Genomic DNA, 228,769 nt, shown 5'->3' on the forward strand with positions numbered 1-228,769 from the left:
TTGGTGTTGCCGTGACAGGTCCAGACGATCACCCGGCTGCCGTTGGCGGTGCCGCCGTTCTCGACGTCCAGGCACAGCGACGGAAAGCGGACGTTGCTCACCGTGCCGTTGCCGTTGAACGTCCACTGCTGGTTCGTGCCGCCGTTGCAGTCCCAGATCTGCACCCGCGTGCCGGCGCTCGCGTTCGTCGGCACGTCCAGGCACTTGCCCAGCACCTGCAACGCCTGCCCGGTGGCGGTGAACTGCTGGTTCGGGTTGCCGTGACAGTCCCAGACCAGCGTGCCGGTGCCGTTGGCGGTACCGGAGTTGTCGACGTCGAGGCAGCGCCCGGCCGACTCGCTGCGCAGCCGGAACGTGGTCGGGGTGGGCGGCGGGGAGGTGGTGCCGCCGCTGACCCGGTAGACCACCGTGCCGTGGGCCGGCACGCTGGCGGAGATCGCGCCCGAGGTGCTGGTGGTGGCGTCGGTCCACGCGTCGCGCAGGGTGAACGAGCTGCCGCTCTTGCCCACCGCCGCGGCCGTGGTGGAGACGGTCGTGGTGCTGCTGCCCTGGTTGAACAGGGCGACCGCGACGTCGCCGTTGGCCAGCGGCTTGGCCAGCACCCGCCGGGTGCCGTCGTTGGCGACCTGGACCGCCTGGCGGCCGAGCGTGTCCTGGTTGATCGCGACCAGGTTCTGGTTGCGCAGGATGGCCAGCGTGGCCGCGTTCGTCGACCGCGCGTCGTGGCCCATCATCAGCGGCGCGGCCAGGACCGACCAGAGCGCGAAGTGGCTGCGCATCTCGGTGTCGGTCATGCCGCCCCGGCCGACCTCCAGCATGTCGGGGTCGTTGAACCCGCCGGGGGCGGCGTAGCCGGCCAGCGGCACGGTGACGTCGACGATGTTCTGGATCCCCATCGGGTAGCCGTTGGTCTGGCCGGTGTTCCACGCGTTGGTGATGTCCTCGGTGGTGCGCCAGAGGTTCGCCACGTCGCTCCAGTTGCGCTGCGGCCCGGTCTTGGCGTGGTAGCTGTTCGGGTTGATGCTGTAGACGATCTGCCGGCCGGTGGACGCCAGCGCGTCGCGCATGATGCCGAACCTGGCCACCTGGTCGTTGATCGTCCCGGTGGAGGAGCACCAGTCGTACTTGAGGTAGTCGACGCCCCACGCGGCGAACTGCCGCGCGTCCTGGTACTCGTGGTTGAGGCTGCCGGTGGCGCCGGGGAAGGCGCCGCCGACCTGGGCGCAGGTCTTGTCCAGCGGCACCTGGTAGATGCCGAACAGCAGTCCCCGGGCGTGCAGGTAGTCGCCGAGCGCCTTCATCCCGCTCGGGAACCGCTGCGGGTGGGCCTGCAGGTTGCCCTGGGCGTCCCGGTTGGGGTCGAACCAGCAGTCGTCGACCACGACGTACCGGTACCCGAGGTCGCGCAGCCCGTTCGCGACGATCGCGTCGGCGGTCTGCCGGATGAGGGTCTCGTTGATGTTGCAGCCGAAGGTGTTCCAGGTGTTCCACCCCATCGGCGGGGTGCGGGCGACGCCGTTGTCGAGCGCCCGGGCCGGGCGTGGGGCGACGACCCCGTCGGTGACGGTGGCCGTGAGCGCCACCGCCGTGACGCCCAGGGCGGCCAGCATCCATCGTGTCCGTCTGCGCACTGATCCTCCTCGCTGGGCGGACGCCGGCCGTGCCGACGGCCGCGGCGGAGCGGCCCGCCTGTCGCCGGCCCGCGCGCCAGCGCGCCGGCCCGGGACGAGACGGCGCGGCGTTCGGGACGGGTCGGCGGATCGCGGTCGGCCGCTCCGGGTGGTGGGGTCCGGCGGTCACCCGGGTCGTCGTCCGTCGCCGCCGCGCTGCGGTGCGGGGTCGTCCACGGAGTGCCACGTCGGTGCGGTGATGCCGCGGATGTTATCGCTGACATTAAAGCCTGTAAATAGCGGCGGGCCTCGTGGGGCGGGGTGGTCGGCGCGTCCTCGGGGCGGGCTTGGAGAGGGAAACGGCCGCTGAAGGGCTCTCTGCCGGCCGGCGGGAGGGCCTCGAAGGGCGGGCCCCGGGTGTCGTCGACCGCGTCCTCGCAGGCGTTCTCGGAGGCTCAGGATGTTTTCGCTAACACAGGCACGTTCCGGCACCCGGACCGACCGTCGCCGCGGAGCGTCGGGGATCTCGTCCGCACGGCGGCCCCGCCGGTCCGGTGGCCACCGTGGTGATCGCTCACCCGATGGCGCTCCCCGTTACGTAGCTGTTGCGCAGAGGTGTCTTGACGGATGTGTATGTGAGCGCTAACACTAACCTCCGTGATGCGGCGGAGGTGCAGATGAGCGAAGTGGACGCGGCCGACCGGTACGTGGTCGGGGTCGATTTCGGCACGCTGTCCGGGCGGGCGCTCGTGGTGCGGGTGCGCGACGGCGCGGAGGTCGGCACGGCGGTGCACGACTACCGCCACGGGGTCATCGAGTCGGCCCTGCCCGACGGCGGCCCGGCGCTGCCCCCGGACTGGGCGCTCCAGGACCCCGACGACTACCGCGACGTGCTGCGCGAGGCGGTGCCCGCCGCGCTGGCCGTCGCCGGCGTGGATCCGGCCCTGGTCGTCGGCATCGGCACCGACTTCACCGCCTGCACGGTTTTGCCGACCCTCGCCGACGGCACCCCGCTGTGCGAGGTGCCGGAGCTGCGGCACCGGCCGCACGCCTGGGTGAAGCTCTGGAAGCACCACGCGGCCCAGCCGCAGGCCGACCGGATCAACGCCCTCGCCCACGAGCGGGGCGAGCCGTGGATCGGCCGCTACGGCGGCAAGATCTCCGCCGAGTGGCAGTTCGCCAAGGGGTTGCAGATCCTCACCGGGGATCCCGAGGTCTATCGCCGGGCCGAACGCTTCGTCGAGGCCGCCGACTGGATCGTCTGGGAGCTGTGCGGGGTGGAGACCCGCAACGCCTGCACCGCGGGCTACAAGGGCATCCGGCAGGACGGCCGGTACCCGTCGGCGGACTACCTCGGCGCGCTCGACCCCGACTTCACCGACTTCGTCGCCAAACTGGACGGTCCGCTACTGCCGCTGGGCGCGCGGGCGGGCACGCTCGGCGCCCGGGCGGCGGCCTGGACCGGGCTGCCCGAGGGCATCGCGGTCGCCGTGGGCAACGTCGACGCGCACGTCACCGCCGCCGCCGCGCAGGCACTGCGCCCGGGCCGGCTGGTGGCGATCATGGGGACGTCCACCTGCCACGTGCTCAACGGCACGCACCCGGCCGAGGTGCCGGGCATGTGCGGTGTGGTCGACGGCGGCATCAGTCCTGGCGCCTGGGGCTTCGAGGCCGGGCAGAGCGGCGTGGGTGACATCTTCGGCTGGTTCGTCCGCAACGCCGCCCCGGCGGGTCTGGACTCGCACGAGCGGCTCACCGAGCTGGCCGCCGCCCAACCGGTCGGCGCGCACGGCCTGGTCGCGCTGGACTGGTGGAACGGCAACCGGTCGTTGCTGGTCAACCACGACCTCAGCGGGCTGGTCGTCGGGCTGACGCTGGCCACCCGGCCGCCGGACGTCTACCGCGCCCTGCTGGAGGCCACCGCGTACGGCACCCGGATGATCATCGAGGCGTTCGCCGAGGCCGGCGTCCCGGTCGACGACCTGGTGGTCGCCGGCGGGCTCACCTCGAACCGGCTGCTGATGCAGATCTACGCCGACGTCACCAACCGTCCGCTCGGCATCATCGGCTCCGCCCAGGGGCCGGCGCTCGGGTCCGCGATCCACGCGGCGGTCGCCGCCGGCGCGTACCCGACGATCCATGAGGCGTCGGCCGCGATGGGGCGGGTGGACGAGGGCGTCTACCGGCCCGTACCGGAGAACGTCCGGGCCTACGACGCGCTCTACGCCGAGTACCGCGCGCTGCACGACCACTTCGGTCGCGGCGGTGACGACGTGATGCTGCGCCTGCGGGCGATCCGGAACGCGGCGCGGGACGCCGCCGCGCAGACCGACCCGGTTCTGGAGGTGATCGGATGAACGCCGACGTCGCCCGGCAGGTCGCCGCGGTGCGCGAGACCGTGGCCCGGCTGCACCGCGAGCTGACCCGCTACGACCTGGTGGCCTGGACCGCCGGCAACGTCTCGGCCCGCGTTCCCGGGCAGGAGCTGATGGTCATCAAGCCCAGCGGGGTGGACTACGACGACCTGACCGCCGACACGATGGTGGTCTGCGACCTCGGCGGCACCGTCGTGGACGGCGGCGGCTCGCCGTCGAGCGACACCGCCGCGCACGCGTACGTCTACCGGGCGATGCCCGAGGTCGGCGGTGTGGTGCACACCCACAGCGGCTACGCCACCGCGTGGGCGGCGCGGGGCGAGGCGATCCCGTGCTGGCTGACCGCCCAGGCCGACGAGTTCGGCGGCGAGATCCCGGTCGGGCCGTTCGCCCTGATCGGCGGCGACGACATCGGCAAGGGGATCGTCAGCACCCTGGCCGGGCACCGCTCGCCCGCGGTGCTCATGCGCAACCACGGCGTCTTCACCATCGGCCGGGACGCCCGGGCCGCGGTCAAGGCCGCGGTGATGTGCGAGGACGTGGCCCGCACCGCCCACCTGGCCCGCGCGCTCGGGCCGCCGCTGCCGATCGCGGCGGCCGACGTCGACGCGCTGCACGACCGCTACCAGAACGTCTACGGCCAACGCCCGACCACCGACCCCACCACCACACCCGGTCGTGCCGGCCCTGCCGGCCGCGCGTCCGGCTCACCCCACCACGAGGAGAACCGATGAGAACCAGGAGCACGGCACGCACCGTCATCGCGGCCCTCGCCGGCGTGCTGCTCGCCGGCGGCATGGTCGCCTGCGGCAACAGCGACACCGGCGGCGGGTCCGGCGGCGACGACAAGATCGTCCTGGGCTTCTCCCAGGTCGGCGCGGAGAGCGGCTGGCGCACCGCGAACACCACCTCGATCAAGGAGGCGGCGGGCGAGGCCGGCATCGAGCTGAAGTTCGACGACGCGCAGCAGAAGCAGGAGAACCAGATCAAGGCGATCCGCAACTTCATCCAGCAGAAGGTCGACGTCATCGCCTTCTCGCCGGTCGTCGAGTCCGGCTGGGACACCGTGCTGAAGGAGGCCAAGGACGCCAAGATCCCGGTGATCCTGACCGACCGCGCGGTCGACTCGGCCGACAAGTCGCTCTACAAGACGTTCCTCGGCTCGGACTTCAAGAAGGAGGGACGGCTCGCCGGCGAGTGGCTGGTGGAGCAGAAGAAGTCGGCGTCCGGCCCGGTCAACATCGTCGAGCTGCAGGGCACCACCGGCTCGGCGCCGGCGAACGACCGCAAGGAGGGCTTCGCCGGCGCGATCGCGGCCAACCCCAACCTGAAGATCATCGCCTCGCAGTCCGGTGACTTCACCCGCGCCGGCGGCAAGCAGGTGATGGAGCAGTTCCTCAAGGCCAACCCGAAGATCGACGTGCTCTTCGCGCACAACGACGACATGGGTCTGGGCGCGCTGGAGGCGATCACCGCGGCGGGCAAGGTGCCCGGCAAGGACATCACCATCATCACCGTCGACGCGGTGAAGGACGGCATGCAGGCGCTCGCGGACGGCAAGTTCAACTTCATCGCCGAGTGCAGCCCGCTGCTCGGCCCGCAGCTGATGGACCTGGTGAAGAAGGTCAAGGCCGGCGAGGAGGTCCCGGCCCGGATCGAGACCGAGGAGACCACCTTCACCCAGGAGCAGGCCAAGGAGGCGCTGCCCAACCGCAAGTACTGACCCACCCGCGGGGGTCGCCGTCGCGCCGACGGCGACCCCCGCGCCACCACCGTCGAAGAAGAGGTCCGATGGGTACGGGTGAGCGTCCGGTCCTGACCATGACCGGCATCAGCAAGACCTTCCCCGGGGTCCGTGCGCTGCACGACGTCGACTTCCGGCTGTTCCCGGGCGAGGTCCACGCCCTGATGGGCGAGAACGGCGCCGGCAAGTCGACCCTGATCAAGGTGTTGACCGGCGTCTACGGCACCGACGCGGGCGTCGTCACGCTCAACGGTGAGCAGGTCTCCTTCAGCGGGCCGATGCAGGCCGCCGCGGCCGGCGTGAGCACCGTCTACCAGGAGGTCAACCTCTGCACGAACCTGTCGGTGGCGGAGAACGTCTTCATCGGCCGGGAGCCGCGCCGCCTCGGCGCCGTGCGCTGGGGCGAGATGCGCCGGCGCGCCCGCGAGCTGCTGGCCCGGCTCGACCTCGACCTCGACGTCACCGCGCAGCTCGGCACGTACTCGCTGGCCGTGCAGCAGATGGTGGCGATCGCCCGGGCGATCGACGTGCGGGCGCGGGTGCTCATCCTCGACGAGCCGACCTCCAGCCTCGACGCGGGCGAGGTCGCGCAACTGTTCCGGATCATGCGACAGCTGCGCGACGAGGGGATCGCCATCCTGTTCGTCACCCACTTCCTGGACCAGGTCTACGGCATCGCCGACCGGATCACCGTGCTGCGCAACGGCACCCTGGTGGGGGAGTACCGCACCGAGGAACTGCCCCAGTTCAGCCTGGTCGAGAAGATGATCGGCCAGGAACTCGACGTGCTGGAACGGCTCGACGAGCAGCAGAAGCGCGCCACCGTCGCCCCCGCCGGGACGGACCCGCTGGTGGACGCCGTGGAGCTGGGGCGGCGGGGCGCGGTCGCCCCGTTCAGCCTGCGCATCGAGGCCGGTGAGGTGGTCGGCCTGGCCGGCCTGCTCGGCTCCGGCCGCACCGAGGTCGCCCGCCTGCTCTTCGGCGCCGACCGCGCCGACCACGGCCAGGTCCGCCTCGACGGGGGCCGTTCGCCGCTGCGTACCCCCGTCCAGGCCATCGAGCAGGGCATCGGCTTCTGCTCGGAGAACCGCCGCGCGGAGGGCATCGTGCCGGAGCTGTCGGTCCGGGAGAACATGATCCTGGCGATGCAGGCCGCGCGTGGCTGGCTGCGTCCGGTTCCGCGCCGCCGGCAGGACGAGCTGGTCCGCCGGTACGTCGAGGCGCTCAGCATCCGGCCGGCGAACCCGGAGCTGCCGGTGCGCAACCTCTCCGGCGGCAACCAGCAGAAGGTGCTGCTGGCGCGCTGGCTGATCACCGAGCCGCGCCTGCTCATCCTGGACGAGCCCACCCGCGGCATCGACGTCGGCGCCAAGGCCGAGATCCAGAAGTTGGTGGTGCAGCTCTCCGACGGCGGCATGGCGGTGCTGTTCATCTCCGCCGAGCTGGAGGAGGTGCTGCGCCTGAGCCACCGGGTCGCGGTCATGCGGGACCGCGAGATGGTCGCCCAGCTCACCAACGACGACTCGCTCGACGCCGACCGCGTCATGCGCACCATCGCCAGCGGAACCCCGAGGGAGGAGGTGACCCGATGACCACCGTCGCCGACCGCCTCCGCCCGGTGACCGGCCACCGTCTGTTCTGGCCGGCCCTCGTGCTCGTGGTCATGATCGCCGCGAACACCGTCTACCGACCCGGCTTCCTCGCCGTGGAGGTCAAGAACGGCCACCTGTACGGCACGCCGGTCGACATCCTCCGGTTGAGCGCGCCGCTGATCCTGGTCGCGCTCGGCATGACCCTCGTCATCGCCACCGGCGGCATCGACCTGTCCGTCGGCTCACTCTGCGCCATCAGCGGGGCGATCGCCTGCCTGCACATCAGCCGGGCCGCCGACCCGGACAGCCCGTCCACCGTGCTCACCGCGCTGGCCCTGGCCTTCGGGGCCGCGTTGGTGCTCGGCGCCTGGAACGGGGTGCTGGTCGCCGTCATCGGCATCCAACCCATCATCGCCACGCTGATCCTCATGGTGGCCGGGCGGGGGATCGCCCAGCTGGTCACCGAGGGGCAGATCATCACGATCAACTCCGGCCCGTACCGGGCGATCGGGCTCGGGCACCTCCTCACCCTGCCGCTGGCCGTCCTGATCGCCCTGGCCGCGGCGCTGCTGGTGGCCGCGTTCACCCGGCGCACCGCGCTCGGGCTGATCGTCGAGTCGGTGGGCGGCAACGCCGAGGCGAGCCGGCTCGCCGGCATCCGGTCCCGGCGGATCGTCTTCCTCGTCTACGTGGTCAGCGCCGCCTGCGCCGCGCTCGCCGGCTTCATGGTCACCGCGAACGTGTCCAGCGCGGACGGCAACGCCGCCGGCCTGTGGATCGAACTCGACGCGATCCTCGCGGTGGTGATCGGCGGCACCTCGCTGGCCGGCGGCCGGTTCTCGCTCGGCGGCACCGTCCTGGGCGCGCTGATCATCCAGACCCTGACCACCACGGTGTACGCCATGAACATCTCGCCCCAGACGTCGCTGCTGTTCAAGGCCGTCGTCGTCATCGCGGTCTGCCTCGTGCAGGCCCCGGCGTTCCGGGCCCGGTTCCGTCGTCGACGCCGTGGCGTCGAACCCGGCCCGGCGGCGCCCCAACGGGAGAAGGAGCAGGTGCCGGCATGAGCAGCACGTCGTCGACCGTCGTCCGGTCCTGGCGGCCCGGCCTGCCCCGGCGGCACGTCCCGGTCCTGGCCACGCTGGCCCTGCTGCTGGTCATGTACGGCATCGGGGTGTCCCAGTACCGCGCGTTCTCCAACGTCCAGGTCGTCTTCAACGTCTTCATCGACAACGGCTTCGTGCTCGTCGTCGCGGTCGGCATGACCTTCGTGATCCTCACCGGCGGCATCGACCTCTCCGTGGGCTCGGTGGTCGCCATGACCGCCATGGTGTCGGCCGCCCTGCTGCGCGACGGCATGCCGGCGGCCCTGGTCCTGGTCATCGCGCTGCTGATCGGACCGACGCTGGGCTTCCTGATGGGCTGCGCGATCCACTTCTTCGACATCCAACCGTTCATCGTCACGCTCGCCGGGATGTTCTTCGCCCGGGGCATGTGCACGTTCATCAGCGGCGCCTCGATCTCCATCACCGACGGCTTCTGGACCGGCATGTCGCAGCAGCGCATCGGGAACCCGGCCGGCAACTTCGTGTCGATCAGCGTGCTGATCGCGTTCGCGGTGGTCCTGGTGGCGGCGTACGTGCTGGCGTACACCCGGTTCGGCCGCAACGTGTACGCCGTCGGCGGCAACGCGCAGTCGGCGTTGCTGATGGGCCTGCCGGTGGCGCGGACCCGGATCGCCGTCTACACCATCAGCGGGCTCTGCTCGGCGATCGGCGGCATCCTGCTGTCGTTCTACACGCTGTCCGGCGCGCCGTTGATCGCCGTCGGCATGGAACTGGACGTGATCGCCGCCGTCGTGATCGGCGGCACCGTGCTCACCGGTGGATCCGGATACGTCTTCGGCACCGTCCTCGGCGTGCTGGTGCTGGGCGTCATCCAGACCCTGATCACGTTCGACGGCAGCCTCAACTCCTGGTGGACGAAGATCGTGATCGGCGGCCTGCTGTTCGCGTTCATCCTCCTCCAGCGCCTCATCGGCATCCGGTTCAAGTGACGGTTCCTAGCGCGGAAGGCAACAACATGGCAACTCATCCCCAGCCCGAGGTCTGGTTCCTCACCGGCAGCCAGGGCCTCTACGGCGAGGACACCCTGCGGCAGGTCGCCGAGCAGTCCCGGCAGATCGCCGCGTGCCTGGACGAGTCGCCGGACATCCCCGTACGCGTGGTCTGGAAGCCGGTCCTGACCTCCGGCACGGACATCCTCGCCGTCTGCCGGGACGCGGCCGTGCGGGGCGCGGTCGGGGTGATCGCCTGGATGCACACGTTCTCCCCGGCGAAGATGTGGATCGCCGGCCTGGACGCGCTGCGGACGCCGCTGCTGCACCTGCACACCCAGGCGAACGTGGCGCTGCCCTGGGACACCATCGACATGGACTTCATGAACCTGAACCAGGCCGCGCACGGCGACCGCGAGTTCGGCTACATCCAGACCCGGCTCGGGGTGGCCCGCAAGACCGTCGCCGGGCACGTCACCGACCCGCGGGTGGTCGGACGGGTCGCGGCCTGGGCCCGCGCCGCGGTCGGCTGGTCGGCGGTGCGGTCGTTGCGGCTGGCCCGCTTCGGCGACAACATGCGCGACGTCGCGGTGACCGAGGGGGACAAGGTCGAGGCGGAGCTGCGGTTCGGCGTCTCGGTCAACACCTACGGCGTGAACGACCTGGTCGCGGCCGTCGACCAGGTCGCCGACGCGCAGGTGGACGACCTGGTCAAGGAGTACGACGACACCTACCGGGTGGACGCCGACCTGCGGCCCGGCGGCGCCCGGCACGACTCGCTGCGCTACGCCGCCCGCCAGGAGTTGGGCCTGCGGGCGTTCCTCGACGAGGGCGGTTTCCGCGCCTTCACCACCAACTTCGAGGACCTGGGCGGGCTGCGTCAGCTCCCGGGCATCGCGGTGCAGCGGCTGATGGCCGACGGGTACGGCTTCGGCGGCGAGGGGGACTGGAAGACCTCCGTGCTGGTGCGGACGTTGAAGGCGATGGCCGTCGGCGTCGACGGCGGCACGTCGTTCATGGAGGACTACACCTACGACCTGACGGTCGGCCAGGAACTGGTCCTCGGCGCGCACATGCTGGAGGTCTGTCCGAGCATCGCCGCCGACGTGCCCACGGCGGAGGTGCACCCGCTGAGCATCGGCGGGCGGGAGGATCCGGTCCGGTTGGTGTTCGACGCGGCGTCCGGCCCGGCCGTCGTGCTCGGCATGGCCGACATGGGGGAGCGGTTCCGGCTGGTCGCCAACGAGGTGGACGTGGTGCCGCCGCCGCACCCGCTGCGCCGCTTGCCGGTGGCCCGCGCGGTCTGGCGGCCGCGCCCCGACCTGGCCGGCTCGGCGGAGGCGTGGATCACCGCGGGCGGCCCGCACCACACCGTGCTCTCCCAGGCCGTGGGGGTGGAGGAGCTACGCGACCTGGCGGCGATGGCCCGCACCGAGCTGGTCGTCATCGACGCCGACACGGCGCCGCACCGGTTCGCCGACGAGCTGCGCTGGAACCAGGCGTACTACCGGCTCGCCCGGGGGTTCTGAGGCGCGCCGGCGGCACGCCGGGTGGCGGGTCCCCGGGCCGGGGGCCGCCACCCGGATGTGTCCGCCGGGTCACGCCTTGACGAACGTCATGTTATCGCTCACAGTCGATGTGTCGGGTCGTCGACATCGCGCGCGGACCGTTCCGGGCCGAGACCGCGCCGCAGCTGTGCGGAGATCCGACTCCCTTCCGGCGCGAACGACTGTTAGCGATCACATGGGCGGTGCCGCCTGCGTCGTCCCGCCCCGGAACCGGTCGACGAAGGAGAGTCATGGTGAGCAGAGGTCGGTTGGCCCGGCTCCTGGCGGGGTTGGCGGCGATGCTGGTCGGCGGCGCGCTGGTGACGGTGGCGCCGGTGCCGGCGTCGGCCGCGACGGTGGACACCGGCGCGTGGTACGTGCTGGTGAACCGCAACAGCGGCAAGGCGCTGGACCTGTACAACCAGGCCACGAACGACGGGGCGCGGATCACCCAGTGGTCGCGCAACGACGGGGCCTGGCAGCAGTGGCAGTTCGTGGACTCCGGTGGCGGCTGGTACCGGATCCGGTCGCGGCACTCGGGCAAGGTGCTGGACGTGACCGGCGCCTCGACCGCCAACGGTACGGCCGTGGTGCAGTGGTCCGACCACAACGGGACCAACCAGCAGTTCCGGCTGGCGGACTCGGACAGCGGCTACGTGCGGCTGGTCAACCGCAACTCGAACAAGGTCGTGGAGGTGCAGAACGCCGCCACGACCGACGGCGGCAACATCGTGCAGTACGACGACTGGAACGGCGCGAACCAGCAGTGGCAACTGGTGCGTGTCGGGGACGGCGGCAACCCGAACCCCGGCGGCACGTTCACCAACCCGGCCGTCTGGCAGGACTTCGCCGACGTCGACATCATCCGGGTCGGGGACGTCTACTACATGTCCGCCTCGACCATGCACTACTCGCCGGGCGCGCCCGTGCTGCGCTCCTGGGACCTGGTGAACTGGGAGTTCGCCGGGCACTCCGTCCCCCGGCTCGACTTCGGCGCGAAGTACGACCTGACCAACGGCGCGCACGCGTACGTGGACGGCATCTGGGCGTCGACGTTGAACTACCGGCCGAGCAACCGGACCTACTACTGGGCCGGTTGCGTCGACTTCGCCCAGACCCACATCTACACCGCCGGCGCGGTCGACGGCGCCTGGAGCCGGCTGACCACCATCCCGAACTGCTACTACGACGCCGGCATGCTGATCGACGACAACGACACGATGTACGTGGCGTACGGCAACGGCACGATCAGCGTGGCGCAGCTGTCCGCCGACGGGCGCAGCCAGGTACGGGCCCAGCAGGTCTACCAGACGCCGTCGAGCATCGGCACGCTGGAGGGGGCCCGCTTCTACAAGCGCAACGGCGCCTACTACATCTGGCTCACCCGGCCGGCCAACGGCCAGTACGTGCTCAAGTCCACCAACGGCCCGTTCGGCCCGTACGAGCAGCGGCAGGTGCTGCTCAACCTGCCCGGTCCGATCTCCGGCGGGGGCGTGCCGCACCAGGGCGGGCTCGTGCAGACGCAGAACGGCTCCTGGTACTACATGGCCTTCACCGACGCCTACCCGGGCGGCCGGATGCCGACGCTGGCGCCGATCACCTGGACCGCCGACGGGTGGCCGCAGGTGCAGACCGTCAACGGGGCCTGGGGCGCGAGCTATCCCAACCCGCTGCCGCTGCGCCCGGTCAAGCCGCTCACCGGCACCGACACCTTCGCCGGCGCCACGCTCGGCGTGCAGTACGAGTGGAACCACAACCCGGACAACAGTCGCTGGTCGGTGAACAACGGCCTGCGGCTGCAGACCGCCACCGTGACCAACGACCTCTACCGGGCCCGCAACACGCTGACCCACCGGATCCAGGGCCCGACCTCCACCGGGACCGTGGAGCTGGACTACTCGGGCATGCGCGACGGCGACCGGGCCGGGCTCGCGATGCTGCGCGACAGTTCGGCGTGGATCGGGGTCCGGCGGGACAACGGCACCACCCGGGTGGTGATGACCAACGGCCTGACCATGGGATCCGACAACTGGAACACCACCTCCACCGGGACCGAGATCGCCGGCGCACCAATCTCCGGCGGGCGGATCTGGTTGCGGGCCAACGCCGACATCCGGCCCGGCTCCGGCCGGCAGGCACGGTTCTCCTACAGCACCGACGGGGTCACCTTCGTCCCGTTGGGCAACGCGTTGACGCTCAACAACGCGTGGCAGTTCTTCATGGGATACCGCTTCGGCATCTTCAACTACGCCACGCAATCACTCGGTGGCGCGGTGACCGTACGCCAGTTCTCGTTGACGACCCCGTGACAACGGTCACCATTTACGACCGTTGACATATCTGCGAATTGCCCGGGGTGGGGTTCCGGTAATCATCGGAAAAGCCTCACCCCGGGCCCAATACACCGGCGCGGAGCTGGGACTTCGCCGTCCCGACCGGAGGAGGGGAATGGGGCCGTGGACGATTCCGTGGCATTCGGCGGCCGGCGCCCGGACGCGGGACGGACGGTGCCGTTCCGGCGGGAACGGCTGGCGTAGACTGTCGCCACCCGGGCCGGTCCGGTCGAGATCGACCGGGTTCGGCCACCGCGGGCTGTCGGAAAGTGAGGTGGCCGTGCGCGGTCCTGCGATGACGGACGTGGCTCGCCTCGCCGGGGTGTCGCACCAGACGGTGTCCCGGGTCCTCAACGGGCATCCCAACGTGCGCGAGCAGACCCGGCTCCGGGTCCAGGCGGCCATCACCGAACTCGGCTACCGGCCCAACCGCGCCGCCCGCGCGCTGGTCACCGGCCGGTCCCAGGTGATCGGCGTGGTCGCGCAGAACACCACCCTCTACGGGCCGGCCTCCCTGCTGGCCGCGCTGGAGCAGACCGCCGCCGAGGCCGGTTTCGCGGTCAGCGTCGGCAGTGTGAGCGACCTCGACCACCGCTCCATCTCCGCGGCGGTGGAACGGCACCTGGCCCACCGGGTCGCCGGCATCGTGGTGATCGCGCCGGTCGAGTCCGCCGGGGAGGCGCTGGAGCGACTTCCCCAGGACGTGCCGCTGGTGACCGTCGACGGCGACCCGCGCCGACCGATCCCGCTGGTGACGGTCGACCAGGTCGCCGGCGCCCGGGCCGCCACCCAGCACCTCCTCGACGCCGGGCACCGCACGGTCTGGCACGTCTCCGGCCCGTCGGACTGGTTCGACAGCGCCGGCCGGATCGAGGGCTGGCGCGAGGCCCTGCAGCTGGCCGGCGCCGAGATACCGCCACTGGTCCCGGCCGACTGGTCCGCCGCCGCCGGCTACCGGTCCGGGCAGATGCTGGCCCGCATGCCCGAGGTCACCGCCGTCTTCACCGCAAACGACCACCTCGCGCTCGGCGTGCTCCGCGCGCTGCACGAGCACGGCCGGCGGGTGCCGGACGACATCAGCGTGGTCGGGTTCGACGACGTCCCCGAGGCGGCCTACTTCATCCCGCCGCTGACCACCGTGCGCCCCGACTTCGCGGCGGTCGCCGGGGCCAGCCTCGACCTGCTGCTGGCGCAGATCGAGTCGGCCGGCGTCGGCCCGTTGCGCCAGACCATCGCGCCGACGCTGATCCCGCGACGCAGCGTGGGTCCACCGCCGCGGCGCTGAGCCGGGTCAGATCGGGAAGCGGCCACGCCGCCACTGCCAGTGGCGGCCGGCGCGGAGGTGGTCGACGACCGCGCGCTGGAGCACGGTGCGGCGCGGCAGCTCGTCGAGCGGCGTGCTCAGCGTGCGGAACACGAACCGCAGCACCTCGACGTCGCCGTCCAGCCCTTCCTGCTCCTCGTAGGGCTCCAGCGCGAACCGCCGCTGGAAGCGGATGATGTTCGAGTCGTCCGGCAGGTATTCGCGCAGTTGCGGGTCGAGCAGCCACGAGCCGCAGGAGAACTCCGTGTAGGGCTCGTCCGGGAAGTGGCGCGGGAAGAACGCGCGGGCCTCGTCGAGCGACGCCGTGACCGCCTGCGGGGTCAGCGGCCCCGCGTCGGGGATGTGCAGGCCGATGGTCTCGCCACGCTGGTGCTGGAGCCGGCCCAGCTCGTAGAGGCCGCCGCGGGTGTGCAGCGTCAGCCAGCTCTGCATGACCGGCCAGCCCTCGCCGTCCATCCGCCGGTCGACGGCCAGGTTGCGGCCCAGGTCGGCCAGCGTCGCCCAGGACACGGCGTCGGGCACGCCGTGGTCGCGGTGGTAGCCGCGCGTGACCGCCACCAGGGCCAGGTACGCGTAGACGTAGAGGTGCCGCCAGGCCGGACCCCGGTCGCGTGGCAGCGCCGGACCGGGCGGCAGCCACTCGTGGCCACCGAGGTCGGCGCGGACTATCGCGGTCGAGCGGTCGAGCAGCCAGCGCAGCTCCGGGGTCCACAGTGGGGAGCCCGGGTCGGGCCAGCCGGCCAGGATCTCGGCGGCGTCGTCCGGTGGCACCGCGAGGCGGTCCAGCAGGGCGGGCGCGTCGGCCCGTGTGGGCAACGGCGCCGACGGGTGGTCGGCGGCGAGCCGGTGCACGCGGTCGACCTCGTCGACCGGAACCCCGAGCCGCGCGGCGGTGTCGTCGAGATCCACGTGAGCGACCCTACCGACCGGCGGGGGCGCGGCGACAGGCCCGATCCCGGGCCGGCGTGCCGGTGCGCGTGGTGGAGGTCGCCGCAAGGTCGTGAAGAATACTTGCGGAACCGACCTCCATCAATGAGCATATCCTTCATGTTGACTGACGTGCATCGATGGGTGCGCGTCGGTTCCCCGGGTGGCCCAGGTGTGAGGAGTGCAGATGAGGATTCCCCTTCGACGCGTGGCCGGAGTGCTCGCCGCCCTGGCGTTGACCATCGCCGGGGTGCTGACGGGCCCGACCGCCGCGCAGGCGGCCACGCCCGCCTGGCCGACGTTGAGCGGCGGCACGTCCGGTCCGAACGTCGCGTCGGCCCAGTTCCTGCTCCGCCACCACGGCGGGACCCTGACCGTGGACGGCGCCTTCACGGCCGGGACCACCACCGCGGTACGGACGTTCCAGGCCGCCAACGGGCTCACCGCCGACGGGGTCGTCGGTTCCCTGACCTGGGCCCGCCTCGTGGTGACCCTGGACGCCGGCGCCAACAACAACGCCGTACGTGCACTGCAGACCGCGCTCAACAAGTACGGCTACGGCCTCACCGTCGACGGCGCCTGGGGCGCGGCCACCACCAACGCCGTGACCAGCTTCAAGACCGCCAGAGGGCTCACCGGCGGCGCCACCGTCGGCGCGACCACCTGGCAGTGGCTCCTCGGGGACGGTGGTGGTGGAGGCACCTACGCCCTGGTCATCGGGCGCTCGGTGCTGCCGCGCACCGAGTACGACGATCCGCACCACGACTATCCGGCGATCGACCTGCCCACCAACAGCGGCGTGACGACGTACGCGATCACCGCCGGCACGGTCGGCCACGCCGGCGGTGGGTGCGGCTACGGCATCGGCATCACCGCCGACGACGGCACCTACTACCTGTACTGCCACCTGTCCTCCCGGGCGGTGGCCGACGGGGCGCGGGTCGTCGCGGGCCAGGTCATCGGCTACACCGGCTCCACCGGCAACTCCACCGGCCCGCACCTGCACCTGGAGGTACGGGTCGGCGGCGCGAACCGCTGCCCGCAGAATCTCCTGCTGGCCCTCTACGACGGGTCGGCCGTGCCGGCCCCGGCCACCCTCCCGTCGACCGGCTGCACCTACTGACGGGGACGGGGCGGCGCGGGCGACCCGTCCGGATCGTCCGCGCCGCCCCGGGCGCTCAGGCGAGCTCCGCCCAGCGGGCGTACATGGTGAGGTCACGGACGGTGCGCCGGGTCAGCTCCGGCGGCACGCCGTCCCCCCAACCGGCGGCGACGGTCGCCGCCCTGCGCAGCTGCCGCGCGGCGGCGTCGGCCGACCGGTCGGGCAACCCGTCGGCCAGCAGCCGTTCGGCCGTGGCGAGCCGGAGCCGGACCCCGGCCGTGGTGGCGCCCGGCGCGCAGGCCGTGGCCTGACGCAGCGCCTCCCGCAGCGACGCCGTCCCGGCGCGGGCGGCGGCCCGGTAGTCGGCGTGCGGGACCGTCGCCCGGGTCCGGAACGTGCCTTCCCGCAGGGCCTCCTGCTGCCGGGCGTTGAGCTGGTTGTACGCGAACAGCGCCGCGCCGTCGGAGTCCGCGTCGTTCACCGCCCGCACCTGGTCGAGCATCAGATCGGGGGACGACCCCCGCAGCGGGCCGTAGGTGGCGGTGTAGAGCGGCACGTCGCCGACCCGGCGGCGCATCACGGCGGTGTCGTGCCCCACCGAGTCCGCGGAGGTGCCGAAGGACATGCCGGTGAGGAAGTCCAGCGTGCCGGCGTCGACCCAGGCGCCCCAGTTCTGGAACTTCTTGGCCAGCCCGTCGGTCGGGTCGGCGAACACGGCGGCGGAGAGCTTCCGGTCGCCGGCGACCCGCCGCTGCATCGTGCGGACCTGGTCGACGAACGTGGTGACCTGCTTCTCCCGCCAGGCGTTCCAGGTGGGCCACTGCGGTGATTCGGGGTTCAGCGTGAACGGGTCCACGCCGTGCTCCGCGGCGAACGTCGCCCGGCTGTACGCGGAGTAGGAGAAGTCCGCGCCGTAGGGCAGGGAGACCGGGTAGCGGATGTAGTCCAGGTGCAGACCGTCCACGTCGTAGCCGCGCAGGATCTCCTCGAACGTGGCGAGCACGTGGGTGCGTACCGCCGGGATCGCCGCGTCCATCCAGTAGTAACCGGGCTCCATCCGGGACGGCTGCGGGCCGGTCTTGCCGACGTCCTCGCGCTCCACCGCCGCCCACTCGGGGTGCGCGGTGAGCACCGGTCCGCCGCCGGACTCGACGCCGACGAAGAAGGTGTGCGTCCAGGCGTGCAGCTCGATGCCCCGGGCGTGCGCCTCGGCGATCCAGACCTTGAGCGGGTCGAAGCCGCGCATCTCGGGCCGCTGGGCGGGCATGCCGGCCCGCTCGGCGACCGGGCTCGGGTAGATGGTGTAGCCACCCCAGACCGTCTCGAGGAACACCATGTTGAACCCGGCCGCGGAGATCCGCTCCACCGTGGCGCGGATCTGCTCCGGGCTGGTCTCGATCGGGCGGACCCAGAGGCCACGGCCCTCCACCGGACGGGACTCACGGGCCCGGTAACCGGCCACGTCGGCGCGGCGGGCGGCGTCGCGGGCCAGTTCCGCGGCGCGTTCCGGCTCGGCGGCGGCGGCGTCGCGGGCCCGGCCCAGCAGGCCCGCCGCCTCGGCGAGCGCGGTGTCCACGGCGGCCGGGTCGAACTCCAGGCAGCTCGCCCGCGCGGCCTGGCCGGCCTGGCGCGCCGCGGACACGGCGCGTTCCGCGCCGAGCAGGAAGCTCTCCGCGTCGACGTCCACCGTGACGGTGTCACCCTCGACGGCCACCCGGGCGCCGAGCGGGGCGTTCCCCTCCAGCCAGGAACCCCGTGAGCCGTGCCCGGACAGCACGAAGCCGTCGGCGGGCACAGCGCTGTCACCGCCCTGACGGGCGACCACCCGGCCGTCGCGGACGGTGATCTCGTAGCCGAAGTCGTTGGTTCCGGTGCGCTCCCGACCGGCGGCGGGGGTGTAGACGACGAGTTGCTCCGCGCCGCGGCACCCCGGGAAGCACTCGCCCTTGGCCGGGTCGACGCCGGCCGGGTTGGTGGTGGCGGTCGGGTCGGTGGCGTCGACGGTGGTCGTGGCCCGCCGGATCAGCAGGTTGCGCAGCTGCACCCGCTCACCGGCGCGCAGCCTGTCGCGCAGCCACCGTCGGTCGTCGACGCCACCGGCCTCGGGTGGGGAGGCGGACAGCACGGCGCCGTCGGCCGGGATGGCGTTGTTGCCGGGCTTCGGGCAGGAGTCGAGCGCGGTGCAGACGCTGATCACGTCGTACGCCCCGCCGCCGGCGGCGCGCAGCACCGCCTCGCCGCCGAAGGCGTTGGTCTTCGTCTCGGCCCCCGAGTCGGGGGTGTAGAGGGCGAGCACGCCGGCGGCGCGCGACGACGGATCGATGGCGTCGATCGTGGCGGTGGCGCCGTCGGCGGTCACGACGGTCGGCGCGCCGGACTCGGCGGCGGGTGGGGCGGCGGGCGGGGCGGCGGTGGCGGGAGCGGTCAGCAGCCCGAGCAGGACCACGCCGGCCGCCCCGCCGGCGGTGGCCCGGCGTAGGGGAGTGGGGGTAGGCATGCGGCCCATCGTGTGGTCACTGGTACGGACAAGTCAAGGCTTCAATCGGATAAACAAACCGGACACCGGGCGCAAAAGACGAGCTGGGGCTTGACGCGGCGGTGATCGTGGTCCAGTGTCTCCGGCAACTGGTCCGTACCACTCATCCCCCACGCATGGAGGACCCTCATGAGGCGTACCCGCGCCTTCGCCGCGGCCGCAGTGGCCGCCGCGTTCTTCCTCAGCGGCTGCGGCCTGTCCAGCGGCGACGACGCCGGCGCCGGCGGCTCGAACGACCCGATCAACGGTGAGGTCAAGGGCGACATCACGTTCGCCACGCTGGCCCTGAAGCCCACCTTCGACGACTACATCAACGGTCTGATCGAGAAGTTCGAGGCGCAGCACCCGGGCACCAACGTGACCTGGGTCGACCTGCCGTTCCAGGGCGCCCAGGAGAAGATCACCAACGACGCCCAGGCGGGCACCCTGCCCGACGTGGTCAACCTCAACCCGAACTTCGCCCAGAAGCTGGAGAAGCAGGGCGTCTTCGTGGACATGGAGACCAACGCCGCCGACGTCAAGGACTCCTTCGTCCCCGGCGCGTGGGACGCGTTCAAGGTCCCCGGCCAGGCCGGCTCGTACGGCCTGCCGTGGTATCTCACCAGCGAGATCACCATGTACAACAAGGACCTCTTCGCCCAGGCCGGGATGCCCGGCGCCGCCCCGCCGAAGACCATCGACGAACTGCTCACCCAGGCTGAGAAGATCTCCACCGCCGGCAAGGGCCGCTTCTACGGCTGGCACCCGGCGCTGGAGAACACGTTCGTGCCGAACCTGGCGAAGCTGGGCGTCCCGCTGCTCAACGACGACGCCAGCAAGTGGACCTTCAACACCCCCGAGGCGGTCCAGTACGTCACCCGGCTGCGTGACCTCTACGCCAGCAAGGCGATCGCGCCGGACTGGCTGACCCAGGACCACGCCAAGGAGACCGAGGCGTACTCGGCCGGACGGGTGGCGCTGTTCCCGTCCGGGCCGAACTTCCTCAAGGTCGTCGGCCAGAACGCCCCGGCCGTCGCCAAGGCCACCGGGGTCGCGCCGCAGATCGCCAGCGCCGACGGCACCACCAACATGTCGGTGATGGGCCTGCTCGTGCCGAAGAAGAGCAAGAACCCGGCCACCGCGCTGGAGTTCGCCAAGTTCGTCAGCAACGCGGAGAACCAGCTCGCCTTCGCCAAGATCGTGACGATCCTGCCGTCCACCTCGGACTCGCTCAAGGACCCGTACTTCACCCAGGTGGACGCCGCCGACCCGACCGCGCAGGCCCGCCGGATCTCGGCCGAGCAGATCGCCAAGGCGCAGAACCTCACCCCGGTGCAGTGGGACGACCGCACCAAGGCCCTGGTGATCGGCAAGGTGCAGCTCGCCGTCAAGGGCGACCTCGACCCGAAGGCCGCTCTGGACCAGGCCGTGGACGAGGCCAACAAGCTGCTCGCCCGCTGACCCGCCGGCGCCGCCCGGCTCCGGCCGGGCGGCGCCACCCTCCCCTCCACGACAGGAGCTCACCGACGTGATCGGCCGTCGCTGGTACGTGCCCTGGCTGTTCCTCACCCCCGCGCTGCTCGTCACCGCACTGATGACGTGGGGGCCGCTCGCCAACACCGGCGTGCTGGCGTTCACCGACGCGCAGGCGCTCGGCGGGGGGCAGTTCACCGGGCTGGCCAACTTCACCCGGCTGGCCGACGACACCGAGTTCTTCCGGGCGCTCGGCAACACCGCGCTCTACCTGGTCGTCGTGGTGCCCGCGCTGGTGCTGCTGCCCCTGCTGCTCGCCCAGCTGGTGCACGCCAAGCTGCCCGGCATCGGCGCGTTCCGGGCGGTGTTCTACACCCCCGTCATCGCCTCGATGGTCGTGGTCGGCCTGATCTGGAGCTGGCTGCTCTCCTCCGACGGCCTGGTCAACGCCGTACTCGTGAAGCTGCGGGTGGTCGCCGAGCCGCTGCCCTTCCTCACCGACGCCACCCTGCTGCTGTTCGCCTGCATGCTGGTGACGGTCTGGAAGGGCCTCGGCTACTACATGGTCATCTACCTGGCCGCCCTGTCCAACGTGCCGAACGAGCTCTACGAGGCGGCCCGGGTCGACGGCGCCGGCGCGGTCCGCCGGTTCCGCTCGGTCACCGTGCCGACCGTCCGTCCCACCATGTTGCTGGTCGGCACGCTCGCGGCGATCTCCGCGACCAAGGTCTTCGCCGAGATCTACGTGATGTCCTCCGGCACCGCCGGACCCGGTGGGCAGGCCAAGTCGATCGTCTACTACATCCGCGAGGTCGGTCTCGGCGTCGACGGTGAGATCGGGTACGCCTCCGCGATGAGCCTGACGCTCTTCGTCGGCACCCTCGGCCTCTCCGTCCTGGCGCTGGTGCTGCGCCGACGCAGCGAGAGGAACGAGGCATGAGCGAACGCACCGAGCGGAGCGAGGGCCGTGAGGGCATGCCCGGCCAGCAGGGCATGAGCGAACGCACCGAGCGGAGCGAGGGCCGTGAGGGCATGCCGCGGGCCGCCCTGTCCACCCGGCGATCCGCCGGCGTCGGCCGGTTCGCCGGGCCGGCCCTGCGGTACCTCCTCCTGCTGCTGATGACCGTGCTGCTGGTCGGGCCGTTCCTCTGGCAGCTTTCCACCGCGCTCAAGAGCACCGGCGAACCGATCTACGGCCCGGACACCACGCTGTTGCCGGCCCACCCCACGCTGGGCAACTTCGGCAAGGTCACCGAGGTCATCCCGGTCTGGCGCTACATCGGCAACTCGGCGATCGTGGCGTTCGCCAGCGTCGTGACCAACTGCCTGCTCGGCGCCATGGCCGGCTACGCGCTGGCCCGGATGCGCTTCCGCGGACGGGGCGCGGTCTTCGCCGCCCTGCTCGCCTCGCTGGTCGTACCGTTCGAGGTGATCATGGTGAACGTCTTCCTCACCGTGCGCAGCCTCGGCCTGGTCGACACCCTGCTCGGCGTGCTGCTGCCCGGCGCGGTCAGCGGCCTGTCCATCCTGGTCATGCGCACCGCGTTCCTGGCCCTGCCGCGGGAGACCGAGGAGGCCGCCGCGATCGACGGCGCGGGAGAGTGGGCCCGGTTCTGGCGGGTCGCGCTGCCCAGCGTGCGCGGCTCGTTGGCGGTGGTCGGCGTGTTCAGCTTCCTGTTCGCCTGGGACGACTTCCTCTGGCCGCTCATCGTGCTGAAGAACCCCGACAACTTCACCCTCACCGTGGGCCTGCAGTACCTGTCCGGCACCTTCACCAACGACCAGCGGGTGGTCGCCGCTGGCACGATGATCGCGGTCGTTCCGCTGCTCGCGGTCTTCTTCGCCCTGCAGCGGATGTTCTTCCGTGGCATCGGAGAGGGAGGGGTGAAGGGGTGACCACCACCAGCGGCAACAAGACCGCCTGGAAGCACGAGGCGCTGTACACCGCGTTGCGCGCCGAGATCGGCGAGGCGCTGCGTCCGCACGACCCGCTGCCCAGCGAGCGGGAACTCGTCGCCCGGTTCGGGGTCAGCCGGGCGACCGTCCGGCAGGCCGTCGGCCGGTTGGAGGAGGAGGGCCTGGTCTACCGCGCCCAGGGCGCCGGCACGTTCGTGGCCGACCCGGCCACCATCTCCAAGTCCCTCGCCCTGACCTCGTTCAGCGAGGACATGCGCAGCCGCCGGCTCACCCCGGACTCCCGCCTGCTCGACCTCACGCTCGTCCCGGCCGGCGTGGCCGTGGCGCGGGAGCTGTCGCTGTCCCCCGGCGCCGAGGTGGCCCACGTCCGCCGGCTCCGCCTCGCCGACGGCCTGCCCATGTGCGTCGAGGAGGTGTGGTTGCCGACCGAGCGCGTCGGTGAGCTCGACGCCGCGCTGGTCTCCGGCTCCCTCTACGACGTGCTCGCCGAGCGCGGGGTCCGGCCGCACCACGCCGACCAGGTGATCTCCGCGACCGTGGTCGACGCCGACCAGGCCGCGCTGCTCGGCGTGGCGGCCTACTCGCCCGCGCTGCGGGTGGACCGGACCACCTACGACGGCACCGGCGTGGCGGTCGAGCGGGCCGAGAGCATCTACCGCGCGGACCGGTACGACTTCCGCATCACCGTGACCCGAAGGACGCCGTGACCGCCCCGCTCCTGGCCGCCGTCGACATCGGCGGCACCAAGACCGCCGCCGCGCTGGTGCGGGCCGGCGCGGTGCTGGCCCGTACCCAGGCTCCGACGCCGGCGCGCGACGGCGCCGCCGCCGTCCTGGATCGGGCCGCCGCGCTGGTCCGCTCGCTCGGCGGCGCGCCGGTGGCCGTGGGCGTCGGCGCCCCCGGCCTGGTCGACCCGGCGACCGGCCTGCTCACCGCCGCCACCTCGTCGATCAGCGACTGGTCCCGGGTGGACGTGCCGGGTGCCGTCCGGGACCGCCTCGGCCTGCCCGGCGCGGTGCTCAACGACGTCCAGGCGTTCACGCTCGGCGAGGCCGTGCACGGCGCCGGCCGCGGCCTGCCCACCGTGATCGGGGTGGCGGTCGGCACCGGCATCGGCGGCGGCGTGCACGTCGCCGGGATGCTGCTCAGCGGTCGATCGGGCGCCGCCGGGCACCTCGGCCACCTGCCCGTGCCGCAGGCGGTCGGCCGCCCCTGCCCGTGCGGCGCGACCGGGCACGTCGAGGCGGTCGCCGCCGGCCCGGCCGTCGCCGCGCGGTACGCCGAGCGCACCGGCGACCCGGTCGACCTGCCCGAGGTGGTGCGACGGGCCCGGGCCGGCGACGACGCGGCACGGACCGTCCTGGCCGAGGCGGGCGCCGCGCTCGGCACCGCCCTGGCCGGCCTGGCCAACGCCCTCGACCCGGACCGGATCGTGGTCGGCGGGGGCGCCGCCGTACCCGAGGTCCTGGCCGCCGCCGGCCCGGCCTTCGCCGCCGCCTGCATGCCGGTGCTGGGCCCGGTGCCGCTGGTCCCGGCCGCGCTCGGCGCGGACGCCGCGCTGGTCGGCGCCGCCGAGGCCGCCCTGCGGACGCTTGAGGAGGGCAGGGTCCGCCGATGATCGACATCGCGCTCGTACCGCTGGACGACCGGCCGGTCTGCCGGTCGCTGCCCGCCCTGGTCGCCGCCGTCGCCGGCGCGCACGTCCAGGTCCCACCGGCCGACCTGCTGCCGGCCCAGCGGCGGCCCGGCGACCCGGACGGGTTGGCGCGCTGGCTCGCCGGCCGCCGGGCCGACGCCACGGTGGTCGCGCTGGAGACGCTGGGGCTCGGCGGGCTGATCGCCTCCCGGCTGCGCGACGACCCGGTCACCGCCGTGCTCGGCCGCTGGGCCGCCCTGCGCCAGGGCCCCGCGCCGGTCTACGCCGCCACCGTCGTGCAACGCACCCCCGACGCGGACGACGCCGGCGAGGAACCCGACTACTGGGCCCGGCACGGCCGCGCGCTGCACGCGTACTCGGCCGCGCTGCACCGGGGGATCGGCGCCGCCGAGCTGCCCGTCACCAACGTGCCGGCGGCGATCCGCCGCGACTTCCTGCGCCGCCGGCAGCGCAACCACGTGCTCAACCAGGCCGCGCTCGGGCTCGCCGCCGAGGGCGTGCTGGACACCCTCGTCGTCGGCGCGGACGACACCGCCGTCGCCGCGGTCGGCACCGCCGAGTGGCAGTGGCTGCGGACCTGGACGTCCTGGCTGGAGCTGACCGACCGGGTGCTCGCGCACCCGGGCGCCGACGAGATCGGCGCGGTGCTCGTGGCCCGCGCGCTCGCCGCGGCCGCCGGTCACGCGCCCCGGATCGCGGTCGCCTGCGCCGATCCGGACGGGCTGGACCGGGTGGCCCGCTACGAACCGGTGCCGGTCGGCGTCGGCGTGGCCAGCCAGGCCGCCGCTGCCGGGGCCGAGGTGGTGGACCACGCCGCCGCCGACGCGGTGCTCGTGGTGCACCCGCCGCAACCCGGCGACGCCGACTGGGCGACCGCCCCGCCGGCCGACACCGACCCCGGGCCGGCCGCGCGTACCGCCGCACTGGTCCGCCGGCTGCTCGCCGAAGGCCGGCCGGTCGCCCTGGCCGACTGCGCGTTGGGCAACGGCGCCGATCCCCGGCTGGTGGCCGAGCTGGCCGCCGACGGCACGTACGCCCGGCTGGCCGGCTTCGCCGGCTGGAACACCGCCGGTAACACCGTCGGCAGCGCGCTCGCCACGCTGGTGGCCTACCAGGTAGGACGGGCCGCCGGCACCCTCGACCGGTCCGCCGCCCGCCGGCTGCTCGCTCACCGCCTGGTCGACGACCACGTCTGGATGTCGTACGCCCGGCCCCGGCTGCGACGCGAGCGCGGCACCGACCCGACCCGGCACGACCACGTCCCGGACGCGGAGACCGCGCGGGTCACCGACCGGATCGAGCATCTGCTGCGCGAACGGTGGCGGCACCTCGACGCGGTGCCGGGCTTCGCGGTCGCCGCCGGCTCGGTGTGCCTGCCGTGGCACCGCACCTACGAGATCGACTTCACAGTGGAGGAAGACCGGTGAGCACTCCCGAACCGACAGTGACCGCCGACGTGGCCGTGGTCGGCGGTGGGCTCGGCGGGGTGGCCGCCGCGCTCGCCGCCGCCCGCGCCGGCGCCACGGTGGTCCTCGTCGAGGAGCTCTCCCGGGTCGGCGGTCAGGTCACCACCCAGGCACTGCCCGCGTTGGACGAACACCCGCACATCGAGAGCTTCGGCGCCTCCGCCGGCTACCGGGCGTTCCGCGACACCGTCCGCGCCCACTACGGCGGCACGGCAAACCCGGGCGGCGGCTGGGTGAGCCGGCTCTGCTTCGAGCCGGCCGTCGCCGGGCAGGTGCTGGACGCGACCCTGGCCGAGGCGAAGGTGACGGTGCTGACCGGCCGGTCCCCGGTCGCGGCGCGGGCCGAGGGCGGCCGGATCCACGACGTGACGCTGACCGACGGCACCGTGCTGGCCGCCGCCGTCTTCTGCGACGCCACCGAGCGCGGCGACCTGGCCCCGCTCGCCGGGTTCGCCACCGTCACCGGCTCGGAGGGCCGCGACGCGCACGGTGAGCCGGACGCCGTGCCCGGCGCCCCCGACCCCGCCGCCCAACAGTCGTTCACCTGGTGCGCGCTGGTGGAACACCACCCCGGCGCGGACTTCACCGGGCCCGCGCCCGCCCGCTACGCCGAGCTGCGGCACCGGCTCTCCTTCGACATCGCCGGCTGGGACGGCGGCGTGCACCGGTACCGGATGTTCACCGACGGCCCGGACGGGCGGCCGCCGTTCTGGACCTACCGCCGGCTGCGCGCCACCGCGCCGGAGCTCGCGGTGCTCAACTGGGCGTCCAACGACTGCGCCGGGTACGACCCGATCGGTGACCCGGCGGGCGCCGAGCGGGCCGGTCGCGAGCTGACCGCCGCGTTCGTGCACTGGCTGCGGACCGAGGCGCCCCGCGAGGACGGTGGCCGGGGCTTCCCCGGGCTGCGCCTGGCCCCGGAGGCCGCCGGCACGGCCGACGGCTTCGCCGAGGCGCCGTACCTGCGTGAGTCACGGCGGATCGTGGTCGAGCGGCCGGTCACCGGCCACGACCTCGCCCCCGTGCCCGGGCGGGCCCGGGCGCGGCACCTGGCCGGCTCACTCGGCGTCACCTGGTACCACGTGGACCTGCACGAACGCACCGGTCACCCGGATCCGGTCTACCGGGAGACCGCGCCGTTCACCATTCCGGCCGACGTGCTCGTCCCCCGCGGCGCGGTCAACCTGCTGGCCGCCGCCAAGAACCTCGGCGCCACCCAGGTCGCCGCCGCCGCGTACCGGGTGCACCACGGCGAGTGGGCGGTCGGTGAGGCGGCCGGGGCCCTCGCCGCCCGGGCCGCCCTGGACGCCCGGCCGGTGGGAGCCGTCCGCGACGACCCGGCGTTCCTGCTCGCGGTGCAGCGTGACCTGGTCGCCGCCGGCGTGCCGCTGGCCTGGGTGGCCGACGTGCCACCGGACGACCCGCGCTTCGCCGCCGTGCACCTGGCCGCCGCCCACGGGGCGGTGGAGGGGGAGCGGGCCGCCGACCTGGCGGTGGAACCCGACCGGTCGCCCGGACCGGAGGACCTGGCCGCGCTGCGCCGGGCCGCCCGGTCGCTGGGCGCCGACCCGTCCCTCGTGGACCCCGATCGCGCCCTCGGCGCCCTGATGGAGGACATCGTCCGATGACCGTGCTCGACGCGATCCGTGGCCGGCTGGTCGTCTCCTGCCAGGCCGATCCCGGTGAACCGCTCGACGACCCGGCGCACATGGTGGCGCTGGCCCGTTCCGCGCTGCACGGCGGCGCGGCCGGCATCCGCGCCCAGGGGCTGCGCGACCTGCGGGCGCTGCGCGCGGCGCTGCCCGACACCCCCCTGATCGGGCTGGTCAAGGACGGTGCCGAGGGCGTCTACATCACCCCGACGTTGGCGCATGCCGAGGCGGTGGCCGCCACCGGTGTGCAGATCGTCGCGCTCGACGGCACCCGGCGGCCCCGCCCGGACGGGCTCACGCTGGCCGAGACCGTGGCCGGGCTGCGGCGGCGGCACCCCCGGGTGCTGGTGATGGCGGACGTGGCGGACGCCGCCGACGGTCACGCCGCCGTCGCCGCCGGGGTGGACCTGGTCGGCACCACGCTCTCCGGCTACACCGGCGGCGCGGTGCCGCACGACCCGGACCTGGAGCTGATCGGCACGCTCGTCGCCACGCTCCCGGTGCCGGTCGTCGCCGAGGGCCGGATCAACACCCCCGACGAGGCCGCCGCCGCCCTGCACCACGGCGCGCACGCCGTGGTGGTCGGTACCGCCATCACCCGGCCCGCCGTCGTCACCGCCCGCTTCGCCGCCGCGCTCGTCACCAGCCGGGAGATGTCATGACCGTGCACGTCGTCAGCCACACCCACTGGGACCGCGAGTGGTACCGGCCGATGGAGTCCTTCCGGGCCCGCCTCGCCGAACTGGTCGCCCGGGTGTGCGACCAGCTCGACGCCGGCGAACTGCGCCGGTTCCACCTCGACGGGCAGACCGTCACCGCCCTGGACGCGCTCGCCGTCCGCCCCGACCTCGCCGACCGGATCCGGGCCCACGCCGCCGCCGGCCGGCTGCACGTGGGGCCGTGGCACGTGCTCGCGGACAACCAGCTCGTCTCCGGCGAGAACCTGGTCCGTAACCTGCTCGCCGCCCGCCGGGTCGCCGCCGACCTGGGGCTGACGCTCGCGGACGTCGGCTACTGCCCGGACGCCTTCGGCCACCCCGCCGACCTGCCCCGGGTGCTGCGCGGCTTCGGTCTGGACACCGCGCTGGTCTGGCGGGGCGCGCCCCCGCGCCTGGCCCGGTTCCGCTGGCGCGCCCCGGACGGCTCCGAGGTGCTCGCGGTCAATCAGGGCTACTACGAGCCGGAGGTGCTCTGGGACGCGGCCTCCGCCGCCGACCGGCTCGCCGCGTTCCGCGACAGGCAGGCCGGCCGGGACGCCGACGGGCCGTACCTGCTGCTCAACGGCGGCGACCACCTGGCACCGCGACCGTTGCCCGCGGGCCTGGCCGACGGCGCGGCGGTGGAGAGCACGCTGGCCGGGTACTTCGCCGCGATCCGCGACGCGGTGCCGGCGGAACGGGTGGTCACCGGTGAGCTGCGCCACCCGGGCGACTGGTTGACGTTCGTGCTGGCCGGCACGCTGTCCACCCGGCTCTATCTGAAGCAGGCCAACGCCGCCGCCGAGACGCTGCTGGAGGCGTGGGCGGAGCCGCTGACCGTACGCGCCGGCCGCGCCCACGCGGTCGGCCTGCTCCGGCACGCCTGGGACGAGCTGCTCCAGAACGCCCCGCACGACTCCATCTGCGGTTGCTCGGTGGACGAGGTGCACCGGGAGAACGAGGTGCGCTTCGACCGGGCCCGACAGGCCGGCGAGCACCTGGTCGAACGCGCCCTGCTGGACCTCGGGCTGGACACCCGGCTCGCCGGTGACCCGGTGACCCGGGCCGCCGCCCTGGTGGTGGTGAACCCGCACGCCGCACCGGTGACCGGCCCGGTCGTGGTGGACGTGCACACCGCGCCCGGGCACACGCTGGCCGGGCTGGTCGACGCCGACGGCGCGCCGGTGCCGTACGAGCTGCGGGAGACCGGGCCGACGCCGTTGTTCTGCGCCGACCTGGACATCCTGCCGGACACCCGGGACACGCTGCGGCACCGCGTCGCCTTCGTCGCCGACGCCCCGGCCGGCGGCTGGACCGGCTACACCGCGACCGTCGTCCCGGGCGAGCCGGCCCCCGTGCCGGCCGGCGTCCCGGGCCGTTCGGTGACCCGGGGCGACTGGACCCTGACGGTGGCCGACGACGCCTCGTTCACCCTCACCGACGCGGCCACCGGCCGGACCCTGCCCGGGCTGGGCCGCCTGGTCGACGTCGGCGACGCCGGCGACACCTACACCTACGACCCGCCCCGCCGCGACGAGTCGGTCACCCCGACGCTGCGCGAGGCGTGGGTCCACGACGGCCCGGTCGCCTCCCGCCTCGTCGTCCGCGCCGACCTCGACGTCCCGGCCGGCCTCACCGCCGACCGGAGCGCCCGGTCGGCCGAGCGGGTGGTGCTGTCGCTGACCGTCACCGCCACGCTCTGGGCCGGGGTGCCGGAGCTGGACTGGCGGCTGGAGTTCGACAACGCCGCCGACGACCACCGCCTCCAGGCCCACTTCCCGACCGATGCGCCGGCCACCGACTGGACCGCGGACGCCCACTTCAGCCTGCTCACCCGCCCGCTCAAGGCGGCGCTCGGCCCGCTGCCCGAGCAGCGCGGGTACGAGGCCGACGCGGGCGTCGCGCCGGTCCGCTCGCTGGCCACCCTGCCGGGTCTGACGGTCCTCGCGCCGGGGCTGCCCGAGGTGCAGGGCATCGCGGGGGAGCGGCCGTCGCTGGCGGTGACGGTGCTGCGCGCGGTCGGCTGGTTGTCCCGGCCCGACCTGCGGGCCCGCACCGCCGGCGCCGGACCGCAGCTGCCCACGCCGGAGGCGCAGTGCCGGCGGCGGATCACCGCCGCGATCGGGGTACGCCTCGACGACGGCGAGTCCGCGGTCACCACGGCGGCGGCGCACCGGCGCGCCCCGCTGCGGGCCTGGCAGCTGCGCCCCGGTGCGGTGGCGCCGGTCGCGACCCCGGGCCTGTGCGTGGACGGGGCGCAGGTGTCGGCGTACAAGCCGGCCGAGGACGGCGACGGCGCGGTGCTGCGGCTGGTCAACCCGACGTCCGCGCCGGTCGTGGTGACGGTGTCGGGGCTCGTCGGCACGCCCGTGGAGTGCGATCTCGCGGAGCGGACGGTGGGTGGCGCGGTGGCCGGCGACCGGATCGCGCTGGGCCCGTTCGCGACGCGCAGCTTCCGCGTCACCGGCTGAGCGCTCGGCGTCTGGAGTGGGGGTCCCGCCGGCTCGCGTGCCGGTGCGGGCCCCCGCACCGATTTCGGCCCGCGCGCATTGTCCGGCCGGGCCGGCTGCCGTACGCTCGGTCCCGGCTCGCCCTCACGACCCGTGAGGAGCACTCATGCCCTGGAACCGCCTGCTGACCCTCGGGGTCGGCACCTGTGCGGCGGTCACTCTCAGCCTGCCGGTCGCCGCCGTCCCGGCCTCGGCCACCCCCTCCCACCACCGCGCCGGCGGCAGCCTGGTGCTGGTCGGCGGCGCGCTGGCCGACGACAACCGGGAGATCTACGAGGACATCGTCCGGCTGGCCGGCGGCCCCGGCCGGGCCCGGATCGGCATCGTCACCGCCGGCGCCCCGGTGCCGGCCGAGGACCCCGACGCCGGCACCCCGGACTGCAACAACAGCGTCTGCAACGGTGACTACTACGCCGACCTGTTCCGGTCCTACGGGGTGGCCGACGCGCAGTGGATCCCGATCGACCTGGACCACCCGGCCGCCGCCGACGACCCGGCGGTGGTGCGGCAGATCGAGTCGATGACCGGCTTCTTCTTCGGCGGCGGCGACCAGTACCGCTACGTCACCACCATGACGCGGGGGACGGCGCAGCGGGACAGCGCCGCGCTGGCCGCCGTCCGGCGCAAGCTGCGCGGTGGCGCGGTGGTCGCCGGCACCAGCGCCGGCGCGCAGATCATGGCCGGACGCGACATGATCACCGGTGGTTCGACCGAGCCGGGGCTGCGCGACGGTGCGAAGCCGGGCTACTTCGACGACCCGGCGGTGCTCGGCTACCTGCCCCGGGGCGGGTTCGGGTTCTTCACCGCCGGGCTCGTGGACACCCACTTCTCCCGTCGCGGGCGGGAGGCGCGCTCGATCCGGCTCGCCTCGGACACCCGGCACACCCGGGTCTTCGGGCTGGACGAGAACACCGCGCTGGAGGTGACCGGCGTGGGTGGTCGCCGTACCGCGCTGCGGGTGCTCGGCCAGCGCGGGGTCAGCGTCCTCGACCTGCGCCGGGCCCGGGTGACCGACCACGGTGGAGTGTGGGGGATCGAGGGCGTGCGGTGGAGCCGGCTCACCGCCGGCGACGCCTACCTCGCGTCGCGCTGGACCGTGGTGCCGGCTGCCGGCAAGCCGCGCGTGCGGCCGGCGGTGGGACCGTGCACGGCGACCCCGTCGGAGGACGTCTTCTACGACTACGCCATGGTCGGCCTGGTCGAGGAGGGGCTCGCCGCCCGCACCGGCTGCGTGGCGGTCGGCGGCACGTCGTACGAGAAGGACCCGCAGTGGGCGGCGCGGTTGACCCGAGGCTCCGGGTTCGCGGCCTTCCGGGGCACGACGGCGACCACGTTCACCGACGTGGTGGTCGGCATCCGACCGGCCTGACGTGGGCGCGGCGGCGCCGGGCCGGACGCCCGGCGCCGCCGTCACGAAGATGTAACAGAAGTTACGTATTGAGCAGTGAACTTAATGGATGTAACTTCTGTTTCATCGCTTCGTGGCCCCTCGGAGGTGCCCATGTCCCCTTCCCGCAACTCCCGTCGACTCGCCGTGACGGCCGCCGCCGCCGCGCTGCTCACCGTCGCCCCGCTCGGCGTCACCGCCGCCCACGCCCAGGTCACCCGGGTACGCCAGGGCAGCGCCACCGACGCCAGCCGGGCGAGCTGGTCCGGCCCGGCGTACACCATGAACGGTTCCGGCGGCATCGTCACCGCCACCATGACGAAGGCGGTCGACGCCATCCGTGGCGGCACCGGCGCGATCGACGTGGTGGTGATCGCCGGCTCCGGCTCCGGCACCCCGGAGTGCGACGTGATCACCCCGTTGGCCGGCGTCAACTCGTGCACCACGCTCACTCTCACCGCGGCCAACGACGGCAACAACAGCCAGGTCAACACCGACGTCCGCAACGCCGAGTTCGTCTACTTCGCCGGCGGCGACCAGTGCCGCTACGTGGCCTGGAAGGGCACCGCGCTGGAGGCGTCGGTCGAGTCGGTGGTGGCCAAGGGCGGCGGCGTGGGCGGCGGCAGCGCCGGGCACCACGTCAACAGCGACGTGGTCTACGACGCCTGCGCCGCCAGCGCCACCTCCTCGGGCGCGCTGGCCAACCCGTACGACCGGTCGCTGACGTTCACCACCGGCATGTTCCGCTGGCCGAACTACGCCGGCACGATCAACGACTCGCACTTCGTCACCCGCGACCGGATGGGACGGACCATGGCGTTCGTGGCCCGCGCGGTCAAGGACGGGCTGGTGCCCGGCGGCAAGGCGTGGGGCGTCGGGGTCGAGGAGGGCGCGTCGCTCTACCTCGACCGCGCCGGCCGGGCGACGCTCAGCGGCCCGAGCGCCTACGTCGTGCTCGGCGACCACCAGCCCGAGGTGGCCGTCTCCGGTCAGCCGCTCACCTACACCAATTTCAAGATCTGGAAACTGACCAACGGGCAGAGCTACGACTTCGCCAACCGGCCCACCTGCGGCTACTACCTGCGCAGCGTCCGCGCCGGGGTGCCGGACGCCAGTCTCTACAGCGGCACGCCGGTCACCGACTGCTCGACCACCCCGCCGCCGTCGGGCGGTTCCACGTTCGCCGAGGCGGAGCCGAACGACTCCCGTACGGCCGCGAACGACATCTCCGGGCTGACCTTCCCGGCCACCGTGACCGGGGACATGAAGAGCACCTCCGACCGGGACTACTTCTCCCTCACGCTCGGCAGTGGACAGACGCTGACCGTGAACTGCGCGGTGCCGACCGCGTACGACGCCGACCTCTACCTGCTCAGCGCGAGCGGGAGCACGCTGACCCGCTCGGTGAACGACGGCGCCGGGGCGGACGAGTCGGTCACCCTGACCCGGACCGCGTCCGGCTCGGCCACCTACCACCTCGACCTGGAGGCGTACGCCGGCTCCGGCACGGCCGACTACGCCTGCGTGGTCGCGAAGTCCTGACCCGGCACCCCCCGAAGGGTCCGCGGGCGGGCGGCGACGCCCCGCCCGCGGACCCGCCGCCGTCGCCGGGAGCGACGCGGCGGGCCGCTACGCTCTGCTCGTGTCGAACCCCGATGACGAGACCCAGGCCGTGGGGGTCGCGGCGCTGATCCGCCAGCGGCTCGGTGAGTGCAGCCCGGCCGAACGCCGGGTGGCCCGCGCCCTGCTCGCCTCCTATCCGTCCGCCGGCCTGGGCACGGTCGCGGCGCTGGCCGAGCGGGCCGAGGTGAGCGCGCCGACGGTGTTGCGTTTCCTGTCCCGGCTGGGCTTCGGTGGTTACCCGGAGTTCCAGCGGGCGCTGCGCGACGAACTGGCCGAGCGGGAGACCTCGCCGCTGATTGCCTACCGGGCGACCGAGCGCAGCGGGGCGCCGCCGCGCGGGGCGCTGTCCCGGGCCGCCGCGGCGCTGCCCGAGGCGGTGGGCGGCACGCTGGCCGACCTTCCGCAGGGTGAGCTGGACGCGGCCGTGCGCCTCTTCGCCGACCAGCAGTACCGGGTCACCGCGGCCGGTGGCCGGTTCTCCGCGCTGTTCGCCAACTACCTGGTGCTGCACCTGATGCAGGTGCGGGGCAACAGTCGGCTGCTGCCCGCCGGCCCGGTGGAGCGGGCCGACATGCTGGTGGACGTCGGCAAACGGGACCTGGTGGTGCTCTTCGACTTCCGGCGGTACGAGGAGTCGACCCTGGCCCTGGCCCGGGAGGTGACCGGCCGGGGCGCCCGGGTGGTGCTGTTCACCGACCGGTGGCTCTCGCCGGTGGCCGGTCTGGCCGAGGTGGTGCTGCCCAGCCGGGTCGACTCGCCCTCGCCCTACGACAGCTTCGTGCCCACGCTGGCGCTGGTGGAGACGCTGGTCGCGGCGCTGATCGACCGACTCGGCCCGGTGGCCGGCGCCCGCCTCAAGGCGATGGAGGGGGCGCAGCAGGCGTTCGGCGTCCGCTGAAACGTACGTTACAGAAAACTGTAACCACACCGAGATCGTAACGTGAGTTACAGTCCGGGGGCTGGCTGTTCCGGCCCCCGGAAGGACTCCCCATGCGCATCCGTTCCCTTGCCCTGCTCGGCGTGACCTCGGCGCTGCTCGCCGCCACCGCCGCCTGCGGCTCCTCCTCGGCCGGTGGCTCCACCGACGAGATCACACCCGTCTCGGTCACCATCGACGGCGTCGGCGCCGTCGAGACCGACAAGGCCCTCGCCGCCAAGGTCCCCGCCGACGTGCGCGGCCGAGGCGGCGTCACGGTCGCCACCAACGCCCCCTACCAGCCGTTCATCGACTTCAAGGTCGAGGGCCGCACCGACGAGTTCGTCGGCCTCGACCACGACCTGTTCCAGGCCGCCTCGGCGCGGCTCGGCCTGAAGGCCACCTTCACCCAGCAGCCGTTCGACGGTCTGGTGCCCGGCCTGCAGGCCGCGAAGTACGACGCGATCGCCGGCGGCATCACCGACAAGAAGGAACGCCAGCAGGTCGCCACGTTCGTCGACTACTCCGCCTCCGGCACCGGCTTCCTGGTCGCCGCCGGCAACCCGCTCGGCGTGAAGACGGTGGCCGACCTCTGCGGCCGCACGGTCGCCGTGCAGAAGGCCAGCAACCAGGCGAAGAACCTGGCCACGTACGCCAAGGAGAGCTGCGCCGGCCGGCCGTTGCAGGTCAAGGAGTACCCGGAGAACCCGCAGGCGGTGCAGGCGCTGATCGCCGGCAACGTGCAGGTCGTCGCCGCCACCCGGGTGAACCTGGTGGACACCGCCGGCGCGCTCGCCGGCAAGGCCGAGCTGGTCGACGACCCGTCCTCGCCCAACGGCTGGCTGGCCAGCCCGAACGGCTTCGGCTTCCTCAAGGCCCAGAAGGACCTCGCCGAGGCGTACCGGGCCGCCGTGCAGTCGCTCATCGACGACGGCACCTACGGCAAGATCCTGGCCCACTGGAAGCAGACCCCGATCGCCGTCGAGAAGGCCACGATCGACCAGGCCATCGACTGACCCGGCGGACCACCGCCCCCCGATCCGCGGTCGCCGGGCGCCCTCTGATTCCGTGAGGGCGGGCCCGGAGGCGCCCGGCGACCGCCGCACCCCCTGCCGGAGGCACCCCCGCGATGACCACCCCCGACACCCCGGCGGTACGGGTCGTTCCCGTCCGTCACTACGGCCGCTGGCTGACCGCGCTGGTCGTGGCCGGCCTGGCCGCCCTGTTCCTGCGGGCGCTGCTGAGCAGCCCCAACCTCGAACCCGGCACGGTCGCCCACTACCTGTTCCAGGACTACGTGCTCGACGGCGTGCTCACCACGCTCTGGCTGACCCTGCTCGCCATGGTCCTCGGCACCGCCGGCGGCATCCTGCTGGCCGTGCTGCGGCTGTCGGACAACCCGGTGCTGCGCGGCGTGTCCTGGACGTTCATCTGGGTCTTCCGCGGCACCCCGCTGCTGGTGCAGATCATCTTCTTCGGCTTCCTCGGCGCGCTCTTCCCCCGGCTCACAGTGACCGTGCCGTTCACCGGCACCGTCCTGTTCGACCGGCCCACCAGCGTGGTGGTCACCGGCACCGTCGCCGCCGTGCTCGCGCTGTCGCTCAACGAGATGGCGTACGCCGCCGAGGTGATCCGCGGCGGCATCCTGGCCGTCGACGGCGGCCAGACCGAGGCCGCCGCCGCCCTCGGCATGGGCCCCACGCTCACCCTGCGCCGGGTGGTGCTGCCCCAGGCCATGCGCGTGATCATCCCGCCGATGGGCAACGAGACCATCACCATGCTCAAGTCCACCGCGCTGGTGTCGATCATCGCCGGGCGGGACCTGATGACCGCCGTGCAGAGCGTCTACCAGAACAACTACAAGGTGATCCCGCTGCTCGTGGTGGCGGCGATCTGGTACCTCGCCCTGGTCAGCCTCCTCTCCGCCGGCCAGTGGCTGGTGGAGCGCCGGTTCGGCCGCGGCTTCGCCCGGGGAGGCGTGCGATGACGGCGATGGTCCGTGCCGAGGGTGTCACCAAGCGGTTCGGCCCGGTCGAGGTGCTCAGGGGCATCGACCTGACCGTGGCCCCCGGCGAGGTGGCCTGCCTGCTCGGCCCGTCCGGCTCCGGCAAGTCCACGTTCCTGCGCTGCGTCAACCACCTCGAGCGCATCGACGGCGGCCAGCTCGCGGTCGACGGCGAACTGGTCGGCTACCGCCGCCACGGCGACCGGCTGCACGAGCTGAAGGCCCGCGAGGTGGCCGTGCGACGCCGCGACATCGGCATGGTCTTCCAGCGGTTCAACCTCTTTCCGCACCTCACCGCGCTCGGCAACGTGACCGAGGCGCCGGTGCGGGTGCTGCGGACCCCGCGCGGGCGCGCCCGCGAGGAGGCGCTGCGGCTGCTCGACCGCGTCGGCCTGGCCGACCGCGCGCACCACTACCCGGGCCAGCTCTCCGGCGGGCAGCAGCAGCGGGTGGCGATCGCCCGGGCGCTGGCCATGCGCCCGAAGCTGATGCTCTTCGACGAGCCCACCTCGGCGCTCGACCCGGAGCTGGTCGGGGAGGTGCTGGACGTGATGAAGGGCCTCGCCGCCGACGGCATGACCATGGTGGTGGTGACCCACGAGATGGGCTTCGCCCGCGAGGTGGCCGACCAGGTCGCGTTCCTCGACGAGGGCGTGGTGGTCGAGGTCGGCCCACCGGACGAGGTGCTCGGCCGCCCCCGGCACGAGCGCACCCGCGCCTTCCTCGACAAGGTGCTCTGATGGATCCGCTGCTCGGCGCGGCCGGCGACCGGCTGTCCGCGTACCACGACCGGCTCGCCCGGCTGGTCGCCGTCGACTCCGGCTCCGGCCAGGTCGACGGGCTGCGGGAGGTCGGTGACCTGGTGCAGGGCTGGTGCCTCGGCGCCGGGCTGGCCGTCGAGCGGGTGCCGGTCGCCGACGCCGCCGGCCAGGCACTCGGGGACGTGCTGATCGCCCGCCGCCGTGGCGCGGGGACCCGGCGGATCCTGCTCGCCGGCCACCTGGACACCGTCTTCCCGCCCGGCACGGCCGCCGCGCGCCCCTTCCGGGTGCAGGACGGCCGGGCGTACGGCCCGGGGGTCAGCGACGACAAGGGCGGCGTGCTCGCCGGGCTGGCCGCCGTCGAGGTGCTCGCCGCGCTGGACCGCCACCGGTACGGCGAGCTGGTGCTGGTCTGCACGCCCGACGAGGAGATCGGTTCGGTCGGCAGCCGGCCGCTGCTGCGTACCCTCGGGGCCGAGGCCGATGTGGCGCTCTGCCTGGAGTGCGCCCGCGACAACGGCGACCTGGTGTCGGCCCGCAAGGGCGTCGCCGACCTCGCGGTGACGCTGCGCGGGCGGGCCGCGCACGCCGGCATCGAGCCGGAGCGGGGTGCCAACGCGCTGCTCGCCGCAGCCCGGCTGACCATCGCGTTGGACCAGCTCAACGGCCGTTGGCCCGGGGTGACGGTGAACGTGGGCGCGCTGGAGGCGGGCGGCCGGCCCAACGTGGTCGCCGACCGGGCCCGGATGCTGGTCGACCTGCGCGCCTGGCGCACCGGCGAGTACGAGGCGGCGCTGGCCGAGATCCGTCGGCTGGTCGCCGAGCCGGTGGTGTCCGGTGTGCACGCCGACCTGACCGTGCACGCGCCCACCCCGCCGTGGGAGCCGGGGCCGGCCGGGCGCCGGCTGGCCGAGCTGGCGGCGAAGGTGGGCGCGGGGCTCGGCGTACCGGTCTCGCACACCGCGACCGGCGGCTGCGCGGACGCGAACCTGCTGGCCGAGGCCGGTGCCGCCGTGCTCGACGGGCTCGGCCCGATCGGCGGCGCCGACCACAGCCCGGGGGAGTGGCTCGACCTCGACTCGGTGGTGCCCCGGGTGGCGCTGCTGGCCGGCCTGATCGACGCGATCGGAGCGGGGGACCGCATCGGCATGTAGCCGGATTCCGGAATTCTACTTCCTGTCCTGGGTAGGATCGGTGGCGTGGAGCCGTCACCGTTCCGGGGCGTGGTGGCCTGCCTGGCGACCATGCACGGCAAGCAGTGGGCGCTGCGTCCGCTGCTGCGTCGCCGGCTCGGGATGAGCGTGCGGGTGGCGTCGGTGGACACCGACGCCCTCGGCACGTTCACCGGCGAGGTGCGGCGGGTCGGGTCGGCGCGGGAGACCGTGGTGCGCAAGGCCCGGCTCGGGATGGCCGCCACCGGATCCCTGGTCGGGCTGGCCAGCGAAGGGGCGTTCGGCCCGCATCCGGCGGCCCCCTGGACACCCGCCGACGTGGAGTACGTGGCGCTGGTCGACGACCGGTCGGGCCTGACCGTGGTGGAGAGCGCCCTGAGCGTCGAGACCAACCACGGCCAGGTGATCACCGACGGGCGGGACCGGGCCGCCGTGCTCGCGTTCCTGCGCCGGGTCGGGTTCCCGCACCACGCGGTCGTCGTCCGGCCCGCGACCGGGCCCGGTCGGCCGGTCAAGGGCCTGCGTCGGCTCGCCGACGTGCTCGCGGCCGTCCGGCGGGCCGCCGTCGACTCCGACGACGGCACCGCCGTGCTCGGCGCGGACCTGCGGGCCCACGTCAACCCGACCCGGATGCGGGTCATCGCCGCTGCCGGTCGGCGACTGGCCCGGCGTCTCGCCGCACCCTGTCCCGCCTGTGCGGCGCCCGGGTTCGGCCCGGTCGGCGCCGAACCGGGGCTGCCCTGCCGCGACTGCGGCACACCGACCCCGCGGGACGCGTCGCTGATCTCGGGCTGCGGCCGGTGTCCGTACCGCTCGTCCCGCCCGGTGGCGGGCGCCGCCGACCCCGGATCGTGCCCGGCGTGCAACCCCTGACGGCGCCGCCGGGCTCAGGGCGACCGCGTCGACGCGCGGTTCGGCGGGCGCAGGCGGCAGACCCGCCGGGCCGGCGGTGACAGGGCCGGTCGCACCTCGTTGAGGAGCCGGTCCGCGTCGTGCCAGACCATGCCGTGGAGGCCGCAGCGGCCGGATCGGACGGCCTGGTCGAGCAGCGGGGACCGGCGGCGCAGCGCGGCGAGGGTGGCGCGCACCCGGTCCGGTCCGCTGCCCCGCGGCAGGGAGCAGGCGGCGTGGCCCAGCACGACCAGCAGCGGCGCGCCGAGGTGCGTGACCGCGTACTCCAGGCTGCCCAGCGCGGCCGGGCCGACCTCCAGGCCGGCGGTGCGGACGGCGTAGACGTCGGTGCCGCCGAACACGGTGACGGCCTCGGGTTGCGGGTCGGCACACGAGAGGATCGCGGCCACCGGGTCCGGGCCGCCCGGTAGGACGGGCGCGCCGCCCACCCGGAAGCGGTGGTGCCCGGCGCGCAGCCGGGCGAGGGCGAAGCTCGGGCTGGTCTGCCACCCCTGGCGCGGAGATCCGGTCGCGTCCATCGCTCCTCCTCGTGCCGAGCCGCTGTCGTGCGTCTCACGATACACGAATTCTAAATCGTGTAATACAGTGCGGATGTCTGAGGAGGTGGCGATGTCCGTCGCACTGGTTCTGGGAGTCCTCGCCGGGCCCGCATCGGCGGCGCTGTGCGCGCTGGCGGTACCCGACCCCCGTCGAGCCGCCCGGGTGGTGGGGGCGCTGCTGGGTCTCACCGCCGTCGCGGCCGCCGCGCTGCTGACCCGGGTCGCGTACGACCCGGTGGTTCCGGCGCTCCTGCTCCGGCTCGACCCACCCGGGCCGGCGTTCTCCGTCGGGATCCGGATCGACCGGTTCACCGCGCTGTTCGCGCTGCTGGTCTGCGGGCTGGCCGCCGTCGTCGCCGGCTACGCGCGCCGCTATCTCGACGGCGAGCCGGGCGCCCGCGGGTTGCAGGCCCGGGTCGCGGCCGCCACGGCGGCGACCCTGGTGATGGCCACCGCGCCCAGCCTCGTGCAACTGGCCGTCGGCTGGCTCGCCGCCGGGCACCTGCTGATCGGGCTCACCGGCCACTACCGGGACCAGCCCCGGGTACGGGCGGCGGTGCGCCGTACCCGGACGGTGTTCCTGCTCGGTGACGTGGCCCTGGTCGCCGGGCTGGGGCTGCTGGCCGTCCCGGCCGGCGACGCGGACCTCGACGCGGTCCGGGCGGCCGCCGGCGACCGGCCCGGTTGGCTCCTGGTCGTCGCCGGCGGGCTGCTGCTGGTGGCCGGCGCGGTGCGCTCGGCCCAGATGCCGGCGCACCGCTGGCTGCCGTCCACACTGGACGCACCGACCCCGGTCTCCGCCTTCCTGCACGCGGGCATGGTCAACGTCGCCGGCTTCCTGATGATCACGCTGGCGCCCGTGGTGGTCGCCGCGCCCGGTCTGATGCCGGCGATGGTGCTGGTCGGGCTCGTGACCGCGGTGTCCGGGTCGGTGTTCGCCGCGGTGCGCACCGACGTCAAGGGCGCCCTCGCCCGGTCCACCGTCGCGCAGATGGGGTTCATGCTCGCGCAGTGCGGTCTCGGCGCGTTCGGCCTGGCCGCCGTGCACCTGGTCGGGCACGCCGTCTACAAGGCGTACGCGTTCCTGTCCGCCGGCGGCGCGCTCCAGGCCCAGGCGCGGGCCGCGGCCGCGCCCCGACCGGTCGACCCGCCCCGGACCCGGACCGTGATGCTGGCCGGCGCGGCGGTGCTCGCCGCCGTGGCGCTCACCGAGCTGGCACTCGGCGCCAGCCCGAGCGGCCTGCTCAGCGCCGCCCTGGCCGGCGCCGCCGCGCTGGCCGCGGTGCGGTCGGCCCTCGCCGACCGCGAGGTGCCGGCGCGGGCCGCTGTCGCGATCACCCTCGCGACGGGCGCGCTGGCCGGCGGCTACCTGGTCGCCGGGCGGGCCGTCGCCCGGTGGCTGGGCCTGCCGACCTCGGTGACGGACGCCGGGGTGGGCGTCGCGGCGGCCACGCTGGCCGTGGCGGCCGTCGCCGGGACGGTCCTGCTGCGCCGGCACCGCGCCGCGCTGTGGTGGTGGGCCTGGCGCGACGGCGCCGTCGGCGCGTGGTGGCGCCGGTCCGCCGGCCCGGCGGCGGGGGAGCCGACCGCCTGGGCCGTGACCGCGGTGCGCCGCCGCGACGTGTCCGACCGGTCGGACGCCGCCCGGGTCGTCGCCGCGCTCGCCGCCGCCGGCGACCACGTCGCCGCGGTCTGGCCGCTGGACACGTTCGTCGCGGTGAACCCGCTCGCCGGCCGGGAGCGGGTGCCGTTCGCGCGGGCCGCCGCCGAGCTGCGGTCGCTCGGCGGCGCGCGGACCCACCTGCCGGCCGCCGAGTACCGGCGGCGGCTGCGCGACGGCGAGATCGAGCCGGCCGACCTGACCGCCGTGCTCCCCCCGGCGACCTCGGAACCGGTCACGCTCGGCGGGCGGTCGATCACGACCGAGGACCTCCGGGTCGCCACGCTGTCCCACCCGGTGCACGACGGACCGCCGCCGCCGCCCGACCTGCTCGCCGTGGCGCGACGCCGGCTCGCCGGGCACCAGCCCGCCGTCCCGGACGACCCGGCCCCGCTCACCGTCGCCGAACTGCTCGACCGGATCCTGGGCACCCGGATCGGCGCGGACGTCGACGAGCTGGTGGCCGGCTGGTGCGCGGCGCACTGCGGCCGCCCGGCCGCCCGCTGGCCGGTGCCCGGCGCGGCCGACGAGAGCTGCTGGACGCGCTGGCGGCGGATGGCCGGCGCCGACCGGCACCCGGGACCCGAGGGCGTCGGTGGCCTGCGCGCGCTCGTCGACGCGCTGCCGGCCGCGCCCGACCGGGCCGTCGCCGCGCTCCTGCGTGCTCTCGGGGTGGCGCCCGCGAACTGGTCGGCCTACCTGTCCCGGTCCCTGCTCCGGCTGCCCGGCTGGGCCGGCTACGCCCGCTGGTCGCAGACCCGCCCGGGTGAGCGGCCGGACCTGACCCCGCTGGACCTGCTCGCGGTGCGGCTCAGCTACGAGCTGGTGCTGGCCGGCAACGTCGCCCACCGCCGCCTCGGGCTCCCGCCGACGGTCGACGCGGTGACCGCCGCGACGACGCCGACCGGCGCCGTCGCCGGGCCGGTGCCGACCGTCAGGGCCGCGGGGAACGCGTCGACCGCCGGGGCGCCGGGCGCGGACGAGCCGGCGGCCGTCGCCCGGCTGGTCGCGGCGCTCGGCGTCGACGCGCCGACCCTGGCGTCACTACCCGAGGAGACGGTGTCCGTGCTGCGCGACGTGGTGGTGGAGCTGTCCCCGGCGCGGCAGGCCGAGGTGTGGCTCGCCGCCGCGGAACACGCGTACCGGCGCCGACTGCGGGACCGGCTCGACCACGGGGCTCGGCCGCGCCCGCGCCGCGCCGCCCGCGCCACCGCGCACGCCCAGGCGGTGTTCTGCATCGACGTGCGCAGCGAGGGCCTGCGCCGGCACCTGGAGGCGGCCGGGCCGGTGGACACGTACGGCTTCGCCGGGTTCTTCGGCCTGCCCGTGCGCACCGCGGCGGCCGACGCCGGTCGGGGCCGGGACCGCTGCCCGGTGCTCATGCGGCCGGTGGCCACCGTCGCGGAGACCGCCGACGCCAGGCGGGTGAGCCGCCGGCGGGCCCGGCAGGCGTGGCGTCGGGCGTTCGCCTCGGCCAAGGCCGACCCGGTCGGCGCGTTCGCCTTCGTGGAGGTCGCCGGCGTGCTCGCCACCGCCGCCCTGGCGGTACGCGCCGTCGCGCCGGGCCGCTTCGCCCCGGCCGCCGACGACACCGCGCCGACGGTGGCCGACCTCGACGCCGCCCTGACCCTCGACGAGCAGGTCTACTACGCGGAGGCGACGCTGCGCACGGTCGGGCTGACGGCCGACTTCGCCCCGCTGGTGCTGCTCTGCGGGCACGGGGCGACCAGCACCAACAACCCCTACGCCGCAGCGCTCGACTGCGGCGCCTGCGGCGGCAACCGGGGCGGGGTCAGCGCCCGGCTGGTCGCCACGCTGCTCAACCGGCCCGAGGTCCGCGAGGCGCTGGTCGCCCGGGGGATCCACCTGCCCGCCGACACCCACGTCCTGGCCGGCGAGCACGACACCGTCACCGACGACGTTCGCCTGTTCGACGTCGACGCCGTCCCCGCCCGGCTGCGCCCGCACGTCGACGACCTGACCCACCGACTCGCCGAGGCGGGAGCGGGGCTGCGCGCGGAACGGGCCACCCGGCTGCCCGGCCGGCCGGGCCCCCGCCACCTGCCCCGGCGCGCGTCGGACTGGGCCCAGGTGCGGCCGGAGTGGGCGCTGGCGGGCAACGCCGCGTTCATCGCCGCGCCGCGCTCGCTGACCGCGGGGACCGACCTCGGCTGCCGCACGTTCCTGCACTCCTACGACTGGACCGCCGACCCGGACGCGGTCGCGCTGGAGACGATCATGACGGGTCCGCTCGTCGTCGCGGCCTGGATCAATCTCCAGTACTACTTCTCCACGGTGGACCCGCACCGCCTCGGCGCGGGCACCAAGACCGTGCACACCGTCCTCGGCGACGCCCTCGGCGTCCTCTCCGGATCCGGTGGCGACCTGCGCGTCGGGCTGCCGCTGCAGTCCGTCGGCGACGGGACACGGCCGGCGCACGACCCGCTGCGCCTGCTCGCCGTGGTCCACGCCCCGCACCACCTCGTCGACACCGTGCTCGGCCGCAACCCGGGCCTGCGCCAGCTGGTCGACGGCGGCTGGATGTCCCTGACCGTCGTCGACCCCCGTACCGGCGACTGGAGTGAGCCGGGCGGGTCCCGGCGCACCCCGCCGCTCCCGGCCCCCGACCCAGAGAAGGAGTACAGCGCATGAACGAGCTCGGACTGACCCGCATGGTCAAGGTGGAGGTCGTCACCCGCGCCGACGACGCCGACGCCGTCCGGACGCTGCTGCACGCCTCCGGCGTGAGCGGCTGGACCAGCCTCAGCGGCGTCTCCGGCTTCGGCCACCACGGCACCCACGAGGGTCGGCTGCTCTTCAACGACCGCGCCGGACTCGTCATGGTGATCGCCGTGCTGCCGCCCGACCGGGCCGAGCCGGTCGTCACCGGCCTGCGGGACATCCTGGCCCACCGGCCCGGCGTCATGTTCGTCAGCGACGCCTGGGTGAGCCGGCCCGAGTACTTCGGTGCCGATCGAGCGGCGGGCCCGGTGACCTGACGGGGAGACAGTCGCGTCGAGGGCGGGGCGGGGACCGCCGGCGACCCCGCCCCGCCGCCACCCGTGGCGTACGGTGACGGCATGGGACGCCTCGCCCGGTGGCGTCGGGTGGCCCGGGAGCATCCGACCGTGGCCGACGCGCTGCTGGCCGCGGTGCTCTTCACGGTCAGCCTGCTTCCGGTGAACCCGCCCGGAGGGCCACCCCGGGACCCGTTGACCGCCGGCGCGGTGCTGCTCGCGGCGGCCGGCTGCGCCGCGCTCGTCCTCCGACGCCGGTTCCCGCTGCCGGTGCTCGCCGTGGTGACCGTCGCGGCGGCCACCTCGTTGCTCGCCCAGCAGGCGCGGGGGCCGTTCGTGCTGACCGTGGCGGTGGCCGCCTACACCGTGGCCACCCGCACCGACCGGCGGACCGCCGTGGCGGCCGGCGCGGCCAGCGGTCTGGTCCTCGGCGGCTCGGCGGTCGTCGCGCTGGGCGTGGGCTGGCTCGACCCGGCGGTCGTGGTCCTCCTGCTCTGGTTCGGCGTCGCGGTGGCCGCCGGCGACGCGGTGCGCAGCCGGCGGGCGTACGTGGCCGTGCTGGAGGAACGGGCGCGGCGGGCCGAGCGGACCCGGGAGGAGGAGGCGCGCCGGCGGGTGGCCGAGGAGCGGCTGCGCATCGCCCGGGAGCTGCACGACGTGGTGGCGCACCACATCGCGCTGATCAACGTGCAGGCCGGCGTGGCCGGACACCTGCTGCGCGACCGGCCGGACGCGGCCGAGGAGGCGCTCGGGCACGTCCGGTCCGCCGCGCGCACCGTGCTGGACGAGTTGGCCGTCCTGCTCGGCCTGCTGCGCCGCGGGGAGCCGGAGGCACCGACCGAGCCGGCGCCCGGACTGGCCCGGCTCGACGCCCTCGTCGACGGTTTCGCCGCCGGCCAGCCGGTCCGGTGGATCCTGTCCGGCCGCCCCCGCCCGCTGCCCGGCGCGGTGGACGTGGCGGCCTACCGGATCGTCCAGGAGTCGCTGACCAACGCGCACCGGCACGCGCCCGACGCCACCGTCACGGTCGAGGTCCGCTACACCGACACCGCGATCGCCGTGGAGATCCGCGACGACGGGCCGGGACCGGGCGGTCCGGGTGACTCCGGAACCGGTCTCGGCCTGCTCGGGATGCGGGAGCGGGCCGAGGCGGTCGGCGGCGCGTTCCACGCCGGTCCCCGCCCGGAGGGTGGCTTCGTGGTCCGCGCGGAGCTGCCCGCCCCGATCCCCCAGGAGGTGACATGACCGTCCGGGTCCTGCTCGCCGACGACCAGACGCTCATCCGCGCCGGCTTCCGCGCGCTGATCGACTCGGCGCCGGACCTGTCCGTGGTGGGCGAGGCGGCCACCGGCCGGGAAGCGGTCGTCCAGGCCCGGGCCACCCGGGCCGACGTGGTGCTGATGGACATCCGGATGCCCGACCTCGACGGCCTGGCCGCCACCCGGCAGATCACCGCCGACGAGGACCTGGCCGGCGTGCGGGTGCTCATCCTGACCACGTTCGAGGTCGACGAGTACGTCTTCGAGGCGCTGCGGGCCGGCGCCAGCGGCTTCCTCGGCAAGGGCGTGGAGCCGGTCGAGCTGCTCGACGCGATCCGCACCGTCGCCGCCGGGGAGGCGCTGCTGTCGCCGAAGGCGACCCGTGGGCTGATCGCCCGGTTCCTGGCCCAGCCCGACCCGGAGCCCCGGGCCACCCCGGAACGACTGCGGGTGCTCACCGAACGGGAACGCGAGGTGGTGGCGCTGGTCGCCGCCGGGCTGAGCAACGAGCAGATCGCCCAGCGGCTGGTGGTGTCCCCGCTGACCGCGAAGACCCACGTCAACCGGGCGATGGCCAAGCTCGACGCCCGGGACCGGGCCCAGCTCGTGGTGATCGCCTACCAGAGCGGGCTGGTCCGGGCCGACCCGCCGGCGCGGTAGCCGGACCGCCCGGATACCGCGACCGCGGTACGCGCGGGTGTCCGCGCCCGGCCGACGCGGCGGCCGGGGTACGCGGGCCAGGGTTGAGCACATGATCGAAGCCCGCGACCTCAGCAAGCGCTACGGCGACCGGCTCGCCGTCGACTCCCTGACCTTCACCGTCGCGCCGGGCGTGGTGACCGGATTCCTCGGTCCCAACGGCGCCGGCAAGTCCACCACCATGCGCATGATCCTCGGCCTCGACGCGCCGACCGGCGGCACCGTGCGGGTCAACGGCCGCCGGTACGCCGACCACCGGGACCCGCTGCGCCAGATCGGCGCCCTGCTGGAGGCGAAGGCGGTGCACACCGGCCGCTCCGCCCGCGACCACCTGCTCGCGCTGGGCGCCACCCACGGCATCGGCCGCCGCCGGGTCGACGAGGTGATCGACCTGGTCGGCCTGCGGGAGGTGGCCGGCAAGCGGGCCGGTGGGTTCTCCCTCGGCATGGGCCAGCGGCTCGGCATCGCCGCCGCGCTGCTCGGTGACCCCGCCGTGGTGATGCTCGACGAGCCGGTCAACGGCCTGGACCCGGACGGCATCCGCTGGATCCGCGGCCTGCTGCGGGGCCTCGCTGCCGAGGGCCGCACGGTGTTCGTCTCCTCGCACCTGATGAGCGAGATGGCGCAGACCGCCGACCACCTGATCGTGGTCGGCCGGGGTCGGCTGCTCGCCGACGTGTCCCTCGCCGAGTTCACCCGCCGGGCGTCGCGCACCACGGTGCGGGTGCGCTCGCCCCAGGCCGCCGCGCTGCGCGACCTGCTGGCCGGACCGGACGTCACCATCACCGGTGGTGAGCCGGGCCTGCTGGAGGTCAGCGGTCTGCGACGCGAGGTGATCGGTGACCGGGCCGCGGCGGCGGGGCTGACCCTGCACGAGCTGACCGCCACCGAGGCGTCCCTGGAGGAGGCCTTCATGACCATGACCCGCGACGCCGTCGAGTACGCCGGCGCCACCGCAGGAGAGACCCGATGACCACCACCGCGCCCACCGCCGTCCCGACCGACGCCCGGATCACCGGCCCGCGCGTGGTCCGCGCGGAGTGGATCAAGTTCCGCTCGCTGCGTTCCTCGTTGATTCTTCTGGCCGCCACCCTCGTGGTGTTCGCCGCCCTCGGGCTCGGCTTCTCGGCGTTCCTGGCCGACGCCACCATCGAACCGGGCACCCCGGCGCCACCCGGCGGGCCCTCGTCCCTCGACCCGCTCGGTGCCAGCCTCGGCGGCGTCAACCTCGCCCAACTGCTGATCGCCACGCTCGGCGTGCTGCTGACCGCCGGGGAGTACGCCACCGGCATGATCCGCACCTCCCTGGCCGCGGTGCCCCGGCGCTGGCCCGTGCTCACCGCCAAGATCACCGTCCTGGCCGGCGTGTCGCTCGCCGTGCTGCTGCCCACGGTGCTGCTCACCTTCCTCGGCGGACAGGCCGTCCTGGGGGACAAGGGCATCGCCCTCGGCGACGACGGGGTGCTGCGAGCGGTGCTGGGCACGGCCGCGTACCTCGCCGGGATCGGCGTGCTCGGCGCGGCGCTGGGCTCGCTCCTGCGTACCACCGCCGGCGCGCTGACCAGCGTGGTCGCGTTGCTGCTGGTCGTGCCCGGGGTGGTGTCCCTGCTGCCGGAGAGCTGGTCGGAGACGATCTCCCCGTACCTGCCGTCGAACGCCGGGCAGGCGTTCATGAGCCTCGGCGGCGACCCGAACCTGCTCTCCCCGCAGGCCGGCGCGGCCGTGTTCGTCGGCTGGCTGCTCGCCCTCGTCGGCGCCGCCCTGACCAGGCTGCTCGGGCGCGACGCCTGAGTCGGGTCACCCGGGCCGGCGGCCGGTGCCGCCGGTCCGGGCCGGCGTCAGCTTCTCCGCGTGCGCGATCAGGATGAGCAGCACGCTGAGCAGCGCGGAGCCGACCAGCAGCGGCAGGCCCCGACCGACGGCGGCCAGCGCCACGATCGCGGCCAGCCCGACCGGCCGGTGCCAGGACACCCGGTGGTGGACCGCCGCCGAGAGCAGGATCCAGCCGACCAGGAACAGCGCGGGGCCACTGAGTGCCACCATCAGCGCGGCCGGGTCCCGGGACAGCGGCTCGGCGATCATGACCTGGGCGCCGACCGCGGCGGCCACCACCCCGGCCACCATCACCAGGTGCAGGTAGCCGGCCAGCAGACCGAGCCGGCTGCCGGACGGGCCCAGCGCGTCGATCGCCGCGCCGAGTCGTACGCCGCCGGGCACCAGGTAGAGCCGGCCCACGCTGACCGCGTTGACGAACGCCAGCGCGAACGCGATCGTGCGGTAGAGGTCGAAGCCGCTGGTGCTGTAGACGATCCCGGCGGTCAGGATCAGCTCGCCCAGCGCGATGATGTAGATCTGCTGGTAGCGCTCCGCCAGGTGCTCGCCGATCACCTGGAGATCCGCCCAACTGCTGCGGCCCAGCCCGGGCGTCGGCCAGCGCAGCCGGGCCAGGGAGAGGTCCAGGACCACCGCCACGGTCCAGAGCGCGACCTGGGCCGGCTCGACCAGCGCGCCGGTCAGCCACAGCACCGCGGAGAGCGCGAACCAGACCGCGACCCGCAGCGTCCGCACCCGCAGCGGGTTGCCGCGCAGCGCCGGCAGCAGGAACGCCGGTCGGCCCAGGTGGATCGCCACGTAGGCGCCGGCGAACACCAGCCCGTGCCCGGAGTACGCGCTCGGCGCGGCGGCCGCCATCATCAACCCGCCGAACATGACCCAGAGCAGCAGCCCGATGATCAGCGGCGTGCCCGGGTCGAACCAGTCCGTCGACCAGGCGGTCACGAACCACACCCACCAGATGGCCGCCAGCAGCAGGGCGGTCCGGAACACCCCGCCCAGGGTGAGGTCCTGCTCCAGGGCCAGGGAGACCCGGTTCAGCGCGAGGATGAAGGCCAGGTCGAAGAAGAGCTCCAGGAACGACGCCCGGCGGGAGGCCTCGCGTGGCCGCAACAGCTGCCCCGGCATCCCGTCCCTTCCGATCACCCGGCCCGTCGCACCAGTCGTACCATCCGTCTCGGGGGTGACGAGGGCGAACGCGGTCAGCGGCGGATGACGCCCAGGTCGACCGCGGCGGCGACGGCGGCCGTGCGCGACTCCACCCGCAACTTGGTGTAGATGCGCGACAGGTGCGACTTGACCGTGCCCTCGGTGAGGTGCAGGCGGCGGCCGATCGCCTGGTTGGACAGGCCGTCGGCGACCAGTCCGAGGACCTCGGTCTCCCGCCGGGTCAACGCGGTGTCGGGGGTGCGGAGCCGGTTCATCAGGCGGTCCGCGACGGCCGGCGCGAGCGCGGTCCGGCCGGCGGCGGCGGTCCGCACGGCGGCGGCCAGCTCCTCCGGCGCGGCGTCCTTGAGCAGGTAGCCGGTGGCGCCGGCCTCGATCGCGGGCAGGGTGTCGGCGTCCGTGTCGTAGGTGGTCACCACCAGCACCCGGGGCCCGTCCGGCCGGGCGGTGATGGCGGCGGTGGCCTCCACCCCGCTCATGCCGACACCGAAGCGCAGGTCCATCAGGACCACGTCGACGTCACCTGCGGCGGCGCGGGCAACCGCGTCCTCGGCGGTGGCGGCCTCGGCCACCACGACCAGGCCCGGCTCGGTCTCCAGCACGGCGCGCAGCCCGGCCCGGACGACGGGATGGTCGTCGGCCAGCAGCAGCCGGATCGGGTCTCCGGTCACGGCCGCTCCCCGGGCGGCGTGCGGGGGAGCCGGGCGGACAGCGTGGTGCCCCGGCCGGGTGCGGAGGCGACGGCCAGGTCGCCGCCGAGCGCGCCCACCCGGGCGCGCATGGACGCCAGGCCGAAGCCACCGGCCTCCGGATCGGCAACGGGCAGCCGGTCGGGGTCGAAGCCGACACCGTCGTCGACCACGTCGACGGTGACCCGGTCGACGTGGTAGCCGAGCGTCACCTCGGCGGTGGTCGCGCCGGCGTGCCGGACGGTGTTGGCCAGACCGGCCTGGGCGATGCGCAGCAGCGTCACCTCGTACGCGGTCGGCAGCGGAGCCGGCACCCCGGTCACCCGCAGGCGCGCGGCGAGCGGATGCCGGGCGCCGGTGGTGGCGCACAGGCGCTCCAGCGCGCCGGCCAGCGTGGTGTCGTCCAGCGCGGGCGGGGCGAGCGCGGCGACGAAGCGGCGGGCCTCGGCCAGGTTGTCCACGGCGGCCCGGCGGGCCTGCCCGACGTGGCGGGCGGCCGCGTCCGGCCGGTCGGGCAGCACCCGCTCGGCGGCGCTCAGCAGCAGCTGGATGCTGGTCAGGCCCTGGGCGAGCGTGTCGTGGATCTCCCGGGCGAGCCGTTCCCGCTCGGCCGCCACCCCGGCCTCGTGCTGCGCCCGCGCCAGGTCGGCGCGGGTGGCGGTCAGCTCCTCGATCAGCCGCCGGCGGCGTTCGCTCTCCCGGTAGAGCGCCTGGTAGCCCCGAACCACGGCCACCGCGACGGCGGCGCCGAGGGCCGGCCCGACCACGCCCGGCACGGTGACCGCCCCCCGGTGGGCGGCGAACGCGACGATCGCCGCCAGGGCGGTCACGCCGACCGCCACCGCACCGGCGCGGCGGGGGAGCAGGTGCAGCTGGAGGACGTACAGCGGGAAGGCGACCCACAGCCCGTCGGCGGTCAGCGCGGTCAACACCAACCAGAGCGCGGTCACCGCCGCCAGCCACCAGCCGGCGGCCAGCCGCGAGCGGCGGACACCGGGCAGGAGCGCCCCACCCGCGTACGCCAGCAGGCCCGCCGCCGCGACCGCGACCACGGCCACCGGGTGCGGGCGGCCGGTGGCGACGGCCCGGAGCCCGGCCAGGGTGAACAGGCCCGCCACGAGCAGGTGCAGGCACCAGGCCAGCACGCGGGCGGTCGGCGTCAGGGCGGGAACGGCGGTGGTCACAGCCCTCTCAGCCTAGAGGAACCGCAGCTCGGCGGGCCTCTGTCGAAAGTCGTAACCGGCACCCCGCCGTTCCGCCCCGAAGCTGCCGTCCGTCGCCGGATGCCGGCCGCCCGGCCGACGACGACCGTGGAGGGCGACCACATCCGCCGCCGGAAGGGACCGCCGCTGCCGTGTTCGTCGCCTGGAGAGACCTGAGATTCGCCAAGGGGCGCTTCGCCCTGATGGGCACCGTCATCGTGCTGATCACGCTGCTGGTCGGCCTGCTGTCCGGGCTGACCGCCGGGTTGGACCGGCAGAACACGTCCGCGATCACCGGCCTGCCCGCCGACCGGATCGCCTTCGGCGGCGGGCAGGCGTCGTACGGGGACTCGACCGTCACCGAACGGCAGTGGCGGCAGTGGGCGGCCACGCCCGGCGTGACCGCCGCCGAGCCGCTCGGCATCAGCACCACCCGGGTGACCGCCGGCGGCCGGGGCGTCGCGGTCTCCGTCTTCGGCATCCGGCCCGGCTCCCGCCTCGGCCCGCCCGGCGTCGACCTCGACGACGGTACGGCGGTGCTCACCACCACGGCCGCCGCCGACCTCAGCCTGCGCGCCGGTGACCGCCTCACCCTGGCCGGACGGGAGCTGACGGTGGCGGCGGTACGCGGTGACGCCTCCTTCAGCCACACCCCGGTGGTCTGGGCCAGCCTGGACTCGTGGCGGCGCACCGTGGCCGCCGGCGCGGACACCGCCACCGTGATCGCCTTGCGGACCGGTCGCGACGTGGACGTGGCCGCCGCCGACCGGGCCGCCGGCACCCGGACCGTCGGCACCGACGAGTCGGTGACCGCGATCGGCTCCTACCGCTCGGAGAACGGGTCGCTGCAACTCATGCGTGGCTTCCTGTTCGCCATCTCCGCGCTGGTCGTCGGCGCCTTCTTCACGGTCTGGACGATCCAGCGCAGCGGCGACGTCGCGGTCCTCAAGGCGCTCGGCGCCTCCACCGCCGCGCTGCTGGTCGACGCGCTCGGCCAGGCCGGGATCCTGCTGGTCGGCGGGACCGTCGTGGGCACCGCCGTCGCCGCCGGGCTCGGCGCCGCCCTCTCCGGCTCGGACGTGCCGTTCGTGCTGACCCCCGCCACCGTCGCGCTCCCGGCGGCGGTGATGGTGCTGCTCGGCACGGTCGGGGCCGCCCTGTCGGTGCGCCGCATCACCTCCGTCGACCCGCTGACCGCCCTGGGGAGCGTCCGATGAGCCTCCACCTGACCGACGTCACACTCACCTATCCGGACGGGGACAACCGGCTGACCGCGCTCGACCGTGTCACCCTGTCGGTGCCGAGGGGAAGCCTCACCGCCGTGGTCGGTCCCTCCGGCTCCGGCAAGTCGAGCCTGCTGGCGGTCGCCGCCACGCTCGTCACCCCGGACACCGGGGGCGTCACCGTCGACGGCGTCGACACCACCGGCCTGAGCCGGGGCGCGCTCGCCGCCCTGCGCCGACGCGCGATCGGCATCGTCTTCCAGCAACCCAACCTGCTGCCCTCGCTCACCGCCACCGAGCAGCTCCAGGTCATGGCCACGTTGGACGGACGGCCGCCGGCCCGGGTGCGGCGGCGGGCGGACGACCTGCTCGACGCGGTCGGTCTCGGCGCGCAGGCGGGACGGCGGCCGCATCAGCTCTCCGGCGGCCAGCGCCAGCGGGTGAACATCGCCCGCGCGTTGGTGAACGACCCGGTGCTGCTGCTGGTCGACGAGCCGACCAGCGCGCTCGATCACGACCGGGGCGCCGCCGTGGTCGACCTGATCGCCCGGCTCACCCGCGAGCGGGGCACCGCCACCGTCCTGGTCACCCACGACCGGGACCACCTCACCGCCGCGGACCGCACGGTCGAGATGCGCGACGGCCGGCTCCACCCGGCGCCGGAGGTTCACCGCCTCCGCTAGCGGTCCACCACCGGGGCCGCCGCGATCGGCCGCCGCGCCCTACACTCCTGCCTCGTGTCGACGACGATCATGCCGCCGGGCAGGTGTGCCGGCTGTGGCCACGAGCTGGTCTCGGCGGCGCCCGAGAGCGCCTCCTGGTGCCCGGGGTGCCTGTGGAACCTGGACGCGTACGACCCCGCGTTGGCGCCCTGGCGGGGGACGAAGCTGGTCGGGCGATGGGGGTTCCGGCGGGGTCTGCGGATCGACCGGGCGACCCGCGCGGAGCTGTCGGCGGATCCCGACGCCGGCCCGCCCGAGACGTCCTCCGGCGAGATCTGGCTGTCGGCGGTCTCGGTGGCGCTGGGGCTGGTCGGGGCGGTCGCGGTGGGCTACCTCGGCTGGCTCTTCCTGGCCAGTGGCCTGCCCACCGGCGTGCGGGTGGCGTTCGCGCTCCCCGCCGTGCTCGTGCTGCTGCTCGTGAAGCCCGCCTTCGGGCGGGTGCCCCGCGCGGGCGTGCTCAGCGAGCGGGACGCGCCCCAGCTGCACCGCCTGGTGGGCGAGGTGGCCCGGGCGGCGGGCACGCCGGTCCCGGACGTGATCTGCGCCGACCTGAGCATCAACGCGGGCGTCGCCCGGTTGGGTTGGCGACAGCGGTCGGTGCTCGTCATCGGGGTTCCGCTGTGGGTGATGCTGCCGCGCCCCGCCCGGGTCGCGCTCCTGGCCCACGAGCTGGGACACCTCGCCAACGGGGATCCACGACGGGTCCGCAGGACGCTGCTGGCGCGCACGTTCGGCGCCCGGGCGGTGGCGGCCACCGGCGGACGGAACCCGTGGCTGCGCGCGGTGCACGGCGCCGACTCCGTGGCCGTGCACGGCGGTGGCCTCGCCACCCTGCTCTCGCTCGGGGTGCACGCGCTCCTGGGACTGGTGAACGTCCTCGGCGCCACCGCGCAACTGCTCGTCGACAGCGTCGCGATGCCGGACAGCCGACGGGCCGAGTACCGGGCGGACCTGATGGCGCGCCGGGTGGCGGGCACGGACGCGTTCCTCCGGTCCTGTGAGGTCGTCCTGCTCGCCGACCGCGTCTGGTCCGAGCTGTGGCACCTGGCGCCCACCATCGACGGTGAGCGGCTCGAACCGATGGCGGCCGAGCTACGTGAGCACCTGGCGCCGAAGCTCCCGCTGGCCCGCCAGCTCACCCGGCGCGGCACCGACCTGTGGAGCACCCATCCCGCCGAGGACCAGCGGATGCGGCTGGTCGAGGCCCTTCCCCGGGTCGACGGGACGCTGCACGTCGACGAGAGCCGTTGGGTCGAGCTGGACCGGGAGCTGGCGCCGTGGCGCCGGGCCGTCCACCACGTCCTGCTCGGCACCCGGGACCGCTACTGACGGAGATTGACACACGAACTGTGCTTCGTGAATAATGGAGCGTAGTTCGAGGGGGAGTACCCGCCACCGGACGCGCGGTCGTCAGGACGGACCCACCACGGGTCCCGGCCGCGCGGGCCGCCCGCGCGGCGGTCCGGGGAGACCTTCGACCCGTTCGCCGGCGACCAGCCGGCCCGGTCGGAGGGAGCGCCGCGCGTGTCCGTACCCCTGTGGGCCTGGTTGGCCCTGACCGCCGCGATCGCCGTGATGCTGGCGGTCGACCTGTTCCTGCACCGGGACAACCACGTCATCGGCTTCCGTGAGGCGGCCGTGTGGTCGGCGGTCTGGATCGCCGCCGGCCTGGCGTTCGGTGTCGTGTTGTGGCTGTGGCAGGGCGACGAGGCCGCCGGCGCCTACTACGCCGGCTACCTGATCGAGAAGGCGCTGTCGGTGGACAACGTCTTCGTCTTCGCGCTGGTCTTCACCTACTTCGCGGTCCCGGCCGCGTACCAGCACAAGGTGCTGTTCTGGGGCGTCATCGGCGCGCTGCTGTTCCGGCTGGTGTTCATCTTCGTCGGCGCCGGGCTGCTGGAGACGTTCTTCTGGACCGCCTACGTCTTCGGCCTGTTCCTCGTCTGGACCGGCTGGAAGATGGCCTTCCGGCACGACGCCGAGATGCGTCCCCAGCGCAACCTCGTCGTCCGCGCCGTGCGCCGGGTCATCCCCACCGACGCCCGCTACCACGGCGACAGGTTCTTCACCCGACTCGACGGCAGGCGCGTCGCGACGCTGCTGTTCGTGGTGCTCGTGGCCGTCGAGGCCACCGACCTGATCTTCGCGATCGACTCCGTCGCCGCCATCCTGGCGATCACCACCAGCACGTTCATCGTCTGGACCGCCAACGCGTTCGCCGTGCTCGGTCTGCGCAGCCTCTACTTCTGCCTCGCCGGCCTGCTGCGTCGTTTCGTGCACCTGCACTACGGACTGGCGTTCCTGCTCGCCTTCGCCGGGGTCAAGCTGATCCTCTCCGAGACCCCGGTCGGCAAGCTGCCCATCCCGCTGACCCTCGGCGTCATCGTCGCCACCCTCGCCGTCTCCATCGGATGGAGCCTGGCGACCACCCGGGGCGCCGACGCGCCGGCGACGGTCCGGTCGGACGAGGGTCGCTGACGACGGATCCGCGCCCGGTCCCCGGCGGTCGAGCCGGGGGCCGGGCGGCCCGCGTCGTGCCCTAGACTCGGCGCAGCGTCGCGTGTCGGTGGCAGGCCGTGTCAGGCATGGAGGCGCCGGACCGGAGGGAGCACGACGATGAAGATCGCCGTCCCTTCGCCCTCTCCCCGTGGGTGAGGGTGAGCAGACCAGGCTGGTGGCCTGGAGTCAGGAGATGCGCGCCGTCCACGAGCGGCTGCGCGAGGCGCTGCGGGTGACGCGGCAGTCGTTGGCCGGCGGCACGCCGGCGGAGCCCGCGACGCGGGACCTGCTGCTGTTCTGTCACGGGTTCTGTGCCGCGCTGACCGCGCACCACGAGGGCGAGGACCGGGAGCTGTTCCCGGCGATCGCGCGGCACCACCCCGAGCTGCGGGAAACCCTGCACCAGTTGCGGCAGGACCACTCGATGATCGGGCACCTGCTCGCCGGCCTGAGCGCCGCGGTGACCCGGGACGCCCCGCCGGAGGAGTTGGGCCGGCACCTGGAGGGGGTGGCCGCGATCATGGAGTCGCACTTCCGGTACGAGGAACGGCGACTGCTCACCGTGCTGGAGACGCTGGCGCTGGACGCCGACCCGGCCGACGTGCTGGGCCCCCTGTGACGACAGGTCGTGGCCCGGCGGGATGCGCGCCGCCGGGCCACGACCCGAGCCGGAGGGCCGTCAGTTCAGACCGCAGGTGGCCAGCGCGTCCAGGTTCGGGCGTGCCGCGCCGACCCGGTTGAAGGCGATCTCGATGCGGTCGAGGGCGGCGGTGCGCTTGCTCCTGAGCGGTCCGAGGACGGCGTTGTCCACGAAGTTCGGCCCGCCCTCGGGGCGGACGGCGAGCCGGGCCAGCCGGGCGTTCGCCTCGTCGATCTGCTTGTCCAGCGTGGCCAGCTCGGCCTGGACCTGGGCCGCGGCCGCCGCCGGGACGGCCGGCAGCTGGACCCGGGGACAGTTCACCGTCCGGGCCGCACCGGATGCCGCACCATCGTTCTGGCCGCCCGCGTTGCCGTTCTGACCGCCCGCGTTGCCGTTCTGACCGCCCGCGTTGCCGTTCTGACCGGCGGCGTTGCCGTTGACCGCGCTCGGCACGCCTGGCGCGTTCAGGCCGCAGGTGGCCAGCGCGTCCAGGTTCGGACGTGCCGCGCCGATCCGGTTGAAGGCGATCTCGATGCGGTCGAGGGCGGCGGTGCGCTTGCTCCTGAGCGGTCCGAGGACGGCGTTGTCCACGAAGTTCGGCCCGCCCTCGGGGCGGACCGCGAGCCGGGCCAACCGCTCGTTCTGCCGGGCGATCTCCTGATCCAGGTTGGCCAGCTCCCGCTCCACCCCGGCGGCGGCCGCCGCGGGCACCGGGGGCAGCTTGTCGCGTACGGTCGGACAGTTCACGGTCTGCGCGGCGGCCGATGCGGCCGGGCGGGCGTTCTCGTCGGCGGACGCCAGTTGCAGCCCGCCGGCGAGCAGGAGCGCGGCGAGCGTGCCCACCCCGCCGAGTTTCAGGACCGCGGTGTTGCGCGTACCCCTGGCCATGCACCTCTCCTTTGCTCGACCGGGAGGGTCGGCGCGGCGGTCGCGCCGCGCGGCCGCTCCCCGGTGCGAAGTGAGGACTCAGGAATCGTGCTCGTGCCCGCTCCGGCATCGCGGTTCCGGACGATGTCCACTGTCGGCAGGGGATACGGGCGCGGCCCCGAGATCGTTCAGCGCCCGCCCGAGGCGATCGCGCGTGGATCACGAGGTCGGCGGCACGACCCGGGACTAGGATCGGGGTGGGGGATCACGGGCGGGGGAGCGGGTCGGGTGGGTGGGTCGCAGCTGCTTGTCGTGCTGGACCGGGACAGCTCGGTGCCGTTGCAGCAGCAGCTCTGCGACCAGATCAGCGGATCCGTGCGCAGCGGCCGACTGCGCGCCGGTGACCCGGTGCCGCCCAGCCGGGAGCTGGCCCACCAGCTCGGAGTCTCCCGCACCGTGGTGACCCGCGCGTACGAGCTGTTGCGGGCCAACGGGGTGCTCACCTCCCGCCGCGGCTCCGGCACCCGGGTCAGCGGCGCGGTGCCCGACCTGCCGCACCGCGACCCGCCGGCCCGGGCGCCGCTGCGGCCGGAGCCGCCGCTGCCCACCGACGCGGGCAGCCCGCTGTGGCGGCCGTGGGAGCCGGCGCCCATGCACCGGCCCGACGGCGCGTACGACTTCCGGCACGGCACGCCGGCGCTGGCCAGCTTCCCGGTGGCCCGGTGGCGGCAGTCGCTCGCCGAGGCGGTGAGCCGGGCCGACGCGGTGGCCCTGGGCTACGGCCCGGCCGAGGGCTCGCCGGCGTTGCGCGACCAGATCGCGGCGTTGCTGCGGCGCAGCCGGGCCCTCGACGTCTCCCGCGAGCACACGATCGTGACCAGCGGCGCCACCCAGGCCATGGACATCCTGGTCCGGCAGCTCGTCGGCCCCGACGACGTGGTGGTGATCGAGGACCCGAGCCACACCGTGCTGCGGCAGATCTTCGGCTACTCCCGGGCGGCCGTGGTGCCGGTCCCGGTCGACGCCGAGGGGCTGCGGGTCGACGAGATCGCCGACCGGGTCCGCGGCCACGGCCTCGACCCGGCCCGGGTACGCCTGGTCTACGTCACCCCGTCGCACCAGTTCCCGACCGGGTTCGTCATGTCGGAGCGGCGGCGGCGGGCGCTGCTGCGCTGGGCCCGCGAGCACGGCGTCACGGTGCTGGAGGACGACTACCACAACGAGTTCAGCTTCGCCGCCGAGCGGCTGCCGTCGCTGGCCGCCGACCCGCAGGGCGCCGACGTGGCCTACGTCGGCAGCTTCAGCAAGACGCTGTTCCCCTCGCTGCGCATCGGCTACGCGGTCCTGCCGCCGCACCTGGTCCGGCCGTTCCTCGGCATCAAGTGGATCACCGACCGGCTGACCTCGACGCTCACCCAGGAGGCACTGGCCGAGTTCGTCGGCTCCGGCGCGTACGCCCGGCACATCGGCCGGATGGACCGGCTCTACCGGCAGCGCCGGGCCCGGCTGCTGGAGGCGCTCTACGAACACTTCGGCGCCGGCGTCCGCGTCTCCGGCGCGGCCGCCGGGCTGCACGTGCTGGTCACGCTCGGCGGCGCGCCCGGCGCCGACGAGACGGCGATCGTGCGCGCCGCCGCGGCGCGCGGCGTACGGGTCTATCCGGCCTCCGGCTACTTCGTCACCCACCCGCCGTCCGAGCCGACGTTCCTGATCGGGTACGCGGCGCTGCCCACCACCCGGATCACCGAGGGAGTGGCGCTGCTGGCCGCCGCGGTGCGGGACGCGACGGCTCGGTGAACCGGGGCCGGCGGAACCGGTCGCGCTGGGCGTACGGCACGGTGCAGTCGAAGACCGCCTTCGCGGTCCGCCCATCGGCCGACAGCGAGCGGGAGTAGCCGGTGTGCTGGCTCGGATCCAGCGGAAAGCCCTCCCGGTCCGGCAGCACCCGCAGGTCCTGGTCGGCCTGGAACCGGGTCACCATCGCCCACCACAGGTCCTGGTCGGACTCGACGTCGACGTCCTCGTCGACGCAGAGCACCAGCTTGGCCATCCGGAACGCGTCCAGCACCGCCTCCCCGGCGGCCCGGACCGCCGCGTCGTCGGCCGGGTCGCGCTTCGCCGGCCACTGGAGCACCACCATGAGCTGACCGCCGCCGGCGGTGTGGCAGTGCGCGGCCCGCGCCGGCGTGCCCCGGCGGCGCAGCAGGTCCAGCACCGCGGCCTCCATCCCGAAGCCGAGCAGCACCGACTGCTCGTGGCCGGGGCCGGAGACGGCCTGCAGGATCGGGCTCTCCCGGGCGGTGATCGCGGTGACCCGGATCAGCGGCAGCGACGGGTGCGCCCGGCCCTGGTAGCCGAGGAACTCCGGGGTGGCGACGGCCCCGTGCCGGCTCTCCGGCGCGTGCTCGGCCAGCAGCTCGCCCTCGATCACGTACTCGGCGTGCGCGACGAACTCGGCGTCCACGGTGGCGCACGGCAGCAGCTCGACCGGCCGGCCGCCCAGCGCCCCGGCGACCGCCAGTTCGTCGACCTCCGGCGGCACCAGCGAGGTCGGGCAGCAGGAGGAGAGCAGCACCGCCGGGCCCAGTCCGAGATGGATCGCCACCGGCAGCGGGACACCCCGGCGCAGGGCGGCCCGGTGGGCCAGTTCGAGATCCCGACCCGGGACCATCCAGATGGTCAGCGTGTCCGGCCCCTGCACGCACATCCGGTGCACGGACAGGTTGCGGACGCCGGTGTCCGGGTCGGTGGCGAGCACCGCGCCGAGCGTCAGGTAGGGACCGGCGTCCTCGTCGGTGAGCACCGGCACCGGCAGCGCGGTGAGGTCCGTCGGCAGGCGCCGGCGGGGCCACCGCGCCGGGTCGGGCGCGGGCACCGGCGGGCGGGGTGCGGCCACCGCGTCGAGCAGCCGGTGCGGCAGCTCGGTCGGGGTGGCGCCGAGCAGGCCGGCGGCCCGCCGGCGGGTGCCGTAGAGCCCCATCAGCACGGCCCGGGTGGGGCCGTGGTCGGGGCGTACCCGGTCGAAGAGCACGGCCGGGCCGGGACCGGTGGGCGGGGCGGCGGGCGCGCCGGCCCAGCGGGCGTAGTGCGCCGAGACGCCGTAGCGGGCGGGCAGCTCCTCGGCCACCCGCACCAGCTCGCCCGGGAGCGGGTCGAGCGTGGCCAGCGCGTGCCGCAGGTCCACCGGCGCGCGCAGCCCGGTCATCGCCGGTCCGTCGGGGCCGGGGCGGCCCGCCGGGCCGCCAGCATCTCCAGTTGCATCCGGGTCAGCTCCTCGATCAGCGCGCGGTAGGTGGCCACCGCGACCTCCGGCGGCATGCCGTGCCGGTCGGCCAGCTCCCGGACCCGGTCCAGGACCTGCCGGACCCGGTCCGGCGACCGGACCGCCGCCTCGTCCGACTTGTGCACGGTCAACTCCCGGACCACCCGGGTACGGACCGCCAGCAGCTCGACGATCCGCTGGTCGAGCCGGTCCACGGCGCCCCGCAGCTCGGCGATCCGGGCGGGACCGTCGACGGCGTCGACCGGCGGCAGGCCGGCCGACGCCCCCGCGTCGTACGGGTCGGTCACGGCTGCGGGACCCGGTCGATCACGAACACGACGGTCGGCTCGTCGTCGCTGCCCTGCGAGCGGTGCTCCTCGTCGTCCGGGATGACGAAGCCCATGCCGGGGCGGCACGGCACCGAGCGGTCCCGGAAGTGGATGGTGAACTCGCCCTGCAGCACGTAGCCGGTGTGGCCGCGCAGGCACCAGTGGTGCTCGTCGAAACCGGCCGGCAGCTCCAGCAGCCGCAGCCGCTGCCCCCCGACGTACGCGATCTTGACGCGCCCCTGGGCGCCGGGCTTGTCCCACCTCTCCCACTCGGTGGCCGGGAAGTCGATGCCGACCGGCACGGTCGCCTGCTCAGTGGACATTCTCGGTGTCTCCTCTGTTCGGGACGGATTCGGCGCGGCGCTGCCGCGGCACGCGTTCGTTGCGGTCCCGCCGGGGCAGGACCGGGTCGCCGGTGGACCGCCGGTGCTGCTGGAGCAGCTGCACCATGTCGACCATCCGGTGCACCATCCGCTCCAGCGCGTCGACGCCCTCGGGGTCGGTCAGCCCGGGCGTGCCGGTGGTGTTGCGCAGCAGGACGGGGAAGCCGCTGCCCACCAGGATCATGCGGTTGAGCAGCAGGTTGTTGACGATCTGGTTGTGCACCGACGAGTCGCTGTAGCGACGTCCGGTGACGATGATGCCGCCCACCTTGTCCGCCAGCGGGCGGGTGAAACGCAGGTAGCCGACGCCGGCCCGCTCGATGAAGATCTGCATCAGGTGGGCCAGGCCGAACCCGTGCACTGGCGCGGCGTAGATCAGCCCGTCGGCGCGGACCATCTGCTCCACCAGCGCCGGGACGTCGTCGTCCAGCTGGCAGGGCAGCGTACGGCTGTTGCAGTCGCCGCACGGGCTGCACGGCGAGATCCGGTGCTCGCGCAGCCGCACGGTGCGCAGCACCGCGCCGCGCTCGGCGATCAGGCGTCCGGCGTGCGCGACCGCGAGGTCGGTGTTGCCGCCGGCCCGTTCGGATCCGTTGATGGCCAGGATGGTGGCTGCTTCGCTGGGCAATCGCACCCCCGAGGGCTCGTCGACCGGGACGCGGCGCCGCACCGCGCCGCGTCCCGGCCGGGTTCAGTCCGTCAGCTTTCCGGCGAAGTAGTCGATGTAGGCCTGCATGTCGAAGTGGCCGTGACCGGACAGCGAGAACAGGATCGCCTTCTCCTCGCCGGTCTCCCGGCAGCGCAGCGCCTCGTCGACCGCCACCCGGACGGCGTGGCTGGACTCCGGCGCCGGCACGATCCCCTCGCTGCGGGCGAACCGCACGCCCGCCTCGAAGCAGGCCGTCTGCGGCACCGCCCGCGCCTCGATCAGGTCCACCTCGCGCAGCGCGCTCACGATCGGCGCCATGCCGTGGTAGCGCAGCCCACCCGCGTGGATGGCCGGCGGCCGGAAGTCGTGGCCCAGCGTGTGCATCTTGGCCAGCGGGGTGAGCCCGGCGGTGTCGCCGAAGTCGTAGTCGTAGCTGCCCTCGGTCAACGACGGGCAGGAGGACGGCTCGGCGGCCAGGAAGCGGACCGTCCGCCCGCCCTCGAACTGCCGGCGCAGGAACGGCAGCGCCAGCCCGGCGAAGTTGGAGCCGCCGCCGGCCGCGCCGACCACCACGTCCGGGTAGTCGTCGGCCAGTTCGAGCTGGAGCAACGCCTCCTGGCCGATGATCGTCTGGTGCATCAGCACCAGGTTGAGCACCGAGCCGAGCGCGTAGCGGGCCGAGCCGCCGCTGACCATCGCCGCCTCCACCGCCTCGGAGATGGCCAGGCCGAGGCTGCCGGTGGCGTCCGGGTCGGCGGCGAGCACGGCCCGGCCGGCCTCGGTGCGGTCGCTCGGGCTGGCGGTGACCGTGGCGCCGAACGTCTCCATCAGGCCCCGCCGGTAGGGCTTCTGGTCATAGCTGACCCGGACCATGAAGACATCGCACTCCAGGTCGAAGTAGGCGCACGCCATCGACAGCGAGCTGCCCCACTGGCCCGCGCCGGTCTCCGTGGTCAGCCGCCGCACGCCGTCGAGCTTGCTGTAGTACGCCTGCGGCACGGCGGTGTTCGGCTTGTGGCTGCCGGCCGGGCTGACGCCCTCGTACTTGAAGTAGATCCGGGCCGGCGTGTCCAGGTCGCGCTCCAGTCGGCGGGCGCGGATCAGCGGGCTGGGCCGCCACTGCCGGTAGATGTCGAGCACCGGGCCGGGGATGTCCACGTCCCGGTCGGTGGCGAACTCCTGGGCGATCAGCTCGGAGGCGAACAGCGGTGCGAGGTCGGCCGGGGTGATCGGCTCCCGGGTGCCGGGATGCAGCATCGGGGGCAGTCCCTTGGGCAGGTCCGGGACCACGTTGTACCAGGTCGTGGGGATGTTGCTCTCGGGGAGGACGAACTTCGTCGTGGTCATGGCCTCTTCCGGTGAGGGGTCGGGTGGATCACGGACGGGCGGTGGCCGGCGCGGCGGGTTCCGGCACGGGCCGGGCCTGGGGCCGCACCCGCAGCACTGCGAACGCGACCACGCCGACCACCGGGGTCAGCAGGAGCAGGAGCAGGACCGGGCGGTGCCCGCCGGCCTGCCAGACGAAGCCCAGCCCCATCGGCACCACGAGCCGGGCGGAGCTGAGCACGAAGCCGTTGAGCGCCATGAACCCGCTGACGCGGCGGGGCTCCACGTGATCGGCGATGTAGGTGGGCACCACCACCGACGCGATGATCTCGCCGAGCGTCCAGACCACAGTGGACAGCAGCACGGCCGGTAGCGAGAACGCGAACACCAGCACCGCCATCCCCGCCGACCACAGCAGGCCGGCGACGATCAGCAGCGTCCGCGTCGGGTACGCCTTGATCCGCTTCTCGATCAGCAGGCCGGCGCCCACCACGACCACGCTGTTGACGGTGTAGACCGCGCCGACCACCGCCACCGACGACGCCAGCACCTCGGTGACCGCGAGCGGCAGCGTGTACTCCAGGCCGATCAGCGGCGCGACGTAGCAGAACGACACCACCACCAGCACCGCCACGTCCAGGTCCCGCCGCAGCTCGGCCCGCCGCGCGCCGGTCGGCGCGGGCACCGTCGCCGCGTCCCGACCGGTGTCGGCCGGCACGAACAGCCGGATGGTGAGCGCGGCGAGCAGCCCGAGCGCGATGTTGCCGGCGAACATCAGCCCGTACGAGTAGGCCGCGGCCAGGCCGCCCAGCAGCGGCCCGACGCCCATGCCGAGGTTGTTGGCGATGTAGCTGACGGTGTAGGCGAACGGCCGCTGCTCCGGCTCGGCGAGGTCGGCGATCAGCGTGTTGGCCGCCGGCGCGAACATGCCCATCCCGACCAGCGCCACGAACAGCAGCGCCGCGTACGTCCACGGCGGACCGTCCAGCACCGCCAGGCCGAGGTAGCCGACCGCGTTGAGCAGCAGACTGGACACCAGCGCGGCGCGCCGGCCGGCGCGGGCGCAGACCGGGCCGCTGAGCAGGCTTCCGGCGAGCAGGCCGGTGCTGCCCACCGAGATCAGCACCCCGGCCTCGCCGGTGCTCAGCTCCCGGCTGCGCACCAGGTAGACCGCGAGCAGCGGAAAGACGAACATGCCGGCGCGATTGATGAACGAGGCCAGCACCAGCATCCGCAGCGGGCGCGGCAGGGCGCGGAACCGGCTCAGCCACATGACGGCTCCCCGGCCGGCTCGGTGCGCACGACGAAGGCGTCCCGGATGGTCTTGAACCGGGCCCGCACGTCGTCGAAGTCCCGGCCCTCGCAGACGTACCAGCCCAGGACGTCGTTGGAGGCGGTCGGCGGGGCGAGCACGTCGCCAACGCTCTTCCACACGTCCGCGTCGAGCACCGAGTCCAGCGCCCGCAGCTCCTCGGCGGAGGTGATCGCGGTGATCCGGCCGTACCGGTCGGAGCAGAGATATTCAGTGCCGGTCTCCGGGCCCAGCACGGTGGCCGGCACGTGCGTCGGGTCCAGTTCCAGCCGGCACCACTCGCCGGCCAGGTTGATGCCGCGCCCGGCCTCGATCGCCGGGACGATCGAGCCACCGCCGGCCCGGGCGGCCGCCTCGCCGAAGACCACCTCGCCGTCGTCGCGGAGGAAGAACTCGACGTGCGCGACGCCGGTGCGCATGCCGAAGCCGCGCAGGATCTCCGCGTTGGCGGCCAGGATGCGCCGCTCGGGCGGGGTGAGGTCGTGCTTGCGGGAGACGGTGCCGCCCGGCTCGTCGCGGAACTCCAGCACCGAGTAGGTGTAGCGGGACAGCTGCGCGAAGACCACCTCGCCGTCGCGCAGCAGCGAGTCGACGTGGAACTCCGCGCCGCGCACGTACTCCTCCACCCGGTAGTCGTGCCGCGCGTCGGCGACCAGCGGCCAGACCCGGGCCAGGTCGTCGGCCGAGTCGACCCGGTGGGTGTCGCCGCAGGCCCAGCCCGCGTACGGCTTGACCACCACGGGCCAGCCCACCTCGGCGGCGAACTCGGCGACCGCCCTGACGGTGTCGGGCCGACAGGACCGGGCCACCGGCACGCCCAGCTCGGTGGCGCGGCGGTGCATCACGTTCTTGTCCCGGAACGTCAGCGCCTGCTCCGGGTCCAGGCCCGGAATGCCGTGGTCGCGCCGGCACCGCGCCGCGGTGAGCACGTCGCCCTCGAACAGCGGGAAGATCCGCTCGACCGGACGCTCGGCCACGATCCCCGCGACCGCCGCGCGGACGGCCTCCGGGTCGTCCAGGTCGGCCCGGTGACAGGGCAGGCCGGCGGCCTCCGGGGCCGGCTGGTCGGCCGGCAGCAGCACCAGCGTGTCCACGCCCAGGTCGGCGGCGGCGGCGACCACGGCGCGGAACTGGGCGAGGTAGCGCCCGGCGGCGGGCCGGTAGACGACCAGGATCGCCCGGTTCACGACCGGCTCCCCGTGGTGCCGCCGGCCGGGCTGAGCGGGGCGTCGAGGACGAACACCGCGTCCCGGCCGTCCCGGTCCAGCACCGCCCGGGGCCGGGGCGAGCCGGTCAGCTCGCCGAGCGCGTCGTCCAGGCGGGCCAGCGCCGCCTCCACCTCCGCCCGACCGCCCGGGTGGGCCGCCTCGACGGTGAGCAGCAGCCGGCGGCGGCCCAGGTCGGTGCGGACCAGGTGGCCCTGGCGCCAGTTCCAGCGCCGGGAGTGCGCCCGTCCGTCCCCGTCGGCGTAGACGATCTCACCCGGCTCGGGTCGCTCCGGCGCGTCCGGCGCGCCCAGCGGCAGGTAGGTCTCGGCGCCGTCGGCCGGCCGGACGACCAGCTCGGCGATGCCGTCGACCGCGCACGAGGCCACCGGCAGCGCGGTGTCCAGCGAGACCGCGTTGCAGAGGTCGACGAGCGCGTTGATCCGGGGCAGCCGGTCGCCCCGGGCCACCCGGCGGGCGATCGACTCGGCGGCGCACGGGAACCGGTTCGGGTTCACCCCCACCGCCCGGTACGCGGCCCGCCACGCGGCGACGCCCGGCAGCTCCGCCACCCCGGCCTTGTCCAGGTCGGCCCGGTGCAGCGCGTCCTCGGCGGCGGCCAGCAGCGCCGCCACGGCCGGGGAGGCCGGCCCGACCTCGACCGCCGGCACGGCGATCAGGCCGAGGACGTAGTCCGGCACGCTGCTCAGCACCCGGTCGTCGATGCGGACGGCCAACCGGTCGGCGCCGTCGTCGAGCTGGGTCATCGTCATCCTCGTCGGTTCGGTTCACACGGTCGCCCCGACCGTACGGAGCGGAACAGCCACCGGTTGTGGCCAATCCCGGCGGATCCGGTGAGGCCAATCGGGGCGCTCACCGGCGCACGGCGGCCCTCGGCGCGGGCCGGCCCGGCTCACGTCCGGTTCCCCCCTGATCGGGCGGTTCCCGGTCGTCCCCGGCGCGGCTCGGACGCGCGCCGAGCAGCGCGGCGCCCAGCGCCAGCACGCACAGCGCCGCACCGACCGGACCGAGCAGGTCGACGGCGTGCTCGCCGCCGTGCCGCAGCACCCGGTTGCCGAGGAAGCCGCCCAGCGCGATGCCGAGGAACGTGGCCGACGAGTTGAGTGACAGCAGCAGCGGCCCGGAGCCCGGCGCGACCGTGAAGAGCCGGTGCTGCTGGGCCGGCTGGGTCGCCATCGCGGTGAGCCCCCACGCCGCCATGGCCAGCGTGGCCGGCAGCAGCGCCTGCCGGGTCAGCGGCAGCGTGGCCAGCACCAGCGCCAGCCCGGCCACCGAGGCCAGCAGGACCGGCCGGGCGCCCCACCGGTCGGTGGCCCGACCGCCGAGCACCGTGCCGACGACCCCCGGCACGCCGAAGACCAGCAGCAGCACCGCCAGCAGTGTCCCGTCGCCGTCGGTGGCCGGGGCGAGCAGCGCTCCGACGTAGGTCAGCGCCAGGTAGCCCCCGGTCATGAACAGCGCGGTGGTGAGCACCGCCGCGCCGACCCGGCCCTGGCGCAACGGCGCGAGCCGGGCGGCCAGCCCGGGGCCGGCCGGCAGCCGCATCGCCGGCAGCCCGACCGACACCGCCGCCGCGCAGCCGGCGCCGAGCGCGGCGAGCAGCCAGAACGTGGCCTGCCAGCGCAGGTCGGCGGCGAGCCAGGTGCCGAACGGCACGCCCGCCACGGTGGCCGCGGACAGACCGCCGAGCACCACCGCCATGGCCCGGCCACGCCGCTCCGGCGCGGCCAGCGCGGCGGCCGAGGCGGACGCGGCGGGCACGTACAGCGCCGCGCTCACCGCGGTCAGCACCCGCGCGCCGAGCAGCAGCGGCAGGTCCGGGGCGAGCGCCGACGCGACGTTGCCCACTGTGAACCCGGCCAGCGAGAGCAGCAGCACGGTACGGCGCTCCCAGCGGCCGGTGACCGCGCCGAGCACCGGCGCGGCGACCGCGTACGCCAGCGCGAAGACGGTGCTCACCCAGCCGGCCGAGGCGACGCTGACGTCGAGGTCCCGGGCCACCTCGGGCAGCACCCCGGCGACCACGAACGTGTCCGTGCCGATGGCGAACGCGCCGACCGCCAGCAGCGGGACCACCGGGACGACCCGCCGCATCAGGCCACCCCCGCCGGCTGCCGGTCCCGGTACGCGGCGGCGTCCCCGGCGACCACCTCACCGCCCAGCAGCACCAGTTCGATCGCCTCCGGCCGGCCCAGCACGGTGATGTCCTGCGCCGGGTCGCCGTCGGTGACCACCAGGTCGGCCAGCCGGCCCGGCTGCACCGTGCCGGCCTCGTCGCCCCGCCCGGCCAGCCGCGCGCCGTTGGCGGTGGCCCAGGTCAGCACCGTGGGTGCCGGGATGCCGGCCATGCTCACGTAGGTCTCCAGTTCCTCGGCGTAGCGGCCGTGCGGGGTCCAGGCGAAGCCGAAGTCGTCGCCGGCCACGATCGGGATGCCCATCTGGACCATCAGCGGCAGGATCCGCAGCGTGTTCTCCACCTCGGCCTCGAACTCCAGCGTCTCCAGGTATTCCGGCGTCTTGCCGTGCGCGGTGCCGGTGGTGAGCAGCCGGTGCGGCTGGTGCAGGCTCGGCACCACGAAGATGCCGCGCTCGGCGATCGCCTCCAGCGCCGCGTCGTCGGCGTACGTGGCGTGGTCGATGACGTCCACCCCGGCGGCGATGGCGTTGCGGATGCCGCCCAGCCCGCGCGAGTGCGCCCGGATCCGCACCCCGCGCTCGTGCGCCGCGCGGGCCGCGACCACCAGCTCCTCGGCGGTGAACAGCAGCTCGTGCGAGCGGCCGTTGGGGAACGTGTCGTCCCCGGTGGAGAACACCTTGATGATCTCCGCGCCCTGGTCGACCTCGGTGTTGACGTAGTCGACGAGTTCCTCCGGGGTGTCGGCCAGCCGCATCAGGTCGGTCGGGATCCGCTGCTTGACCGCCGGGTTCCGGCGCTCCGGCGGGCCGGACACCATCAGGTCCCGGCTGCACGGGGTGATCCGCGGGCCGGGCAGCCGGCCGGACTCGATCGCCCGCCGCAGCGCCATGTCGATGCCGGCCACCGAGCCGGCGCCGACGAACGCGGTGTAGCCCAGCCGGAGCATCGCCGCCGCGTTCGCCGCCGCGCCGAGCGTCACCTCCGGGACGGTGTGCTTGAACAGCGTCTCCCGGCCGTCGAGCACGTTCAGGTAGGCGATGTGGGTGTGGCCGAGCGTCATGCCCGGCATCACCGTCCGGCCGTCCAGGTCGAGCACGTCCACACCGGGGTCGTGCAGCGGCGCCTGCGCCTCGGGCAGCACCGCGACGATCCGCTCGCCGTCGAGCAGCACGCTGTGGTGGGGTCGGGACGCCACGCCCAGTCCCTCCTGGACGGTGGCGCGGTGCAGCAACGTACGTCGGGACACGGTGGTCACTCCGATTCTCGAAGGGGTTCAGCGGTGGCCGAAGAGCAGCCAGACGATCTCCGCGCCGGGGCGGCGGACCACCCAGCGCAGCGCGTGCCGGCGTACCCCCGGGGCGTTGGTCACGGCGAGGTCGGCGTCGCCGGCGGCGAGCAGTTCGGCGGCGTGCTGGGTGGAGTCCGCGTCGACCCACCGCACCGGGCGGTCCGCCAGCGTGGGCGGCGCCAGGTCGCCGAAGATCCGCCGGACCTCCCAGAGCGCGGCCACCGTCACCTCGTCGGCGCCGTCGGGCGTGCCGTCCGCGCGGGCGGCGATGCCGTACTCCGGGGTGGCCTGCGCGAAGTACGCGTCCAGCCGCAGGTCCCGGTGCCAGTGGAAGCGGGTCGCGCCCTGGTAGGCGCTGGGTACCAGCGCCTGGTCGACCCGGCGGTCCACCAGCGCGCCGAGCACCGCGTCGAACGTGTCGCACAGCTCGATCCGCAGCGCGTGCCGCTCGGCGAGGAACGCGGCGGTCAGGTGGCTGGACGTGCCGGGCGGACCGAGCGTCGCCACCGCCGTGCCGGGGTGGCTGGCCCACTGGTCCACCACGGCCCGCCACCGCCGCCCGTACGCCCCGGCGAGCGGCCCGGGCAGCGCGGGGACCGGCTCGGCGGCGGCGGTGTCAGGTGTCGTAGCCACGCCTGCCCGCCATCCGCTGCGCCACCCGGGTCTCGTGGTCGTCGGCGACCCGCCGGTCCACGATCCGGGCGGCCTTCCAGCTCACGAACGCGCCGGTGCTGACGATCGGGTCCAGCCCGTCGCTCAGCTCCACCTCGACCGGCACGCCGAGCGCGTCGGTGGCGCGCTCGCGCACCCCGGCGGCCACCCGGGCCGGGTCGTCGACCAGGTCCTTGAGCAGTTCCAGCCGGATCGTCAGCCGGTCGCCGCCGGTGCCCGGGTCGTGGTCGATCACCACCTGGTAGCCGGCCGAGCCGGTGACGCCGGTCAGCACCGCGCTCTCGATCTGGCCGGCGGTGCGCCGCCGGCCGCCCAGCTCGATCCGGTCCAGCGTCCGGCCGACGATCTGCACCAGGTCGCCGGGCAGCTCGCAGTCGCAGTCCGACGCGCCGACCACCACCGCGTCACCGGTGCGGTAGCGGATCAGCGGCTTCACCCCGTCGACGAGCATGGTGACGGTCAGCTCGCCGCTGCCGCGCGGGCCGTGCGACGCGCCGGTCTCCGGATCGACCACCTCGATCAGGTAGTTGGTCTGGGACAGGTGCATCCGCTTGTTGCGGCAGGCGGTGGCGATGACGAACGCCTCCTGCGACCCGTAGAGGATGTTGTAGACGTCCGCGCCCCACACCGACTCCAGGTTGTGCGCCAGCGCCGGCGTGCACATCTCCCCGGTGACGAACAGCAGCTTGACCCCGAAGTCCTCACGCAGCCGGTAGCCGTGGTGCTCGGCGGCCTTGGCCAGCGTCAGCGCCACCCCGGGCGTGCAGCAGACGACCTCCAGGGCCAGGTCCTTCATCAGTTGCAGCGCCTTGGCGAAGCCGATCACCGGCGAGTACGGCCAGATCTTGGCGTTCATCGCGCCGACGTTGCGGGCGACGTCGCCGAGCGTGTCGCCGAACGAGTGCACCTCGGTCGGACCCATCAGCCCCACCCGGGGCACGTGGTCGCCGAAGTGGTGCCGGAAGATCGACGCCCAGGACTCGGTGACGTGGGCGTTGCTGGCCACCACCTCCCGGCCGTCGCGGGGGCACGGGGTGGCGGGGCCGGTCGTGCCGGTGGTCTCGTAGAAGAAGACGGCCTCGGCCAGCGGCCGGCTGAGCACGTCCAGCATCTCCTCACGCAGGTGCGCCTTCGTGGTGAACGGCAACGTGTCGAGGGTGGCCGGCGTGACCGAGGCGAGGTCGATGCCGGCCAGGTGCCGGGCGTAGAACGGCGAGCCGGTCGCGACCTGGTCGAGTACCCGCCGCAGTTGCCGGCGCCGCCAGGAGTCGAGCTGCTCGGCGGTGAGCGTGCGGTCGAAGAAGGCGCGGTGCAGGGTCAGGTAGTCGGCGGCGAAGCCGGCCGCCGGGCCGGTGGTCGGGAGCCACATGGTCGGGGTCCTTTCGGGTGTGGCGCGGGTCAGTGCAGGCCGCCGTCGACGTCCAGCACGGCGGCCGTCACGTAGCTGCTGGCCGGGTCGGCCAGCCAGGCGACGGCCGCGGCGATCTCGTCCGGCGTGCCGAAGCGGCCGACTGGGATCCGGGCCCGGTAGTCGTCGCGGCGCGCGGCCGGGACGCGGTCGGCCATCGGCGTCTCGACCAGCCCCGGCGCCACCGCGTTGACCCGGATCCGGTGCGCGGCGAGCGCCCGGCCGAGGCTGCGGGTCAGCGCGATCACCGCGCCCTTGGAGGCGCCGTACGCGGCGTCCGGGCTGCCGGAGCGGCCGCTGATCGACGCGACGTTCACCACCGTGCCGGGGCGGCCGGCGGCGACCAGCGCCCGCGCGTACGCCAGGGTGCCGAAGAACGTCGCGCCGAGGTTGACGTCGAGCACCTCGGCGTACGTCTTCGCGTCGTAGTCGAGGAAGTCGCGGGCCAGGTAGACGCCCGCGTTGTTCACCAGCACGTCGGGCAGGCCGTGGCGGTCGCGCACGTCGGCGACGACCCGCTCCACCCGCTCCGGCACGGCCAGGTCGGCGACCAGCGTCACGTACGCCGACGGGTCGGCGGCCGGTTCGCGGTCGACGCTGACCACCCGGTGCCCGGCGCGGGTCAGCGCGGCGGTGACGGCCCGGCCGATGCCACCGGCGCCGCCGGTGACCACGGCGAGCGGGGTCGGGGAGTCGGTCATGACGGTCCTCCGCCGCTCAGCCCGCGACCGGCGCCGGCGCGCCGCGCAGGAAGGTGTCGAACAGCCGCAGCCCGTCCTGGGTCATCACGCTCTCCGGGTGGAACTGCACCCCCTCCACGGCCAGCGTGCGGTGGCGCACCCCCATCACGTAGCCGTCGTCGGTGGCGCGGGCGGTGACCTCCAGCGCCGGCGGCGCCGGGTCGGCGACGATCAGCGAGTGGTAGCGGGTGACGGTCAGCGGCGCCGGCGCCCCGGCGAACACACCCCGGCCGTCGTGGGTGACCTCGCTGGTCTTGCCGTGCATGAGGTGCCGGGCGACCGCGACCGTGCCGCCGTAGGCCAGGCCGATCGCCTGGTGGCCGAGGCAGACGCCGAGCAGCGGCACCCGACCGGCGAACGTGTGCACCAGCTCGACGTGCCCGGAGTCGGCCGGGTGGCCCGGGCCGGGGCCGAGCACCACCGCGTCCGGGCGCAGCGCGACGAGCTGCTCGTGGGTGCGGGAACGGGACCGGACCACCACGGTCGCCGCGCCGAGCGTCCGCAGGTACTGGTCGATGATGTGGGTGAAGCTGTCGTACGCGTCGACGAGCAGGACCTTCACGGCAGCAGCTCCTCGCCGGTCAGCGCCCAGTAGGCGGCGCTCATCTTGGCCAGCGTCTCCCGCCACTCGGCCGCCGGCGTGGAGTCGGCGACGACGCCGGCGGAGGCCTGGGTGTGGTAGCGGTGCCCGTCGTGCACGGCGGTGCGGATGCAGAGCGCCAGCACCGCGAACCCGCGCACGTCGACCAGCCCGATCGCGCCGGCGTAGATGCCCCGGGGCTCGTCCTCCAGCCCGTCGATGATCTCCATGGCCCGTAGCTTCGGCGCACCGGTCATGGTGCCGGCCGGGAACGCGGCGCAGACCGCCGCCCACACGTCCGCGCCGTCGTCGAGCCGGCCGGAGACGGTGGAGACCAGGTGGTGCACGTAGGCGAACGGCTCGACGTCGAGCATCGCGTCGACCGACAGCGTGCCCGGCTCGCAGACCCGGCCGATGTCGTTGCGGCACAGGTCGACCAGCATCACGTGCTCGGCCCGCTCCTTCTCGCTGGCGAGCAGCTCGTCGACCCGGCGACGGTCGGTCTCCGGGTCGGCCGCGCGCGCGGCGGTGCCGGCGATCGGGCGCATCGACAGCCGGTCGCCGTCGATGCGCAGGAACAGCTCCGGGCTGGCCCCGATCACGGTCCGCCCGGCCCAGGGCGCCAGGTACATGTACGGCGACGGGTTGCGGTGCCGCAGCCGCCGGTAGACCTGCGCCGGGGTGAGGTCGGTCTCCACCTCGATGCGGTGACCGATCTGGATCTGGTAGCTGTCGCCCACCTCGATGTGCCGCAGGCACCGCCGTACCCGCCGGGCGAACGTCTCCTCGTCGAGGTTGTCCTGAACCCGGGCCGGTGCCGGCGCGGCCGGCACCTCCGGCTCCCGGTCGGGCCGCCCGGCGAGCAGTCGCGCCACCGGCGGGGTGTCCTCCGGCGGCAGGTGCGGGCCGGCGGCGGAGAGCTGGTCGACGGTGCCGGCCCGCAGGTCCCACCAGACGGTGTGCCGGAACAGCGTCAGCGCGCACCGGGGGAGGTCGTCGACCGTCCGGTCGAGGGAGAGTTCGTCCATGTCGCGGGCCGCCTCGTAGGCCAGCGTCGTCAGGAAACCGAAGGCGAAGCGGTCGGTCGGCACCGTCGTGGAGACCGCGAAGGCCCGCTGCACGGCGCGGACCACGGCCCACAGCCGCGCCGGGCCGGGCACGACCCAGGTGTACGTCGTCGCGTCGCGCGGCACGGGCGGGCCGAGGATCGCGGTGACGACGGCGCGCAGCGCGCCGCCGAGCGGGCCGGTGGCGGTCAGCTCGCACCGGTCGGCCAGGAACCGCAGTTCGGCGAGCCGGCCCCAGCCCACGGCCGCCGCCTGCCGGTCGCGTGCCGGGCCGTCGAGGCTTTCGAAGAGGTACACGTCCTCCGGGGTGTGCTTTTCCGTCAAGACGGTGTAAAGGGATAACGGATCGACGGACGGCAGTGTGATAGACGTCACGGAAATCGGAATGGTGTCCGGTGGTGGCGTACGTCTCCCCGCCATTGTTCGGTGATGCGCGGTTTGTGCGCTCACCGTGGTCGACAATGAGGACACTGTGGAACCCCCCTCTGAGCAGCCCGCTCCCCGCAACGCCTGCCGGGCAGGGTGGCGTTCGTGACAGATCGGACTTCCCCCGTTGGAAAGGGCGCGCGACCACCCCCGCCCCCTGCGGGGAAACGGTTGCGGGCCCGGGAAACACTTTCGCCAAGTGCGGATCCCGCTGTCCATACCACTTCGGCTGACCGGGAGGGGACCACTCGGTGTGGCATCTGAGTCTGTCAATGGAAAGTGATACGCGCGAAACATTGGCGGCGCAGCTCCGCAACGCTTTGCGCCGGCAGATCGACCAGGGCGCGCTGCGCCCCGGCACCCGGGTTCCGTCCAGCCGGCAGCTCGCCAAGGACCTCGGCGTGTCCCGTACCGTGGTCGTCGAGGCGTACGAGCAGCTCTGCGCCGAGGGATACCTCACCTCCCAGCGGGGCTCCGGCACCTCCGTCGCGGACGCCGCGCCCGCCGAGGTCGGCTCCGCGCTCACCACCGACGAGACGCCCACGCCCGAGGTGTGGGACCTGCGCGCCGGCGGCACCGACGTCTCCGCGTTCCCACGCCAGGACTGGATCCGCAGCGTCAGCGCGGTCGTCCGCGCCGCCGGCCCCCGGGAGCTGGGCTACGCCCCGCCGTCCGGCCTGCCGCCGGTGCGCCGCACGCTCGCCGGCTACCTCGGCCGGGTCCGGGGCGTGCGCGTCCGGCCCGAACACCTCATGGTCACCTCCGGGTTCGCCCAGGGACTCGCCCTGCTCTGCCGGGTGCTGCGCGACCAGGGGCACGACGCGGTGGGCGTGGAGGACCCGGGCCACCCGGGGGAGTGGGCGTTCATCGCCGACGCCGGGCTGCGCCCGGTGGCCGTGCCGGTGGACCGGCACGGCATCCGCGTCGACGACCTCGCCGCCACCGGCGTCCGGGCGGTGCTGACCACCCCGGCCAGTCAGTTCCCGACCGGGGCGGCGCTCAGCCCGCAGCGCCGCGAGCACCTGCTCGCCTGGGCCCGCGCGGTCGACGGCTACGTCGTCGAGGACGACTTCGACGCCGCGTTCGTGGCCCCGGCGCAGCGCATGCCCGCGCTGCAGAGCCTCGCCCCGGACCGGGTGGTCTACGCGGGCAGCGCCAGCAAGGTCCTCGCGCCCGCGCTGCGGCTCGGTTGGCTGGCCGCCCCGCCCGGGCTGGCCGCCTCGATCGAGCGCGTCCGCGCCGGCTGGGACATCGGCTGCTCCGGGCTGGACCAGCTCGCGTTCGCCCGGCTGGTCGACAGCGGCGCGTTCGACCGGCACCTGCGCCGGCTACGGGCCGAGTTCCAGCGCCGCCGCCAGGCGGTGCACCAGCACGTCGCCCGCCACCTGCCCGGCGCGTCACCGCTCAGTGGCGACGGCGGCCTGCAGACCTATCTGGTGCTGCCCCGGTGGTGCGCCGAGGAGTCGATGGTGGAGGCCGCCCGCCGCCGGTCCGTGCTGGTCCGCGGCGGCCGGTTCCACGCCCTGCGCCACGACGACCGGCCGCCCGCGCTGGTGCTCGGCTACGCCGGTGTGCGCGGCTCCGACCTGGGCCGGGGCCTGGCCGGCCTGGCCACCGCCTACCGCGACCTGACCCCCTGACCCCTCCCTCCCCGCCGTCCCCGCCGTCGGCGTTGACCAAGGAGTTCGCGTCTCGGGTCGGCGTCCCGACCGACGCAAACTCCTTGATCGCCCGCGGGGCGCGGGGTGGGCGGATGAACCGCCTCGCAGCTCTGCTGTCACGAATCCCGGTGGACTGGCGGGAGCGACGGTCGGAGACTGTGGCGATGGAGCCGACCGAGACCGCGCTGATCGTCGCCGTGCCCGAGACCGAGCGGGCCGTGGGACACCTTCGATCCACCCTGGACCGCGCGGCCGGCTGGGGAGTGCCCGCTCATGTGACCGTGCTCTACCCGTTCCTGCCCCCGGACCGGATCACCGACGACGTGCTCGCCACGCTGGGCCGGATCTTCGAAGCCACACCGCGGTTCGACATCTCGTTCCCGGAGGTCAAGTGGTTCGGAGACGCCGTGGTCTGGCTCTCGCCGCAGCCGGATGACGGGTTGCGCCGCCTCACCGCGGCCGTGTGGCAGCGGTTCCCCGAGGCCCCGCCGTATGCCGGGGCCCATGCCGACGTCGTACCGCACCTGACCATCGGCCATGACGCCCCGAAGCACGTTCTGGCCGAAGCCGCCGAGGCCGTCGCGGGCCATCTGCCCATCCGCGCCACCGTCGACGCGGTCCAGCTCATCGCCGGGGCGCCGGAACCCGACTCCTGGCACCCGCTGCGCGAGTTCCGGCTCGGCACCGCATAGCGCCGCGCTGAGGTGTCCGCCGCCTCGGACGGCCTACCGCTGCGCGCCGGCAGGTGCGCGCACGGGTCGAGTGGTGGCGACAGTCCGCTCACCCCGCGGGCCGGACATCGACGCGTGCCACGTTCACCGAGGTGGGAACGGGGGAGCGGCTTGACAACGCGATCGCAGGTTAGGTTAGCCTTACCTGTGTGACGAGCAGAACGGTCCGGGCCGACGGCCTGTCGGGCAGCCGGTTGCGGCTGGGTTACCACGGCGCGACGGTGGTGCACGACGCCGCCATCACGCTGCGGCCGGCCGCCGTGACCGCGCTGGTCGGCCCGAACGGCAGCGGCAAGTCCACGCTGCTGCGCGGGCTGGCCCGCCTGCACCCGCTGGAGCACGGCGAGGTCGTGCTCGCCGACGGCACCCCGGCCCGGGCGCTGTCCCCCCGGGACTTCGCCCGCCGGGTCACGCTGCTGGCGCAGAGCCGCCCCACTCCGAGCGGGGTCACCGTCCGGGACGTGGTCGGCTACGGCCGGCACCCGTACCGCGGGCGGTGGCGGGCCGGCGACCCGGACGGCCCGGCCGCGGTCGAGCGCGCCATGGCGGTCACCGGCGTCGAGGCGATGGCCGACCGACCGGTCGACGAGCTGTCCGGCGGCGAGCTGCAACGCGTCTGGCTCGCCACCTGCCTGGCCCAGGACACCTCGGTCCTGCTGCTGGACGAACCCACCACGTTCCTCGACCTGCGCTACCAGGTGGAGATCCTCGACCTGGTGCGCGACCTCGCCGACACCGCCGACGTCGCCGTCGGCGTGGTGCTGCACGACCTCAACCAGGCCGCCGCCGTCGCCGACCACGTCGTGCTCCTGCACTCCGGCCGGGTCCGCGGCAGCGGCGCCCCGCGCGAGGTGCTCACCGAGGCGGCGCTCACCGAGGCGTACGGCATCCGCGTCGAGGTGACCGTCGACCCGGCCACCGGCCTGCTCTCCACCCGTCCCGTCGGCCGGCACACCAGCCGTGCCACCGCCTGAACCCGTTCCTGCCACAGAAGAGAAGCCGATGTTGCGTACCCGTCTGACCCTGCTGGCCGCCGCGGCGACCGCGCTGCTGATCGCCGGCTGCGGCACCACCGAGACGCCCGCCGCCGCCCCGTCCGCCTCCGACGCCGCCGCCACCGGCCCGGTCACCGTCACCGACAGCCGGGGCAAGGCGATCACCCTGAAGAGCCCGGCCACCAAGGTCGTCGGCCTGGAGTGGGGTGAGGTCGAGATGCTGGTCGGCCTCGGCGTGATGCCGGTCGGCGTGGCCGACCCCAAGGGCTACGCCACCTGGGTCACCGCCGCCCCGCTCGACGCGAGCGTCAAGGACGTCGGCACCCGGGGCGAGCCGAGCGTCGACGCCGTCGTCGCGCTCCAGCCCGACCTGGTGGTGATGGAGGCCGAGCGCGGCTCCGCCATCGTCACCCAGCTGGAGAAGTACGTGCCGGTGCTGGTCACCGAGGGCAGCGACGCGGCCGACAACATCGGCCGGATGCGCTCCGACCTCACCATGATCGCCACTGCCACCGGCCGTACCGCCCAGGCGGAGAAGCTGCTCGCCGACTTCGACGCCGTCCTCGCCGACGGCCGCAGGAAGATCGCCGAGGCCGGGGCGGCCGGCCGGCAGTTCGCCTTCGCCGACGGCTGGAAGGAGGGCAGCACCGTCTCCATCCGGATGTTCGGCCAGGGCGCGCTCGTCTCCCAGCTCGGCATCCAGCTCGGCCTCAAGAACGCCTGGACCGGCAAGACCGACGCGATGTGGGGCCTGGGCCAGACCGACGTCGAGGGACTGACCGTCCTCAAGGGCCAGGACCTGCACTTCTTCTACAACGCCTCGGACGGGCAGGACGTCTTCGCCGACGGGCTGGCGGGCAACGCGATCTGGCGCTCGCTGCCGTTCGTGCAGCAGAACAAGCTGCACAAGATGCCCGACGGCATCTGGACCTTCGGCGGCCCGCTCTCCGCCCGGCAGTACGTCGACCAGCTCGTCACGGTCTACACGGCTTGAGCCAGACGATCGCCCCGCCGGGGCCGGCCACCCGGCCGGCCCCGCTCGGGCCACCGCCCGCCCGCCGCCGGGTCGCCGGCGCGTTCCTGCTCGCCGCCGCGCTGCTCGTCGCCGTCACCGCCGTGCACCTCACCCAGGGCACCTCCTCGGTGGGGGCGGCCGACCTGCTCCGGCTGCTCACCGGCGCCGACGACGAGACCGCCCGGGTGCTGGTCGCCTCCCGGCTGCCCCGCCTGCTCACCGGCCTGACCGTCGGCGTCGCGCTCGGCTTCGCCGGCGCGGCGTTGCAGTCGACCACCCGCAACCCGCTCGCCTCACCCGACACGCTCGCCGTCAACGCCGGCGCGCACCTGGCGATCGTCGCCACCGCCGCGTTCGGGATCGCCCTTCCGGCGCTGCCCGCCGGCGGGCTCGCGTTCTGCGGTGGCCTCGCCGCCGCCGGCCTGGTGATGCTGCTGTCCGCCGGCGGCCGGTCCGCGACGACCCGGCTGATCCTCGCCGGCTCGGCCACCGCGATGGCCCTCGCCTCGCTCACCATGCTGCTCCTGCTGCTCTTCGAGCAGGCCACCATCGGCCTGTTCGCCTGGGGCAACGGCTCCCTCGTGCAGGGCGACCTGGTCGCGTTCACCCAGCTCGCCCCGGTGGTCGGCGTCGCCGCGCTGGTGCTCGTGGCGCTCGGCCGCCGGCTGGACCTGCTCGCCCTCGGCGACGACACCGCCACCGTGCTCGGGCTCGACGTGCGCCGGACCCGGCTCACCGTGGTGCTGCTCGCCGTCCTGCTCTCCGCCGCCGCGGTCACCCTGGCCGGGCCGATCGGCTTCGTCGGGCTCGGCGCGCCGGTGATCGTCCGGCTGCTCGGCCGGTGGGTGCCCGAGGTGCACCGGCACCGGGTGCTGCTGCCGCTGTCCGGCATGGTCGGCGTGGTCGTGGTGCTCGGCTCCGACGTGCTGCTGCGGGCCGTGCTCGGCGGGCAGGCCGGCGTCGACGTGCCGACCGGCGTGGTCACCACGCTCTTCGGCGCGGTGCTGCTGGTCTGGCTGGCCCGCCGGCACCGCGACGCCGGGCCCACCCGGCAACCTCCGGGCGGTCACGCGGCCGTGCGCTCCCGCGCCTTCCACGTCGCCGTCGTCACCGTCTGCGCGGTGGCGGCCGGCACGGCCCTGGTGGTGGGCATGCTGGCCGGGGACACCGGGGTGCTGCTCGGCGACATCGTCAACTGGGTGCGGGGTCGCACCGGGCCGGCGTACACCTTCGTGCTGGACGCCCGGTGGCCGCGCGTCGCGGCGGCGCTGCTGGCCGGCGCCGCGCTCGCGCTGGCCGGCACCACCGTGCAGGCGGTGTGCCGCAACCCGTTGGCCGAGCCGGGCATCCTCGGCATCACCGGCGGGGCCGGCATCGGCGCGGTCTCGCTGCTGACGTTCGCCCCGACGGCCGGGGTGGCCGCGCTCTCCGGTGCCGCCGGTCTCGGCGCGGTCGCCGCGTTCGCGCTGGTCTACGGGCTGGCCCGGCACGGCGGCCTCAACTCCGACCGGCTCGTGCTGATCGGCTTCGCGGTCTGGCAGGGCGGCGCCGCGGTGATCACCTTCATCGTGGTGTCCTCCGACCCGTGGAACACCGGCAAGGCGTTGACCTGGCTGTCCGGCTCCACCTACGGGCGCACCGCGTCGCAGGTGCTGCCGGTGGCGGTCGCGCTGCTGGTCGCCGTCCCGGTGGTGGCCGGGATCCGCCGCGAACTCGACCTGCTCGCGCTGGACGACGACACGCCCCGGGTGCTCGGGGTCCGGTTGGAGCGCGCCCGGCTGGTCGCGCTCGGCCTGGCCGCGCTGCTCACCGCCACCGCCGTGTCGGCGGTCGGCGTGATCGGCTTCGTCGGCCTGGTCGCGCCGCACGCCGCCCGGGCGCTGGTCGGCGGCCGGCACGCCCGCGTGCTGCCGGTGGCGGTGCTGCTCGGCGCGACGCTGGTCAGCCTCGCCGACACGCTCGGCCGCACCGTCGTCGCACCCGCGCAGATCCCCGCCGGCCTGGTCACCGCGCTGGTCGGCACCCCCTACTTCGTCTGGCTGCTGTGGCGCTCCCGCGCCGCCCGTTGAGCACACCCCGCTATCGCGAGAGGACATCTGTCGATGACGAGCACCCTGGCCGCCGCCCCGTGGCGCGTGTTCACCGTCGAGGTACGCGCGCTGCGCCGGCTCGGCCCGTCGTTCCTCCGGGTGACGTTCGCCGGGCCGGACCTGGACCGGTTCGCCGACAACGGCTACGACCAGCGGATCAAGCTGGCCCTGCCGGCGGTCGAGGGGGCGTCGGCGGAGCTGCCGGCCGGACCCGACTGGTACCAGCGGTGGCGGGATCTGCCGGCGGGGCGGCGTAGCCCGATCCGCACCTACACCGTGCGGGCGGTCCGCCCGGAGGCGTCCGAGGTGGACGTCGACATGGCGCTGCACGGCGACGGCGGCCCGGCCACCCGCTGGGCGCGGCGGGCCCGACTCGGGGACCGGCTCGCCATGGTCGGCCCGGACGCCGGCTGGCCAGGTGTGCACGGCGGCGTCGAGTTCGCCGCGCCGGTCGGGGCGACGCTGCTGCTGGCCGGCGACGAGACCGCCGCCCCGGCGATCTGCGCGATCCTGGAGCGGCTGCCCGCCGACGCGTGCGGCCACGCGGTGGTGGAGGTGCCGGAGCCGGGTGACGAACTGCCCTGCCGCGCCCCGGCCGGCGTCACCGTGACCTGGCTGCCCCGCGCCGGTGCGCCGCACGGCAGCCGGCTCACCCCGGCCGTGACCGGCCTGGCCGACCGGCTGCTGCCGGTCCCCGCCGCGCCCGCCGCCGCCGTGCCGCCGGCCGAGGTGGACGTGGACCGGGAGATCCTCTGGGAGGTGCCGCAGCACCCCGACGGGGCTGCGCTCTACGCCTGGCTGGCCGGCGAGGCGGCGGTGATCCGCGGTCTGCGCCGGCACCTGGTCGCCGACCGGGGCGTCGACCGCCGGGCGGTCGCGTTCATGGGCTACTGGCGGGCCGGCCGCGCCGAGTCCTGAGCCCGGTCCGACCCGGCCGCAGGCCGCCCGCCGGTCCGGCCGGGCCGCAGGCCGCCTGCTGGTCCGACCCGGCCTCAGGCCGACAGTCGGTCGGCCCGGTGCAGCAGGGCGGCCGCGACCAGGCCGCCCACCAGGACCGCCACCGCGCCCACCGTCTGGCCGGTCCGCAAGGCCTCGGCGAAGGCGGCGGTGATCGCCTCCCGGTCCGGGCCGGCGGCGGCCAGCGCCGCCGGGAACGAGCCGGCGCCGGTCAGCGCGGCCGGCAGCAGCGCGCCGAACCGGGCGTTGAGCACCGCGCCCAGCACCGCGACGCCGAGGCTGCTGCCGACCTCGGTCATGGTGCCGTCCACGCCGGCCCCGGCGCCCGCCTTGTCGGTGGGGATCGCGCTCATCACCGCCTCGACGATCGCCGGGTTCGCCAGCGCGCACCCGGCGCCCATCACCAGCAGCCCGGCCAGCAGCGTGCCGTAACCCTCGGACGGGCCGTGCGTGACCAGCGCCAGACCGCCGGCCAGCAGGGTCATCCCGACCGCGATGGCGGTCGGCCGTCCGAGCCGGCGGATCACCGACGCGGCCACCCCGCCGGCGGTGAGCACCACGATGGACAACGCGAACGGCGCCATCCGCAGCCCCGCCTCCCAGGCCGGATAGCCCCGGACGAACTGCAGGTGCTGGGTGAGCAGGAACAGCGCGCCGGTGGCGCCGAACGTGATCAGCACGACGCCGCAGACCGCGCCGACGAAGCGTCGGTCCCGGAAGAAGCGCATGTCCAGCATCGGGTGGGCGACCCGCCGCTCCCAGCCGACGAACGACGCCAGCAGCAGCACGCCGGCCGCGCCCGCGCCGAGCACCGGCGCCGACGCCCAGCCGCGTTCGGGACCGGAGATGATCGCCCAGACGACCGCGGTCAGGCCGCCCGTGGACAGCGCCACGCCGCCCAGGTCGAGCGGCCCGCCGGCCGGGTCCCGCGACTCCGGGACAAGCGCCCGGGCGGCGAGCAGGCAGACCAGCACGACCGGCACGTTGAGCAGGAAGATCGCGCCCCACGGCAGGTGCGCCAGGACGAACCCGCCGATCGGCGGTCCGGCGGCGAAGCCCAGCGCGCTGGTGGCCGCCCACACGCCGATCGCCCGGGACCGCTCGGCGGCGTCGAAGACCTGCATGGCGACGGCCAGCGTCGCGGTGGCCAGCAGCGCGCCGCCCACGCCCATGCCGGCCCGGGCGGCGATCAACTGCTCGGCGGTGCGGGCGAGCCCGGCCGCCGCCGAGCCGAGCCCGAACAGCGCCAGCCCGACCAGCAACATCCGCCGCCGCCCGTACCGGTCGGCCGCGCTGCCGGCGCTCAGCAGCAGACCGGACAGCACCAGCGCGTACGCGTTGATCATCCACTGCACGTCGGCGGTGCCGGCGTCCAACTCGACCGTGAGCACCGGCACCGCCACGGTCAGCACGGTGTTGTCCAGCACCACCACGAGCTGGGCCAGGCAGAGCACGGCCAGGATCAGCCAGCGGTGCGGCACCGGGGCCGGGGTGGCCCGGTCGGCGTGCACCGTCCCCGGGTCGGCGCTCGTCGGCTCGGCGCTCATGAAGTCGGCGCGAAACGGGCGAGCGGGTTGACCAGCGTGCCGGCGAACTGCAACGCGGCGGACGGGTCGGTCAGGTCCACCATCTGCTGGTTGTTGCGCAGCTGGAGCCGGTTGAGGCAGGAGAGCGTGAACTCCGGCGCGAACAGGTCGTACCGGCGCATCCGCTCGGCCAGGTGCGGCACCGTGGTCGCGTAGTCGGTGGCGCACCCGGCGACGGTGCGCCAGAAGTCGTCCTGGTCGAGCACGCCCTCGGTGTGCAGGGCGGCGCTCAGGTGCCGCAGGAAGCAGTCGAAGACGTCGGTGAAGATGGACAGGATCTTCTCGTCCTCTCCGATCGCGGCCCGGATCCGGCGCACCCGCTCCGGCAGGTCGGCCTCCGGGTCCATCACCACGATCTCCTCGGCGATGTCCTTGAAGACCACCCGCTCCACCACGTCGTCGTCCAGCACCAGGATGACGTTCTCGCCGTGCGGCATGAAGGCCAGGTCGTGGGCGTACAGGCTGTGCAGCAACGGCACCAGGTAGGCGTCCAGGTAGCGGCGCAGCCAGCGCGCCGGCGGCAGGCCGGACCGGGCGATCAGCGCCGCCGCCAGCGAGCGGCCGTCCCGGTCGAGGTGCAGCAGCGAGGCCATCGTGGCCAGTCGTCGCCCGGGTTCCAGGCCGGGCACCGGGCTCTCCCGCCAGAGCGCGGCCAGCATCTTCCGGTACGGCGAGCCGGGGGCGGTCGCCGCCTCGTACTGCCGGTGCCGGTAGCCGATCGCGGCCCGTTCCCGAATGATCGACAAGCCGGTGCCCGTGAGCACCGGGTCGTTCTCGATCAGGTCGGCCAGCCAGTCGTTGATCGCGGGCGTGGCCTCCATGTACGCCGCGGACAGCCCGCGCATGAAGCCCATGTTCAGCACCGACAGCGCGGTCTTGACGTAGTGCTTCGCCGGGTCGGTGACGTTGAAGAACGTGCGGATGGACTGCTGGGCCAGGTAGTCGTCCGGTCCCTCGCCGAGGCAGACCAGGCGGCGCCGGGCCACGTCGCCGGCGAAGGTGACCGCGAGCCTGTTCCACCACTGCCACGGATGCACCGGGATCAGCAGGTAGTCGGCCGGGTCGAGACCGAGCGCGGTGAGCGTGGCGGTGAACCCGGCGAGGGTCTCGTCGCCCAGTTCGGCGCGGACCAGCGCGTCGTAGTCCAGGTCGGCGGCGCAGGTGAACGTGGTGTGGTCGCGGTGCGCGGCCAGCCAGAGCAGCCGTACCGGTGCGGCGGTCTCCGGGGCGTACCGGTGGTATTCGTGCACGCCGAAGCCGATCCGCCCGTTGTTGGCCACGAAGCAGGGGTGGCCCTCGGTCATCTGCGTCTCGATCGACTGGAAGTCGGCGGCGGCCAGCTCGGCGGCGGTCACCGCGGGCCTGCCCAGCTTGTACGCGGTGCCCGCGAGGGTGGAGGTGATCTCCTCCAGGTAGACGGGCAGGATCGCGTCGGTGAGGCCGAGCGCGGCGCGCAGCTCCAGGCAGAGGTCGACCGCGTCGGGCGGCAGCTCCGCGCCGTCGCGGCGCCGGGTGATGCTGGCGGCGTCGACCTGCCAGTGGTCCAGCGCCAGCCGCCGCGCGGCGAACCGGTACTCCACCGTGCCGTCGTCGCTGCGCACGACCCACCGCCCGGGGCCGGCCGGCTCGGGGGTGATCAGGCGCTCGTGGGCGAACTCGGCGAGCGCCTTGCGCACCAGCAGCCGGTTGGCCGTCGCCCACGCCTCGGGGGTCAGGTGGTCCACGGACGCGGCGGGGTTCACGGGGTCGCCTCTCCCCGGGCCGCGGCCCGGAATCGTTCCCGGGTGCAGACGCTGAGCAGCGCGTCCTTCTCCGGCTTGCGGATCTCGCCGACGACGGTGAAGCCGACGGCGGCGTTGAGCGCGTGCACGGCGGTGTTGCGCACGTCCGGCTCCACCACCACCCGCCGGGTCGCCGGGTCGGCGAAGAGCCAGGCCATCACCGTGGTGAGCACGGCGCGGGTGAAGCCGTGCGCGGGCGTGTCGGTGGGCGCGCAGAGGAAGTGCATGCCCACGTCGCCGGGCTCCGGCTCGTAGAGGCCGACCAGCTCCACCCGGGCCGGGTCGTACCGCTCGGCCAGGAACGCGGGCCGGCCGCGCCACGAGCCGAGGTACGCGTCGTGGTGCGGGTGGGCGGCGATGCGCCGGTACTCCTCGGCGACGCCGGCCACGTCGGCGTCCTGCATCAGCCAGAAGGCGGCCTTCGGGTGGGTGACCCAGCGGTGCAGCAGCGCCGCGTCGGCGTCGACGTCCAGCGGTCGCAGCGCGAATTCCCCCAGAGCGTGGTCGTGACGGCGGAAGATGTCGCTCATGAGGGCACCCCGAACTCCTGGAACGCGATCGACTTCTCGATCGGGTAGTGCTCCCGGCCGGTCAGCTCCCGGATGATCCACGAGTTGCGGTAGGGCCCCATGCCCAGGTCGGGCGAGGTGATGCTGTGCGTGTGCGTGCCGCCGTTCTGCAGGAACACGCCCCGGCCGGTGCGGTCGACGCTGTAGTTGCGGGCCACGTCGAAGCGGCCGTGGGCGTCGAAGCACAGGCGGTCACGCACCGGGGCGAGGAACTCCGGCAGCCGGTAGTGGTAGCCGGTCGCCAGCACCAGGCCCTCGGTGTCCAGCGTGAACGCGCGGTCCTGCTCGGTGTGGCGCAGCCCGAGCCGGTAGCGGCCGTCGGCGTACCCGGCGTCGACCAGTTCGGTGTTGGTCAGCAGCCGGGTCGGTGCGGGCCCGTGCAGGCTCTTCGCGTAGAGGGTGTCGTAGATGTCGTTGATCAGATCGGCGTTGATGCCCTTGAACAGCGGTTTCTGCGCTGCTTCCAGCCGGTAGCGAGTCGGCTCGGGCAGCGCGTGGAAGTAGTCCACGTAGTCCGGTGAGGTCATCTCCAGCGTCAGCTTGGTGTACTCCAGCGGGAAGAACCGGGGGGAGCGGGTCACCCAGGTGAGCTGGTAGCCGTACGTGTCGATGTCGCCGAGCAGGTCGTGGTAGATCTCGGCCGCGCTCTGACCGCTGCCCACGACGGTGATGCTCCGCTTGGCGCGCAACGCCTCCCGGTGCTCCAGGTAGCGGGAGTTGTGGATCAGGTCGCCGCCCACGCCGGCGCAGGCGGGCGGCAGGTACGGCGGGGTGCCGGTGCCGAGCACCAGGTGCCGGGCGCGGTGGGTGACCGGCCCGTCCGGCGTGTCGGCGCGTACCACGTAGCGGTCGTCGGCCCCGTCGTACTCGACGCTGGTGACGGCGTGCCGGAAGCGCAGGTTCGGCAGCTTGGCGGCGGCCCACCGGCAGTAGTCGTTGTACTCGGCGCGCAGCGGGAAGAAGCTCTCCCGGATGTAGAACGGGTAGAGCCGCCCGGCCTCCTTCAGATAGCTGAGGAACGAGTACGGCGAGGTCGGGTCCGCGAGCGTGACCAGGTCGGCGATGAACGGCGTCTGCAACCGGGTCGATTCGAGCAGCATCCCGGGGTGCCAGTCGAAGTCGTCGCGCGCCTCCAGGAACAGCCCGTCGAGGTCGTCGATCGGTGCGCTGAGGCAGGCCAGGCCGAGGTTGTACGGGCCCAGCCCGACGGCGATGAAGTCGTGGGTCGACATGGGGTTCTTTCGTTCGGGGCCGGATCAGCCGACCGGGCAGGACAGCTCGGCGGTGGCCGCGGTCCGGGCGTACCAGGCGGCGTGGTCGGCGATCAGGTCGCGCACGTGGGCGATGTCGTCGACGGTGGTCTCGGGGTTGAGCAGGGTGAGCTTCAGCCAGTGCGCGCCGTCGACCTTGGTGCCGGCGACCAGGGCCGCGCCGGAGGTGGCCAGCGCCTCGCGGGCGTGCAGGTTGGCCTCGTCGACCAGGTTCGGGTCGGCGCCGGGCGGCAGGTGACGGAAGACCACGGTGCTCAGCGGGGAGCGGGCCGCGACCTCGAACCGGGGGTCGGCGTCGAACAGCCGCCAGGCGTCGGCCGCGAGGTCGACCACCTGGTCGAAGAGCGCGCCGATCGCGTCCGGCCCCATGATCCGCAGGGTCAGCCAGAGCTTGCACGCGTCGAAGCGGCGGGTGGTCTGGATGCTCTTGTCGACCTGGTTCGGGATGCCCTGCTCGACCGCGCGGGCCGGGTTGAGGTAGTCGGCGTGCCAGGTGGCGTGGCGCAGCGTCCGGCCGTCGCGGACCAGCAGCGCGCTGGAGCTGACCGGCTGGAAGAACGACTTGTGGTAGTCGACGGTGACCGAGGCCGCCCGCTCGATGCCGTCGAGCAGGTGTCGGCGGGTGGGGGAGACCAGCAACCCGCAGCCGTACGCGGCGTCGACGTGCATCCAGACTCCGGCGGCGGTGCAGATGTCGGCGATCTCGGGCAGCGGGTCGATGGTGCCGAAGTCGGTGGTGCCGGCGGTGGCCACGACGGCCATCACCACCTGCCCGTCGCGCCGGCAGCGGTCGATGGTGCGGGCGAGTTCGTCGGTGCGCATCCGGCGGCCGGCGTCGGTGGGCACGGTGAGCACCGCGTCGGCGGACAGGCCGAGCAGCTTGGCCGCCTTCTGCACGCTGAAGTGGCCGGCGGCGGAGGTGATGATCCGCAACCGGGCCAGCACCTCCGGCCGGGCCGGGCGGGTGGCCGCGCCACCGACCACCCGGCGGTAGGCCTCCTCCCGGGCCAGCAGCATGGCCTGCAGGTTCGACTGGGTGCCGCCGCTGGTGAACACGCCGTCGGCGGTGGCGCCGAGACCGATCCGTCCGGCCGTCCACTCGATCAGGCGCCGCTCCATCAGCGTGGCGCCGACACTCTGGTCCCAGGTGTCCAGCGAGGAGTTGACCGCGCTGAGCACGGCCTCGCCGAGCAGCGCCGGGATGACCACCGGGCAGTTCAGGTGGGCCAGGTAGCGCGGGTGGTGGAAGTACACCGCGTCGCGCAGCCAGACGTCGTGCAGCTCGTCCAGGGCGGCGTCGGTGTCGCCGAGCGGCCGGTCCAGGTCGATCGCGCCGACCACCGGGGCGAGCGCCTCCGGCGTCACGCCGGTGAACGGCCGGTCGGCCGCGCCCACCCGGCGGGCGACGCGGTCGACGCCGCGCGCCAGCACGTCCCGGTACCGCCCGAGCGAGCCGGCGTTGAACAGGTGGGCCCGCGCTGCGGTGTCGATCGCGCTCATGTGACTTCCCGGTCGTCGTGCGGACAGGAGCGCGGCCGGGCCGCGCGGAGATCAGATTAGGTTAGCCTTACCTAACAAGCAAGTCCGTAGCGGCGGGTGTCGGGCGGGAGGTCGATCCGGACGGTGGGAACCGCCGCTGGTGCGCCACGCCCACCACGACCCCGGCGGCCACCAGCCCGAGCGAGGCCAGCGCCACCGCCGGGTAGCCGAACCGCTCGGCGGCGGCGAGCCCGATCGAGGCGGCGACGAACGAGCAGACCAGCCCGAACGACGACAGCACGGTGAAGTCGGTGCCCCCGCTGCCCGGCCGGGAGTAGTCCATGTTGACCGTGTAGAGCACCACGTTGGCGATCGTGTACGCGGCCAGGAAGAAGCAGAGCGCGGCGACCGTGCCGCCGAGCGGCGCGCGGCCGTTCATCAGCGGCAGCAACGCCACCGTGGACAACGCCAGCGTGACCCCACCGGCCACCAGCACGCCGGCCCGACCGAACCGGCCGACGCCGAGGCCCGCGACCAGGCCGGCCGCGATGGCCGGCACGCTGGTCACCACGCCGGTCACCACGCCGATCCGGCCCAGCGACCAGCCGGCGTCCACCAGCGCGGGCGTCACCAGCGCGTACGCCATGCCGGCTCCGACGTAGACCAGCGGCACCACGCCGAACGTCCACCACCGGCAGCCGGGCTGGCCGAACACCGACACCAGCGCCCGGTAGGCCGCCCCGATGCGCACGACCCGGTCGGTGCGCTCCGGTTCCCGGAACCGCCACACCACGAGCAGCCCGACCGCGGTCAGCGCGGCCAGCAGGCCGACCGCCGCCGCCCAGCCGAAGCGGTCGTAGACCAGCACGCACGCGCCGCCGCCGAGCAGGTTGCCCAGGTAGCTCGCGGCCACCTGGATGCCGTTGCCGGTGCCCCGGTCGGACGCGGCCAGCAGTCGCACCGCGACCGCGTCGGCGGCGATGTCCTGGGTGGCGGAGAAGAACACGAACGCGGCGCAGATGGCGATGACCGGGCCGAGCTGGTCGGCGGGCCGGGAGAACGGCAGCAGCGCCAGCAGCGTCAGCACCAGGGCGGCCTGCAACACCAGCAGCCAGGACCGGTAGTGGCCGCGGTGACGGGAGCCGTAGCGGTCGAGGACCGGCGCCCAGAGGAACTTGATCGGCCAGATCAGGCCGACCACCTGGAGCAGCGCCAGGGTGTCCAGCGAGGTGCCGCCGTCACGCAGGATGGCGGTGAGCCCGACGGTGATGAAGCCGATGCCGAGGTACTGCGTGACGTAGAGCGCGGTCAGCGTGCCGAGGCGGCCCATCAGACGGCCCGCCAGTAGCCGAGCGCGGTGAGCTGGTGCTTGCCGACGCCCAGCGTCCGCCGGACGTGCCGGGTGATGCTGCGGGTGCTGGCCGCCTCGCACGCCACCCAGTAGTGCGCGGTCCCGGCGGCGGGCAGCGCCGCGCAGACCGTGTCGACCAGGTGCCGGCCGTCGTCGCGGCGGGGCACCCAGGTCACCTGATGGTGCGCCCGGGCGCGCGGAGCGAGGGCCTTCTCGCCCTCGTGGGCGTACTCCAGCCACACCGTCGCCGGGATGTCCGCGCCGGCGTCGAGGAGGCTGTTCACCGCCGGCAGCGAGGCCGCGTCGCCGACCAGGTAGAGGTGCTCCGGCGTCGGTTCCGGCAGCTGGAACGCGCTGCCCTGCACTGTCGCGTCGATCGTGTCGCCGACCTCGGCGGTGGTGGCCCACCGTGCGGCGACGCCGTCGTGCAGGGCGAACTCCAGCGTGAACCGCCCGTGCTCCGGATCCGGGTCGACGAGCGTGTAGGCCCGCTGGTGCGCCCGCCCGCCGTCGTCGAACCAGAGCCGGATCCACATCGTCGGGTGGATCCCGCACGCCGCCAGCAGCCCGCCGTCGTCGAGGAGCAGACGCTGGTAGTGCCCGTCGACCGACTCGGTGCCCCGCACGGTGAGCCGGAAGTCCCGGCCCCCCATGGCCTTGAGCACCAGGCCCTCCCAGTTCCGTTTCACGAACCCCTCCAGGTAAGGTCTGCCTCAGTTAGGGGAGGGTAACCTAAGTTGACCATCCGAGGAAACGGCCGCCCGACGACCCGCGTCGATCGCGATCCGTGGGGCGTGCCCCAGCTCTGGGCCGGCGACGTCGACGCGCTCGCCCGCCTCCAGGGCCGCGTCGCCGCCCAGGACCGGGCCTGGCAGATCAGCGTCGAGCGGTGGCGCGCCGAGGGCCGGCTGGCCGCCCGCGTCGGCGCCGCCGAGCTGCCCTGGGACCGGTTCGCCCGGCGGGCCCGGCTGGACGACACCGCCCGTCGCTGCCACGAGCGACTCGACCCGGCGACGCGCCGGTGGGTCGAGGCGTACGTCGACGGCGTCAACGCCGGCCTCGCCGAGGGGGCCGCCGTCGCGCCCGAGTTCGCCGCGACCGGCGCCGTGCCGGAGCCGTGGCAGCCCTGGTCGCCGCTGGGCGTCTTCCTCGTCCAGCACGTGCTCTTCTCCACCTTCCCGAACAAGCTCTGGCACGCGCACGTCACGCGCACCCTCGGCCCCGACGCGGTCGGACTCTTCGCGGTCGAGGGGCCGGCGTCGGCCGGCAGCAACGCCTGGGCGCTGCCCGCCGACCCGGTCACCGGGCGCGGCCCGGTGCTCGCCGGCGACCCGCACCGGCTGCTCGAACTGCCCGGCATCTACCAGCAGGTGCGCCTGGCCTGCCCCGAGTTCGACGTGGTCGGGCTGGCCTTCCCCGGGGTGCCCGGGCTGCCGCACTTCGGCCACGCCGGCCACGTCGCCTGGGCCGTCACCAACGCGATGGCCGACTACCAGGACCTCTACCGCGAGCAGCTGCGCCGCGACGGCGACCGGGTGCTGGTGCGGGACGCGGACGACTGGATCCCGGTCCCGCGCCACGTCGAGGAGATCGAGGTCCGCGGCGGCGCGCCGGAACCGGTCGAGGTGATCGAGACGCCCCGCGGCCCGGTGATCGACCACGACCGGCGCACCGGCGAGGCGATCAGCCTGCGCATCCCGAGCCGGGTCGAGGCGCGCCTCGGCTTCGAGGCGCTGCTGCCGCTGCTGCGGGCCCGGGACACCGCCGACGTCGCGGACGCGCTGCGCCACTGGGTGGAGCCGGTCAACAGCGTGCTCGCCGCCGACACCGGCGGCGCCGTGCGTCGCCTGGTCGCCGGCCTGGTCCCGGTACGCGACGACCGGTGCCGCCGGGAGCCGGTACCCGGCTGGCGGTCGCGACACCACTGGCGCGGCGGCTACCTGCCGATGGTGGACGAGAAGGTCGAGGGCGTCGCGGTCTGCGCCAACAACCGACGCGACGACGTTGCCGCGCACGGCGTCGACTTCGCACCGCCGCACCGGGCCCGGCGGATCCGGGCGCTGCTCGCCGACGGCGTCGACGCGTCCGCGGTGCACACCGACACCCGGCTGGCGGCGACACCGCTGCACCGGCTGCTCGACCGGCTCGACCCCGACCGGCTCGACGAACCCTCCCGTACGCTGCACCGGCGGTTGACCGGCTGGGACCGGGCGATGGCCGCCGACTCGGTCGAGGCCGGCGCGTTCGCCGCCTGGCGTGCCGCGCTCGCCCGCCGGCTGCGCGCGCACCCGCGGCTGCGGCGGCTGGCCGAGCCGTCCGGCTTCGACGAGCTGTTCGCGCCCTGGACCGACCCGGCGGCACGGATCGGCCTGGCACTCGACCTCCTGGTCGAGCGGCACGTCGACCTGGGCGTCGACGTCGTACCGCTCGCTTCCGCCGCGCTGGCCGAGGTGGCCGCCGGTCCGACGCCCGAGCCCTGGGGCCGCCGGCACCTGCTGCACCCGGTGCACCTCGGCGTCGCCGCGCAGACCTCGGCCGCCGTCGCGGCGATGCGGCGGTCGGTGGCGCTCGGCGGCGACACCGACTGCGTGCTGGCCACCTCCAGCGTCCCCGGCGTCTCCGACGCCTGCTGGCGAGGGCCGGTGGCCCGCTACGTGTGGGACCTGACCGACCGGGCCGCCGGCGGCTGGGCCGTCCCGTTCGGCGCCTCCGGAGTCCCCGGCGACCCGCACTTCTCCGACCAACTGCGCGACTGGGCCGCCGGCGACCTGATCCCGCTGCCCACCGGACCGCTGACTCCGGCGCCCGCCGGGTCCCCGACGAAGGACGAGACGACAGTGACCTACCAGGAGCAGATCCCCGACCTCGGCGAGCTGGCGCTGGAGCCGGTGCGTCCCGACCGGCACGCCGCGCTGCTGCACGGCTGGGTCACGTTGCCCCGCAACGCGTTCTGGGGGATGGGCTCGCACACGCTCGACGACGTCCGCGAGGTCTACGCGTTCCTCGACGGGCTGGAGACCCACCAGGCCTACCTGATCCTGCTGGACGGGGAACCGGTCGGGCTGTTCCAGACCTACCGCCCGGAGGCGGACCCGGTGGGCGAGCGGTACCCGGTCTTGCCGGGGGACGTCGGGATGCACCTGCTGCTCAACCCGCCCCGGGGGCGGGCGCGCGGACTCACCACGGCCGTCGGGCCGGCCCTGGCCCGGTTCCTGCTGCGGGGCCCGGCCGCCCGGCGCATCGTGGTGGAGCCGGACGTCCGCAACGAGGCGGCGCTGCGCCGGCTGCGGATCGAGGGTTTCACGTTCGCGTCCGAAATCGACATGCCGGACAAGCGCGCGCAGCTCGCGTTCCTGACCCGGGAGCGGTTCGAGGCGGACCACCCGTCGGCGTGACCGCCGCCCTCCGGACGATCTTTTCCGAAGAGGACCGTCCGGAAACACCCACATAGCTACGATTCCCCCGAAATCGGGCAACGGGGGAAAGATGATCAGAACGTTCACAGGTGCCGGGCGCGGAGCCGCCGCGGTCGTCGTCGTCGCGGCACTCGCCGCCCCGCTGCCGGCGGTGGCCGCGTCGGCGGCTCCGGTCGGACAACCGCCGCCGGCGCCCGCGGGCCGGGCCGTCGGACCGGTCAACCCGGTCGCGCCGGCGCTGAGCTTCGGGGTGATGACCGAGGGCAACGCCACCGTGGTCGCCAGCGAGAACGAGGGCACCATGGCTGTCGGGGGAGACCTCTCCTTCGGCAACTACCAGCTCGCCAACAACACCGCCGGTTCGTTCGTCGTCCCCGGGGACAGTCGGCCGAGCGCGCTCGTGGTGGGCGGCCGGGTCGACTTCGCCGGCAGCGTGCCCGGCACCCGGCTCCAGGTCCTCTCCCAGGGCTACGCCAAGGTCGGCAACCTCACCGGCACCGTGGTGCGGGACACCGACAACAACGGCGCCGCGGTCAACACCCGGATCCTGCCGACGAACAACTACGACGCCTTCCCACGGGTCGAGCTGACCGTCCGGCAGGCGCCCGCGAACGTCGGCCCCACCTCGCCGATCAACTTCGCCGCCGCGTACGAGTCGTTCCGGTCCACCTCGGTCGGTCTGGCCGGCTGCGCGAACACGGTGGTGCTCCGGACCCCCAACGGCGACGTCCTGCCCAGCCCGATCCCGCCCGGCAGCAACGCGGTCGTCACGCTGACCAGCGGTGTCACCAACGTGTTGAACCTCAGCGCCACCGACCTGAACAACATCGACACGTTGACCTTCCGGGACCAGCCCACGCCGACCACGCCGCTGCTGATCAACGTGGACACCAGCGGCGTCGGGAACACCTTCGACTGGAACGCGCCGAACTTCTCCGGCATCGGCGGCCAGCAGGCCCAGTACGTCCTGATCAACTTCCCGACCGCGACCCGGCTCTCGCTCACCGCGGGAGCCCGCACGGTCGAGGGCAGCATCTACGCGCCGAACGCCGACTTCACCGACCTCTCGGCCAGCAACACCGAGGGCAGCGTGATCACCCGGACGCTCGACCACCGCGGCGGCGAGATCCACTACTTCCCGTTCAGCACGACGCTGACCTGCAACGGCGGCGGCCCGGCCAGCATCGCGGTGGTCAAGTCGTCGACCACCGCGCTGATCGGTTCCGTCGGCCAGCAGGTGCCCTACTCCTTCCGGGTGGTCAACACCGGCGGCGTGCGCCTGACCGACGTCACCGTCGACGACGTGCAGACGCCGCCGTCGTCGAACGCGAACCTGGGGCCGATCACCTGCCCGGTCACCGCGCTCGACCCGGGGGCGTCCACCACCTGCACCGCCACGTACACGGTCACCCAGGCCGACCTCGACCACGGCGGGGTGTCGGACACGGCGACCGCGCGGGGCACGCCCGCCGGCGGCGGCGCCCCGGTGGTCTCCGACCCGACCGACCTCACCATCCCGGCGGAGGTCCTGACCCCGTCGATCTCGGTGCTGAAGTCCTCGACCACCACCACCATCACGACCGCCGGGCAGCAGGTGCCGTACCGGTTCGCGGTGACGAACACCGGTGGGCTGACGCTGTCCGACGTGAACGTGACGGACACGCAGACGCCGCCGTCGTCGAACGCCAACCTGGGCCCGATCACCTGCCCGGTGACCACGCTGGCGCCGGGGGCGTCCACCACCTGCACCGCCACGTACACGGTCACCCAGGCCGACCTCGACCACGGGTCGGTGTCGGACACCGCGACCGCGCACGGCACACCACCGGGCAGCACCACCCCGGTCGACTCGGACTCGTCGGAGCTGACGATCGCGGCGACGCCGGTGACTCCCGACATCACGCTGGTGAAGTCCTCGACCACCACCACCATCACCGCCGAGGGACAGCAGGTCGAGTACCGGTTCGCGGTGACCAACACCGGTGGGGTCACGTTGTCGGACGTGAACGTGACGGACGTGCAGACGCCGCCGTCGTCGAACGCGAACCTGGGCCCGATCACCTGCCCGGTGACCACACTGGCGCCGGGCGCGTCGACCACCTGCACGGCGACGTACACCGTGTCGCAGGCGGACCTCGACATCGGGCGGGTGTCGGACACCGCGACCGCGCACGGCACACCGCCGGGGAGCGCGACACCGATCGACTCGGACCCGTCGGACCTGACCATCGCGGCGAGGCCGGCGCCCCCGGAGATCACCGTGGTGAAGTCGTCCACCACCACCACGATCACGGCCGCCGGGCAGCAGGTGCCGTACCGGTTCGCGGTGACCAACACCGGTGGGGTGACGCTGTCGGACGTGAACGTGACGGACGTGCAGACGCCGCCGTCGTCGAACACGAACCTCGGCCCGATCACCTGCCCGGTGACCACGTTGGCGCCGGGCGCGTCGACCACCTGCACGGCGACCTACACCGTGTCGCAGGCCGACATCGACAACGGCTCGCTCGGCGACACCGCGACCGCCCACGGCACTCCCGTCGGTGGGGAGACGCCGATCGACTCCGAACCGTCGGATCTGACCGTCCCCCGGGCGCCGGTGACCGCCGGGATCAGTGTGGACAAGACCTCCACCACCACGGTGGTCACCGCACCGGGCCAGCGGGTGCCGTACCGGTTCGTCGTGGTCAACACCGGCGGGCTCACGCTGTCGAACGTCACCGTCACCGACGTGCAGACGCCACCGTCGTCGAACGTCGACCTCGGCCCGATCACGTGTGCGGACACGACGTTGGCGCCGGGCGCGTCGACCACCTGCACCGCCACGTACACCGTCACCCAGGCCGACCTTGACCACGGATCGGTCAGCGACACCGCGACCGCCCACGGCACCCCGGCCGGCGCCCAGACGCCGATCGACTCCGACCCGGCCTCGCTGACCGTTCCGGCCGGTGACCCGGCGGTCGACATCGAGGTGGTCAAGTCGTCCGACACGGTCGCGATCACCCAGGTCGGCCAGAAGGTGAACTACACCTACCGGGTGGTCAACACCGGCGGCCTGACGCTGACCAGGGTCACGGTGAACGACACCCTCCTGCCGCCGGCCAGCCGGGACAACCTCACGGTCATCACGTGCGGCCCGGACAACGTCCCGAACGGCACCGTCACGCTGGCGCCGGGAGCGTCGGTCGAGTGCCGGGCCACGTACACGGTCTCGGAAGCCGACTTCGCCCAGGCGTCGCTGCTCGACGTGGCGACGGCCACCGGCACCCCGCCGCGCGGACCCGCGGTCGTCTCCGGGCCGTCGACGCAGGACATCCCGATCCTGCACCCGGGGATCGCGCTCACCAAGACCGTGACGCCGGAGGTGGTGTCCCGCCCCGGTGAGGTCGTCACCTACCGGTACGTGGTCACCGACACCGGCAACACCACGCTGACCGGCGTCGCCGTGGACGAGACCGCCTTCTCCGGCAGCGGGCGGCCCTCGGCGATCACCTGCGACGGCGCCACGCTCGCCCCGGGGCAGAGCCTGACCTGCACGGCGACCTACGCGGTGACCGAGGCCGACGTCCAAGCCGGGCGGGTCACCAACACGGCGGTCGCGGTCGGCACCCCGCCGACCGTTCCCGGCCAGGACCCGCCGGCGCCGGTCCGCTCCGAGCCGGCCTCCGCCACGGTGACCGCGACCCGGGGTGCGGCGATCGCGCTGGAGAAGTCCGCCGACCCGGGCGAGGTGCACAAGGTCGGCCAGCAGGTGCGGTACCGGTTCCAGGTCACCAACACCGGATCGGTCCCGCTGACCGGGGTCACGGTGACCGACACGCTCGCGCCACCGGCCGACCCGGCCAACCTCGGGCCGATCACCTGTGGTCCGGGCGGCACGCCCAACGGAGCGGTCACGCTCGCGCCGGGGGAGAGCGTCACCTGCACGGCGACGTACACCGTGTCGAAGGCGGACGCCTCGCAGCGGTGCATCACCGACACCGCCACCGCGACGGGCACACCGCCGGCGGGTGCGGCTCCGGTGTCGCCGGAGGCCACGCTCTGCGTCCGGGTGGTGATCGGACCCGGTCCGAAGCCCGGCCCGTGGCCCTGGCACGGCCACGGCAAGCTTCCGGTCACCGGGACGTCGTTCCTGCTCCCGCTGGCCGTCGGCGGCGCGGCGGTGCTGCTGACCGGCGTCACCCTGATGCTGCTGACCCGGCGGCGCCGGATCGGCGCCCGGCACGACTCCGTTTGATCGGCGCCGTCCGGGCGGGGTGGCGGTATCGGCACGTGCCCGATACCGCCACCCCGGCGGCCCGGGGTGAACCGTGGTGAGCCGGTCCGGTGCGGTGTCGCGCCGGCCCGGCGCGGCGCGGGTGGTCACCCCGCTCGAACTCTTCTTCGACCTCGTCTACGTCTTCGCGATCGGGCAGCTCTCGCACCACCTGCTCGCCCACGTCGACCTGCGCACCGGCGCCTCGACGCTGGTCCTGGTCGCGGTGGCGGCCTCCGACTCGCTGGGCCGGCGTGACCCGCAGCGGGGAGACACCGACCGGTGACCCCGGCTCACGGCCCCGACGGCGGTCCCGGCCTGGCACGGAGGAGCCCGGTCAGGTCCCGCACCGCCTCGGTGTACGACCGCTCGGACTCGCACGGCCAGTGTCCCTTGATCGGTGGCGGGACGCTGTCCCCGGGCGGCGCGAGCAGCCCGTCCGGGTCGCGGAGGCGGCGGTCCACCCCGGCCGGCGGCCCGGGGACGGCGGCCGGGGCGTCCGGGCGGTGGGCCGAGAAGACCCAGTCGCCGACCGGGTCGGTGTCGCGCCACAGGTTGCGCCACCGCCAGCCGACCCGGTCCCCGATCTCCCGCAGCACCGCGTCGTCCACGTAGGCCGGGAAGAGCCGGGCGTAGAGCCGCCGCAGTGGCGAGCTGTAGGTGAGCAGCGCGACCCGGTCGCTGACCTCGGGCGGCAGTTGCAGGACCGTGGCGGCGACCAGCACCGAGCCGTGACTGTAGCCGGCCAGCAGCACCCCGTTGCCGCTCTCCACCAGGAAGGTGATGCGCCGGGCCAGCTCCGGCACCGCCCGTTCGGCGTAGCAGGGCGGGGCGAAGGGGTGCGCGGCCCGGGGCCAGAACGTGGCGAGGTCCCAGAGCACCCCGACGTGGTGCCGGAACCCGGCGCTGCGGTAGGCGAAGATCCCGGCGACGACGAGACCGAGCACCGCCGCCGATACGGCGTAGCCGCCGGCCCCGATGCCGAACGCGACCAGCCCGGCGGGCACGTGCGCGTGGCGTTCGAGGACCTCGCCCGGCGCCGGCCGCAGCAGCGCCATCGCGGTGGTCGCCGCGCCGATCCCGGCGAGGACGGCGAAGAGCACCGTCAGCGGCACCAGCAGGTCGGTGAACCGGGCCCGGACGATCGCCGTGCGCACCTGCCGGAGCCGGGGCGCCGCCTCGGCCGGCGGCGACGGGAAGTCCCGGGCCACGATCGCCGCCGCGGCCCGCCGTCGTCCCGGCCGGGACAGCAGCGCCACCAGGACGGCGACGACCACTGTGACCAGCAGCGCCCGGAAGAAGCCGTAGATCGCCCAGGTGTACGCCCGGGCCGGGCCGGCGATCACGGCGCCGCCCGTGGTCGCGTCCCGGTCCAGCACGTCGGCCGCCCGGTGGACCAGTTCGGCGGAGTACGCCACCGCGAGCCCGCCCGCCGCGGCCGCGACCGCCAGCACGCCCAGCCCGGCCGGCGGCCGGCGTCCCGGCCGGCGGAACCGGTGCCACAGCAGCACGGCGGCCAGGGCGGCCAGCAGCCCGGCGTGGCCGACGAACATCCAGGTGAGCGTGGAGCCGTAGCCGGGCAGCCCGCCGTCGGGCCGCCAGCGGGCGGGCGCGAGCAGCAGGTGGCCGCCGACCACGAGGGTCAGGCCGATCGCGACCGTCCTGACCGCGCGGGCGACCGTGTCCCGCCGCGGGTCGGCGGGCGCCCGGTCGATCAGCGCGGGCGCGCAGACCAGGACCACGCAGGCGGTCAGGACGGCGCCGGCGGCCACCAGCAGCGCGACGGTCATGGCCGGCGCGCCCTGGGCGGCCCGGGCGGCGAGCAGGCTGACGTCCAGCGTCGCGAACGCCGCGGCGACGTGGATCGAGCGCAACCGCCCCATCAACGGCTCGGCGTCCCACTGGCCGACCGTGCTCAGCGGATGGGTCGAGGCGGCGCGTTCCGGCGCGCGGAGCGCGGTGAAGGAGCGCCCCGGCCGGGTGGCGCCCCACCAGATCAGGCAGATCGCGGCGACCGGGGCGAGCGCGAGGACCACCAGGCGGACCTCGACCGGCCGTCCACCCAGCCAGGACAGCCAGTCGCGGTCGGACGTGCAGGCCGTCGCGGACATGCACTGCCAGGCGACCAGGTCCAGCGCCACCCCCACGACGGCCAGCACGTACAGCGCGGTGAGGCTCAGGCCGAACACCCGGCACAGCGGCCGGACCAGCGTGCCGGCGGACCGGTCACCCGGCCGCATCCACACCGCCACGTTGAGCAGCATGAACGGGAGCAGGAACAGCAGCGACAGGGTCCGTGTCACGGTGCCCGACGGCAGGTCGTTCCACTGGTACGCCTCCAGCGTCACCCCGTCCGCGCCGTGCTCGTCGGCGTGTCCCGGGCGGGGGCGGTAGAAGCCCGCGTTCCGGTCGCCGGCCACCTGCCGCACCAGGGGCCGCTCCAGCACCTGGGCGGCGCCGGCCGAGGAGACGCCGTGCACCCGCAGCTCCACCACCCCGCCGGGCACGACCGGCCGGCCCGGTGGTGCTGCTCCAGCCGACATCGACCCTCCGAGACGCCGCGCCGCCGGCACGGCCCGCCGGGCGCATCGGCCTACCCGCCCCGGTCGTCGACAAACGCCGCCGGCTGCCGTGTGCGGCCCCGCCGGCCGGGTAAGCGCCCGACGCTTGCAGGTCGACATCTGTTCCGAAGGGAGCCCGCATGACCGGCGCCTCGCCCACGCGCGACGGCTTCGCCGTCGTGGAGATGTTCACCTCCCAGGGCTGCGACAGCTGCCCCCCGGCCGAGGAGGTGCTGTCCGGGATCGACCGGGACGCGCGCGAGCGGGGAGAGCGGGTGTACACGCTCGGCTTCCACGTCGACTACTGGGACCATCTCGGCTGGGCCGACCCCTACGGCGCGGCCGCGCACACGCTGCGGCAGGAGGCGTACGCGCGGGCGTTCGGCTCCGGCGGCCTGTACACGCCGCAGATGATCGTCAACGGCACCGTCGAGTTCGTCGGCTCCGACCGCCGCCAGGCCGCCTCGGCGATCGACGCCGCCCTGGCCACGCCGCCCGGCACCCCACTGACGCTCACCGTCGTCGAGGCGGGCGACCGGCGGGTGGTGCTCGACTACGGCACCGGAGCGCTGCCGGAACAGGCCCGGTTGAACGTGGCGCTGGTCGAGCGCGGCCTGGAGAACGACGTGCCCCGGGGCGAGAACGCCGGGCGGCGGCTGCGCCAGGACACGGTGGTCCGCGCGTTCCGCTCCGCCGAGCTGAACGGGGAGCGGGGACGGGTGGAACTCGACGTGTCGACGGCGCCCGACCCCCGTCGCGCCTCGGTGGTCGGCTATGTGCAGCAGGGCGACCGGGCGGTGGTCGGCGCGGCCGCGGTCGACCTCGGCGACGGGAGCCGGTGATGAACCGCGCCCCGGTCGCGACCCGGCTGCCGCCGATCACCGTGCGCCGCTGGGTGAACTCCCCGCCGCTGACCCCCGAGGCGTTGCGCGGGCGGGTGGTCCTGGTCGACATCTGGGAGTACACCTGCGTCAACTGGATCCGTACCGCCCCGTACGTGCGGGCGTGGCACCGCGACTACCGGGACCTGGGGCTGACGGTCGTCGGCGTCCACGCGCCCGAGTTCGCGTTCGGCCGGCGGCCGGAGAACATCGACCGGGCGATCCGGGACCACGGGCTGACCCACCCGATCGCGATCGACGACGACTTCACGTTCTGGCGTGCCCTGCGCAACGACGCCTGGCCGGCCCGGTACCTCTTCGACAGCGACGGCCGGCTCGTGGACCGGTGGGTCGGCGAGGGCGACTACGACCGGACCGAGGCGGAGATCCGACGGCTGGTCGAGGCGGCGTCGCCCGGTGCGGCGCTGCCCCCGGTCAGCCCCGAGGTGACGGCCTTCGTCACGACCACGCCAGCGACGTACGCCGGCATCACCCCGGAGACCTATCTCGGCGCCGACCGGGGCGTGCCGGGCACGTACGCGCTCACCGGCGACTGGCGGGTCGACGGCGAGTACGTCGAACTCGCCGCCGGCGCCGGCGAACTCGTCCTGCCCTTCACCGCCGGCGAGGTGAACCTGGTGGTCGACCCCGGTCCCGGCGGACCGGTCCCGCTTCAGGTGCTGCTGGACGGGAACCCGGTCGGCGACGCGCGCGGCGCCGACGTCGACCCGGCGGGCCGGGCCCACGTCGACCGGCCGGCGATGGTGCGCCTGGTCGCCGGCGCGACGTCGGGGGAGCACCGGCTGAGCCTGGTCACCGACCGCCCCGGCTTCCGCGCGTACGTGTTCACGTTCGGACCCTGATCCCGACCGACGAGGAGAGATCCGTGGCCGTCAAGACCATGACGCCGACCCGTACCACCACCGACATCCGACCGTTCCGGATCGAGGTGCCCGAGGAGGACCTGCGCGACCTGCGGCGGCGGATCGCCGCCACCCGCTGGCCCGAGCGGCAGACCGTCGACGACCAGTCGCAGGGCGTGCCGCTGGAGACCAGCCAGGCGATGGCCCGCTACTGGGAGAAGGAGTACGACTGGCGCGGGGTCGAGGCCCGGCTGAACGACCTGCCGAACTTCGTCACCGAGATCGACGGGCTGGACATCCACTTCATCCACGTCCGGTCCCGGCACGAGGGCGCGCTGCCGCTGGTGGTCACGCACGGGTGGCCGGGTTCGGTGATCGAGCAGCTGAAGATCATCGGCCCGCTGACCGACCCGACCTCGTACGGCGGCAGCGCGTCGGACGCGTTCCACCTGGTGATCCCGTCGATGCCCGGTTACGGCTTCTCCGGCAAGCCGGACAAGCCCGGCTGGGACCCGGAGCACATCGCCCGCGCCTGGACCGAGTTGATGCGGCGGCTGGGCTACCACCGGTTCGTGGCGCAGGGCGGCGACTGGGGCGCGCTGATCACCGACATGCTCGGCGTGCAGGCGCCACCGGAGCTGGCCGGCATCCACACGAACATGCCCTGCGTGGTGCCGCCGGAGATCGACGCGCTGATGCAGCGCGGCATCACCGGCGTCAACAACCCGCTGGCCGAGCTGCCGGCCGGGCTCTCCGCTGAGGAGAGGGCGGCCTGCGAGCGGCTCGACTTCTTCTGGAAGCACTCGGCGTACGCGCTGATCATGACGACCCGGCCGCAGACGCTGGCCGCGCTCGCCGACTCGCCGGTCGGGCTGGCGACGTTCATGCTCGACCACGACGCGGCCAGCCTGGAGCTGATCTGCGCCGCCTTCGCCGGCCGTCCCGGCGGCCTGAGCCGGGACGACATCCTGGACAACGTCTCGCTCTACTGGCTGACCAACACCGGTGTGTCGTCGGCCCGGCTGTACGCGCAGAACAAGCTGTCGTTCTTCGCCGCCAAGGGGGTCCGGGTGCCGGCGGCGGTGAGCCAGTTCCCGGACGAGATCCTGCTGGCGCCACGCAGCTGGGCGGAGCGGGCGTACCCGAACCTGATCCACTACCACAAGCTGGACCGGGGCGGGCACTTCGCGGCCTGGGAGCAGCCGCAGCTGTTCGCCGAGGAGATGCGTACGGCCTTCCGGTCCCTGCGTTGAGGGACGAGGGCGGTGCGGCCGGGTGGCGTCACCCCGGCCGCACCGCCGGTCAGACCTCGGTGAGTCGGACGGCGTCGGCGATGACGAGCCCGGCGGCGGAGCTCCAGCGGCTGACCGCGACCCGGTCGGCGTCCCCGGCCGGCAGCGTGAACGTGCCGAGGGTGCGCCACTGCCCGCCGGTCGCCCGCTGGTCGACGTAGACGGTCCGGTTGCCGGTGGTGGTGGCGACGACGTACGGGGTCGAGGCGTTGTAGCCGGAGTTCGCCGGCCACCACGCCTCGACCCGGTAGTTGCCGGTGCGGGGGACGTTGAACTTGTACCAGGCGGCGTCGCTGGCGGCGACCGGGTCCGCGTAGCGGTAGTCGGCGCCGTACCGCTGCCCGGAGTAGGTCGACACCCCCCAGTTGGTGCTGGCGGTGAACCGGCCCGCGGTCGCGTTGTCCACGATCGACGACCACCCGCCGCCACCGCCGGCCATCTTCGCCGCCACGTCGGCGCGCATGGTGTTCAGGTCGATGAAGGACGGGTCGATCTTGCCGGTGGTGCTGGTCTCCCGGTGTCCGCGGGCGTAGCTGGAGTCCCGGCCGAGCCGGGTGAGCACGGCGGCGGTGGCCGCGATGCTGGCGTCGTACTGGGCGGTGGTCATCCGCTGGTCGACGCCGTTGTAGTCGATCTCCCACCCGATCATCAGGGTGTTGCCGTCGCCGGCCGGGATCGGCCCGCTGCCGCCGCTGACGCCGGCGTGGTTGCACCGGCCGGCGGAGATCACGTGGAACACGCCGTGGTAGTCCACCAGGGCCTGGCAGAGCGGGCCGGGCAGGTCGGACCGGCCGTTGATGCAGATGTTGAGCGCCGGGTGCGGGTTGCTCGCGCTGGAGGTGGCCGCGGTGTGGTGCCAGAGCACACCGATGGGGTCGAAGGAGCCGGGTCGTCCGCGGTTGAGCCAGTCGCCCTCGACCACGACCTGGACCCCGGCGGCCCGGAGCACGTCCACCAGCCAGGGGATGGTCGCCATCACTGCTCCCGGAGCAGGTCGGCCAGGCACTCGGCCTTCGGCGCGGCGACGGCCGCGCCGGGGCGGGCCACCACGGTCAGCGCGGCGGCCACCAGGGCCGGGACGCCGAGCAGGCCGCGGCGTCGCAGACGGACGGATCGGGACGTGGGCATGGCGCTCCTTCGGGGACGGCGCTCGGCATCCAACCGATCGACGGATGTAAGTGCGGGCACGCTATCCCGGATCGATCGAGATGTCGATACCCTTCACTCCCTCACGTCTCGATGAAAGGTTTTGCCGATGAGAACGATCGCCGTGGCGCTGACGGCGCTCACCGTCGCCACCGCCCTCGCCGCCCCGGCGGCCGAGCCGTCGCCAGTGGCGGCGGCGGTCGGCCCGCAGCCCGGCACGTTCACCGGCCGGGGGTTCGACACCTGCGCCGCCCCGTCGCAGGTCGCGATGGACGCCTGGCTGGCCGGCTCGCCGTACCGCGCGATCGGTGTCTACATCAGCGGCGCCAGCCGGACGTGCGCGCAACCCAACCTCACCGCTACCTGGGTGGCGAGCCAGACCGCCAAGGGGTGGCGCCTGATCCCGATCGACCTCGGCCGCCAGGCGCCCTGCGGCACCCGTACGCCGAAGATGTCCGCCGACCCGGCCGTCGCCCGCGCTCAGGGGGCGACCGCGGCGGACGACGCGGTCGGCGCCGCCCAGGCGCTCGGCATCGGCGTCGGCAGTACGCTCTACAACGACGTCGAGCACTACCCGTCGAGCGCCTCCTGCCGCGCGGCGGTGCTGTCGTTCCTGTCCGGCTGGGTGGAGCGACTGCATGCACGGGGCTACCTCGCCGGGATGTACTCCAGCGGCTCGTCCGGGATCAAGGACGTGTGCGACGCCTACGACGACACCCGGTACCTGCGCCTCGACCAGATCTGGATCGCCTGGTGGAACGGCGTCGCCGACACCGGTGCCGGCACCTACTGCGCGGACACCCGCTACGCCGACCGCCAACGCCTGCACCAGTACGCGGGCGACGTCACCGAGACCTGGGGCGGCGTGACGATGACCATCGACCGCAACTGGATCGACGTGCGCGGGGGTGCGACGCCGCCCGGCCCGTGGAGCGTGACCGTCGACAACGCCACCACGGGCGGTTTCACGGCCGGCGCGGCGTGGGGCGCCTCGGCGTACTCGGGCCAGCGGTACGGCGCCGACTACCGGTTCGCCGCGCCGGCGTCGATCAGCGACGTGGCCTGGTTCCGGGCGACGCTCCCCGAGGCCGGTGACTACGAGGTCGCGGTGTGGTACCCGGCCGACCCCGGCTACAACGACCGGACGCCGTACCTGGTGGCAACCACCACCGGCAACCGGCCGGTGGTGGTCGACCAGCGGTCCGGCGGCGGCCGGTGGGTTTCGCTCGGGGTCTTCGCGCTGGCGGCCGGATCCGGCGACCGGGTCGGGGTGAGCCGGTGGACCGCAGGTAGCGGCTTCGTGGTCGCCGACGCCGTCCGCCTCACCCGCGCCTGACGGCGGGACACCGCCGGTGGGCCCGTCCGGACGGGCCCACCGGCGGACCGGTTCAGTTGAGGTGCGCCAGCAGGGCGGTGGCCATGCCCTGTTCGCCGCGGGCGTTCGGGTGGAACGGCGCGGCCGTGTTCTGCGGGATGAGTCCCTCCACCCAGCGGGTGCCGCTGCCCTTGCACGCGTCCCGGCCGATCGACGGGGTGTAGACGTCGGCGTAGCTCGCGCCGTTCGCCGCCGCGGTGTCGGCCAGCATGGAGTTGAGTGCCTTCTCCACCCCGCGCAGGTACGGCACGTCCTGGTAGGCGATCGGCACCACCGGCCAGCAGCCGTACCCGCTGTCCGGCAGGATCGCCGGGTAGCCGAGCACCACGACCCGCGCGCTCGGCGCGGCCTGGCGGACCGCCCGCAGCACGGCTGTCACCTTCGGCACGGTGGCGGCGATCCGGGCCCGGAGCTGGTCGGTGCCGCCGGCGGTGAACCGGTCCTTGCACGGTGAGCCGAGCGGGCTGCTGACGCTCGCCTCGGCGCAGTCGCTGATGATCCCGGAGAAGCCGATGTCGTTGCCGCCGATCTGCACCGTCACCAGCGCGGTGGTCGAGGTGACGGCGTTGAGCTGCGGCGGCACGGTGATGCCGAGCTGCCCGTCGCCGCCGTAGAGGATGTCGTCGGTGGTGGCCCCGGAGCAGCTCACGTCCGCGAACGACGACGAGCCGGCGGACGCGGCGACCAGGGACGGGTAGTTGCGGTTGGACCGCAGGCAGTTCAGGTCGACCTGGGTGGGCACGAGCGGGGCGGCGGTGTACGAGTCGCCGAGCGCCACGTAGCGCCCGGTGGGCACCGCGGCGTTGGCGGGCGCGGCGACGGCGAGCAGCACACCGGCGGTGGCCGCGGCGAGCGCGGCCAGTCGTGCGGCCGTACGTCGTAGCGGCAGGCGGGGACGGTTCATGGCGCCCTCCCGGAGCGGGATGGTGGGGGTGGTGGTTCCGGAAGTCTGGCCGCGTCCATGACGCTCGTCAATATAGATGGACCTCATTAAGGGGTGGTCGGGGATGTGGGGCGCCCGGGGTCGGGGTGTCCGGCCGGGCCGCCGGCGACGCCGGCCACCGTGCCGCCGGCCGTGCGTCGAGACTGTCCGGCATGGAGTTTCTGTGTTTCCACCGTGATCGGCGCGGCACCGTCCCGCTGCGCGAGGCGTTGCGCGAGGACCACTGGTCCTACATGGACCGGTTCGCGAGCGGAATGATCGCCCGGGGGCCGACCCTCGCCGACGACGGTGAGACGCCCACCGGCAGCCTGCACATCGTCGACCTGCCCGACCCTGCCGCCGCCCGCGCGTTCGCCTTCGACGAGCCCAACTACCAGGCCGGCGTGTATCGCGACGTGCTGCTCCGACGCTGGCGTAACACGCTGGGGCGGGCCATGGGCGACTTCCCCGGTGGTCCGGTCGGCGGCAACCGCTACCTGGTGCTGGCCCTCGGCGCGGGGCGGGCGGTGGATCTCGCCGTGCCGCCGGATGCGGACCGGCTGATCGCGTACGGCCCGCTGCTGTCGGACGACGGCGACGCCTGGCTGGGTACCGCGATGCTGGTGCGGGCGTCGCATCCGGAGGCGGCTCGTGCCCTCCTGAGCGAGCGGAGCTACCCCGACATCGAGGTGCACAACTGGCAGTTCGGCGGGCGGCGCTGAAGTCGTCCCCGTCGGGCGGGCCGCCCGCGATTCTTTGCGATGTGAAGCAAATGGGGCCCTCTGCCGCGTCGGCGGACCCCGCGCCGACGGATTCGGTCCGCGCTCCGACGCGCCCATATCGGTCATCTGGCCAGGTGGAGACCGTCGCCGCGAGGTCGGCGAGATCCAACCGTTACTTGACTCAATACTTCGTTCGCCGTAGGAAGGAACTGTGACTGACGTGGTGACCCCACCGACGAGCCCGGTGAGCCGGGAGCGGTCGAAGGAGATCAAGCGCCGTAGCGTGATCTCCGCCGCCCGCCAGGCCCGGGTGCTGTCCCGGGCCGAGTTGACCGAGCTGACCGGGCTGAGCCCCGCCACGCTCACCCCGCTGGTCCGGGACCTGATCGCCGAGGGCTACCTGATCGAGCGCGGCCCCGGCGCGTCCCGGGCCGGCCGCCCCCGCGCCATCCTGGAGTTCAACCCGCGCGCCGAGCTGGTCGCCGCGGTCGCGCTGGAACCGGCCCGGATCAGCTGCGAGATCGCCGACAGCGACGGCGCCGTGATCGCCCACCGCACGGTGCGCCGCACCGGCGACATCGTCGACCTGATCTGCACGGCCGTGCCCGAGCTGGCCGGCACCGGCCTGCCGGCGCTGCGCGGGGTGGCCATCGCCGCGCCCGGCGTCTCGACCGGCGGCGCGGTCCGGCTCGCCCCCTCCGTCGGGCTGGTCGAGGCCCGCCCGGTGGGGGAGTCGGTCCAGCGGCGGCTCGGCGTGCCGGTCGTGGTGGACAACGACGTGAACCTGATGGCCGCCGGCGAGCACGCCGCCGGCGCCGGGGTCGACGTGGCCGACCTGCTCCTGCTGCACGTCGCGGACGGCATCGGCGCCGGTCTCGTGCTGGACGGGCAGGTCCGTCGGGGCTCCGGCGGCGCGGCCGGCGAGGTCGGCTTCCTGCCGCTCGACCGGGCCGACCGGGGGCACGACGGGGTCGGGCCGTTCGAGGCCCGCTGGTCGGAGAGCGCGGTCGCCGAGCGGGTGGTGGCGCTGGCCCCGGGGCGCCGGCCGGCCGCGCCGGTGCGGGCGCTGGTGGAGCTGGCCGCCGCCGACGAGCGCGCCGCCGCCTACCTGGCCGACCTGCTCGACGCCTGGGCACGGCTCATCGTCTCCTGCGCCTGCGTGATCGACCCCGGCCGGGTGCTGCTCAGCGGCGCCGCGGCCGACCTCGACGACGCCGCCGTGGCGCGGCTGCAGGCGCTGGTGTCCGCCGCCGCGCCCAGTCCCACCGAGGTCCGCCGCGCGGTGCTCGGTGACCGGGCGGTGCTCTACGGCGCGATCAGCTACGCGCTCTCGGCCGCCGCGTCCGGCCTGTCCGCCCTCCTACCCGCTCCCTGATCCACCGTTCCCCCCTCACACCCCTCGGAGGTACCCCATGAGACGTCGACTCCTGCTCGCCGGAGCGCTCGCCACCGTCCTCGCCGCCGGCACCGCCTGCGGCGGCGGCTCCGGTGACTCCGGCGGCGGCGCGGCCGAGAAGCTGACCATCTACACGGCCCGCGACAAGAAGGTCACCACCTACGTCGTCGACAAGTTCACCGCCAAGTACCCCGAGTACAAGGGCAAGGTCGAGGTGCTCAACCTGGGCGCCCAGGAGATCCTGGAGCGGGTCCGCGCGGAGAAGGCCAACCCGCAGGCCGACGTCTGGTGGGGTGGCACGCAGCAGGGTCTGGCCGCCGGTGCGTCCGAGGACCTGCTGGCGGGCTGGCAGCCGTCGTTCGCCGGCAAGATGGACGCGGCGTACAAGGACCCGCAGGGCCGGTGGTTCGGCGAGATCCTGCTGCCCGAGGTCATCATGTACAACAACAAGGCGCTCACCCCGGAGCAGGCCCCGAAGGACTGGGACGACCTGCTGAAGCCGGAGTGGAAAGACAAGATCATTATCCGCGACGTGGCCGCCTCCGGCACCATGCGGTCGATCTACGCCTCGATGATCCAGCGCCAGTCGCCCGACGGCAGCAACCCGCAGCCGGGCTACGACTGGCTGAAGAAGCTCGACGCCAACACCGGCGCGTACGCGGCCAACCCGACCGACCTCTACCTGAAGCTGTCCCGCCAGCAGGGCACGCTGAGCGCCTGGAACCTGCAGGACATCCTGCTCCAGGCCAACCAGGCCAACATGCCCTTCGGCTACGTGATGCCGGCCTCCGGCGCGCCGGTCCTGGTCGACGGGCTGGCCCAGGTCAAGGGCGGCAACAGTGCGGGCGCGCAGAAGTTCCTCGAGTTCCTCTTCGACGACTCGCTCCGCGCCGAGCTGGCCAAGGACTACTACCAGATCCCGGCCGTGGACATCGCCGAGAAGCCGGAGTGGCTGGCCCAGCTCGACCTCAAGCCGCTGGACGTCGACTGGGACGTGATCGGCAAGAACGAGACCGAGTGGATCAACCACTGGAACAGCCAGATCAAGAACAAGGGCTGACCGGACGGGACGCCGGGTGCCCCGCGCACCCGGCGTCCCGCCGTCGCCGTTCCCTTACCACCCACCCCGTCACCGGTCGGACCCGGTTACCGGACGCAAGGAGAGACATCATGATCGATGTCACGCTGGAGTCGGTGAGCAAGCGCTTCCCGCGTGCCGGCGACACCGCGGCGGTCGACGACGTCGACCTCCGCATCGGCGCGGGGGAGTTCTTCACCCTGCTCGGCCCGAGCGGCTGCGGCAAGACCACCACCCTGCGCATGGTCGCCGGCTTCTACTTCCCCAGCTCGGGCCGGATCCGCTTCGGCGCCGAGGACGTCACCAACCGCCCGCCGAACAAGCGCGACACCGGCATGGTGTTCCAGAACTACGCGCTCTTCCCGCACCTGAGCGTCGCCCAGAACGTGGCGTACGGCCTGAAGATCCGCAAGGTCGGCCGGGCCGAGTCCCGCCGGCGCATCGACGAGGCGCTCGGGCAGGTCCACCTCGCCGGGTACGGCGACCGGCGCATCGACCAGCTCTCCGGCGGCCAGCAGCAGCGCGTCGCGCTGGCCCGGGCCCTGGTGATCCGCCCCCGCACGCTGCTGCTCGACGAGCCGCTGTCCAACCTCGACGCCAAGCTGCGCGAGGAGACCCGGGTGGAGATCCGCCGGATCCAGAAGGAGAGCGGCACCACCGCCCTCTACGTCACCCACGACCAGGCCGAGGCGATGGCCATGTCCGACCGGATCGCGGTGATGGAGTCCGGCCGGGTCCGCCAGGTCGGCACGCCGCAGGAGATCTACCACCGGCCCGCCACCGCGTTCGTGGCCCGGTTCATCGGCCGCAGCAACGTGCTCGACCTGCCGGTGGTCACGGTCGGCCCGGAGCGCGTCACCGTGGCGCTGCCCGGCGGCTCGGAGGTCCCGGTCGCCGCGCCCGCCGACCACGGGCTCACCGCGGGCGCGACCGCCCTGGTCAGCGTCCGGCCCGAGCACATCACGCTCACCTCCGCCACCGACGAGGGCGCGCTCACCGGCCGGGTGACCGAGCTGGAGTTCACCGGCATGGCCACCAACCTGCTCATCGACGTGGCCGGCGAACCGGTCCAGGTGGCCGCGATCGACGTGCCGGCCGGGCTGGGCGTGGGTGACCAGGTCGGGCTGAGCCTGCCGCCGGAGCGGATGTGGGTGGTGGGCGCGTGAGCGCGAGGAGTGAGCCGATTTTGCGAGCCCCGCAGTCGCGAACTGAGGTGACGCCGTGAGCGCGAGGAGTGAGCCGATTTTGCGAGCCCCGCAGTCGCGAACTGAGGTGACGCCATGAGCACGATTCCCGCGACCCCGAGCGCGGCCACCGTCCCGCCGATCACCGAGGACCCCACCCCGCCGTCGGGCCGGCGGTCCCGCCGCCCCGGGCTCAACGCCAACTCGCGCTGGTTCCCGTACGTCCTGGTGTTCCCGCTGGCGCTGGTCCTGTTCGGCTACGTGGTCCAGCCGATGCTCGCGACCTTCGGCGAGAGCGTCGGGGTGGACGGGCCGGCGAACTGGGCCAGCTTCCTCACCGGCGACGGCGTGGCCCGCTCCGCGCTGGTCACGTCGCTGCTGATCTCGGCGGCGAGCGTGCTGCTCTGCGGCGTCGTCGGCGTGGCCATGGCGTTCCTGCTGAAGCGGTTCTCGTTCCCCGGCCGCCGGATCATCGAGGCGATCATCCTGGTGCCGGCGGCGCTGCCGCCGCTGATCGGGGCGATCTCGTTCCAGCTGCTCTACAGCGAGACCGGCATCCTGCCGCGCGCGCTGCAACAGCTGTTCGGCACGGAGAACCCGGTGCTGCCGTTCAGCGGTATCGCCGGCGTGCTGGTGGTGCACACGTTCACCATGTACCCGTTCTTCTACCTCGCCACGTCCGCCGCGCTCGTCGGCATGGACCCCTCGGTCGAGGAGGCCGCCTACAACCTCGGCGCGGGCCGGGTCCGGGTGTGGCGGACGGTGCTGCTGCCGATGCTCACCCCGGCGCTGGTCTCCGCCTCGCTGCTGGTCTTCATGACCTCGCTGGCCTCGTACACGGCCCCGCTGCTGTTCGGCGTGGACCGGACCATGACCATGCAGATCTACATCAACCGCACCAACGGCGACCTGCCGATGGCCTCGACCTACGCGTCGGTGCTGGCCGTGGTGTCGGTGCTGTTCCTGCTGGGGATGCGCTGGTACGAGGGGCGGCGCAGCTACCGCTCCCAGTCCAAGGGCGTGGCCAGCCACCGCCGCGAGCTGACCAACCCGTTCGCCCGCTGGCTGGCGCTGCTCGCCTCGCTGCTCGCCGTGGTGGTGCTCCTCGCGCCGGTGGCGACCATCGCCCTGGTGGCGTTCTCCCGGGACGGGTCGTGGACCACCGAGGTGATCCCGTCCGGCTACACCACGCAGAACTTCGTCACCATCTTCTCCGACCCGGACGCGTACCGGCCGATCCTCAACTCGCTGCAGATGAGCCTGCTCGCCACCGTCGGCTGCGTCGTGGTCGGCGTGCTCATCGCGTACGCGGTGCGCCGGCTGGACTTCCGCGGGCGCGGCCTGCTGGACGTGGCGGTCATGCTCGCCTGGGCGCTGCCCGGCACGGTGGTCGCGATCAACCTGATCTCGGCGTTCAGCACCGGCAACGCGTTCAGCTTCGGCCAGGTGCTGATCGGCACCTTCTGGATCATGCCGCTGGCCTACTTCGTCCGCTTCCTGCCGCTGGTGTTCCGCTCCAGCTCGGCGACGCTGGCCCAGCTCGACCCGTCGCTGGAGGAGGCCGCCCGTAACCTCGGCGCGTCCTGGTGGCGCGCGTTCGGCACGGTCACCCTGCGGCTCATGCTGCCCGGCGTGCTGGCCGGCGCGCTGCTCGCGTTCGTCAACGGCGTCGGCGAGTTCGTCGCCTCGGTGCTGATCTACACCTCGGAGACCGCGCCGATCTCGGTGGAGATCAACAACCGGATGTACTCGTTCGAGGTCGGCACCGCCGCCGCGTACGGCATGCTCCAGGTCGTGTTGATCTTCGTGGTGATGGTGGTCTCCGGCCGGCTCCAGAACGGCGGCCGGGCGGCCCGGGAGGGGGTCAAGTGGACGGCGTGACCGCACGCTGGGCCGACGGCGGCGGGCTGCTGCCCGCCGCCGGCATCCCCGGCGGCGAACTGGCCGACGTGGTCGCGGCCGCGGACTTCGCGGTGCTGCCGGTCGGCGCGGTGGAGTGGCACGGACCGCACCTCCCGTTGGGCGCGGACCTCGTCCTCGCCGAGGGCTTCGCCTCCGAGAGCGCCGCGTCCGGGCCCGGTCCGCGCGGCGTGCTGTTCCCGCCGGTGGCCTACGCGGCCTGCCCCGGGCAGACCCGGCCCTGGCCGGGCACGGTGGCGATCCGGCCGGAGATCGCCGTGGGGTATCTCGCCGACGTGATCGAGGGCATCGTCGCCGCCGGATTCCCCCGGCTGCTGGTGGTCAACGGCCACGACGCCAACATGTCCACCGTCCGGGCCGCCATGGAGTGGGTCTCCGGCCGGCGCACCGCCAGCCTGCTGCTGGTCAACTGGTTCCAGCTGGTCACCCCGGCGGAGACCGCCGAACTCTACGGCGACGCGATCGCCCGCGGTCACGGCGGCGCGTACGAGACCTCGGGTGTGCTCGGCTTCGCGCCGGAGACGGTACGCCTGGACGCGGCCGCCGACCTGCCGCCCCGGCCCAAGCTGCCGGTGGACCATCCGTACGTCCTGGTGGAGTCCCGGCCCGACCCGTGGCAGGGCTGGTCCGGGCACGTCTCGCTGGCCACCGAGGACGTCGGGCGGACGGTCCGCGCCACCGCCGGCGCGCGGTTGCGCGAGATCGTGGCGGCCTGGGTGGCCGCCCCGCCGCCGGCCCCGCCCACCGCCGACCCGCTGCCGCAACCGCCCACCGCCGACCCGCTGCCCGAGGAGGACGCGTGACCGTCGACCGGGGACTGGACGTCGTCGACTTCCACCTGCACTTCCGCATCGGCGCCGACCAGACGGTGCACGCCTGCGAAGAGGCCGCCGGGATGCACCCGGGCGGCGAGCGCGAACGCGCCGTGCGGGCCGCCGGGTCCGCGCCGTACGCCCGCGAGTGGCGTCGGGCCTGGGGCTTCCCGGACCCCGAGCCGCCGGCCGAGCGCTGGCAGGACGAGGCGGACCGGTGGGCCGAGGAGCTGCGCGCCGCGCGGGTACGGCGGGCCGTCTTCGTCACCGGCGGCGGCAACGACGCCGTCGCCGACGTGGTCGACCGGCACCCGGACCTGCTGCTCGGCTTCGCCCACCACGACCCGTACGGACCGGACGCCGCGGCCGAGCTGGACCGCGCGGTCACCGAGCGGGGCCTGCGCGGGCTGAAGCTGTTCGCCCCGCTGCTGCGGGGCCCGCTCGACCACACCGACCTGGACCCGCTCTGGGGCACCGCCCAGCGCCTCGGCGTGCCCGTCCTGATCCACATCGGGCACTACGGCAGCGCCGGCGGGCTCAGCGTCGGCCGCCACGGCGGACCGGACGAGTTGGCCCGGATGGCCCGCCGCTTCCCCGAGCTGGCCGTGGTCGTGCCGCACTTCGGCGTGCAGCACGTGCAGGAGCTGTTCTTCACCGCGTGGGGCTGCCCGAACGTCCACATCGACACGTCCGGCTCCAACCAGTGGGTGCGCTGGATGCCGTACCGGCTCACGCTGGAGGACCTGTTCCGCCGCTGCTACGAGACGATCGGGCCGGACCGCATCGTCTTCGGCAGCGACTCGTCCTGGTTCCCCCGCGGCTACGTCACCCGCTACCTCGACGACCAGCTCCGGATCTGCCACGAGATGGGCATGCCCGAGGAGCACCTGCGCGCGATCTTCGCCGGGAACGCCGAGCGACTGCTCGGCCTGACCGCGGACCGGAAGGAAACCCGATGAGCACGCTGACCACCTACCAGCGTAACCACCTGGCGCCGACCTACGACCACCACGTCGGGCGCCTCTACCCGGCGATGGTGCGGGCCAGCCAGGCGCACGTGGTGATGCTGACCGAGCAGGGGCTGATCCCGGCCGACCGGGGCGCCCGGCTGCTGCGCGGGCTGGCCGAGCTGCGCGCCGACACCAGCGCGCCGCCGGCGTACGACGGCGGCTTCGAGGACACCTACTACCTGCTGGAGAAGCGGCTCGCCGAGGCGTGCGGCATCCCCACCTCCGAGCTGGACGTGCAGCTGGCCCGCAGCCGCAACGACCTGGACGCCGGTGTGTTCCGGATGCTGCTGCGCGACCAGCTCGTCGAGGTGCTCCAGCGGGTGGTCGACACCGGCCGTACCGCGCTCGACCGGGCCGACCGGTACGCCGACGTGGTCATCACCGGCTACACCCACCGCCGGCCGGCGCAGCCCACCACGATCGGGCACGCCCTGGCCGGCTACGCCGAGGCGCTGACCCAGCAGGCGGCCACCTACGCCGACGTGATCGACCAGCTCAACGTCTCCCCGCTGGGCTCCTGCGCCTTCGCCGGCACCGACCTGGACATCGCCCCGGCCCGGGTGGCCGAGCTGCTCGGCTTCGCCGGCCTGGTCACCAACTCGTACGAGGCGGTGGCCGGCGCCGACCACCTGGTCCGGGTCGGCACGCTCAACGCGCGGGCCCTGGCCACCGGCGCGCGGCTGGCCCGCACGCTGATGGACTGGCTGAGCTGGAACTGGGTCACCACCCCCGGCGACTTCACCCAGGGCAGCAGCATCATGCCGCAGAAGCGCAACCCGGTCGTGCTGGAGCACCTGGTCTCGTACGCCGGGCAGGCCGCGGCGGACGCCGCCTCGGTGCTCAACAACGTGGGCGCCGCCTGGTGGGAGGACTCCAACAACGCCACCACCGACGTGCAGGTGCGGCTCTGGGAGAGCAACGACCGGGCCGAGCGCTTCTTCGCCCTGGTCGGTGGCTTCCTGGCCGAGATCGCGCCGCTCAACCCGCCCAGCCGGGAGGAGATCGTCGCCTCCGGCGCCACCACCACCGCCGCCGCGGACGCGCTGACCCGCCACGGCGTACCGTTCCGGGCCGCCCACTCGGTGGTCGGCCGGCTGGTCCGCGCCGGCGGGCCGGACACCTGGACGGCCGAGGGCGTGCGGGCCGCCGCCGACCCGATCGCCGGCGCGCTGGACGACGCGGCCGTGGCCGACCTGATCGCCGCCGCCGTCCGTCCGGAGCTGGTGCTGCGGCGGGCGCAGGCGGACGGGCCGGGCGCCGCGGCGGTCCGCGCCCAGGTGGGCGCGCTGCGCGCCGCCCTCGACCCGGTGGCGGAGCGGCTGGGCGCGGTGCGGAACCTGCTGCGCGCGGCGGACGAGGCGCTGGACGCCGTGGCCGCCGAACTGGGGGCGCGGTGAGCGTGCGACTGTCCGACCCGCCCGCCGCCGGCGCCCGGAGGACCGGGCTGCTGCTCGGCATCGACTTCGGCGGCACCAAGATGGCCGTCGGGGTCTCCGACGCCGACGGTCGGCTGCTGGCCCACCGCCGGGTGCCCACCCTGGCCGAACAGGGCGCCCCGCAGGCGCTGGCCCGGGCGCTGGACCTCGCCGGCGACCTGGTCGGTGAGGTCGGCGGCCCGGTCGCCGCGGCCGGCGTCGCCTCGCCCGGCGTGGTCCGCCCGGACGGCATCGACCTGGCGCCCAACGTGCCCGGCTGGGAACGGCTCCGCCTCGCCGACGCGGTCCGCGACGCGCTGGACGTGTCCCGGGTCGCGGTCGACAACGACCTGAACGCCGCCGCCCTGGCCGAGCTGCGGCTGGGCGCCCTGCGCGGGGTCGACCCCGGCCTCGTGGTGGGGATCGGCACCGGGATCGCGGCGGCCGTGACGGTCGGCGGTGCGGTGCTGTCCGGGCACCGCGGCGCGGCCGGCGAGATCGGGTACGCGGTGGCCGGCGGTCCCTGGCCGGGGACCATGCTGGAGCGGGACTTCTCCGGGCTGGCGCTGGACCGGCTCGCCGCCGACCTCGGCCTGTCGGGCGGGGCCGCCGGGCTGGCCGCCGAGGCCGAGCGGCCCGGCCCGGCCCGCGACGCGCTGGCCGCCCGGGTGGACGAGGCGGCCCGGGCGCTGGCGACCTGCTGCCTGCTCCTCGACCCCCAGCGGCTCGTGCTGGTCGGCGGCGTGACCCGCAGCGACCTGATCCGGCGGATGCTGGTCGACCGGTTGACCGAGGCGCTGCCGCACCCGCCCGACGTGGTGCGCTCCCGCTTCGCCGACGACGCCGCGTTGTTCGGCGCGCTCACCCTGGCCCGGGAGGCCGTGCCGGCGGCGCGCTGAGGGACGCTCCGGGCGGCGGCGCGGCTGTCGTCTGCGTCACATTTTCCGGCGTCCCGGGAAGTGGACGCGGATGCGCCGTCGAGCAGCCGATCCCTTGTCCCGCAACAACTGCGCACCGGGCGCGGCCGGGTCGCCAGCCGGTCGTGGGGGGTCGCGCCGGCACACACCGGAACGGCCCCGACACCGGTGGTGAAGAACGATCAGACTTCGGCGATCTGCGAATTTGCGGCCGTCATTACGCTGCGGGTGGTTGATCGCCGGAACCACGGACGACAGGTGGAAGAACCTCAGATGAGTGACAATCACCCTCCCTACGGAGGCTATCCGGACCCGAACGCCGGAGCGTGGGGCAACCAGCCCGACCCGAACGCCCCGTACGGCGCGCAGCCGGGCTCCGGCGCGCCCTACGGCGCCCAGCCGGCGTCCGGTGCCCCCTACGGCGCCCAGCCGGCGTCCGGCGCCCCCTACGGGACCCCGCCGGGCTCCGGCGCGCCGTACGGCGCCCAGCCCGCGGCGCCGTACCCGGGTCAGCCCGCCGCGCCGGGCGGCTATCCCGGACAGCCCGCGCCGTTCGCGCCGGTCCCGCCGAAGCGCGGGATGACGAAGGGCCTGATCGTGGGCCTCGTCGCCGGCGCGGTCACGCTGACGCTGCTCTGCTGCGGCGGTGGGCTCGCCTACGTCGCCTTCGGCGGGGACGAGGACGACCCGAAGCCGGTCGCGTCCGGGAGCGCGACCCCCGGGCCGGGCACGCCGACCGCCGCCCCCAGCGAGTCCGGGCCGGCGTCGACCGGGCCGGACGAGCCGTCCAACAACGACGCGCTGACCGCCCGGTACTCCAGCGAGATGTCCGCGGTCTGCGAGGGCGGCGCGATCCTCAACGCCGCCGCGTACACCGGGCCGTCGAGCGCGAAGGCGTTCGTCTTCTCCAACGCCCCGGACCGGCCCACGTTCTGGTCGCAGAAGTCGTTCAGCTCGGACAAGAGCTACTACACCAAGTCGGCGGACTTCGCGACCGCGTCGGTGATCGGCTGCCTGAAGGTGGTCGAGGGCAGCGAGGGCACGCCGAAGAAGTGCCAGTACAAGAACACCGACGGCAAGGTCGTCACGGTCAACTACATCTCGTCGCGGTACACGCTGACGTTCCACGCGGCCAAGACCGGTGAGAAGATCGGCGACGGCGGCACCGTGACCGCGCCGGCCAGCCGCTGCCCGAGCTTCATCTCCTACAACAAGGTGACGTTGAAGTCGTACGCCGCGCCGGACAGCGGCACCATCGAGGCCGCGCTCGACCGCTTCCTCAAGTAACGCGGCACGCGCACGCCACGGCCCGGAACGTCGACCCGACGCTCCGGGCCGTTCGCGTCGCCGGCTCAGGCGGTGACGTCGACCGGGCCGTCCCGCTCCGCGCGGGCGCCGCCGGGGGGCCCGACCGGTGGCTCGGCACGCGGCCGGGGTGGGCGGGGGAACGGGGCGCAGACGACCAGCACCCCGAGGCCGAGAGCGACGAAGAAGCCGCCGAGCGGCACCACGTCGCCGAGCAGGCCGGCCGCCGCGGCGCCCAGGACGGTCGCCACGCCGACGCCCAGCCGCAGCACGCTGCTCGTCCGGCCCAGCTCGTCGCGGGCCACCACCCGCTGGCGGTGGGTGGCGGCCAGCACCGCGGTCCAGACCGCGGCGGCGAGGTTCACCGCGAGCAGGCCACCGATCACCGGCACGCCGGCGCCCAGCGGGAGCGACGCGAAGGAGAGACCGAAGGCGATGTTCGCCACCCAGGTGCTCCGCCACAGCGGCACGCGGTCGCCGTACCGCGACACCAACCAGCCGCCGAGCACCCCGCCGACCGCGCCGACCGCGAGCACGTATCCGTAGTGGCTGACCGGAAGCCCTCGTTCGGTGACCACGAAGACCGCCAGCACGGAGAGCACCGCCGCCGCGGCGAAGGCCCGCGCCACCGCGAAGGCGAAGAGCCCGCGCAGGACCGGGTCGGAGAAGGTCGTCCGGAAGCCGGCGGCGAGCAGCGTCACCGCGCCGGCCGGTCCGGTCCGGCCGACCGGCGCCCCGCCCGGGGTCCGCCTCGGGGTGGGCACCCGCCCGTTGCAGACCGCCGCCGCCACGAACGAGACGGCGTCGACGAGGAAGGGCAGGACCGGTGCGAGCCCGAACAGGAAGGCGCCGGCGCCGGGTCCGGCGAGACTGTTGGCCGTGGTGGTGACCGACGCGACGCGGCCGTTGACCACGCCCAGGTCGGACCGGTCGAGCGCGTCGGCGAGGAACACCTGGATCGCGCTGAAGTAGACGACCTCGGCCGTCGCGAGGACGAAGATCAGCAGGTAGACCCACCACACCGTGACCGCGCCGAGGACGAGGGCCACGGTGAACACGGTCGCGGCGGCGGCCCGGACGAGGTCGACCAGGACCACGACGCGCTTGGCCGGGTAACGGTCGGAGAGCAGGCCGCCGAAGAGCACGAAGAGCACGCCGGGAACGCTGTTGACCACGTACGCCGTCGACAGGGTGTCGGTTCCCGCCCCCACCGCCAGCAGCAGCAGCGGCAGCGCGGTGTAGCGGAAGCCGTCGCCCAGCGCGGAGAGGCTGGTGGCGGCGAGGATCAACCGACCGGCGCGGCCACCGCCGCGGGGCACGGCCGTCACCGCCGGCGGACGACGATCGCGGGTCCGGCCGGCGCGACGTGGTCGCGGACCAGGGCCCGGATCGTCTCCGGTGGGCTGTCCCGCAGTGCCGTGGGCGTGTCCACGGCGGCATCGACGGCGAGCAGGCCGGCGCGCGCGTCGTACTGCGCGAGCGTCTTCGGCTCGTCCAGGTACCCGCCCAGGTAACCGGCGCCGGCGGCGGCCAGGCTCGCCGCGTCGACGTCGTGCCGCAGCACGTCGAAGGAGCGTTCCAGCAGCTGGCACACGTCCGCGGCGACCTCGCCCCGACACTCGGTGACGGCGACCACGACGGCCCGGTCGGCGAGGAACTCCTGGCGGTACTCGATCGACCGGATGGCGTGCCGGCGCTTGAGCTCCCGCTGGATCTCGACGGTCAGCCCACGGTCGAGCGCGCCGTTGAGGCAGTGGCCCGCGGCGGCGTGCGGGGACCGCCGGCCCGGCACCTCCCGGGCGCAGCACACCACCACCCGGTCGGCGTCGGGGACGTCCCGCGGCACCGGGGACGAGGTGAACGACGTCCAGGGCAGGTCGGGGAGCGAGACCGCGTCCCCCGGCTTCGGCTCCGTGTACCGGCCGGAGCCCCGCCACGGGTCCCGGGGCCCGACCGCGCTCAGGTGTGCGCCGAGCCCGACCGCCGCCCGTTGCCAGTCGAGCAGCTGGTCGACGCCGAGCCCGGCGAGGTCCTCGACCGGGCCGGAGAGCGGCCGGGCGGCCCAGCTTCCCGGTGCGTACCTGCCGAACACCAGGGGCCAGAGCCGGGGCATCAGCTCGAAGCGCCGTTCCGCCAGCTCCTCCCGGATCACCGGCAGCTCCTCGGCGACCAGACGGGCGGTCAGCCGGAAGTCGAGCCACCACCGCTCGAGCAGGGCGACGATGCCCGGCGCTGCCTCGGGCGCGCAGACGACGTCGACCTGCATGGTCTCCCGCGAGGTGAACATGCCCAGCCGGGCCCCGCGCAGCGGCGAGTCCGGCGGCTCGGTCTCGACCCGCCGGAACAGCAGGTGCTCCAGCAGGTGACTGGTGCCGGTGGGCGCGCCCACCAGCTGTTCGAGCGCCGGCCCGCCCACCGTGGCCAGGCAGAGGTAGGTGTTGGCCAGCGGGCGTTCGAGCCAGCGGTGCGTGATGGTCGGCCGCATCGGGTCCTCCGGTGTGTGCGGGGTGGTCGCGCGGCCCGCCTCAACGGCCCAGCGCGATGAGGTACAGCGGCAGTTGGTCCGCTCCGCGCAGACCGAGGGTCTCGGCGAGTCCCTCGTCGTCGAAGGCGCCGACCGGCAACGCGCGCAGGCCGGCCCGGGCGGCCGCGTCGAGCAGGCACTGCGCCAGGTGCCCGGCCTCCAGCAGCAGGTAGCGGTAGCCGCGCAGGCCGTAGCGCTCCTGGTAGTGGGGCTGGCGGCCGGTCAGCACCACCCAGTTCGGCTCGCCGGTCACCTGGGCGAAGGCGTGTTCCCGCACCGCACCGGCGTCGATTACGCCGACCGTGGGCTGCTCGTCGCCGGCACAGGCCAGCACCGCACCGGCGTGCGACTGCACGAGGTGGCCACGCACCGCGTACAGCCCGCCGGCCGAGGGATAGGCCCGGCGGCCGTCGCGGTCCCGGCCGAACACCTCCCCGGTCACCTGACGGGCCGCGGCGTCGACGTCCGGTCCGGCCGGGCCGAAGCGGCGCGCCGACGCGGGTCGCGCCACCGCCGGACGTCGGCCGGGCTGCTGTCGGGGCACCCGCAGCGTGGCCACCGGCGGTCCCTCCGGTGGCAGCCCGGTGAGGGCGTGGAACACCAGGGCCGCCGACGGTCGGTGGGTGACCCCACGGTCCTGATCTCGGTCTCGCACCGGCGCCGCCTCAGCCGGTCTGGAACAGTCGCAGCAGTCCGGCGCCTCGGATCGCCGCAGCGTCCAGCAGGCGCTCGGGCAGCGGCCCGCCGGGCACCGGAAGGTCGGCGGCGACCGGTGAGATCACCTTGCGCACCACGATGCCGTCGGCTCGCAGCCCGGGGGTGTCGAGGTCCACGCTCACCGCCCGGTAGTGCCGGCGTAGCCGGTCGAAGTGGAAGTTCGCCTCGAACGCGGCCACGCCGGCCGGGTCGAGCGGGTCCGCCACCACCGGTGCGGCCAGCGGCGCCGGCGCACCGGCCGGTACGCCCCGGTGGTGCAGCATCAGGGCCTCCTCGAAGGCGTGGGCGGCGGCCTCGGCGACGGTGGGTGCAGCGGCGCAGCCGCCGACGTGCGCCGCTCCGGTGTCCGGGTCGTGCAGCGTGACCACGCAGACCGACGCCAGCGGGTCGGCGCACAGGTACAGGTAGGGGTCCCGGCCGAGCTGCCGGGCGACCTGGTCCAGCTCCCGGGCCCAGACGCCCGGGTCCAACCGGTGCATCCGGCCGGCAGGCCAGTGGCGCGCGACCAGGTCCCGCTCCGCCACTTCGAGCAGCCCGCCCTGCTCGGCGAGCAGGGCGCTGGTGTGCGCCGCGGTGCCCGTGCTGGTACGCGGGACGCACGGGCGGTCACCGGCCACGGCGGGAACGAGGCAGGCCACCTCGGTCGGCACCCAGCACGGCCGTCCGTCCACCAGCGAGGTCGCCGACGTCCACGGCCGTGGGGCGCGCGGGTCCACGGCCGGGTGGGGAAAGTCCGCTGCGGCCCGCTGCGCGTCGGTGAACGGCTCCGGCACCACGACGGACTGGCCGGCGGGCAGGTCCTCGCGGGCGCAGGTGACGGTCCGGGCGGGACGGCGGTTGAGCGCGAAGCGTTCGGCGGCCTCCAGTGCCGCCCGCGCGGTGGCGAGGCCGGCCAGCGGGGAGACCGCGGCGGACCGGACCGGGCGTACCGGATCGGTCGCGGCACCGAGCGCGACGGTCAGGGGGATCGCCGCGTCGATCTCCTCGTGGTCCACCCACGGCTGGAAGACCGGGCCGTCCGGCGGATCCGTCCGCGCCGCCCGCCGCACCGACCGGGGTGGCCGGACCCGCTGCCGCGACCCACCACGCAGGTCGCGCAGGTGGATGTCGACGCCGTCCGGGTCCACCTCGCGGGCGGCGACGACCGCCGACACCACCGAGGCGGGCAGCGCCCGGCCGGCGGGATGCGCGAGCCGGTGATCGCCGTCGATCCGGGCCGACAGCTGCGGGTCGAGCTGGCCCAGCAGCGACCGGAGCCAGCGGTGGTCGGTGTGGTTGTGGACCACCGGTCCCACGACCAGCCAGCGGCCGAGGACGAGAACGGGTTGGTGCGGCACGGCGCCGGCGAGGTCGGCCAGCGCCGCCGCCCACGGCGCCGGCCGGTACGCGCAGGCCGCCACCGGCACCGCCGCGGCCGGCGCGTTGCGGCAGGCCGTGACCAGGTCGTCGGCCGTCCACCAGCGGCCGAGCCGCCAACCGTCGTCCGGCGCGTCGAGCAGGACGTGCTCCGGCAACGGGACCGTGGGTTCCCGCGGTTCTCCGCCCGGGACCGGCGCGCCGTCGGCGAGACGCCGCGCCTGGGTGAGCACCGCGGCCGGGTCGGGGGAGCGCAGCCGCCAGCCCCGCGCCCCGTGCCGGAGCAGGGCCGAGGCGCCCCGGTCGTCCACGCTGACGATGTCGCAGGTGGCGGCGACGTCCCGCCACGCTCCTGCGACGTCCACGGCCTCCGACGCGGTCACGCGGGTTCCAGACGGGCCCCGCTCGCCAGCGCGTGCCAGTCGGTCGGCAGGTTGCCCCGGCTGCCGTGGTCGCAGCCGTCGCAGATGGCGAACTCGGCCGGCCGGCCGAGCAACTCGGTGCGCCAGCGGCTCATGATCGTGTCGGTGTCGTCCACGGTCAGGTTCGCGTAGCGGTGGCGGCTGCCGACGTCGTTGCTGCACGGCAGCAGGTCACCGTCCCAGGCGACGAAGAGGGACTGCTTGCGGAACAGGCAGTGCGCCTGGTCGGTCGCGCCGGGACGCGAGGTGAGCTGCATGATCGGCAGGGTGCCGCCGCGGCCCTGGACCTCGATCTGGCGGAACCTGCCCCGGGACAGTCCCCGTTCCTCGATCCAGCGGTGGAAGTCGTCCACCTCGTCCTGGTTGATGTCCATCTTGACGAAGTTGAGCGCCACCAGGTCGGGTGCCACCCGGATCGCCGCCTCCAGGTTCGCCACCGAGGCGTCCCGCTTGTCCCGCCCGAAGATGGTGGCGAACCGCTCCCGACGCAGGCTGTGGATCGACCACTTCAGCAGCGACAGGCCGGCGTCGCGCAGTGCCGTCACCGTGTCGACGTCCATCCGGAAGCCGTTGGTGACCGCGACGATCGGGAACCGCTCCTCCGGGCCGAGGGCCTCCCGCATCCGCCGGACCCACGGCACCAACCGCCGGTGCAGCGTGGGTTCGCCGATGCCCTGCAGGATGATCCCGGGCGCCTCGATCGCGGCGGCGAACTCCAGGAACCGGTCGAACGTCTCCTCGCTCATGTCGCCGAGCGGGCGCAGTTCCTGGCGGGGGCACATCATGCAGTCCGCGTTGCACCGGTTGGTGATCTCCAACTCCAGCGACGGTCGCGGCGTGCGGATGGCCGACACGTCGACCAGCAACCCCACCTCGACCAGCGTGGCGAGCGTGCGGGCCAGGTCGTCGGCGTGTGAACCGGCGGCGAGCACCAGCGCGGCGGTGGACTGCGGGTGTTCGAACCGGCCGAGCAGCCGGGTGATCCGGTCGGTGGCGGCCACGCCCTGCTTCGCGCCGCGCCAGAGGTCGAGCCGACGGTAGACCCGGGGGGTGTCCTCGGTGTACCGCCGGGTGCCGGTGAGCTTGACGAACGGCGCCAGCACCAGTTCGGCCGGCAGGTCGCCGGTGGTCTGTGTGGTCATGGGTTCACTCTCATCTTCCAGCGGTCGAGGTCGACGGTGACGGTGCGGCCCAGGGACGGCGACCGGAACGACTCGCCGACCGGCTCGCCGGCGACGTCCGGCACGTCCGGCCGCCCGTCCTGCGCCACCGCCATGAACATCGCGAAGGACCGGTCCACCGCCCGTTCGAAGATCGGGTCGAGGTCGGCGAACTCCGCGTGCAGCTCCGCCAGCCGGCGGTCCAGCCGCACGCGTTGCCGATCCGCCTCCGGGCCCTGGGCGTCGGCGGTGGTGTAGTTCTGCGCCAGGGCGTACGGCACGTGCGCCTCGAGCAGATTGATCCGGTAGCGGGTGGGGTCGTTCCAGACCGGCGAGTCCCGTTCCAGGGCGAAGGTCCCGACGGAGGCGTACGAGATGTGGTCCCGGTTGCGCCGGATCATCTCGAAGGTGGCGCGGGCCTCCTCGTCGGTCTCGCCGGGGAAGCCGATGAAGAACATCCAGCCGACCGGGATGCCGGCCCGCTTGAGCAGCTCGGCGTGCCGCTCCACGTCGGTGAGCCGGATGCCCTTGCGCATCAGGTCGGCCACCCGCTGGGAGCCGGCCTCGATGCCGTTGACCAGCAGCACGCAGCCGGAGTCGACCAGGCTGCGCACGGCCGCCTCGGTGAGCATCGGCTTGTCCACGCGCGCCTCGGCGGTCCACCGGAACCGCCGGTCCGCGGTCGGCCGTGCCGTCGCGGTCTCCGCCGGAACGTCGGCGATCGCGGCGAGCCGGCGGGCCAGGTCGTTGATCTCCCGCGGCGGGATGGCCTCGTCGACGAAGTACAGGTAGGAACCGTCGACCGCGCTGATCGCCTTCAGGGCGTCGTCGACGGCGTCGGCGCCGAGCCGGAAGTAGCCGTCGCCGTATCCCTCGTGGTGGGTGCAGAACGCGCACTTGCCCCAGTAGCAGCCCTTGCTGGTCAGCAGCGGGTAGATCGGCTCCGGGGTGGGGTAGAGGTGGTCCAGGTCGGTGAAGTCGGGCGCCCCCGCCGGCGGGCCGGTCTGCGGGGCGGCGCGCCGGTAGGTGACGGCCCCGTCCCGGATCCGGGCGACGCCGTCGACGTCGACGTCGGTCGCCCCGGCCGCCAGCGCGGTCAGCAACGCGGTGAGCGGCTCCTCGCCCTGGAAGGCCACCGCGTAGTCGACGTCGTGCCAGAACGAGGTGTCGTGCGCCAGCACCTCCCGCCGGACGTGGGTGACGGCGTTGCCCCCGATCACCACCACGGTGCCCGGCTGGTGTTCCTTGACCAGTCGGGCGATGAGCAGCGCCGGCGCGAGTTGTTCCAGGTAGGCGGCGCTGAGGCAGACCACCGCGCAGTCGCGGTAGCGCCCGCCCCGGACGTCGCGCTCCAGCCACCGGCCGAGGACGCTGTGCCGCAGGCGGTCGACCAGGGCGGGCCAGTCCTGCTCCGGCGTGGGCACCGGCCGGGTCAGGCCGTGGTGCCGCAGGTCGTAGGAGAGCGCCAGGTCGGCGAAGCGCAGCGTCCGGGACGCCCGGGCGACCGCGCGGGTGCTCCGGTAGGTCGCCAGGTCCCGCAGCGCCTCCCAGGCCGACGCCCCGCGGGCCGCCAGATATTCCAGGCTGAGCCGGACCCGCGGCGGGGTCGAGGGGTCCAGCTCCGTCGGCTCGACGCCGCCGGTCCACAGGGCGTGGAAGAACCGGATGTTCGCGTCGTCGGTCCGGCAGGTCACCGGGCTGCTGGCGTGCAGGTGCCCCTTGAGCAGGTACGGAGCGAGGTACGGCATGTGGTAGTAGGTGGCCGGGGGAAAGATCAGGGAGGTGTGCACGACGGGGGCTCTCCTCCGGTCGTCGGGGTGCCGGGCGGGACGTGGCGTACCGGCTGGCCGCCACGTCCCGCCGGCGTTCCGTACTGCTCAGGCCGGATCGGTCAGAACGCGACGTTGCAGCACATCGACAGCGACTCGAAGCGTCCGAGCTCGTCGAACTCGATCTCGACCACCTCGACCTCGTTGACGTCCGTGAGTTCGATCGCGGCACTCTCCGTGATGGCCGCGTCGGTCATGGTGGACATCGCGATCACCTTCCCTTCGTATCGCGCGTCGGCTCGTGATCCACGCCGCGAGCCGTGGACGGCAATCTATGGCAAAGGTTTGTCGAGCTGAACCCCTTGATCCAAGGGGTGGCAGCGGAGGGCGCAAACTTTCCCGCCGCTGAGCCGCTAATCAGTATCGATTCGCTTCACCTGCCTGTCGGACGGCACGGTTTGCTACCGAGGGTGAAGGGGTGGGCCGGGGTGGCCCGACCCGAGGCAGGGGTGCCCCCGGCGTGCTCAGGGGTTGCCATCGGGCGAGCGCCGCGATCGAGGGCCCTCGGGAACGGAGGGCCGTGCGGACCTGACCGGAGACCGAACCGGTCTCGAGCGCGGTTCGAGCGCCGCGCCGGACGCTGGGGCGCGACGCCGGTTCCTGACGGCGTCGCCGTTCCCGCCGTCGCGAAGGGACCCACCGGTGACGCATCGCCCATCCCGTCCGGCTTCCGCCCCGGGCCGCCCGACCGCCCGGGAGGTCCGCCGATGACCCGCCGAGTCGTCATCACCGGCATCGGTGTCCGCACCCCCGGAGGGCGCGGCGCCAAGGAGTTCTGGCACCTGATCTCCAGCGGGCGCACCGCGACCCGGCGGATCTCCTTCTTCGATCCCGCGCCGTTCCGTTCCCGGGTGGCCGGCGAGTGCGACTTCGACCCCGAGCTGGAAGGGCTGAGCCCGCGGGAGATCCGCCGGATGGATCGGGCGAGCCAGTTCGCCGTGGTCTGCGCCCGGGAGGCGGTGGAGGACAGCGGGCTCGATCCGTCCGAGGTCGACCCGACCCGGATCGGGGTGAGCCTCGGCAGCGCGGTGGCCGCCGCGACCAGCCTGGAACGGGAGTACCTGGTGCTCTCGGACAGCGGGCGACGGTGGCTGGTCGACCACGACTACCTGTCGCCGCACATGTTCGACTACCTGATCCCCAGCGTCATGCCGGCCGAGGTGGCCTGGACGGTGGGCGCCGAGGGGCCGGTCACCATGGTCTCCGACGGCTGCACCTCCGGCCTGGACGCGGTCAGCCACGCCGCCGACCTGATCCGCGAGGGCAGCGTCGACGTGGCGCTGACCGGCGCGGCGGACACCCCGGTGACCCCGATCGTGGTCGCCTGCTTCGACGCGATCAAGGCCACCACGCCCCGCGACGACGAGCCGGAGCGGGCCTCCCGCCCGTTCGACGGCACCCGCAACGGCTTCGTGCTGGCCGAGGGGGCGGCGATGTTCGTGGTCGAGGAGTACGAGCACGCCCGCCGGCGGGGGGCCCACGTCTACGCCGAGGTCACCGGCTACGCCACCCGCTGCAACGCGTACCACATGACGGGCCTGAAGAAGGACGGCCGGGAGATGGCCGAGGCGATCCGGGTGGCCCTGGACGAGTCGCGGGTGGACCCCACGGCGGTCGACTACGTCAACGCGCACGGCTCCGGCACGAAGCAGAACGACCGGCACGAGACGGCCGCCTTCAAGCGCAGCCTCGGACAGCACGCGTACGGGGTGCCGGTCAGCTCGATCAAGTCCATGGTCGGCCACTCGCTCGGCGCGATCGGCTCGATCGAGGTGGCCGCGTGCGCGCTGGCCATCGAGCACGGCGTGGTGCCGCCGACGGCCAACCTCACCACTCCCGATCCCGAGTGCGACCTGGACTACGTCCCGGTCACCGCGCGGGAGCGGCGGCTGGACACGGTGCTCACCGTGGGCAGCGGCTTCGGCGGGTTCCAGAGCGCCATGGTGCTGCGCGCGGCGGGGGTTCGGCGATGACCACGCCCGTCCTCGTCACCGGTCTCGGCGTGGTCGCGCCGAACGGGCTCGGAGTGGACGACTTCTGGTCGGCCACACTCTCCGGGCACTCCGGCATCGCCCCGCTGGACCGGTTCGACGCCGGCCGGTACCCGGCCTCGCTCGCGGGTCAGATCGCCGACTTCGACGCCGCCGCGCACCTGCCCAACCGGCTGCTGCCGCAGACCGACGTCTCGACCCGGCTGGCCCTGGCCGCCGCGGAGTGGGCGTTGCGCGACGCGGCGGTCGGCCCGGGCGATGTCCGGGACTACGACATGGGCGTGATCACGTCGAACGCCTCGGGCGGCTTCCAGTTCACCCACGGTGAGTTTCGCAAGCTCTGGTCCCAGGGGCCGCAGTTCGTCAGTGTCTACGAGTCGTTCGCCTGGTTCTACGCGGTCAACACCGGGCAGATCTCGATCCGGCACGGCATGCGCGGCCCGGGCGCGGTGCTGGTGGCCGAGCAGGCCGGCGGGCTGGACGCGCTCGGGCACGCCCGGCGTACGGCCCGCAGGGGCACCGCGCTGGTGGTCAGCGGCGGGGTCGACTCGTCGTTCGACCCGTGGGGCTGGGTGTCGCACCTGGCCAGCGGCCGGGTGAGCCCGGTGGCCGACCCCCGCCGGGCCTACCTGCCGTTCGACACCGCCGCCAGCGGCTACCTGCCCGGCGAGGGCGGGGCAATCCTGGTGCTGGAGCGGGCCGACGCCGCCGCCCGCCGCGGCACCCCCCGGGTGTACGGGGAGATCGCCGGCTACGCCGCCACCTTCGACCCGCCGGCCGGCAGTGACCGTCCGCCGGGCCTGCGGCGGGCGGCCGAGTCGGCGCTGCGCGACGCGGGCGTACGCCCGGACGAGGTGGACGTGGTCTTCGCCGACGCGGCCGGCGTGCCCGAGCTGGACCGGGTCGAGGCGGCGGCGATCCGCGAGGTGTTCGGGCCGGCCGGGGTGCCGGTGACCGCGCCGAAGACGCTCACCGGCCGGCTCTACTCCGGCGGCGGGCCGCTGGACGTGGTCGCGGCCCTGCTCGCCATCCGGGACGGCCTGATCCCGCCGACCTGGCACACCGGCGACGTGCCCGCCGACTACGGCATCGACCTGGTGCGGGACGCGCCGCGGGAGGCGCCGGTGCGGACCGCCCTGGTGCTCGCCCGCGGCCGCTGGGGCTTCAACGCCGCGGTGCTGGTACGCGCCGCCGCCGCGCCGGTCCCGGCGGCCTGACCTCCGCATTTCCGACCCGGCGCCGCCCGGCGCCGGATCGCCGACCGAGGAGAGACGACATGCCCCTGATGACCCTGGACGACCTGCGCGACATCCTCGTCGAGTGCGCCGGCGAGGACGACTCGAACGACGTCAGCGGCGACATCGCCGACGTCCCCTTCGAGGACCTCGGATACGACTCGCTGGCCCTGATGGAGACCGCGGCCCGGATCGAGCAGCGCTTCGGGGTGCGCCTGCCGGACGAGCAGGTGATGGACCTGGAGACCCCGAAGGCCGTCCTCGACGCGGTGAACACGGCCGCCGCCACGGCCTGAACCCGCCGAGAAGGGAGGTCACCGTCATGAGTGGATCGAGCCGGAGCCGGCGCACCGCGCACACCGCGGTGGTGCCGGGGTCGCCCGATCAGGTCTTCGACCTGGTCGCCGAGGTGCGTCGATGGCCGGTGGTCTTCGGGCCGACCGTCCACGTCGAGCACTTCGGCCGGGACGGGGACCGGGAACGGTTCCGGATCTGGGCGATGGTCAACGACCGGGTGAGCACCTGGACGTCGAGCCGCGTGCTCGATCCGGTCGAGCTGCGGATCCGGTTCGCGCAGGACCGCAGTCAGGCGCCGGTGGCCTCGATGCGGGGCGAGTGGCGGTTCCGCCCGGCGCCCGGCGGCGGCACCGAGGTCCGGCTCAGCCACGAGTTCACTGTCGTCGACGACGATCCCGACGCGTTGGACTGGGTCGGCACGGCGGTGGACCGCAACAGCCCGGCCGAGCTGGCGGCGCTGGCCCGCGTCGCCGGCCTGGCCCGGCCGGTGGGCGAGCTCGTGGTCGAGTTCGCGGACACGGTCACCCTGCCCGGGTCCCCGGCGGACGCCTTCGAGTTCGTCGACCGGGCGGACCGGTGGGCGGAACGGCTGCCGCACGTGCGGCGGGTCCGCCTCACCGAGGACGAGCCGGGGTCGCAGACGCTGGAGATGGAGACGGTCACCGGGGACGGCTCCACCCACCGCACCCGCTCGGTGCGGGTCTGCCGCGCCACCGACCTGATCGCCTACAAGCAGTTGGAGGTGCCGCAGCTGCTGCTCGGACACAGCGGCACCTGGACCTTCGCCGACCACGACGGCGCGACCGAGGCCACCGCCCGGCACCTGGTGCTCGTCGACCCGGAGGCGGCCACCGCGCGGTTCGGCGGCGCGGACCCGCTGGCCGCCGCCCGGGCGTACGTGCGTGACGCGCTCGGCGCCAACAGCCGGACCACGTTGGCCCGGGCGGGCGAGTTCGCCGCCGCCCGGCGAGCGGCCGACGCGGCGGCGCGGTGAGCGCCCCGACCACGCCGGTCGCGCCGGCCGGTCGGCTGACCGAGATCGCCGACGGCGTCTACGCCTTCACCCAGCCCAACGGCGGCTGGTGCCTGAACAACGCCGGTGTCCTGGTGGGCGGCGACGGCGCCGTGGTGGTGGACACGGCGGCGACCGAGGCGCGCGCGGCCCGCCTGCGCGAGGCGGTGGACGCCCTGGGCGCCGGCCCGGGCCGGGTCGTGGTCAACACGCACCACCACGGCGACCACACCTTCGGCAACGCCGCCTTCGGCCCGGGGACGACGGTGGTGGCCCACGAGCGGGCCCGGGTGGAGATGGCCGAGACCGGGCTCGCCCTGACCGGGCTCTGGCCGGACGTGGACTGGGGCGACGTGCGGGTGGTGCTGCCCACGCTGACCTTCCGTGACGCGCTGACCCTGCACCAGGGGGAGCGGCGGGTGGACCTGCTCCACGTCGGGCCGGCGCACACCACCAACGACGTGGTGGCCTGGTTGCCGGCCGAGCGGGTGCTCTTCGCCGGCGACGTGGTGCTCTCCGGCTGCACCCCGTTCAACCTGATGGGCTCCATCGAGGGGGCGCTGGCGGCGGTGCGGCGGCTGCGCGAGCTGCGGCCGGCGACGGTGGTCTGCGGTCACGGCGCGGTGACCGGACCGGAGGTGTTCGACCCGACCGAGCGGTACCTGCGGTGGGTGCTCGACGTCGCCCGGCACGGGGTGGCGCAGGGCTGGTCGCCGCTGCGCGCGGCGCGCGAGGCGGGCCCCGGCGAGTTCGCCGACCTGCTGGACCCCGAGCGCACCGTGGGCAACCTGCACCGGGCGTACGACGAGGTGCGCGGCGGCGCCCGTGGTCGCCCGTTGGACGTGGTGGCGATTTTCCAGGAAATGGTGGACTTCAACGGGGGGCAGCTGCCCGAGTGCCGGGCCTGACCGGCCGACCGCGGTGCCGGGGGCGGTTCGCGTGAAACGCGACGACCGTCCCCGGCATTCGCCTGCCCGGTTCGTCGGAGAGAGTATTTCCGGTCGGTAAAATTGTGTCGGCAGATGTGTCGAGCGGTCCGGCTTTCGCCGGCACTCGTTTGGAACTTCTGTCGGATAGTGTGTTGCGAGCCCGGCACAAATCACCGACCTCGACCGAATTCCCAGGTCAGCGCGACTGTCCGAAATGGTTGTGGCGTCGGTCACGCCTCGTTGGGTGTCCATCCCCCATCTATGATTGTCGACAGGTGTGAATGCACCGGGGGAATGCCGGTTCGGCCCCCGTCGTGGGAATTGCGAGTGCGGCGGGAAGGTGCGAGTGCCGATCGGCCTTAATTGTCCGTGAACAACGCCTGGCTCGGGGGAATCAAGGTGCGCTTCAATCTGCTCGGTCCGCTGGAAATCGTCGCCGACAACGGTAGGGCGGCGACGCTGAGCACACCCAAGGTGTGCCAGGTGCTCGCCCTGCTGCTCATCCGGCCCAACGAGATCGTCAGCGTCGGCGCGCTGGTCGAGGAACTCTGGGCGGACCACCCGCCCCGCAGCGCGGTGACCACGCTGCAGACGTACGTCTACCACGCCCGGCGCATCTTCGCGCAGCAGGAGCTGGTGCGGCCGGACCGGGAGCTGCTGGTGACGCGGCCGCCCGGCTACCTGGTCGACGTCACCGAGGACGAGGTCGACGCCGCCGTGTTCATCCGGCTCACCCGCCGTGGCCGGACACTGCTCGACGACGGCCGACTCGAGGAGGCGTCCCGGGTGCTGCGGGAGGCGCTCGACCTGTGGCGCGGCGCGGCACTCGCCAACGTCTCCGCCGGCACCGTGCTGCGCGGCCAGATCACCCACCTGGAGGAGCTGAAGATCCGGGCGATCGAGCTGCGGATGGAGGCCGAGCAGCGACTGGGCCGCCACCGGGAGCTGATCCCCGAGCTGCGTGCGCTGGTCTGCGCGTACCCGCTCAACGAGTGGTTCCACGCCCAGCTCATCACCGCGCTCAACCGGTCCGGCCGGCGGGCCGAGGCGTTGCAGGCCTACCACGACCTGCGCCGCATCCTCGACGAGGAACTGGGGGTCCTGCCCACCCCGGAGGTCCAGCAACTCCAGCTGGAGCTGCTCAACATCGGTCACCTGCCGCTGCCCGCCGACCGGGACCGAGCCGGCGTCGAGTTGTCCTCGAGCCCCTCCTGACACGGTACGGGCGACCGCCAGTCGTCCGTACCAGGAGGAGGCAGGACGTGCGCGATCAATTGTCCGAACGAGACGGTCTGCGGGCCGCCGCCGAGCAGGTCGCCGATCTGGCCGGCAAGCGCGCCGGCGCCGCCGAGGCGGAGCGGCGACTGCATCCGGAGGTGGTCCGGGCCGTCCTCGACGCCGGGTTCGCCCGGCACTTCGTGCCGGCCCGCTGGGGCGGCGACGCCGGGACGTTCACCGAGGTGTCCCGGGCGGTGGCGGCGATCGGCGAGAGCTGCGCCTCCACCGCCTGGTACGCCTCACTCACCGCCGGCCTGGGCCGGATGGCCGCCTACCTGCCGGCCGCCGGCCAGGCCGAGCTGTGGCGTGACGGTCCCGATCCGCTGATCGTCGGCGCGCTGATGCCGCTGGGCGAGGCGACACCCTCCGACGGCGGTTGGCGGCTCACCGGCCGGTGGCCGTACGTGAGCGCGGTCGAGTTCTCCGACTGGGCGCTGGTCTGCGCGATGGTCCGGACCGACGGCGGGCCGCGGGCGCGCTTCTTCGCCGTCCCCCGGGCGGCGTACGCGATCGAGGACACCTGGTTCACCGTCGGCATGCGGGCCACCGGGAGCAACACGCTCGTCCTCGACGACGTGCGGGTGTCCGCCGAGATGTCCTTCACCCGCGACGCGCTGGCCGCCGGCACGGCGGCCGAGGCGGACGCGCCCTGTCACCGGGTGCCGCTCAAGGCCGCCAACGGCCTGGGGTTCGCGGCGCCGATCCTCGGCACGGCGACCGGCGCGCTGAAGGTGTGGATGTCGTGGATCGCCGAGAAGGTGCGCACCGCTCCGGCGAACGGCATCACCGGCGGCCCCGGCTACGACGCGGTCCTGGCCCGCTCGGCGGCCGAGATCGACGCCGCCCGTCTGCTGCTGGACCGGGTCGCGGCGGTCGTCGACGGCGGGCCGGTCGGCGCGCTGGAGACCGCGCGCAACGGCCGGGACTGCGCCTTCGCCGTGGACCTGCTGGTCGGCGCCGTCGACCGGTTGTTCCGGGCCGCCGGCACCCGCGCCCAGGCCGACGGCAACGCCCTGCAACGCGCCTGGCGGGACGCCAACGCCGCGGCCAGTCACGTCGTCCTGCAGTTCGACCCCGCCGCCGCGGCCTACGCCGCGCAGGCGTGGCACCGCCCCTGACCGAAGGAGGACTCCGTGGTCGACCCCGCCCGGCCGGACGCCGGATTCATCGCCATCGTCACGCTCCGCACCGACGGGCCGGAACAGCAGCGCCAACTGCTCGACCTGCTCGTCCCCGACGTGCAGGAGTGGGTCCGGCACTGTCCCGGCTTCATCTCCGCCAACTACCACGTCAGCACCGACGGCACCCGGCTGGTCAACTACGCGCAGTGGGCCAGTGAGGAGGCGTACCGGGAGTCGTTCAAGCGCAACCCGCGCGCCGGCGCGCTGCGCGCGGCACTGGCCGCGATCCCCGGTGTGCGGGGCCCCGAGATGACCGGCTACACCCTGGCCCGCAGCATCCCGGCCGCCGCCGTCACCGAACCCGCCTGAGCCGTACGTCCCCTGTGGACGCGACGTCGAGCCGGCCTCGACCGGCCGTTGCGACCGTTGCTGCGCGCCCGGCGGCGCACGGACGCCGCCCGGGTTCACCCCGAATCGAGAGGACCGCAATGACCACTCGCACGACCTGGAAGCGCCGGCTGCTGGCGGTGGCGGCGCTGGGCGCGGTGGGGCTCGCCGCCACACCGGTCCCGGCCGCCGCCACCACCGGTGCGGTCGCCCCGACCGGCGCGGCCGCCGACAACCTGCTCCCGCCGACCGTGACCGGCACCGTTCCGGTCGACTACAGCTGCTACGTCACCTTCCCGGGCGGGTCGACGACGGTGCCGTTCAGCCTCACCTTCACCGCCTCGGCGCCGCAGAAGGTGGCGCCGTACCGGCCGTTCGCGGTCACCCTCGACCCGCAGGAGTGGACCCCGGACCCGAAGTTCAACCAGCAGGTGCGCACCGTCAAGGTCAGGTACAAGCTGCCGGACAACGCCTGGTACGTCTGGCACACCCTCTCCGGCGGCAAGAACCTGACCACGCCGCCGCAGGCGCAGTACGACTGGTCGACCCGGGTGCTCACCATCACCGAGACCGGCCCGCTGCCCGCCAGCGTGCCGTTCGACCTGCCGACCGTCACCGTCTACCTGCTCTCCGGCCCGAGCGGCACCGCCCGGACCACCACCGGCGGGACCAGCCTGACCGACCCGTCCTGGACCTGGGTCCGCACCGACCTGGAGGGCGTGGAGCGGCCGTTCGACTGCAACCCGGCGGCCCCGGTGGTGTTCACCAGCACCACCATCGGCTGACCGACCGGCACCACGGCGGGCGCCGGACCTGGTCCGGCGCCCGCGTCGTCCGACCGTCCGTACGCGGAAAGGAAGCAGGACATGACCGACAAGCCCGTCGCGCTGGTCACCGGATCCTCGTCCGGGATCGGCGCCGCGGTGGCCCGCCGGCTCGGCGGCGCCGGCTACCGCGTGGTGGTGAACTCCGCCCGGTCCCGGGAGGCGGGGGAGAAGCTCGCCGCCGAACTGCCCGACGCCGTCTACGTCGCCGCCGACGTCGCCGACCCGGCCGGGTCCGCCGGGCTGGTCGAGGCCGCCGTGCAGACGTACGGCCGCCTCGACGTCCTGGTCAACAACGCCGGCCGGACCCGCCTGATCCCGCACGCCGACCTGGCCGCCGCGACCCCCGAGGTGTGGCGGGAGATCCTCGACCTCAACCTGATCGGCACCTGGCAGACCACCGTCGCCGCGATGCCGCACCTCACCGCGACCGGCGCCGGCGCCGTGGTGAACGTGTCCTCCGTCGCGGGCAGCCGGCCCGCCGGAAGCTCCATCCCGTACGCGGTCAGCAAGGCCGCGGTGGAACACCTGACCCGGCTGCTGGCCAACGTCGTCGGGCCCCGGGTCCGGGTGAACGCCGTCGCGCCCGGCCTGATCGAGACACCGTGGACGGAGTCGTTCACCGCCATCGCCGAGAAGGTCCGGGAGAGCACCCCGCTGCGCCGGGTCGGCCGGCCCGAGGACGTCGCCGAGGCGGTGGCCGGCCTGGTCGCCGCGACCTACGTCACCGGCCAGGTCGTCCTGGTCGACGGCGGCGCCCACCTCATCTGAAGCCGGAGGCAACGCATGAAGCTCGCCGTGAACCTCGTCTACCAGGACGCCGCGCTGCTGGCCCGCACCGCCGAGGAGCTGGGCTACGCGGTCGCGCTCGCGCCCGAGGGATACCGCTCCGAGGCGGCCAGCCTGCTCGGCGCGGTGGCCGCGAGCACCGACCGTATCGGCCTGGCCTCCGGGGTCATGCAGATCCCCGCCCGGACACCGGGACTGGCCGCGCTGACCGCGGCGACGCTGGACGCGCTCAGCGGCGGGCGGTTCCGGCTCGGCCTGGGCGTCTCCAACGCCGAGGTCTCCGACGGCTGGTACGGCGTGCCCTTCGACGAGCCGTTGCGCCGCACCCGGGAGTACGTCGACATCGTCCGCGCCGCGCTGCGCGGCGGCCCGGTGCGCTACTCCGGCCGCCACTTCCGGCTGCCCCGTGACGGCGCGGGCAGCGCACCGCTGCACCTGCTCACCACCCCGCTGCGCGCGGACCTGCCGATCTGGCTGGCCGCCGTCGGTCCGAAGAACCTGCGGCTGGCGGGGGAGATCGCCGACGGGTGGATCGGGGTGTTCACCTCGCCGGCGCTCGCCGCCGAGGCGATCGGCCAGGTGCGCGCCGGCCGGGAAAGCGCCGGCCGGACGATGGCCGGGTTCGAGACGCTGCCCTGCCTGCCGACCGCGATCGCGGACGACGTGAGCGAGGCGGTGGACCTGGTCCGCGGCCAGTACGCGTACCTGCTCGGCATCGGCGACCCGGAGCGCAACGTGTACGTCGCGCTGGCCCGGCGCCTCGGCTACGTCGGCGAGGTGGAGAAGGTGCACGACCTGGTCCTCGCCGGCGACCGGGTCGCCGCCGGCGCGGCGGTGCCGGAGGGCTTCGTGCTCCAGACCGCGCTGGTCGGGCCGCCGGACCGGGTGGCGGGACGGATGCGCGAGTACGCCGAGGCCGGCGTGACCACGCTGGGCGTCATGGTGTCCGCCGCCGCGACCGACACCGCCGGCCGGGTGACGATCCTGCGCCGCGCGGCGCAGGCGCTGCGCCGGGCCGGGCTGGCCGAGGACTGACGACGACGTCGACGGCGGGGAGCGGCCGGCCCACCGGCGGCTCCCCGTCGGTCCGTCCGGACTCACCGCCGGGTCGCGGGTCCCACCGTGCCGAACGTGCGCTCCACGTAGAGCACCGGGTCGCGGGTGGGCGCCAGCTGGGCCGTCCGCACCAGACCGAGCAGGATCACGTGGTCGCCGGCCTCGTACTGCCGGTAGCGGTCGCACTCCAGCACCGCCGCCGCGCCGTCCACCACGGTCAGCCCGCCGGCGGTGCGCCGGAACCGGCCCTGGGCGAACTTGTCCTCCCGCTTGCTGGCGAACCGCCGCGCCAGCTCGGTGTGGTGGCTCTGCAGGATGCTCACCGCGAACCGCTCGCAGCCGGCGAAGACCGGGTACGAGTGCGCCGAGCGGGCCAGGCAGACCAGCACCAGCGGCGGCTCCAACGAGACCGAGCAGAACGAGTTGGCGGTGAAGCCGTACGGCACGCCGTCGGCGTCCCGGGTGGTCACCACGGTGACACCGGTCGGGAAGGACGCCATGGCGGCCCGGAAGTCGGCGGGGTCGAGCGCCTCCCGGCGGGCGTCGGCCCGCTCACGCGAATCCGCTGGGATCATCCTGGTTCCTCTGCTTCCGGTCGGGTGCGGCGAACCTCCCGCACCACGCTGGCCGCCGGGGCTCGAAGGCGGGTCGAACCGGGGTCGGACGCTCCGCCACCAGCGATCCTCGGTCCGCGTTCGAGCGCCCCGGGGTCGGATGGTCCGTGACCCGGTGCCGTGCCTGGAGGGTGGGAGCGATGACGCAGACGGTCGAGCGGACGCTGGAGGAGCCCCGCTGGGTGCTCTGCCCCGGCTGCGCCACGCCGGTGTACGGCCGGCGCTGGCAGCGCAACCTGCACGTCTGCCCCGAGTGCGGGCGGTACACGCCGCTGACCGCGCGCCGGCGACTGGAGCTGCTGGTCGACGACGGCCGCTACGAGCCGCTCGACCTGGACGCCCGCAGCGAGGACCCGTTGGGCTTCGTGGACACCGTGCCGTACCCGGCCCGGCTGGCCGAGGCGCGGGCCCGCACCGGCCTGCACGAGGCGGTGCTCTGCGCGCGGGGGCGGATCGGCGGCGCCCCGGCGGTGCTGGCGGTGATGGACTTCCGGTTCCTCGGCGGCAGCCTGGGCAGCGCCGTGGGGGAGCTGATCACCCTGGCCGCCGAGGTCGCGCTGGCCGAGCGGACGCCGCTGGTGATCGTCTCCGCCTCCGGTGGCGCCCGGATGCAGGAGGGCGTGCTGTCGCTGATGCAGATGGCCAAGACGGCCGCCGCGCTGGGCCAGCTCGACGAGGCCGGCGTGCTCACCGTCTCGCTGGTCACCGACCCCACCTACGGCGGGGTGGCCGCCTCCTTCGCGACGCTCTGCGACGTGATCCTGGCCGAGCCCGGCGCGCGGCTGGGCTTCGCCGGCCGCCGGGTCATCGAGCAGACCATCCGGGAGAAGCTGCCGCCGGAGTTCCAGACCGCCGAGTTCCTGCGGGAGCGCGGCGTGGTGGACCGGATCGTGCCGCGCGCGCGGCTGCGTACCGAGATCGGGCGGCTGCTGCGGGCGGCGGCCGACGCCGGCACGCCGGAGCCGGCCCCCGCCCCGGACGCCGCCGCGACGGTGCGCGACCCCCACCGGCTGCCCGAGGCGGACGCGTGGGAGCAGGTCCGCCGGGCCCGCGACCTGAGCCGGCCGACCACGGTCGACTACCTGGCCACCGCGTTCACCGACTTCCTGGAGCTGCACGGCGACCGGATCTCCGGTGACTGCCCGTCCGTGGTCGGCGGCCTCGCCCGGCTGGCCGGACGGCCGGTGGTGGTGATCGGCCAGCAGAAGGGCCACACCGCCGCCGAGCTGGCGCGCCGCAACTTCGGCATGCCGATGCCGTCGGGCTACCGCAAGGCGGCCCGGCTGATGCGGCTGGCCGAGAAGCTGCGGCTGCCGGTGGTGACGCTCGTGGACACGCCCGGCGCGTTCCCCGGCGCGGACGCCGAGGAGCGCGGGCAGGCCGTCGCGATCGCCGAGAACCTGCGGCTGATGTCCTCGCTCACCGTCGCGGTGGTCACCGTCGTCATCGGCGAGGGCGGCAGCGGCGGCGCGCTCGGCCTGGCGGTGGCCAACCGGGTGCTGGCGTTCGGTTCGGCGGTCTACTCGGTGATCTCGGCCGAGGGGTGCGCGGCGATCCTCTGGAAGGATCCGGCCGCCGCGCCCCGGGCCGCCGCCGCGCTCCGGGTGACCGCCCGGGACCTGCTGCGCCTCGGCGTGGTCGACGGTGTCCTGGTCGAACCCGACGGCGGCACCGGCGCCGACCCGTCGGCCGCCGCCGACGCGCTGCGCCGGGCCGTGGCGGAGGCGCTGCGCGACCTCGACGGCCTCACGCCGGCGCAGCTGCGCGCCGACCGGCGGGGCCGGTTCCGCCAGTACGGCTCCGCGCTGACCGTGGAGTCGGAGCTGCGGTCGATGACCGGCCCGCGCCGCTGACCGTCCGGATCGCCGCCGACCGACCCGACCCGGGCCCGTCGGCACCGTCGCCGCCCGACCGGGCGGCGTGGAGCGCACGAGGGAGAGCCGTGTTCCGTACCGTCCTGATCGCCAACCGGGGCGAGATCGCCCTCCGGGTCGCCCGCGCCTGCCGGGAGCTGGGCATCCGCACGGTCGCCGTGCACTCCACCGCGGACCGGGACTCGGCCGTGGTCCGGTTCGCCGACGAGGCGGTGCACATCGGACCGCCGCCGCCCCGGCAGAGCTACCTGTGCGCCGCGGCCGTGCTGGAGGCGGCCCGGCGCTGCGGGGCGGAGGCCGTCCACCCCGGGTACGGCTTCCTCTCCGAGGACCCGGACTTCGCCGAGGCCTGCGCGGCCGAGGGGATCGTGCTGGTCGGTCCGCCGCCGGAGGTGATGGCGAAGCTCGGTGACAAGGGCTCGGCCCGGGCGATCATGAAGGCGGCGGGCCTGCCGCTGCTCCCGGGCAGCCTCGACCCGCTCGGCCCGGAGGAGGCGCACGCGCTGGCCGACCGGATCGGCTACCCGGTGATCGTCAAGGCGGTGGCCGGCGGCGGCGGGCGGGGCATGCAGGTGGTGACCCGTTCGGCCGACTTCCCCGAGGTGCACCGGCGGACCAGCGCCACCGCGCAGATGCTCTTCGGCGACGGCCGGGTCTACGTCGAGCGCTACCTGCGCTCCGCCCGGCACGTCGAGATCCAGGTCCTCTGCGACGCGTACGGCAACGCGATCCACCTCGGCGAGCGGGACTGCAGCGTGCAACGCCGCCACCAGAAGCTGGTCGAGGAGACGCCGTCGCCGGGCCTGCCGGCGGGGCTGGCCGAGCGGATGGGCGCATCGGCGGTGGCCGGCGCGCGGGCGGTCGGCTACGTCGGGGCGGGCACCTTCGAGTTCCTCGTCGACCCCGACGGCGGGTTCCACTTCATGGAGGTCAACTGCCGCATCCAGGTGGAACACCCGGTGACCGAGATGGTCACCGGGGTGGATCTGGTGCAGCAGCAGTTGCGGGTGGCGGCGGGGGAGCGGCTCGGGTTGACCCAGGACGACATCCGTCCCCGCGGGGTGTCCGTCGAGTGCCGGCTCAACGCCGAGGACCCGGAGCGGGACTTCGCCCCCACCCCCGGGGTGATCGAGGAGTTCGTCGCCCCGTCCGGCCCGTTCGTGCGCGTCGACACGCACGCCCACCCTGGCTACCGGGTCCCGCCGAACTACGACTCGCTGCTGGCGAAGCTGGTCGTGTGGGCGCCCGACCGGGACGCGGCCATCGCCCGGATGCTGCGGGCCCTCGACGAGACCCGGGTGACCGGGCCCCGGATCGCCACCACGCGGGACTTCCTGCGCCGGGTGGTCGACCATCCGCTGTTCCGGGCCGCCGAGCACGACACCGCTCTGGTGGACCGGCTCCTCGGCGCCGAGGCGGTGGCGGCGGACCGGTGACCGACGGCCCCGGGGCGACCACGCGTCGCCCCGGGGCCCGGCCCGGTTCAGGCCAGCCGGTCGTGGTCCACGGTGCGGGAGCGGACGAGCAGGTTGCCCTCGCCGTCGCGCACCAGCACGTCACGCACCACGCAGCTCGGCGCGATCGTCACGTTCCGCTCGGGCCGGGTGGTGACCACCAGGGCGTAGTAGGTCGCCTGGACCGACCCGTCCTCCCGCGGCTCCAGCCAGAGCTGGTTGAACCAGTGCCGCCGGATCACCGGGTCCTCGGCGAAGCGCTGGTGGAACCGGTTCAGCTCGGCGACGATGCCGTCCCGGCCGAGGGCCGGCGGCTGCTGCGGGGTGTGGGTGAACTCGCCGTCCTCGGTGAACGTCGCCGCGTACGCGGGGAAGTCGCCGCCGTCGAGCAGCTGCATCTGGCGGGCGTGGAAGTGCTGGACCTCGACGTACAGGTCGGTGAGGCTCTGCGTACCGATCATCGTGCTCCTCGTCCCATCGAGAGGGGGCGGCGGCGGGTCGCCGCCGTGGCCCGGCCGACCACGGCCCCACGGTGCCCGGCCCGGCTCGAACCGTCCTCGAGAACGCGGCCAGCGACCGGGCGTTCCAGGCCGGTTCGACGCCGGCTCGAGGCCGCCGCGCGAAGGTCGGACGGTCATCCGCCGAACCGAGTGGCCCGTGGAGGGACCGTGGAGAGAACCCAGCCGGTCGCAGTCGTGACCGGGGCGACCAGTGGCATCGGGCTGTCCGTCACCCGGCGGTTGGCCCGGGACGGGCACCGCGTCTTCGTCTGCTCCCGTCACGACGAGGAGTTGGCCGCGACGGTCAAGAGCCTCGTCGAGGAGGGATTCGACGCCGACGGCGAGGCGTGCGACGTGTCGGTGCCGGCCGACGTGCGCCGGTTCGTGGCCGCCGCGGTGGCCCGGTACGGCCCGCTGGACGTCCTGGTGAACAACGCCGGGCGCAGCGGCGGCGGCGCGACGGCCGAGATCGACGACGAGCTGTGGCTGGACGTGATCAACACCAACCTGAACAGCGTCTTCCTGATGACCAAGGCGGCGCTGACCACCGGCGGCATGCTGGCGCGGGGACGGGGGCGCGTGATCAACATCGCGTCGACCGGGGGCAAGCAGGGCGTGGTGCACGCCGCGCCGTACTCGGCCTCCAAGCACGGCGTGGTCGGCTTCACCAAGGCGCTCGGGCTGGAGCTGGCGCGCACCGGCGTCACGGTGAACGCGGTCTGCCCCGGGTTCGTGGAGACGCCGATGGCGCAGCGCGTGCGCGCGCACTACGCCGACATCTGGGGGGTCTCCGAGGAGGAGACGTTCGACCGGATCACCACCCGGGTGCCCATCGGCCGCTACGTCCGGCCCGACGAGGTCGCCGCGATGGTCGCGTACCTGGTGCACGACGACGCGGCGGCGGTGACCGCGCAGGCGCTGAACGTCTGCGGCGGTCTGGGCAACTACTGAGCGACGGACCGGAAGAGGTTGGCATGAGCCCAGAGAACGACGACGGCACCGACCGGGAGCCGGATCTGACCGCCGCCCTGGACGCCGTCCGGCGCAGCACCCTGCGACTGCTCGCCGACCTGCCCCGGCCGCCGACGGCGCTGCGGATCCGGGCCGGCGCGCTGACCCTGGAGGCGGAGTGGGCGACGGTCGGCGCGCCGGTGGCGGTGGCGCCGGCCGCCGAGCCGGTGGGCGTGGCCGCGCCGGTCACCGCGGCCGAGGGTGACCCCGCCCGGCACGTGGTGCGCGCGCCGACGGTGGGGGTCTTCTACCGGTCGCCGGAGCCGGGGGCGAAGCCGTTCGTCACCGAGGGGGACATCGTCCAACCGGGCCAGCAGGTGGGCATCGTCGAGGCGATGAAGCTGATGATCCCGGTGCACGCCGACGCGCACGGCACCGTCACCGAGGTGTTGCGCGCCGACGGCGCCCCGGTGGAGTACGACGAGCCGCTGATCGCCCTGTCCCCACTGGACGGGTGAGCGGCCCCCGCGCCCGCGCGGCGCCGGCCCGGACCACGTCCGGGCCGGCGCCGCCGTCACGGCCGGCTGGGCGTGGCGGCCCGGGCGAGCAGGGCCCGGTAGTCGTCCACGGACAACGCGCCGGTGGCCCGCTCCCGTCGGTCGACCACCACGGTCGGCACACCGGTGACGCCGGGCGCGCCGGCCTCGGCGCGGACCTGCGCCGCGTACCGGTCGCCGTCGAGCACCCGCCGGGTCTCCGCCGGGTCCAGGCCGACCTCGGTGGCGAGGCCGACCAGCACGTCGTGGTCGGCCACGTTGACGTTCTCGGTCAGGTGGGCCCGGAACAGCCGCTCGGTCATCTCGTCGCGCGACCCGGCGGCGTCGGCCAGGTGGCACAGCCGGTGGGCGTCGAAGGAGCTGACCGGGCGGGTGGTGGCGAGGTTCAGCTCCAGCCCTTCCTGCGCACCGAGCGTGCGGATCCAGCCGAAGAGCTTGGTCACCTCCGCCTCCGTGCGGCCGCGCCAGCGCACCATCACCTCGCCCAGCGTGAGGTCGGGGGTACGCCGGTGGCCCGGCCGCAGTTCGAAGGCCCGCCAGGTGATCCGGGTGTCCGGGTCGCCGTGGTCGGCCAACGCGCGTGCCAACCTCCGCTTCCCGATCCAGCACCAGGGGCACATGATGTCGGCCCAGACCTCCACCAGCACGGCGTTCCTCCTCTCCTCGCCCGGCCGCTCAGGCGGCCCGGCCGGTGCGGCGCAGCCCCGGGATGAGCACGGCGGCCAGCGCGGCGTGCACGAGCGCGACCGCCACCCGGTCGGCCAGCCGGAAGCCCGGCAGGTAGGGCAGGCTGAGCAGGAACACGACCAGGGCGACGCCGGTCCACACCGCCCGGGCCCGGGCCGGGGCGGTGAAGCGTTCCAGCACGGCCAGCAGCGCCCAGCCGGCCAGGCAGGCCAGCGCGGCGGCGAAGGTGACCGCGCTGAGGGTCAGCGGTTCGGTCTCGGACGAGGCGGGCCGCTGCGGCACGCGGATCTCGCCGGCCACGGCGTCGGCGACGGCGAACACCACGACCGCGGCGACCACCGCCGCCACGACGACCACGGCCCGGGTGGCCCGGCGTCCCAGGGCGGGGCGGGCCTCTCCGATGGCGCTGCTCATGCTCTGCTCCCTCTGCTTGTCGGTGGCCGGGCCGGTCTCTCAGCCCGGCTCGGGGGTTCCGCCGGCCGGGCTGTCCGGGACCTCCCAGGACAGGTCCAGCGCGGCGATGTACCTCATGTGCTCGGCCTGGAACCGCCGGCCGGCGTCGATGAAGCCCTCGATGAGTGCGAGTTCCTCGGTGGAGTACTTCTCGAAGTTGCGCAGCGACCACGCCACCACCGGCCCGTAGAGCTGCTGGCTGACGTGGTCGGCCAGCGGGGTGAGCCGGACCAGCACCCGACGCCGGTCGGCCGGGTCCTTCACCCGCTCGACCAGCCCGCGCTCGGCGAGCCGGTCGACGACGGTGGTCAGCGCGTTGGGGCTGATGCCGCAGGCCTGGGCCAGGACGCTGGCCGGCATCGGCCCCTCGCTCAGGGCGTCGAGGCACCGCCCGTCGGTGCGGTTGATGCCGATCTTGTGGAAGGCGGCGTCGTCCAGCAGATCGGTCTGCAGGCGGGACGCCCGCCAGGTCCGCATCAACGCGTAGACCACCTCGTCCCGCGTTCTCCTTGACATGGTCACTCCGAACCCCGAATACTTCGGACTTAGAAGGTATCGACTTTCGAACTTTTTCGCTACTGCCTCCCGGTGGGCGTTTCAGCACCCGCCGGGGCGCTCCGACGAACGGGACGACATGACCGACAACGTGGCCCTCGCGCCCGCGTCGACGGTGGCCGGCGGAGCCTACCGGTGGCGCTGGCCCGCCTTCGCCGTCGTACTGCTGGCCTCGATCATGGACCTGCTCGACACCCTGGTCACCAACATCGCGGCGCCGTCCATCCGGGCGGAGCTGGGCGGCGGGCCGGCGCTGATCCAGTGGCTCGGCGCCGGCTACACCCTGGCCCTCGCCGCCGGCCTGATCACCGGTGGCCGGCTCGGCGACCTCTACGGCCGCAAGCGGGTCTTCCTGGTCGGCGCGGCCGGGTTCACCGTGGCCTCGCTGCTCTGCGCGGTCGCGACGTCCCCCGGCACGCTGGTCGGCGCGCGGGTGGTGCAGGGCCTGTTCGGCGCCGTGATGCTGCCCCAGGGCCTGGGCGTGATCCGGGCGATGTTCCCGGCGCAGGAGCTGGGCAAGGCCTTCGGGGTGTTCGGCCCGGCGATGGGGCTGGCCTCGGTGGCCGGCCCGGTGCTCGCCGGCGCCCTGGTGAGCGCCGACGTGTGGGGCACCGGCTGGCGGATGATCTTCCTGATCAACCTGCCGCTGGGGCTGTTCGCCGTGGTCGCCGGCGCCCGCTACCTGCCCGGCGGCCAGACCAGCGGCGCGCGGCGGCTGGACGTGCCCGGCGCGCTGCTCGCCGCCGTGGCCGCGCTGCTGCTGGTCTACCCGGTGGTGCAGGGGCGGGAACTGGGCTGGCCGGCCTGGGCGTTCGCCATGATCGCGCTGTCCCTGGTGCTCTTCGTGGTGTTCGCCCGGATCGAGACGCGGGTGCACCGCCGTGGCGGCGACCCGCTGATCGTGCCGACCCTGTTCCGCAACCGGGCCTTCACCGGCGGCCTCGCCACCGGGCTGGCCATCTTCACCTCGATGGTCGGGTTCGGCCTGGTGCTCGCCGTGTTCCTCCAGGTCGGGCTCGGCTACTCCCCGCTCAGGGCGGGCCTGACCGTGCTGCCGCAGGCGCTCGGCAGCATGGTCGGCTTCGCGTTCGCCGGCGCCGGGCTCTCCGCCCGGCTGGGTCGCCGCTCCCTGCAACTCGGCATCCTGCTGATGCTGGTCGGCCTCGCCGCGGTGGCGCTGGTGCTGCGGGCCGACGGCGCCGGCGTCTCGCCCTGGCACCTCGCCGGGCCGCTGCTGGTCTACGGGTCCGGCCTGGGCCTGTTCCTGTCCCCGTTCTTCGACATCGTGCTCGCCGGCGTGCGCCCACAGGAATACGGCTCCGCCTCCGGCACGATGACCGCGATCCAGCAGTTCGGCGGCGCGCTCGGCGCCGCGGTGCTGGGCACGGTGTTCTTCGGCGTGCTCGTCGGGCAGGTCTCCGGCGCGGTCGACACCGGCGCGGCCGACCTGCGGGCCCGGCTCGGCGCGGTCGGCGTGGCCGCGTCCGACCAGGACCGGCTGGTGGCCGACGTGCGCGCCTGCGGTCGGGCCGGTGCCCAGGCGAGCGACCCGGCCCGGGTGCCGGCCGCCTGCGCCCGCCTGGGCGAGAGCACCACGCGGGTCGCGGCGGCCAGCGCCGACCCGCGCGCGGTCGGCGAGGCGGTGGAGGCCGCCGCCCGCGACGCCGGCCGGGCCGGCTTCTCCGGCACGCTGGTCCGCACCATCGGCGTCTCCGCGGCGTTGCTGGTGGCGGCGTTCCTGCTGACCATGCTGCTGCCGCCGTTCGCCCGCCGCTGGCAGCCCGGCGGCGGGACCGGCGAGCGCGCCGCCGCCGCGCCCCCGCAACCGACGGCCGCGACCTGACCGGGCGCGCCGACGAGCCGACAACCTCCACACTAGACACCGGCGACCCGCGCCGGCGGAAGGATGACAATGGCCAAGATCGTGGTGTTCAACGAGTACGGCGGGCCCGAGGTGCTGCACCTCGTCGACGTGCCCGACCCGGAGGCCGGCGCCGGCCAGGTGCGGATCCGGGTCAAGGCGGCCGGGGTCCAGCCGTTCGACTGTGCCACGCGGCGGGGTGACTTCGCCGCGTACAACCCGCTGACCTTTCCGGTGCGGCTCGGCAACGAGGTGGCCGGCATCGTCGACCAGGTCGGCGACGGCGTGACCGGGTTCGCCGACGGCGACGAGGTCATCGCCTACCTCGACATGCAGGGCTACGCCGACACCGTGGTGGTCCCCGCCGAGCAGGTGGGCCACAAGCCGGCGAAGATGCCGTGGGCCGAGGCGGGCGTGCTGACCGCGTCCGGGCAGACCGCGTACACCGCCCTGGACGAGCTGCGCGTCGGCGCGCAGGACACGCTGCTGGTCCACGCCGCCGCCGGCGGGGTCGGCTCGTTCGCGGTCCAATTGGCCAAGGCGCGCGGCGCCCAGGTCGTCGGCACCGCCAGCGAGCGCAACCACGACTACCTGCGTTCACTCGGCGCGGTCCCGGTGACCTACGGACCGGGCCTGGCCGACCGGGTGCGCGCGGCCGTGCCGCAGGGGATCACCTGCGCCCTCGACGCGATCGGCGGCGAGGCGTTGGACGTCTCGCTGGAGCTGCTGGGCAGCACCGAGCGGATCGTCACCATCGCCGACTGGGCCCGGTCCGCGCAGCTCGGCATCCGGCGCATCGGCACCGAACGCTCGGCGCAGAAGCTCGACGACCTCACCCGGCTCTGGTCCGAGGGCAAGCTCGTGGTGGAGGTGGCCGAGACCGTGCCGCTGAGCCGGGCGGCGGAGGCGCACCGCCTGGTCGAGACCGGCCACGTGCGCGGCAAGGTGGCACTCGTCGTCGACTAGGCGACGCGCGAACGGCCCCCGGACGCCGAGGCGTCCGGGGGCCGTGCCGACCGGTCCGGCTCAGCCCACCGGCTGCCGGCGCGTGGCGGCCACCGCGTCGCGGACCCGCTGCCAGGCGGCCACCGAGCGGGCCACCGACCGCGCCCGGATCACCCGGTGCACGTCGGGCAGGTCCACGCCGATGTCGGTGAGCCGGTCCAGCGCCTGCCGGGCCTCCTCGTACGTGCCGTGCACCGTGTCGCCGCGCGGCTCGCCGTACTCGACGACGGCCCGCCAGGTGGCCGGGGAGAGCACGGCGGCCGCGCCGGAGACGACCAGCTCGTCGACGTAGCGGGTCTCCAGGTAGTAGGGGTCGCGGACCTGGGTGGCGGTCCACACCAGCCGGGGCTTCGGCGCGCCCGATGCGGTCAGCCGGCCCCAGGCCGGCGCGCGCAGCGCGTTCTCGTAGGCCGCGTACGTCATCCGCGCGGTGGCCAGGGCGGCCGTGCCGCGCAGCCGGGCCGAGTCGTCGGTGCCGATCGCCCACAGCCGCTTGTCGACCTCGGTGTCCACGTCGGCCACCGGCACCGACACCAGCGCCGGCGGGAAGCCCTCGGCCGCGTCCAGCCCCTCGCGGACGGTGTCCAGCGCCGCGCGCATCAGCTCCGGCGCGGAGACCAGCGCCACCTCGACGCCGATCCCACCGGCCAGCAGCTCCCGGGCCGCCTCGGCGGCGAACACCCGGACCACCACGTTCGGCCGGTCGGCCAGGTCGACGACCCGGCGGGCCTCGGTGACCGCGCCGTCGACGTCGTCGGCCAGCCGCGGGTCGACCTCCACGCTGACCAGGCCGTCGCGTCCGCCGGCGGCGTGGTACGCGGGCAGCAACGCGTCGGCGGCCCGGCGCGCCACCGAGGCGGTGATCCGCCGCACCGCGTCGTCCCCGTCGTCGCCCTCGGTGGCGGCCGGGCCGGCGAGCGCGGCCCGGACCGCGTCGGCGCCGAGGACCAGCCCGGTTCCGGCCGGCGGGTCGGCGGCGACCGCCGCCGGATCGTCCCGCCACACGCTCAGGCCCGCGTCCACGAGCCGGCGGAGGTTGTCCGTCACGATCTGTCTCCTTCTGGCGTCGGCACGCCGTGGCACGGCGTGTCAGGGGATGGCCGGTGGACGGTCAGCCGGCGGTGGTGGCCGGGGTGACGGTGCGCCGCACCATCGCCAGGTGGTTCGGGTCCAGGCCCCAGGTGAACAGCCGCCGGGGGTGGATGCGGATCAGCTCGGGGCTGAGGAACTCCAGCTCCGGCGGGACCGGCTGGTCGACCAGCGCTTCGGCGAGCCCGCGGATCTCGATGCCCCGCACCCGCCACGGACGGCGGGAGACCACGTCGTCGATGACGAACGACGCCTTGCCGTTGGCCGCGACGTTGCGGAACTTCTGCGTGGTGGCCATCGCCCGGCCGCCGATGTCGATGCAGTCCAGCTCGGCGTTGTACCAGTAGACGACCGGGTTGTTCTGGAGCGTGCCGTTGGGCTGCGCGGTGGCCAGCCGGCCGAGCCGCTGCGACCTCAGGTACTCCAGCTCGTCCTCGGTGAAGATCACGTCATCCTGCCCCTCGTCGGCGTCCGGCCCGCGCCGCGCGCGGCCCGCCGGGTGTGCGGCACACCCGGCGGCCCGATCGTCGGGGCCCCGGCTCGCCCCGGACTGGAGGCCGGGTCGAGGGCGACTCGAACCCGTGGCCTCGACCGGCTCTCGACGCCGGCTCTATCCCCGCCGGTGAGCCTTCGTCGGCAGGACGCGGACGGCCGGACGCCGCCCGCCGTGGCCGCGAGGGCGAGGAGGTGGCCGTGACAGCACGGGCAGACCGGTGGGTGCTGGTGTTCGGGGCGACCGGGAAGCAGGGCGGCGGAACCGCGCGGCACCTGCTGCGGCGGGGCTGGGCGGTGCGCGCCTTCGTCCGGGACCCGCAGCGCCCGGCGGCGCGGGACCTGGCGGCGCGGGGCGCCACCCTGGTCGTCGGCGACCTCGACGACGCCGCGTCGGTACGCGCCGCGATGACCGGGGCGTACGGCGTGTTCAGCGTGCAGACCCCGCTCGGGCCGGGCGGCGTGCCCGCCGAGGAACGGCACGGCCTGACCGTGGCCGACGTCGCCGGCGAGGTGGGCGTGGCGCACTACGTGCACAGCTCGGTGGGGGGCGCGGAGCGCCCCGAGGGGGTGTTCTGGCGGGAGGCGAAACTGCGCATCGAGGACCGCATCCGCAAGCATGACCTGCCGGCGACGTTCCTGCGCCCCACCTACTTCATGGACAACTTCGCGCAGTACCCGCCGCTGCGGGAGGGCGACGAGCTGGTCTACCGGCGGGGCCTGGCGCCGGACACCCCGTTGCAGATGATCGCCTCCGGTGACATCGGCTTCTTCGCCGCCGCGGCCTTCGACGATCCGGCGACCATCGGCGCCCGGATCGAACTCGCCGGGGACGAGCTGACCGGCGAGCAGATCGCCGCCACGTTCGCCCGGCACACCAGCCTGCCCACCCGCTACGAGCCGGTGCCGATGGCGGAGCTGCGCCGGCAGAGCGAGTGGCAGGCCACCGCCTACGGCTGGCTGAACCGGATCGGCTACCACGCCGACATCCCGGCCCTGCGCCGGCAGAACCCCGAGCTGCTCACCCTCGCCGGCTGGCTGTCGCGCACCGGCTGGGCGCCGAGCAGCACCCACAGCGCCCCGCCGGCGGCCGGTGTGCCGCGCAACGGCTGACCCGACAGTGGAGGTGGCGATGAGCGCCGAGTCCGAGACCACGACCCGTCCGCACTCCAGCGGGGAGGAGGTGCTGCACGACGACTTCACCGGCCCGCTCTCGGTCGGTGGGCCCACCTCGCGGTGGCGGCTGCGACCGGTGCCCGGCTTCCCCGCCGGGGACGGGACGCCGGTCACCGGGAAGGGCGGCCTGACCGTGGTGCCGACCGGGACCGACCCGGGCACCGGCGAGCCGGCGTTCGCCGAGCCGCCGCAGCCGCTGTCGGAGACCGACCACCTGCGCTGGGCGTTGATGGCCAACCGGGACACCCCGGCGGGCCTGCCCGGCTTCGCGGTGCCGGCCGGCGGCTTCACGCTGCGCGCGGAGCTGGCCGTGCGGGCGTACGGTCTGGACCGCCACCCGTACGGCGACGCCGTCGCCGACCCGCACCGGGACCTGCGGCTGGGCGCGTCGGCGCTGATCTGCATGGACCGGGAGACCGGCATGGTGTTCGACTTCATCGTCACCGACCGGTGCGTCTTCGCCGTCTACGAGCGGCTGGCGTTCCCGCCGCACACCTACGGCGGGTTCTCGTTCGCGGTGCCGGTCCGCGACCGCGAGCCGGCGGACGTCCACGAGCTGGCCCTGCGCTACGACGCGGACCGGCGCACCGCGCACTGGTACGTCGGCGACGACGAGGTGCTCACCGTCGACCGGATCGGGCACCGCGTCCTCGACCCGGGGTACGCGCTGCGGGACAACGGCCGGCCGGCCGAGTCGGCCGCGCCCCGGCAGCTCACGGTCGGGCTGGCGTTGTTCGCCGACCGGATCTGGGGCCAGGGCGTGCGGCTGGACGTGCGGCGCCTGACCGCGTACCGGGACTGAGCCGGCGCGGGACCGCCGGTGCCCGCCCGGCGGTCCCGCGGCCCGGAGTCACCAGGGCAGCCAGGGGTGGCCGGTCGGCGCGTGCCCGGCGGCGGCCAGCACCCCCGCCGACGCCGGGCCGAGGCCCAGCCGCAGGGCGTCGCGCAGGTCGGCCACCGTGTCGACGTCGCGACGCAGGCCGGGCACCGACAGCGACCCGGTCAGGTCGGCCGTCCCGGCCGTCGCGTGCCGGGCCCGCGAGCCCGGCCCGTACGCCGGCCGCAGTCGTCGGCCGCTGCGCGCGGTGAGCAGCGTGGTGCCCGTGCCGGGGGCGTCGGCCAGCACCGCCGCCTCGTGCGCCGACGCGGCGGCCAGCGCGTCCGCCAGCTCCGCCGGCCGGGCGGCCGGCAGGTCCCCGGAGAGCACCGCCACCGGCCCGGCGATGCGCGCCGCGGCCGCCCGGACCGCCGCGGACAGCCCGCCACCGGGGTCCGGCAGCACGGGTACGCCCCAACCTCGGGCCACCGGCTCGCCGCTGACCAGGCACACCCGCGCCACCGCAGCGGCGGTGGCGAGCACGTCGACCAGCATCGCCTCGGCGACCGCGCGGCGCAGCCCGACCGGCAGGGCCAACCGGCTCTTCGCCCGGTCGAGCCGCTTCACCGGCACCAGCACCGTCCACTCCGGCGGCGTCACCGCGGGTCCGGGTCGGCGAGCAGCGGCAGGACCTTGGTGCTGTAGAGACTGAGGAACTGGGCCTGGTCCGGGCCGGGGGCGTGGAACACCAGGTGCCGGAAGCCCAGGTCGAGGTACTCCTGCACGCGGGCCGCGTGCTCGGCCGGGTCGGCGGAGACGATCCAGCGGCTGGCCGCCCGGGCCAACGGCAGCGCGTCGGAGCGGCGCTGCATCTCGATCGGGTCGTCCACCCCGGTCTTCTCCTCCGGCGTCAGCGCCAGCGCCGCCCAGTGGGCGGTGTCCCGCAGCGCGCGGTCCGGATCGGTGTCGAAGGAGACCTTCACCTCGATGGTGAGGTCGAGCGCGTCGGGGTCCCGCCCGGCGCCGGTGGCGCCCTCGGCCACCGCCGGGAGCAGCCGGTCGGCGTACAGGTCCCGGCCCTTGCCGCTGGTGCAGATGAAGCCGTCGCCGAGCCGCCCGGCGAGCCGGGCCGCCACCGGGCCGCCGCCGGCGACGTAGAGCGGCACCGGCTGCTCCGGCCGGTCGTAGACGGTGGCCCGGTCGGTGCGGTAGAACCGGCCGGCGAAGTCGACCCGGTCCTCGCGCCACAGCCGGCGGATCAGCTCGACCGCCTCGGTCAGCCGGGCCAGTCGCTGCGCCGGCGGCGGCCACGGGGCGCCCAGCGGCGCCTCGTTGAGCGACTCGCCGGACCCGACGCCGAGCACCACCCGCCCGGGCGCCAGGCAGCCGAGGGTGGCGAAGGCCTGCGCGACCACCGCCGGGTGGTAGCGGAACGTCGGCGTGAGCACGCTGGTGCCCACGACGATCCGCCGGGTACGGGCGACCAGCGCCCCCAGCCAGGGCAGCGCGGCCGGGGCGTGACCGCCGTCGTGCCGCCACGGCTGGAGGTGGTCGCTGACGAAGACCGAGTCGAACCCGTGCTCCTCGGCCCGCACCGCGTACTCCAGCAGCTGCCGCGGGCCGAACTGCTCGGCGGAGGCCTTGTAGCCGAACCTGACCATCTGCCACCCCTGTCTGTCGGTGGCTCGACGATCTCCGGTGCGGTTCGGGGCGGCCTCGAACCGCGGTCGAGACCGGGCGGTGTTGGAAGGTGATCAGTGTCCACTTGCCGACCGGCCGCGCGTGCGCCGGCTCCTATGGTCCGCTCGTGACGCTTTCCACCACCGCCGCGGACCGGGCGTGGGTCCGCGAGGTGGCGACCGGGATCGGCGCGCTGCGGGGGCGCGCGCTCGTCGACACCGTGCTCGCCGCCCTGGCCCACCGCCTGCGCAGCGAGCTGTCCACCTACGCGGAACTGGACCTGGCCACGCTGCGCCTGCCCGACCTCGCCGCGGACCGGCCGGTCGACCGCACGCTGGTGCGGCGGATGCACCACCAGCTCACCGACCATCCGCTGTTCGCGCCGACCGTACGCCGGTCGCACCCGTACCCGGCGGGGCCGCTCCAGGTCACCGACGTGCTGTCGGAGCGGCAGTGGCGGCGGCACGCGCTCTACCGCGAGGTGTTGGCGCCGCGGGGCATCGGCGCGCACACGGTCGCCCTGGTGGTCGGCCCGACGCCGGTGTTGAGCTGGTACCAGTTCAACCGGGACCGGGTCTTCGACGCGCGTGAGATGGACCTGCTCGCCCGGTTGCAGCCGGCGCTGATCGCCGTGCACCGGTGCGTGCGGCTGCCCGGCGGGCCGGTGCCGCCCGGCGGCGCCGGCCTGACCGGGCGGGAGGTCGAGGTGCTGCGCGGCATCGCCGACGGCCTGACCGTGCCGGCCACCGCGCGCCGTCTCGGCCTGGCCGCCGGCACCGTGCGCAAGCACCTGGAGAACGTGCACCGCAAGCTGGGCACCTCCGGGCCGGTCGCCACCGTCATGCGGGCGGTGGCGCTCGGCATCCTGGAGGTGCCCGGCCCGCGCGCCTAGATGGTGGCGCAGGGCAGCGGCGCGTTGCGGCAGGCCTGGATCAGCGAGGCCACCTCGACCTGACCGATCCGCCGGTCGGCCAGCACCACGTCCACCACGAACGCGGTGTCGGTGACCGGCAGGTCCACCACCACGTCCGCCTCCTTGGCCCGGGGGGTGTCGTGGGCCTTCTCCTTGTTGCCGTAGACCCGCGTGGCCAGCGGGTCGTCCAGCCACAGCGTGTCCAGCACGGCCCCGCCGGAGTCCCGGACCACGAGCTGGAACGGCCCGCCCGTGCCGCGCAACGACGAGGCGAACCCGCTGTCGATCTCCAGCAGGTTCGGCGTGGCGGCGCGCGCCGACACGCGTAGCCCGAGCCGCAGGTGGGTGCCGGTGGTCGGGTTCGCCGGGTCGACGGTCGGCGCCGGCACCACCGGCGCCGCGCCGGCCGCGGTGGTCCCGGTCCGGGTGGCCACCGCGGCGGCGCCCAGGAACGGCACCGTGAGCGCCGCCGCGAGGAGCATCCGGATCCGTCGGTTCAGCATTGCCCTCTCCCGCATCGTGCGAAGGTCGCCTCGGCGGCCCGGATGTCGTCGGCCCGCTCGACCGAGTTGTCGATCATGACGTCGGCCATCGGCCCGTCGCTGCGCCACCAACCGGTCGGGCTCACCCCGTCGGTGATCTCGTTGCAGGTGCGTGCGTCCGACCCGCCGCGCTGGCAGGCCGACAGCGAGGGGTAGGTGTTGCGCCCGTCGCCGTAGGAGTAGCCGCCGTCGCAGCAGTACTCGTCGCCCTCGTGGTAGGCGCTGTGGTGCAGTTCGTGCCAGCCCACGATCGGCGAGTCGGCGCTGAACACCGCGCCGGAGGCGTTGTCCCGGCAGTTGACGGTGTGCAGCACGCCGTTGGTCTCGGCGAAACTGACCGGGCTGAACGGCCCGCGCCGGCACAGCGCGTCGCCGTCCGGGCTGACCGTCACCTCGACCGGCACGTTCTGCACCCAGATGCCCACCTGGGACCAGTGCGTGCCGATCGAGCTGGGGAACACCCGCGAGCGGATCCCCAGCAGCTGCCACGCGTTGTCGTCGACGGCGTTGCCGAACTGCCGCGCGCCGTCCAGGGTGGACGTGTCGTAGCCGGTGCCGGGCGCGTACGCCACGTCGATGGTCTGGTTGAGCGGCCGGGTGTTCACCCGCCCGTCCGCGCCCACCACCGCCGGCACGCTGGCCCGCCACAGCGGCACCAGGGTGACCTCGGGGCCCTGCGACGGGTCCGGCGGGTTCAGGTCGGTGATCCGCCAGTCCGCGGTCGCGGTGCGCATCTCCGGCACCCCGTCCGCCTCGCTGGCGGTGACGCGGTACGCGACCGCCTCCCCGGCGAGGATGTCCGACGGGATCACCGCCTGGCACTCGGTCGCCTGCACGCAGGTCTTGACCACCCGGGGCGCCAGGGTGACCGGACGCCCGATCCAGCCGGCCGGGCTCATCTCGACGGTGATCCGGGCCGCCGGTCGCGCGGTGTGGTCGGCGGCGACCACCTTGGCCCGGATCGACGTGCCCGGCACGGCCTGCGGGTTGACCGCCGGTACGCCCGGCTCGGCCAGCGCGTACACCTCCAGGCCCGGCGGCGGGTCGCTGACCGGCACGACCCGCGAGGTGGCCGGGAACGCGCGGCCGTCGTCGGCGGTGCCCTCCAGCGTGAACGTGTAGCTGCCGGGGGTGGCCCAGGAGCCGTCGGCGTGCCGGCCGTTCCAGGAGAACGAGAGCGGGCCGGCGGCGCGGCGCTGGTCGGCGGTGCGGTACACCTCGGTGGCGCCGCGCAGCACCCGCATCCGGAACGTCCCGGCCGCCGAGGCGACCGCACCGACCACGATCGGGCCGCTGCGGTACTGCCAGTTCGTGGCCGGCTGGCTGGTCATGCCGGTGAAGGCCAGGCCCACCCGCTGGATCACCCGCGCCTGGGTGGTGCGCGCCGACGCGCCGTCGACGGGGTCGGCGACGGTGATCGTGTATCCGCCGACCGCCGCGTACGACCCGTCGGACCAGCGACCGTCCCAGGTGACGTTGAAGACGCTGCCGTAGAACGGCGCCTCGAACAGCACGAACGACGCCCCGGTCGCCTGCGCGGTGACGGTGAACCGCAGCGCGGAGGGCACCGACAGGGTGCCGCTCACGGTCAGGATCTCGCCCAGTCGCGGGTCGAACTCGCGGGGTGTGCCGCCGGGCGGCGGCGACGAGATGGCGATGGCGGTGGGCCGGGGTGACACCGACACCGTGAAGATCGCCCGGGAGGGGCCGCCGCTGGTGGTCCACCGGGACGTGCCGGACCGGCCGCCGAGCAGGTTCGTCGTCGCCCAGTCCTTGGCCGTACCGGCGTTGAGGTCGGCCTGGTCCCGGCTGCCTCCCTCGGTGGAGTCGTCCTCCCACAGCTCGAAGTTGACCCGGAAGTTGCCGGTCACCGAGCGCCCGGCGCAGACCGTGCTCGGGGTGACGATGTCCGTCCCGCCGGCCGCCGGCAGCGCCATCTCGCACCGCAGCTGCTGGCCGTCGTCCTGGGTGATGATCGCGACGCCGAAGAGTTCCGGGGTGTCGCACACGACCAGCCAGACCCGGTCCAGGCACTCGGTGGTGTGCATCTCGTCGACGGTCACCGTCACCGTCGAGCCGTAGCTCGCCGCGGCCGGCGTGGCCGGCAGCGCGGTGGTGGCGGCGGCGCCGACCACCATGGCCAGCGCCGCCGCCAGGAACGGCCGCAGCCGTTGACGTATCCGTTTCACGCGCGTTCCCCCCTCGTCCGCCGACGCCCGCCCTGGGTTCGGCGATGACAACGTCGCGGATCGGGGAGGCAGGGGCGATACGCGCATGCGCGTACCGGGAATGTCGTCGACGGGACTGCGGACCCGCCCCGGCCGTCCCGGCGCGGGGCGGGCCCACCGTGCTAGAAGTCGTCGTCGAAGGTGACGCCGCCGGTGACACCGACCTGGTACGCCGACACCCGCCGCTCGAAGAAGTTCGACAGCTCCTGCACGTCCTGGAGCTCCATGAACGCGAACGGGTTGCGGCTGCCGTACATCGGCGCGATGCCGAGGCTGGCCAGGCGCCGGTCGGCCACGTGCTGGAGGTACTCGCGCATGTCGGCCGGCGACATCCCGGACACGCCCTGCTCCAGCAGGTCCTCGGCGAACTGCGCCTCGCACTCCACCGCCTCGGCGAGCATCTCCCGAACCTGCCGCTCCATCTCCTCGTCGAACAGGTCCGGCTCCTCGGCGCGCACGGTGTCCACCACGTCGAAGGCGAACGCCATGTGCATGGACTCGTCCCGGAACACCCAGTTGGTGCCGGAGGCCAGCCCGTTGAGCAGGCCCCGGGACCGCAGGAAGTAGACGTAGGCGAACGCGCCGTAGAAGAACAGCCCCTCGATGCACGCGGCGAAGCAGATCAGGTTGAGCAGGAACGCCCGCCGGTCCGCCCGCGTCCGTAGCTCCCGCAGCTCGTGGATCGAGTCGATCCACCGGAAGCAGAACTCGGCCTTGCGGGCGATCGACGGGATGTTCTCCACCGCCGCGAACGCGGCGAACCGCTCCGTCTCGTCCGGCACGTACGTGTCCAGCAGGTTGAGGTAGAACTGGACGTGCACCGCCTCCTCGAACAGCTGCCGGGACAGGTAGAGCCGGCCCTCGGGGGAGTTGACGTGCTGGTAGAGGTTGAGCACCAGGTTGTTGGCGACGATGGTGTCGCCGGTGGCGAAGAAGGCCACCAGCCGCGACACCAGGTGCCGTTCGGCCGGGGACAGCGACGCCAGGTCGGCCAGGTCGGCGTGCAGGTCCACCTCCTCGACCGTCCAGGTGTTGCGGATGGCGTCCTTGAACCGGTCGAAGAAGTGCGGGTAGCGCATCGGGCGCAGGGTCAGGTCCATGCCGGGGTCGAGCAGCATGGGCCGGGTCTCGGTGGTGGTCACTGGCAGGCCTCGCAGCTCTCGGGGTTCTCCAGGGAGCAGGCCAGCGCCTCGTCGTCGGCCACGACGAGCGGTGCGATCGCCGGGGTCACGGCGACGGTGGCCTGCTGGATCCGGGTGGCGGGACGGGACCGCAGGTAGTAGGTGGTCTTCAGCCCGGCCTTCCAGGCGTACAGGTACATCGAGGAGAGCTTGCCGATGGTCGGCGCGCTCAGGAACAGGTTCAGTGACTGGGACTGGTCGATCCAGGGCGCCCGGGCGGCGGCCAGGTCGATCAGCGCCCGCTGCGGCAGCTCCCACGCGGTGCGGAACAGCTCCCGCACCTCGGCGGGCAGCTCGGTGACGTCCTGCACCGAGCCCTCCGCGCGCTTGATCCGGTCCCGGATCTGCGGCGTCCACAGCCCACGCGCCTTCAGCTCCCGCACCAGGTACGTGTTGACCTGGAGGAACTCCCCGGACATGGTCTCGCGCTTGAACAGGTTGGACACCTGCGGCTCGATGCACTCGTAGCAGCCGGCGATCGACGCGATGGTGGCGGTCGGCGCGATCGCCACCAGCAGTGAGTTGCGCAGGCCGTGCGCGGCGATCCGGGTCCGTAGCGCGGCCCAGCGCCCGACCTGGGTCGGCTCCGCGCCCCACAGGTCCGGGTGCAGGTCACCCTTCGCCGCCCGGGTCCGGTCGTACGCCGGGTGCGGGCCGAACCGTTCGGCCAGCCCGGCGGAGGTCTCCAGCGCGGTCAGGAAGATCTCCTCCTGCACCCGGGTGGACAGCTCCTTCGCCTCGGCCGAGTCGAACGGCAGGCGCAGCGCGAAGAACGCGTCCTGCAACCCCATCAGGCCCAGCCCGACCGGCCGCCAGCGCGGGTTCGACGCCGCCGCCTGCGCGGCCGGGTAGTAGTTGATGTCGATCACCCGGTCGAGGAACACCACCGCGGTGCGCACCGTCGCGCGCAGCCGTTCCCAGTCCACCCCGTCGGCGGTGACGTGCGCGCCGAGGTTGACCGAGCCGAGGTTGCACACGGCGGTCTCGGCGTCGTCGTTGACCTCCAGGATCTCGGTGCACAGGTTGGACAGGTGCACGACGTTCCCCGGCTCGCCGGTCTGGTTGGACAGCCGGTTCGCGGCGTCCTTGAACGTCATCCACCCGTTGCCGGTCTGCGCGAGCGTGCGCATCATCCGCCCGTACAGGTCCCGGGCCCGGACCGTGCGGACCGCCTTCTTCTCGGCCGCCCGGTACGCGGCGTCGAACGCCTCGCCGTACAGGTCGGGCAGCTCCGGCGCGTCGGACGGGTCGATCAGCGACCACTCGCCGTCGGCCTCGACCCGGCGCATGAACTCGTCCGGGATCCAGTTGGCCAGGTTGAGGTTGTGCGTCCGGCGGGACTCCTCGCCGGTGTTGTCCCGCAGCTCCAGGAACTCCTCCACGTCCGGGTGCCACGGCTCGAGGTAGACGCAGGCCGCGCCCTTGCGCCGGCCGCCCTGGTTGACCGCCGCCACCCCGGCGTCGAGCGTCTTGAGGAACGGCACGATGCCGTTGGAGCGGCCGTTGGTGCCCCGGATCAGCGCGCCCCGGCCCCGCACCCGGGACCAGGAGATGCCGATGCCGCCGGAGAACTTCGACAGTTTCGCCACCTGGTGGTAACGCTCGTAGATCGAGTCCAGCTCGTCGCGGGGGGAGTCGACCAGGAAGCACGAGGACATCTGGGTGTGCCGGGTGCCGGAGTTGAACAGCGTGGGGGAGCTGGGCAGGTAGGCCAGGCTGGACATCAGCCGGTAGAAGCCGATCGCCTCGCCCGGCGTCTCCGACAGGCCGCAGGCCACCCGCAGCAGCCAGTACTGCGGCGTCTCCACCACGAGCCGGGTCTCCGGGTGCCGCAGCAGGTAGCGGTCCGCCACCGTCCGCAGCCCGAAGTACTCGAACCGCAGGTCACCGGCCGGGTCCACGGCGTCGTCCAGCCTGTCGGCGTGGCGCGAGACGAACGCGGCGGTCCCGTCGCCGATCAGCCCCAGCCCGTGCCCGTACGCGATCGACTGGCTGAAGCTCGCCACCTGTTGCCCGCGTACCTCCTTGTCCACGAACGCGGCCAGCAGCCGGGCCGCCAGCCGGGAGTACTGCGGCTCCTCACCGATCAGCTCCGCCGCGGTCTGGATGGACAGCCGGTCCAGCTCGGCGGTGGTGGCGCCGTCGTACAACCCGCTGATCGTCTTCGTGGCCACCCGCAGCGGGTCCACCTCGTCCAGGTCGGCGACCCACCGCTCGACCGCCTTGACGATCTTGTTGACGTCGACCGGCTCGACGTCGCCGTCGCGCTTGCGGACCCGCATCACGGGCCGGCGCTGCTCCGGTCCGCCCACCTCGGACGGTGGACTCTCCTGCACGACCGTCATGACCTCTCCTCGCTGTCACCGATGGCCTCGGACGGCGGGAGGACGCCAACGGGCACGGCACAGGGCCGGCCCGGCTGCTGGCGTCGGTCGTCCCGCGCGACCTCCGACCGCCGCGCGCGGCAGCGCACGGCGCGCTGGCAGGTCTTCGGACTCGCGGGCTCGACACGGGGTCGCCTACTGGCCGTCGCTTCCCGGGCCGGGTGGCCCAGTGCTTCGTTGACGGCGGTCGTTCCCACTCACCGCTGCGGGGCAGTCCCGGATTTCCACCGGGTTCCCTCTTGCGACACCCGGCCGGGGCCGACCGGGTGAACCAGCTGCGGTGAACACCATATATGGCGGTGGCCTCCCGTAGGCAACACCACATGTCGCGTCCGCGTGTCGGCAACGTCTCAGCGTCCACGGTGGCGTCGACGGGTCCCCCGCCATGGCGGACGCCGGTGTCGACGGCGATACTCGGCGCATGGCGAATCTGGGGCGCCGCTGGGCGTGGGTCGCGGTCCTGTTGGTCGGCGTCGGGCTGTTCCTGCTGGTGCTGGAGACACTGGCCGGCACCCGGAACATCAACTTCGTGCCGGCGCTGATCCTGCTCGGCGCCTCCATCGCACCGGCCACGTTCCTGACCTTCGCGCAGGGCCGCACCGGCCGGTGGCGGGTCCCCGGTTCGGTCGTCGGCCTCGCCGCGTTCGTCGGCGGGGTGGTCGGTGTCGTCGCGGCCGGCTGGCTGGAGTACGACACCCTGCACCGCCTCGGCGTGCTGCCGATGGTGTTCGTCGGCCTGATCGAGGAGACGGCGAAGCTGATCGTGCCGGTGGCGATCCTGCTGCTGTGGCGCCGGCACCGGTCGCCGGGCGAGGGTCTGGTGATCGGGGTGGCCTCCGGCGCCGGCTTCGCCGCGCTGGAGACGATGGGCTACGCGTTCACCGCCCTGGTCGGGTCGCAGGGCAACCTCGGCACGGTCGAGCAGACGCTGCTGATCCGGGGCCTGACCGCGCCCGCCGCGCACCTGTCCTGGACCGGCCTGACCGCCGGCGCGCTGTTCGCCCTCGCCGCCGCGCCGGGCGGGCGCCGGCTGGCGGCGTTCCTGCTGACCTTCGCCGCGGCCGTCACGCTGCACACCTGCTGGGACACGTTCGGCACCCAGGCCGCCTACCTGTTCATCGGCGGCGTGTCGCTGGGCTGGGTGCTGCTGCGCCTGCACCTCGACCGGGAACGGCCGGACGACGTGCCGGCGGGTCCGGCCGCGCCGCCGCGGCGGGTCGACGACGGGCTGGGCGCCACGCCCGGCCGGTGAACGCCGCCGCGCCCACCGGCCACTTCGGACGTCAACCGGCAGCCAGCCGGATTCCCAGCGCGACGAACGCCACGGCACAGACCCGGTCGACCCGCCGCGTCCAGCGGCTGTCGCCCCACCGGCCGGCGATCCGGCCGGCGCCCAGCCCCAGCGCCAGGTCGACGGTGAGCTGCACCGCGACGAAGAGCGCGCCGAGCAGCACCAGCTGCGCCGCCACCGGCCCTTCGCCGGGCCGGACGAACTGCGGCAGGAACGCCACGCTGAACAGGATCATCTTCGGGTTGAGCAGGTTGGTCAGCAGACCGCGCAGGAACGCCCGGCCGGCCCGCCCGTCGGCCCGGTCCGCCGAGGCGTTGGGCCGTCCGGCGTCGCGCAACGCCCGCACCCCCAGCACGACCAGGTACGCCGCGCCGGCCCACCGGATCGCGGTGAACAGCACCGGCGACGCGGCGACCACGGTGGCGAGCCCGGCCACCACGGCGGCGACGTGCACCGCCTCCCCGGCGGCGACCCCGAGCGCGGCCACCGCGCCGGCCCGGGCGCCGTACCGGGCGGCGTTGGCGAGCACGAACATCATGTCCGGTCCCGGCGTGAGCATGAGCAGCACGATCGCCGCGAGGTAACCCGCCAGCACGGCCGGCGGCAGTCCGGCCGTCACGCCTCGCCCCCGCCGTCGAGCAGCGCCCGCCGCAGCGCCAGCCGATGCTCCCGGCGGATGTGCGCCTCGCGGTAGCGGCGCCGGTCGCCGTCGGTCTCGGGGCGCAGCGGCGGCACGGCGCGGGGGTGGCCGTGGTCGTCCACGGCCACCATCACCAGGTGCGCGGTGGCCACGTCCACCGGCGGCACCGCCCGGTCCCAGCGGTCGGCGCTGACCTTCACGGCCACCTCCATCGAGCTGCGCCCGGCCCAGGTGATGCGGGCGTCGACGTGGACCACGTCGCCGACGCGCACCGCCCGCAGGAAGGCCGTCTCGTCGATGGCGGCGGTGACCGCCGGTCCGTCGGAGTGGCGGGCGGCGACCACGCCGGCCACCGAGTCGATCAGGTTGAGGATCCGACCGCCGTGCACCGTACCCATCAGGTTGGTGTGGTGCTGGTCCATGATCTGCGACAGGGTCAGGTGCGAGGCCGACGGTGGTCGGCCGGTGAGCGTGCTGGTGTCGGGCACGTGTGGTTCCGTCCTCGCGAAGCGGGCCGCCGACCGGGCGGGGCGCATCGTCGAGGGCACGCCGACGGTTCGCGTCCGGCGTGTCACCCGCCCGACCCACCCGCGAGGTCGACGGCAGCGCGCACCGGTCGGTGCGCGCGGCGCGGGCAGGTCTTCGGACTCGCGGGCACGACACGAGGTCGCCTACTGGCCGTCGCTTCCCGGGCCGGGTGGCCCAGTGCTGATGACGGCGGTCGTTCCCACTCACCGCTGCGGGGCAGTCCCGGACTTCCACCGGGTTCCCTCTTGCGACACCCGGCCGGGGCCGACCGGGTGAACCAGCGCTGCCGGCAGCGTAACCCAGCACCTTCGGGCCGCCTGGCCCGCCCGGCGGCCCCGGGTGGAGGGTCGCCGGGCGGGACGCCGGTCAGCTGCCGGCCGGGGCGGGTGACACCGGGACGCTGCGCCGCCGGCGCGCGAGCAGTCCGGCCAGGGCGTCGACCACCAGGAAACCGAGCAGCGTGCCGCCGAACCAGGGCAGCGCCCAGCCGAGCGCCGCCACCATCGGCACGCCGACCAGCAGCGCCCACCACGGCGTGCCGCGCCACGCGCCCCGGGCCGGCGGTGCGCCCAGCGGCGCCCGGCGGTCGGCGCGGGTGGGCCGGCGCTGCCACCACATCCGGTAGCCCCAGACGATGACGCAGAGCAGGCCGAGCGCGAGCGCGGCGAGCAGGACCTGGTTGACCGGACCGAGGAGACGGCCCATGTGGGCCTGGATACCGAGCTTGCTGAGCTTCGCCAGCAGCGGCCAGTCGGTGAAGTCGCTGCGCGCGGTCACCGTGCCGCCGGCCGGGTCGACGGCCACCCGGTCGTACGCGACCGGCCAGGTGTCGTCGGTCTGCGCGACCGTCCAGGCGGCACCGTCCTGCGCCGCCGGTGCGATCTCGACCGGGCCGGACAGGCCGGCGGCGCGGGCGGCGCCCAGCACCCGGTCGTACGTGGCCGGGTCGGCCGCCGGCGCGGTGGCCGTTGCGCCGTGCTTGTGCTCCCCACCGCCGGTGGCGGGCGGCGCGCCGTCGAGCGCGGTCGAGATCTCCGGGGTGCCGGCGCGCAACGCGTCCAGCCCGGCGCCGAAGTTCGCCCCGGCATAGCGGGACCAGGTCAGACCGGTGGCGGCGAGGAAGAGCAGACCCACGGTGAGCCAGACGCCGGTGGTGGCGTGCCAGCCCCGGGTGCGGCGTACTCCCCGGCCGGCGGACAGGTCGGGCACGAGCAGGTGCCGGGCGCGGGCCCGGCCGGCGGCGCGCCGGCGCCACCACAGCACCACACCGCCCAGCGCCAGCACCCACAGCCAGCTCGCCGCGATCTCGGAGTAGTGCCGCCCGACGTCGCCCAGGTGCAGGTTGCGGTGCAGGTCGTCCAGCCAGGTGGTGGCCGGTGTCGACCCGAACCAGGTGGTGAGCTGCCCGGCCACCTCGGCGGTGTACGGGTCGACGTAGACGGTGTGCTGCCGGTCGCCGAGATCCTCCTGCGCGAACACCACCTGCGTGGTCCGCTCGCCGGCGCCGGGCTGCACCGAGGTCAGCGTGCCGTCCGGGTGCGCGGCGCGGGCGGCGGCGATCTGGTCGGCGAGCGGTCGCGGCTGCCCGCCGACCGCGGTGACGGTGAGCTTGTCGCCGTAGAGCGCGGCGTCGAGCTGCGGCGTGATCGTGTACGCGAGCCCGGTGAGCGCGGCGACCAGCAGGAACGGCGCGACCAGGACGCCGGCGTAGAAGTGCAGGCGGGTCAGCAGGGCCGTCAGCGGCGCGGGCCGGCGGGGCGGTCGGGCGGCGTCCGGCGGTGTGGCGGGGGAGTCCGGCGCGCGGTCGCCGTGCAGTTCGGTCACAGACATCAGGGCAACTCCGATCGGGAAACAGGAATTGGGGAACGGGCCGGCCCGTGCCCGTCGAGCCGTGCCGGTGTGCGCGGTTGCCGTCTCCGGGTGAATGGTCGGACCGGACCGCGCGGAAGTTCCCGCCGATGCTCCGATCAGTTGCGGTCGGCGCGGCGCGCGGTGGCGGCCAGGAACGCGTTGTAGCGGGCCAGCTCGTCGTCCTCGCCGGTGACCTCGGCCCGGTCCGCGGCCCGGTCGAGGCGGCGCTGTTCGCGCTCGTCGGCTCGGATCCACTGTCGGACCAGCAGGACCATGACCACGGCGGCCGGGATCTCGCCGAACGCCCAGGCGATGCCGGCGCCCAGTTTCTGGTCCGCCAGCGGCGACGACGCCCATTCGGGATGGACGCCGAGGTACCAGTCCGGCGCGATGACGGTGGTGGTCTGCATGAGCGCGAGTCCGAAGAAGCCGTGCGCCATCATCGCGGCCAGGTGGATGAGCACCAGGATCGGGTGGGGCACCCGGGGTCGGCCCGGGTCGACGCCGATGAGCACCCAGAACAGCAGGTAGCCGGAGACCACGAAGTGCCCCAGCATGGCCAGGTGCCCGAGGTGGGAGCGCATCAGCGTGCCCAGCAGGTCGCTGAAGTAGAGGCCGAAGAGGCTGGCGGTGTAGATGCCGAGCGCCACCACCGGATGGGTGAGCAGCCGGGTGAGGCGACTGTGCAGGGCACGCAGCAGCCACTCCCGGGCGCCCCGCACCTGCGCGTCGGCCGGGCGTCGCAGCGCCCGCAGCGCCAGCGTGACCGGTGCGCCGCCGACCAGCAGGATCGGCACCAGCATGGACAGCACCATGTGCTGGGCCATGTGCGCGCTGAACAGCACGTACGCGTAGCGGGCGAAACCGAGGCCGGTGGCGGCGGCCAGCACCAGCAGGCCGCCGACCCAGCTCGCGGTGCGAGCCGCCGGCCAGTGGTGTCCGGCTCGGCGCAACCGGCGGACCCCGGCCAGGTAGGCGGCGATGCCGACCACCGTCACGGTGAGGAAGAACAGGTCGGGCAGCGGCTGCCCGAGCAGGTGCGCCGCCGTGGGCGCGGCCGGCATGCCGAAGCCCAGCACCTCGGTCACCGGGTCGGCGTCGACCGGCTCGGCGACCGGCGTCGGACTGCGCGACAGCGCCACGGCCAGGCCGACCGTCGCGGCGAAGACCATCAGCTCCCCGGCGGCCAACCGCGCGAACGCGCCGCGCCGCCCGGCACGAAGACCCGGCAGGGTACGCGTGCGGTGCGCCGCGCCGATCAGCCCCAGCACCACCAGCGCGGCGAGTTTGCCCAGCACCAGCCACCCGTAGCGGGACTGCCACAACTGGTCCACCGCGCCGAGGCGTACCGCGGCGTTGGCCAGGCCGCTGACCGCGACGGCGACGAAGCAGGCCAGCGCGAGCCGGCTGTACCGCGCGGCGGCCCCGGGCAGGTGCCGGCTGCGCCGGATGCTCAGCAGCGCGGCCAGACCGCCGGCCCACAACGCCGCCGCGAGCACGTGCAGGGCGAGGCTCGACACGGCGATCTGGTGGTTGCCCGCCCCGGCCGCGTGCCCGGTCAGCGCCGGCGGCAGCAACCCGACCAGCGCGACCGCCGACGCGAGCGCCGCCGTGCCCCGGGACACGCCGACCCGGGCCGCCACCGCCGCCACCGCGGCCAGCCCCGCCTGCGCCAGCAACGAGCGGCCCTGCGCGATGTCGACGCCGAAGCTGACCACGCTCGCCGCACCGAGCCGGTCCAGTGGCACGCCGAGCAGGTCGGAGACGGTCAGCACCAGCAGCGTCAGGCTCGTCACGGCCCAGCCGGCCGCCGTCAGGCCGGCGCGGCGCAGCAGCAGCCAGCCGTGCGCGGACACGCTCGTCCCGTCGCCGGGCAGCAGGAACGCGGCGGTCACCGCGAAGCCGACGGTGAGGGTGGCGAGCGCGTCGGCGATCAGTCGCACCGGCGGCAGCGCCCAGGTGGTGACCGGGCCGGGATCGGGCAGGCCGGGGATCGCGGCGGCGAGCGCGCCGCCGAGGCGCAGCGCGAGCAGCAGCACGGCCACCGCCGCACCGGCCGCCACCAGTCCGACGAGCCACCCACCGGCCGCCGGGCCGGCTCGCCCCGGGCGGCCTGGCCCGGCCTGTTCCGGGCGGTCCGGCCCGGCCTGTTCCGGGCGGTCCGGCCCGGCCTGTTCCGGGCGGTCGGGCCCGGCCTGCTCCGGGTGGCCGGTGTCGGGCAGGGAACGGGGTGTCGGGGACGGCGTGGGCTGGTGCACGGTGCGGACCTGACTTCGGACGGGACGCCGGGTTCGGCCGGCGTCGTGGTTCAGGAGGCGCGGCGGCGTCGGAACAGCAGCAGGGCCGCGCCGGCCACGGCCACGACGACGACCACGCCGGCGGCGAGCAGGACGGCCGGCGGGCCGTCGTCACCGCCGGCCGCGGCGGACGCCGGACCCGCGGCGGTCGATGTCGGACCCGCGTCGCCGCCGGTCGTGGCAGCCGCCGGTGCCGGCACGGCCGCGGCCGCCGGGTCGGCGACGGTGAACCGGTACGAGCCCTGCACCGGGTGGCCGTCGGCGGAGACCACCCGGTAGGCGACGGTGTAGGTGCCGTTGGCCAGCGGCTCGTCGACGGAGATCGTCCCGGTGGGACCGTCGACGACGGGGGCGCCGGTGGGGACCTTCCGTTGGCCGGAGTCGCTGAGCACGATGGTGGTGAACTCCGGGTTGAGCTGCTGGAGGAACCGCAGCGTGACCGTCGTCGGCGCGGCGGTCAGCCGGGCGTCCTGGGCCGGCGTGGCCGCCTGGAGCGTGTTGTGCGCGGCGGCCGGCGCGGCCGGCGCCAGCAGCAGCGTGGCGGCGGCGAGCAGCGCGGCGAGGAACGCGGCGGCGGATCGGGTACGCATCGGGGGAGGAGCCTTCCTGGTGGTGGTCAGCCGAGCACCTGCTGGCCGACCCAGCCGCCCTCCGGGCAGCCGGGCGGGACGGCGAACACGGCGGAGCCGATCGGGGTGGTCCACTCGTTGAGCAGGTCCCGTTCGGCCAGCCGGCGCTGGATGGGCAGGAACTGCCGGGCGATGTCGGCCTGGTAGGCGGCGAAGACCAGCCCGCTGTCCGCGTGCCCCTCGGCGGTCGGGACGCCGTCGTAGTTGTAGGGCCGGCGCAGGATCTTCAGCCGGTCGTCGGTGACCCGCGCCCGGGTCAGGTGGGAGAAGTCGGGGATGACGGTGAGCCCGTCCGGCCCGAGCGCGGCGAAGTCCGGCTCGTCGTGCTCGGCGGTGCCGGTCAGCGGCGCGCCGGTGTCCAGGCGCCGCCCGACGGCGATCTCCCGGTCGGTGCGACCGAGCAGGTCCCAGGTCTCCAGGTTCATGCTGATCCGGCGGACGACGAGCGTGGTGGAGTCGCGCAACCAGTTCGGTCCGTCGGTGACCCACACGGCGGTGTCGGCGGGGGTGCCGGGTCTCGGGTTGGCGGTGCCGTCGAGCTGGCCGAACAGGTTGCGCTGGGTGCGGCCCGGTTCGGCCCCGGCGGCCCGGCGGAAGCCCTGCTGCACCCAGCGCACCGTGGCGAACGGTCGGCTGTCCTTGACCAGGACGCGCTGGGCGTGGGCGACGGTGAGCGGGTCGTCGGCGCAGATCTGCAGCAGCAGGTCCCCACCGGACCAGCGGGGTTGCAGCCGGTCGATGCGGAACGCGGGCAGGTCGGCCACCGACGGCGGCCGGCGGTCGGCGCGCCCGGCGGCGGCGTAGAGGCCGGGGCCGAAGCCGAACGTGACGGTCAGCCGCGCGGGCAGCAGGCCGAGTTCCGGCTCGGTGTCGGCCAGCGCCGGGCGGCCCCGGGTGAGCCGGGCCGCGTCGTCGGAGAGCAGCCGCAGCATCCGCCCGAGCGCGGCCCGGTCGACGCCGGGCTTCAGGGTGAACGCGACGAACGCCGCGTGCGCCTGCGGTTCGGTGGTCACGCCGGACTGCCGCACGCCGTGGAACGACTCCACCGCGCTGCCGACCTGGGCCACCGGGACGGGCTCGGCGGGGCGTACCCGGGGATCGTCGGGTCGGGCGACGGCGATCGCGGCGCCGCCGGCGAGCGCGCCCCCGGCGGCGACGGCGCCGCCGGTGAGCAGGCCGCGCCTGCTCACCCGGCGGCCCGTGGGGGAGCCCTCGGTCATGAGGCCGGGCTCATGCTCATCTCCGGCATCGGGGATTCGCCGTGGCCGGGGGCGTAGGACTCCTGGGCGCCGGTGAACGGCTTCGCCACGGCGGTGAACGTCTGGGTGCGACCGTCGGCGAAGGTGAGCGTGAAGCTGAGTTCGTCGCCGGCCTTGACCGGCTGCTTGAGGTTCATCAGCATCAGGTGGTCGCCGCCCGGCTCGAGAGTGGCGCTGGAGCGCGCCTTGATCACGATGCCGCCCGGCTTGGCCTGCATGACCATCTTCCCGTCCTTCATGGCCATCTCGTGCAGTTCCATCGGGGAGACCTCGGTGGCCGCCCCGGTGATCGTCAGGTCGGCGTCGCCGTCGTTGACGAGGGTGCCGAACGCCGCGGTCATGCCCTTGTCGGCGGCCTTCACCCACGGGTCCCGGATGCCGAGCACGCCGGCCGTCGCGCCCGCGGAGGCCGAGGCATTCGTCGAGGCCGACGGGGCGGCGGTCGTCGGGTCGTCGGACGACCCGCAGGCGGCGACGGACGCGGCCAGGAGGGCGGCGGCGATCAGGGCCGCCGGGCGCAGGAGCCGGCCGCTGGTGGTGCTGGGCATGACGGTGTCCCCTCGAAGATCGGTGTTCGTCCGGTTGGTCGGATCCGAGGGGTGGAAAGTTCCAGCCGGTGGGATCGATCACCTCGCCCGCCTGGCGGGTCGGGCACGACGCGTCGCGCCGGGGGTGCCCGCGAACGCCACCGGCGGTGGGGACGAGGTTCGTCCTCACCGCCGGCGAACGGGAGGTCAGTGCGCGGACACCGCGCCGCTGATCTCGTTGGGAACCGCGTCGAGCGTCACCGATCCGACGACCCGGCCGGTGGTGAGGTCGAGGCGGTGCACCTTCCTGGTGGCGGGCTCGGTGACGTAGGCGTCGTCACCGCGGACGAACAGGGCCGGGCGCGGTTCCTGCCACTCCATCGGCTCCTTCCACGCGCCGACCACCGGCCACGAACTGGTCAGCTTCCCCGAGGCGGGATCGACCACGTGCAGCTTGCCGTCGGTGCCGAGGATGAGGCCCTCGCCCTGCGGGCCGCGGGCCAGGGAGCGGAAGCTGTAGCTCACGCCCTCGGGCATCGGCACGACCTGGATCTTCCGTGCGGCCGTGTCGATGAGCGCGAACTGCTCGGGGAACTCACGCTCCGCGTCCGGCTCGACCTTGTAGTCGCCGAGCAGGACGGCGGACTTGTCACTGCCGGCCTGGGTGGCGACGGCGCCGTACGCACCCGCGCTCTTGACCTTGACGAAGGCGCCGTTCTCGAACAGCAGCACGCCGTCGGTGCAGCCGAGGCCCACGGTCTCACCCTGGGCGACGGCTTCGCCGTGCACGCCGGGGCACTCCTCGCTGCGGGCGATCTCCTTGCCGTCCTTGTCCAGGGCGATGGCTCCCGGGCGGGACTCCTCGGTGCCGAGGGTCACCACCAGGGTGCCGTCGGCGAGTTCGACGGCGACGCCGTGGTGTGGCTGGGCGGTCCTGTACCGGCGTCCCTCGGGCTTGCCGTCGGCGAGCTTCTTCGGGTCGAAGCTGTGCACCTCGCCGGTGCCGTCGGTGAACAGGATGGTGCGGTCCCCGTGCCGCACCACGTGGCCGGGCTTGGCGCCCGGGTAGCTGACGTCGGTCATCCTGCCGGCGGCCGCGTCGAGGACCCGGAACCCGGACTCGGTGGAGACGAAGACGCCGGTGTCGTCGCCGGCCGGGTTCACCCGGTTGAAGCCGGGCAGGGCGACGGTGTGCGCCACGTTCAGCGCCTCGCCGTCGAGCACGTAGATACCGCCGTCGTAGGTGATCGCCACCGGCTCCTTGACCGAGGCCGCGGCGGACGATCCGGCCGACGGTGCGGTGCCGTCGTCCGACTCGGACGCGCACGCGGTGAGCGCCAGCGCAGCCGCCACCAGGGCGGCCGCGCCGTTGGTTCCACGATGCCTCACGAAGTTCCCCCTCAATTAAAACTGACAACCATTTTCATTAACGTACACGGGGAGCCCACCGGCCCGACGTCCGGGGTGTCTCAGGTGGAGAGGCCGCCGACGATCGCCTCGGCGTTGAAGCGCATCATCCCCAGATAGCTGGGCGCGTCGCCGTCGGTGTCACTGAGCGACTCCGAGTACAGGGCGCTCACCTTCACGCTGATACCGGCCTCCGAGGCGAGCACCTCGGCCAGCCTGGCCGGTTGTGAGGTGTCGACGAAGATCGCCGGCACCCGGTGGGCCCTGATGGCGGTGACCAGCGAGGCGAGATCCGACGAACTCGGTGACGCGAGCGTGGTGCCGCTCGGGATGATCGCGCCGACGACCGTGAAGTCGTAGCGATCGGCGAGGTAGCCGAACACGTGGTGGTTGGTGACCAGGACCCGGCGCTCCGGGGCGATGGCGGCGAAACGTCGCGCGAGATCCGCGTCCAGCTCACGCACCTTCCCGCCGTAGGCCTCCGCGCGTTCCCGCACCGCGCGGGCGTCCACCCCGTGGACGTGCTCGACGATCTCGTCGGTGAGCAGCCGTACCGCCGTGGCCACCCGCGCCGGATCCGTCCAGAAGTGCGGATCGGGCAGACCGGCGGCGTCGCCGTCCTGGTACTCCATCGCCTCGATCCGGGACCCGACCTCGACGCTGTGGACGCCCTCGGCCTCCGCCGCCTCGACGTGGCGCAGGACGCCCTCCTCGAGCCCGAGTCCGTTGTAGACGAGCAGGTCGGCCGTCTGCATGGTGTGCGCCTCCCGGGCCGAGACGGCGAAGGAGTGCGGGTCGGCGTCGGGTTTCATCAGCACGCTGACCTCTGCCTGGTCGCCGACGATCTCGGTGACGACGTCGCCGAGGATGTTCGTGGTGACCACGATGCGCGAGGTGTCGGGTGAGGCGCAGGCGGTGCCCCCGGTCAGCAGGGCGCCGGCGAGAAGCGTCACGAGGACCTTCCGTGCTCTCATCGACCGACCTCCACCATTAGATCCGGTCGGTCGGCGACCGTCAGCGTGCGGGCGGTGCGCAGCCGGTCGCGATAGTCGATCTCATGGACGACGCGGGCCTCCGGGTCGGTCAGGTAGGCGCGGTCGACGTCCAGCGTCACACCGGTGGCGCGCAGCGGGCGCTCGGCGAGGATCCTGCCCGTTTCGAGGTCGAGGCTGATCAGCCGGTCGGAGGTGTCGAGCGCGAGCACCGTGCTCGCGTCCGCGGGTGAGGCGGCGGCCACCAGTTCGCGGCCGGCGACCGGCACGTACCGGAGGGTGGCCTTGGCGGCGTTCACCGACCAGATGCCGCTACGGTCCGCGACCGCCGCCTCGTTGCTGCGCGGGCGGTAGCCGAACCTGCCTGGTGAGACCGGGGTACGCGGGGAGGTCAGCACCGTGGCGGTGAGGTCGTCACCCGCCAGCTTGACCCGTACGACCTCGTCCTCACACGCGATGACCGCACCGCCACGCAGGACGGCCCACCCGCGCGGTGCCGCGCAGGGTGCCTCGAGGGCGCCGGTGGGCCGGCCCGTCGCGTCCATGGCCACGATCCGGTCGGCCGGACGCCGGGGATCGTCGCCGACGGCGACGAGGAGTTGCCCCGCGTACGGCACGGCCAGCGGTGTGGAACTGCTCGAGTCGATCGTGGCCAGTTCGCTGATCGTGCCGGTCTCGAGTGCGCGTCGGTCGAGGACCGTCACCTTTCCGTCGGCGGTGCCGACCGTGGTGTGGGTCCCGAAGCCGGCGATCGTCCGGATCGGGGCGTCGAGCGACAGCGTGCCGACCGACCGGGACGGGGCGCGGTAGTAGTGGACGTGGTCGGCGTGGTCGACGGTCCACACCCCGCCGTCGACGATCTCCAGGGTGCGGTCACCGTCGTCGACGTAGACGAAGCGGCCGTCCTCGGTGACCCCGGCGGCGGGGACCGACAGGGCGATGTCCTTCTCGGCGGCGCTGGCCAGGTCGAGCAGGCCCAACCGCCGCCCACCGCGAGTGGCGTACGCGATGGCCGGTTGCGCCTCGGCCAGCTCCTCGGCGCCTTCCACGTAGCCGTGCGGCGTCTCGGAGGCGTCCGGTGGCCGGCGTTCCGGCGAGCCACAGGCGGAGACGGCGAGCGTGAGGCCCAGAGCGGTCACGCCGAGGAGCCTTCCGGTGGTGCTGAAGATCACGAACTTCCCTTCGGTACGGAAACGGGGGGTGGTGCGAGGGCCGGTGACCGACGACGTCGCGTCGCGGCCGTGACCCGGCTCGCGCCGAGAATCGCGAAGAACGTTCCGGCGGCCACGGCGGCGACGGTGGCACCGGCGGCGGTCGCCGCGTACCACGAGATCCACAGACCGGTCACGGTCGCGGCCGAGCCGATGCCGAAGCTGGTGAGCATCACCACCGGGAGCCGCCGTGCGACGAGCATCGCCGCGGCCGACGGCGCGATCAGCATGCCGAAGGCGAGCAGGGTGCCCACGACGCTGAAGGCGACCGCCATCGTGACGGTGAGCAGGGCCAGCATGACCGCGTTGGCGAGGTCGGGACGCAGGCCGAGGGTCCGTGCCCTGCGCGGGTCGAAGGTGAGCGCGAGGAACGGCCGGTAGCAGGCCGCGGAGACCACCGCGACCACGGCGACCGCGGTGGCGAGCAGCGCCAGGTCAGGCCACCGGATGGCCAGGACGTCACCGAACAGGAACGCGGTCAGGTCGGTGGCGAATGACCGCGAGTGCGAGACGACGATCACCCCGACCGAGAGCATTCCCACGAACAGCAGCCCGATGCTGGTGTCGCGCCCGAACTCGCGGCTGTGCCGCAGGGCGTTGACGCCGACCGCCATGGCGAACGCGCTGGCGGCGGCCCCGACGACGAGATTGCCGCCGACGATCGACGCGACGGCGACGCCGGGCAGCATGCCGTGGCTCATCGCCTCGCCGAGGAAGGTCATGCCGCGGGCGATCACCCACACACCGACCAGGGCGCACGCCGCTGCCAGCAGGACGCCGCCGATCAGGGCGCGGACGACGAAGGACGCGGTGAACGGTTCGAGCAGGGACGCCATCACCGGCTCGACTATAGTGCAAACGAAAACCGATTCCATTAGGGGGCATGGTGGGCACCGAGATCCTGACCGTCGAGAACGTGGCCTTCCGGTACGCCGGCACCCCCGTACTGCGGGACGTGAGCCTGCGTGTGGACGCCGCCTGCACGGTTGCCGTGACCGGCGCGAACGGCTCCGGCAAGAGCACGCTGCTGCACCTGCTGGCCGGTGTCGAGCAGCCGGCCGAGGGCAGCGTTCGGCGGCGCGCCGGCTGCCGGCTGGCCCTGCTCCCGCAGCGGACCAGCGGCATCGACGCGCTCCCGCTGACCGTCGCGGAGTGCGTGCAGATCGGCCGGTTCCGGCCGCGCCGACGGCTGGACCGCGACGACCGCCTCGCGGTGGGCGCGATCCTGGAGCGGCTGGACCTCGCCCGGCTGGCCCGGCGACGGCTGCGCGAACTGTCCGGCGGGCAGCGCCAGCGCGCCCTCGTCGCCCAGGCTCTGGTCCAGGCCGCCGACGTCTTCGTGCTCGACGAACCGACGGTCGGCCTCGACGCGGAGAGTCGGCGGCGCGTCCACGACCTGCTCGGTGAGCGGGCTCGCGCCGGCGCGGCGGTGGTGTACGCCAGCCACGACACCGCCGACGCCACACTCGCCGACCGCACGCTGCGGCTGCCGGGCGCCGGGGATCGCACCGTCGCCGACACCACTCCGTTGATCCGAAGATGAAAACGACAACCGAAAGCGATACCGTGTCGCGACCTGCTCACGAAGGAGAAGCGCGATGGCCGTTCCGAAACGGAAGATGTCGCGGTCGAACACCCGGCACCGGCGGGCCCGGTGGAAGGCGACCGTGCCCGCACTGACCCCGTGTCCCTGCCCGCGCAGGGAGATGGTGGTGCCGCACCGTGCCTGCGCGCACTGCGGCCTGTACAAGGGTCGTCAGGTGGTGGACCAGCCGTGACCGGCCGGCTGCCGGTGACGGTGCTGTCGGGGTTCCTCGGTGCCGGCAAGACCAGCCTGCTCAACCATGTCCTGGCCAACCGGGACGGGCTGCGGGTGGCGGTGATCGTCAATGACATGAGCGAGGTCAACATCGACGCCGCCCTGGTCCGCGACGGTGGGACGCTGTCACGGACCGAGGAGCGGTTGGTCGAGCTGACCAACGGCTGCATCTGCTGCACGCTGCGCGACGACCTGCTCGACGAGGTGGCCCGGCTCGCCCGCCCGGGCCGGTTCGACTACCTGCTGATCGAGTCCAGCGGGATCTCCGAGCCGATGCCGGTGGCCGCCACGTTCGCCTTCGGCGTCGAGGACGGGCAGGTGCTGGACGACCTGGCCCGGCTGGACACCACGGTCACCGTGGTCGACGCGGCGGGGCTGCTGGCAAGGATCGAGGCGGGTGAGACGCTCGAGGCGCGCGGCCTGGCCGCGTACGAGGGGGACGACCGGGGCATCGCCGACCTGCTGGTCGACCAGATCGAGTTCGCCGACGTGCTGGTGGTCAACAAGATCGACCTGATCGCCCCGGCAGACCTGTCGGTGGTGCAGGCGCTGCTCACCCGACTCAACCCGGCCGCCCGGCAGGTCCGGGCCGCGCACGGGCGGGTCGACGCGGCGGAGATCCTGCACACCGGACGGTTCGACCTCGAACGCGCGGAGACCGCGCCCGGTTGGGTGGCCGAACTCAACGGCGAGCACGTGCCGGAGACCGAGGAGTACGGCATCTCCAGCATCGTGTTCCGCGACCACCGGCCGTTCCACCCGCAGCGCCTGTGGGATCTGCTCGCCGACGGGCTGGACGCCTTCGGTGTGGTGCGGTCGAAGGGGTTCCTGTGGCTGGCGAGCCGGCCCGACGTCCAGGCGTTGTGGTCGCAGGCCGGGCCGTCCGGCCGCTGCGACCCGGTCGGTGTCCCGATCGCGGTGTCCGGGGAATGGCCGGAGGATCCCACCGAGCGGGCGGAGGCGGAATCCCGCTGGCACCCGGTGTTCGGGGACCGGCAGCAGGAACTGGTCCTGATCGGCGTGGGGTTGGACGGTGAACGGTTGCGGGCCGCCCTGACCGGCTGCCTGCTCACCGACGGCGAGATCGCCACCGGTGAGCCCGCCTGGCGGGTCCTGCCCGACCCGTTCCCGGCGTGGGACCTCGGCGACCTGCACGACCACGCCGTGCCGGACCGGGGTTGACGGTGGGCGCCGCCGCCCGGCCGGGTGCCGGGGTCACTGTCGTCTACTGCGACGGTCACCGCTGCCGGGCGTTGCGCCGTCCCGGCATGCCCGGCCAGGAGTCGGCCGGTCTCGCCGAGGTCCTCCGGCGGGCCGTCCGTGCCAGCCGTGGCGCGGTGCTGGTCCGCTCCGGGTGCCTCGGCGTGTGCGAACGGGCTCCCGCGGTGCTCGTGCTGGACGGCACGGGGCGGGCCGCCCGACGCGGCGTGCTCGTCGGACCGGTGGCGGACGCCCGGGAGGTGGACGTCGTCGTCGACCTCGTCCGCCGGGCCGACGCGGCGACCGGCGGCGGTTCCGAGGCGCCGCGGGGCGACCGGTCGTAGCGGCCCGGGGCGACCGGGCCGCCACACGGCGACCGGTCGCCCCGTCCGACGTCAGCGCGCTCGCCGCGACGCGTGGTTGGCGTACCTGGCGCGGAACTTCTCCACCCGCCCCTCCGTGTCGAGCAGGCGTTGCCGGCCGGTCCAGAAGGGGTGACTGGCCGAGGAGATCTGCACGTCGATCACCGGGTAGGTGTTGCCGTCGGTCCACTCCACCGTCTGGTCGCCGGTGGCGGTGGACCGGGTGAGGAAGGCGAAGTCGGCGGCGCGGTCGCGGAAGACGACGGGCCGGTACTCGGGGTGGATGTCGGGCTTCATGCGGTCTCTCCTTCGGTGTCGGTGCGGTCGAGGTCGGCGAGCGGGAAACAGCCGGCGAACGGGTCGTCGTACCGTCGCCAGCCGTCCTCGCCGTCGGCGAGTTCGGCGTCGGTGAGCAGGCAGCCGGCGAGCGTGCGGTGCAGGTGGGCCGGGTCGAGGTCGACGCCGATGAGGACCAGGTGCTGGTGCCGGTCGCCGTAGTACGGGTCCCAGTCCAGCGCGGCGGTGAGCCGCCGGTGGTCGGACACCTCGTCCCAGTACGGGTCGGGCAGCGCGGTGAGCCACCGGCCCAGACCGCCGAGGGCGAGACCGCCGCCGGCGAAGTCCCACGCCACGACGGTGTCCGGCTGGCTGGCCAGCCAGACGTGTCCGCGGGAGCGGACCACCTCGGCGTTGACCTCCTCCAGGACGTCGTGCAACCGACGTGGGTGGAAGGGGCGGCGGGCGCGGAAGACCACCGAGACGATCCCGCAGTCCGGGTGCGGCTCGTGCACGCCGAGGATGTGGCCCTCCAACCCGCGGGTCAGCACGGCCGGGGTCTCGGGGCGGTGGCGGAGGGTGCCGCGCAGCTGCCGGGTGAGCAGGTTCGCGTCGACGGTGTCGTCGTCGACCCGGATCCGCGTCGCCCAGGGCGCCATCCGGTCGAGCAGCACGGCCAGCCGGTCGGTGTCGTACGCGCCCTCGCGGGAGTGTCCCCACAGCACCAGGGTGTCGGCGTACTCGATCTGCCGGACGAGCACGTCGGCGAGGGCCCGGTCGTCGTTGTCCGCGGCGGCGATGCCGAGGCTCTTGAGGTCGTCGGTGCGGGCCAGCCCGTCGAGCAGGTGTTCGGCATCGACCACGGTCACGTAGGAGTCGACGGTGAGCAGGTCGGTGATCGGCTGCCCGTCGACGAGGCAGTGCGCGCAGACGGCGGCGACCGCCTCCGGTTCGACCACCTCGGGCAGCATCAGCAGCAGGTCCCGCCGGGGGTGGGCGCGGGCCAGGCGGGCCAGGGTGGGCAGCACGTCCTCACGCAGGGTGCAGGACACGCACCCGTGCGCCAGCGCGATCCGTTCGTCCTCCAGCACGCCCCCGACGTCCCGGACCACCCGGTGCACGGTGCCCGAGCGCAGGTCGGCCAGGTCGTGCCGGACCAGCAGGAGTGACGGGTCCGCCGCGAGGAGCGCCCGGGCCGCGGCGTACGTCGGGGACGTCCAGAAGCCGCTGAGCACCGTCAACGACGGACGGGCGTCGGCCCTGGCGGCAACCACGTCGGACGGTGCGAGCGGTGACGTCGACATGTCGGTCCTCCCGGTGGATGTTGTTGAAAATCATTGTCAGTATAGGGTGGCTGCCGAGCGCGCCGATACGGGGATCGGGTCGACTGATGAAATCGAATCCCGATACCATCATCCCGGCCCGCGGGAGGTAGGGGGTACCTCGCACGGAGCGGGCCGGCCGGTGCGGCGTCCTCGGGCCCTCCGGGCGTCGCACCGGCCCCCAGCCCCCGGATCGGCCGATCGGCGGGCCGCAGAAGGAAAGCCATTGTCATCAGGACTCGATCAACCACGAGGAGAGATCACCGTGTCCCGACGTTGTGACGTCACCGGCGCGAAGCCCAGCTTCGGCAACGCCGTGTCGCACTCCCACCGGCGCACCCGGCGCCGGTGGAACCCCAACCTCCAGAACCACCGCTACTGGCTGCCGTCGGAGGCGCGGTGGGTCCGGTTGACCCTCACCGCCAGGGCGCTGCGCACCGTCGACCGCAGGGGCGTCGAGGCGGTCGTCGCGGAGATGCGCGCGCGAGGGGTGAAGGTCTGATGGCCCGACAGACCGACGTGCGTCCGATCGTGCGGCTGCGCAGCACCGCCGGCACCGGCTACACGTACGTGACCCGCAAGAACCGCCGCAACGACCCGGACCGCCTCGTCCTGCGCAAGTACGATCCGGTGGTGCGCCGGCACGTCGAGTTCCGCGAGGCCCGCTGATGGCGCGCCGCAGCCTCGGCAACCGGCAGGCCCGCCGGGTCGGGCTCGTCGACCGGTACGCGCAGCGCCGCGCCGGGCTGAAGCGGGCGATCAGGCACCCGGACACCGACCCGGCGGCCCGCGAGGAGGCCGTCCGTCGACTCGCCCGGCTGCCCCGCGACTCCAGCCCGGTCCGGCTGCGCTCCCGGGACCAGATCGACGGTCGACCGCGCGGGGTGCTGACCCGGTTCGGGCTGTCCCGGGTCCGGTTCCGCGAACTGGCTCTGCGCGGCGAGCTCCCCGGGATCCGCAAGGCCTCCTGGTGATCCGGTGTCACCGGGCGTGACACCGGGCCGGCGAGCGTTGGTCGTCTGATGGGGACCGGGCGGCGCGGCGTCCCGTTCGGGAGGACCGCGCCGGCCGGTCACTCGTACGGCTCGGCCGGCGCCGCGATCCGCTCCCACGTGTCCACCTGGAAGGAGGGCACGTCCGCGTCGTTGACCGGGTCCTTCACCGTGTGCGGGATCCACCGGCCGGTGGCGCGGATCCAGGTGTCGGCCGGCAGCGCGGGCACCTCGCCCCGCAGCCCGACCTTGATCGGCACGCCGTCGGCCGCGCAGCAGGACAGCACGATCCGGGCGAGCATGGGGCGTCCGTCCGGCCCGGGCGCGAGGAAGCCGGTGAGCTGGAGCTGCCGGCCCCGCAGGGTGCGGCCGTCGTCGTAGACGGCGCGGTAGCCGTACTCCAGGAGGGTCAGCTCGGCCGGTTCCCGGGGTGGCAGGGGTGGGTAGGCGACGTCGCGGTCCTCGGTCAGGGCGGAGCCGGCACGCGACGCGGTGTCCGCGCCGAGCGCCGGCGGCACCAGGAAGAGCAGGGCGAGCGCCGGGAGCAGCAGCAACCAACCGACGGCCGGCCCGGAGCGGCCGTGACCGTGGCCGTCGTCCGCCCCGTCGCCGGCGTCGTCGGGCCGGTTGAGGTGACGCAGTTCCTGCACCAGGGCGACCACTGCGGCGACGACGAGCACCACGCCGGCGGCGATGAGGAACGGGCGCAGCCCCTGCTTGACGTAGCGCAGGTAGAGGTCGGTGAGGCTGGCCCGCAGGATCGCGCCCCCGAGGAGGACCAGCACCACGGCCTGGCTGCCCCGGTTCACCAGAGCACCGTCCCGACGACGGCCGCGACGAGCACGGCGAGGAGGAAGGTGGCCGGCGCGAAGCGCAGGGCGAACGCGCGCCCGAACATGCCCGCCTGCATGGACACCAGCTTGAGGTCGACCATCGGGCCGACCACGAGGAAGGCCAACCGGGCGGTCAGCGAGAACTGGGACAGCGACGCGGCGACGAACGCGTCGGCCTCGGAACAGATCGACAGCAGCACCGCCAGCGCGGCGAGCGCCAGCACCGACAGCACCGGGCGGGCCGCCAGGTCGTGCAGGGCCTGCTGGGGCACGACGACGTTGATGGTGGCCGCGGCCATCGCGCCGAGCACGAGGAACCCGCCGGCGTGCACCACGTCCTGCCGGCACGCCGCCCAGAACGCGGCGGCGCGCGGCATCGTGTCGAGGTGGGCCCGGTGCGGCAGGCGGATCCATTCCGACCGGCCCAGGCGCAGCCACAGCCAGCCCATCGCCAGCGCCACCACCAGGCTCGCCCCGCCGCGGGCGACCACCATCTCCGGGTGGCGCGGGAACGCCACCGCGGTGGCGGTGAGCACGATCGGGTTGATCGCCGGCGCGGCGAGCAGGAACGCCAGCGCGGCCGCGGGGGTGACGCCGCGCCGGATCAGCGAACCGGCGATCGGCACCGAACCGCACTCGCAGCCGGGCAGCACCACCCCGGCGGCGCCGGCGACCGGGACCGCCAGCGCCGGGTGCCGGGGCAGGGCGCGGGCCCAGAAGGAGCGGGGTACGAAGACCGCGATGACCGCGGACAGCACCACTCCGAAGACCAGGAACGGCATCGCCTGCACCAGGACCGAGACGAAGACGGTCAGCCAGGTCTGCAGGCGGGGGTCGGAGACGAGCGAGCCCACCTGCCGGTGCAGCACGCCGACCAGGACGAGCAGGACGCAGAGCACCTCGGTGGAGCCGACCACCCGGTCCCGGCCGGGTGGTGGCGCGGCGGTGTCCGCCGCGCCGGAGCGGGGCGCGGCCGGAGCGGCGGGATCGGTCGTGCTCAGTCGGATCACCTTCTCGGGTCGACGGGGGGCATCCTACGGTGACGTATCCGTCACTGTGGGTCCCTGTCCGGTTCGTGTCGGCCCGGGCGGGGGCGTGAGACGCACATATGCGCAAGGCATAATGGTTCCGGATGTCACGTGGTCGGCGGGCCGCGGGCGCGATCGGGTGCCGGAGGGCACCCGCACGAGGGGAGGCGGCGCACGGTGACCCAGGCGACGACCGGGGCGACCCGGAACACCCGGCAGCGCGCCGAGGTGCTGGCCCTGCTGCGCGAGCTGGAGGGCTTCCACAGCGCGCAGCAGCTGCACCAGATGCTCGTGCAGCGCCAGGCGAAGGTCGGCCTGACCACCGTCTACCGGACGCTGCAGTTGCTGGTGGACAACGGTGAGATCGACTCCGCCCGGCTGCCCGGGGGTGAGCATCTCTACCGGCGGTGCAGCCAGAGCCGCCATCACCACCACCTGGTCTGCCGGCAGTGCGGCCGGGCGGTGGAGGTCGCCGGCCCGGCGGTGGAGCGGTGGGCCGACCAGGTCGCCAGCGAGCACGGCTTCACCGACGTCGACCACACCCTGGAGATCTTCGGCACCTGCGAGCGTTGCGCCGCCTGACCCCGGTGTGGGTCAACCACCCGCCACCAGCGACGCCTCCAGCGCCCGCGGACCCATCCGGAACTCCGGGTCGATCTGCGCGCTGAGGTCGACGCCGGCGCGCTCGTTCGCCCAGGCGACCGCGTTGCGGCGGTGGAACTCGTGCGCCCAGTGGGTGAACGCCGCCCAGTCCTGCGGCGTGCCGTCCACCGCCTCGACCAGCCGGTCCAGCGCGGCGCCGTTCGTGGCCTCCAGGTCCGTCAACGGGCCGACCTCGCCCCGTTCGGCCCGCCGGACGTAGCCGGACCGACCGAACCAGGTGAGCAGGTCGGCGCCGACGTGCTCGCGCAGGAAGGCGACGTCACCCTCGTCCTCGACCTTGTTGCCGACCACCGACAGGGCCACGCCGTACTCCCGGGCGTAGCCGGCGTACTGCCGGTAGACCCCGACGCTGCGCACCGTCGGCTCGCAGACCAGCAGCGTGCGGTCGAAGCGGGTGAACAGGCCCGAGGCGAAGGAGTCCGCGCCGGCGGTCATGTCCACCACCGCGTACTCGCCGGGGCCGTCGACCAGGTGGTTGAGCAGCAGTTCGACCGCGCCGACCTTCGAGTGGTAGCAGGCCACGCCCAGGTCCTCGGCGCTGAACTCGCCGGTCACCGCCAGCCGGACGCCGCCGACCGGCCGGACGCAGGCGGCGTAGACCGGGTTGTCCTCGGCGACGCGCAGCAGTCGTGAGCCGCGCCCGGGCGGCGTGGTCTTCACCATCTCCGCCGCGGTCGGGATGCGGGGGTTGTCGCCGCGCAGGTACTCCTTGATGGCGGGCAGGTGCGCACCGAGCGGGTCGACCGGCGGGGGAGCCTGCGGATCCGCGCCGAGCGCGACCGCGAGATGCTGGTTGATGTCCGCGTCCACGGCCAGCACCGGGCGGGACAGCGCGGCCAGGTGCCGCGTGAAGAGCGCGGCGAGGGTCGTCTTCCCGCTGCCGCCCTTGCCGACGAACGCCACCTTCACCGGACACACTCCCCACCGTCGTAAGTGGAAACGATTTCCATGAGCCGGAGCGTACCGGACCGGACAGGGCCGGCGGGCAGCGACACGGCGACCCGACCGGCCGCTTCGTCCGTCCGGGTCAGGGCAGGGCCAGCACCTCGGCGGCGAACCGGTCGACGGTGGACAGGGTCCGCCGCCGGTCCCCGGTCACCTCGACCTGGAACAGCAGGTGCCGCACCCCGGGCAGGGCCGCGGCCGCCGCGACCCTCTCCCGGCACCGGTCCGGCGCACCGACCGGGTGGATCGCGGTCAGGTGGTCGGCGTACGCCTGCGGATCGGCCGGGCCGGCCGGCGCGCCGTCGAGGCGGATGTGACGGCGGGCGCCGGCGAGCAGCCCGGGGAGGTGGTCGCGCACCGTGCCGGCGGCCTCGGCGTCGCTGTCCGCCACCCATGCCAGGTGCGCGCTGGCGTGCGGAACCTCCGCCGGGTCGTGGCCGTGTTCCGCCGCGACCCGGGCGTAGCGGCGCAGCAACGCGGCCTTCTCCGGCAGGTCGGCGTGCAGCCCGAGCAGCACCGGCCGGCCGTACCGGGCGGCGAGGTCCACCGTGTCGGGTGAGGTGGCCGCGACCCAGAACGGGATCGGCGCCGGCGGTCGGGGCACCACCCGCACCGCACGGAACGGGAACCGGCCGACGCCGGCGACCTCGGCGGCGCCGGAGAGCCAGCGGTGCAGGATCTCCAGAGCGTCGGGGAGGCCGAACGCGTAGCGGTCCGGGCCGGTGCCGAAGACCTCCAGGTCGACCCAGGGGCCGCCGCGGCCGACACCGAGCCGGAACCGGCCGCCGGAGAGCGCGTCCAGCAGCGCCGCCTCCTCGGCCAGGGCCACCGGGTGCCGGTCGGACAGCACGCACGCGGCGGTGCCGACAGTGATGCGGCGGGTGGCGCCGAGCAGGTGCGCCGCGAACGCGACCGCCGACGGGCAGACCCCGTACGGGACGAAGTGGTGCTCGGCGAGCCAGACCCCGGCGTACCCGGCCGCCTCGGCGGCCAGCCCGTACGCGTGCGCGTCGGCCAGCGCGCCGGCGTGGTCGTGGCCGGGGTGCTGCCCGGCGAGCAGGAACAGGTGTGCCCGCACCCGCTCGCCGGGCCCTCCGGTGACCGGCTGGTCAGCAGTCACGCAGCGTCGGGGACTGGTTCAGCAGTTGGCCCCGGCTGGAGGTGAACCGGCGGTGCGTCTCCGAACCGACGGCGGCCAGCCGGAACGCGGCCACCCGGTGGCAGTTCTGGAACGCCAGCCTGACCCCGAAGTGCCGCTCCAGTCCGGCGCGGATCGCGTCGCTGGCCAGCGCGCGCAGCAACTGCCCGCGCTCGGCCTCGGTGGGCGGCGGCACGACGTTGTCGGCGAAGTCGGCGTTCGACGTCTCCAGGTCGGCCACCACCCGGCTGACCGTCTCCCAGGCGTACGGCAGGGAGTCGCGGACGCAGGCGACGAACGCCTCCTCGTCCACGGGTCCGGTCTCGGCGGCGTGCAGCAGGTCGGGCGGAACGGTGAGCGACATGTGTCCTCCGGATCGTTAACGAACACGGTTTCCGTTACCGGCTGAGCACATCACGTGGTCGGTGCCCCGTCAAGCATCGGCGCACGCGAAACGGCGGACGGGCCCGAAGGCCCGCCCGCCGTCCGACCGGGGAACGTGTCAGCGCAGGTGCGACTCGATCGCCTCGATGACGCGCGGACGCAACTCGGCGGCGCGGATGACCGCGTCCACCGACCCGACCTCGACCGCCCGCTGGATGCTGTGCACCCGGTCGAACTCGGTGGCCACCTCGCCCAGCTTCTCCGCCCGCACCGACGAGCGGAGTTCGTCCAGCTCCGCGGTCAGCGTCGCGCGTGCGGTGCCGGAGGCGGCCGCCACCCGGCCCTCCAGTTCGCGTACCCGGGCGTCGGCGGCGGTGCGGGCGGCGACCTCGCCGGCGAAGACCACGGCGGCGGCCGGCGCGCCGCCGAGCACCGAGGCGAACGATCCCTCGATGGCCAGCACCGTCATGGCCGGGTTGAGCGCCTTGGAGAACACCACGAACGCGCCGCCGTGGTAGCGCGAGATGACGCAGAAGACGATCGGGCCCCGGAAGTTGACGATCGCCCGGCCGATCTCGGCCCCGTACTCCAGTTGCAGCTTGCGCATCGACTCCGGCGAGCCGTCGAAGCCGGAGAGGTTGGCCAGCACGACCAGCGGCCGGTTGCCGCTGGCCGCGTTGATCGCCCGCGCGGCCTTCTTCGACGAGCGGGGGAACAGCGTGCCCGCGGTGTAGGTGTCCGGGCCGTCGGTGGGTGGGAAGCCGTGCCGGGGCACCGACCGGGACTCGATGCCCAGCAGGCACACCGGGATGCCGCCGAGGTGCACGTCCTGCACCACAGCGGTCTCCGCGTCGGCCATGCCGGCCCACCGCTCCAGCACCGGGTGGTCCTGGTCGGCGAGCGCCCGCATCACGGTACGGATGTCGAACGGCTTCTTCCGGTCCGGGTTCGCCGTCGCGGAGAAGATCTCACCGACCGTGGCGAAGTCGCTGCCGGGCACCGCGTGCGGGAACGTGGAGACGTCCCGGTCCAGCGGGTCGGTGGTGGTGGCCCGGCGCGGCGCGTCCTCGCCCGGCGCCACGTACGTGTGGTCGTAGTGCGCCATCAGCACGTCCCGCGCCGCCGGCAGGTCCGGCGCCCAGTACTGCGCCTGCCCGTTCGGGCCCATCACCCGGTCGTAGCCGCCGATGCCGAAGTTGTCCTCGGCGGAGACGCCGCCGGAGAAGTCCAGCGACTGCTTGCCGGTCAGCACCATCGCCGAGTCCGGCGTCATGACCAGCACGCCCTTGGTGTGCATGAGCATGGTCGCCTCGGCGTTCCAGTACGGCTGCGCGCCGACGTTGATGCCCGCCACCACGATGTTGATCTCGCCGCCGGCCTGGGTGAACTCGACGATCCGCTTCAGCGCCGCGGCCACCCAGTCCATGTTCTCGGTGCCCGAGGTCATCGAGATCCGGGCGCCGGCGGAGAGCGCGTACCACTCCAGCGGCACGCCCATCCGCTGCGCCAGGTCCAGCGCGGCGATCACCCGCCGGCACTCCGGCTCGGAGAGCGCGCCGAGCGACTTCGTCGGGTCGCCGAGCAGCACCACCCGGGTGACGCCCTGCGGGTGCCGCGCCGTCGGGGTGGTGACCACGCCGGCCACGATCGCCGCGGCGTTGCGCCCCTTCGGCCGGTCCACCGGCACCAGCGTGTGGTCGGCGTCCAGGTCGTGCTCGGTGAACTCGCCGAGCAGGCCGGTCAGCTCGTACGGGTAGACCGTGTTGCGGCTGGCCGCCCGCAGCACCTTGAGCCGGTAGTCGTCCAGCGGCTCGACCGGCTCGGTCGGCGGCTCGCCCACGGTGAGCTGGGCGCGACCGGTGACGTCGAAGGTGATCCGCACGCCGACCTTGGTCAGCTCGCCGGTGCGGCGGTCGCGCTGGCGCGCGATGAACAGGATCTCCTCCAGGTCGGCGCCGACGGTGGTCGGGCGCATCCGCCCGGCGATCAGCTCCATCTCCTCGCGGGTCAGCTCGCTCGGCGGCCACACGTAGATGACGATCCGGTTGGTCCGGAACCGCACCTTCGACGGCCGGCGGGACTGCGCCCGGCGGATCGAGTCGATGCAGGCCGCGACCGCGTCCTCGGTGGTGGGCAGCGCGACCAGCCGGCCGTCCTGGTCCCGCAGCTCGGCCAGGTCGCGCACCTGGGCGAACGCCACCAGCCGCTGGTCGGACGGGTTCTCCTGGGCGACCGCCTGGAAGAGGTAGACCTCCTCGTCCAGCGACGGCAGCCGGGTCAGGTCGAACCGGTGCAGCCGCTCCAGCTGCATCCGCTGCGCGATGTACGGGTGCAGGCCCCGGATCAGCCGCTCCTCCACCATGCCGTCACCGGTGGGGCGGAAGGTGAAGTGGTGGTGCATCACCGCGCCGCCGCGCCCGGCGACCGTGGTGGTCAGCCGGCGGACCCGGTCCGGCAGCGGGTGGGCGTTGATCACGTCGAGCAGCGCGGCGGCGGTGGCGTCCAGGTCCTCCGGCTGGTTCTCCCAGGCCAGGTAGACGTCGGCGTCGACCGCCTCCTCCGCGCCGGCCACCTCGGCCAGCCCGCGCAGCGCGTCGCCGAGCGCGTCGAACCGCACCGCGGCGGAGACCACGCTCGACCCGTTGCGTCCGGCCACCACGAACACGCAGCCCCCGGCCGCGCGGGTGGACACGCCGGTGAGCGCCCTGTTGCCGTAGTAGCGGCGGGTCAGCACCTCCAGCATGGTCGCGTTGTCCAGGTTGTCCCGGACCAGTCGCTGGCCGAGCAGCCGCACCAGCGGCTCGGTGCTGCGCACCATCTCGGCGATCCGCTCGGTGCGGTCCGGCGCGTCCGGATGCGCGTCCAGGTGCCGCAGGTGCGTACGGACCTGGGCGTAGACCCGGGCCCGGTTGCGGCGCAGCAGCGGCTGCGCGAACCAGGCGAACACCACGCCCCGGGCCAGGTCGGCGACGACCGGGAAGCGGACCTGCGTCGCCGCCACCAGGCGCTCCAGCGCGAGGCCGGCGGGCTCGCGCAGCGCGTCGTCCGGCGGGGGCTCGCGCAGCCACGAGCGCAGCAACGCGGCGATCACGCCGGCGTCGGCGGTGGCCCGCTGCTGGGCCAGGAAGATCCGGAACACCGCGGCCTCGAGGGCCGGGGAGCGGTCCAGCTCGGTGACGCCGTAGTGGCCGAGCGCCTTGGCCAGGCGGGCCCGGAACGGCTCCGGCGACCCGGCCCGCTCCACGTCGAGGCTCTGCAGGTAGGTGTGGAAGTACTCGCGGGCGCTGTGCACGTGACCGCCCGGGCCGTCCTCGCCGCTGGGCCGGTTGCGGCTCAGCTCGGCCAGGTCGGCGAAGACGTTGACCAGCTCCAGCTCCTCGGCCAGCGGACGGTGCCCGGCCTCGGTGGCCGCGCGTCGCGCGTCCAGGTAGTCGTCGAGCACCCGCCGCTCGTCGTGCGGGTCGACGTCGAAGCCGAGCAGCAGGCCGCGCAGGTCCTCCTGGCCGCGCTCGGCCCGGCTGCGCGCCGGGACGTCGGCGGGCGCGGTGGGCAGATCCAGCTCGACCGCCGGTTCGACCGGGCCGGCGGCGGCCTCCGCGCCCTCCTCGGCGACCGGTTCCAGGCGCAGCAGCGGCGCGCCGGCCTCGACCTGGGTGCCCACCGCGACGGCGGACTCCTTCAGGCGGGCCCGGAACGGCGCCCGCAGCACCGTCTCCATCTTCATCGCCTCGAGCACCAGGACGGGCGCCCCGGCCTCGACCTCCGCGCCGATCTCCAGCGGGGTGGCGACGACCAGCGCGGGCATGGGGGAGCGGACCACGCCGCCCTCGTCCCGGCTGACCCGGTGCGTCACGCCGTCCACCTCGACCAGGTGGACCGGGCCGTGGGTGCCGGTGAGCAGCCGGTAGCGGACGCCGTTGACGGCGATCTGCCCGGTGTGCCGGTCGAACCGGTCCAGCTCCACGTCGGCGGTCCGCACGTCGGCGCCGGCCTCGACGCCGACCCGGAACCGGTGCGCGCCGACCCGGGCCACCCGCATCCGGTAGGTGACGCCGCGCAGCTTCAGGTCCAGCGGCCGGCCGCTGCGGTGCTGCACCTGCGGCCGCCCGCCGGCTGCGGTGGAGAGCAGCCGCTGCCGCTCGGCGCGCTCGTCCTCCTCGTACGCCTCGATCGCGGCGGCGGCCAGCGCCACCGCGGAGTGCCGGTGCGCGACCAGCCGGCCCTCGCCCCGGACCCGGTCGATCCAGCCGGTGTCCGCGCTGGCGTCGATCACCTCGGGCTGGTCGAGCAGGTCGAGCACGAAGCTCTTGTTGGTCGCTCCGCCCTCGATCACCACGGTGGTGTCCGCCATCGCCCGGCGCAGCCGGCCCAGCGCCTCGTCCCGGTCCCGGCCGTACGCGATGATCTTGGCGATCATGGAGTCGAAGTCGGCGGGGATGGTGTCGCCCTCGCTGACCCCGGTGTCGACCCGGATGCCCGGCCCGGCGGGCAGGTCCAGCCGGGTGATCCGGCCGGGGGAGGGGGCGAAGTCGCGGTCCGGGTCCTCGGCGTTGAGCCGGGCCTCGACGGCGTGCCCGCGCTCCGGCGGCGGCGTGCCGGTGAGCCGCCCGCCGCCGGCCACGTGCAGCTGCGCCTTGACCAGGTCGAAGCCGGTGGTCGCCTCGGTGATCGGGTGCTCCACCTGGAGCCGGGTGTTGACCTCCAGGAAGGCGAACATCCGGTCGCCGGGGTGGTAGAGGAACTCGACGGTCGCCGCGCCCCGGTAGCCGACCTTGACCGCCAGCCGCTCCGCCGCCCCCTTCAGCTCGGCGGCCTGCTCCGGGCCCAGCACCGGCGACGCCGACTCCTCGATCACCTTCTGGTTGCGCCGCTGCACCGAGCAGTCCCGCACGCCGAGCGCCCACGCGGTGCCCTGCCCGTCGGCGATCACCTGCACCTCGACGTGCCGGGCGCCGGTGACCAGGCGCTCCAGGAACACCACGCCACTGCCGAACGCGCGGGCCGCCTCCTGGCTGGTGCGCTCGTACGCGTCGGCCAGCTCGGCGTCGCTGCGGACCACCCGGATGCCGCGCCCGCCGCCGCCCGCGGTCGCCTTGAGCATCAGCGGGTAGCCGATCTCGGCCGCCGCGGCCACGGCCGCCTCCAGGCTCTCCACCGCGCCCCGGCTCCACGGCGCGACCGGCACGCCGACCTCCTCGGCGATCAGCTTCGCGCCGATCTTGTCGCCGAGCTGGCGCATGGCGTCCGGGCTCGGCCCGACGAAGGTGACGCCGACCTTCTCGCACAGCTCGGCGAAGGCCGGGTCCTCGGCCACGAAGCCCCAACCGACCCACGCGGCGTCCGCGCGGGTCTCCACCAGCGCGCGTTCCAGCGCCTTCAGGTCCAGGTACGGGCGGGCCGACGCGGGCCCCAGGTCGTAGGCGACGTCCGCCTCACGCACGAAGGTGGCGGTGCGGTCGACGTCGGTGTACAGCGCGACGGTCTCGATCCGGCTGCCGGTCTCCGCGGCCAGTTCCCGGACCGCGTGGATGAGCCGCATGGCGGCCTCACCACGGTTGACGATGGCGACACGGGTGAACACGTGACCGTCCCCTTCGGTTGACCCACGGTGTGGCGCCGGGTGGCGGCGGTGCCTCCGGCTTGCCTCACCTTTCCGTCTGTCATCCGGCGGCGCCATGTCGTAACCGCCGAAGCCTGAGCGGGGACCGTTGTAGGAACCGAACAAAACTTTTTAGCCAGCAGGCCACAACCAGGAGACCTTTCGGCAGCGCGGACGGCGCCGGACCCCGAGCGGGTCCGGCGCCGTGCGGCGTGTTCAGGGGGGATCCAGCGCCGTCCGGCGCCTTGAAGGGGATCAGCCCGGGATCTCGCGGGGGTCGCGGCTGCGGGGGTAGGTGTTCTTCTCCCCGATCGTGCCGTCCTGCTTCTTGATCACGTGCTCGGTGCCGCGCTCGGCCGCCATCTCCCGGCCGGCCGCCTCGGCCTCCGCCTTCGTGTCGTGCCGGCTGCTCGCCCGCTCGTTGCCCTCCGGGCGGTTCTTCCACTGCCCGTCCTGCTGGTAGGTGTCGATGTCACCCTTGGCCATGTCGTCAGCTCCCTCGGCATCCGTGGTCGATGACAAATGTCTGCCCCTGCGCGCGGCGCGCTAATCCTGCCGTCGCGTCCTAGGCTCGACGGGGAGGTGCCGACGATGAAGCTCGGACTGCACTACTGGACCTACTCCACCCCGGCCGACCCGGCGGCGATCGCCCCGACGCTGGCCGAGACGGCCACCCTCGCCGAGCAGGCCGGGATCGCGTCGTTCACGGTGATGGACCACTACTTCCAGATGGAGGCGATGGCGCCGGCGAGCGAGCCGATGCTGGAGGCGTACACCACGCTCGGCTACCTGGCGGCCCTGACCCGGCGGATGACGCTCGGCGTGCTGGTGACCGGCGTGATGTACCGCTACCCGGGGCTGCTGGCCAAGATCGTGTCCACGCTCGACGTGCTCTCCGGCGGCCGGGCCCGCCTCGGCGTCGGCGCGTCCTGGTACGAGCGGGAACAGCGCGGCCTGGGCGTGCCCGTGGTGCCCGTGGCGGAGCGGTTCGAGCGGCTGGAGGAGACGCTACGGATCTGCCGGCAGATGTGGAGCGAGGACGACGGGCCGTTCGAGGGCCGGCACCACCGCCTCGCCGAGACGCTCAACTCGCCGCAGCCGCTGCGCCGCCCACACCCGCCGATCATGGTCGGCGGGGGCGGGGAGAAGAAGACGCTGCTGCTGGTGGCGCGGTACGCCGACGCCTGCAACCTGTTCGGCACCGGGCGGGACGAGGTCGCGCGCAAGCTCGACGTGCTGCGGGCGCACTGCGCCGCCGAGGGGCGCGACTACGACACCGTGGAGAAGACGGTGTTGGTCACCCGTCCGCCGCTCGACGACGTCGACGCGTTCCTCGCCGACGTGGCCGCGTACGCGGAGCTGGGGGTGACCGAGGTGCAGACCATGCCGGACCGGCACCCGGTGGAGTTCACCCGGCGCCTCGCCGACGAGGTCCTGCCGAAGCTGGCCACGATCGGCTGACCCGGGCCCGGGCGCGCGCGGATCTCGCGCGCGCCCGGGCCCGGTCGGATGGCCGCTCAGGCGGCGGCGTGCAGCCCCTGCCAGGCGCCGTAGCCGCCGAGCAGGTCGGACACGTCGGCGCGGCCGGCGTTGCGCAGCAGGCTGGCGGCGACCGAGGAGCGGTACCCGCCGGCGCAGTGCACGACGACCGGCCGGTCGGCGGGCACCTCGTCGAGGCGGCGGGTCAACTCGGCGAGCGGGATGTGCAGGGAGCCGTCCACCGCACCCTGCTCCCGTTCGCCGGCGTTGCGCACGTCCAGCACCACCGGCGCGTCCGGACGGTCGAGCGCCGCGCGCAGCTCGGTGGCGGTGACCCGGCTGGCCCGCGTCACCTCGCCGATCATCTCCAGGAAGGCGCCCTCGGGCTCGCGCAGGTAGCCGGCCACCCGGTCGAAGCCGATCCGGGCGAGGCGGACGACGATCTCCTCCTCGCGGTCCTGCGGGGCCACCACGAGCACCGGTCGGTCCGGTGCGACGACGCTGCCGGCGGTCTCGGCGAACCGACCGTCCGCCGGGACGTTGAGCGCGCCGCGCAGGTGCCCGGCGGCGTACTCCTGCGGGTCGCGGGCGTCGACCACGACGGCGCCGTCGGCCCGGGCGGCCAGGAACTCGGCCGGGGTGAGCGGGCGGGCCGGCCGAGCGTGGTCGAACAGCTCGCGGGCCTTGCGGTTGAGCACGGCGTCGAAGGCGAAGTAGCCCGGGGCGGCCGGCTGCCCGCCGGTCACCAGGGCGAGGAACTGCTCCTCGCTCATCGGGGCGCAGGCGTAGTTGGTGCGGCGCTGCTCGCCGATCGTGGACTGCCGCTCGGTGGACAGGTTCTTGCCGCAGGCCGAGCCGGCGCCGTGGGCGGGGAAGACGCGCACCTCGTCGGGCAGGCCCATCAGCTTGCGCTGCACGCTGTCGTAGAGCATCCGGCCGAGCTCGTCGGCGGTGACACCGAGGGAGGCGAGCAGGTCGGGCCGGCCCACGTCGCCGATGAACAGCGCGTCCCCGGTCAGCATCCCGTACGGCGTCGGATCGGTCGCGTGCTCGTACACGAGGACGCTGATCGACTCCGGGGTGTGGCCGGGCGTCTCCATGATCTCCAGGGTGACGTCGCCGAGGCTGATCCGTTCACCGTCGGTGAGCTTGCGGCTCGCGTACTCGGTCTCGGCCCGGTGTCCGTAGCCGATCCACGCGCCGGTCGCGGCCGCCACCTCGAGGTGCCCGGCCAGGAAGTCGGCGTGGAAGTGGGTGTTGATCACCCCCTCGACGGTCAGGCCGTGCGCGCGGGCGTCGGCCAGGTACTCGTCGATGTCCCGGCGCGGGTCGACGAGCACCGCGCGCCCGGTGCTGTCGTCGGCGATCAGGTACGAGGCCTGGGACAGGCAGTCGAGGTAGTACTGGGTGAACAGCATGAGCCGCACTCCTTCTCAGTGATGCCGGACGATACGACGACTGTAGCGCATACCCCCGGGGGTATATTCCGGGCCGGTGGTCCCGCGCTCCGGGGCCACCGGCCCCCGCCGGGCGGCACGCTCAGGCCACCCGACCCGGCCGACCGCCCTTGGCCTGCACCGCCAGCCCGGCGTCCGCCCAGGCCCGCATCCCGCCCGACAGGTCGTGAACCTGGCGACCGGCGTCGGCCAGGATCCGCGCGGCCTGGCGCGACCGCGCGCCCGAGCGGCAGACGGTCACCACGGGCCGGTCCGTCGGCACCTCGGCCAGGTGACCGGCGAGCTGGCCCAGCGGGATGTGCCGGGCCCTGGGCGCGTGCCCCGCGCGCCACTCGACCGGTTCACGTACGTCGATCAGCAGCCCTCCCGCGGCGACGACGGCCGCCGCCTCCGCCGGACCGACCGACGGGACGCGGGCGCCGAGGAGGCGGCGCAGCAGGCCGCCCCGCGGCCGCCCGGCAGTGCCTTGCGCCCGCCCGGTCACGGCCGGCTGCCCTCGGTCACCGGGCGCCCCGAGCGGATCCAGGCCGACGTCCCGCCGGCCACCGACCGGGCGGTGATGCCGGCGCGTTCCAGCACCTCCGCGCCGACCTGGCTGCGGTTGCCGCCGGCGCAGATCACGTAGACGGTTCCCTCGCGGGGCACCTGCGGCAGGCTGGCGGCCAGGTGACCCAGTGGGACGCAGCGCGCACCCGGGACATGGCCGCCGAGATACTCGACGGGCTCCCGTACGTCGATCACCGTGGCCCCGTCGGCGTGGGCGGCGGCGAAGGTGGTCAGGTCGACCTCGCGCATGATTGCTCCTTCCGGTTTATACCCCCCGGGGTATACCGGAACGACGATAGTCCGGTGCCGCGCCGCCTGCCACCGGATGCTCAGGAGTCTGGCCTGACGGCGTCCTCCGGTGCGCGGGCCACGTCGACGGTCACCGTCGGTCCCGCCTCCAGGGTGTTGTGCACCGTGCAGTGCGAGGCCACCGCCAGCAGGGCCTGGGTGCGCGCGGCCGGGAACCCGTCCGGCAGTCGGAGCGACAGCCGCACCTCCTCGACCCGGGCCGGCCGGTCCTCGGCCATCCGGTAGGTGACGGACACCCCCAGCCCGTCCCGGTCCACGCCGTGCCGGGTGAGGTACCGCCCGGCGTAGAAGGCCACGCAGGTGGCCAGCGACGCCACGAACAGCTCCGTCGGCGTCGGCGCCGTGTCGTCGCCGCCCGCCTCCGCCGGCTGGTCCACCCGCATCCGGTGCCCCCGCACCGCGAACTCGTACGCCTCGCCGGCCGTCCAGCCGACGTCCACGGTGCCGACCTGCCCGCTCATCCTCGTCGCCCCCTCGTCTCGCGCCGATTCCAGTCAACATCCGGCACGCGCGCCCGGCGATGTGCCGATCGGCCCTGATCGGGGGACCTTTGCGCCCGGCGCGGAGTGCCCGGGCGGAATCACCCGGCGTCGATCGACGGCAATTTTTCGGTCGTCGATCCTGTCCCACCATCTGGACGGCGGTCCCATTTCCGGCTCGGCGAAGGCCGGCGCTGATCGCGTTACTGACCAGTAAGGACGCGCGTGAATACCGCCAATCGGCTGAGTTGCCGCTGATCGGGCCTTCGGGATCCAAGCTCTGAGATGCGCCCCGATCGGCGCAACTGGAACTCTTGCCATCAATGACAAACGTGTGACAACTTCGACGAGCCCGATCGGCCGAGCCTCACCGGCCGAACGGCTGCCCGGGGCTGCCCGAAAGGCTGCCCGTGCTCAGCTCCAGGAGGTATCCACATGCGACTCTCCGGGTCTCCGCGGCGTCACGCCACCGCCCTCACGGTGGCCGGCGCGCTGGTCGTCGGCTCACTGGCCGGCGCGCCGGCGCACGCCGCACCCGGGACGTCCGCGTCCCCCGAACAGGCCACCGCGCTCGCCGCCGCACTCGGCGACCGCTCCGCCGGCACGTACGCCGAAGCCGGCGGCGCGATGGTGGTCACGGTGACCGACGACGCCGCGGCCCAGAAGGTCCGCGCGGCCGGCGCCACCCCCAAGCTCGTCACCCGAGGCGCGGACGACCTGGCCCGCGCCACCACCGCCCTCGAGAAGTCCGCCCGCATTCCCGGCACCGCCTGGTGGACCGACCCGGCCACCAACCAGGTCGTCGTCTCCGTCGACAGCACCGTCACCGGCGCGAAGCTGGACCGGGTGAACGCGGTGGCCCGCGCGCTCGACGGCACCGTCCGGATCGAGCGCGAGGCCGGCACGCTGAGCACCCGCGCCGCCGGCGGCGAGGCCATCTACGCCGAGGGCGGCGGACGCTGCTCGCTCGGCTTCAACGTGCGCAGCGGCTCCACGTACTACTTCCTGACCGCCGGGCACTGCACCGCCATCGCCGCCACCTGGTACGCCGACTCGGGGCAGAGCAGCCAGCTCGGCACCGGCGGCACCGGGAGCTTCCCGGGCAACGACTACGGCATCGTGCAGCACACGAACGCCGGCGCGGCCGAGGGCAGCGTCTCGCTCTACAACGGCGGCAAGCAGGCCATCACCGGCGCGGCGGACGCCTTCGTCGGGCAGTCGGTGCAGCGCTCGGGCAGCACCACCGGCCTGCACGGCGGCACGGTGGAGGCGCTCGACGCCACGGTGAACTACGCCGAGGGCAGCGTCTCCGGCCTGATCCGCACCACGGTCTGCGCCGAGCCGGGCGACAGCGGCGGCTCGCTGTTCAGCGGCAGCAGCGCGGTCGGCCTGACCTCCGGCGGCAACGGTGACTGTTCGTCGGGCGGAACGACCTATTTCCAGCCGGTCACCGAGGCGCTGAGCGTCTACGGCGTGGACCTCGTCTGAGCCGAACCGCGCACGGGACGGGCCACCGGGTAACCGGTGGCCCGTCTTCGCGTGCGGTGGTCAACCTGATCTGGCGGCCGGACCAGCACGTTTGCCGAAACGGCAAGGATCCTTGCCGCGGTGCTCCGACCGGCGCACGATGGCGGTGCCGGGACGGGAGCGCCCGGCGGCGAAGGAGGCAGGCATGACCGCGCACCAGCACGGGCACCACGAGAACCCGCCGGCGGACACCGACCCCGCCCGGTTCTGGGACGAGCGCTACAGCCAGTCGGACCGGATCTGGAGCGGCCGGGTGAACCCGGTCCTCGCCGAGGTGGCCGCCGACCTGTCGCCCGGCACCGTGCTCGACCTGGGCTCCGGTGAGGGTGGCGACGCGATCTGGCTGGCCGCGCGGGGCTGGCGGGTCACCGCCGTGGACGTCTCGTCCGTCGCGCTGGACCGCCTCGCGGCGGAGGCGGAGCGGGCCGGCGTGGCGGAACGGATCACCACCCTCCGGCACGACGTGACCCAGGGCTTCCCGCCCGGCCGGTTCGACCTGGTGTCGGCGCAGTTCTTCCAGTCGCCGCTGGTCCTGCCCCGGGAGAAGGTGCTGCCCCCGGCCGCCGCGGCGGTCGCGCCCGGTGGCCGGCTGCTCGTCGTCGAGCACGGCGCGCCGCCGCCGTGGTCCGGGCTCGACCCGGACGACCCGCGCTTCGCCACCCCGGAGGAGATCCTGGCCGCCGTGGACCTCGACGCGGACGGCTGGGAGATCGAGCGGCTGGGCGCGGCGCACCGCACCGCCACCCACGACGGTCACACGGGCGAGCTGGTCGACCACGTCGTCCTGGTCCGCCGCCGCTGACCACCCGACCGTCCGGCCGGGCCCGACGCCGGGCCGTCCCGGCGGGGAACCGTCACGCCCGTGCCGGCGGACGGGGTCGGGTCAGCAGCAGGACCAGCAGGCCGCCGGCGCACAACGCCGTGCTCATCCCGTACGCCCAGCGGTAGCCGACCTGCGCCGAGATCCCGAGCAGCGGACCGGCGAGCATGGCGCCGATCGGGAACGAGTTGGTGAACAGCGTGGTCGCCCGACCGGGTTGACCCGGCAGCAGATCCTGCACGTAGGTGATGGCGACGCCCGACACCGCGGCGATGAACATCGCGTTGACCGGCTGCGCCAGCAGCAGCACCGCGACGGTCGGTGCCGCGGCGGCGACCGCGTAGTAGGCGACGCCGCAACCGGCGCCGAGCAGGATCAGCGTCCGCAGCCGGACCCGCGCGGTCAACACGCCCAACCCGAGCATCAGCGGGATCTCCAACGCCGCGCACAGGCCCAGCACGAGCCCCGCGTCGGCCGGCTCGCCGCCCAGGTCCCGGCCGATGAACAGCGGCATCGCCTGCACACCGAGCGTCATCGGGCACTGCACCAGGACGAAGGCGACCACGGTGAACACCAGCCGCCACCGCGACGCGCCGGGCGCCTCGACGCCGGGAATGTCGGCCGCCGGTCGGGCCGGGACGGGCAGCTCCTCCAACCGGAACGCGGCCAGCAACGCCGCCGCCGCGTACAGGCCGGCCGCGACGCCGTAGACCAGCCGGAAACCGCCGACGGAGAGCAGGACCGCGGCCAACGCCGGGCCGGCCACCCAGGCCAGCGAGAACACGGTACGCAGCACGCTGATGCCCAGGGCGGCCCGGCCCGGACTGTCCCGGTCGAGGAGCTGGCGGGCGTAGGCGAACGACTGCGGGAACAGCGAGTTGGCCAACGCGACGGCGGTCGCGGTCAGCCCCAGCAGGACCCAGTAGTCCCGCACGACCGCGGTCAGGCCGGCGCCCACCATCCCGGCCAGCGCCGCGCCGACGAGCAGCCGGCGACGGATCGGCCGCCGGTCCGACAGGCGGCCGACCAGCGTGGAGACCGCGACGCCGGACAGCGGCGCGACGACCAGGAACACGGTCACCCGCAGCGGATCCGCGCCGACCTCGCTGTCGAGGAACAGCGACAGGAACGGCAGCACCACGGCGACGGACAGGCCGACGCTGAGGAACATCAGCGCCAGCGGGAGCAGCCGGAGGCGGCCGGCGCGCGCCGCCGGCCTGGTGTCCACAGCCATGCGGCGGACTGTACGCCGCACCGGTGACAGCCCTCTCCGCACGCGACCCGCACGGCGCCCTTACCGTCCTCGAACATGCCCCGGCTAGCGTCGGCGCACATGACGGAACGGGAAGCGGTGGCACACCTGCTGCGGCGGGCGACGTTCGGGCCGACCGCCGACGAGGTGGACGCCGCCGAACGGGCCGGCTTCGCCGCCACCCTCGACCGGCTGCTCGACCCCGCCGGAGCGGACCGGGGCGCGGCGGCGACCCCGCCACCCGAGCTCGGCCCGGACCCGGCGGCGGCGCTCGACAAGTCAGCCACGCGCGAGCAGCGTCAGCAGGCCAACCGCCGGCGCCGCGAACAGGCGACCGCGCTCACCGACTGGTGGCTGGCGCGGATGGTCGCCGCCGAGCACCAGTGCGACGAGAAGCTGCTGTTCTTCTGGCACGGGCACTGGGCGACCAGCGTGCAGAAGGTGCGCTCGGCGCCGCTGATGCTGCGCCAGCTCGAGACGCTGCGCCGGCTCGGTCGCGGACCGCTGGCCCCGCTGGTGGACGCCATGGTGCGTGACCCGGCGTTGATCCTCTGGCTCGACGGGCAGCAGAACACCCGGCGGGCGCCGAACGAGAACCTGGCCCGGGAACTGATGGAGCTGTTCACGCTCGGCATCGGCGGAGGCTACGACGAGACCGACGTGAAGGAGGGCGCGCGGGCGCTCACCGGCTGGACGGTGGACCGGCGGACCGGGGTCGCCCGCTTCGTGCCCCGTCGGCACGACCCGGGCCGCAAGACGATCCTCGGCCGCAGTGCCGCCTTCGACGCCGGCTCGTACGCCGCGCTGCTCGCCGGCCGCCCGGAGACCGCCCGGTTCGTGGCCGGCCGGCTGTGGTTCCGCTACGCCGGCGCGCAGGTGCCGGCGCCGGCGGACCTCGCCGGCCCGGACACCGTCGGCACCCTGCGCCGGATCTTCACCGCCCCGGCGTTCGCGCAGACCCGGGACACGCTGGTCAAGCAGCCCGTCGAGTGGTTGGTCGGCGCGGCCCGGCAGCTCGGTGTCCGGCCGTCGGCGCTGCCCGAGGCGGGGCGGCGTCGGCTCCTGACCGGACTGAACGCCCTGGACCAGGTGCCGCTGCGTCCGCCGAGCGTCGGCGGCTGGCCGGCCGGGACGGCGTGGCTGACCACGTCGTCCCTGCAGGCCCGGCTCCGGGTGGCCGACCACCTGACCGCCGTCGCCGACCCGGCGGTGCTGGCCCGGCTCACCGCCGCGCCGCCGGCCGGTCGGCCCGAGGCGATGGCCCGCCTGCTGGTGGTCGACCGGTGGAGCGACCGCACCCGGTCCGCCCTGGTCCCGCTGGCCGGACAACCGCGCCGGCTGCTGGTGGCCGGTCTGGTCAGCCCCGAGTACGCGGTCAGTTGAGAGGAGCGATCCGTGGACGTCCTGACCCGACGGCGGTTCCTGGTGGCCAGCGGTGTGGTCGGTGCGACCGCCCTGGCCGGCGGCGCCGCCGCGTACCGCCTGAACGACCTGCTCGCCACCGCCGGCGACCGGGATCCCGAGGCCCGCACGCTGGTCCTGGTGACGTTGTACGGCGGCAACGACGGCCTGAACACGGTCGTCCCGTACGCCGACCCCGCCTACCGGGACGCGCGACCCGATCTGGCGTACGCCGCCGAGGACGTGCTGCGGCTCGACGACGGCTTCGGACTCAACCCGGCGCTTGCCGGCCTGCACCGCGCGTACGGCACGGGCCGGCTCGCCGTGGTGCGGGGCGTCGGCTACCCGAAGGCCGACCGCAGTCACTTCCGGTCCATGGACATCTGGCAGACCGCCCAGCCCGACCGGCCCGGCACCACCGGCTGGCTCGGCCGCTGGCTGGACCGGGCCGGCGGCGATCCCCGGCTCGCGGTCTCGTTCGAGCCCGCCCTGCCGCCCCTGCTGGCCGGGGAACGCGGGGCCGGGGCGTCGGTGCCGGTGACGGACCGGGAGACCGCCCCGCAACTCGGCGCGGAGACGCTCACCGCGCTCGCCGCCGCCGCGCCGGACGACTCGCCCGCCCGGGCCCGCGCCGCGGCCTGCTTCGCCGACCTGCGCGCGGTGGACGCGATGGTCGCTCAGGTGCGTGCCACGCCGGCGGGGGAGGAGGCCGAGGACGACGGGGAGACCGCGCCGGCCACCGCCACCGGTGGCGCCCGGGCCTCCCTGGACGCGCAGCTCGACCTGGTCGCCCGGTGCGTCGAGGCCAACGTGACCACGCGGGTGTTCTCCGTCTCGCTCGGCGGCTTCGACACCCACGCCGACGAGAAGCAACTCCAGCAGGTGCTCCTCGGGCAGCTCGACGGCGCCCTGACCCGCTTCGCCGACCGGATGGCCCGCACCGAGGCCGGGCGAAAGGTGGTGGTGGCGGTCTACTCGGAGTTCGGCCGCCGGGTACGGGCCAACGCCTCCGACGGCACCGACCACGGCACCGCCTCGAACGTGCTGCTGCTCGGCGCGCCGGTCGACGGCGGCCTGTACGGCGAGCCGCCCAGCCTGACCGACCTCGACGACGGCGACCTGAAGCACACCACCGACTTCCGGGACGTCTACGCCACGCTGCTGGAGCGGGTGCTGGACACCGATCCGGGCGCGATCCTGGGCGACTGGCGGGGGCGGCTCACGGGCGTGCTCTGACCTCGCGCCCGCTCACCCGACGGCGGTGGGGGAGGGGGGTGCGCTGCCGCCGCGCGGCCCCTCGGCGGTCATCAGCCGAACGATCTCCGCCCGGTCGGCCGCCGACGGCAGCCCCCACTCCGGCCGGTAGCCGTACACCTGATCCAGCGGGGTGGAGGCGGTGCGGCCGTCCAGGATCTCGACGGCGTCGGTGCCGATCAGCCCGGGATGCTCGACGCCGCACGCCTCCGCGACCTTGACCAGGTCGCGACGCAGCGTACGGATGTAGTTGGCGGCCCGCACCGACTTGCGGGCCGGGTCCAGCCCTCGCGCCAGCCAGGCGTTCTGGGTGGCGACGCCGGTGGGACAGGTGTCGGTGTGGCACTTCTGCGCCTGGATGCAGCCGATCGCCAGCATGGCCTCCCGGCCGACGTTGACCATGTCGGCGCCGAGCGCGAACGCCACCACCGCGTTGTCCGGCAGGCCGAGCTTGCCGGCGCCGACGAACACCACCTGCTCGTGCAGGTCGCGCTCGGCGAAGGTCCGGTAGACCCGGGAGAAGCCCTGCTGGAACGGCAACGAGACCGAGTCGCTGAAGATCAGCGGGGCGGCGCCGGTGCCGCCCTCGCCGCCGTCGACGGTCACGAAGTCCACGCCCCGGCCGGTGTCCCGCATCAGCGTGGCCAGCTCCTCCCAGAAGCCCAGGTCACCGACGGCGGACTTGATGCCCACCGGCAGGCCGGTCTCGGCGGCGAGCAGCTCCACCCAGTCCAGCAGGCTGTCGCAGTCGGAGAACTCGGCGTGCCGGGACGGGCTGACGCAGTCCTGGCCCTGGGGGATGCCCCGGGTGGCGGCGATCTCGGCGGAGACCTTCGCCGCCGGCAGCAGGCCGCCGAGGCTGGGCTTCGCGCCCTGGCTGAGCTTGATCTCCAGCGCCCGCACCGGCGCGCCGGCGACCAGGTCCTTGAGCCGGTCCAGGCTGAACCGGCCGCGTTCGTCCCGGCACCCGAAGTAGGCGGTGCCCAGCTGGAAGACCAGCTCGCCGCCCTTGCGGTGGTGGGGCGACAGCCCACCCTCGCCGGTGTTCTGCAGGCAGCCGGCCAGCGCGGCGCCCCGGTTGAGCGCCTCCACCGCGTTGCCGGAGAGCGAGCCGAAACTCATTCCGGAGATGTTGACCACCGACTCCGGACGGAAGGCGCCCGGCCGGCCGCGCGCCGCACCCAGCACCTTGGCGCAGGGCAACGTCACGTCGTGCCCGGCGCCCGGAGCCGACGGTGGCACCGCCCGGCCGAACGTCCGGTGCTTGATGATCGGATAGCCGGCCGTGTGCTCGATGTCGTTGTCGGTGCCGAACCCGAAGTAGTTGTTCTCCTGCTTCGCCGAGGCGTACACCCAGCGCCGCTGGTCGCGGGTGAACGGCCGTTCCTCGTCGTTGCCGGCCACGACGTACTGGCGCAGCTCCGGCCCGATCGACTCGATCAGGTAGCGGGCGTGCCCGAGGACGGGGAAGTTGCGCCGCAGCGCGTGGTCACGTTGCAGCAGGTCGCGCGCGGCGATCGCGGCCACGGCGGCGACGGCGGCGGGTACGGCTCTCCTGGCCCAGCTCATCCCGCCACTCTTTCCGCCACGGCCACCGGTCAAACTCCGTGGAACCCGGGCGGCGGGCGCGGTGTCATGAAGGTGGACCGAGGTGGAGGTCGCCCTGGACGACGACGACATCGTCACCCGCGTACGCGCCGGTGACCGGGAGGCGTACGACCTCCTGGTCGCCCGGCACACCGCGTCCGCGTACCGGACCGCGCTGCTGCTCGGTGCCGGTCCGGACGCCGAGGACGTGGTCCAGGAGGCGTTCGTGAAGGCGTACCGGAAGCTGTCCCGCTACCGGGGCGAGGCGTCGTTCCGGTCGTGGCTGCTGGCCATCGTGGCGAACGAGAGCCGGAACCTGCACCGGTCGCGTACCCGGCGGCACGGGCTGACGCTGCGCGCGGCGACGGCCGGCCCGACGACGGACGCCACCACCGACGACGGCCTCGACGCGGTGCTCGCCGCCGAGCGACGGGCCGCGCTGGTGGACGCGCTGCGCCGCCTGCCGGCGCGCGACCGCGAGGTGATCGTCTGCCGCTACCTGCTCGACCTCGGCGAGGAGGAGACCGTGACCGTGCTGGGGCTTCCCCGGGGCACGGTGAAGTCGCGGACCCACCGGGCGCTGGCGAAGCTGCGCGGCCTGCTCGACCGCGAGGTGGTGCGCCGTGGATGACCTGGAGCGGGAGCTGCGCGACCTGGCCGCGTGGCTGGAGCCGGCCGGCTCGCCGGACGTGACCGCCCGGGTCCGCGCCCGCCTCGCCGAGCCGGCGCCGCGACGCCGGTGGCGGTACCGGGTGGCCGCCGCGCTCGCCGTCCTGCTCGTGGTGGCGCTGCCGCCGGGCCGGGCCGCCCTGGCCGACGCGGTGGCCGGGCTGCTGCGCTTCGCCGGCGTGGTCGTCGACACGTCGTCCACGCCACCGCCCCCCGACGGCGCCCCGTCGCCGCTGCCGGGGCAGCGCCCGGTCGCGCTGGTCGAGGCCCAACGGCAGGTCCGCTTCCCGATCCGGGTGCCGGCCCGGCTCGGCGCACCGGAGCGGGTGCTGGTGGCCGACCCGGACGACGCCGGCGGCCACCGGGTCGCGAGCCTGCTCTGGCGGGGCGGCGCGCTGCGGCTGGACGCCTTCGACGGCGCGCTCGACCCCGTGTTCCACAAGCAGGCGGCCGGGGCGGACGTCACGTTCACCCAGGTGCGCGGCGACTTCGCGATCTGGGTCGGCGGCCCGCACGCGCTCGCGTACGTGGACCGGGGCGGGACGGTGCGGGTGGCCACCGCGCGCCTGTCCGCCGCGACGCTGATCTGGCAGCACGCCGGGGTGAGCTACCGGCTGGAGGGCGACCTCGGGCGGGACGAGGCGATCGGGATCGCGGGCTCGCTGGGCTGAGGCGGGAACCTTCCGGGCGCGGCCGGTGTCCTGCTGGCGAGGTTCGTCGTCGATCGGGGGTACGCGATGTCGCGTCCGGGCCGGGTCCTGGTGGTGTCGGTGGTGGTGCTGGCCGGCTGCACGACCGCGGGGCCGCCGGACCCGCCTCCGTCCGACGTCGCCTCCGCCGCGTCGACGGGCTGCCCCTCGCGGCTGGACACCGGCCCGCTGCCGGAGTGGGCGGACGCCGGCTTCAGCGGCGACACCCGGGTGCCGCACGTGCTCGGCGCCCGGGGTGACATCGTCGCGGTCCTGTTCGGGCATCCGCTCACCCACGGCCGCGGCGACGGGCCGGCCAACAAGGTCCTCTGGGTGGCGCGCCCCGCGCCGGGCGCGACCGACCCGGCGACGTCCGCCACCCTGGTGATCACCGCGACCCGGGACGGCACCGCCACCCGGGTCACGCGGGAGGTGGCCGGCGGGCCCGGACCGTCCATCCTCGACCTCCCGGCGCCCGGGTGCTGGCACCTGCGACTGGACTGGTCCGGCCGGGTCGACACCCTGGACCTCACCTACCGCTCCGCGGCCGGCTGACCCGGCATGGTCGCGCCCGGCGCGGGTAACGCCCGGGCATGGCGAAGTACACCAGGCCCGAGCTGCGGGAACGGCTCAAGGAGGAGATCAAGGCCTCCGACAAGGGTGGGCGGCCGGGGCAGTGGTCCGCCCGCAAGTCGCAGCTGCTGACGAACGAGTACAAGAAGCGCGGTGGGGGCTTCGAGGGACCGAGGGACGAGCGGCAGCGCTCGCTGCAACGCTGGGGCGGCGAGCAGTGGCAGACCCGGTCGGGGGACACCCGCGCGCGCAAGGACGGCGAAACCCGCCGTTACCTGCCGAAACAGGCCTGGGAAGAGCTGTCGGAGAAGGAACGCCAGGCGACCGACACCCGCAAGCGGCGGGCGTCGCGCTCCGGCCGGCAGTACGTGTCGAACACCGGCCCGGCGAAGCGGGCCCGCCGGGACGCGACGGCGGCGGAGCAGGTGAACGAGCTGCCGGTGGCCGAGGCGGTCAAAATCGTGCGGGGCCTCGACACGCGTCAGCTGAACGCGGCGCTGCGCCGGGAACGCGGGGGCAAGGCCCGCAAGACGCTGATCGGACGCCTGGAGTCGGAACTCGGCCGGCGCCGCGCGGCCTGAACACGACGGCGTGGCCCGGCGCGGCCTCCCCGCGCCGGGCCACCTCGGTCAGCCCGCCGCGCAGGTGGGCGTGCCGGAGGGGGCCGTGCCGGTCCCCTGGAAACCGAACTCGGTGCTGCCGCCGGCACCGACCTGGCCGTTGTAGGCGACGTTGCGGAACGTCACCGCGCCACTGGCGCCGCTGGCCTGGGCGCTCCACGTGTTGGTGACCGCCGAGCCCGACGGCACGGTGAGCGTCACCGTCCACCCGTTGAGCGCGCCCGCGCCGGCGGTGACGCGGACGGTGGTGACGAAGCCGCCGGGCCACTGGTTCGTGGTGAGCGACGCGGTGCACCCGCCGCCGGTGGGCGGGGGAGTCGAGGGCGGCGCGGTGGTGGTGGGCGGCGTGGTCGTCGGCGGAGTCGTGGTCGGGGGCGTGGTGGTCGGCGGCGTCGTGGTCGGCGGCGTCGTGCCGCCGGCGTTGAGCGCGTCGAGCGCGGCGGTGTAGGCCGCCTTCTTGTTGCCGTTGCCGTCGAAGAGCAGCGGGGTGCCGCTGGCCCGCCAGGAGTCGCTGTCCCGGATCCCCCAGACGGTGATGCCGGTGCACCGCGACACGGCCAGGCAGTCCTTGACCACGTTGGCGTACGTGGTGGCCTGGGCACTGCCCGAACCCTCGATGTCGAGTTCGGTGATCTGCACGTCGACGCCGAGGGCGGCGAAGTTCTGCAACGTGGTGCGGTAGTTGCTCGGGTACGGCGAGCCGCTGTTGAAGTGCGACTGCAGGCCGACGCAGTCGATCGGCACGCCCCGGGCCTTGAAGTCCTTGACCAGGTTGTAGACGCCCTGGGTCTTGGCCCAGTTCCAGTTGTCGGTGTTGTAGTCGTTGTAGCAGAGCTTGGCGCCCGGGTCGGCGGCGCGCGCGGTGCGGAACGCCACCTCGATCCAGTCGTTGCCGGTGCGCTGGAGGTTGGAGTCGCGGCGGCCGCCGCTGCCGTCGTCGAACGCCTCGTTGACCACGTCCCAGGCGTAGATCTTGCCCTTGTAGTGGGTGGCGACCTGGGTGATGTGGTTGACCATCGCCTGACGCAGCGCGCTGCCGGACAGGTTCTGCGCCCAGCCGGGCTGCTGCTGGTGCCAGGCCAGCGCGTGGCCGCGTACCCGCATGCCGTTGGCCTGGGCGTGGGCGACGATCCGGTCGGCGTTGGTGTAGGTGAACTGGCCCTGGGACGGCTCGGTGGCGTCCCACTTCATCTCGTTCTCGGGGGTGACCATGTTGAACTCGCGGTTCAGGATGCCGACGTACGTGGCGTCCGACAGCTTGTTCGCGGCCACCGCGGTGCCGAAGTAGCGGCCCTGTTCCGCCGCCGCCGCGCCCAGGGTGGTCCCGGCGCTGGCGCTGGTCGCCACCGCGACCGTGGCCGCGACCAGCGCGGCGCCGACGGCGGCCGACAGCAGGGCGGCACGCGGCCGGTATCGGGCGGTCGGGCTCCCGCTGCCGCGGGCGAGCACCTTGTCCATCACGAAGCCTTTCTCACGGGTGGTGGATGAGGAGCCCGCTCCGACGACTTGCCCGCCACGGCGCCGGCGCGGCGCGGCTGCCCGGGGCCGCGCGTGCCGGGGTGCGTTCCCCGCCACCGTGAGTCGGTCGGAGGCCGCTCCGCGCGGGAGGGCTCCATTCGCGACCGTCATTGTCCGCATCGGGCCGCAACAACGTCAACGATTTCCGGAAGGTCGCGGCGGGGCCCGCCGGAGGATCGGCCCCGCCGCGACGGTCGGGACGCGCTACCGGCGCGGCTGCTGCGGGACGCGCGGCAGCACGAACGGCGGGCCGGAGAAGATGAGGTCGGCCTTCATCTCCTGGTACGCGCGCTTGGGCCGGTAGTTCTCGTCGTACGCGGTGGCCAGCCCCTCCGGCGGGTTCTCGAACCAGTCCGGCACCCAGGAGTGCCGGTCGGTGAAGCCCCAGAGCGTGAACGACAGGCAGTGCCGCTCGGCCAGGCAGGCCCGCAGCAACGTGCTGAAGTTCGCCGCGGACGCCTGCAACCGTGGGTTGATCTCGGCGGAGTCACCCGCCTGGACCCCGGCGGTGAGCTGGCTGCGCACGTCGACCTCGGTGAACGCGGTGGCCAGTCCCAGGCCGGCGAACCTGCGCAGCGCTGCGGCGACCTGGAGGGTGTCGTAGTTGCCGTACTGGGTGCCCAGGTGTCCCTGGCTGCCGACCCCGTCGATCGGCACCCCACGGGCGCGCAGGTCACGGGCCATCTCGTAGACGAACTGCGTCTTGTCGTCGGCCGGGTTGCCGGAGCCGAACGCCTCGATGTTGTAGTCGTTGTAGAACAGCAGCGCCTTCGGGTCGGCGGCTCGGGCCCAGCGGAAGGCGTCAGCGATGTAGCCGGGACCGAGGTTCTCCGCCCAGAAGCCCTTGTAGTGCAGCGTGGAGGGGGTGTCCCAGGGGTCGCTGACCGCCTCGTTCACCACGTCCCACTGCCAGATCCGGCCCTTGAAGTGGCGCACCACCGCGGTGATGTGGTCGCGCAGGATCCGGCGCAGCTCGGCCTTGTCGATCGAGCCGTCCGTGACCCCCTCGGTGAGCCAGGCCGGCAGCTGGTTGTGCCAGACCAGCACGTGGCCGCGGACCCGCTGGCCGTGCTGGCGGGCGAAGTCGACCAGCTGGTCGGCCGGTGCCCAGTTGTAGGTTCCCCGGGTCGGCTCCAGGCTCTCCCACTTCATCGCGTTCTCGGCGGTGACGGTGGAGAACTCGGACCCGGCCAGCTCGCGGTAGCGCGGGTCGGCGGGGTCGGCGAGCGCGTCCATGTCCACCGCGGTGCCGATGTACAGGCCGTGCCGCTGGGCCAGCGCGCGCAGGCTCTGCGCGGCCGGATCGTACGGGCGGCCGGCGGTGGCGGGGGCGACGTTGAGGGCGGCGACGGTGGCCACGGCGACCGCGCCGGCGACGATCCAGCGTCTCAGCTTCATGGTCGTTCCTTCCGGAGGGACGGTTCCGAAACTTCCGGGATACTTCCGAAAGTGATCCGGAACACTACGGACGTCGATGTCGGTCGTCAACCGTCCCTCCGGGACGCTCACTCCTGCCGGTAGGTGGCGTGGTCGAAGTCGGCGTACCCGCCGTCGCCCCCGAGGTCCTGCACCCAGAGGCCGAGGAACGCGCCGGTGAAGCCCCAGGCGGCCGGCTCGCCGTCGACGACCAGGGCGGCGTGCTCGTCGGAGAGGATCGTCGCGTCCAGGTCGACCGGCAGGTCCCGCCAGCCGTCGCCCAGGTCGTACCCGAAGCGGACCACCGGCCCGTCGAACCGCGCCCGCAGCCCGACCCGCGCGCCGTCGCCGGCGTCCACGGTGAGTTCCGGATACGCGGTCCGCCGGCCCCGGTCGCAGCTCAGCAGCTCGAGCACCCGGCGGCCGTCGTCGGCCCGGGTGAGGTAGAGGTGATGCCAGTTGGTCGTGTTGTAGTACGCGGTGACGCCGGCCAGCTGCCGGTGGTCGGCCGGGTCGAACTCGACGACGGTCTCCAGCACGCACCGCTCGGCGCCGACCCGGCGGGCGACCAGGCTCGGCGTCTGCCGGCCCACCGGGGACTGCCCGCCGTGCAGCCGCAGGTGCGACGGGCGCGCCGACAGGTCCAGCCAGTCCTCGCCGGCCGGGCGGCGCAGCGTCGACCAGCGGGCGGACAGCGTGGGCCCGTCGAAGTGGTCGGTGGCCGGCTCCTCCGGCCAGGGATGCGCGGGCAGGTCCGGCGCCGCGACGGTGTCGGCCGGCACGCGACCGGGCACGGTCGGCCACTGCCCGTCCGGCCAGTCGACCCGCTGGATCGCGGTCTCCCGCCCGAGGACGCAGTTGCCCAGCGGGGAGTAGGGGCGGGCCACCAGGTGGGCGAGGTACCAGTCACCCTGCTGCGTCTCGACCAGGCACCCGTGGCCCGCCTTCTGCAGCCGCAGGTCCGGCCGGCCGGCGGAGGTGAGCAGCGGCCCCCTCGGGTCGGCCAGGTACGGGCCGAACAGGTGGCGGGAGCGGGCGACCGTGACCTGGTGCTCCCAACTGGTCCCGCCCTCGGCCGTGACCAGCCAGTACCAGCCGTCGCGCCGGTAGAGGTGCGGACCCTCGGTCAGCCCGGCCGAGGTGCCGTGGAAGATGATGCGCGCCTCGCCGACCAGCCGTCCTCGCTCGCGGTCGTAGCGCTGGATCTCGATCCCGCCGAAGCGGTCCCGGCCCGGTCGCCAGTCCGCGCTCAGGCTCAGCAGCCAGGTGCTGCCGTCGGTGTCGTGGAACAGCGCCGCGTCGAAGCCGTGCGCGTGCAGCTTCACCGGGTCCGACCAGGGCCCGCCGATGTCCGGGGCGGTGGTCAGGTAGTTCTGCGGGTCCCAGTAGCCGCTGGCGAAGCTGGCGACGTCGCTGTAGACGAGGTGGAACAACCCGTCGTGCCAGGTCAGGTCCGGCGCCCACACCCCGTTGGAGTCCCCGCAGCCCCGCAGGTCCAGCAGCCGGCGCTCGGTGACGATCCCGCCGAGGGGACGCCAGTGCACCAGGTCGCGGGAGTGGTGGATCCCGACCCCCGGGTACCACTCGAAGGTCGAGGTGGCCAGGTAGTAGTCGTCGCCCACGCGCAGGATCGAGGGATCCGGGTGGAACCCGGTGAGGACCGGGTTGCGGATCGACCGGGTGACGGCGGGCAGGGGGGCGATCTCGGTCGACATCGGCGACTCCTCGGGCTCGGTCCACTGACGACTTTCCGGAACTTCCGCTCCGGACAGTGCGGAGTTGCGGCCCACCGTATCGGCTCTACGCGGCTGTCGGGGAGCCTTGACCGGGGCACAGACGGGTCGTAACCTACCGGCCAATGCCGGAAACCATTCCGCTCCATCGCTGAAAGTTCCGGAGATCCCGTGTCCGACAAGGTCACCATCGCGACGATCGCACGCCTGGCCGGCGTCTCGGTGCCGACGGTCTCGCGGGTGGTCAACGGCCGCTCCGACGTCTCCCCGCAGACGCGGGAGCGGATCGAGCAGCTGCTCGCGCGGCACGGCTACCGTCGCCGTCCGCCGAGCATGCGGGCCAGCTCCGGCCTGATCGACCTGGTCTTCAACGACCTGGACAGCCCGTGGGCGGTCGAGATCATCCGGGGGGTCGAGGACGTCGCGCACGCGGCCGGCATCGGCACCGTGGTGTCCGCCATCCACCGGCGTACCTCGTCGGCGCGGCAGTGGCTGCACAACCTGCGGGTCCGCTCGACCGAGGGCGTCATCTTCGTGACCTCGACCCTGGAGGCGCCGCTGCAGGCGGAGCTGAGCCGGCTCAACCTCCCGGTCGTCATCGTCGACCCGGCCGGCGTGCCGCCGCAGGAGGCGCCGGCGATCGGCGCGACCAACTGGGTCGGCAGCCTGCGGGCCACCGAGTACCTGCTCGGTCTCGGCCACCGGCGCATCGGGTTCATCGGTGGACCGGCGCACCTGATGTGCAGCCGGGCCCGCCTGGACGGCTACCGGGCGGCCCTGGAGGCCGCCGGTCTCGGGGTGGACGACGAGCTGATCCGCCCGGGCAACTTCTACCACGAGGCCGGTTTCACCGGGGGCGAGCGGCTGCTGGCCCTGCCGGATCCGCCCACCGCGATCTTCGCCGCCAGCGACCAGATGGCCCTCGGCGCCTACGAGGCGGTACGCCGGCGCGGCCTGCGGGTGCCGGACGACGTCAGCGTGGTGGGCTTCGACGACCTGCCGGAGGCGCGGTGGTGCTCCCCGCCGCTGACCACCGTGCGCCAACCGCTCGCCGAGATGGGGATGCTGGCCGCCCGCACGGTCCTGCGGCTGGCCCGGGGTGAGCGGACCGAGAGCCGACGGGTGGAGCTGACCACCGAGCTGGTGGTGCGTGACAGCGCCGCCCGCCCGCCCGAGTGAGCAGCGGTGGCCTCAGCGCAGGGGTCGGCAGGACGCCCGGACCACCAGCTCGGTGGGGAGCCGGATGTGCGTGTCGCGTTCCACGCCCGCGATCAGGTCGATCAGCAGGCGCAGCGACTCCGCGCCCATGCGTTGCAGCGGTTGCCGGATCGTCGTCAGCGGCGGGTCGACCAACGCGGACTCCGGGACGTTGTCGAAGCCGATCACCGACAGGTCGTCCGGCACGGTCAGGCCCGCGCCGCGGGCCACGTCCAGCGTCGAGATCGCCGAGAGGTCGTTGCCCGCGAAGATCGCCGTCGGCCGGTCGGGGAGCGTCAGCAGCTCGGCCGCCGTGCTCGCGGCGCTCTCGATGCGGAAGCCGCCGACGCGCACGAGCCGCTCGTCCACCGCCACCCCGGCGTCGGCCATGGCCCGGCGGAATCCGGCCTCCCGCAGCCGCGCCGACTCCAGGTCGGGGCGTCCGCTGATGTGCCCGATGCGGCGGTGGCCGAGGGAGAGCAGGTAGTTCGTGGCGAGGACGGCGCCGGCGAAGTTGTCCGAGTCGACGGTGGGCAGGCCGGACGGGCCGGTGTGCGGGTCGACGGCCACCACGTGGAAGCCGTGCTTGGTCTCCACCACGGTCGGTGTCACGATCACCGCGCCGTCGATGAGCGTCCCGGACAGGCGGGCCAGGGACCGGCGTTCCCAGCCGATGGCCGCGCCCTCGCCGTCGCCGCTGGAGTAGGCCAGCAGTTGGTAGCCGCTGCCGGCGACCTCCCGGGACGCGCCCTTGAGCAGTTCGGTCGAGAACGGCTCGAACTCGGCGACCAGGATGCCCAGCACGTTGGTGCGGTGGCTGCGCAGGCTCTGCGCGCCGAGGTCGGCCTCGTACCCCAGGTCGTGGATGACCTGCTGCACGCGTTCGACGGTGGCCTGGGCGACGCCGTACCTGCCATTCACAACCTTCGATACCGTTGCCACCGAGACGCCGGCGGTACGTGCCACGTCCGACATCTTGACGCGCTCCGGGAACACCACGCCGACGATGATAGAGGGCTCGCCCGCCCGCGTCGCTACGGTTTCGAAAACGTTATCGATACCGATTGACATCGAGTTACGTGGCTGTAACACTCCCCGGCAGGTAACCCGACTACGTGGTCGAGGAGACATTCATGGCGATGAAGCGCCGTGCGGCTGCCGTGCTGGCACTGCTTGTGACAACCGCCCTGGTCGCCACCGGATGCAACGGCGGTGGCGACGACGAGACGGACGCGGGAAGTGAGCTGTACAAGAACCCGGTGACGCTCACCTGGTGGCACAACGCCTCCCAGGACGGCCCCGGCAAGACGTACTGGGAGAAGGTCGCCAAGGACTTCTCCGCGCTCCACCCGACCGTCAAGATCGAGATCGAGGCGATCGAGACCAACCAGCTCCAGCGCACCCGGCTGCCCGCCGCGCTGCTGAGCAACGACCCGCCGGACGTGTTCCAGGCCTGGGGCGGCGGCGAGATGCGCGAGCAGGTCGAGGCCGACTACCTCAAGGACATCACCGACCAGGTGAAGACCGAGGTGGCCGACATCGGCAGCGCCTCGGAGATCTGGCAGGTGAACGGCAAGCAGTACGGCCTGCCGTACCGGATGGGCATCGAGGGCGTCTGGTACAACAAGGACATGTTCGCCAAGGCGGGCATCACGGCACCGCCGGCCACCTTCGAGGAACTCAACGCCGCGGTCACCAAGCTCAAGGCCATCAACGTGGTCCCGATCGCCCTCGGCGCCGGTGACAAGTGGCCCGCCGCGCACTGGTGGTACAACTTCGCGCTGCGCGCCTGCTCGGTCGACACGCTGAAGAAGGCCACCACCGACCGGACCTTCGACGACCCGTGCTTCGTCAAGGCCGGCCAGGACCTGAAGGCGTTCATCGACACCAAGCCGTTCCAGAACAACTTCATCGCCACGCCGGGCCAGAACGACCCGACCAGCGCCAACGGCCTGCTCGCCAACGGCAAGGCCGCGATGGAGCTGATGGGCGACTGGAACCGCGGCACCCTGGACACCGTCGCCACCGACAAGGCGGCTCTGGGCAAGTTCCTCGGCTGGTTCCCGGTGCCGGCGATCTCCGGCTCCGCCGGTGACCCGAAGGCCGCCCTGGGCGGCGGCGACGGCTTCGCCTGCGCCAAGAACGCCCCGGCCGAGTGCGTCGAGTTCCTCAAGTACCTCGTCAGCCCCGAGGTGCAGAAGGGCTACGCCGCCACCGGCACCGGCCTGCCGGTCGCCAAGGGCGCGGCCGACGGCGTCACCGACCCGGCCCTGAAGTCGATCCTCCAGGCCACCTCCGACGCCACCTACGTGCAGCTCTGGCTCGACACCGCCTACGGCAGCACCGTCGGCAACGCGATGAACGACGCGATCGTCGCGATCTTCGCCGGCAACGGGACACCTGAGAAGGTCGTCTCGGCCATGAAGGCGGCCGCAAGCAAGTGACGTCCGCATCGCAGACCCGTATGCCCGCCGGCGGCGTGACCGCGCCGCCGGCGGGCCTCCGGCCCGGCGCACGAGCCGCCTCGCGCCGCGCCGAGACCCGCCGCAAGTGGTACGAGATCATCGGGCTGACCACGCCGGCGGTCCTCATCTACGTGCTGTTCGTGCTGGTGCCGATGGGCTTCGCGTTCTACTACAGCCTGTTCCGCTGGCGCGGCGTCGGCCCGCCCACCGAGTACGTCGGCTTCCGCAACTACACGCTCGCGTTCCAGGACCCGATCTTCCTCGACGCGCTGCGCAACAACGCGATCATCGTGTTCGGGTCGCTGCTCATCCAGGGGCCTGTCGCACTCGGCATCGCCCTGCTGCTCAACCGCCGCTTCCGCGGACGCTCGGCGTTCCGCCTGCTGGTCTTCGTGCCGTACGTGCTCGCCGAGGTCACCGTCGGCATCATGTGGAAGCTGATCCTGACCGACGGCGGCACGCTCGACGCGCTGCTGCGGTCGGTCGGACTGGGCGGCTTCGTGCAGGCGTGGCTGGCCGACCTCGACGTGGTCATCTGGACCCTGCTGTTGGTCCTCACCTGGAAGTACGTCGGCTTCGCCATCATCCTCCTGCTCGCCGGCCTGTCGAACGTGCCGCCGGAGCTGAACGAGGCCGCCGAGATCGACGGCGCGAGTTGGTGGCAGATCCAGCGCCACGTCACGCTGCCGCTGCTCGGCCCCACCATCCGGATCTGGATGTTCCTGTCGATGATCGGCTCGTTGCAGGTCTTCGACATGGTCTGGGTGACCTCCGTGCCCGCGGTGCGCTCGCTCGGCGCCTCCGCCACCATGGCCACGTACATGGTGGACAACGGCTTCTTCGCCCGGCTGTGGGGCTACGGCAACGCGGTGGCCGTGATCCTGTTCGTCATCTCCTTCGTCGCGGCGCTGCTGTTCCAGCGGTTCCTTCTCCGCCGCGACATCGAGGGCGCCATCACCCGGAAGGGGAAGTGACAGTGGCCGTGAACTCCGTACCCGCCCCCTCCGCCGGGCGCCGGCCGGTGCAGTGGAACACGCCGCTGACGTACGCGCTGGCGCTCGCGGTCGCGGCCGTGTCGATCGCGCCCGTCGTGTACGTCGTCGTCGGCGGTTTCCGGACCACGCCGCAGATCGTGGCCGACCCGGCCGGCCTGCCGGACCCGTGGGTCTGGGAGAACTACTCCCGGGTGCTGACCCAGAGCGACTTCTGGCGGCAGGCGTTCAACAGCGCCGTGGTCGCGCTCGGCACCACGCTCGGTGTGGTGGTGCTCGGCATGGCCGCCGCGTTCGTGCTGGCCCGGTACACGTTCCGGGGACGCGAGGCGCTCTACACCTTCTTCACCCTCGGCCTGCTGTTCCCGGCCGGCGCGGCGATCCTGCCGCTGTACCTCCTGCTGCGTGACCTGAACCTGATCAACTCCTACTACGCGGTGATCCTTCCGCAGGTGGCCTTCTCGCTGCCGCTCACGATCGTCATCCTGCGCCCGTTCCTGTCCGCCATCCCGCGGGAGCTGGAGGACGCGGCGGCGATCGACGGCGCCGGGCGGCTCGGCTTCCTCTGGCGGATCGTGCTGCCGCTGTCGCGGCCCGCGGTCGTCACGGTCGGCATCCTCGCGTTCGTGGCGAGCTGGAACGCGTTCCTGCTGCCGCTGCTCGTCCTCGGCGACGTCAGCCTGCACACCCTGCCGCTGGGCGTGCAGAACTTCTCCAGCCAGTACACCACCGACACCGCGGGCGTCCTGGCGTTCACGTCGTTGGCGATGCTGCCGGCCCTGCTCTTCTTCACGCTCGCCGAGAAGCAGATCGTCGGCGGCCTGCAGGGCGCGGTCAAGGGCTGAGCGGCAGCGGTACGCGCACAACCAAGCGAAAGGCACAACATGACAGAGGTCCACACGGTGGTGGTCGGGCCGGCGCCGGCTCAGGCAGGCCCGGACCACGACCGGTCGGACGGGCACGCCGGCGAGGCCCGCGTCCGGGAGCTGCTCGCCCGGATGACGATCGAGGAGAAGATCGCCCAGCTCGTCGGCTTCTGGGAGAAGGAGGACGGTGAGGCGGTCGCACCCCTGCAGGGCGAGTTCGCCGACGCCGCCCGGTTGGAGGACTTCTCCCGCCACGGGCTCGGTCACCTCACCCGGGTCTACGGCACCCGCCCGGTCGACGCCGCGTCCCGCGCGGCCTGGCTGTGGCGGTTCCAGCGCGACCTGGTGACCGGCACCCGCCTGGGCATCCCGGCGATCGTGCACGAGGAGTGCCTCACCGGGCTGTCGGCGTGGAAGGCCGCCACCTTCCCCACGCCGCTGGCCTGGGGCGCCGCGTTCGACCCGGACCTCGTCACCGAGATGGCCGCGGCGATCGGGTCCTCGATGCGGGCGCTCGGCATCCACCAGGGACTGGCGCCGGTGCTCGACGTGATCCGGGACCCGCGCTGGGGCCGGGTCGACGAGTGCATCGCCGAGGACCCCTACCTGGTCGGCACCATCGGCACGTCGTACGTGCGCGGCCTCCAGTCACAGGGGGTGCACGCCACGGTGAAGCACTTCGCCGGCTACTCCGCCTCCCGCGCCGGGCGCAACTTCGCCCCGGTGCACGCCGGCCCCCGGGAGCTGGCCGACGTGCTGCTCCCGCCGTTCGAGATGGCGATCCTCGACGGTGGCGTGCGCAGCGTCATGCACTCGTACGCGGAGATCGACGGCGTGCCCGCCGCCGCCGACCCGACGCTGCTGACCGGCGTGCTGCGGGACCGGTGGGGCTTCGACGGCACGGTGGTGGCCGACTACTACGGCGTCGCCTTCCTCCACCTGCTGCACCACGTCGCGGCCGACCACGCGGACGCGGCCGTGCAGGCGCTGAGCGCGGGCCTCGACATCGAGCTACCCACCGGCGACGCCTACCTGACCCTGACCGGGACGGTGCGGGCCGGCACTGTGGACGAGGCGTTGGTCGACCGGGCGGTGCTGCGCGTCCTGCGGCAGAAGCAGGAACTCGGGCTGCTCGACGCCACGTTCGACGACGAGCCACCGGGCGCGGTCGACCTCGACTCGCCCGAGCACCGGTCGATCGCCCGCCGGCTCGCCGAGGAGTCGGTCGTCCTGGTCGCCAACGAGGGCGTGCTCCCGCTGCCGGAGGGCCGGCGGGTGGCGGTGGTCGGCCCGAACGCCGACCGGCAGGGCGCGTTGTTCGGCTGCTACTCGTTCCTCAACCACGTGCTGGCCCTCCACCCGGGGGTGGAGACCGGCTTCGAGGTGCCGACCGTGCTGGAGGCGGTGCGTGCCGAGTTCGGCGCCGACCGGGTCACCTTCGCGGCCGGCTGCGAGGTGGACTCGGCGGACCGGTCCGGGTTCGACGAGGCGGTCGCCGCCGCGTCCGCCGCCGACGTGGCGGTCCTGGTGGTCGGCGACCACGCCAGCCTGTTCGGCCGCGGCACCGTCGGTGAGGGCTGCGACCGCGACGACCTGGAGCTGCCTGGCGTGCAGCGGCAGCTCGTCGAGGCGGTGCTGGACACCGGCACGCCGGTGGTCCTCGTGCTGCTCACCGGCCGGCCGTACGCGCTGGGCTGGGCGCTGTCCCGGTGCGCGGCTGTGGTGCAGGCGTTCTTCCCGGGTGAGGAGGGCGCCGGGGCGATCGCGGGTGTGCTCTCCGGGCGGGTCAACCCGTCCGGCCGGCTGCCGGTCACCCTGCCCGGCTCGGCCGGCGCGCAGCCGTACTCGTACCTGCACCCGGAGCTGGGGGAGGGCATGAACGGCACCAACCTGCCCGCGACGCCGGTGGCGCCGTTCGGCCATGGCCTGTCCTACACCACGTTCGCCCACACCGACCTCACCGTGCCCGCCACCGTACCGACCGGCGGGGCGCTGCGCGTCACGGTGCGGGTGACCAACACCGGAGCGGTCGCCGGCGACGAGGTGGTCCAGCTCTACGGCCGCGACCTGGTGGCGTCGGTGACCCGGCCGGTGGCGCAGTTGCTCGGGTACCGGCGGGTGCGCCTGGAACCGGGCGAGGCGGTCACGGTCGAGCTGACGGTGCCCACCACCCGCCTGGCCTTCTCCGACCGCACGCTGACCCGGGTCGTGGAGCCCGGGGACGTGGAGGTGTGGGTCGGCACCAGCGTGCGGCGGGACGCGTGGGCGTCGACCACGCTGGTCGGTGACACGGTCGCGGTGACCAACGCCGCGCCGCGCTGGACGACCACCGAGGTCGGCTGAGCGCCGCCCGCCGCGGGGCGGGCGGTGGTGTCCCACTCGCGGGGACGCCGCCGCCCGCCCCGCACCCTTGTAGGGGCTTTCACGGCATATCGGGTGTTATGTCGATTTCGGCTCAGTAGGCTCGGGGGTGTTGTCCAGCCCCGTGACCCACGGGTCCCGGCGCCGTCGCGCCCGGTCGGCTGGACCCCGGTCGCCGGCCCCCAACAGGGATGCGTGAGTCACGATGATGGACGCGGACACCATGGTGCTGCCCCGGCTCGGGCCGGCGGAGGTCGGTGTCGAGGACCCGTGGGGCGAGGACCGGCCGCGCCGGGCCCCTGCCCGCGTCGCGCGCCGCCCGGCCCGGTGGCGGGTCGCCGCGTGGCTGCTGCCGGCGCTGCTGACCGGTGGGCTGGGTGCCGTCGGGCTGGACCGGCCGGGCCTGCGGGCCGAGGAGTTGGACACCTGGCGCGCGGCCACGTCCCCGTGGCGCGACCTCCGGTCGGCGCTGGCCGGGGACGAGGTCACGCTCGTGCCGTACCACCTGCTGATCCGGGCCTGGGCGGCGCTGTTCGGCGCCGCTGATCCCACGCTGCGCGTACCGTCGCTGCTGGCCGTGACCGCGGCCGCGGCGCTCGTCGGCGCGCTCGCCGCGCGGATGTTCACCCCCGGCACGGGCGTGCTCGCCGGCCTTCTCTTCGCGGCGCTGCCGACCTCGACCCGGTACGCGCAGGAGGCCCAGCCGTACGCGCTGGCCGTGTGCGCGGCCGTGCTCGCCACCTGGCTGCTGCCGGCGGCCCTGGACCGGCCGGGCGTGCGCCGGCTCGCGCCGTACGCCGGGGCCGTGGTCCTGCTGGGCCTGTGCCAGCCGGCCGCGCTGCTGCTGCTCGCCGGCCACGGCTGGGTGGTGCTCGCCTTCCGCCGGGCGGCCGCCGCCCGCTGGTTGGCCACAGTGGTCCTGGCGGCGGTGCCGGTGGCCGCGCTGCTCTGGGCCGGGGTCCGGGCCGGCGCGCGGTTCGCGCCCGGGGTCCGGGTCGACCCGGCGGCGCTGGTGGCGACACCCCGGGACCTGTTCGGGGTCGCCGCCGTCGGCGCGCTGCTGGCCGGTCTGGCCCTGTTCAGCCTTCCGTTGCGGTACGCCGCCGCGATCTGCACCGCGTGGGCGCTCGTGCCGGCGCTCGGGTTGCTGCTCGTGGCCCGGACCGTGCCGGTCTGGTCGCCGGCCGTTCTGCTGTTCACCCTGCCGGCCTGGGCGGTGCTCGGCGCGGCCGCGCTGTCGCGGATGCGCGCCGGCTGGGCGGTGGCCGGGCTGGCGGCGGTCGCCCTGGTCGGCGTGCCGGCCCAGGCCGCGGCGCGGGCGCCCGACGGCCACGGCCAGGATCCCCGCCGGGTCGCGGCGATCGTCGACGGTCTGGGTCAGCGCGGGGACGGCGTGCTCTACGCCGACCCGACCGCGCGCACGGTGGTGGCGCGCTACGTCCCCGCCGACCGGCGACCGGCCGACGTGCTCGCCGACGCGGGTCCGCTCGCCTGTGCCGGTTGCCCCGACGGTCGCCGCCGGCTGTGGCTGATCCGGTCCGGGACCGCCGTGGCGCCGCCCGGCGACGGCCCGGCGGAGCGGGTGCTGCGGGCCGGGTACCGGCCGGCGCAGGTCTGGCGGCCGACCGGGTTCACGGTGGTGTTGTTCGTGGGTGGACGACCGGCATCTGCCTGATTCCCGCCTTTTGTTGTTGATTGTCGGCTTAGCATCTGTCGGGGTTCCTGGCGAGCCCGATGCAGACCATGGGGGAAACGTGGCCGTCGCCGCCGATACACGCCCGTCCCGGGCCGCGGGACCGGGAACTCCGGGTGACCGCCCGGCACCGGCCGTACCCCCCGGGCGACCGGGTCGGTCGGGGGGTACGGACCGCGGGCAGTTGAACGTGAAGGCCCGCCTGGCGTACGCCCGGTGCGGCGCCACCGCCGGGCCGCTGCGCCCGCCCCGCCGTCCGGACGCTCCGGTCGAACTGCGCCCCGCCGCCTCGGTCGCCGCCCGGTCGGTGCTGACCCTGCTCGTGCTGCTCAACAGCGCCACCGGCCTGCTCTTCGTCGGCTGGCTGCTGTTGCCGCAGCACGTGCCCGGCCCGGGTGTGGTCGGGCTCGGCGGCTGGCAGACGATCGCCGCGCGGCTCGCCTTCTGCGTGGTCGTCGGCGTCGAGCTGATCCGCCTCGCGCAGAACGTGGTGGTGTGGGTGTTCGCCTTCCACGCCAAGGACCCCGTGCCGGTCGACCCCCCGGTGGGCCTGCGGGTCGCGCTGCTCACCACGATCGTGCCCAGCAAGGAGCCGATCGACGTCGCGGAGCGGACCCTGCGCCGGCTCCGCGAGATCGTCTACTGCGGACGCGTCGACGTCTGGATCCTCGACGAGGGCGACGACCCCGAGGTGCGGGCGATGGCGGCGCGGCTGGGCGTCCACCACTTCAGCCGCAAGGGGCGGCCGGAGTACAACCAGCCGCGCGGCGAGTTCCGGGCCCGGACCAAGTCCGGCAACCACAACGCCTGGCGGGCCGAGCACGAGCACCGCTACGACGTGGTGGCCAACGTCGACCCGGACCACGTGCCGCTGCCGAACTTCCTGGAACGCACGCTCGGCTACTTCCGCGACCCGGACGTCGCGTTCGTGGTGACCCCCCAGGTCTACGGCAACATGCACCAGAACTTCGTCGCCCACGGCGCCTCGGTGCAGCAGTACCTCTACAACGGCCTGATCGCCCGGGGCGGCAACGGACTGGACGCGCCGCTGCTCACCGGCACCGGCCACCTCTACCGCCCGGCGGCCTGGCGGACCATCGGCGGTTACCAGGACTCGATCATCGAGGACCACCTCACCAGCATCCGGATCCACGCCGCGGTCAACCCGGCGACCGGACGGCGGTGGAAGGGCGTCTACACCCCGGACGTGGTGGCGCTGGGGGAGGGGCCCACCTCCTGGGCCGACTACTTCAACCAGCAGAAGCGCTGGGCGGCCGGCATCTGCGAGATCCTGTTCCGCCGCGACCTGCGCGCGCCGCGCGAGTTGCCGGCCCGCCGTCGCTGGCAGTACCGCCTGCTCCAGTTCTACTACCCGAGCGTCGCGGTCAGCCTGCTGCTGGGCAACGCCGCCACCGCGCTGTACCTGCTCACCGGCGTCGACGCGGGCCGGCTCGACCCGCAGGTCTGGGCGGCGCTGTGGAGCTCGACGCTCGGCAGCTGGTTCCTGCTCTGGCTCTGGCTGCGCCGCTTCAACATCGCTCCGCACGAGCGGGAGGAGGTGGGCATGGTGGGGATGGCACTCGCCCTGTTCGCCGGGCCGGTCTACGTGGCCGCCGCGGTGGGCGCGCTGCTGCGCCGCCGGCTCGGCTTCGTGGTGACCGCCAAGGGAGCGCTGCGGACGGTGGAGTCGCTGCGCACGTTCCGTCTCCACCTGTGCTGGGCGGCGGTCGCCGCCGGACTGCTCGGGGCCAGCTTCGCGCTGGACCACGACTACCCCCTGCTGCGGGTGTGGCCGGTGCTGACGCTGCTCACCGGGCTCGCGCCGCCGGCGATCGCCTGGGTGGAGAACGTGCGCGCCCGCCGCGACGAGCCCGATCCCGTACCGCGACCGGCCGGTGCGCCGGAACGGCCCGTCCCGGCGACGGTCGGCGGTGGTGCGTCGTGCTGAGGCTGACCCTGCCCAGGGTGGGCCTGGCGCTGGCCGGCGCGCTGCTGCTGGCGTACGCCTTCGTGGTGGCGCCCGGCGCGTGGCGCGACCCCGGCCCGGACGTCCCGGCGCAACCGCGCGCGCTGGCCACGCCGGAGGCGGTGGCGACCGCCGACGCCCCGGCGGTGGCCGGGCCCAGCCCGGTCGCCGGCACGTTCCCCCCGGCCGGCCGCGCGTTCTTCGGGGTGATGACCGACAAGGGTCCGTACGACTTCACCGACGCCGACCGGTTCGCGGCGGCGGCGCGGCGGGCGCCGCAGGTCATGCTCTTCGGCGCCGGCTGGGCGTCCGCGACCTTCGACCGGAGCCTCTTCGACCGGATCGCCGACCGGGGCATGATGCCGATGCTGGGCTGGGAGCCCTGGAACCACACCGTCGACGAGGCCGCCCGGCGCACCGGGCTGACCGACCGCCAGATCGACCGGCTGCGGGCCACCCAGCCGGACTACCGGTTGACCCGCATCGTCCGCGGGGACTTCGACGACTACCTGCGGTCCTGGGCCGAGGGCGTACGGTCGCTCGGCTACCCGATCGCCATCCGCTTCGCGCACGAGATGAACGGCGACTGGTATCCCTGGTGCGAACGCGCCAACGGCAACCGACCCGGCGACTACGTGCGGGCGTGGCGGCACGTGCACGACATCTTCACCGCGGCCGGGGCGACCAACGTGGCCTGGGTGTGGAGCCCGAACGCCCGCTGGGACAAGACGACCGCCGGGCTGGCCGGGCTCTACCCCGGCGACGACTACGTCGACTGGGTCGGCGTCACCGGCTACTACGGCTCGGGCACCTTCAGCAAGACGTACTGGACCTTCGACCAGATCTTCGGGCCCACCCTCACCGAGATCCGGGCCCTCACCGACAAGCCGCTGGTCGTCACCGAGACCGGCGCCGCCGAGACGGCGACGGACAAGGCCCGGTGGATCCGGGAGACGTTCCGCTCGCTGCCCCGCTACCGGGACGTGATCGGGCTGATCTGGTTCGAGGTGGACAAGGAGAAGGACTGGCGTATCGCCGGCTCACCGACCGCGTCGACGGCGTTCGCCGAGTCGGTGGCCGGCGCGCGCTACGACTCGACCTGGACGCCGGCGATGCGACCCCGGACCGGACCGGGCGGCTGACCGCGCGCCGGGCGGCTCAGACCAGCGTGCGGACCGCCCGCAACGCCGCCTCCACGTCCTGCTCGTCGTTGGCGATCGTGGCGCCGAACCGGAGGTACGACGGCCGGTAGGGGGTGCTGCTGGCGATGACGCCGGCCGCGTACAGCCGGCCCACCGCCTCGCCCACCGGCACGTCCGGCACCTCGCAGCAGACCACGCCGGCGGAGAGGTCGGCCGCGCGCGGGGTGACCAGCCGTACGCCCCGGATGCCCGCCAGACCGTCCTTGAGCCGGTCGGCCAGCTCCCGCGTGCGGCCGGCGACCCGGGCCGGGCCGATCCGCTCGTGGAACGCGAACGCGTCGGCCAGCGCCCACCGGTGCTCGAAGCTGTGGTAGCCGCCCGGCGTGTGCGCCGGGCCGGGCGCTGGGGGTTCCCCGGCCGTGCCGCCGGCCAGCCAGCGGCCGATGCTGCGCCCGTCGAACGGGGGGATCACCGGCGTCATCCGGGCCCACGCCCGGGGCGTGGCCCAGACCAGACCGGTGCCGCGCGGCCCGAGCAGCCACTTGTGGCAGCCGGAGACCAGCACGTCGCAGCCCAGTTGCTCCGGGGTGGCCCCGTCGGCGCCGAACCCGTGCACCCCGTCGAGGCAGAGCAACGCCTCCGGGCTGCGCTCGCGGACCACCTCGGCCAGCCGGCGGACCGGCAGCTTCACCCCGGTGCCGGAGTGCACCCAGGTCAGCGCCACCACCCGGGTGCGCGGGGTGAGCGCCGCGGCGAGGCCGGCGACCATCTCGTCCACCCCGGTGGTGGCCGGGTCCCGGTAGAGGCGGGCCCGGCGCACGGTGACGCCGTCGCGGTCGGCGCGCAGTCGCAGCGCCTCGTGCGTGGCGTAGAAGTCGTGCTCGGTGGTCAGCACCTCCTCGCCCGGCCGCAGGCGGATCGCGCTGTAGACCAGCCCGAGGCCCATGGTGGTGGAGTCGGTCAGCGCGATCTGGTCGGCACGGGTGTCGAGGTGCCGGGCGGCGGCGTCGCGCACCGCGGCGTCCAGCCGCTCCTCGTTGGCGCCCAGGTAACCCAAGGCGTCCCGATCCAACGCCGCGCGGTGGGTGGCCACGGCCTCACGTACCGGGGCCGGGTGCGGGGCGAACACGAAGGTGGCCAGGTGGGCCCGGGACCGGTCCAGCGCGAACTGGGCGCGGACGCTTTCCCACCGGGCCGGATCCAGGGCGGGCACGTCACCGGACGCCGGGGCCCGGGCGGCCGGGCGCTCCGGCTCGCAACCGGTGGCCAGGCCGGTCACGCCGGCCGCCGCGGTGGCGCCGAGCAGGCGCCGTCGGGTGAACCGCATCTCCCCATCGTCCGCCGTGCATGTCACGACCGGGTCACCACCGGGATCGGGACCGGTGATTTCGCCGATGCGCGTGGCGAGCCGGGAGCCGATGCTGACGCATGTCGATGTATTTCCGGCGCAAGGAGTGACCGACGTGCCCACCACCCGTTCCCGTACCCCCGTTCGTGTCCTGGCCCGACTCGCCGTGGCGGCCCTGCTCGCCACTGGCGGCGCCCTGGCCGTCCCGACCGCGGCGAGTGCCGCGAGCCCCTACGAGCGCGGCCCGGCGCCCACCAACGCCATCCTGGAGGCCAGCCGCGGGCCGTTCGCCACCTCGTCGGTGAACGTCTCCTCGTTGAGCGTCACCGGCTTCGGCGGCGGCGTCATCTACTACCCGACCAGCACCGCCGAGGGCACCTTCGGCGCGGTGGCCATCTCGCCCGGCTACACCGCCACCTGGTCCAGCCTGAGCTGGCTCGGGCCGCGGATCGCCTCGCACGGCTTCGTGGTGATCGGCATCGAGACGAACACGCTGCTGGACCAGCCGGACAGCCGGGGTCGGCAGCTCCTGGCCGCGCTGGACTACCTGACCCAGCGCAGCTCGGTGCGGGGCCGGATCGACTCCTCCCGGCTCGCCGTGGCCGGGCACTCGATGGGCGGCGGCGGCAGCCTGGAGGCCGCCGCGTCCCGGCCGTCGTTGCAGGCCGCCGTCCCGCTCGCACCGTGGAACCTGGACAAGACCTGGTCCGAGGTGCGGGTGCCGACGCTGATCATCGGCGGCGAGACCGACAGCATCGCGCCGGTGGCCACCCACTCGATCCCGTTCTACACCAGCATCCCGTCGTCCTCGGAGAAGGCGTACCTGGAGTTGAACGGCGCCAACCACTTCTTCCCGCAGACCGTGAACACCCCGCTGGCGAAGCAGGCGGTGGCCTGGCTGAAGCGGTTCGTCGACGACGACACCCGCTACGAGCAGTTCCTCTGCCCGGGCCCGAGCGGGTCCGCGATCGAGGAGTACCGCAACACCTGCCCCAGCTCCTGAACCCGCACGCGGACGGGACGGTCGCCGCGTCGGCCGTCCCGTCCGCGTGTCCGCCTCTTTTCCGACGGGTTACCCATAGGTGACACTGGATGCATGGTTTCTGCATCGACAGTGCATATAAACCTGTGGGGCCGGGACGACGAGTGCGACGCGATCCGTCGGCTCCTCGACTGGGACTCCGGCGGCGCGCTGCTGTTCCACGGCCCGCCCGGCTCCGGGCGCACCACCCTGCTGACGTACGCCCGGCGGGTGGCGGGGGAACGGACGCTGCTCACCGGTGCCGGCCTGGCCGACGAGGCCGCCCTGCCCTACGCCGGGCTGCACCGTCTGCTCGATCCCGTGCTGGACGCGGACGCGGCCCTGCCGGTGCGGCAGCGTCGGCTGCTCCGGCGCGTGCTCGGCGGCGGCGGATGCCCGGCCGACCAGCGGCTGGCCCTGGCCGCGGCGGTGCGTTCCCTGCTCGCCGCCGCCGCCGAGCGCCGGCCGCTGCTGTGCACCGTGGACGACCTCGACACCGGGGACCGGCAGAGCGCGTGCACGCTGGCGGTGGTGGCGCGGCGGCTGCGCCGGCTGCCGGTGGCGCTGCTGCTGACCACGACGTCCCCGACGGCCGTCGACGGCGTCCCGGCGCACCGGCTGCGGCCGCTGCACGTCCGGGAGTGCCAGGCCATGCTCGCCGGACGCCGGGACCCACCACCGGCGCCGGTGGCCCGCGCGTTGGCCGCGCTGAGCAGCGGCAGTCCGCAGGCCCTCGCGGACCTGGCCGACACGCTCACCCCGGCCCAGTGGCGGGGCGAGGAGCCGTTGCCCGACACGCCGCCGGTGGACGGCGCGCTCGCCGCCGCCTACCGCGCCCGCCTCGACCGGTTGCCGGCGCCGACCCGGCGGATGGTGCTGCTCGCCGCGCTCGACCCGCACGACGACCCGGGCACCCTGGTGCGCGCCGCCTGGGCCGGCGGCCTGACCGTCGAGGCGCTCGCCCCCGCCGAGGCGGCCGGCCTGCTGCGTACCGGGCCGCACGGGGTGACGTTCCCGGACCCGCTCGCCCGGCCGATGATCACCGCGGTCGCGCCGCTGGCCGACCTGCGCGCGGCGCACCTGCTGCTGGCCGGCACGCTCGCCGGAGGCCCACTGGGCCGGGCGCTGCGCCACGCCACCGACGCCGACTGCCCGGCCGACGTGCTGGCCGCCGAGCTCGCGGTGGCGGTCGACCGGGCACCGGACCGGGCCGCCGCGGCGGTCGCGCTGCGCCGTGCGGCCGAGCTGACCGCCGATCCCGCCCGCGTGGCCGAGCTGACGGTCGCGGCGGCACGCTGCGCCTGGACCGCCGGCGACCCGGACCAGGCCCGGGAGCTGCTGCGCCGGCTCGCCCCCGGACCGACGGTGCGCGGCCCGGCCGACCTGGTCCGGGGCGACATGCAGCTGCGGTGCGACGCCCCGGCCGCCGCGGTGGCGACGCTGCTGGCCGCCGCCGACGCGGTCGCGCCGACCGACCGCCGCTCCGCCCTGCTCGCGCTGGTCCGCGCCGGCGAGGCCATCTGCGTCACCGGCGACCACTACCGCTATGCCGAGGTGGCGCGGCGGGCCGAGGCGTTGCGGCGCCCCGGTGACCCGCCCGAGGTCGACCTGCTGGCCACCTTCGCGGTGGGCGTCGGGGCGACCCTGCGCGGCGACCACGCCCGCGGTGGCCCGGCGCTGCGCCGGGTCGTCGTCCTCGGCGGCCGGCTGGCCGGATCCGCAGCCACCCCCGCCGCGCTGGCCTGCGCCGCCGCGGCCGCCCTGCTGGTGGGCGTGGACGGCCCCGCGCACCGGCTCGCCGACCGGGCGGTGGAGGTGGCCCGCTCGTCCGGCGAGGTGTCCCTGCTGCCCCGGGCGCTGGAGCTGCGGGCCGTCGCGGAGTATTGGCTGGGCCGCCACGAGGCCGCCGCGGAGACCGCCCGGCAGGGCGTGCGCACGGCCCGCGCCGCCGGTCAGCACGTCTGCGCCCAGGTGCACCTCGGCATCCTCGCGGTGCTGGCGGCGGTGCGTGCCGACCGGGTCGGCGCGCTGGCGCGGATCGCCGAGATCGGTGACGGGGCCGCCCCCGGGAGCCGGCCGGACGCGTACGCCCGGTGGGCGCTCGGCGTGCTGGACCTCATCGACGGCCGGTACGCCGACGCCGTCGCCCGGCTGGCCGCGCTGGCCCGCGCGCGCACCGGTCGGGGGCAGGTGCTGGTGCAGGTGATGGCCACCCCGTACCTGGTGGAGGCCGCCGCCCACGAGGGCGGGCGGCCGGCGGCCGCGCTCACCGTCTTCGACCACTGGGCCAGCAGCACGGCCAGCCCGTCGCGGCGGGCGCTGGCCGCCCGGTGCCGGGCGCTGCTCGCGCCGCGCGGCGGCCCGGAGGCCGAACAGGAGTTCCGCGCGGCGCTGCGGCTGCACCCGGCCGACACCGACCGGTTCGAGCGGGCCCGCACCGAGCTGCTGTTCGGTCGGGAGCTGCGCCGTCGGCGTCGGCCCCGGGACGCCCGGGCGCACCTGCACCGGGCCCGGGAGGCGTTCACGCTGCTCGGCGCGACCGCCTGGGCCGAGCGGGCGGGCGAGGAGCTGCGCGCGGCGGGGGAGTCGGTCGGACCCGGCCGGCCCGGGCCGGAGCAGTTACTGACCGGCCAGCAACTGCACATCGCCCGGCTGGTCGCGCAGGGGGCGACCAACCGGGAGATCGCCACCCGGATGTCGCTGTCCACCCGGACCGTCGACCACCACCTGCGCAACGTCTTCCACCGGCTCGGCGTGCGGTCCCGCACCGAGCTGGCCCGCCTGCTGCCCTGAGCGCCGGCCCGGTCGGAGCGCCCGCGGCCGGGTCAGTGCAGCGCGGCCACGGCCGCGTCGGCGCCGCCCCGCCAGAGCACGCCGGCCTCGGTGAAGCCGGCCGCGCGCAGGGCGTCGAGGTGCCACGCCGCGGGCGGGTTCCACTCCGGGCTGTGCCCGGTCGGATAGATCTGCCGCCGCTTCTCCACCAGCGGCCCGAGCGTCGGGTCGTCGGCCGCCTGCTCCCACCAGCCCGCCCAGGACAGCGCCGCGCCGGCGCGGTGCCGGGCGTGCCGCTGCTCCCGGGCCCGCTCGCCGAGCCGCGCGGTCAGCGTCGGCAACGCGTCGTCGGGCATGTGGTCGGCGTTGACGAACACGCCGCCGGGGCGCAGCACGTCCCGGATCTCCCGGTACAGCTCGGCCAGGCGCGGCCCGTCGAGCCAGTGCAGGGCGGTGGCGGTGAGCACCGCGTCGTAGTCCCGGTGGGGCAGGGCGGTGGCCCAGTCGGCCTGGTTGAGGTCGGCGGTGACCACCGTGGCCCGGCCGGCCAGGGCCGCCTCGGCGAGGGTGAGCAGCACCGGGTCGAGGTCGAGCAGGGTGACCTCGGCGTCGGGCCGGCGGGCCAACGCGCGCAGGCTGATCGACCCGGTGCCGCCGGCCAGGTCGAGCACGCGCGCCGGCCGGTCACCGGCGACCGCCTCGACGGCGTCGAGCATCGCGGCGAACCGGTGCTCCCGGTCCGGCATGAACGCCTCCTGCTGCCGGTCCCAGCTCTCCTGCCAGGCCCGCACATCCACATCGTAAGGAGTCATGCCGCTGACGATAGTTACCGAGGAGGTGCCTGTCGAGGCTTGTTGCCAATCTTTTGCAACAAGCTCGGAGCGGTCCCGCGTCCCGGCGGCGTCACCGGTGGGGGACGTCACGGCATGCGGCGGTGACGAACGGGTGACGCGACCTCCGGCAGGGTCGCGGCACGAGAACGGGACGGTTCGAGGGGGCGGCATGATCAGGACGATGCTCCGGCTGCGCGCGCGTGCGGGGTGCGAGCCCGCGGTCGGACCGGCCTGGGAGACCGTCGCCGGGCAGGTCGGCGCGCTCGCCGGCAGCCTCCGGCACGAGCTGCTGCGCGACGCCCTGGACCCGTACGGCTTCGTCGTGGTCACCGAGTGGACCGACGAGGCGGCGCTGCGCGCGTACCGGCAGGGGCCGGTGGCGGCACGCCTGACCGACCTGCTCCGGCCGCTGACCGAGCCGGCCGACCCGCCCGACTACCCGCCGATGCGGGAGGACGGCGACGGCGACGGCCCGGTCTACGTGGACGTGGAGCTGACCGTGCCACGGGACCGGCTCGCCGAGTTCCACCGGGGCTACCCCGAGGTGGTGCGGCGGATGGCGGCCATCCCCGGCTACCGGCGTGAGCAGCTGCTCCGTGAGCCCGGCTCCGACACGCACCACATCTTCGCGGAGTGGGACGGCGCCGCCCCGTTCCTCGCCTGGATCGGCGACCCGGCCCACGCCTCGGTGCAGGCCGGCCCGATCGCACCGTTTCTTCTCGACATCCGGCGCCGCCTGTTCCACGTCGTACCCGACGGGACCGGCCGCCACTCGACCACGGGCAGGGAGGCCGACGTGCAGCAGACAACGGAGGTACTGGTCGTCGGGGCGGGGCCCACCGGGCTGACCGCCGCCGTCGAGCTGGCCCGGCGCGGCATCGCCTGCCGGGTCATCGACAAGCAGGTCACGCCGCCCGGCCACGCGGACAAGGCGATCGGCGTGCACTGCCGCACCATGGAGATCTGGGAGGAGCAGGGCGTCGTCCGGGAGGCCATGGACGCCGGCATCTGGCTCACCGGCAACATGGTCTTCGTCAACGGCGAGCAGACCCACCGGATGAGCTGGGAGCTGCCCGGCCTGCCGTACGACCACCTCGGCCTGCCGCAGTACGAGACCGAGCGGATCCTCACCGCCCGGCTGGCCGCGCTCGGGGTGCGCCCGCAGCGCGGCGCCGAACTGGTCGACTTCACCCAGGACGCCGACGGCGTGACCGCCACCGTCCGCACCGCCGACGGCGGCACCGAGACGGTACGCGCGGCGTACCTGGTCGGCGCCGACGGCGCGCACAGCCGGGTACGGGAGCGGCTGGGGCTCACCTTCACCGGCGGTCTGGGCCGGTTCCCGCAGCTGTTCATGCTGGTGGACGTCGACGTGAACTGGGACATGCCGGACGGGCACCTGCTGCGGTTCCTGCACATGACCGACGGGCAGATGGACGGGATGCTGGTCTGCGTGCCGCTGCGCGGCGCGCACCGCTACCGCATCGCCACCCTCGCCCCGCCCCGGTTCTTCGCCCAGACCGGCGGGCGGGACGCCCCGCCCGGGTTCAGCGAGGAACTCGACGAGCCGACCATCGCCGACGTGCAGGCCGCGCTG

The 228,769-nt window shown here is 74.3% G+C and carries 197 protein-coding genes, 1 pseudogene and 2 riboswitches (2 of these 200 running past the window's edge); of the genes and pseudogenes, 112 read left to right on the plus strand and 86 right to left on the minus strand.

Going from position 1 to position 228,769, the window contains the following annotated elements; all coding sequences use genetic code 11:
• Window positions 1-1,631 carry the 5' portion of a glycoside hydrolase family 27 protein gene (locus GA0070622_RS14980; protein ID WP_091573859.1) on the minus strand. It extends 22 nt beyond the left edge of the window, so the window shows 1,631 of its 1,653 coding nt (coding positions 1-1,631); the start codon lies at window positions 1,629-1,631; its stop codon lies beyond the left edge, outside the window.
• A gap of 656 nt (window positions 1,632-2,287) precedes the next feature.
• On the opposite strand from GA0070622_RS14980, the gene araB reads away from it, so the two are divergent.
• The 9 genes from araB (at window position 2,288) to GA0070622_RS15025 (ending at window position 14,542) form a co-directional block, all read left to right on the plus strand.
• Complete coding sequence (gene araB / locus GA0070622_RS14985) at window positions 2,288-3,967, plus strand: ribulokinase (protein WP_091573860.1); 1,680 nt, start codon at window positions 2,288-2,290, stop codon at window positions 3,965-3,967.
• Window positions 3,964-4,719: an L-ribulose-5-phosphate 4-epimerase gene (locus tag GA0070622_RS14990; RefSeq protein WP_245666300.1), complete on the plus strand. Its 756-nt coding sequence runs from the start codon at window positions 3,964-3,966 to the stop codon at window positions 4,717-4,719. Before araB ends, GA0070622_RS14990 begins: the two co-directional genes overlap by 4 nt.
• Complete coding sequence (locus tag GA0070622_RS14995; RefSeq protein WP_091573861.1) at window positions 4,716-5,708, plus strand: ABC transporter substrate-binding protein; 993 nt, start codon at window positions 4,716-4,718, stop codon at window positions 5,706-5,708. Before GA0070622_RS14990 ends, GA0070622_RS14995 begins: the two co-directional genes overlap by 4 nt.
• Window positions 5,709-5,776: 68 nt before the next feature.
• Window positions 5,777-7,321, plus strand: a complete 1,545-nt coding sequence (locus GA0070622_RS15000) for a sugar ABC transporter ATP-binding protein (RefSeq protein ID WP_091573862.1) — start codon at window positions 5,777-5,779, stop codon at window positions 7,319-7,321.
• Window positions 7,318-8,388 (plus strand): ABC transporter permease, encoded by a 1,071-nt coding sequence (locus GA0070622_RS15005; RefSeq protein ID WP_091573863.1) that lies wholly within the window; start codon window positions 7,318-7,320, stop codon window positions 8,386-8,388. The genes GA0070622_RS15000 and GA0070622_RS15005 overlap by 4 nt, the downstream gene beginning before the upstream one ends.
• Window positions 8,385-9,377, plus strand: coding sequence for a galactofuranose ABC transporter, permease protein YjfF (gene yjfF / locus GA0070622_RS15010; RefSeq protein ID WP_091573864.1), 993 nt, complete (start codon window positions 8,385-8,387; stop codon window positions 9,375-9,377). The genes GA0070622_RS15005 and yjfF overlap by 4 nt, the downstream gene beginning before the upstream one ends.
• Before the next feature lie 26 nt (window positions 9,378-9,403).
• Window positions 9,404-10,906 carry an L-arabinose isomerase gene (gene araA / locus GA0070622_RS15015; RefSeq protein WP_091573865.1) on the plus strand — a complete coding sequence of 501 codons (1,503 nt, stop codon included), beginning with the start codon at window positions 9,404-9,406 and terminating at the stop codon, window positions 10,904-10,906.
• Between the two features lie 269 nt (window positions 10,907-11,175).
• Window positions 11,176-13,233, plus strand: coding sequence for an RICIN domain-containing protein (locus GA0070622_RS15020; protein WP_091573866.1), 2,058 nt, complete (start codon window positions 11,176-11,178; stop codon window positions 13,231-13,233).
• A gap of 319 nt (window positions 13,234-13,552) precedes the next feature.
• Window positions 13,553-14,542 (plus strand): LacI family DNA-binding transcriptional regulator, encoded by a 990-nt coding sequence (locus tag GA0070622_RS15025; protein WP_172967769.1) that lies wholly within the window; start codon window positions 13,553-13,555, stop codon window positions 14,540-14,542.
• 6 nt (window positions 14,543-14,548) lie between these two features.
• Here the strand turns inward: GA0070622_RS15025 and GA0070622_RS15030 are convergent, their stop codons facing one another.
• A complete protein-coding gene (locus GA0070622_RS15030) occupies window positions 14,549-15,490 on the minus strand; it encodes an acyltransferase domain-containing protein (protein ID WP_091573867.1) in 942 nt (313 codons plus the stop codon).
• A 205-nt stretch (window positions 15,491-15,695) separates the two neighbouring features.
• Here GA0070622_RS15030 and GA0070622_RS15035 point away from each other — a divergent pair, with 205 nt between their 5' ends.
• Window positions 15,696-16,631, plus strand: a complete 936-nt coding sequence (locus tag GA0070622_RS15035) for a peptidoglycan-binding protein (RefSeq protein WP_091573868.1) — start codon at window positions 15,696-15,698, stop codon at window positions 16,629-16,631.
• A 55-nt stretch (window positions 16,632-16,686) separates the two neighbouring features.
• Here GA0070622_RS15035 and GA0070622_RS33460 read toward each other — a convergent pair whose 3' ends face one another.
• Window positions 16,687-19,107, minus strand: coding sequence for a glycoside hydrolase family 10-like protein (locus GA0070622_RS33460; RefSeq protein WP_091573869.1), 2,421 nt, complete (start codon window positions 19,105-19,107; stop codon window positions 16,687-16,689).
• A 168-nt stretch (window positions 19,108-19,275) separates the two neighbouring features.
• Here GA0070622_RS33460 and GA0070622_RS15045 point away from each other — a divergent pair, with 168 nt between their 5' ends.
• The 17 genes from GA0070622_RS15045 to GA0070622_RS15125 all read left to right on the plus strand — a co-directional run bounded on the left by GA0070622_RS15045 (window position 19,276) and on the right by GA0070622_RS15125 (window position 39,235).
• Window positions 19,276-20,586: an ABC transporter substrate-binding protein gene (locus GA0070622_RS15045; protein ID WP_091573870.1), complete on the plus strand. Its 1,311-nt coding sequence runs from the start codon at window positions 19,276-19,278 to the stop codon at window positions 20,584-20,586.
• Window positions 20,587-20,653: 67 nt separating this feature from the next.
• A complete protein-coding gene (locus GA0070622_RS15050; protein ID WP_216642321.1) occupies window positions 20,654-21,538 on the plus strand; it encodes a carbohydrate ABC transporter permease in 885 nt (294 codons plus the stop codon).
• A 53-nt stretch (window positions 21,539-21,591) separates the two neighbouring features.
• Window positions 21,592-22,494: a carbohydrate ABC transporter permease gene (locus tag GA0070622_RS15055; protein WP_091577431.1), complete on the plus strand. Its 903-nt coding sequence runs from the start codon at window positions 21,592-21,594 to the stop codon at window positions 22,492-22,494.
• Window positions 22,491-23,222 carry a GntR family transcriptional regulator gene (locus GA0070622_RS15060; protein ID WP_091573871.1) on the plus strand — a complete coding sequence of 244 codons (732 nt, stop codon included), beginning with the start codon at window positions 22,491-22,493 and terminating at the stop codon, window positions 23,220-23,222. Before GA0070622_RS15055 ends, GA0070622_RS15060 begins: the two co-directional genes overlap by 4 nt.
• Complete coding sequence (locus GA0070622_RS15065) at window positions 23,219-24,133, plus strand: ROK family protein (protein ID WP_091573872.1); 915 nt, start codon at window positions 23,219-23,221, stop codon at window positions 24,131-24,133. Before GA0070622_RS15060 ends, GA0070622_RS15065 begins: the two co-directional genes overlap by 4 nt.
• A complete protein-coding gene (locus GA0070622_RS15070) occupies window positions 24,130-25,599 on the plus strand; it encodes a DUF4127 family protein (protein ID WP_091573873.1) in 1,470 nt (489 codons plus the stop codon). Before GA0070622_RS15065 ends, GA0070622_RS15070 begins: the two co-directional genes overlap by 4 nt.
• Window positions 25,596-27,266: an FAD-dependent oxidoreductase gene (locus tag GA0070622_RS15075; RefSeq protein WP_176710493.1), complete on the plus strand. Its 1,671-nt coding sequence runs from the start codon at window positions 25,596-25,598 to the stop codon at window positions 27,264-27,266. Before GA0070622_RS15070 ends, GA0070622_RS15075 begins: the two co-directional genes overlap by 4 nt.
• On the plus strand, window positions 27,263-27,952 hold the full coding sequence (locus GA0070622_RS15080) for an N-acetylmannosamine-6-phosphate 2-epimerase (RefSeq protein ID WP_091573875.1): 690 nt from the start codon (window positions 27,263-27,265) through the stop codon (window positions 27,950-27,952). The genes GA0070622_RS15075 and GA0070622_RS15080 overlap by 4 nt, the downstream gene beginning before the upstream one ends.
• Window positions 27,949-30,459, plus strand: coding sequence for a glycoside hydrolase family 38 N-terminal domain-containing protein (locus GA0070622_RS15085; protein WP_091573876.1), 2,511 nt, complete (start codon window positions 27,949-27,951; stop codon window positions 30,457-30,459). Before GA0070622_RS15080 ends, GA0070622_RS15085 begins: the two co-directional genes overlap by 4 nt.
• Before the next feature lie 145 nt (window positions 30,460-30,604).
• Window positions 30,605-31,867 (plus strand): cyanophycinase, encoded by a 1,263-nt coding sequence (locus GA0070622_RS15090; RefSeq protein ID WP_091573877.1) that lies wholly within the window; start codon window positions 30,605-30,607, stop codon window positions 31,865-31,867.
• Between the two features lie 132 nt (window positions 31,868-31,999).
• Complete coding sequence (locus tag GA0070622_RS15095) at window positions 32,000-33,427, plus strand: hypothetical protein (RefSeq protein ID WP_091573878.1); 1,428 nt, start codon at window positions 32,000-32,002, stop codon at window positions 33,425-33,427.
• A gap of 100 nt (window positions 33,428-33,527) precedes the next feature.
• Window positions 33,528-34,406, plus strand: a complete 879-nt coding sequence (locus tag GA0070622_RS15100; RefSeq protein WP_091573879.1) for a MurR/RpiR family transcriptional regulator — start codon at window positions 33,528-33,530, stop codon at window positions 34,404-34,406.
• Window positions 34,407-34,498: 92 nt separating this feature from the next.
• Window positions 34,499-35,440 carry a transporter substrate-binding domain-containing protein gene (locus tag GA0070622_RS15105; RefSeq protein WP_091573880.1) on the plus strand — a complete coding sequence of 314 codons (942 nt, stop codon included), beginning with the start codon at window positions 34,499-34,501 and terminating at the stop codon, window positions 35,438-35,440.
• Window positions 35,441-35,553: 113 nt separating this feature from the next.
• Complete coding sequence (locus GA0070622_RS15110) at window positions 35,554-36,411, plus strand: amino acid ABC transporter permease (RefSeq protein ID WP_091573881.1); 858 nt, start codon at window positions 35,554-35,556, stop codon at window positions 36,409-36,411.
• Window positions 36,408-37,169, plus strand: coding sequence for an amino acid ABC transporter ATP-binding protein (locus GA0070622_RS15115; RefSeq protein WP_281186998.1), 762 nt, complete (start codon window positions 36,408-36,410; stop codon window positions 37,167-37,169). Before GA0070622_RS15110 ends, GA0070622_RS15115 begins: the two co-directional genes overlap by 4 nt.
• Window positions 37,169-38,344 (plus strand): M20/M25/M40 family metallo-hydrolase, encoded by a 1,176-nt coding sequence (locus tag GA0070622_RS15120; RefSeq protein WP_091573883.1) that lies wholly within the window; start codon window positions 37,169-37,171, stop codon window positions 38,342-38,344. The genes GA0070622_RS15115 and GA0070622_RS15120 overlap by 1 nt, the downstream gene beginning before the upstream one ends.
• Window positions 38,345-38,389: 45 nt before the next feature.
• Window positions 38,390-39,235: a DUF6671 family protein gene (locus GA0070622_RS15125; RefSeq protein WP_091573884.1), complete on the plus strand. Its 846-nt coding sequence runs from the start codon at window positions 38,390-38,392 to the stop codon at window positions 39,233-39,235.
• A 14-nt stretch (window positions 39,236-39,249) separates the two neighbouring features.
• Here the strand turns inward: GA0070622_RS15125 and GA0070622_RS15130 are convergent, their stop codons facing one another.
• On the minus strand, window positions 39,250-39,792 hold the full coding sequence (locus tag GA0070622_RS15130) for a carbonic anhydrase (protein ID WP_091573885.1): 543 nt from the start codon (window positions 39,790-39,792) through the stop codon (window positions 39,250-39,252).
• Between the two features lie 91 nt (window positions 39,793-39,883).
• Between GA0070622_RS15130 and GA0070622_RS15135 the strand changes: the two genes are divergently transcribed.
• The 6 genes from GA0070622_RS15135 (at window position 39,884) to GA0070622_RS15160 (ending at window position 48,239) form a co-directional block, all read left to right on the plus strand.
• Window positions 39,884-44,125: a putative inorganic carbon transporter subunit DabA gene (locus tag GA0070622_RS15135; RefSeq protein ID WP_091573886.1), complete on the plus strand. Its 4,242-nt coding sequence runs from the start codon at window positions 39,884-39,886 to the stop codon at window positions 44,123-44,125.
• The gene (locus GA0070622_RS15140; RefSeq protein WP_091573887.1) at window positions 44,122-44,472 is read left to right on the plus strand and encodes a DUF190 domain-containing protein; all 351 of its coding nucleotides are present in this window, start codon (window positions 44,122-44,124) and stop codon (window positions 44,470-44,472) included. The genes GA0070622_RS15135 and GA0070622_RS15140 overlap by 4 nt, the downstream gene beginning before the upstream one ends.
• A gap of 81 nt (window positions 44,473-44,553) precedes the next feature.
• Window positions 44,554-45,735 (plus strand): sensor histidine kinase, encoded by a 1,182-nt coding sequence (locus GA0070622_RS15145; protein ID WP_091577434.1) that lies wholly within the window; start codon window positions 44,554-44,556, stop codon window positions 45,733-45,735.
• The gene (locus GA0070622_RS15150) at window positions 45,732-46,409 is read left to right on the plus strand and encodes a response regulator (protein WP_091573888.1); all 678 of its coding nucleotides are present in this window, start codon (window positions 45,732-45,734) and stop codon (window positions 46,407-46,409) included. Before GA0070622_RS15145 ends, GA0070622_RS15150 begins: the two co-directional genes overlap by 4 nt.
• A 91-nt stretch (window positions 46,410-46,500) precedes the next feature.
• Complete coding sequence (locus GA0070622_RS15155) at window positions 46,501-47,421, plus strand: ABC transporter ATP-binding protein (protein ID WP_091573889.1); 921 nt, start codon at window positions 46,501-46,503, stop codon at window positions 47,419-47,421.
• Complete coding sequence (locus tag GA0070622_RS15160) at window positions 47,418-48,239, plus strand: ABC-2 transporter permease (RefSeq protein ID WP_091573890.1); 822 nt, start codon at window positions 47,418-47,420, stop codon at window positions 48,237-48,239. Before GA0070622_RS15155 ends, GA0070622_RS15160 begins: the two co-directional genes overlap by 4 nt.
• A 6-nt stretch (window positions 48,240-48,245) precedes the next feature.
• Here the strand turns inward: GA0070622_RS15160 and GA0070622_RS15165 are convergent, their stop codons facing one another.
• The 3 genes from GA0070622_RS15165 to GA0070622_RS15175 all read right to left on the minus strand — a co-directional run bounded on the left by GA0070622_RS15165 (window position 48,246) and on the right by GA0070622_RS15175 (window position 51,321).
• Window positions 48,246-49,409, minus strand: coding sequence for a low temperature requirement protein A (locus GA0070622_RS15165; protein ID WP_091573891.1), 1,164 nt, complete (start codon window positions 49,407-49,409; stop codon window positions 48,246-48,248).
• Between the two features lie 74 nt (window positions 49,410-49,483).
• Window positions 49,484-50,119: a response regulator gene (locus tag GA0070622_RS15170; RefSeq protein ID WP_091573892.1), complete on the minus strand. Its 636-nt coding sequence runs from the start codon at window positions 50,117-50,119 to the stop codon at window positions 49,484-49,486.
• A complete protein-coding gene (locus GA0070622_RS15175) occupies window positions 50,116-51,321 on the minus strand; it encodes a sensor histidine kinase (protein ID WP_091573893.1) in 1,206 nt (401 codons plus the stop codon). Before GA0070622_RS15175 ends, GA0070622_RS15170 begins: the two co-directional genes overlap by 4 nt.
• A gap of 170 nt (window positions 51,322-51,491) precedes the next feature.
• On the opposite strand from GA0070622_RS15175, the gene GA0070622_RS15180 reads away from it, so the two are divergent.
• The 5 genes from GA0070622_RS15180 (at window position 51,492) to GA0070622_RS15200 (ending at window position 56,402) form a co-directional block, all read left to right on the plus strand.
• Window positions 51,492-52,556 (plus strand): ABC transporter permease, encoded by a 1,065-nt coding sequence (locus GA0070622_RS15180; RefSeq protein WP_091573894.1) that lies wholly within the window; start codon window positions 51,492-51,494, stop codon window positions 52,554-52,556.
• Window positions 52,553-53,245: an ABC transporter ATP-binding protein gene (locus tag GA0070622_RS15185; protein ID WP_091573895.1), complete on the plus strand. Its 693-nt coding sequence runs from the start codon at window positions 52,553-52,555 to the stop codon at window positions 53,243-53,245. Before GA0070622_RS15180 ends, GA0070622_RS15185 begins: the two co-directional genes overlap by 4 nt.
• A gap of 54 nt (window positions 53,246-53,299) precedes the next feature.
• Window positions 53,300-54,613 (plus strand): M48 family metallopeptidase, encoded by a 1,314-nt coding sequence (locus GA0070622_RS15190; RefSeq protein WP_141684580.1) that lies wholly within the window; start codon window positions 53,300-53,302, stop codon window positions 54,611-54,613.
• 195 nt (window positions 54,614-54,808) lie between these two features.
• Window positions 54,809-55,762 carry a TerC family protein gene (locus GA0070622_RS15195; protein WP_281187002.1) on the plus strand — a complete coding sequence of 318 codons (954 nt, stop codon included), beginning with the start codon at window positions 54,809-54,811 and terminating at the stop codon, window positions 55,760-55,762.
• Window positions 55,763-55,931: 169 nt separating this feature from the next.
• Complete coding sequence (locus GA0070622_RS15200) at window positions 55,932-56,402, plus strand: hemerythrin domain-containing protein (protein ID WP_091573897.1); 471 nt, start codon at window positions 55,932-55,934, stop codon at window positions 56,400-56,402.
• Between the two features lie 60 nt (window positions 56,403-56,462).
• Here the strand turns inward: GA0070622_RS15200 and GA0070622_RS15205 are convergent, their stop codons facing one another.
• Window positions 56,463-57,311 (minus strand): hypothetical protein, encoded by an 849-nt coding sequence (locus GA0070622_RS15205; RefSeq protein WP_091573898.1) that lies wholly within the window; start codon window positions 57,309-57,311, stop codon window positions 56,463-56,465.
• A gap of 267 nt (window positions 57,312-57,578) precedes the next feature.
• Between GA0070622_RS15205 and pdxR (GA0070622_RS15210) the strand changes: the two genes are divergently transcribed.
• Window positions 57,579-59,087, plus strand: coding sequence for a MocR-like pyridoxine biosynthesis transcription factor PdxR (pdxR, locus tag GA0070622_RS15210; protein ID WP_091573899.1), 1,509 nt, complete (start codon window positions 57,579-57,581; stop codon window positions 59,085-59,087).
• On the opposite strand, the gene GA0070622_RS15215 is transcribed toward pdxR (GA0070622_RS15210), so the two are convergent.
• From GA0070622_RS15215 to GA0070622_RS15285, 15 genes are all read right to left on the minus strand, one after another.
• Complete coding sequence (locus GA0070622_RS15215; protein WP_091573900.1) at window positions 59,032-60,495, minus strand: UbiD family decarboxylase; 1,464 nt, start codon at window positions 60,493-60,495, stop codon at window positions 59,032-59,034. The two genes, pdxR (GA0070622_RS15210) and GA0070622_RS15215, sit on opposite strands and share 56 nt — an antisense overlap.
• The gene (locus GA0070622_RS15220) at window positions 60,492-60,860 is read right to left on the minus strand and encodes a chorismate mutase (RefSeq protein ID WP_245666304.1); all 369 of its coding nucleotides are present in this window, start codon (window positions 60,858-60,860) and stop codon (window positions 60,492-60,494) included. Before GA0070622_RS15220 ends, GA0070622_RS15215 begins: the two co-directional genes overlap by 4 nt.
• Entirely contained in the window at window positions 60,857-61,204 is a 348-nt protein-coding gene (locus GA0070622_RS15225; RefSeq protein WP_091573901.1) for a cupin domain-containing protein, read from the minus strand. The genes GA0070622_RS15220 and GA0070622_RS15225 overlap by 4 nt, the downstream gene beginning before the upstream one ends.
• Complete coding sequence (locus tag GA0070622_RS15230; RefSeq protein ID WP_245666313.1) at window positions 61,194-61,898, minus strand: flavodoxin family protein; 705 nt, start codon at window positions 61,896-61,898, stop codon at window positions 61,194-61,196. Before GA0070622_RS15230 ends, GA0070622_RS15225 begins: the two co-directional genes overlap by 11 nt.
• Window positions 61,899-61,955: 57 nt before the next feature.
• Window positions 61,956-63,260: a TrpB-like pyridoxal phosphate-dependent enzyme gene (locus GA0070622_RS15235; protein WP_091573903.1), complete on the minus strand. Its 1,305-nt coding sequence runs from the start codon at window positions 63,258-63,260 to the stop codon at window positions 61,956-61,958.
• Window positions 63,261-63,288: 28 nt separating this feature from the next.
• Window positions 63,289-64,512 carry an MFS transporter gene (locus GA0070622_RS15240; protein ID WP_091573904.1) on the minus strand — a complete coding sequence of 408 codons (1,224 nt, stop codon included), beginning with the start codon at window positions 64,510-64,512 and terminating at the stop codon, window positions 63,289-63,291.
• Window positions 64,503-65,738 carry an ATP-grasp domain-containing protein gene (locus GA0070622_RS15245; RefSeq protein ID WP_091573905.1) on the minus strand — a complete coding sequence of 412 codons (1,236 nt, stop codon included), beginning with the start codon at window positions 65,736-65,738 and terminating at the stop codon, window positions 64,503-64,505. Before GA0070622_RS15245 ends, GA0070622_RS15240 begins: the two co-directional genes overlap by 10 nt.
• Complete coding sequence (locus tag GA0070622_RS15250) at window positions 65,735-66,523, minus strand: B3/B4 domain-containing protein (protein ID WP_091573906.1); 789 nt, start codon at window positions 66,521-66,523, stop codon at window positions 65,735-65,737. Before GA0070622_RS15250 ends, GA0070622_RS15245 begins: the two co-directional genes overlap by 4 nt.
• Window positions 66,524-66,629: 106 nt before the next feature.
• A complete protein-coding gene (locus tag GA0070622_RS15255) occupies window positions 66,630-67,871 on the minus strand; it encodes an MFS transporter (RefSeq protein WP_091573907.1) in 1,242 nt (413 codons plus the stop codon).
• Window positions 67,871-69,169 (minus strand): amidohydrolase family protein, encoded by a 1,299-nt coding sequence (locus tag GA0070622_RS15260; RefSeq protein ID WP_091573908.1) that lies wholly within the window; start codon window positions 69,167-69,169, stop codon window positions 67,871-67,873. Before GA0070622_RS15260 ends, GA0070622_RS15255 begins: the two co-directional genes overlap by 1 nt.
• 18 nt (window positions 69,170-69,187) lie before the next feature.
• Window positions 69,188-69,835, minus strand: a complete 648-nt coding sequence (locus GA0070622_RS15265; protein WP_091573909.1) for a prephenate dehydratase — start codon at window positions 69,833-69,835, stop codon at window positions 69,188-69,190.
• Window positions 69,819-71,243, minus strand: coding sequence for a phenylacetate--CoA ligase family protein (locus tag GA0070622_RS15270; RefSeq protein WP_091573910.1), 1,425 nt, complete (start codon window positions 71,241-71,243; stop codon window positions 69,819-69,821). Before GA0070622_RS15270 ends, GA0070622_RS15265 begins: the two co-directional genes overlap by 17 nt.
• A gap of 29 nt (window positions 71,244-71,272) precedes the next feature.
• On the minus strand, window positions 71,273-71,983 hold the full coding sequence (locus GA0070622_RS15275; protein WP_091573911.1) for an SDR family NAD(P)-dependent oxidoreductase: 711 nt from the start codon (window positions 71,981-71,983) through the stop codon (window positions 71,273-71,275).
• 16 nt (window positions 71,984-71,999) lie between these two features.
• Complete coding sequence (locus tag GA0070622_RS15280) at window positions 72,000-72,584, minus strand: anthranilate synthase component II (protein ID WP_091573912.1); 585 nt, start codon at window positions 72,582-72,584, stop codon at window positions 72,000-72,002.
• Window positions 72,581-73,966, minus strand: coding sequence for an anthranilate synthase component I family protein (locus tag GA0070622_RS15285; RefSeq protein ID WP_245666315.1), 1,386 nt, complete (start codon window positions 73,964-73,966; stop codon window positions 72,581-72,583). The genes GA0070622_RS15280 and GA0070622_RS15285 overlap by 4 nt, the downstream gene beginning before the upstream one ends.
• Window positions 73,967-74,391: 425 nt before the next feature.
• Here GA0070622_RS15285 and pdxR (GA0070622_RS15290) point away from each other — a divergent pair, with 425 nt between their 5' ends.
• The 6 genes from pdxR (GA0070622_RS15290) to GA0070622_RS15315 all read left to right on the plus strand — a co-directional run bounded on the left by pdxR (GA0070622_RS15290) (window position 74,392) and on the right by GA0070622_RS15315 (window position 81,505).
• Complete coding sequence (gene pdxR / locus GA0070622_RS15290; protein ID WP_245666317.1) at window positions 74,392-75,735, plus strand: MocR-like pyridoxine biosynthesis transcription factor PdxR; 1,344 nt, start codon at window positions 74,392-74,394, stop codon at window positions 75,733-75,735.
• Between the two features lie 185 nt (window positions 75,736-75,920).
• Window positions 75,921-76,448, plus strand: coding sequence for a 2'-5' RNA ligase family protein (locus GA0070622_RS15295; protein WP_091573915.1), 528 nt, complete (start codon window positions 75,921-75,923; stop codon window positions 76,446-76,448).
• A gap of 188 nt (window positions 76,449-76,636) precedes the next feature.
• Complete coding sequence (locus GA0070622_RS15300) at window positions 76,637-77,461, plus strand: ABC transporter ATP-binding protein (RefSeq protein WP_091573916.1); 825 nt, start codon at window positions 76,637-76,639, stop codon at window positions 77,459-77,461.
• Between the two features lie 28 nt (window positions 77,462-77,489).
• Window positions 77,490-78,476, plus strand: coding sequence for an ABC transporter substrate-binding protein (locus GA0070622_RS15305; protein WP_091573917.1), 987 nt, complete (start codon window positions 77,490-77,492; stop codon window positions 78,474-78,476).
• Window positions 78,473-80,566 carry an iron ABC transporter permease gene (locus GA0070622_RS15310; RefSeq protein WP_176710494.1) on the plus strand — a complete coding sequence of 698 codons (2,094 nt, stop codon included), beginning with the start codon at window positions 78,473-78,475 and terminating at the stop codon, window positions 80,564-80,566. The genes GA0070622_RS15305 and GA0070622_RS15310 overlap by 4 nt, the downstream gene beginning before the upstream one ends.
• Window positions 80,567-80,599: 33 nt before the next feature.
• Window positions 80,600-81,505 carry a siderophore-interacting protein gene (locus GA0070622_RS15315; protein WP_091573918.1) on the plus strand — a complete coding sequence of 302 codons (906 nt, stop codon included), beginning with the start codon at window positions 80,600-80,602 and terminating at the stop codon, window positions 81,503-81,505.
• Window positions 81,506-81,579: 74 nt separating this feature from the next.
• On the opposite strand, the gene GA0070622_RS15320 is transcribed toward GA0070622_RS15315, so the two are convergent.
• The 7 genes from GA0070622_RS15320 to GA0070622_RS15350 all read right to left on the minus strand — a co-directional run bounded on the left by GA0070622_RS15320 (window position 81,580) and on the right by GA0070622_RS15350 (window position 90,270).
• Entirely contained in the window at window positions 81,580-83,091 is a 1,512-nt protein-coding gene (locus GA0070622_RS15320; protein WP_245666318.1) for an MFS transporter, read from the minus strand.
• Window positions 83,088-84,872: an IucA/IucC family protein gene (locus GA0070622_RS15325; RefSeq protein ID WP_091573919.1), complete on the minus strand. Its 1,785-nt coding sequence runs from the start codon at window positions 84,870-84,872 to the stop codon at window positions 83,088-83,090. Before GA0070622_RS15325 ends, GA0070622_RS15320 begins: the two co-directional genes overlap by 4 nt.
• A complete protein-coding gene (locus GA0070622_RS15330) occupies window positions 84,869-85,441 on the minus strand; it encodes a GNAT family N-acetyltransferase (protein ID WP_091573920.1) in 573 nt (190 codons plus the stop codon). The genes GA0070622_RS15325 and GA0070622_RS15330 overlap by 4 nt, the downstream gene beginning before the upstream one ends.
• The gene (locus tag GA0070622_RS15335; protein ID WP_091573921.1) at window positions 85,438-86,712 is read right to left on the minus strand and encodes a lysine N(6)-hydroxylase/L-ornithine N(5)-oxygenase family protein; all 1,275 of its coding nucleotides are present in this window, start codon (window positions 86,710-86,712) and stop codon (window positions 85,438-85,440) included. Before GA0070622_RS15335 ends, GA0070622_RS15330 begins: the two co-directional genes overlap by 4 nt.
• Before the next feature lie 24 nt (window positions 86,713-86,736).
• Window positions 86,737-88,251, minus strand: coding sequence for a pyridoxal phosphate-dependent decarboxylase family protein (locus tag GA0070622_RS15340; RefSeq protein ID WP_176558766.1), 1,515 nt, complete (start codon window positions 88,249-88,251; stop codon window positions 86,737-86,739).
• Between the two features lie 67 nt (window positions 88,252-88,318).
• A complete protein-coding gene (locus GA0070622_RS15345; protein WP_091573923.1) occupies window positions 88,319-89,560 on the minus strand; it encodes an MFS transporter in 1,242 nt (413 codons plus the stop codon).
• The gene (locus tag GA0070622_RS15350; protein WP_091573924.1) at window positions 89,560-90,270 is read right to left on the minus strand and encodes a siderophore-interacting protein; all 711 of its coding nucleotides are present in this window, start codon (window positions 90,268-90,270) and stop codon (window positions 89,560-89,562) included. The genes GA0070622_RS15345 and GA0070622_RS15350 overlap by 1 nt, the downstream gene beginning before the upstream one ends.
• Before the next feature lie 54 nt (window positions 90,271-90,324).
• Between GA0070622_RS15350 and GA0070622_RS15355 the strand changes: the two are divergent.
• The 4 genes and pseudogenes from GA0070622_RS15355 to GA0070622_RS15365 all read left to right on the plus strand — a co-directional run.
• A pseudogene (locus GA0070622_RS15355) lies at window positions 90,325-92,367 on the plus strand (penicillin acylase family protein); the annotation flags it as partial.
• A 51-nt stretch (window positions 92,368-92,418) separates the two neighbouring features.
• The gene (locus tag GA0070622_RS33110; protein WP_245666617.1) at window positions 92,419-92,976 is read left to right on the plus strand and encodes a GNAT family N-acetyltransferase; all 558 of its coding nucleotides are present in this window, start codon (window positions 92,419-92,421) and stop codon (window positions 92,974-92,976) included.
• Between the two features lie 91 nt (window positions 92,977-93,067).
• The gene (locus tag GA0070622_RS33710; RefSeq protein WP_141684581.1) at window positions 93,068-97,237 is read left to right on the plus strand and encodes a DUF7507 domain-containing protein; all 4,170 of its coding nucleotides are present in this window, start codon (window positions 93,068-93,070) and stop codon (window positions 97,235-97,237) included.
• A 76-nt stretch (window positions 97,238-97,313) separates the two neighbouring features.
• Window positions 97,314-97,541, plus strand: a complete 228-nt coding sequence (locus tag GA0070622_RS15365; RefSeq protein WP_218012339.1) for a low temperature requirement protein A — start codon at window positions 97,314-97,316, stop codon at window positions 97,539-97,541.
• A 7-nt stretch (window positions 97,542-97,548) separates the two neighbouring features.
• Here the strand turns inward: GA0070622_RS15365 and GA0070622_RS15370 are convergent, their stop codons facing one another.
• Complete coding sequence (locus GA0070622_RS15370) at window positions 97,549-99,798, minus strand: hypothetical protein (protein WP_091573925.1); 2,250 nt, start codon at window positions 99,796-99,798, stop codon at window positions 97,549-97,551.
• A gap of 158 nt (window positions 99,799-99,956) precedes the next feature.
• On the opposite strand from GA0070622_RS15370, the gene GA0070622_RS15375 reads away from it, so the two are divergent.
• From GA0070622_RS15375 to GA0070622_RS15385, 3 genes are read left to right on the plus strand one after another with little or no spacing between them, the layout of a single operon-like run.
• Complete coding sequence (locus GA0070622_RS15375) at window positions 99,957-100,658, plus strand: DUF1223 domain-containing protein (RefSeq protein ID WP_091573926.1); 702 nt, start codon at window positions 99,957-99,959, stop codon at window positions 100,656-100,658.
• Complete coding sequence (locus tag GA0070622_RS15380; protein ID WP_091573927.1) at window positions 100,658-101,560, plus strand: thioredoxin family protein; 903 nt, start codon at window positions 100,658-100,660, stop codon at window positions 101,558-101,560. The genes GA0070622_RS15375 and GA0070622_RS15380 overlap by 1 nt, the downstream gene beginning before the upstream one ends.
• A gap of 23 nt (window positions 101,561-101,583) precedes the next feature.
• A complete protein-coding gene (locus GA0070622_RS15385) occupies window positions 101,584-102,813 on the plus strand; it encodes an epoxide hydrolase family protein (protein ID WP_218060595.1) in 1,230 nt (409 codons plus the stop codon).
• A gap of 49 nt (window positions 102,814-102,862) precedes the next feature.
• Here GA0070622_RS15385 and GA0070622_RS15390 read toward each other — a convergent pair whose 3' ends face one another.
• Both GA0070622_RS15390 and GA0070622_RS32595 read right to left on the minus strand, forming a co-directional pair.
• On the minus strand, window positions 102,863-103,828 hold the full coding sequence (locus GA0070622_RS15390; RefSeq protein ID WP_091573928.1) for a golvesin C-terminal-like domain-containing protein: 966 nt from the start codon (window positions 103,826-103,828) through the stop codon (window positions 102,863-102,865).
• A complete protein-coding gene (locus tag GA0070622_RS32595; protein ID WP_176710495.1) occupies window positions 103,828-103,980 on the minus strand; it encodes a hypothetical protein in 153 nt (50 codons plus the stop codon). Before GA0070622_RS32595 ends, GA0070622_RS15390 begins: the two co-directional genes overlap by 1 nt.
• Window positions 103,981-104,107: 127 nt before the next feature.
• On the opposite strand from GA0070622_RS32595, the gene GA0070622_RS15395 reads away from it, so the two are divergent.
• Window positions 104,108-105,334 carry a glycoside hydrolase domain-containing protein gene (locus GA0070622_RS15395; protein WP_091573929.1) on the plus strand — a complete coding sequence of 409 codons (1,227 nt, stop codon included), beginning with the start codon at window positions 104,108-104,110 and terminating at the stop codon, window positions 105,332-105,334.
• Between the two features lie 52 nt (window positions 105,335-105,386).
• Here the strand turns inward: GA0070622_RS15395 and GA0070622_RS15400 are convergent, their stop codons facing one another.
• A complete protein-coding gene (locus tag GA0070622_RS15400; protein WP_091573930.1) occupies window positions 105,387-106,277 on the minus strand; it encodes an SGNH/GDSL hydrolase family protein in 891 nt (296 codons plus the stop codon).
• A gap of 191 nt (window positions 106,278-106,468) precedes the next feature.
• Here GA0070622_RS15400 and GA0070622_RS15405 point away from each other — a divergent pair, with 191 nt between their 5' ends.
• From GA0070622_RS15405 to GA0070622_RS15450, 10 genes are all read left to right on the plus strand, one after another.
• Window positions 106,469-107,017, plus strand: coding sequence for a YciI family protein (locus tag GA0070622_RS15405; protein ID WP_091577456.1), 549 nt, complete (start codon window positions 106,469-106,471; stop codon window positions 107,015-107,017).
• 211 nt (window positions 107,018-107,228) lie between these two features.
• Entirely contained in the window at window positions 107,229-108,392 is a 1,164-nt protein-coding gene (locus GA0070622_RS15410) for an ROK family protein (RefSeq protein ID WP_091573931.1), read from the plus strand.
• 37 nt (window positions 108,393-108,429) lie between these two features.
• On the plus strand, window positions 108,430-109,473 hold the full coding sequence (locus GA0070622_RS15415; protein ID WP_091573932.1) for an extracellular solute-binding protein: 1,044 nt from the start codon (window positions 108,430-108,432) through the stop codon (window positions 109,471-109,473).
• 110 nt (window positions 109,474-109,583) lie between these two features.
• Complete coding sequence (locus GA0070622_RS15420) at window positions 109,584-110,657, plus strand: ABC transporter ATP-binding protein (protein ID WP_091573933.1); 1,074 nt, start codon at window positions 109,584-109,586, stop codon at window positions 110,655-110,657.
• 114 nt (window positions 110,658-110,771) lie between these two features.
• Window positions 110,772-112,556: an ABC transporter permease gene (locus GA0070622_RS15425; protein ID WP_091573934.1), complete on the plus strand. Its 1,785-nt coding sequence runs from the start codon at window positions 110,772-110,774 to the stop codon at window positions 112,554-112,556.
• Entirely contained in the window at window positions 112,553-113,398 is an 846-nt protein-coding gene (locus GA0070622_RS15430; protein WP_245666320.1) for a creatininase family protein, read from the plus strand. The genes GA0070622_RS15425 and GA0070622_RS15430 overlap by 4 nt, the downstream gene beginning before the upstream one ends.
• Window positions 113,395-114,366, plus strand: coding sequence for an amidohydrolase family protein (locus GA0070622_RS15435; RefSeq protein ID WP_218012340.1), 972 nt, complete (start codon window positions 113,395-113,397; stop codon window positions 114,364-114,366). Before GA0070622_RS15430 ends, GA0070622_RS15435 begins: the two co-directional genes overlap by 4 nt.
• Window positions 114,363-115,814, plus strand: coding sequence for an argininosuccinate lyase (locus tag GA0070622_RS15440; RefSeq protein ID WP_091573936.1), 1,452 nt, complete (start codon window positions 114,363-114,365; stop codon window positions 115,812-115,814). The genes GA0070622_RS15435 and GA0070622_RS15440 overlap by 4 nt, the downstream gene beginning before the upstream one ends.
• On the plus strand, window positions 115,811-116,731 hold the full coding sequence (locus GA0070622_RS15445; RefSeq protein WP_245666322.1) for an ROK family protein: 921 nt from the start codon (window positions 115,811-115,813) through the stop codon (window positions 116,729-116,731). Before GA0070622_RS15440 ends, GA0070622_RS15445 begins: the two co-directional genes overlap by 4 nt.
• Window positions 116,732-117,022: 291 nt before the next feature.
• Window positions 117,023-118,036: a hypothetical protein gene (locus tag GA0070622_RS15450; protein ID WP_091573937.1), complete on the plus strand. Its 1,014-nt coding sequence runs from the start codon at window positions 117,023-117,025 to the stop codon at window positions 118,034-118,036.
• A gap of 65 nt (window positions 118,037-118,101) precedes the next feature.
• On the opposite strand, the gene GA0070622_RS15455 is transcribed toward GA0070622_RS15450, so the two are convergent.
• The 7 genes from GA0070622_RS15455 to GA0070622_RS32600 all read right to left on the minus strand — a co-directional run bounded on the left by GA0070622_RS15455 (window position 118,102) and on the right by GA0070622_RS32600 (window position 126,268).
• Entirely contained in the window at window positions 118,102-119,373 is a 1,272-nt protein-coding gene (locus GA0070622_RS15455; RefSeq protein ID WP_176710496.1) for an MFS transporter, read from the minus strand.
• 5 nt (window positions 119,374-119,378) lie between these two features.
• The gene (locus tag GA0070622_RS32050) at window positions 119,379-120,539 is read right to left on the minus strand and encodes an insulinase family protein (protein ID WP_141561869.1); all 1,161 of its coding nucleotides are present in this window, start codon (window positions 120,537-120,539) and stop codon (window positions 119,379-119,381) included.
• A gap of 40 nt (window positions 120,540-120,579) precedes the next feature.
• Complete coding sequence (locus tag GA0070622_RS15460; protein ID WP_176558769.1) at window positions 120,580-121,233, minus strand: nitroreductase family protein; 654 nt, start codon at window positions 121,231-121,233, stop codon at window positions 120,580-120,582.
• A 10-nt stretch (window positions 121,234-121,243) separates the two neighbouring features.
• Window positions 121,244-123,034: a YcaO-like family protein gene (locus tag GA0070622_RS15465; RefSeq protein ID WP_141684582.1), complete on the minus strand. Its 1,791-nt coding sequence runs from the start codon at window positions 123,032-123,034 to the stop codon at window positions 121,244-121,246.
• On the minus strand, window positions 123,031-124,215 hold the full coding sequence (locus GA0070622_RS15470; protein WP_091573941.1) for a radical SAM/SPASM domain-containing protein: 1,185 nt from the start codon (window positions 124,213-124,215) through the stop codon (window positions 123,031-123,033). Before GA0070622_RS15470 ends, GA0070622_RS15465 begins: the two co-directional genes overlap by 4 nt.
• A complete protein-coding gene (locus GA0070622_RS15475) occupies window positions 124,212-126,023 on the minus strand; it encodes a B12-binding domain-containing radical SAM protein (RefSeq protein WP_091573942.1) in 1,812 nt (603 codons plus the stop codon). Before GA0070622_RS15475 ends, GA0070622_RS15470 begins: the two co-directional genes overlap by 4 nt.
• 101 nt (window positions 126,024-126,124) lie before the next feature.
• Window positions 126,125-126,268, minus strand: coding sequence for a hypothetical protein (locus GA0070622_RS32600; protein WP_157779040.1), 144 nt, complete (start codon window positions 126,266-126,268; stop codon window positions 126,125-126,127).
• A gap of 501 nt (window positions 126,269-126,769) precedes the next feature.
• Here GA0070622_RS32600 and GA0070622_RS15480 point away from each other — a divergent pair.
• From GA0070622_RS15480 to GA0070622_RS15530, 11 genes are all read left to right on the plus strand, one after another.
• On the plus strand, window positions 126,770-128,035 hold the full coding sequence (locus GA0070622_RS15480; protein WP_091573943.1) for a beta-ketoacyl-[acyl-carrier-protein] synthase family protein: 1,266 nt from the start codon (window positions 126,770-126,772) through the stop codon (window positions 128,033-128,035).
• Window positions 128,032-129,270 (plus strand): ketosynthase chain-length factor, encoded by a 1,239-nt coding sequence (locus tag GA0070622_RS15485; RefSeq protein ID WP_091573944.1) that lies wholly within the window; start codon window positions 128,032-128,034, stop codon window positions 129,268-129,270. Before GA0070622_RS15480 ends, GA0070622_RS15485 begins: the two co-directional genes overlap by 4 nt.
• Before the next feature lie 59 nt (window positions 129,271-129,329).
• Window positions 129,330-129,584 (plus strand): acyl carrier protein, encoded by a 255-nt coding sequence (locus GA0070622_RS15490; RefSeq protein WP_091573945.1) that lies wholly within the window; start codon window positions 129,330-129,332, stop codon window positions 129,582-129,584.
• Between the two features lie 26 nt (window positions 129,585-129,610).
• Window positions 129,611-130,579, plus strand: a complete 969-nt coding sequence (locus GA0070622_RS15495) for an aromatase/cyclase (protein ID WP_091573946.1) — start codon at window positions 129,611-129,613, stop codon at window positions 130,577-130,579.
• Window positions 130,576-131,505, plus strand: coding sequence for an MBL fold metallo-hydrolase (locus GA0070622_RS15500; RefSeq protein ID WP_218060596.1), 930 nt, complete (start codon window positions 130,576-130,578; stop codon window positions 131,503-131,505). Before GA0070622_RS15495 ends, GA0070622_RS15500 begins: the two co-directional genes overlap by 4 nt.
• Window positions 131,506-131,925: 420 nt before the next feature.
• Entirely contained in the window at window positions 131,926-132,741 is an 816-nt protein-coding gene (locus GA0070622_RS15505; RefSeq protein ID WP_176558771.1) for an AfsR/SARP family transcriptional regulator, read from the plus strand.
• A 47-nt stretch (window positions 132,742-132,788) separates the two neighbouring features.
• Window positions 132,789-133,922, plus strand: coding sequence for an acyl-CoA dehydrogenase family protein (locus GA0070622_RS15510; RefSeq protein WP_091573947.1), 1,134 nt, complete (start codon window positions 132,789-132,791; stop codon window positions 133,920-133,922).
• 15 nt (window positions 133,923-133,937) lie between these two features.
• Window positions 133,938-134,294: an antibiotic biosynthesis monooxygenase gene (locus tag GA0070622_RS15515; RefSeq protein ID WP_091573948.1), complete on the plus strand. Its 357-nt coding sequence runs from the start codon at window positions 133,938-133,940 to the stop codon at window positions 134,292-134,294.
• Between the two features lie 119 nt (window positions 134,295-134,413).
• Complete coding sequence (locus tag GA0070622_RS15520; protein ID WP_091573949.1) at window positions 134,414-135,097, plus strand: hypothetical protein; 684 nt, start codon at window positions 134,414-134,416, stop codon at window positions 135,095-135,097.
• Between the two features lie 81 nt (window positions 135,098-135,178).
• Entirely contained in the window at window positions 135,179-135,907 is a 729-nt protein-coding gene (locus GA0070622_RS15525; protein ID WP_091573950.1) for an SDR family NAD(P)-dependent oxidoreductase, read from the plus strand.
• A gap of 15 nt (window positions 135,908-135,922) precedes the next feature.
• A complete protein-coding gene (locus GA0070622_RS15530) occupies window positions 135,923-136,960 on the plus strand; it encodes an LLM class flavin-dependent oxidoreductase (protein WP_091573951.1) in 1,038 nt (345 codons plus the stop codon).
• Window positions 136,961-137,022: 62 nt separating this feature from the next.
• Here GA0070622_RS15530 and GA0070622_RS15535 read toward each other — a convergent pair whose 3' ends face one another.
• Window positions 137,023-137,556, minus strand: a complete 534-nt coding sequence (locus tag GA0070622_RS15535; protein WP_091573952.1) for a flavin reductase family protein — start codon at window positions 137,554-137,556, stop codon at window positions 137,023-137,025.
• Between the two features lie 179 nt (window positions 137,557-137,735).
• Between GA0070622_RS15535 and accD the strand changes: the two genes are divergently transcribed.
• Window positions 137,736-139,448, plus strand: a complete 1,713-nt coding sequence (accD, locus tag GA0070622_RS15540; protein ID WP_091573953.1) for an acetyl-CoA carboxylase, carboxyltransferase subunit beta — start codon at window positions 137,736-137,738, stop codon at window positions 139,446-139,448.
• Between the two features lie 89 nt (window positions 139,449-139,537).
• Window positions 139,538-140,905, plus strand: a complete 1,368-nt coding sequence (locus GA0070622_RS15545) for an acetyl-CoA carboxylase biotin carboxylase subunit (RefSeq protein WP_091573954.1) — start codon at window positions 139,538-139,540, stop codon at window positions 140,903-140,905.
• 47 nt (window positions 140,906-140,952) lie between these two features.
• Here the strand turns inward: GA0070622_RS15545 and GA0070622_RS15550 are convergent, their stop codons facing one another.
• Window positions 140,953-141,384, minus strand: coding sequence for a nuclear transport factor 2 family protein (locus tag GA0070622_RS15550; protein WP_091573955.1), 432 nt, complete (start codon window positions 141,382-141,384; stop codon window positions 140,953-140,955).
• A gap of 207 nt (window positions 141,385-141,591) precedes the next feature.
• On the opposite strand from GA0070622_RS15550, the gene fabG reads away from it, so the two are divergent.
• Together fabG and GA0070622_RS15560 are read left to right on the plus strand one after the other, a co-directional pair.
• Entirely contained in the window at window positions 141,592-142,374 is a 783-nt protein-coding gene (fabG, locus tag GA0070622_RS15555) for a 3-oxoacyl-ACP reductase FabG (RefSeq protein WP_091573956.1), read from the plus strand.
• Between the two features lie 23 nt (window positions 142,375-142,397).
• Entirely contained in the window at window positions 142,398-142,892 is a 495-nt protein-coding gene (locus GA0070622_RS15560) for an acetyl-CoA carboxylase biotin carboxyl carrier protein (protein WP_091573957.1), read from the plus strand.
• A gap of 56 nt (window positions 142,893-142,948) precedes the next feature.
• Here the strand turns inward: GA0070622_RS15560 and GA0070622_RS15565 are convergent, their stop codons facing one another.
• The 3 genes from GA0070622_RS15565 to GA0070622_RS15575 are packed head-to-tail and all read right to left on the minus strand — an operon-like array spanning window position 142,949 to window position 144,587.
• Window positions 142,949-143,578 carry a DsbA family oxidoreductase gene (locus GA0070622_RS15565; RefSeq protein ID WP_091573958.1) on the minus strand — a complete coding sequence of 210 codons (630 nt, stop codon included), beginning with the start codon at window positions 143,576-143,578 and terminating at the stop codon, window positions 142,949-142,951.
• 28 nt (window positions 143,579-143,606) lie between these two features.
• Window positions 143,607-144,032: a DUF6069 family protein gene (locus GA0070622_RS33125; RefSeq protein ID WP_245666324.1), complete on the minus strand. Its 426-nt coding sequence runs from the start codon at window positions 144,030-144,032 to the stop codon at window positions 143,607-143,609.
• Window positions 144,033-144,071: 39 nt separating this feature from the next.
• A complete protein-coding gene (locus tag GA0070622_RS15575) occupies window positions 144,072-144,587 on the minus strand; it encodes a MarR family winged helix-turn-helix transcriptional regulator (RefSeq protein WP_141561870.1) in 516 nt (171 codons plus the stop codon).
• A 118-nt stretch (window positions 144,588-144,705) separates the two neighbouring features.
• On the opposite strand from GA0070622_RS15575, the gene GA0070622_RS15580 reads away from it, so the two are divergent.
• On the plus strand, window positions 144,706-146,469 hold the full coding sequence (locus GA0070622_RS15580; RefSeq protein WP_091573960.1) for an MFS transporter: 1,764 nt from the start codon (window positions 144,706-144,708) through the stop codon (window positions 146,467-146,469).
• A 69-nt stretch (window positions 146,470-146,538) separates the two neighbouring features.
• Window positions 146,539-147,453, plus strand: coding sequence for an NADP-dependent oxidoreductase (locus GA0070622_RS15585; protein WP_091573961.1), 915 nt, complete (start codon window positions 146,539-146,541; stop codon window positions 147,451-147,453).
• Between the two features lie 60 nt (window positions 147,454-147,513).
• On the opposite strand, the gene GA0070622_RS15590 is transcribed toward GA0070622_RS15585, so the two are convergent.
• Both GA0070622_RS15590 and GA0070622_RS15595 read right to left on the minus strand, forming a co-directional pair.
• Window positions 147,514-148,539, minus strand: a complete 1,026-nt coding sequence (locus GA0070622_RS15590) for a transaldolase family protein (RefSeq protein ID WP_176558772.1) — start codon at window positions 148,537-148,539, stop codon at window positions 147,514-147,516.
• 64 nt (window positions 148,540-148,603) lie between these two features.
• A complete protein-coding gene (locus GA0070622_RS15595; RefSeq protein ID WP_091573963.1) occupies window positions 148,604-149,029 on the minus strand; it encodes a PPOX class F420-dependent oxidoreductase in 426 nt (141 codons plus the stop codon).
• 245 nt (window positions 149,030-149,274) lie between these two features.
• Between GA0070622_RS15595 and GA0070622_RS15600 the strand changes: the two genes are divergently transcribed.
• Together GA0070622_RS15600 and GA0070622_RS15605 are read left to right on the plus strand one after the other, a co-directional pair.
• Window positions 149,275-150,186 carry an NmrA/HSCARG family protein gene (locus GA0070622_RS15600; protein ID WP_245666326.1) on the plus strand — a complete coding sequence of 304 codons (912 nt, stop codon included), beginning with the start codon at window positions 149,275-149,277 and terminating at the stop codon, window positions 150,184-150,186.
• A gap of 19 nt (window positions 150,187-150,205) precedes the next feature.
• Window positions 150,206-151,051, plus strand: a complete 846-nt coding sequence (locus GA0070622_RS15605; RefSeq protein WP_141684583.1) for a DUF6081 family protein — start codon at window positions 150,206-150,208, stop codon at window positions 151,049-151,051.
• Between the two features lie 48 nt (window positions 151,052-151,099).
• Here the strand turns inward: GA0070622_RS15605 and cofC are convergent, their stop codons facing one another.
• Window positions 151,100-151,726 (minus strand): 2-phospho-L-lactate guanylyltransferase, encoded by a 627-nt coding sequence (gene cofC, locus GA0070622_RS15610; protein ID WP_091573966.1) that lies wholly within the window; start codon window positions 151,724-151,726, stop codon window positions 151,100-151,102.
• Window positions 151,723-152,727: a glucose-6-phosphate dehydrogenase (coenzyme-F420) gene (fgd, locus tag GA0070622_RS15615; RefSeq protein ID WP_091573967.1), complete on the minus strand. Its 1,005-nt coding sequence runs from the start codon at window positions 152,725-152,727 to the stop codon at window positions 151,723-151,725. Before fgd ends, cofC begins: the two co-directional genes overlap by 4 nt.
• Window positions 152,728-152,873: 146 nt before the next feature.
• Between fgd and GA0070622_RS15620 the strand changes: the two genes are divergently transcribed.
• A complete protein-coding gene (locus GA0070622_RS15620) occupies window positions 152,874-153,638 on the plus strand; it encodes a helix-turn-helix transcriptional regulator (protein ID WP_091573968.1) in 765 nt (254 codons plus the stop codon).
• Here GA0070622_RS15620 and GA0070622_RS15625 read toward each other — a convergent pair.
• The 4 genes from GA0070622_RS15625 to GA0070622_RS15640 form a co-directional block, all read right to left on the minus strand.
• A complete protein-coding gene (locus tag GA0070622_RS15625; RefSeq protein ID WP_091573969.1) occupies window positions 153,635-154,162 on the minus strand; it encodes a hypothetical protein in 528 nt (175 codons plus the stop codon). The two genes, GA0070622_RS15620 and GA0070622_RS15625, sit on opposite strands and share 4 nt — an antisense overlap.
• Entirely contained in the window at window positions 154,156-156,390 is a 2,235-nt protein-coding gene (locus GA0070622_RS15630) for a flagellar hook assembly protein FlgD (protein WP_091573970.1), read from the minus strand. The genes GA0070622_RS15625 and GA0070622_RS15630 overlap by 7 nt, the downstream gene beginning before the upstream one ends.
• Window positions 156,391-156,551: 161 nt before the next feature.
• The gene (locus tag GA0070622_RS15635; RefSeq protein WP_091577471.1) at window positions 156,552-157,547 is read right to left on the minus strand and encodes a ribonucleotide-diphosphate reductase subunit beta; all 996 of its coding nucleotides are present in this window, start codon (window positions 157,545-157,547) and stop codon (window positions 156,552-156,554) included.
• A 20-nt stretch (window positions 157,548-157,567) separates the two neighbouring features.
• A complete protein-coding gene (locus GA0070622_RS15640; RefSeq protein ID WP_091573971.1) occupies window positions 157,568-159,955 on the minus strand; it encodes a ribonucleoside-diphosphate reductase subunit alpha in 2,388 nt (795 codons plus the stop codon).
• Between the two features lie 118 nt (window positions 159,956-160,073).
• Window positions 160,074-160,285: riboswitch (cobalamin riboswitch) on the minus strand.
• Between the two features lie 130 nt (window positions 160,286-160,415).
• On the opposite strand from GA0070622_RS15640, the gene GA0070622_RS15645 reads away from it, so the two are divergent.
• Entirely contained in the window at window positions 160,416-161,246 is an 831-nt protein-coding gene (locus tag GA0070622_RS15645) for a PrsW family glutamic-type intramembrane protease (RefSeq protein ID WP_091573972.1), read from the plus strand.
• Between the two features lie 31 nt (window positions 161,247-161,277).
• Here GA0070622_RS15645 and GA0070622_RS15650 read toward each other — a convergent pair whose 3' ends face one another.
• The 11 genes from GA0070622_RS15650 to aztB all read right to left on the minus strand — a co-directional run bounded on the left by GA0070622_RS15650 (window position 161,278) and on the right by aztB (window position 173,462).
• Window positions 161,278-161,904 (minus strand): LysE family translocator, encoded by a 627-nt coding sequence (locus GA0070622_RS15650; RefSeq protein WP_245666328.1) that lies wholly within the window; start codon window positions 161,902-161,904, stop codon window positions 161,278-161,280.
• Window positions 161,901-162,413: an acyl-CoA thioesterase gene (locus GA0070622_RS15655; RefSeq protein ID WP_091573973.1), complete on the minus strand. Its 513-nt coding sequence runs from the start codon at window positions 162,411-162,413 to the stop codon at window positions 161,901-161,903. Before GA0070622_RS15655 ends, GA0070622_RS15650 begins: the two co-directional genes overlap by 4 nt.
• 128 nt (window positions 162,414-162,541) lie before the next feature.
• A riboswitch (cobalamin riboswitch) is annotated at window positions 162,542-162,750 on the minus strand.
• A gap of 69 nt (window positions 162,751-162,819) precedes the next feature.
• A complete protein-coding gene (locus tag GA0070622_RS15660; RefSeq protein WP_091573974.1) occupies window positions 162,820-164,283 on the minus strand; it encodes a PepSY-associated TM helix domain-containing protein in 1,464 nt (487 codons plus the stop codon).
• Between the two features lie 137 nt (window positions 164,284-164,420).
• The gene (locus GA0070622_RS15665) at window positions 164,421-166,562 is read right to left on the minus strand and encodes a bifunctional copper resistance protein CopD/cytochrome c oxidase assembly protein (RefSeq protein WP_245666330.1); all 2,142 of its coding nucleotides are present in this window, start codon (window positions 166,560-166,562) and stop codon (window positions 164,421-164,423) included.
• A gap of 50 nt (window positions 166,563-166,612) precedes the next feature.
• Window positions 166,613-167,191, minus strand: coding sequence for a copper resistance CopC family protein (locus tag GA0070622_RS15670; RefSeq protein ID WP_091573975.1), 579 nt, complete (start codon window positions 167,189-167,191; stop codon window positions 166,613-166,615).
• Window positions 167,192-167,217: 26 nt separating this feature from the next.
• Window positions 167,218-168,450: a Dyp-type peroxidase gene (locus GA0070622_RS15675; RefSeq protein ID WP_091573976.1), complete on the minus strand. Its 1,233-nt coding sequence runs from the start codon at window positions 168,448-168,450 to the stop codon at window positions 167,218-167,220.
• A complete protein-coding gene (locus GA0070622_RS15680) occupies window positions 168,447-169,037 on the minus strand; it encodes a copper chaperone PCu(A)C (protein ID WP_091573977.1) in 591 nt (196 codons plus the stop codon). The genes GA0070622_RS15675 and GA0070622_RS15680 overlap by 4 nt, the downstream gene beginning before the upstream one ends.
• 186 nt (window positions 169,038-169,223) lie before the next feature.
• On the minus strand, window positions 169,224-170,405 hold the full coding sequence (aztD, locus tag GA0070622_RS15685; RefSeq protein ID WP_245666332.1) for a zinc metallochaperone AztD: 1,182 nt from the start codon (window positions 170,403-170,405) through the stop codon (window positions 169,224-169,226).
• 80 nt (window positions 170,406-170,485) lie between these two features.
• The gene (aztC, locus tag GA0070622_RS15690) at window positions 170,486-171,397 is read right to left on the minus strand and encodes a zinc ABC transporter substrate-binding protein AztC (protein WP_091573979.1); all 912 of its coding nucleotides are present in this window, start codon (window positions 171,395-171,397) and stop codon (window positions 170,486-170,488) included.
• Window positions 171,394-172,554 carry a hypothetical protein gene (locus GA0070622_RS15695; RefSeq protein WP_245666334.1) on the minus strand — a complete coding sequence of 387 codons (1,161 nt, stop codon included), beginning with the start codon at window positions 172,552-172,554 and terminating at the stop codon, window positions 171,394-171,396. Before GA0070622_RS15695 ends, aztC begins: the two co-directional genes overlap by 4 nt.
• 29 nt (window positions 172,555-172,583) lie before the next feature.
• Window positions 172,584-173,462 carry a zinc ABC transporter permease AztB gene (gene aztB / locus GA0070622_RS15700; protein WP_091573981.1) on the minus strand — a complete coding sequence of 293 codons (879 nt, stop codon included), beginning with the start codon at window positions 173,460-173,462 and terminating at the stop codon, window positions 172,584-172,586.
• 47 nt (window positions 173,463-173,509) lie between these two features.
• On the opposite strand from aztB, the gene aztA reads away from it, so the two are divergent.
• Genes aztA through GA0070622_RS15720 form a run of 4 tightly spaced genes read left to right on the plus strand, consistent with a single transcriptional unit; the run spans window position 173,510 to window position 175,989 of the window.
• Window positions 173,510-174,169 (plus strand): zinc ABC transporter ATP-binding protein AztA, encoded by a 660-nt coding sequence (gene aztA, locus GA0070622_RS15705; protein WP_091573982.1) that lies wholly within the window; start codon window positions 173,510-173,512, stop codon window positions 174,167-174,169.
• Window positions 174,170-174,224: 55 nt separating this feature from the next.
• A complete protein-coding gene (gene rpmF / locus GA0070622_RS15710) occupies window positions 174,225-174,404 on the plus strand; it encodes a 50S ribosomal protein L32 (protein ID WP_091573983.1) in 180 nt (59 codons plus the stop codon).
• On the plus strand, window positions 174,401-175,627 hold the full coding sequence (locus tag GA0070622_RS15715; protein WP_091573984.1) for a GTP-binding protein: 1,227 nt from the start codon (window positions 174,401-174,403) through the stop codon (window positions 175,625-175,627). Before rpmF ends, GA0070622_RS15715 begins: the two co-directional genes overlap by 4 nt.
• A gap of 2 nt (window positions 175,628-175,629) precedes the next feature.
• Complete coding sequence (locus GA0070622_RS15720; protein WP_091573985.1) at window positions 175,630-175,989, plus strand: (2Fe-2S) ferredoxin domain-containing protein; 360 nt, start codon at window positions 175,630-175,632, stop codon at window positions 175,987-175,989.
• A 51-nt stretch (window positions 175,990-176,040) separates the two neighbouring features.
• Here GA0070622_RS15720 and GA0070622_RS15725 read toward each other — a convergent pair whose 3' ends face one another.
• Window positions 176,041-176,304 carry a type B 50S ribosomal protein L31 gene (locus GA0070622_RS15725; RefSeq protein ID WP_091573986.1) on the minus strand — a complete coding sequence of 88 codons (264 nt, stop codon included), beginning with the start codon at window positions 176,302-176,304 and terminating at the stop codon, window positions 176,041-176,043.
• Window positions 176,301-177,587, minus strand: coding sequence for a CobW family GTP-binding protein (locus GA0070622_RS15730; RefSeq protein ID WP_091573987.1), 1,287 nt, complete (start codon window positions 177,585-177,587; stop codon window positions 176,301-176,303). Before GA0070622_RS15730 ends, GA0070622_RS15725 begins: the two co-directional genes overlap by 4 nt.
• 283 nt (window positions 177,588-177,870) lie before the next feature.
• On the opposite strand from GA0070622_RS15730, the gene rpmB reads away from it, so the two are divergent.
• The 3 genes from rpmB to rpsN are packed head-to-tail and all read left to right on the plus strand — an operon-like array spanning window position 177,871 to window position 178,579.
• Window positions 177,871-178,107 carry a 50S ribosomal protein L28 gene (gene rpmB, locus GA0070622_RS15735; RefSeq protein WP_091573988.1) on the plus strand — a complete coding sequence of 79 codons (237 nt, stop codon included), beginning with the start codon at window positions 177,871-177,873 and terminating at the stop codon, window positions 178,105-178,107.
• On the plus strand, window positions 178,107-178,274 hold the full coding sequence (gene rpmG / locus GA0070622_RS15740) for a 50S ribosomal protein L33 (protein WP_013287204.1): 168 nt from the start codon (window positions 178,107-178,109) through the stop codon (window positions 178,272-178,274). Before rpmB ends, rpmG begins: the two co-directional genes overlap by 1 nt.
• Complete coding sequence (gene rpsN / locus GA0070622_RS15745) at window positions 178,274-178,579, plus strand: 30S ribosomal protein S14 (RefSeq protein WP_091573989.1); 306 nt, start codon at window positions 178,274-178,276, stop codon at window positions 178,577-178,579. Before rpmG ends, rpsN begins: the two co-directional genes overlap by 1 nt.
• A 98-nt stretch (window positions 178,580-178,677) precedes the next feature.
• On the opposite strand, the gene GA0070622_RS15750 is transcribed toward rpsN, so the two are convergent.
• Entirely contained in the window at window positions 178,678-179,406 is a 729-nt protein-coding gene (locus GA0070622_RS15750; protein WP_091573990.1) for a TIGR03943 family putative permease subunit, read from the minus strand.
• Entirely contained in the window at window positions 179,403-180,431 is a 1,029-nt protein-coding gene (locus tag GA0070622_RS15755; protein ID WP_369700195.1) for a permease, read from the minus strand. Before GA0070622_RS15755 ends, GA0070622_RS15750 begins: the two co-directional genes overlap by 4 nt.
• A 204-nt stretch (window positions 180,432-180,635) precedes the next feature.
• On the opposite strand from GA0070622_RS15755, the gene GA0070622_RS15760 reads away from it, so the two are divergent.
• On the plus strand, window positions 180,636-181,040 hold the full coding sequence (locus GA0070622_RS15760) for a Fur family transcriptional regulator (RefSeq protein WP_091573992.1): 405 nt from the start codon (window positions 180,636-180,638) through the stop codon (window positions 181,038-181,040).
• Between the two features lie 12 nt (window positions 181,041-181,052).
• Here GA0070622_RS15760 and GA0070622_RS15765 read toward each other — a convergent pair whose 3' ends face one another.
• The 5 genes from GA0070622_RS15765 to GA0070622_RS15785 form a co-directional block, all read right to left on the minus strand.
• Window positions 181,053-182,030, minus strand: a complete 978-nt coding sequence (locus GA0070622_RS15765; protein ID WP_091573993.1) for an ATP-binding protein — start codon at window positions 182,028-182,030, stop codon at window positions 181,053-181,055.
• Window positions 182,031-182,148: 118 nt separating this feature from the next.
• Window positions 182,149-183,186: an LLM class flavin-dependent oxidoreductase gene (locus GA0070622_RS15770; RefSeq protein ID WP_245666336.1), complete on the minus strand. Its 1,038-nt coding sequence runs from the start codon at window positions 183,184-183,186 to the stop codon at window positions 182,149-182,151.
• The gene (locus GA0070622_RS15775; protein ID WP_091573995.1) at window positions 183,176-183,568 is read right to left on the minus strand and encodes an SCO5389 family protein; all 393 of its coding nucleotides are present in this window, start codon (window positions 183,566-183,568) and stop codon (window positions 183,176-183,178) included. Before GA0070622_RS15775 ends, GA0070622_RS15770 begins: the two co-directional genes overlap by 11 nt.
• A gap of 138 nt (window positions 183,569-183,706) precedes the next feature.
• Window positions 183,707-189,169: an ATP-binding protein gene (locus GA0070622_RS15780; protein ID WP_091573996.1), complete on the minus strand. Its 5,463-nt coding sequence runs from the start codon at window positions 189,167-189,169 to the stop codon at window positions 183,707-183,709.
• A 273-nt stretch (window positions 189,170-189,442) separates the two neighbouring features.
• Window positions 189,443-189,673, minus strand: coding sequence for a DUF2188 domain-containing protein (locus tag GA0070622_RS15785; RefSeq protein ID WP_089154306.1), 231 nt, complete (start codon window positions 189,671-189,673; stop codon window positions 189,443-189,445).
• Window positions 189,674-189,778: 105 nt separating this feature from the next.
• Between GA0070622_RS15785 and GA0070622_RS15790 the strand changes: the two genes are divergently transcribed.
• A complete protein-coding gene (locus GA0070622_RS15790) occupies window positions 189,779-190,648 on the plus strand; it encodes an LLM class F420-dependent oxidoreductase (protein WP_091577478.1) in 870 nt (289 codons plus the stop codon).
• 56 nt (window positions 190,649-190,704) lie between these two features.
• Here the strand turns inward: GA0070622_RS15790 and GA0070622_RS15795 are convergent, their stop codons facing one another.
• The 4 genes from GA0070622_RS15795 to GA0070622_RS15810 all read right to left on the minus strand — a co-directional run bounded on the left by GA0070622_RS15795 (window position 190,705) and on the right by GA0070622_RS15810 (window position 193,439).
• Window positions 190,705-192,084, minus strand: coding sequence for an MBL fold metallo-hydrolase (locus GA0070622_RS15795; protein WP_091573997.1), 1,380 nt, complete (start codon window positions 192,082-192,084; stop codon window positions 190,705-190,707).
• Between the two features lie 121 nt (window positions 192,085-192,205).
• The gene (locus GA0070622_RS15800) at window positions 192,206-192,559 is read right to left on the minus strand and encodes a rhodanese-like domain-containing protein (RefSeq protein WP_245666625.1); all 354 of its coding nucleotides are present in this window, start codon (window positions 192,557-192,559) and stop codon (window positions 192,206-192,208) included.
• 44 nt (window positions 192,560-192,603) lie between these two features.
• Entirely contained in the window at window positions 192,604-192,918 is a 315-nt protein-coding gene (locus GA0070622_RS15805) for a rhodanese-like domain-containing protein (RefSeq protein WP_091573999.1), read from the minus strand.
• 80 nt (window positions 192,919-192,998) lie between these two features.
• Window positions 192,999-193,439, minus strand: a complete 441-nt coding sequence (locus GA0070622_RS15810) for an OsmC family protein (protein WP_091574000.1) — start codon at window positions 193,437-193,439, stop codon at window positions 192,999-193,001.
• 453 nt (window positions 193,440-193,892) lie between these two features.
• On the opposite strand from GA0070622_RS15810, the gene GA0070622_RS15815 reads away from it, so the two are divergent.
• Together GA0070622_RS15815 and GA0070622_RS15820 are read left to right on the plus strand one after the other, a co-directional pair.
• Window positions 193,893-194,945, plus strand: a complete 1,053-nt coding sequence (locus GA0070622_RS15815; protein ID WP_091574001.1) for a S1 family peptidase — start codon at window positions 193,893-193,895, stop codon at window positions 194,943-194,945.
• A 184-nt stretch (window positions 194,946-195,129) separates the two neighbouring features.
• Window positions 195,130-195,786, plus strand: coding sequence for a class I SAM-dependent methyltransferase (locus GA0070622_RS15820; protein ID WP_091574002.1), 657 nt, complete (start codon window positions 195,130-195,132; stop codon window positions 195,784-195,786).
• 52 nt (window positions 195,787-195,838) lie between these two features.
• Here the strand turns inward: GA0070622_RS15820 and GA0070622_RS15825 are convergent, their stop codons facing one another.
• Window positions 195,839-197,038, minus strand: coding sequence for a sugar efflux transporter (locus GA0070622_RS15825; RefSeq protein ID WP_091574003.1), 1,200 nt, complete (start codon window positions 197,036-197,038; stop codon window positions 195,839-195,841).
• 99 nt (window positions 197,039-197,137) lie between these two features.
• Between GA0070622_RS15825 and GA0070622_RS15830 the strand changes: the two genes are divergently transcribed.
• Together GA0070622_RS15830 and GA0070622_RS15835 are read left to right on the plus strand one after the other, a co-directional pair.
• On the plus strand, window positions 197,138-198,439 hold the full coding sequence (locus GA0070622_RS15830; RefSeq protein ID WP_091574004.1) for a DUF1800 domain-containing protein: 1,302 nt from the start codon (window positions 197,138-197,140) through the stop codon (window positions 198,437-198,439).
• 12 nt (window positions 198,440-198,451) lie between these two features.
• Entirely contained in the window at window positions 198,452-199,693 is a 1,242-nt protein-coding gene (locus GA0070622_RS15835) for a DUF1501 domain-containing protein (protein WP_091574005.1), read from the plus strand.
• 12 nt (window positions 199,694-199,705) lie between these two features.
• Here the strand turns inward: GA0070622_RS15835 and GA0070622_RS15840 are convergent, their stop codons facing one another.
• Window positions 199,706-201,280, minus strand: a complete 1,575-nt coding sequence (locus GA0070622_RS15840) for an FMN-binding glutamate synthase family protein (protein ID WP_091574006.1) — start codon at window positions 201,278-201,280, stop codon at window positions 199,706-199,708.
• A gap of 82 nt (window positions 201,281-201,362) precedes the next feature.
• Here GA0070622_RS15840 and GA0070622_RS15845 point away from each other — a divergent pair, with 82 nt between their 5' ends.
• The 4 genes from GA0070622_RS15845 to GA0070622_RS15860 all read left to right on the plus strand — a co-directional run bounded on the left by GA0070622_RS15845 (window position 201,363) and on the right by GA0070622_RS15860 (window position 203,810).
• Entirely contained in the window at window positions 201,363-201,929 is a 567-nt protein-coding gene (locus GA0070622_RS15845; protein WP_245666338.1) for an RNA polymerase sigma factor, read from the plus strand.
• Window positions 201,922-202,638 carry a hypothetical protein gene (locus tag GA0070622_RS15850; protein ID WP_091574007.1) on the plus strand — a complete coding sequence of 239 codons (717 nt, stop codon included), beginning with the start codon at window positions 201,922-201,924 and terminating at the stop codon, window positions 202,636-202,638. Before GA0070622_RS15845 ends, GA0070622_RS15850 begins: the two co-directional genes overlap by 8 nt.
• Before the next feature lie 66 nt (window positions 202,639-202,704).
• Window positions 202,705-203,211: a hypothetical protein gene (locus GA0070622_RS15855; RefSeq protein WP_091574008.1), complete on the plus strand. Its 507-nt coding sequence runs from the start codon at window positions 202,705-202,707 to the stop codon at window positions 203,209-203,211.
• Between the two features lie 38 nt (window positions 203,212-203,249).
• On the plus strand, window positions 203,250-203,810 hold the full coding sequence (locus tag GA0070622_RS15860; RefSeq protein ID WP_091574009.1) for a DUF5872 domain-containing protein: 561 nt from the start codon (window positions 203,250-203,252) through the stop codon (window positions 203,808-203,810).
• 48 nt (window positions 203,811-203,858) lie between these two features.
• On the opposite strand, the gene GA0070622_RS15865 is transcribed toward GA0070622_RS15860, so the two are convergent.
• From GA0070622_RS15865 to GA0070622_RS15875, 3 genes are all read right to left on the minus strand, one after another.
• Window positions 203,859-205,307, minus strand: a complete 1,449-nt coding sequence (locus tag GA0070622_RS15865) for a glycoside hydrolase family 10 protein (protein WP_091574010.1) — start codon at window positions 205,305-205,307, stop codon at window positions 203,859-203,861.
• Between the two features lie 264 nt (window positions 205,308-205,571).
• Window positions 205,572-206,765 (minus strand): endo-1,4-beta-xylanase, encoded by a 1,194-nt coding sequence (locus GA0070622_RS15870; protein WP_091574011.1) that lies wholly within the window; start codon window positions 206,763-206,765, stop codon window positions 205,572-205,574.
• A gap of 107 nt (window positions 206,766-206,872) precedes the next feature.
• Window positions 206,873-208,498 (minus strand): glycoside hydrolase family 43 protein, encoded by a 1,626-nt coding sequence (locus tag GA0070622_RS15875; RefSeq protein ID WP_091574012.1) that lies wholly within the window; start codon window positions 208,496-208,498, stop codon window positions 206,873-206,875.
• Between the two features lie 189 nt (window positions 208,499-208,687).
• Between GA0070622_RS15875 and GA0070622_RS15880 the strand changes: the two genes are divergently transcribed.
• On the plus strand, window positions 208,688-209,695 hold the full coding sequence (locus GA0070622_RS15880) for a LacI family DNA-binding transcriptional regulator (protein WP_091574013.1): 1,008 nt from the start codon (window positions 208,688-208,690) through the stop codon (window positions 209,693-209,695).
• Between the two features lie 12 nt (window positions 209,696-209,707).
• On the opposite strand, the gene GA0070622_RS15885 is transcribed toward GA0070622_RS15880, so the two are convergent.
• Window positions 209,708-210,688 carry a LacI family DNA-binding transcriptional regulator gene (locus tag GA0070622_RS15885; protein WP_176710550.1) on the minus strand — a complete coding sequence of 327 codons (981 nt, stop codon included), beginning with the start codon at window positions 210,686-210,688 and terminating at the stop codon, window positions 209,708-209,710.
• Window positions 210,689-210,846: 158 nt separating this feature from the next.
• Between GA0070622_RS15885 and GA0070622_RS15890 the strand changes: the two genes are divergently transcribed.
• The 7 genes from GA0070622_RS15890 to GA0070622_RS15920 all read left to right on the plus strand — a co-directional run bounded on the left by GA0070622_RS15890 (window position 210,847) and on the right by GA0070622_RS15920 (window position 221,198).
• Window positions 210,847-212,157, plus strand: coding sequence for an ABC transporter substrate-binding protein (locus tag GA0070622_RS15890; protein WP_091574015.1), 1,311 nt, complete (start codon window positions 210,847-210,849; stop codon window positions 212,155-212,157).
• Window positions 212,154-213,152, plus strand: a complete 999-nt coding sequence (locus GA0070622_RS15895) for a carbohydrate ABC transporter permease (protein ID WP_091574016.1) — start codon at window positions 212,154-212,156, stop codon at window positions 213,150-213,152. The genes GA0070622_RS15890 and GA0070622_RS15895 overlap by 4 nt, the downstream gene beginning before the upstream one ends.
• Window positions 213,149-214,015: a carbohydrate ABC transporter permease gene (locus tag GA0070622_RS15900; RefSeq protein WP_091574017.1), complete on the plus strand. Its 867-nt coding sequence runs from the start codon at window positions 213,149-213,151 to the stop codon at window positions 214,013-214,015. Before GA0070622_RS15895 ends, GA0070622_RS15900 begins: the two co-directional genes overlap by 4 nt.
• 39 nt (window positions 214,016-214,054) lie before the next feature.
• Complete coding sequence (locus GA0070622_RS15905) at window positions 214,055-216,379, plus strand: beta-xylosidase/alpha-l-arabinosidase (protein WP_091574018.1); 2,325 nt, start codon at window positions 214,055-214,057, stop codon at window positions 216,377-216,379.
• A gap of 223 nt (window positions 216,380-216,602) precedes the next feature.
• Window positions 216,603-218,072 (plus strand): glycosyltransferase family 39 protein, encoded by a 1,470-nt coding sequence (locus GA0070622_RS15910; protein ID WP_091574019.1) that lies wholly within the window; start codon window positions 216,603-216,605, stop codon window positions 218,070-218,072.
• 208 nt (window positions 218,073-218,280) lie between these two features.
• Window positions 218,281-220,038, plus strand: coding sequence for a glycosyltransferase family 2 protein (locus tag GA0070622_RS15915; RefSeq protein ID WP_245666340.1), 1,758 nt, complete (start codon window positions 218,281-218,283; stop codon window positions 220,036-220,038).
• Window positions 220,032-221,198, plus strand: coding sequence for a glycoside hydrolase family 26 protein (locus GA0070622_RS15920; RefSeq protein ID WP_091574020.1), 1,167 nt, complete (start codon window positions 220,032-220,034; stop codon window positions 221,196-221,198). Before GA0070622_RS15915 ends, GA0070622_RS15920 begins: the two co-directional genes overlap by 7 nt.
• A 16-nt stretch (window positions 221,199-221,214) precedes the next feature.
• Here the strand turns inward: GA0070622_RS15920 and GA0070622_RS15925 are convergent, their stop codons facing one another.
• Window positions 221,215-222,525: an aminotransferase class V-fold PLP-dependent enzyme gene (locus GA0070622_RS15925; protein WP_091574021.1), complete on the minus strand. Its 1,311-nt coding sequence runs from the start codon at window positions 222,523-222,525 to the stop codon at window positions 221,215-221,217.
• A 136-nt stretch (window positions 222,526-222,661) separates the two neighbouring features.
• Here GA0070622_RS15925 and GA0070622_RS15930 point away from each other — a divergent pair, with 136 nt between their 5' ends.
• Complete coding sequence (locus tag GA0070622_RS15930; protein WP_091577483.1) at window positions 222,662-223,549, plus strand: alpha/beta hydrolase family protein; 888 nt, start codon at window positions 222,662-222,664, stop codon at window positions 223,547-223,549.
• A 93-nt stretch (window positions 223,550-223,642) separates the two neighbouring features.
• Window positions 223,643-226,360, plus strand: a complete 2,718-nt coding sequence (locus tag GA0070622_RS15935) for a helix-turn-helix transcriptional regulator (RefSeq protein ID WP_091574022.1) — start codon at window positions 223,643-223,645, stop codon at window positions 226,358-226,360.
• 32 nt (window positions 226,361-226,392) lie between these two features.
• Here GA0070622_RS15935 and GA0070622_RS15940 read toward each other — a convergent pair whose 3' ends face one another.
• Window positions 226,393-227,151: a class I SAM-dependent methyltransferase gene (locus GA0070622_RS15940; protein ID WP_091574023.1), complete on the minus strand. Its 759-nt coding sequence runs from the start codon at window positions 227,149-227,151 to the stop codon at window positions 226,393-226,395.
• 190 nt (window positions 227,152-227,341) lie between these two features.
• Here GA0070622_RS15940 and GA0070622_RS15945 point away from each other — a divergent pair, with 190 nt between their 5' ends.
• On the plus strand, window positions 227,342-228,769 hold the 5' portion of the coding sequence (locus GA0070622_RS15945; RefSeq protein ID WP_091574024.1) for an FAD-dependent monooxygenase. Its footprint extends 849 nt past the window's final position; the window shows 1,428 of its 2,277 coding nt (coding positions 1-1,428); its start codon is at window positions 227,342-227,344; its stop codon lies beyond the right edge, outside the window.

Origin of the sequence: Micromonospora sediminicola, from assembly GCF_900089585.1 — a bacterium.
Classification (GTDB): Bacteria; Actinomycetota; Actinomycetes; order Mycobacteriales; family Micromonosporaceae; genus Micromonospora; species Micromonospora sediminicola.

Excerpts from the sequence above, each read along its gene's own strand:
- GA0070622_RS15055 (WP_091577431.1), top strand. The coding sequence starts at position 21,592 with ATGAGCGAACGCACCGAGCGGAGCGAGGGCCGTGAGGGCATGCCGCGG.
- GA0070622_RS15415 (WP_091573932.1), top strand. The coding sequence starts at position 108,430 with ATGAGACGTCGACTCCTGCTCGCCGGAGCGCTCGCCACCGTCCTCGCC.
- araA (WP_091573865.1), top strand. The coding sequence starts at position 9,404 with ATGGCAACTCATCCCCAGCCCGAGGTCTGGTTCCTCACCGGCAGCCAG.
- GA0070622_RS15000 (WP_091573862.1), top strand. The coding sequence starts at position 5,777 with ATGGGTACGGGTGAGCGTCCGGTCCTGACCATGACCGGCATCAGCAAG.
- GA0070622_RS15725 (WP_091573986.1), bottom strand. The coding sequence starts at position 176,304 with ATGAAGCCCGACATCCACCCCGAGTACCGGCCCGTCGTCTTCCGCGAC.
- GA0070622_RS15275 (WP_091573911.1), bottom strand. The coding sequence starts at position 71,983 with ATGACCGACTCCCCGACCCCGCTCGCCGTGGTCACCGGCGGCGCCGGT.
- GA0070622_RS15295 (WP_091573915.1), top strand. The coding sequence starts at position 75,921 with ATGGAGCCGACCGAGACCGCGCTGATCGTCGCCGTGCCCGAGACCGAG.
- GA0070622_RS15890 (WP_091574015.1), top strand. The coding sequence starts at position 210,847 with ATGGCGATGAAGCGCCGTGCGGCTGCCGTGCTGGCACTGCTTGTGACA.
- rpsN (WP_091573989.1), top strand. The coding sequence starts at position 178,274 with ATGGCGCGCCGCAGCCTCGGCAACCGGCAGGCCCGCCGGGTCGGGCTC.
- GA0070622_RS15810 (WP_091574000.1), bottom strand. The coding sequence starts at position 193,439 with ATGAGCGGGCAGGTCGGCACCGTGGACGTCGGCTGGACGGCCGGCGAG.
- GA0070622_RS15840 (WP_091574006.1), bottom strand. The coding sequence starts at position 201,280 with ATGAGCTGGGCCAGGAGAGCCGTACCCGCCGCCGTCGCCGCCGTGGCC.
- GA0070622_RS15805 (WP_091573999.1), bottom strand. The coding sequence starts at position 192,918 with ATGCGCGAGGTCGACCTGACCACCTTCGCCGCCGCCCACGCCGACGGG.
- GA0070622_RS15205 (WP_091573898.1), bottom strand. The coding sequence starts at position 57,311 with ATGGCCAGGGGTACGCGCAACACCGCGGTCCTGAAACTCGGCGGGGTG.
- GA0070622_RS15785 (WP_089154306.1), bottom strand. The coding sequence starts at position 189,673 with ATGGCCAAGGGTGACATCGACACCTACCAGCAGGACGGGCAGTGGAAG.
- fgd (WP_091573967.1), bottom strand. The coding sequence starts at position 152,727 with ATGGTCAGGTTCGGCTACAAGGCCTCCGCCGAGCAGTTCGGCCCGCGG.
- GA0070622_RS15330 (WP_091573920.1), bottom strand. The coding sequence starts at position 85,441 with ATGAGCGACATCTTCCGCCGTCACGACCACGCTCTGGGGGAATTCGCG.
- GA0070622_RS15375 (WP_091573926.1), top strand. The coding sequence starts at position 99,957 with ATGACCGGCGCCTCGCCCACGCGCGACGGCTTCGCCGTCGTGGAGATG.
- GA0070622_RS15675 (WP_091573976.1), bottom strand. The coding sequence starts at position 168,450 with ATGACCGAGGGCTCCCCCACGGGCCGCCGGGTGAGCAGGCGCGGCCTG.
- GA0070622_RS15885 (WP_176710550.1), bottom strand. The coding sequence starts at position 210,688 with ATGTCGGACGTGGCACGTACCGCCGGCGTCTCGGTGGCAACGGTATCG.
- GA0070622_RS15235 (WP_091573903.1), bottom strand. The coding sequence starts at position 63,260 with ATGACCACGACGAAGTTCGTCCTCCCCGAGAGCAACATCCCCACGACC.
- GA0070622_RS15145 (WP_091577434.1), top strand. The coding sequence starts at position 44,554 with ATGGGACGCCTCGCCCGGTGGCGTCGGGTGGCCCGGGAGCATCCGACC.
- rpmG (WP_013287204.1), top strand. The coding sequence starts at position 178,107 with ATGGCCCGACAGACCGACGTGCGTCCGATCGTGCGGCTGCGCAGCACC.
- GA0070622_RS15025 (WP_172967769.1), top strand. The coding sequence starts at position 13,553 with ATGACGGACGTGGCTCGCCTCGCCGGGGTGTCGCACCAGACGGTGTCC.
- GA0070622_RS15250 (WP_091573906.1), bottom strand. The coding sequence starts at position 66,523 with ATGACCCAGCTCGACGACGGCGCCGACCGGTTGGCCGTCCGCATCGAC.
- GA0070622_RS15790 (WP_091577478.1), top strand. The coding sequence starts at position 189,779 with ATGAAGCTCGGACTGCACTACTGGACCTACTCCACCCCGGCCGACCCG.
- GA0070622_RS15640 (WP_091573971.1), bottom strand. The coding sequence starts at position 159,955 with ATGACGGTCGTGCAGGAGAGTCCACCGTCCGAGGTGGGCGGACCGGAG.
- GA0070622_RS15305 (WP_091573917.1), top strand. The coding sequence starts at position 77,490 with ATGTTGCGTACCCGTCTGACCCTGCTGGCCGCCGCGGCGACCGCGCTG.
- GA0070622_RS15405 (WP_091577456.1), top strand. The coding sequence starts at position 106,469 with ATGGAGTTTCTGTGTTTCCACCGTGATCGGCGCGGCACCGTCCCGCTG.
- GA0070622_RS15420 (WP_091573933.1), top strand. The coding sequence starts at position 109,584 with ATGATCGATGTCACGCTGGAGTCGGTGAGCAAGCGCTTCCCGCGTGCC.
- GA0070622_RS15070 (WP_091573873.1), top strand. The coding sequence starts at position 24,130 with ATGATCGACATCGCGCTCGTACCGCTGGACGACCGGCCGGTCTGCCGG.
- GA0070622_RS15820 (WP_091574002.1), top strand. The coding sequence starts at position 195,130 with ATGACCGCGCACCAGCACGGGCACCACGAGAACCCGCCGGCGGACACC.
- GA0070622_RS15140 (WP_091573887.1), top strand. The coding sequence starts at position 44,122 with ATGAACGAGCTCGGACTGACCCGCATGGTCAAGGTGGAGGTCGTCACC.
- GA0070622_RS15485 (WP_091573944.1), top strand. The coding sequence starts at position 128,032 with ATGACCACGCCCGTCCTCGTCACCGGTCTCGGCGTGGTCGCGCCGAAC.
- GA0070622_RS15910 (WP_091574019.1), top strand. The coding sequence starts at position 216,603 with ATGATGGACGCGGACACCATGGTGCTGCCCCGGCTCGGGCCGGCGGAG.
- GA0070622_RS15580 (WP_091573960.1), top strand. The coding sequence starts at position 144,706 with ATGACCGACAACGTGGCCCTCGCGCCCGCGTCGACGGTGGCCGGCGGA.
- GA0070622_RS15425 (WP_091573934.1), top strand. The coding sequence starts at position 110,772 with ATGAGCACGATTCCCGCGACCCCGAGCGCGGCCACCGTCCCGCCGATC.
- GA0070622_RS15660 (WP_091573974.1), bottom strand. The coding sequence starts at position 164,283 with ATGTCTGTGACCGAACTGCACGGCGACCGCGCGCCGGACTCCCCCGCC.
- GA0070622_RS15605 (WP_141684583.1), top strand. The coding sequence starts at position 150,206 with ATGAGCGCCGAGTCCGAGACCACGACCCGTCCGCACTCCAGCGGGGAG.
- GA0070622_RS15925 (WP_091574021.1), bottom strand. The coding sequence starts at position 222,525 with ATGCGGTTCACCCGACGGCGCCTGCTCGGCGCCACCGCGGCGGCCGGC.
- GA0070622_RS15120 (WP_091573883.1), top strand. The coding sequence starts at position 37,169 with ATGGATCCGCTGCTCGGCGCGGCCGGCGACCGGCTGTCCGCGTACCAC.
- GA0070622_RS15860 (WP_091574009.1), top strand. The coding sequence starts at position 203,250 with ATGGCGAAGTACACCAGGCCCGAGCTGCGGGAACGGCTCAAGGAGGAG.
- GA0070622_RS15090 (WP_091573877.1), top strand. The coding sequence starts at position 30,605 with ATGCCCTGGAACCGCCTGCTGACCCTCGGGGTCGGCACCTGTGCGGCG.
- GA0070622_RS15085 (WP_091573876.1), top strand. The coding sequence starts at position 27,949 with ATGACCGTGCACGTCGTCAGCCACACCCACTGGGACCGCGAGTGGTAC.
- GA0070622_RS15855 (WP_091574008.1), top strand. The coding sequence starts at position 202,705 with ATGTCGCGTCCGGGCCGGGTCCTGGTGGTGTCGGTGGTGGTGCTGGCC.
- GA0070622_RS15480 (WP_091573943.1), top strand. The coding sequence starts at position 126,770 with ATGACCCGCCGAGTCGTCATCACCGGCATCGGTGTCCGCACCCCCGGA.
- GA0070622_RS15575 (WP_141561870.1), bottom strand. The coding sequence starts at position 144,587 with ATGTCAAGGAGAACGCGGGACGAGGTGGTCTACGCGTTGATGCGGACC.
- GA0070622_RS15530 (WP_091573951.1), top strand. The coding sequence starts at position 135,923 with ATGAAGCTCGCCGTGAACCTCGTCTACCAGGACGCCGCGCTGCTGGCC.
- GA0070622_RS15340 (WP_176558766.1), bottom strand. The coding sequence starts at position 88,251 with ATGAGCGCGATCGACACCGCAGCGCGGGCCCACCTGTTCAACGCCGGC.
- GA0070622_RS15315 (WP_091573918.1), top strand. The coding sequence starts at position 80,600 with ATGACGAGCACCCTGGCCGCCGCCCCGTGGCGCGTGTTCACCGTCGAG.
- rpmF (WP_091573983.1), top strand. The coding sequence starts at position 174,225 with ATGGCCGTTCCGAAACGGAAGATGTCGCGGTCGAACACCCGGCACCGG.
- GA0070622_RS33460 (WP_091573869.1), bottom strand. The coding sequence starts at position 19,107 with ATGCCTACCCCCACTCCCCTACGCCGGGCCACCGCCGGCGGGGCGGCC.
- GA0070622_RS15645 (WP_091573972.1), top strand. The coding sequence starts at position 160,416 with ATGGCGAATCTGGGGCGCCGCTGGGCGTGGGTCGCGGTCCTGTTGGTC.
- GA0070622_RS15560 (WP_091573957.1), top strand. The coding sequence starts at position 142,398 with ATGAGCCCAGAGAACGACGACGGCACCGACCGGGAGCCGGATCTGACC.
- GA0070622_RS15035 (WP_091573868.1), top strand. The coding sequence starts at position 15,696 with ATGAGGATTCCCCTTCGACGCGTGGCCGGAGTGCTCGCCGCCCTGGCG.
- GA0070622_RS15390 (WP_091573928.1), bottom strand. The coding sequence starts at position 103,828 with ATGGCGACCATCCCCTGGCTGGTGGACGTGCTCCGGGCCGCCGGGGTC.
- GA0070622_RS15635 (WP_091577471.1), bottom strand. The coding sequence starts at position 157,547 with ATGCTGCTCGACCCCGGCATGGACCTGACCCTGCGCCCGATGCGCTAC.
- GA0070622_RS15875 (WP_091574012.1), bottom strand. The coding sequence starts at position 208,498 with ATGTCGACCGAGATCGCCCCCCTGCCCGCCGTCACCCGGTCGATCCGC.
- GA0070622_RS15935 (WP_091574022.1), top strand. The coding sequence starts at position 223,643 with ATGGTTTCTGCATCGACAGTGCATATAAACCTGTGGGGCCGGGACGAC.
- GA0070622_RS32600 (WP_157779040.1), bottom strand. The coding sequence starts at position 126,268 with ATGTCCACCATGACCGACGCGGCCATCACGGAGAGTGCCGCGATCGAA.
- GA0070622_RS15625 (WP_091573969.1), bottom strand. The coding sequence starts at position 154,162 with ATGCTGAACCGACGGATCCGGATGCTCCTCGCGGCGGCGCTCACGGTG.
- GA0070622_RS15225 (WP_091573901.1), bottom strand. The coding sequence starts at position 61,204 with ATGTCCACTGAGCAGGCGACCGTGCCGGTCGGCATCGACTTCCCGGCC.
- GA0070622_RS32595 (WP_176710495.1), bottom strand. The coding sequence starts at position 103,980 with ATGCCCACGTCCCGATCCGTCCGTCTGCGACGCCGCGGCCTGCTCGGC.
- aztB (WP_091573981.1), bottom strand. The coding sequence starts at position 173,462 with ATGGCGTCCCTGCTCGAACCGTTCACCGCGTCCTTCGTCGTCCGCGCC.
- GA0070622_RS15380 (WP_091573927.1), top strand. The coding sequence starts at position 100,658 with ATGAACCGCGCCCCGGTCGCGACCCGGCTGCCGCCGATCACCGTGCGC.
- GA0070622_RS15160 (WP_091573890.1), top strand. The coding sequence starts at position 47,418 with ATGACCACCACCGCGCCCACCGCCGTCCCGACCGACGCCCGGATCACC.
- GA0070622_RS15135 (WP_091573886.1), top strand. The coding sequence starts at position 39,884 with ATGTCCGTCGCACTGGTTCTGGGAGTCCTCGCCGGGCCCGCATCGGCG.
- GA0070622_RS15105 (WP_091573880.1), top strand. The coding sequence starts at position 34,499 with ATGCGCATCCGTTCCCTTGCCCTGCTCGGCGTGACCTCGGCGCTGCTC.
- GA0070622_RS15670 (WP_091573975.1), bottom strand. The coding sequence starts at position 167,191 with ATGCGTACCCGATCCGCCGCCGCGTTCCTCGCCGCGCTGCTCGCCGCC.
- yjfF (WP_091573864.1), top strand. The coding sequence starts at position 8,385 with ATGAGCAGCACGTCGTCGACCGTCGTCCGGTCCTGGCGGCCCGGCCTG.
- GA0070622_RS33125 (WP_245666324.1), bottom strand. The coding sequence starts at position 144,032 with ATGAGCAGCGCCATCGGAGAGGCCCGCCCCGCCCTGGGACGCCGGGCC.
- GA0070622_RS15495 (WP_091573946.1), top strand. The coding sequence starts at position 129,611 with ATGAGTGGATCGAGCCGGAGCCGGCGCACCGCGCACACCGCGGTGGTG.
- GA0070622_RS15130 (WP_091573885.1), bottom strand. The coding sequence starts at position 39,792 with ATGGACGCGACCGGATCTCCGCGCCAGGGGTGGCAGACCAGCCCGAGC.
- GA0070622_RS15940 (WP_091574023.1), bottom strand. The coding sequence starts at position 227,151 with ATGACTCCTTACGATGTGGATGTGCGGGCCTGGCAGGAGAGCTGGGAC.
- aztC (WP_091573979.1), bottom strand. The coding sequence starts at position 171,397 with ATGAGAGCACGGAAGGTCCTCGTGACGCTTCTCGCCGGCGCCCTGCTG.
- GA0070622_RS15110 (WP_091573881.1), top strand. The coding sequence starts at position 35,554 with ATGACCACCCCCGACACCCCGGCGGTACGGGTCGTTCCCGTCCGTCAC.
- GA0070622_RS15730 (WP_091573987.1), bottom strand. The coding sequence starts at position 177,587 with ATGTCGACGTCACCGCTCGCACCGTCCGACGTGGTTGCCGCCAGGGCC.
- accD (WP_091573953.1), top strand. The coding sequence starts at position 137,736 with ATGACGCAGACGGTCGAGCGGACGCTGGAGGAGCCCCGCTGGGTGCTC.
- GA0070622_RS15525 (WP_091573950.1), top strand. The coding sequence starts at position 135,179 with ATGACCGACAAGCCCGTCGCGCTGGTCACCGGATCCTCGTCCGGGATC.
- GA0070622_RS15795 (WP_091573997.1), bottom strand. The coding sequence starts at position 192,084 with ATGCTGTTCACCCAGTACTACCTCGACTGCCTGTCCCAGGCCTCGTAC.
- GA0070622_RS15865 (WP_091574010.1), bottom strand. The coding sequence starts at position 205,307 with ATGGACAAGGTGCTCGCCCGCGGCAGCGGGAGCCCGACCGCCCGATAC.
- GA0070622_RS32050 (WP_141561869.1), bottom strand. The coding sequence starts at position 120,539 with ATGCGGCCGACCATCACGCACCGCTGGCTCGAACGCCCGCTGGCCAAC.
- GA0070622_RS15490 (WP_091573945.1), top strand. The coding sequence starts at position 129,330 with ATGCCCCTGATGACCCTGGACGACCTGCGCGACATCCTCGTCGAGTGC.
- GA0070622_RS15150 (WP_091573888.1), top strand. The coding sequence starts at position 45,732 with ATGACCGTCCGGGTCCTGCTCGCCGACGACCAGACGCTCATCCGCGCC.
- GA0070622_RS15005 (WP_091573863.1), top strand. The coding sequence starts at position 7,318 with ATGACCACCGTCGCCGACCGCCTCCGCCCGGTGACCGGCCACCGTCTG.
- GA0070622_RS15870 (WP_091574011.1), bottom strand. The coding sequence starts at position 206,765 with ATGAAGCTGAGACGCTGGATCGTCGCCGGCGCGGTCGCCGTGGCCACC.
- GA0070622_RS15815 (WP_091574001.1), top strand. The coding sequence starts at position 193,893 with ATGCGACTCTCCGGGTCTCCGCGGCGTCACGCCACCGCCCTCACGGTG.
- GA0070622_RS15155 (WP_091573889.1), top strand. The coding sequence starts at position 46,501 with ATGATCGAAGCCCGCGACCTCAGCAAGCGCTACGGCGACCGGCTCGCC.
- GA0070622_RS15400 (WP_091573930.1), bottom strand. The coding sequence starts at position 106,277 with ATGAACCGTCCCCGCCTGCCGCTACGACGTACGGCCGCACGACTGGCC.
- GA0070622_RS15240 (WP_091573904.1), bottom strand. The coding sequence starts at position 64,512 with ATGTGGCTGAGCCGGTTCCGCGCCCTGCCGCGCCCGCTGCGGATGCTG.
- GA0070622_RS15080 (WP_091573875.1), top strand. The coding sequence starts at position 27,263 with ATGACCGTGCTCGACGCGATCCGTGGCCGGCTGGTCGTCTCCTGCCAG.
- GA0070622_RS15680 (WP_091573977.1), bottom strand. The coding sequence starts at position 169,037 with ATGCCCAGCACCACCAGCGGCCGGCTCCTGCGCCCGGCGGCCCTGATC.
- GA0070622_RS15825 (WP_091574003.1), bottom strand. The coding sequence starts at position 197,038 with ATGGCTGTGGACACCAGGCCGGCGGCGCGCGCCGGCCGCCTCCGGCTG.
- GA0070622_RS15095 (WP_091573878.1), top strand. The coding sequence starts at position 32,000 with ATGTCCCCTTCCCGCAACTCCCGTCGACTCGCCGTGACGGCCGCCGCC.
- GA0070622_RS15905 (WP_091574018.1), top strand. The coding sequence starts at position 214,055 with ATGACAGAGGTCCACACGGTGGTGGTCGGGCCGGCGCCGGCTCAGGCA.
- GA0070622_RS33710 (WP_141684581.1), top strand. The coding sequence starts at position 93,068 with ATGATCAGAACGTTCACAGGTGCCGGGCGCGGAGCCGCCGCGGTCGTC.
- GA0070622_RS15165 (WP_091573891.1), bottom strand. The coding sequence starts at position 49,409 with ATGCCGGGGCAGCTGTTGCGGCCACGCGAGGCCTCCCGCCGGGCGTCG.
- GA0070622_RS15370 (WP_091573925.1), bottom strand. The coding sequence starts at position 99,798 with ATGTCGGCTGGAGCAGCACCACCGGGCCGGCCGGTCGTGCCCGGCGGG.
- araB (WP_091573860.1), top strand. The coding sequence starts at position 2,288 with ATGAGCGAAGTGGACGCGGCCGACCGGTACGTGGTCGGGGTCGATTTC.
- GA0070622_RS15020 (WP_091573866.1), top strand. The coding sequence starts at position 11,176 with ATGGTGAGCAGAGGTCGGTTGGCCCGGCTCCTGGCGGGGTTGGCGGCG.
- GA0070622_RS15830 (WP_091574004.1), top strand. The coding sequence starts at position 197,138 with ATGACGGAACGGGAAGCGGTGGCACACCTGCTGCGGCGGGCGACGTTC.
- GA0070622_RS15585 (WP_091573961.1), top strand. The coding sequence starts at position 146,539 with ATGGCCAAGATCGTGGTGTTCAACGAGTACGGCGGGCCCGAGGTGCTG.
- GA0070622_RS15270 (WP_091573910.1), bottom strand. The coding sequence starts at position 71,243 with ATGTGGCTCCCGACCACCGGCCCGGCGGCCGGCTTCGCCGCCGACTAC.
- GA0070622_RS15115 (WP_281186998.1), top strand. The coding sequence starts at position 36,408 with ATGACGGCGATGGTCCGTGCCGAGGGTGTCACCAAGCGGTTCGGCCCG.
- GA0070622_RS15215 (WP_091573900.1), bottom strand. The coding sequence starts at position 60,495 with ATGACCGGGCTGCGCGCGCCGGTGGACCTGCGGCACGCGCTGGCCACG.
- GA0070622_RS14990 (WP_245666300.1), top strand. The coding sequence starts at position 3,964 with ATGAACGCCGACGTCGCCCGGCAGGTCGCCGCGGTGCGCGAGACCGTG.
- GA0070622_RS15345 (WP_091573923.1), bottom strand. The coding sequence starts at position 89,560 with ATGGGCCGCCTCGGCACGCTGACCGCGCTCTACGTCACGCAGTACCTC.
- GA0070622_RS15440 (WP_091573936.1), top strand. The coding sequence starts at position 114,363 with ATGAGCACGCTGACCACCTACCAGCGTAACCACCTGGCGCCGACCTAC.
- GA0070622_RS15320 (WP_245666318.1), bottom strand. The coding sequence starts at position 83,091 with ATGAGCGCCGAGCCGACGAGCGCCGACCCGGGGACGGTGCACGCCGAC.
- GA0070622_RS15450 (WP_091573937.1), top strand. The coding sequence starts at position 117,023 with ATGAGTGACAATCACCCTCCCTACGGAGGCTATCCGGACCCGAACGCC.
- GA0070622_RS15045 (WP_091573870.1), top strand. The coding sequence starts at position 19,276 with ATGAGGCGTACCCGCGCCTTCGCCGCGGCCGCAGTGGCCGCCGCGTTC.
- GA0070622_RS14995 (WP_091573861.1), top strand. The coding sequence starts at position 4,716 with ATGAGAACCAGGAGCACGGCACGCACCGTCATCGCGGCCCTCGCCGGC.
- GA0070622_RS15550 (WP_091573955.1), bottom strand. The coding sequence starts at position 141,384 with ATGATCGGTACGCAGAGCCTCACCGACCTGTACGTCGAGGTCCAGCAC.
- GA0070622_RS15535 (WP_091573952.1), bottom strand. The coding sequence starts at position 137,556 with ATGATCCCAGCGGATTCGCGTGAGCGGGCCGACGCCCGCCGGGAGGCG.
- GA0070622_RS15520 (WP_091573949.1), top strand. The coding sequence starts at position 134,414 with ATGACCACTCGCACGACCTGGAAGCGCCGGCTGCTGGCGGTGGCGGCG.
- GA0070622_RS15775 (WP_091573995.1), bottom strand. The coding sequence starts at position 183,568 with ATGTCGCTCACCGTTCCGCCCGACCTGCTGCACGCCGCCGAGACCGGA.
- GA0070622_RS15470 (WP_091573941.1), bottom strand. The coding sequence starts at position 124,215 with ATGACCACACAGACCACCGGCGACCTGCCGGCCGAACTGGTGCTGGCG.
- GA0070622_RS15335 (WP_091573921.1), bottom strand. The coding sequence starts at position 86,712 with ATGTCGACCCACGACTTCATCGCCGTCGGGCTGGGCCCGTACAACCTC.
- GA0070622_RS15255 (WP_091573907.1), bottom strand. The coding sequence starts at position 67,871 with ATGCGGCGGGTCGTCCCGGTGGTCCCGCTGCTGGCGGTCGGCGCGTTC.
- GA0070622_RS15395 (WP_091573929.1), top strand. The coding sequence starts at position 104,108 with ATGAGAACGATCGCCGTGGCGCTGACGGCGCTCACCGTCGCCACCGCC.
- GA0070622_RS15185 (WP_091573895.1), top strand. The coding sequence starts at position 52,553 with ATGAGCCTCCACCTGACCGACGTCACACTCACCTATCCGGACGGGGAC.
- aztA (WP_091573982.1), top strand. The coding sequence starts at position 173,510 with ATGGTGGGCACCGAGATCCTGACCGTCGAGAACGTGGCCTTCCGGTAC.